The 218,468-nt window shown below is 72.5% G+C and carries 212 protein-coding genes, 2 tRNA genes, 1 pseudogene and 1 riboswitch (2 of these 216 running past the window's edge); of the genes and pseudogenes, 111 read left to right on the forward strand and 104 right to left on the reverse strand.

Annotated features, from left to right (window positions below; genetic code table 11):
• Positions 1–235: the final stretch of a TorF family putative porin gene (locus tag ACFFIC_RS04625; RefSeq protein WP_377048969.1), read on the forward strand. It extends 515 nt beyond the left edge of the window; the window shows 235 of its 750 coding nt (coding positions 516–750); its start codon lies off the left edge, out of view; it ends in the stop codon at positions 233–235.
• A gap of 61 nt (positions 236–296) precedes the next feature.
• Here ACFFIC_RS04625 and ACFFIC_RS04630 read toward each other — a convergent pair whose 3' ends face one another.
• Complete coding sequence (locus tag ACFFIC_RS04630; protein WP_377048970.1) at positions 297–485, reverse strand: DUF2842 domain-containing protein; 189 nt, start codon at positions 483–485, stop codon at positions 297–299.
• A gap of 168 nt (positions 486–653) precedes the next feature.
• Here ACFFIC_RS04630 and ACFFIC_RS04635 point away from each other — a divergent pair, with 168 nt between their 5' ends.
• On the forward strand, positions 654–1,172 hold the full coding sequence (locus tag ACFFIC_RS04635) for an adenine phosphoribosyltransferase (protein ID WP_377049276.1): 519 nt from the start codon (positions 654–656) through the stop codon (positions 1,170–1,172).
• A 47-nt stretch (positions 1,173–1,219) separates the two neighbouring features.
• Positions 1,220–2,209, forward strand: coding sequence for a hypothetical protein (locus tag ACFFIC_RS04640; RefSeq protein ID WP_377048971.1), 990 nt, complete (start codon positions 1,220–1,222; stop codon positions 2,207–2,209).
• Positions 2,210–2,262: 53 nt separating this feature from the next.
• On the opposite strand, the gene ACFFIC_RS04645 is transcribed toward ACFFIC_RS04640, so the two are convergent.
• From ACFFIC_RS04645 to flgE, 7 genes are all read right to left on the reverse strand, one after another.
• Complete coding sequence (locus ACFFIC_RS04645; protein WP_377048972.1) at positions 2,263–3,048, reverse strand: DUF1217 domain-containing protein; 786 nt, start codon at positions 3,046–3,048, stop codon at positions 2,263–2,265.
• A gap of 16 nt (positions 3,049–3,064) precedes the next feature.
• The gene (locus ACFFIC_RS04650) at positions 3,065–3,421 is read right to left on the reverse strand and encodes a flagellar biosynthesis regulator FlaF (RefSeq protein WP_377048973.1); all 357 of its coding nucleotides are present in this window, start codon (positions 3,419–3,421) and stop codon (positions 3,065–3,067) included.
• Positions 3,418–3,855, reverse strand: coding sequence for a flagellar biosynthesis repressor FlbT (locus ACFFIC_RS04655; protein ID WP_377048974.1), 438 nt, complete (start codon positions 3,853–3,855; stop codon positions 3,418–3,420). Before ACFFIC_RS04655 ends, ACFFIC_RS04650 begins: the two co-directional genes overlap by 4 nt.
• Positions 3,856–3,995: 140 nt before the next feature.
• Positions 3,996–4,820 carry a flagellin gene (locus ACFFIC_RS04660; protein WP_377048975.1) on the reverse strand — a complete coding sequence of 275 codons (825 nt, stop codon included), beginning with the start codon at positions 4,818–4,820 and terminating at the stop codon, positions 3,996–3,998.
• A gap of 120 nt (positions 4,821–4,940) precedes the next feature.
• On the reverse strand, positions 4,941–6,017 hold the full coding sequence (locus ACFFIC_RS04665) for a flagellin (protein ID WP_377048976.1): 1,077 nt from the start codon (positions 6,015–6,017) through the stop codon (positions 4,941–4,943).
• The gene (locus ACFFIC_RS04670; RefSeq protein ID WP_377048977.1) at positions 6,017–7,540 is read right to left on the reverse strand and encodes a flagellar hook-associated protein FlgK; all 1,524 of its coding nucleotides are present in this window, start codon (positions 7,538–7,540) and stop codon (positions 6,017–6,019) included. The genes ACFFIC_RS04665 and ACFFIC_RS04670 overlap by 1 nt, the downstream gene beginning before the upstream one ends.
• 91 nt (positions 7,541–7,631) lie before the next feature.
• On the reverse strand, positions 7,632–8,936 hold the full coding sequence (flgE, locus tag ACFFIC_RS04675) for a flagellar hook protein FlgE (protein WP_377048978.1): 1,305 nt from the start codon (positions 8,934–8,936) through the stop codon (positions 7,632–7,634).
• A gap of 261 nt (positions 8,937–9,197) precedes the next feature.
• On the opposite strand from flgE, the gene fliK reads away from it, so the two are divergent.
• The 10 genes from fliK (at position 9,198) to ACFFIC_RS04725 (ending at position 20,286) form a co-directional block, all read left to right on the forward strand.
• Positions 9,198–10,697 carry a flagellar hook-length control protein FliK gene (fliK, locus tag ACFFIC_RS04680; protein WP_377048979.1) on the forward strand — a complete coding sequence of 500 codons (1,500 nt, stop codon included), beginning with the start codon at positions 9,198–9,200 and terminating at the stop codon, positions 10,695–10,697.
• Positions 10,698–10,709: 12 nt separating this feature from the next.
• A complete protein-coding gene (locus tag ACFFIC_RS04685; protein WP_377048980.1) occupies positions 10,710–11,375 on the forward strand; it encodes a flagellar hook assembly protein FlgD in 666 nt (221 codons plus the stop codon).
• 197 nt (positions 11,376–11,572) lie between these two features.
• Positions 11,573–13,228 carry a flagellar basal-body MS-ring/collar protein FliF gene (gene fliF, locus ACFFIC_RS04690; RefSeq protein WP_377048981.1) on the forward strand — a complete coding sequence of 552 codons (1,656 nt, stop codon included), beginning with the start codon at positions 11,573–11,575 and terminating at the stop codon, positions 13,226–13,228.
• Positions 13,229–13,230: 2 nt separating this feature from the next.
• Positions 13,231–14,226 (forward strand): flagellar motor switch protein FliG, encoded by a 996-nt coding sequence (gene fliG, locus ACFFIC_RS04695; protein WP_377048982.1) that lies wholly within the window; start codon positions 13,231–13,233, stop codon positions 14,224–14,226.
• A gap of 13 nt (positions 14,227–14,239) precedes the next feature.
• The gene (locus ACFFIC_RS04700; protein ID WP_377048983.1) at positions 14,240–14,860 is read left to right on the forward strand and encodes a FliH/SctL family protein; all 621 of its coding nucleotides are present in this window, start codon (positions 14,240–14,242) and stop codon (positions 14,858–14,860) included.
• Entirely contained in the window at positions 14,857–15,171 is a 315-nt protein-coding gene (gene fliN / locus ACFFIC_RS04705; RefSeq protein ID WP_377048984.1) for a flagellar motor switch protein FliN, read from the forward strand. Before ACFFIC_RS04700 ends, fliN begins: the two co-directional genes overlap by 4 nt.
• Positions 15,168–16,550: a sigma 54-interacting transcriptional regulator gene (locus ACFFIC_RS04710; RefSeq protein WP_377048985.1), complete on the forward strand. Its 1,383-nt coding sequence runs from the start codon at positions 15,168–15,170 to the stop codon at positions 16,548–16,550. Before fliN ends, ACFFIC_RS04710 begins: the two co-directional genes overlap by 4 nt.
• Positions 16,551–16,559: 9 nt before the next feature.
• Positions 16,560–18,605, forward strand: coding sequence for a flagellar biosynthesis protein FlhA (gene flhA, locus ACFFIC_RS04715; RefSeq protein WP_377048986.1), 2,046 nt, complete (start codon positions 16,560–16,562; stop codon positions 18,603–18,605).
• 41 nt (positions 18,606–18,646) lie between these two features.
• On the forward strand, positions 18,647–19,540 hold the full coding sequence (locus ACFFIC_RS04720) for a flagellar biosynthesis protein FlhF (protein ID WP_377048987.1): 894 nt from the start codon (positions 18,647–18,649) through the stop codon (positions 19,538–19,540).
• Entirely contained in the window at positions 19,537–20,286 is a 750-nt protein-coding gene (locus tag ACFFIC_RS04725) for a nucleotide-binding protein (protein ID WP_377048988.1), read from the forward strand. Before ACFFIC_RS04720 ends, ACFFIC_RS04725 begins: the two co-directional genes overlap by 4 nt.
• A gap of 7 nt (positions 20,287–20,293) precedes the next feature.
• Here the strand turns inward: ACFFIC_RS04725 and ACFFIC_RS04730 are convergent, their stop codons facing one another.
• A complete protein-coding gene (locus ACFFIC_RS04730) occupies positions 20,294–21,511 on the reverse strand; it encodes a methyltransferase (RefSeq protein ID WP_377048989.1) in 1,218 nt (405 codons plus the stop codon).
• A gap of 124 nt (positions 21,512–21,635) precedes the next feature.
• On the opposite strand from ACFFIC_RS04730, the gene ACFFIC_RS04735 reads away from it, so the two are divergent.
• The 6 genes from ACFFIC_RS04735 to ACFFIC_RS04760 are packed head-to-tail and all read left to right on the forward strand — an operon-like array spanning position 21,636 to position 27,229.
• Complete coding sequence (locus ACFFIC_RS04735; RefSeq protein WP_377048990.1) at positions 21,636–22,805, forward strand: ABC transporter substrate-binding protein; 1,170 nt, start codon at positions 21,636–21,638, stop codon at positions 22,803–22,805.
• A 19-nt stretch (positions 22,806–22,824) separates the two neighbouring features.
• On the forward strand, positions 22,825–23,691 hold the full coding sequence (locus ACFFIC_RS04740; RefSeq protein WP_377048991.1) for a branched-chain amino acid ABC transporter permease: 867 nt from the start codon (positions 22,825–22,827) through the stop codon (positions 23,689–23,691).
• Entirely contained in the window at positions 23,691–24,635 is a 945-nt protein-coding gene (locus ACFFIC_RS04745; RefSeq protein WP_377048992.1) for a branched-chain amino acid ABC transporter permease, read from the forward strand. Before ACFFIC_RS04740 ends, ACFFIC_RS04745 begins: the two co-directional genes overlap by 1 nt.
• On the forward strand, positions 24,632–25,396 hold the full coding sequence (locus ACFFIC_RS04750) for an ABC transporter ATP-binding protein (protein WP_377048993.1): 765 nt from the start codon (positions 24,632–24,634) through the stop codon (positions 25,394–25,396). The genes ACFFIC_RS04745 and ACFFIC_RS04750 overlap by 4 nt, the downstream gene beginning before the upstream one ends.
• Positions 25,389–26,099, forward strand: a complete 711-nt coding sequence (locus ACFFIC_RS04755) for an ABC transporter ATP-binding protein (protein ID WP_377048994.1) — start codon at positions 25,389–25,391, stop codon at positions 26,097–26,099. Before ACFFIC_RS04750 ends, ACFFIC_RS04755 begins: the two co-directional genes overlap by 8 nt.
• Before the next feature lie 20 nt (positions 26,100–26,119).
• Positions 26,120–27,229: a 5-methyltetrahydropteroyltriglutamate--homocysteine S-methyltransferase gene (locus tag ACFFIC_RS04760; protein WP_377048995.1), complete on the forward strand. Its 1,110-nt coding sequence runs from the start codon at positions 26,120–26,122 to the stop codon at positions 27,227–27,229.
• A 34-nt stretch (positions 27,230–27,263) separates the two neighbouring features.
• On the opposite strand, the gene obgE is transcribed toward ACFFIC_RS04760, so the two are convergent.
• From obgE to rplU, 3 genes are all read right to left on the reverse strand, one after another.
• Positions 27,264–28,265 (reverse strand): GTPase ObgE, encoded by a 1,002-nt coding sequence (obgE, locus tag ACFFIC_RS04765; protein ID WP_377048996.1) that lies wholly within the window; start codon positions 28,263–28,265, stop codon positions 27,264–27,266.
• A gap of 75 nt (positions 28,266–28,340) precedes the next feature.
• The gene (gene rpmA, locus ACFFIC_RS04770) at positions 28,341–28,616 is read right to left on the reverse strand and encodes a 50S ribosomal protein L27 (protein WP_377048997.1); all 276 of its coding nucleotides are present in this window, start codon (positions 28,614–28,616) and stop codon (positions 28,341–28,343) included.
• A gap of 25 nt (positions 28,617–28,641) precedes the next feature.
• Positions 28,642–28,956, reverse strand: coding sequence for a 50S ribosomal protein L21 (gene rplU / locus ACFFIC_RS04775; RefSeq protein WP_377048998.1), 315 nt, complete (start codon positions 28,954–28,956; stop codon positions 28,642–28,644).
• A 225-nt stretch (positions 28,957–29,181) separates the two neighbouring features.
• Between rplU and ACFFIC_RS04780 the strand changes: the two genes are divergently transcribed.
• Positions 29,182–29,271, forward strand: a tRNA-Ser gene (locus ACFFIC_RS04780).
• 369 nt (positions 29,272–29,640) lie between these two features.
• Here the strand turns inward: ACFFIC_RS04780 and ACFFIC_RS04785 are convergent.
• From ACFFIC_RS04785 to ACFFIC_RS04800, 4 genes are all read right to left on the reverse strand, one after another.
• Complete coding sequence (locus tag ACFFIC_RS04785; protein WP_377048999.1) at positions 29,641–30,990, reverse strand: vanadium-dependent haloperoxidase; 1,350 nt, start codon at positions 30,988–30,990, stop codon at positions 29,641–29,643.
• A 54-nt stretch (positions 30,991–31,044) separates the two neighbouring features.
• Positions 31,045–31,362, reverse strand: coding sequence for a hypothetical protein (locus ACFFIC_RS04790; protein WP_377049000.1), 318 nt, complete (start codon positions 31,360–31,362; stop codon positions 31,045–31,047).
• 569 nt (positions 31,363–31,931) lie between these two features.
• Entirely contained in the window at positions 31,932–32,456 is a 525-nt protein-coding gene (locus ACFFIC_RS04795) for a GlcG/HbpS family heme-binding protein (RefSeq protein WP_377049001.1), read from the reverse strand.
• 67 nt (positions 32,457–32,523) lie between these two features.
• Positions 32,524–33,513, reverse strand: a complete 990-nt coding sequence (locus ACFFIC_RS04800; protein WP_377049002.1) for a tripartite tricarboxylate transporter substrate binding protein — start codon at positions 33,511–33,513, stop codon at positions 32,524–32,526.
• A 362-nt stretch (positions 33,514–33,875) separates the two neighbouring features.
• Here ACFFIC_RS04800 and ACFFIC_RS04805 point away from each other — a divergent pair, with 362 nt between their 5' ends.
• Entirely contained in the window at positions 33,876–34,292 is a 417-nt protein-coding gene (locus ACFFIC_RS04805) for a hypothetical protein (RefSeq protein WP_377049003.1), read from the forward strand.
• 5 nt (positions 34,293–34,297) lie between these two features.
• Entirely contained in the window at positions 34,298–35,479 is a 1,182-nt protein-coding gene (locus ACFFIC_RS04810) for an HWE histidine kinase domain-containing protein (RefSeq protein WP_377049004.1), read from the forward strand.
• 9 nt (positions 35,480–35,488) lie between these two features.
• On the opposite strand, the gene ACFFIC_RS04815 is transcribed toward ACFFIC_RS04810, so the two are convergent.
• The 6 genes from ACFFIC_RS04815 to ACFFIC_RS04840 all read right to left on the reverse strand — a co-directional run bounded on the left by ACFFIC_RS04815 (position 35,489) and on the right by ACFFIC_RS04840 (position 42,916).
• Complete coding sequence (locus tag ACFFIC_RS04815; protein ID WP_377049005.1) at positions 35,489–36,577, reverse strand: NAD(P)/FAD-dependent oxidoreductase; 1,089 nt, start codon at positions 36,575–36,577, stop codon at positions 35,489–35,491.
• A gap of 11 nt (positions 36,578–36,588) precedes the next feature.
• Positions 36,589–37,287, reverse strand: coding sequence for a methyltransferase domain-containing protein (locus tag ACFFIC_RS04820; RefSeq protein WP_377049006.1), 699 nt, complete (start codon positions 37,285–37,287; stop codon positions 36,589–36,591).
• The gene (locus ACFFIC_RS04825) at positions 37,287–38,339 is read right to left on the reverse strand and encodes a type III polyketide synthase (RefSeq protein ID WP_377049007.1); all 1,053 of its coding nucleotides are present in this window, start codon (positions 38,337–38,339) and stop codon (positions 37,287–37,289) included. Before ACFFIC_RS04825 ends, ACFFIC_RS04820 begins: the two co-directional genes overlap by 1 nt.
• Positions 38,340–38,438: 99 nt before the next feature.
• The gene (locus ACFFIC_RS04830; RefSeq protein WP_377049008.1) at positions 38,439–39,956 is read right to left on the reverse strand and encodes a replication initiation protein; all 1,518 of its coding nucleotides are present in this window, start codon (positions 39,954–39,956) and stop codon (positions 38,439–38,441) included.
• 430 nt (positions 39,957–40,386) lie between these two features.
• Positions 40,387–40,752, reverse strand: a complete 366-nt coding sequence (locus ACFFIC_RS04835; RefSeq protein WP_377049009.1) for an HU family DNA-binding protein — start codon at positions 40,750–40,752, stop codon at positions 40,387–40,389.
• A gap of 127 nt (positions 40,753–40,879) precedes the next feature.
• Positions 40,880–42,916, reverse strand: a complete 2,037-nt coding sequence (locus tag ACFFIC_RS04840) for an NAD(+) synthase (protein WP_377049010.1) — start codon at positions 42,914–42,916, stop codon at positions 40,880–40,882.
• Between the two features lie 176 nt (positions 42,917–43,092).
• On the opposite strand from ACFFIC_RS04840, the gene ACFFIC_RS04845 reads away from it, so the two are divergent.
• The 4 genes from ACFFIC_RS04845 to ACFFIC_RS04860 are packed head-to-tail and all read left to right on the forward strand — an operon-like array spanning position 43,093 to position 46,366.
• Positions 43,093–44,631, forward strand: coding sequence for an MDR family MFS transporter (locus tag ACFFIC_RS04845; protein ID WP_377049011.1), 1,539 nt, complete (start codon positions 43,093–43,095; stop codon positions 44,629–44,631).
• 52 nt (positions 44,632–44,683) lie between these two features.
• Positions 44,684–44,854, forward strand: a complete 171-nt coding sequence (locus ACFFIC_RS04850) for a hypothetical protein (RefSeq protein WP_377049012.1) — start codon at positions 44,684–44,686, stop codon at positions 44,852–44,854.
• Between the two features lie 51 nt (positions 44,855–44,905).
• Positions 44,906–46,024, forward strand: a complete 1,119-nt coding sequence (gene proB / locus ACFFIC_RS04855; protein WP_377049013.1) for a glutamate 5-kinase — start codon at positions 44,906–44,908, stop codon at positions 46,022–46,024.
• A 12-nt stretch (positions 46,025–46,036) separates the two neighbouring features.
• On the forward strand, positions 46,037–46,366 hold the full coding sequence (locus tag ACFFIC_RS04860) for a hypothetical protein (protein ID WP_140886615.1): 330 nt from the start codon (positions 46,037–46,039) through the stop codon (positions 46,364–46,366).
• A gap of 7 nt (positions 46,367–46,373) precedes the next feature.
• Here ACFFIC_RS04860 and ACFFIC_RS04865 read toward each other — a convergent pair whose 3' ends face one another.
• The 3 genes from ACFFIC_RS04865 to ACFFIC_RS04875 are packed head-to-tail and all read right to left on the reverse strand — an operon-like array spanning position 46,374 to position 50,526.
• The gene (locus ACFFIC_RS04865; RefSeq protein ID WP_377049014.1) at positions 46,374–47,465 is read right to left on the reverse strand and encodes an ABC transporter ATP-binding protein; all 1,092 of its coding nucleotides are present in this window, start codon (positions 47,463–47,465) and stop codon (positions 46,374–46,376) included.
• Positions 47,462–49,189 (reverse strand): ABC transporter permease, encoded by a 1,728-nt coding sequence (locus ACFFIC_RS04870; protein WP_377049015.1) that lies wholly within the window; start codon positions 49,187–49,189, stop codon positions 47,462–47,464. Before ACFFIC_RS04870 ends, ACFFIC_RS04865 begins: the two co-directional genes overlap by 4 nt.
• Entirely contained in the window at positions 49,186–50,526 is a 1,341-nt protein-coding gene (locus ACFFIC_RS04875; protein ID WP_377049016.1) for an ABC transporter substrate-binding protein, read from the reverse strand. The genes ACFFIC_RS04870 and ACFFIC_RS04875 overlap by 4 nt, the downstream gene beginning before the upstream one ends.
• Positions 50,527–50,674: 148 nt before the next feature.
• Here ACFFIC_RS04875 and ACFFIC_RS04880 point away from each other — a divergent pair, with 148 nt between their 5' ends.
• The 12 genes from ACFFIC_RS04880 (at position 50,675) to ACFFIC_RS04935 (ending at position 63,582) form a co-directional block, all read left to right on the forward strand.
• Positions 50,675–51,961 carry a glutamate-5-semialdehyde dehydrogenase gene (locus ACFFIC_RS04880; protein ID WP_377049017.1) on the forward strand — a complete coding sequence of 429 codons (1,287 nt, stop codon included), beginning with the start codon at positions 50,675–50,677 and terminating at the stop codon, positions 51,959–51,961.
• Between the two features lie 46 nt (positions 51,962–52,007).
• Positions 52,008–52,880: a 2-keto-4-pentenoate hydratase gene (locus tag ACFFIC_RS04885; protein WP_377049018.1), complete on the forward strand. Its 873-nt coding sequence runs from the start codon at positions 52,008–52,010 to the stop codon at positions 52,878–52,880.
• 31 nt (positions 52,881–52,911) lie between these two features.
• Positions 52,912–53,694 (forward strand): nicotinate-nucleotide adenylyltransferase, encoded by a 783-nt coding sequence (locus ACFFIC_RS04890; protein ID WP_377049019.1) that lies wholly within the window; start codon positions 52,912–52,914, stop codon positions 53,692–53,694.
• Between the two features lie 83 nt (positions 53,695–53,777).
• Positions 53,778–55,103 (forward strand): ribosome silencing factor, encoded by a 1,326-nt coding sequence (gene rsfS, locus ACFFIC_RS04895; protein WP_377049020.1) that lies wholly within the window; start codon positions 53,778–53,780, stop codon positions 55,101–55,103.
• Between the two features lie 6 nt (positions 55,104–55,109).
• Positions 55,110–55,577: a 23S rRNA (pseudouridine(1915)-N(3))-methyltransferase RlmH gene (locus tag ACFFIC_RS04900; RefSeq protein WP_377049021.1), complete on the forward strand. Its 468-nt coding sequence runs from the start codon at positions 55,110–55,112 to the stop codon at positions 55,575–55,577.
• A gap of 47 nt (positions 55,578–55,624) precedes the next feature.
• On the forward strand, positions 55,625–56,299 hold the full coding sequence (locus ACFFIC_RS04905) for an NnrU family protein (RefSeq protein ID WP_377049022.1): 675 nt from the start codon (positions 55,625–55,627) through the stop codon (positions 56,297–56,299).
• 86 nt (positions 56,300–56,385) lie between these two features.
• Positions 56,386–57,159 (forward strand): class I SAM-dependent methyltransferase, encoded by a 774-nt coding sequence (locus tag ACFFIC_RS04910; protein WP_377049023.1) that lies wholly within the window; start codon positions 56,386–56,388, stop codon positions 57,157–57,159.
• Between the two features lie 101 nt (positions 57,160–57,260).
• Entirely contained in the window at positions 57,261–58,811 is a 1,551-nt protein-coding gene (gene gpmI / locus ACFFIC_RS04915) for a 2,3-bisphosphoglycerate-independent phosphoglycerate mutase (RefSeq protein ID WP_377049024.1), read from the forward strand.
• Positions 58,808–60,298, forward strand: a complete 1,491-nt coding sequence (locus ACFFIC_RS04920; RefSeq protein WP_377049025.1) for a peptidoglycan DD-metalloendopeptidase family protein — start codon at positions 58,808–58,810, stop codon at positions 60,296–60,298. The genes gpmI and ACFFIC_RS04920 overlap by 4 nt, the downstream gene beginning before the upstream one ends.
• Before the next feature lie 187 nt (positions 60,299–60,485).
• A complete protein-coding gene (locus ACFFIC_RS04925; RefSeq protein ID WP_377049026.1) occupies positions 60,486–61,868 on the forward strand; it encodes a S41 family peptidase in 1,383 nt (460 codons plus the stop codon).
• A 26-nt stretch (positions 61,869–61,894) separates the two neighbouring features.
• Positions 61,895–63,097, forward strand: coding sequence for a divergent polysaccharide deacetylase family protein (locus ACFFIC_RS04930; RefSeq protein ID WP_377049027.1), 1,203 nt, complete (start codon positions 61,895–61,897; stop codon positions 63,095–63,097).
• Entirely contained in the window at positions 63,094–63,582 is a 489-nt protein-coding gene (locus ACFFIC_RS04935) for an RNA pyrophosphohydrolase (RefSeq protein WP_377049028.1), read from the forward strand. Before ACFFIC_RS04930 ends, ACFFIC_RS04935 begins: the two co-directional genes overlap by 4 nt.
• A 38-nt stretch (positions 63,583–63,620) precedes the next feature.
• On the opposite strand, the gene ACFFIC_RS04940 is transcribed toward ACFFIC_RS04935, so the two are convergent.
• Both ACFFIC_RS04940 and ACFFIC_RS04945 read right to left on the reverse strand, forming a co-directional pair.
• Complete coding sequence (locus tag ACFFIC_RS04940) at positions 63,621–64,727, reverse strand: endo-1,4-beta-xylanase (RefSeq protein ID WP_377049029.1); 1,107 nt, start codon at positions 64,725–64,727, stop codon at positions 63,621–63,623.
• 47 nt (positions 64,728–64,774) lie between these two features.
• Complete coding sequence (locus tag ACFFIC_RS04945) at positions 64,775–65,626, reverse strand: ferritin-like domain-containing protein (RefSeq protein WP_377049030.1); 852 nt, start codon at positions 65,624–65,626, stop codon at positions 64,775–64,777.
• 192 nt (positions 65,627–65,818) lie between these two features.
• Between ACFFIC_RS04945 and ACFFIC_RS04950 the strand changes: the two genes are divergently transcribed.
• A complete protein-coding gene (locus tag ACFFIC_RS04950) occupies positions 65,819–66,760 on the forward strand; it encodes an alpha/beta hydrolase (protein ID WP_377049031.1) in 942 nt (313 codons plus the stop codon).
• 37 nt (positions 66,761–66,797) lie between these two features.
• On the opposite strand, the gene atpC is transcribed toward ACFFIC_RS04950, so the two are convergent.
• Genes atpC through ACFFIC_RS04975 form a run of 5 tightly spaced genes read right to left on the reverse strand, consistent with a single transcriptional unit; the run spans position 66,798 to position 71,682 of the window.
• Positions 66,798–67,208, reverse strand: a complete 411-nt coding sequence (gene atpC, locus ACFFIC_RS04955) for an ATP synthase F1 subunit epsilon (protein ID WP_377049032.1) — start codon at positions 67,206–67,208, stop codon at positions 66,798–66,800.
• Positions 67,209–67,213: 5 nt separating this feature from the next.
• Entirely contained in the window at positions 67,214–68,641 is a 1,428-nt protein-coding gene (gene atpD, locus ACFFIC_RS04960) for a F0F1 ATP synthase subunit beta (RefSeq protein ID WP_377049033.1), read from the reverse strand.
• Positions 68,642–68,654: 13 nt separating this feature from the next.
• Positions 68,655–69,539 (reverse strand): F0F1 ATP synthase subunit gamma, encoded by an 885-nt coding sequence (locus ACFFIC_RS04965; RefSeq protein WP_377049034.1) that lies wholly within the window; start codon positions 69,537–69,539, stop codon positions 68,655–68,657.
• Positions 69,540–69,562: 23 nt separating this feature from the next.
• Complete coding sequence (atpA, locus tag ACFFIC_RS04970; protein ID WP_377049035.1) at positions 69,563–71,095, reverse strand: F0F1 ATP synthase subunit alpha; 1,533 nt, start codon at positions 71,093–71,095, stop codon at positions 69,563–69,565.
• 2 nt (positions 71,096–71,097) lie between these two features.
• Positions 71,098–71,682, reverse strand: a complete 585-nt coding sequence (locus ACFFIC_RS04975; protein ID WP_377049036.1) for a F0F1 ATP synthase subunit delta — start codon at positions 71,680–71,682, stop codon at positions 71,098–71,100.
• 321 nt (positions 71,683–72,003) lie between these two features.
• Here ACFFIC_RS04975 and ACFFIC_RS04980 point away from each other — a divergent pair, with 321 nt between their 5' ends.
• Together ACFFIC_RS04980 and ACFFIC_RS04985 are read left to right on the forward strand one after the other, a co-directional pair.
• Positions 72,004–72,246: a hypothetical protein gene (locus tag ACFFIC_RS04980; protein WP_377049037.1), complete on the forward strand. Its 243-nt coding sequence runs from the start codon at positions 72,004–72,006 to the stop codon at positions 72,244–72,246.
• A gap of 4 nt (positions 72,247–72,250) precedes the next feature.
• A complete protein-coding gene (locus ACFFIC_RS04985; protein WP_377049038.1) occupies positions 72,251–72,511 on the forward strand; it encodes a hypothetical protein in 261 nt (86 codons plus the stop codon).
• Between the two features lie 22 nt (positions 72,512–72,533).
• On the opposite strand, the gene ACFFIC_RS04990 is transcribed toward ACFFIC_RS04985, so the two are convergent.
• Positions 72,534–73,055, reverse strand: a complete 522-nt coding sequence (locus ACFFIC_RS04990) for a ComEA family DNA-binding protein (RefSeq protein WP_377049039.1) — start codon at positions 73,053–73,055, stop codon at positions 72,534–72,536.
• 122 nt (positions 73,056–73,177) lie between these two features.
• Positions 73,178–75,505 (reverse strand): primosomal protein N', encoded by a 2,328-nt coding sequence (locus tag ACFFIC_RS04995; protein WP_377049040.1) that lies wholly within the window; start codon positions 75,503–75,505, stop codon positions 73,178–73,180.
• 60 nt (positions 75,506–75,565) lie between these two features.
• Here ACFFIC_RS04995 and fsa point away from each other — a divergent pair, with 60 nt between their 5' ends.
• Complete coding sequence (gene fsa / locus ACFFIC_RS05000) at positions 75,566–76,222, forward strand: fructose-6-phosphate aldolase (protein WP_377049041.1); 657 nt, start codon at positions 75,566–75,568, stop codon at positions 76,220–76,222.
• Positions 76,223–76,237: 15 nt separating this feature from the next.
• On the opposite strand, the gene ACFFIC_RS05005 is transcribed toward fsa, so the two are convergent.
• From ACFFIC_RS05005 to ACFFIC_RS05025, 5 genes are all read right to left on the reverse strand, one after another.
• Complete coding sequence (locus ACFFIC_RS05005) at positions 76,238–76,816, reverse strand: histidine phosphatase family protein (RefSeq protein ID WP_377049042.1); 579 nt, start codon at positions 76,814–76,816, stop codon at positions 76,238–76,240.
• Positions 76,817–76,891: 75 nt separating this feature from the next.
• Positions 76,892–77,563, reverse strand: a complete 672-nt coding sequence (locus tag ACFFIC_RS05010; protein WP_377049043.1) for an orotate phosphoribosyltransferase — start codon at positions 77,561–77,563, stop codon at positions 76,892–76,894.
• Positions 77,560–78,843 (reverse strand): Zn-dependent hydrolase, encoded by a 1,284-nt coding sequence (locus ACFFIC_RS05015; protein WP_377049044.1) that lies wholly within the window; start codon positions 78,841–78,843, stop codon positions 77,560–77,562. The genes ACFFIC_RS05010 and ACFFIC_RS05015 overlap by 4 nt, the downstream gene beginning before the upstream one ends.
• On the reverse strand, positions 78,840–79,787 hold the full coding sequence (locus ACFFIC_RS05020; RefSeq protein ID WP_377049045.1) for a dihydroorotate dehydrogenase: 948 nt from the start codon (positions 79,785–79,787) through the stop codon (positions 78,840–78,842). Before ACFFIC_RS05020 ends, ACFFIC_RS05015 begins: the two co-directional genes overlap by 4 nt.
• Before the next feature lie 11 nt (positions 79,788–79,798).
• Positions 79,799–80,629 carry a dihydroorotate dehydrogenase electron transfer subunit gene (locus ACFFIC_RS05025; protein WP_377049046.1) on the reverse strand — a complete coding sequence of 277 codons (831 nt, stop codon included), beginning with the start codon at positions 80,627–80,629 and terminating at the stop codon, positions 79,799–79,801.
• A 65-nt stretch (positions 80,630–80,694) separates the two neighbouring features.
• Here ACFFIC_RS05025 and ACFFIC_RS05030 point away from each other — a divergent pair, with 65 nt between their 5' ends.
• From ACFFIC_RS05030 to ACFFIC_RS05040, 3 genes are read left to right on the forward strand one after another with little or no spacing between them, the layout of a single operon-like run.
• Entirely contained in the window at positions 80,695–81,639 is a 945-nt protein-coding gene (locus ACFFIC_RS05030) for a LysR family transcriptional regulator (protein ID WP_377049047.1), read from the forward strand.
• Positions 81,640–81,682: 43 nt separating this feature from the next.
• On the forward strand, positions 81,683–82,315 hold the full coding sequence (locus ACFFIC_RS05035; RefSeq protein WP_377049048.1) for a hypothetical protein: 633 nt from the start codon (positions 81,683–81,685) through the stop codon (positions 82,313–82,315).
• On the forward strand, positions 82,312–83,208 hold the full coding sequence (locus ACFFIC_RS05040; protein ID WP_377049049.1) for a tyrosine recombinase XerC: 897 nt from the start codon (positions 82,312–82,314) through the stop codon (positions 83,206–83,208). Before ACFFIC_RS05035 ends, ACFFIC_RS05040 begins: the two co-directional genes overlap by 4 nt.
• 10 nt (positions 83,209–83,218) lie before the next feature.
• Here ACFFIC_RS05040 and ACFFIC_RS05045 read toward each other — a convergent pair whose 3' ends face one another.
• The 10 genes from ACFFIC_RS05045 to ACFFIC_RS05090 all read right to left on the reverse strand — a co-directional run bounded on the left by ACFFIC_RS05045 (position 83,219) and on the right by ACFFIC_RS05090 (position 94,836).
• Entirely contained in the window at positions 83,219–84,559 is a 1,341-nt protein-coding gene (locus tag ACFFIC_RS05045; RefSeq protein WP_377049050.1) for an MATE family efflux transporter, read from the reverse strand.
• Complete coding sequence (locus tag ACFFIC_RS05050) at positions 84,552–85,043, reverse strand: winged helix-turn-helix transcriptional regulator (protein WP_377049051.1); 492 nt, start codon at positions 85,041–85,043, stop codon at positions 84,552–84,554. Before ACFFIC_RS05050 ends, ACFFIC_RS05045 begins: the two co-directional genes overlap by 8 nt.
• 65 nt (positions 85,044–85,108) lie before the next feature.
• Positions 85,109–85,558, reverse strand: coding sequence for a GreA/GreB family elongation factor (locus ACFFIC_RS05055; protein ID WP_377049052.1), 450 nt, complete (start codon positions 85,556–85,558; stop codon positions 85,109–85,111).
• A 5-nt stretch (positions 85,559–85,563) separates the two neighbouring features.
• Positions 85,564–85,866, reverse strand: a complete 303-nt coding sequence (locus ACFFIC_RS05060) for a PGPGW domain-containing protein (protein WP_377049053.1) — start codon at positions 85,864–85,866, stop codon at positions 85,564–85,566.
• Positions 85,867–85,933: 67 nt separating this feature from the next.
• Positions 85,934–87,325: a dihydrolipoyl dehydrogenase gene (gene lpdA / locus ACFFIC_RS05065; RefSeq protein ID WP_377049054.1), complete on the reverse strand. Its 1,392-nt coding sequence runs from the start codon at positions 87,323–87,325 to the stop codon at positions 85,934–85,936.
• Positions 87,326–87,443: 118 nt separating this feature from the next.
• Positions 87,444–88,232, reverse strand: coding sequence for an ABC transporter ATP-binding protein (locus ACFFIC_RS05070; protein WP_377049055.1), 789 nt, complete (start codon positions 88,230–88,232; stop codon positions 87,444–87,446).
• The gene (locus ACFFIC_RS05075; protein WP_377049056.1) at positions 88,229–89,335 is read right to left on the reverse strand and encodes a FecCD family ABC transporter permease; all 1,107 of its coding nucleotides are present in this window, start codon (positions 89,333–89,335) and stop codon (positions 88,229–88,231) included. The genes ACFFIC_RS05070 and ACFFIC_RS05075 overlap by 4 nt, the downstream gene beginning before the upstream one ends.
• A 7-nt stretch (positions 89,336–89,342) precedes the next feature.
• Positions 89,343–90,491 (reverse strand): ABC transporter substrate-binding protein, encoded by a 1,149-nt coding sequence (locus tag ACFFIC_RS05080; protein WP_377049057.1) that lies wholly within the window; start codon positions 90,489–90,491, stop codon positions 89,343–89,345.
• 168 nt (positions 90,492–90,659) lie between these two features.
• The gene (gene odhB / locus ACFFIC_RS05085) at positions 90,660–91,910 is read right to left on the reverse strand and encodes a 2-oxoglutarate dehydrogenase complex dihydrolipoyllysine-residue succinyltransferase (RefSeq protein ID WP_377049058.1); all 1,251 of its coding nucleotides are present in this window, start codon (positions 91,908–91,910) and stop codon (positions 90,660–90,662) included.
• A gap of 25 nt (positions 91,911–91,935) precedes the next feature.
• Positions 91,936–94,836: a 2-oxoglutarate dehydrogenase E1 component gene (locus ACFFIC_RS05090; RefSeq protein ID WP_377049059.1), complete on the reverse strand. Its 2,901-nt coding sequence runs from the start codon at positions 94,834–94,836 to the stop codon at positions 91,936–91,938.
• Positions 94,837–95,432: 596 nt separating this feature from the next.
• On the opposite strand from ACFFIC_RS05090, the gene ACFFIC_RS05095 reads away from it, so the two are divergent.
• From ACFFIC_RS05095 to ACFFIC_RS05115, 5 genes are all read left to right on the forward strand, one after another.
• Positions 95,433–96,077 carry a MarR family winged helix-turn-helix transcriptional regulator gene (locus ACFFIC_RS05095; protein WP_456306924.1) on the forward strand — a complete coding sequence of 215 codons (645 nt, stop codon included), beginning with the start codon at positions 95,433–95,435 and terminating at the stop codon, positions 96,075–96,077.
• Positions 96,074–96,769 carry a response regulator gene (locus ACFFIC_RS05100; RefSeq protein ID WP_377049060.1) on the forward strand — a complete coding sequence of 232 codons (696 nt, stop codon included), beginning with the start codon at positions 96,074–96,076 and terminating at the stop codon, positions 96,767–96,769. Before ACFFIC_RS05095 ends, ACFFIC_RS05100 begins: the two co-directional genes overlap by 4 nt.
• Positions 96,770–96,819: 50 nt before the next feature.
• Positions 96,820–98,331 carry an ATP-binding protein gene (locus ACFFIC_RS05105; protein WP_377049061.1) on the forward strand — a complete coding sequence of 504 codons (1,512 nt, stop codon included), beginning with the start codon at positions 96,820–96,822 and terminating at the stop codon, positions 98,329–98,331.
• A 68-nt stretch (positions 98,332–98,399) separates the two neighbouring features.
• Positions 98,400–99,224 carry a serine O-acetyltransferase gene (gene cysE / locus ACFFIC_RS05110; RefSeq protein WP_456306918.1) on the forward strand — a complete coding sequence of 275 codons (825 nt, stop codon included), beginning with the start codon at positions 98,400–98,402 and terminating at the stop codon, positions 99,222–99,224.
• 80 nt (positions 99,225–99,304) lie between these two features.
• Positions 99,305–99,493, forward strand: a complete 189-nt coding sequence (locus ACFFIC_RS05115) for a hypothetical protein (protein WP_377049062.1) — start codon at positions 99,305–99,307, stop codon at positions 99,491–99,493.
• Between the two features lie 75 nt (positions 99,494–99,568).
• Here ACFFIC_RS05115 and ychF read toward each other — a convergent pair whose 3' ends face one another.
• The 14 genes from ychF to ACFFIC_RS05185 form a co-directional block, all read right to left on the reverse strand.
• Positions 99,569–100,663, reverse strand: a complete 1,095-nt coding sequence (gene ychF, locus ACFFIC_RS05120) for a redox-regulated ATPase YchF (RefSeq protein ID WP_377049063.1) — start codon at positions 100,661–100,663, stop codon at positions 99,569–99,571.
• Positions 100,664–100,745: 82 nt separating this feature from the next.
• Positions 100,746–101,318: an aminoacyl-tRNA hydrolase gene (gene pth, locus ACFFIC_RS05125; RefSeq protein WP_377049064.1), complete on the reverse strand. Its 573-nt coding sequence runs from the start codon at positions 101,316–101,318 to the stop codon at positions 100,746–100,748.
• Between the two features lie 101 nt (positions 101,319–101,419).
• Positions 101,420–102,112 (reverse strand): 50S ribosomal protein L25/general stress protein Ctc, encoded by a 693-nt coding sequence (locus ACFFIC_RS05130; protein ID WP_377049065.1) that lies wholly within the window; start codon positions 102,110–102,112, stop codon positions 101,420–101,422.
• Positions 102,113–102,273: 161 nt separating this feature from the next.
• Entirely contained in the window at positions 102,274–103,359 is a 1,086-nt protein-coding gene (locus ACFFIC_RS05135; RefSeq protein WP_377049066.1) for a branched-chain amino acid aminotransferase, read from the reverse strand.
• A gap of 118 nt (positions 103,360–103,477) precedes the next feature.
• Positions 103,478–104,953 carry a SulP family inorganic anion transporter gene (locus tag ACFFIC_RS05140; RefSeq protein ID WP_377049067.1) on the reverse strand — a complete coding sequence of 492 codons (1,476 nt, stop codon included), beginning with the start codon at positions 104,951–104,953 and terminating at the stop codon, positions 103,478–103,480.
• Positions 104,954–105,195: 242 nt separating this feature from the next.
• On the reverse strand, positions 105,196–106,086 hold the full coding sequence (gene sucD / locus ACFFIC_RS05145; protein ID WP_377049068.1) for a succinate--CoA ligase subunit alpha: 891 nt from the start codon (positions 106,084–106,086) through the stop codon (positions 105,196–105,198).
• Positions 106,087–106,088: 2 nt separating this feature from the next.
• On the reverse strand, positions 106,089–107,282 hold the full coding sequence (gene sucC / locus ACFFIC_RS05150; RefSeq protein WP_377049069.1) for an ADP-forming succinate--CoA ligase subunit beta: 1,194 nt from the start codon (positions 107,280–107,282) through the stop codon (positions 106,089–106,091).
• Positions 107,283–107,339: 57 nt separating this feature from the next.
• Positions 107,340–108,293, reverse strand: coding sequence for a malate dehydrogenase (mdh, locus tag ACFFIC_RS05155; RefSeq protein WP_377049070.1), 954 nt, complete (start codon positions 108,291–108,293; stop codon positions 107,340–107,342).
• Positions 108,294–108,446: 153 nt separating this feature from the next.
• Positions 108,447–109,046 carry a hypothetical protein gene (locus ACFFIC_RS05160; protein WP_377049071.1) on the reverse strand — a complete coding sequence of 200 codons (600 nt, stop codon included), beginning with the start codon at positions 109,044–109,046 and terminating at the stop codon, positions 108,447–108,449.
• Positions 109,047–109,133: 87 nt separating this feature from the next.
• A complete protein-coding gene (gene zapE, locus ACFFIC_RS05165; protein WP_377049072.1) occupies positions 109,134–110,324 on the reverse strand; it encodes a cell division protein ZapE in 1,191 nt (396 codons plus the stop codon).
• A gap of 163 nt (positions 110,325–110,487) precedes the next feature.
• Positions 110,488–111,486 (reverse strand): Bug family tripartite tricarboxylate transporter substrate binding protein, encoded by a 999-nt coding sequence (locus ACFFIC_RS05170; RefSeq protein ID WP_377049073.1) that lies wholly within the window; start codon positions 111,484–111,486, stop codon positions 110,488–110,490.
• Between the two features lie 78 nt (positions 111,487–111,564).
• Entirely contained in the window at positions 111,565–113,400 is a 1,836-nt protein-coding gene (gene thiC / locus ACFFIC_RS05175) for a phosphomethylpyrimidine synthase ThiC (protein WP_377049074.1), read from the reverse strand.
• 91 nt (positions 113,401–113,491) lie between these two features.
• Positions 113,492–113,620: riboswitch (TPP riboswitch) on the reverse strand.
• A gap of 36 nt (positions 113,621–113,656) precedes the next feature.
• Positions 113,657–114,367, reverse strand: a complete 711-nt coding sequence (locus ACFFIC_RS05180) for an SDR family NAD(P)-dependent oxidoreductase (RefSeq protein ID WP_377049075.1) — start codon at positions 114,365–114,367, stop codon at positions 113,657–113,659.
• On the reverse strand, positions 114,364–115,137 hold the full coding sequence (locus ACFFIC_RS05185; protein ID WP_377049076.1) for an SDR family NAD(P)-dependent oxidoreductase: 774 nt from the start codon (positions 115,135–115,137) through the stop codon (positions 114,364–114,366). Before ACFFIC_RS05185 ends, ACFFIC_RS05180 begins: the two co-directional genes overlap by 4 nt.
• A gap of 80 nt (positions 115,138–115,217) precedes the next feature.
• Here ACFFIC_RS05185 and ACFFIC_RS05190 point away from each other — a divergent pair, with 80 nt between their 5' ends.
• From ACFFIC_RS05190 to ACFFIC_RS05230, 9 genes and pseudogenes are all read left to right on the forward strand, one after another.
• A complete protein-coding gene (locus ACFFIC_RS05190; RefSeq protein ID WP_377049077.1) occupies positions 115,218–115,697 on the forward strand; it encodes a nucleoside deaminase in 480 nt (159 codons plus the stop codon).
• A gap of 74 nt (positions 115,698–115,771) precedes the next feature.
• Positions 115,772–116,578 (forward strand): SDR family oxidoreductase, encoded by an 807-nt coding sequence (locus ACFFIC_RS05195; protein WP_377049078.1) that lies wholly within the window; start codon positions 115,772–115,774, stop codon positions 116,576–116,578.
• A complete protein-coding gene (gene folB, locus ACFFIC_RS05200; RefSeq protein WP_377049079.1) occupies positions 116,575–116,970 on the forward strand; it encodes a dihydroneopterin aldolase in 396 nt (131 codons plus the stop codon). Before ACFFIC_RS05195 ends, folB begins: the two co-directional genes overlap by 4 nt.
• A gap of 322 nt (positions 116,971–117,292) precedes the next feature.
• Positions 117,293–119,389: pseudogene (uvrC, locus tag ACFFIC_RS05205) on the forward strand (excinuclease ABC subunit UvrC); the annotation flags it as partial.
• A 228-nt stretch (positions 119,390–119,617) separates the two neighbouring features.
• Entirely contained in the window at positions 119,618–120,241 is a 624-nt protein-coding gene (gene pgsA / locus ACFFIC_RS05210) for a CDP-diacylglycerol--glycerol-3-phosphate 3-phosphatidyltransferase (protein WP_377049080.1), read from the forward strand.
• 123 nt (positions 120,242–120,364) lie between these two features.
• Complete coding sequence (locus ACFFIC_RS05215) at positions 120,365–121,033, forward strand: hypothetical protein (protein ID WP_377049081.1); 669 nt, start codon at positions 120,365–120,367, stop codon at positions 121,031–121,033.
• Positions 121,033–121,284, forward strand: a complete 252-nt coding sequence (moaD, locus tag ACFFIC_RS05220) for a molybdopterin converting factor subunit 1 (protein WP_377049082.1) — start codon at positions 121,033–121,035, stop codon at positions 121,282–121,284. The genes ACFFIC_RS05215 and moaD overlap by 1 nt, the downstream gene beginning before the upstream one ends.
• Positions 121,281–121,763 (forward strand): molybdenum cofactor biosynthesis protein MoaE, encoded by a 483-nt coding sequence (locus ACFFIC_RS05225; RefSeq protein WP_377049083.1) that lies wholly within the window; start codon positions 121,281–121,283, stop codon positions 121,761–121,763. The genes moaD and ACFFIC_RS05225 overlap by 4 nt, the downstream gene beginning before the upstream one ends.
• On the forward strand, positions 121,760–123,208 hold the full coding sequence (locus ACFFIC_RS05230) for a hypothetical protein (RefSeq protein WP_377049084.1): 1,449 nt from the start codon (positions 121,760–121,762) through the stop codon (positions 123,206–123,208). Before ACFFIC_RS05225 ends, ACFFIC_RS05230 begins: the two co-directional genes overlap by 4 nt.
• On the opposite strand, the gene ACFFIC_RS05235 is transcribed toward ACFFIC_RS05230, so the two are convergent.
• The 3 genes from ACFFIC_RS05235 to ACFFIC_RS05245 all read right to left on the reverse strand — a co-directional run bounded on the left by ACFFIC_RS05235 (position 123,132) and on the right by ACFFIC_RS05245 (position 126,917).
• Positions 123,132–123,908 (reverse strand): lytic transglycosylase domain-containing protein, encoded by a 777-nt coding sequence (locus ACFFIC_RS05235; RefSeq protein ID WP_377049085.1) that lies wholly within the window; start codon positions 123,906–123,908, stop codon positions 123,132–123,134. The two genes, ACFFIC_RS05230 and ACFFIC_RS05235, sit on opposite strands and share 77 nt — an antisense overlap.
• Before the next feature lie 11 nt (positions 123,909–123,919).
• Positions 123,920–124,357, reverse strand: coding sequence for a low affinity iron permease family protein (locus tag ACFFIC_RS05240; protein ID WP_377049086.1), 438 nt, complete (start codon positions 124,355–124,357; stop codon positions 123,920–123,922).
• A 145-nt stretch (positions 124,358–124,502) separates the two neighbouring features.
• Entirely contained in the window at positions 124,503–126,917 is a 2,415-nt protein-coding gene (locus ACFFIC_RS05245) for a PAS domain-containing protein (protein WP_377049087.1), read from the reverse strand.
• 225 nt (positions 126,918–127,142) lie between these two features.
• Here ACFFIC_RS05245 and ACFFIC_RS05250 point away from each other — a divergent pair, with 225 nt between their 5' ends.
• A complete protein-coding gene (locus tag ACFFIC_RS05250; RefSeq protein WP_377049088.1) occupies positions 127,143–127,610 on the forward strand; it encodes a hypothetical protein in 468 nt (155 codons plus the stop codon).
• 13 nt (positions 127,611–127,623) lie between these two features.
• Here ACFFIC_RS05250 and ACFFIC_RS05255 read toward each other — a convergent pair whose 3' ends face one another.
• Both ACFFIC_RS05255 and ACFFIC_RS05260 read right to left on the reverse strand, forming a co-directional pair.
• Entirely contained in the window at positions 127,624–128,046 is a 423-nt protein-coding gene (locus ACFFIC_RS05255) for a PaaI family thioesterase (protein WP_377049089.1), read from the reverse strand.
• Positions 128,043–130,124, reverse strand: coding sequence for a 3-hydroxyacyl-CoA dehydrogenase NAD-binding domain-containing protein (locus ACFFIC_RS05260; protein WP_377049090.1), 2,082 nt, complete (start codon positions 130,122–130,124; stop codon positions 128,043–128,045). Before ACFFIC_RS05260 ends, ACFFIC_RS05255 begins: the two co-directional genes overlap by 4 nt.
• 162 nt (positions 130,125–130,286) lie before the next feature.
• Here ACFFIC_RS05260 and ACFFIC_RS05265 point away from each other — a divergent pair, with 162 nt between their 5' ends.
• The 12 genes from ACFFIC_RS05265 (at position 130,287) to ACFFIC_RS05320 (ending at position 139,814) form a co-directional block, all read left to right on the forward strand.
• A complete protein-coding gene (locus ACFFIC_RS05265) occupies positions 130,287–131,459 on the forward strand; it encodes a thiolase domain-containing protein (RefSeq protein WP_377049091.1) in 1,173 nt (390 codons plus the stop codon).
• 2 nt (positions 131,460–131,461) lie between these two features.
• Positions 131,462–131,857, forward strand: a complete 396-nt coding sequence (locus ACFFIC_RS05270; RefSeq protein WP_377049279.1) for a Zn-ribbon domain-containing OB-fold protein — start codon at positions 131,462–131,464, stop codon at positions 131,855–131,857.
• A gap of 158 nt (positions 131,858–132,015) precedes the next feature.
• Positions 132,016–132,789 (forward strand): heme ABC transporter permease, encoded by a 774-nt coding sequence (locus ACFFIC_RS05275; protein WP_377049280.1) that lies wholly within the window; start codon positions 132,016–132,018, stop codon positions 132,787–132,789.
• Positions 132,790–132,799: 10 nt separating this feature from the next.
• Positions 132,800–132,931: a hypothetical protein gene (locus ACFFIC_RS05280; RefSeq protein WP_377049092.1), complete on the forward strand. Its 132-nt coding sequence runs from the start codon at positions 132,800–132,802 to the stop codon at positions 132,929–132,931.
• Positions 132,928–133,476: a cytochrome c maturation protein CcmE gene (ccmE, locus tag ACFFIC_RS05285; RefSeq protein WP_377049093.1), complete on the forward strand. Its 549-nt coding sequence runs from the start codon at positions 132,928–132,930 to the stop codon at positions 133,474–133,476. Before ACFFIC_RS05280 ends, ccmE begins: the two co-directional genes overlap by 4 nt.
• Positions 133,473–135,437 (forward strand): heme lyase CcmF/NrfE family subunit, encoded by a 1,965-nt coding sequence (locus ACFFIC_RS05290; protein ID WP_377049094.1) that lies wholly within the window; start codon positions 133,473–133,475, stop codon positions 135,435–135,437. The genes ccmE and ACFFIC_RS05290 overlap by 4 nt, the downstream gene beginning before the upstream one ends.
• Positions 135,434–136,090, forward strand: coding sequence for a DsbE family thiol:disulfide interchange protein (locus ACFFIC_RS05295; protein ID WP_377049095.1), 657 nt, complete (start codon positions 135,434–135,436; stop codon positions 136,088–136,090). Before ACFFIC_RS05290 ends, ACFFIC_RS05295 begins: the two co-directional genes overlap by 4 nt.
• Positions 136,091–136,107: 17 nt before the next feature.
• Entirely contained in the window at positions 136,108–136,539 is a 432-nt protein-coding gene (locus tag ACFFIC_RS05300) for a cytochrome c-type biogenesis protein (RefSeq protein WP_377049281.1), read from the forward strand.
• The gene (gene ccmI, locus ACFFIC_RS05305; protein WP_377049096.1) at positions 136,536–137,324 is read left to right on the forward strand and encodes a c-type cytochrome biogenesis protein CcmI; all 789 of its coding nucleotides are present in this window, start codon (positions 136,536–136,538) and stop codon (positions 137,322–137,324) included. The genes ACFFIC_RS05300 and ccmI overlap by 4 nt, the downstream gene beginning before the upstream one ends.
• The gene (locus ACFFIC_RS05310; RefSeq protein WP_377049097.1) at positions 137,321–138,748 is read left to right on the forward strand and encodes an FAD-dependent oxidoreductase; all 1,428 of its coding nucleotides are present in this window, start codon (positions 137,321–137,323) and stop codon (positions 138,746–138,748) included. The genes ccmI and ACFFIC_RS05310 overlap by 4 nt, the downstream gene beginning before the upstream one ends.
• On the forward strand, positions 138,745–139,245 hold the full coding sequence (locus ACFFIC_RS05315) for a CMD domain-containing protein (protein ID WP_377049098.1): 501 nt from the start codon (positions 138,745–138,747) through the stop codon (positions 139,243–139,245). Before ACFFIC_RS05310 ends, ACFFIC_RS05315 begins: the two co-directional genes overlap by 4 nt.
• A complete protein-coding gene (locus ACFFIC_RS05320) occupies positions 139,242–139,814 on the forward strand; it encodes a peroxidase-related enzyme (RefSeq protein WP_377049099.1) in 573 nt (190 codons plus the stop codon). Before ACFFIC_RS05315 ends, ACFFIC_RS05320 begins: the two co-directional genes overlap by 4 nt.
• Here ACFFIC_RS05320 and ACFFIC_RS05325 read toward each other — a convergent pair.
• The gene (locus ACFFIC_RS05325; protein WP_377049100.1) at positions 139,811–140,821 is read right to left on the reverse strand and encodes a Bug family tripartite tricarboxylate transporter substrate binding protein; all 1,011 of its coding nucleotides are present in this window, start codon (positions 140,819–140,821) and stop codon (positions 139,811–139,813) included. The genes ACFFIC_RS05320 and ACFFIC_RS05325 overlap by 4 nt on opposite strands.
• Before the next feature lie 132 nt (positions 140,822–140,953).
• Here ACFFIC_RS05325 and ACFFIC_RS05330 point away from each other — a divergent pair, with 132 nt between their 5' ends.
• The gene (locus tag ACFFIC_RS05330) at positions 140,954–142,018 is read left to right on the forward strand and encodes an NAD/NADP octopine/nopaline dehydrogenase family protein (RefSeq protein ID WP_377049101.1); all 1,065 of its coding nucleotides are present in this window, start codon (positions 140,954–140,956) and stop codon (positions 142,016–142,018) included.
• 6 nt (positions 142,019–142,024) lie between these two features.
• On the opposite strand, the gene ACFFIC_RS05335 is transcribed toward ACFFIC_RS05330, so the two are convergent.
• Genes ACFFIC_RS05335 through ACFFIC_RS05360 form a run of 6 tightly spaced genes read right to left on the reverse strand, consistent with a single transcriptional unit; the run spans position 142,025 to position 147,391 of the window.
• Entirely contained in the window at positions 142,025–142,987 is a 963-nt protein-coding gene (locus ACFFIC_RS05335; protein WP_377049102.1) for a Bug family tripartite tricarboxylate transporter substrate binding protein, read from the reverse strand.
• 44 nt (positions 142,988–143,031) lie between these two features.
• Positions 143,032–144,393 (reverse strand): formimidoylglutamate deiminase, encoded by a 1,362-nt coding sequence (locus tag ACFFIC_RS05340; RefSeq protein ID WP_377049103.1) that lies wholly within the window; start codon positions 144,391–144,393, stop codon positions 143,032–143,034.
• Positions 144,390–145,244, reverse strand: a complete 855-nt coding sequence (locus ACFFIC_RS05345) for an amino acid ABC transporter ATP-binding protein (RefSeq protein ID WP_377049104.1) — start codon at positions 145,242–145,244, stop codon at positions 144,390–144,392. Before ACFFIC_RS05345 ends, ACFFIC_RS05340 begins: the two co-directional genes overlap by 4 nt.
• A gap of 10 nt (positions 145,245–145,254) precedes the next feature.
• The gene (locus ACFFIC_RS05350; RefSeq protein ID WP_377049105.1) at positions 145,255–145,911 is read right to left on the reverse strand and encodes an amino acid ABC transporter permease; all 657 of its coding nucleotides are present in this window, start codon (positions 145,909–145,911) and stop codon (positions 145,255–145,257) included.
• Positions 145,908–146,543 carry an amino acid ABC transporter permease gene (locus ACFFIC_RS05355; RefSeq protein WP_377049106.1) on the reverse strand — a complete coding sequence of 212 codons (636 nt, stop codon included), beginning with the start codon at positions 146,541–146,543 and terminating at the stop codon, positions 145,908–145,910. The genes ACFFIC_RS05350 and ACFFIC_RS05355 overlap by 4 nt, the downstream gene beginning before the upstream one ends.
• Before the next feature lie 14 nt (positions 146,544–146,557).
• Positions 146,558–147,391 (reverse strand): transporter substrate-binding domain-containing protein, encoded by an 834-nt coding sequence (locus ACFFIC_RS05360; RefSeq protein WP_377049107.1) that lies wholly within the window; start codon positions 147,389–147,391, stop codon positions 146,558–146,560.
• Positions 147,392–147,553: 162 nt separating this feature from the next.
• Here ACFFIC_RS05360 and ACFFIC_RS05365 point away from each other — a divergent pair, with 162 nt between their 5' ends.
• The 12 genes from ACFFIC_RS05365 to ACFFIC_RS05420 all read left to right on the forward strand — a co-directional run bounded on the left by ACFFIC_RS05365 (position 147,554) and on the right by ACFFIC_RS05420 (position 161,548).
• A complete protein-coding gene (locus tag ACFFIC_RS05365; RefSeq protein ID WP_377049108.1) occupies positions 147,554–148,528 on the forward strand; it encodes an isopenicillin N synthase family dioxygenase in 975 nt (324 codons plus the stop codon).
• 5 nt (positions 148,529–148,533) lie between these two features.
• Positions 148,534–149,292 (forward strand): UTRA domain-containing protein, encoded by a 759-nt coding sequence (locus ACFFIC_RS05370; RefSeq protein ID WP_377049109.1) that lies wholly within the window; start codon positions 148,534–148,536, stop codon positions 149,290–149,292.
• Between the two features lie 8 nt (positions 149,293–149,300).
• On the forward strand, positions 149,301–150,977 hold the full coding sequence (gene hutU / locus ACFFIC_RS05375) for a urocanate hydratase (protein WP_377049110.1): 1,677 nt from the start codon (positions 149,301–149,303) through the stop codon (positions 150,975–150,977).
• The gene (hutH, locus tag ACFFIC_RS05380) at positions 150,932–152,470 is read left to right on the forward strand and encodes a histidine ammonia-lyase (RefSeq protein WP_377049111.1); all 1,539 of its coding nucleotides are present in this window, start codon (positions 150,932–150,934) and stop codon (positions 152,468–152,470) included. Before hutU ends, hutH begins: the two co-directional genes overlap by 46 nt.
• The gene (gene hutI / locus ACFFIC_RS05385; protein ID WP_377049112.1) at positions 152,463–153,659 is read left to right on the forward strand and encodes an imidazolonepropionase; all 1,197 of its coding nucleotides are present in this window, start codon (positions 152,463–152,465) and stop codon (positions 153,657–153,659) included. Before hutH ends, hutI begins: the two co-directional genes overlap by 8 nt.
• 51 nt (positions 153,660–153,710) lie before the next feature.
• Complete coding sequence (locus ACFFIC_RS05390) at positions 153,711–154,607, forward strand: LysR family transcriptional regulator (protein ID WP_377049113.1); 897 nt, start codon at positions 153,711–153,713, stop codon at positions 154,605–154,607.
• A 98-nt stretch (positions 154,608–154,705) separates the two neighbouring features.
• Complete coding sequence (locus ACFFIC_RS05395) at positions 154,706–155,212, forward strand: formate dehydrogenase subunit gamma (protein ID WP_377049114.1); 507 nt, start codon at positions 154,706–154,708, stop codon at positions 155,210–155,212.
• Positions 155,209–156,789 (forward strand): NADH-ubiquinone oxidoreductase-F iron-sulfur binding region domain-containing protein, encoded by a 1,581-nt coding sequence (locus ACFFIC_RS05400; protein WP_456306919.1) that lies wholly within the window; start codon positions 155,209–155,211, stop codon positions 156,787–156,789. Before ACFFIC_RS05395 ends, ACFFIC_RS05400 begins: the two co-directional genes overlap by 4 nt.
• A complete protein-coding gene (fdhF, locus tag ACFFIC_RS05405) occupies positions 156,780–159,626 on the forward strand; it encodes a formate dehydrogenase subunit alpha (protein ID WP_377049115.1) in 2,847 nt (948 codons plus the stop codon). Before ACFFIC_RS05400 ends, fdhF begins: the two co-directional genes overlap by 10 nt.
• On the forward strand, positions 159,607–160,425 hold the full coding sequence (fdhD, locus tag ACFFIC_RS05410; RefSeq protein ID WP_377049116.1) for a formate dehydrogenase accessory sulfurtransferase FdhD: 819 nt from the start codon (positions 159,607–159,609) through the stop codon (positions 160,423–160,425). The genes fdhF and fdhD overlap by 20 nt, the downstream gene beginning before the upstream one ends.
• A gap of 26 nt (positions 160,426–160,451) precedes the next feature.
• Entirely contained in the window at positions 160,452–160,706 is a 255-nt protein-coding gene (locus ACFFIC_RS05415; RefSeq protein WP_377049117.1) for a formate dehydrogenase subunit delta, read from the forward strand.
• A gap of 131 nt (positions 160,707–160,837) precedes the next feature.
• Complete coding sequence (locus ACFFIC_RS05420) at positions 160,838–161,548, forward strand: metal-dependent hydrolase (RefSeq protein WP_377049118.1); 711 nt, start codon at positions 160,838–160,840, stop codon at positions 161,546–161,548.
• A 36-nt stretch (positions 161,549–161,584) separates the two neighbouring features.
• Here ACFFIC_RS05420 and ACFFIC_RS05425 read toward each other — a convergent pair whose 3' ends face one another.
• The 6 genes from ACFFIC_RS05425 to ACFFIC_RS05450 form a co-directional block, all read right to left on the reverse strand.
• A complete protein-coding gene (locus ACFFIC_RS05425; RefSeq protein WP_377049119.1) occupies positions 161,585–162,463 on the reverse strand; it encodes an ABC transporter permease in 879 nt (292 codons plus the stop codon).
• Positions 162,460–163,407 (reverse strand): ABC transporter permease, encoded by a 948-nt coding sequence (locus ACFFIC_RS05430; RefSeq protein ID WP_377049120.1) that lies wholly within the window; start codon positions 163,405–163,407, stop codon positions 162,460–162,462. Before ACFFIC_RS05430 ends, ACFFIC_RS05425 begins: the two co-directional genes overlap by 4 nt.
• Before the next feature lie 3 nt (positions 163,408–163,410).
• Positions 163,411–164,940, reverse strand: coding sequence for an ABC transporter substrate-binding protein (locus tag ACFFIC_RS05435; RefSeq protein ID WP_377049121.1), 1,530 nt, complete (start codon positions 164,938–164,940; stop codon positions 163,411–163,413).
• Positions 164,937–166,004 carry an ABC transporter ATP-binding protein gene (locus ACFFIC_RS05440; RefSeq protein WP_377049122.1) on the reverse strand — a complete coding sequence of 356 codons (1,068 nt, stop codon included), beginning with the start codon at positions 166,002–166,004 and terminating at the stop codon, positions 164,937–164,939. Before ACFFIC_RS05440 ends, ACFFIC_RS05435 begins: the two co-directional genes overlap by 4 nt.
• On the reverse strand, positions 166,001–166,981 hold the full coding sequence (locus tag ACFFIC_RS05445; RefSeq protein ID WP_377049123.1) for an ABC transporter ATP-binding protein: 981 nt from the start codon (positions 166,979–166,981) through the stop codon (positions 166,001–166,003). Before ACFFIC_RS05445 ends, ACFFIC_RS05440 begins: the two co-directional genes overlap by 4 nt.
• Positions 166,982–167,054: 73 nt before the next feature.
• The gene (locus ACFFIC_RS05450) at positions 167,055–167,738 is read right to left on the reverse strand and encodes a GntR family transcriptional regulator (protein ID WP_377049124.1); all 684 of its coding nucleotides are present in this window, start codon (positions 167,736–167,738) and stop codon (positions 167,055–167,057) included.
• Between the two features lie 190 nt (positions 167,739–167,928).
• Here ACFFIC_RS05450 and ACFFIC_RS05455 point away from each other — a divergent pair, with 190 nt between their 5' ends.
• The 3 genes from ACFFIC_RS05455 to ACFFIC_RS05465 are packed head-to-tail and all read left to right on the forward strand — an operon-like array spanning position 167,929 to position 172,035.
• A complete protein-coding gene (locus ACFFIC_RS05455; RefSeq protein WP_377049125.1) occupies positions 167,929–168,954 on the forward strand; it encodes a 4-hydroxyproline epimerase in 1,026 nt (341 codons plus the stop codon).
• 2 nt (positions 168,955–168,956) lie between these two features.
• Positions 168,957–170,210: an NAD(P)/FAD-dependent oxidoreductase gene (locus ACFFIC_RS05460; RefSeq protein ID WP_377049283.1), complete on the forward strand. Its 1,254-nt coding sequence runs from the start codon at positions 168,957–168,959 to the stop codon at positions 170,208–170,210.
• 4 nt (positions 170,211–170,214) lie between these two features.
• A complete protein-coding gene (locus ACFFIC_RS05465) occupies positions 170,215–172,035 on the forward strand; it encodes a gamma-glutamyltransferase family protein (RefSeq protein ID WP_377049126.1) in 1,821 nt (606 codons plus the stop codon).
• Positions 172,036–172,110: 75 nt separating this feature from the next.
• Here the strand turns inward: ACFFIC_RS05465 and ACFFIC_RS05470 are convergent, their stop codons facing one another.
• From ACFFIC_RS05470 to ACFFIC_RS05480, 3 genes are all read right to left on the reverse strand, one after another.
• Positions 172,111–173,136, reverse strand: a complete 1,026-nt coding sequence (locus tag ACFFIC_RS05470; RefSeq protein ID WP_377049127.1) for a glycosyltransferase family 8 protein — start codon at positions 173,134–173,136, stop codon at positions 172,111–172,113.
• An 11-nt stretch (positions 173,137–173,147) separates the two neighbouring features.
• Complete coding sequence (locus tag ACFFIC_RS05475; protein WP_377049128.1) at positions 173,148–174,833, reverse strand: hypothetical protein; 1,686 nt, start codon at positions 174,831–174,833, stop codon at positions 173,148–173,150.
• Between the two features lie 313 nt (positions 174,834–175,146).
• Positions 175,147–175,473: a YnfA family protein gene (locus ACFFIC_RS05480; RefSeq protein WP_377049284.1), complete on the reverse strand. Its 327-nt coding sequence runs from the start codon at positions 175,471–175,473 to the stop codon at positions 175,147–175,149.
• Between the two features lie 46 nt (positions 175,474–175,519).
• Between ACFFIC_RS05480 and ACFFIC_RS05485 the strand changes: the two genes are divergently transcribed.
• From ACFFIC_RS05485 to ACFFIC_RS05495, 3 genes are all read left to right on the forward strand, one after another.
• Complete coding sequence (locus tag ACFFIC_RS05485; RefSeq protein WP_377049129.1) at positions 175,520–176,221, forward strand: ATP12 family chaperone protein; 702 nt, start codon at positions 175,520–175,522, stop codon at positions 176,219–176,221.
• Entirely contained in the window at positions 176,218–176,493 is a 276-nt protein-coding gene (locus ACFFIC_RS05490; protein WP_377049130.1) for an acylphosphatase, read from the forward strand. Before ACFFIC_RS05485 ends, ACFFIC_RS05490 begins: the two co-directional genes overlap by 4 nt.
• Before the next feature lie 69 nt (positions 176,494–176,562).
• Positions 176,563–176,760: a hypothetical protein gene (locus tag ACFFIC_RS05495; RefSeq protein WP_377049131.1), complete on the forward strand. Its 198-nt coding sequence runs from the start codon at positions 176,563–176,565 to the stop codon at positions 176,758–176,760.
• A 4-nt stretch (positions 176,761–176,764) separates the two neighbouring features.
• Here ACFFIC_RS05495 and mtgA read toward each other — a convergent pair whose 3' ends face one another.
• Positions 176,765–177,472, reverse strand: coding sequence for a monofunctional biosynthetic peptidoglycan transglycosylase (mtgA, locus tag ACFFIC_RS05500; protein ID WP_377049132.1), 708 nt, complete (start codon positions 177,470–177,472; stop codon positions 176,765–176,767).
• A 346-nt stretch (positions 177,473–177,818) separates the two neighbouring features.
• Between mtgA and ACFFIC_RS05505 the strand changes: the two genes are divergently transcribed.
• On the forward strand, positions 177,819–179,195 hold the full coding sequence (locus tag ACFFIC_RS05505) for a DEAD/DEAH box helicase (RefSeq protein ID WP_377049133.1): 1,377 nt from the start codon (positions 177,819–177,821) through the stop codon (positions 179,193–179,195).
• Positions 179,196–179,245: 50 nt separating this feature from the next.
• Here the strand turns inward: ACFFIC_RS05505 and ACFFIC_RS05510 are convergent, their stop codons facing one another.
• Both ACFFIC_RS05510 and lipB read right to left on the reverse strand, forming a co-directional pair.
• Positions 179,246–181,030: a cation:proton antiporter domain-containing protein gene (locus ACFFIC_RS05510; RefSeq protein ID WP_377049134.1), complete on the reverse strand. Its 1,785-nt coding sequence runs from the start codon at positions 181,028–181,030 to the stop codon at positions 179,246–179,248.
• Positions 181,031–181,197: 167 nt separating this feature from the next.
• A complete protein-coding gene (lipB, locus tag ACFFIC_RS05515) occupies positions 181,198–181,893 on the reverse strand; it encodes a lipoyl(octanoyl) transferase LipB (RefSeq protein WP_377049135.1) in 696 nt (231 codons plus the stop codon).
• Between the two features lie 23 nt (positions 181,894–181,916).
• Here lipB and ACFFIC_RS05520 point away from each other — a divergent pair.
• A tRNA-Leu gene (locus ACFFIC_RS05520) sits at positions 181,917–182,002 on the forward strand.
• Positions 182,003–182,126: 124 nt separating this feature from the next.
• On the opposite strand, the gene ACFFIC_RS05525 is transcribed toward ACFFIC_RS05520, so the two are convergent.
• Positions 182,127–182,315 (reverse strand): hypothetical protein, encoded by a 189-nt coding sequence (locus ACFFIC_RS05525; RefSeq protein ID WP_377049136.1) that lies wholly within the window; start codon positions 182,313–182,315, stop codon positions 182,127–182,129.
• A gap of 94 nt (positions 182,316–182,409) precedes the next feature.
• On the opposite strand from ACFFIC_RS05525, the gene ACFFIC_RS05530 reads away from it, so the two are divergent.
• Complete coding sequence (locus ACFFIC_RS05530; RefSeq protein WP_377049137.1) at positions 182,410–184,674, forward strand: NADP-dependent malic enzyme; 2,265 nt, start codon at positions 182,410–182,412, stop codon at positions 184,672–184,674.
• Positions 184,675–184,711: 37 nt separating this feature from the next.
• On the opposite strand, the gene ACFFIC_RS05535 is transcribed toward ACFFIC_RS05530, so the two are convergent.
• A complete protein-coding gene (locus tag ACFFIC_RS05535) occupies positions 184,712–186,403 on the reverse strand; it encodes a hypothetical protein (protein ID WP_377049138.1) in 1,692 nt (563 codons plus the stop codon).
• A 106-nt stretch (positions 186,404–186,509) separates the two neighbouring features.
• Here ACFFIC_RS05535 and ACFFIC_RS05540 point away from each other — a divergent pair, with 106 nt between their 5' ends.
• The 7 genes from ACFFIC_RS05540 to ACFFIC_RS05570 all read left to right on the forward strand — a co-directional run bounded on the left by ACFFIC_RS05540 (position 186,510) and on the right by ACFFIC_RS05570 (position 193,238).
• A complete protein-coding gene (locus ACFFIC_RS05540; protein WP_377049139.1) occupies positions 186,510–187,211 on the forward strand; it encodes a vWA domain-containing protein in 702 nt (233 codons plus the stop codon).
• The gene (locus ACFFIC_RS05545) at positions 187,208–187,873 is read left to right on the forward strand and encodes a J domain-containing protein (RefSeq protein ID WP_377049140.1); all 666 of its coding nucleotides are present in this window, start codon (positions 187,208–187,210) and stop codon (positions 187,871–187,873) included. The genes ACFFIC_RS05540 and ACFFIC_RS05545 overlap by 4 nt, the downstream gene beginning before the upstream one ends.
• Before the next feature lie 72 nt (positions 187,874–187,945).
• Positions 187,946–188,818 (forward strand): UTP--glucose-1-phosphate uridylyltransferase GalU, encoded by an 873-nt coding sequence (gene galU, locus ACFFIC_RS05550; protein ID WP_377049141.1) that lies wholly within the window; start codon positions 187,946–187,948, stop codon positions 188,816–188,818.
• A 171-nt stretch (positions 188,819–188,989) separates the two neighbouring features.
• On the forward strand, positions 188,990–190,294 hold the full coding sequence (locus ACFFIC_RS05555) for a UDP-glucose dehydrogenase family protein (RefSeq protein ID WP_377049142.1): 1,305 nt from the start codon (positions 188,990–188,992) through the stop codon (positions 190,292–190,294).
• Between the two features lie 25 nt (positions 190,295–190,319).
• Positions 190,320–191,732, forward strand: a complete 1,413-nt coding sequence (gene pgmG, locus ACFFIC_RS05560; protein WP_377049143.1) for a phosphoglucomutase/phosphomannomutase PgmG — start codon at positions 190,320–190,322, stop codon at positions 191,730–191,732.
• On the forward strand, positions 191,732–192,100 hold the full coding sequence (locus ACFFIC_RS05565; RefSeq protein WP_377049285.1) for a gamma-glutamylcyclotransferase family protein: 369 nt from the start codon (positions 191,732–191,734) through the stop codon (positions 192,098–192,100). The genes pgmG and ACFFIC_RS05565 overlap by 1 nt, the downstream gene beginning before the upstream one ends.
• Before the next feature lie 31 nt (positions 192,101–192,131).
• Positions 192,132–193,238, forward strand: a complete 1,107-nt coding sequence (locus ACFFIC_RS05570) for a DSD1 family PLP-dependent enzyme (RefSeq protein ID WP_377049144.1) — start codon at positions 192,132–192,134, stop codon at positions 193,236–193,238.
• A gap of 43 nt (positions 193,239–193,281) precedes the next feature.
• On the opposite strand, the gene ACFFIC_RS05575 is transcribed toward ACFFIC_RS05570, so the two are convergent.
• On the reverse strand, positions 193,282–194,418 hold the full coding sequence (locus ACFFIC_RS05575; protein ID WP_377049145.1) for a D-alanyl-D-alanine carboxypeptidase family protein: 1,137 nt from the start codon (positions 194,416–194,418) through the stop codon (positions 193,282–193,284).
• Positions 194,419–194,849: 431 nt separating this feature from the next.
• Here ACFFIC_RS05575 and ACFFIC_RS05580 point away from each other — a divergent pair, with 431 nt between their 5' ends.
• The 4 genes from ACFFIC_RS05580 (at position 194,850) to ACFFIC_RS05595 (ending at position 199,470) form a co-directional block, all read left to right on the forward strand.
• Positions 194,850–195,383, forward strand: coding sequence for a phasin family protein (locus ACFFIC_RS05580; RefSeq protein ID WP_377049146.1), 534 nt, complete (start codon positions 194,850–194,852; stop codon positions 195,381–195,383).
• Positions 195,384–195,850: 467 nt separating this feature from the next.
• Positions 195,851–196,285 carry an ATP-dependent Clp protease adapter ClpS gene (clpS, locus tag ACFFIC_RS05585; protein ID WP_377049286.1) on the forward strand — a complete coding sequence of 145 codons (435 nt, stop codon included), beginning with the start codon at positions 195,851–195,853 and terminating at the stop codon, positions 196,283–196,285.
• A 192-nt stretch (positions 196,286–196,477) separates the two neighbouring features.
• Positions 196,478–198,844, forward strand: a complete 2,367-nt coding sequence (gene clpA, locus ACFFIC_RS05590; RefSeq protein WP_377049147.1) for an ATP-dependent Clp protease ATP-binding subunit ClpA — start codon at positions 196,478–196,480, stop codon at positions 198,842–198,844.
• A gap of 347 nt (positions 198,845–199,191) precedes the next feature.
• On the forward strand, positions 199,192–199,470 hold the full coding sequence (locus tag ACFFIC_RS05595; protein ID WP_377049148.1) for a hypothetical protein: 279 nt from the start codon (positions 199,192–199,194) through the stop codon (positions 199,468–199,470).
• Positions 199,471–199,477: 7 nt separating this feature from the next.
• Here the strand turns inward: ACFFIC_RS05595 and ACFFIC_RS05600 are convergent, their stop codons facing one another.
• The 12 genes from ACFFIC_RS05600 to ACFFIC_RS05655 form a co-directional block, all read right to left on the reverse strand.
• A complete protein-coding gene (locus ACFFIC_RS05600) occupies positions 199,478–200,332 on the reverse strand; it encodes an alpha/beta hydrolase (protein WP_377049149.1) in 855 nt (284 codons plus the stop codon).
• Positions 200,333–200,384: 52 nt separating this feature from the next.
• Positions 200,385–201,635, reverse strand: coding sequence for a c-type cytochrome (locus tag ACFFIC_RS05605; protein ID WP_377049150.1), 1,251 nt, complete (start codon positions 201,633–201,635; stop codon positions 200,385–200,387).
• Positions 201,635–203,401: a GMC family oxidoreductase gene (locus tag ACFFIC_RS05610; RefSeq protein ID WP_377049151.1), complete on the reverse strand. Its 1,767-nt coding sequence runs from the start codon at positions 203,399–203,401 to the stop codon at positions 201,635–201,637. Before ACFFIC_RS05610 ends, ACFFIC_RS05605 begins: the two co-directional genes overlap by 1 nt.
• Positions 203,401–204,147: a gluconate 2-dehydrogenase subunit 3 family protein gene (locus tag ACFFIC_RS05615; protein ID WP_377049152.1), complete on the reverse strand. Its 747-nt coding sequence runs from the start codon at positions 204,145–204,147 to the stop codon at positions 203,401–203,403. Before ACFFIC_RS05615 ends, ACFFIC_RS05610 begins: the two co-directional genes overlap by 1 nt.
• 146 nt (positions 204,148–204,293) lie before the next feature.
• Positions 204,294–205,175 (reverse strand): PPK2 family polyphosphate kinase, encoded by an 882-nt coding sequence (locus ACFFIC_RS05620; RefSeq protein ID WP_377049153.1) that lies wholly within the window; start codon positions 205,173–205,175, stop codon positions 204,294–204,296.
• 68 nt (positions 205,176–205,243) lie between these two features.
• The gene (locus ACFFIC_RS05625) at positions 205,244–206,086 is read right to left on the reverse strand and encodes an endonuclease/exonuclease/phosphatase family protein (RefSeq protein WP_377049154.1); all 843 of its coding nucleotides are present in this window, start codon (positions 206,084–206,086) and stop codon (positions 205,244–205,246) included.
• Positions 206,087–206,094: 8 nt separating this feature from the next.
• Positions 206,095–208,095, reverse strand: a complete 2,001-nt coding sequence (locus ACFFIC_RS05630; RefSeq protein ID WP_377049155.1) for a DNA/RNA helicase domain-containing protein — start codon at positions 208,093–208,095, stop codon at positions 206,095–206,097.
• Positions 208,092–208,964 carry a DMT family transporter gene (locus ACFFIC_RS05635; protein ID WP_377049156.1) on the reverse strand — a complete coding sequence of 291 codons (873 nt, stop codon included), beginning with the start codon at positions 208,962–208,964 and terminating at the stop codon, positions 208,092–208,094. Before ACFFIC_RS05635 ends, ACFFIC_RS05630 begins: the two co-directional genes overlap by 4 nt.
• Positions 208,965–208,974: 10 nt before the next feature.
• Complete coding sequence (locus ACFFIC_RS05640) at positions 208,975–210,129, reverse strand: GNAT family N-acetyltransferase (protein ID WP_377049157.1); 1,155 nt, start codon at positions 210,127–210,129, stop codon at positions 208,975–208,977.
• Between the two features lie 42 nt (positions 210,130–210,171).
• Positions 210,172–210,555 carry a nuclear transport factor 2 family protein gene (locus tag ACFFIC_RS05645; RefSeq protein ID WP_377049158.1) on the reverse strand — a complete coding sequence of 128 codons (384 nt, stop codon included), beginning with the start codon at positions 210,553–210,555 and terminating at the stop codon, positions 210,172–210,174.
• Positions 210,552–211,028: a RidA family protein gene (locus ACFFIC_RS05650; protein ID WP_377049159.1), complete on the reverse strand. Its 477-nt coding sequence runs from the start codon at positions 211,026–211,028 to the stop codon at positions 210,552–210,554. Before ACFFIC_RS05650 ends, ACFFIC_RS05645 begins: the two co-directional genes overlap by 4 nt.
• Before the next feature lie 5 nt (positions 211,029–211,033).
• On the reverse strand, positions 211,034–212,554 hold the full coding sequence (locus tag ACFFIC_RS05655) for a TSCPD domain-containing protein (RefSeq protein ID WP_377049160.1): 1,521 nt from the start codon (positions 212,552–212,554) through the stop codon (positions 211,034–211,036).
• Between the two features lie 132 nt (positions 212,555–212,686).
• On the opposite strand from ACFFIC_RS05655, the gene ACFFIC_RS05660 reads away from it, so the two are divergent.
• The 6 genes from ACFFIC_RS05660 to ACFFIC_RS05685 all read left to right on the forward strand — a co-directional run bounded on the left by ACFFIC_RS05660 (position 212,687) and on the right by ACFFIC_RS05685 (position 216,981).
• Positions 212,687–213,091 (forward strand): NADH:ubiquinone oxidoreductase subunit NDUFA12, encoded by a 405-nt coding sequence (locus ACFFIC_RS05660; protein WP_377049161.1) that lies wholly within the window; start codon positions 212,687–212,689, stop codon positions 213,089–213,091.
• Between the two features lie 58 nt (positions 213,092–213,149).
• Positions 213,150–213,740 (forward strand): outer membrane lipid asymmetry maintenance protein MlaD, encoded by a 591-nt coding sequence (gene mlaD, locus ACFFIC_RS05665; RefSeq protein ID WP_377049162.1) that lies wholly within the window; start codon positions 213,150–213,152, stop codon positions 213,738–213,740.
• Between the two features lie 35 nt (positions 213,741–213,775).
• Positions 213,776–213,988, forward strand: coding sequence for a hypothetical protein (locus tag ACFFIC_RS05670; protein WP_377049287.1), 213 nt, complete (start codon positions 213,776–213,778; stop codon positions 213,986–213,988).
• On the forward strand, positions 213,985–214,389 hold the full coding sequence (locus ACFFIC_RS05675) for a DUF2155 domain-containing protein (protein ID WP_377049163.1): 405 nt from the start codon (positions 213,985–213,987) through the stop codon (positions 214,387–214,389). Before ACFFIC_RS05670 ends, ACFFIC_RS05675 begins: the two co-directional genes overlap by 4 nt.
• Before the next feature lie 25 nt (positions 214,390–214,414).
• Positions 214,415–215,188, forward strand: coding sequence for a trehalose-phosphatase (gene otsB, locus ACFFIC_RS05680; protein WP_377049164.1), 774 nt, complete (start codon positions 214,415–214,417; stop codon positions 215,186–215,188).
• Positions 215,189–215,448: 260 nt separating this feature from the next.
• Positions 215,449–216,981, forward strand: coding sequence for an alpha,alpha-trehalose-phosphate synthase (UDP-forming) (locus ACFFIC_RS05685; RefSeq protein ID WP_377049288.1), 1,533 nt, complete (start codon positions 215,449–215,451; stop codon positions 216,979–216,981).
• Here ACFFIC_RS05685 and aat read toward each other — a convergent pair.
• Together aat and accC are read right to left on the reverse strand one after the other, a co-directional pair.
• Complete coding sequence (gene aat / locus ACFFIC_RS05690; RefSeq protein WP_377049165.1) at positions 216,867–217,535, reverse strand: leucyl/phenylalanyl-tRNA--protein transferase; 669 nt, start codon at positions 217,533–217,535, stop codon at positions 216,867–216,869. The genes ACFFIC_RS05685 and aat overlap by 115 nt on opposite strands.
• Before the next feature lie 96 nt (positions 217,536–217,631).
• A protein-coding gene (accC, locus tag ACFFIC_RS05695; RefSeq protein WP_377049166.1) for an acetyl-CoA carboxylase biotin carboxylase subunit crosses the window boundary here: on the reverse strand, positions 217,632–218,468 show its 3' portion. The gene runs 522 nt beyond the window's last position; only the last 837 of its 1,359 coding nucleotides appear in the window; its start codon lies beyond the right edge, outside the window — the gene reads right to left on this strand; its stop codon occupies positions 217,632–217,634.

Consider the following 218,468-nt stretch of genomic DNA (forward strand, 5'->3'; position numbering starts at 1 on the left):
GGCCCTGCCCTTCAACCTGACCCTCGGCGGCCGCCTGGGCTACCAGTGGATCCAGAACAACACGCGCTGGGGCTCGCCCGATTTCGCTAACTGGAACGTGACCGTTTCCACCAAGGTCTATGACTTCGTGCTGACCGCCGGCTACTTCGACACCGACCTGAGCCGCAGCGAGTGCTTCGGCGGGCAGAAGATCTGCGCGGCCCGCGGCATGGTCTATCTCAGCCGCACCTTCTGATGCGGAGCGGTGCCCGGGCCCGGCTCCGCCGTCCGCCGGGCTCCTCCTGGCGGCGCGATGCCTATTTTCGCGCCGCCCAGTACATCAACTGGCTGGCTGGCCAGACCCAGGCAACGCCGGCCACGGCGAAATACAGCACGTGCAGCGACCAGTGATGCGGCAGGACGACGTCCGCGAGGGCCACGGCCGCCGCAACGTAGAGCAGAAAGCCCAGGATTCCGGCGATTACCGCCACGGGGACACGCGACATGGGAGGCTCGTGCCGCATTCCGGGTCCGTAGGCTAGTCACTTCCGGTGGCGCAGACCCGCCTGCCGCGTTTGCCCGCCACCCTGGCCCGGCCTATGAGGCGGGCCCCGAACGGAGCCCGCGCGATGACCGACAGCCCCCATGACGCCCAGTCCGTGCAGGGCGCGGGCATGGACCTGAAGCACCACATCCGCGGCATCCCGGATTTCCCCAAGCCGGGCATCCTTTTCTACGACATCTCCACCCTGCTGCGGCACGGCCCGGCCTGGAAGGAGGCGATGCGCCGCCTGGCCGTCCTAGTGCGCCCGCACCGGCCGACGGTGCTGGCCGGAATCGAGAGCCGCGGCTTCCTGGTGGCGGCCCCCCTGGCGCTGGAGCTGGGCCTCGGCTTCGTGATGCTGCGCAAACGCGGCAAGCTACCCGGCGCCATCATCGGGCTGAACTACGCCCTGGAATACGGCACCGACCGGATCGAGATGCAGGCGGACGCGGTGCGTCCCGGCGACCGCGTGGTGGTGCTGGACGACCTTCTGGCCACCGGCGGCACGCTGGCCGCCTGCATCGCCCTGCTCCGTCAGGCCGGGGCCGAGGTGCCCGGGGCAGCGGCGCTGATCGAGCTGACCTTCCTCAAGGGGCGCGATCGGCTGGGCGGCACAGCCTTCGATTCCCTGATCGCCTATGACGACTGAGCGGGCCGCCACATTCCTGCCCCAAGGCAGCGGCAGCGTCTGAGGCGATGACCGCCTCGCCACCGGGCCCGCACCGCCCCGCCGCCGCCCATCCGGGCCGGCGGCCGCTGGCGCTCGGGATGCTGGGAAGCCTTGGCCTCGCCCTGGCCGGCGCGGCCGCAGCTCAAGGCCTGGAGGGCGCGACCATCCTCGCCCCAGGGCCGGAGGACGGCGGCAGCGCGCGCTGGGCCGCGCGGGCGGGTGCGGCCCTGGCGCGCGGAATCCAGCGGCCGGGGGCCATGCGCCTCAGCCTTCTCGGTGGTCCCGACGGGGTGACGGCGGCAAACCGCTTCGCGACCCTGGACGGTTCCGGCCCGAGCCTCCTCGCATTGCCCGGGCACACCTGCCACGCGCGCCTCGCCGGTGCCACCCGCGCCCGCTTCGAGCCGCGCGCCTGGATGCCCCTGCTGCTTTCCTGGCATGGCGCCGTGCTGGCCGGACGCGGCCCCGTGCCGGGACGCGGCGCCACGCCCCTGCGGGTCGCCATGCCCTCCCCCGATGCGCCGGAGGCGGCGGCGCTCGCGGCGCTGGACCTGCTGGGCGTGGCGGCGCAGGGCGTCATCGGCCAGCCGGAAGCCGCCTTCGCCTCGGGCGAGGCCGACGCCCTGATCGTGCTGGGCCCCGAACCCCTGCTGCGCGCGCAGGCGCTGGGGGCGGCTCCCTGGTACGGCTTTCCCGTTCCCGGGGAGGCGGAACCCGCGGAGGTGCCCTCCTTTCCGGCCACCTCGCCGGGGGCGCAGGCCATGGTGGCGGCCGTGGCGGCGATGCAGGTGCGGGCGGCGCTGGTCACGCCCGTGCTCACGGCCGCGGACAGCGTGGCGGCCTGGCGCCTGGCCGCCACGCGCTGGCAGGACGAGGAACGCGCCCTTCCCACAGAGGGGCTGCCGCTGGTTGGCGCCGCCGCAGCCGCTGCCTTTGCCCTGCTGCTTCCCGGCCCCGATGCGGTGCTGGATTACCGCCACTGGCTGGACCGCCGCCTGGGCTGGCGTCCCGCCTGAGCTTGGGCGGCCAGGGCTCAGCCGGTCAGCCCATCAAGCGGCACCGCCGCCCTTCAGGTGAGGAGCGAGAGCAGCGAGGTGGCGTTGCCGCCGGCTCCGCCGTTGGCCGCCATGATGTAGCGCTCCGCAAGCTTGGTGGCCTGCCTGGGGTCCGTGAGCTTGGAAAGATCGAGCCGGGATGTGACCGCGCGCGCCTGGGTGGTGACCTCCTGGATGGCCAGGGCATCGGGCAGGCCGAGCGCGCCCGTGACCACGCGGCGCAGCACGCTGTTCCCCAGCACCTCGTAGACGCCGAGAGCCTTTCCCGTCGCCATGCGGTTCCGGAAGTAGAGCGCGTCGGAAATGCCGCCCGCTTCGGTGTCCTTGGAAAGGCGCCATTGATAGGCGGTGTAGCTGCTGGCCAGCTTGTTCTGCACCGCCGGGTCGCGCAGCGCGTCCATCCCGCGCGCGGCGAGGTTGAGGGTGGCGGCCGCCGACTTCCACCGCGTATCCGACAGCCTCGAGGCCACCGAGCCCGCGTCCGCGGGATCGGAGGCCAGCGCGCGGGCGGCGAGCCCCGGCATGTCCACCGCATCCGGCAGGCCCAGCGCCGGCAGCAGCACGGTCAGCACCCTCGGGTCGCGCAGCGCGGCCTGCACGTCCTTGGCGCGGGAGACGCCCTCGGTGAAGCGCGCGATGGCGAGCTTCACCGAGGAATCCTTGGCCATCTGGCCGACGCCCTTGGTTTCCGCATCCGCCCTGGAGGCGCGGCGGAGCGCGAGAACCGCGGTGGCACCATCCACCGAGGCGGAGGATGAGGTGCCTGCGCCGAGCAGCGCGAGGGCGATCGAGCCCGACATGCCCCCTCCCCGCTGCTCAGGCCTGCCCGGCCAGCCCGGCCGCGATGTTCTCGTTCACCTCGATCAGGAAGGCGAGGTCGGGCTTCTCCGCTTCCATCTCACGCAGCACGGTCCGGCCGACGGAAACGATGGAGGCGCGGAGCGGCGCCGGAAGCCCGTTGGTGGGGTCCACCAGCACGCCCTCCACCGCCAGCCAGAGCCGGCGGTTGTCGGCCAGGGCACGGATGGCCCGAAGGCCCATCTCCGCCCCCTCCCCCTGCGCGGCGCGAAGCGCGCCGGTCACGCGCCGGAACACGTCCGCCTCCTGCGAACGGACGGGCATGCCCGCGCGCGCGGCACCATACGCGCGCGTGGGGTTCGGACGGGGCATCATGCGGTGATCTCCTCCGGGGCGGGGCGGGAGTTGGGGGGTGGAGCGATGCCGAGCACCGCTTCCTCGTGCCGCATCACGCGGCGGGCCAGCTTAAGGGCGGTGTAGCAATCGTCCTCCTCCGCCGCCGAGAGCGCGCGGTCGAGCATAGCGCCGGCCAGGGCGGAGGTGGTGGCCGCCTGGAACTCCGCGATCAGCGCGCGCGCGGATTCCAGGCCGCGCTCCCGCTCGTCCTCCGTGCCGATATAGGCGGTCTGGAGGGCGAAGTAGATGCGCCGCGCCGGCGTGACCGCGGCCTCGGGCGGGAGGATCTGCTTGCCGAACAGGAAGCGGGCCTTCGCCGTCAGCTCGATGCGCGTGCGGTTGCGGAAGCGGATGGGGGCGCCGTTGACGACCATCAGGTCGCCCTGGCGCAATTCAAGAACCAACGTGGACACGGTCTTCGCGTTCCTTCGTGGCAGGCGGTGGGCGGCATGGGGGGAAGTGCCAGCCACCGCCGCCGGGGGCGTATCGCCGCCCGGCGCGATGGAGGGGAAACGGAGCGTGGCGCCGCGGATCTTTCACGACGCCGCGCCGTTCAGCGGAACAGGCTCAGCAGGCTCTGCGGCGCCTGATTGGCGATGCTGAGCGCCTGGGTGCCGAGCTGCTGCCGGATCTGAAGCGCCTGGAGCTTGGCACTTTCCTTCGCGAGGTCGGCGTCCACCAGGGCACCGACGCCCGTGTCCAGCGCGTCCATCTTCTCCTTGTTGTAGGAAACCTGCGAGTCCAGGTAGTTGCTGTTGCCGCCGAAGGTGTTCAGCGCCGTGTTGATCGCCCCCATCTTCGTGGTGAAGTCGCCGGTGAGGGCGGTGGCCGCCGCCGCCGCATCCGTGGGCACGGTCGCGATGGTCAGGTTCGCGGAGTCCACCGCCGTGAGCGTGTAGGTGGTGCCCTTCTCGTTGCGCACCGTCGCGATGTTGCCGCCGCCCGAGGCGGTGGCGGTGCTGAGAAGCGTGCGCCCGTTGTAGGTGGCGTCCGCAAGGAAGTTGGTGACCTGGTCCTTCAGCGAGTTGTACTGCGCCGTGTACTGCGTGCGCTGGTCGGAGGAGAGGGTTCCGTCGGCGAGCTTCACCAGCACGCCGCGGATGCTGCTCATGGTTTCGGAGACCTTGGTGAGGCCCGCCATCGTGGTGTCGAGCACGCCCTTCACGCCGCCCATCTGCTCGTTGGCGGAGGTCAGGCCGGCGATGTCGGCGCGCACCGACTGCGCGACCGCGAAGGCCGCTCCGTCATCCTTGGCATCCGCCACGCGGTAGCCGGTGGAGATGCGCTTCTGGGTCACCGCCAGGGCATCGTTGGTGCGGTTGAGGGACTGGAGCGCCACCTGGGCGCCCATGTTCGTGTTGACCGAGTTCAGGGCCATGTTATGCCCCTTTCCTATCCGAGGGGGGCCCTTGTCCGGCCTCCTTTCGTTGCGTTCCGCATTTTGCGGTAGGCGGTCATCCTGGCCCCGGCGCGGTTAACGCGCGTTGAATCTCCGGCCTCAGCGCAGGAAATCCACGAGCGACAGGCCCGAAAGCATGGAAAGCGCCTTCCAGGAGGCCTGAAGACGCGTCTGCGTGTCCTGCATCGCCGTCAGTGTCGCCGCCAGGTCCACCTCCTCCACGTCGGAAAGCTGCGATCCGAGCGCGAGGGCGACCTCCGCGTGCCGGGTCCGCGCGGCTTCCAGACGCGCTTCCGAGATGCCGAGCGCACCCGATTCCTCGCCCAGCGCGGTCATCGCGGATTTCAGCCCGGCTTTGACGCTGCCGAGCACCGCGTCGAAGTCGGTGCCGGCGTTGGTCTGCCCGGGGGAAAGGTTGGCCAGCGTCATCAGACCGCGCAGCAGGTCGCGCGACCAGCTTCCGGTCTCGCTGGCCGCAGCGGAGGCCGCCGCGTTGCGGTTGGCGAAGAGGCCCGTGGGCACGATCCGCCCATCCTCGGCCAGGGTGCCCTGGCGCGGCTCGCTCAGCCCGCGGGCGGGGTCGAGCAGGTAGTTCGAGAAGGGCGTGTCGCCCGCCACGTTGCTGCTGGCCGCGAACAGCGTGGCCGAGAGCACGGCCGAGCCGTTCCCCGGCGCGAGCGAGCCCAGGGCGGCGGCGATCCCGGTCGCCATGGGCGTGGTCATGATCCCGTCCGGGTCCGGGATGGGCGGGTTGGCGGCGTCGGCGCCGGAGAAGACGTATTCGCTGCCCTGCCGCGTGTTCAGCAGCGACGCCACTTCCGCGATCGCCTGCCGGGCGTTGCTGGCCAGGGCGCCGATGCGCGAGGTGTCGGCGCGGCTGACCTTGCCCGCTTCTTCCAGAAAGGTTTCGGCGACGGAGGAGAGGCGCTTGAGCGCGTCCTGCGCGACGGCGGTGCGGCCAAGGGCGCGGTCGATGGCCTGGGCGTGCGCCTCTCCGCGCGCGATGCCGCCGCGCAGGCTGATGGCGCGCGCGGCCTGCCCGGCGATGTCGCCGTAGAAGGCGCCGCGCTTGCCGTCCACCGACTGGGCAGAAAGGGTGGTGAGCTGCGACTTCAGCGTGGAGGACTGCGCGACCAGCCGCGCGAGCGTCCCGGACCCGATCCCCGCGATCGCCATCAGCGGACGGCCTGCAGCAAGGTGTCGTACATGGCCTGCACCACCGACACGATGCGGGCATTGGCGGCATAGGCGGTCTGCAGGGTCACCATGGAGGCGAGTTCCTTATCCATGTCCACGCCCGAGCGCGCGGCGAAGCGACTTTCCAGCGCGCCCAGCAGGTCGCTCGCGCTTTTCCCCGCTGCTTCCGCCTCCGCCCGCAGGCCGGTCTGGGAGGCGACGACCTGGCCCGCCTGTTCCGCCAGCGTCAGGCCGGGGCGGAGGCGCGAGGACAGGCTGCCATCAGGCCCGAGGCCGGTGGTGGCGAAGGCCGGCTGGGCGCTGCCCGGCGCGACCTCGCTGCCCAGGCTTTGCCTGAGCACGCGGTCGATCAGCGTGGTGAACTGCGCGGGGCCACCGGCTGGGTTGGGGGCGAAGGCGGTGGCCCCGCCCGCGCCGGCCGCGACCGCGTGGGTGCCGTCCCGCACCAGGGCCGGGTTGGCCGCGACGGCCGCGGAAAGCCGGATGGAGCCGGCGAAGCCGATCCAGGCGCCGCCGGCATAGGGGATGGTGGGGTCGGGCACCGCGCCGGCGCTGTCGGTGAAGAGCCGGAGCCCCTGGGCGTTGAAGCGCGAGGCGAGGTTGGCGGCGGAGACGTCCAGCTCGGCCTGCGCCAGCGGCAGCTCGGCGTCGCGGAGCTTCGCGTAGGCGCCGAGCGTGCCCTCGCCCAGGCGCGCGGTCACGTCCGTGCCGCCCAGCATCACCCCGGGCAGCGTGCCCGAGGGGCCGTGGAAGGATGGCGTGCCGACCGCCGCGGCGGCGATGGAGAAGGGGCCGGTCGCGGCGCGCAGCGGAAGGCCGAGCCCGCCGGAGGAGATCAGCAGCACCCCGCCATCCGGCTGCGCCACCGTGCGCACCTGCATCACGGAGGAAATGGTGGCGATCGCCTGGTCGCGGCGATCCTCCAGCTCGGCCGTGCTCAGGCCCCGGGCGCGGAGCGGGAGGATCTGGTCGGTCAGCGCGGACACCTCGCGCAGCGCGCCGTTCAGCCTGTCCACGTCGGCCGCCATGCCGTCCTGCGCGGACTGCCGGGCGGCGAGGATGGCGCCCGAGACGGCGTTGTAGCGCGCGGACAGGTCCGAGGCGGCATCGGCCGCGCGTGCCTGCAGCAGGCGATCGGCCGGGGCGGCGCGGAGCGCGGTGAAGGCATCGCCCAGCGCCGCCGTGAGATCGCCGATGGAAGCGCCGGCGGCGCCGTGCGCCACCTCCACGCCCTGCAGCAGGGTGGCACGGGCGGCGGCGGCATCGGCTTTCGCGCGGGCTGCGTTGAGCTGGTCCAGCATGGCGGCGTCCACCGCGCGCGTCGCCTCCAGGCTGTGCACGCCCGCCGACACGCCGCCGGAGACGTTGGCCTGCCCCTGGATCTCCTTGCGGGTGTAGCCGGGCGTCGCGGCGTTCGCGACGTTGGAAGCGGCGAGCGCGAGCTGCCGGTTGACGTGCGACAGGCCGCTGCGCGCGATGGACAGGGCGAGGTCGAGGCTCATCGGCTCCTCTCCCGGCGCCCCGCGAGGGCTGCGCCGCGATGGTTGGGCGCTGCCGCCGGGATGGCGCCGCGCCGGGGTTCAGGGAGCGCCCTCAGCGGCGCATGTTCAGCGTGTCCTGCAGCAGCTCGTCGGAAACGGTGACGATCTTGGTGTTCGCGGAATAGGCGCGCTGGGCCAGGATCAGCTTCGAGAATTCCGAGGCGAGATCCACGTTGGAGCTTTCCAGGGAGGAGGTGACGATCTTGCCGCTGCCGTTGGACGAGGCGTCGTTCACCCGCGCCTCGCCGCTGTCGTTGGTGCGCAGGTAGGCCTGGCCGTCCGTCTTCTGCAGCCTGTCGGGATCGGCGAAGGAGACGATGGGCACCCGGCCGATCGTGCGGGACTGCCCGTTGTCGTAGTTCACCGTGAGGTCTCCGCTGTCGGAGAGCGAGACCGTGGAAAAGCTGCCCAGCGGCACGCCGTCCTGGGAGATGTCGCGCAGCGTGTATTCCTGCCCGGAATACTGCGTCAGCCCCGCCGCCTCGCCGTAGTTGCCCAGGTTCAGCTTAACGACCTGGTTGCCCTGGCCGAAGTCGGCGGTGAACGTCACCGAGGCGGGATCACCTTCCACCGCGGCGGTTGAGGTCAGGTTGATGCCGTTGGCGAAGGAGCCGACCGTGCCCGCCGGCGTGGAGGCGCTTGCGGCCGCGCCGAAGTTCACCTCGATGGAGCGCGTGGCGATGGCGGGCGTGGTGGTGTCGTCCGGCACGGTCATGTTCAGCCGCCACCTGTTCACGCCGATGTTGGTCCAGGTCATGTCGGCCGTGTGCAGGCGGCCGAGGCTGTCATAGACCTGGATCTGCGCGGGCACCGGCACGGTGGTGGAATCCGCGGGCAGGTTGGCCGAAAGGTTCACGTTGTTGGTGGGCACCGGGTTGTAGACCGACTGGTCCACCCGAAGCGGGCTGACGCTGGAGCGGTCGGGATTGCCCTGGGAGTCGGTGGTCCACCCCTGCAGGTAATAGCCCTGCCCGTTCACCAGGTAGCCGTTGCGGTCCATGTTGAAGTCGCCGGCGCGGGTGTAGAAGTCGCGCGCGTCGAAGACGGGCTGGCCGTCCTCCGTGCCGCGCGGCAGCGCCACGGCGAACATCCCCTGCCCCGCGATCGCCATGCCCAAAGGGTTGTCCGAGGGCGCGACCGTGCCTTGCACGGTCAGCGTGTAATCCGGCCGGGCGATCACCGATCCCGGCTGGTTCACCTGCTGATTGGACCGCGTGACATAGGAGACGAAGTTGGTGTCGGTTCGCTTGAAGCCGGTGGTCTGGCTGTTGGCGACGTTGTCCGCGACGTTGCCCAGAGCGCGCGACTGGGCGGTCAGGCCGCTGATGGCCGTGTTCATCGAGGCATAGAGCGACATGCGGGCTCCCTGTTCTTTGGGCTGGGTGCTCTGGGCTGGAAGGACCTGGCGGGCGGCAGCCCCAGCCTCCGGATGCGGGGCATGGCGCAACCGTTGTGCCAGCCCCTGGGCGCCCTCCGGCGGCCTGCACTGCCGCCATCCGGCAAAGCCTGCCGCCCGGCGGGTCGGGAACTGCCGCACTGCGCGGCCCTGCGGCTGGCAGGCGGCTTGCGGAAGGTGGCCCGGGCCTTCCCGAGCAGGGCCCGGGAAGCGGAGCCGAGCATGGACGCGCTGGACAGCCTGCCGACAAACGGACCCGCACGCGGCGGGGCAGCGCCCGCTCCGCCGGGGGCCGCCGGGGGCCCGGGTGCCGGCGGCGGGTTCGCGCAAGCCCTCCAGGCATTGATCGGCGAGCCACCGGCCTCGCCCACGGGGCCGCCGGCACTCGCGGCTGCCGTGCAGGCACTGGCCGGGGGAGCCGGGGATCCGGGCCAGGACGCCATCGCCGCCGGCACCGCACAAGCCGCATCCGCCCTGGCGCGGGCCTTGGCCGCTCCCGCGGGCAGCGCGACGGCACCGCCCGCAGCGGTGATCCTGCCGGAGGCGGCCCCGGGAGGCGCCGCATTTGAGGCGGAGGATGCGGCCGGCGCGACGGCAGTGGCGGCAGGCACCGGCGCGCTGGCGCCGCAGGCGACCCCGGTCCCCCTCTCTTCCGCCGACGAGCCCGCCAGCGCCGCACCCGGGGACGGGGAGGAAGCGGCGGAAACGCCGGCTGCCGGCGAATCCCCGGCAGCGCCACCATCCGGCTCCGCTGCCCCGGATCCCGCCCCCGTCCTCCCAGTGGCGGTGCCGATGGCCTCCTGGCAGCCCGCGGCGGGACAGGGCCCGGTGATGCCAGCGGCGCAGGCACCTGCCGGGGAAGCAGCGGCCTCGGCCACTGATGGCCGTGCGGCCCCCGGCGCCCTCCCCCCGCCCTCCAGCGCGGCAGCGGCAGGCAGGGCTGGTCTGCCCGCTCCACCAGCCCAGGCGCCGTCGCCGGCCAGGGGCGGCGCCGGAGCCCTGGTCCAGGAAGCAACCGCCGGCGACGCCCCGGGGGCGAAGGGGCCGGTTTCCCCCGCATGGCCGGAGCCGTCCGGCGTGCCGGCCGAGGCGGGGGATGGCGTGAAAGCGGGCGGGGCCGCCCAGGCCTCCGCCCAGCTCCCGGACGCGGCGGCAGCCCCGGTCCAGCAGGTTCCCGTCCCGCCGCCCTCCGCCTGGCTTCCCCAGGCGCCACCACCGGCGCCGGGTTCCGCCCCCGCCTCGCCGGACCCACCCGCCGCTCCGCGCCTGGCCCCGCGCCCGGCGCCGGCCGACCAGGTGGCCCCCGTCGCCATCGCGCTGTCGCTCGGCGGCGCCGATGGCCGGATCAGCCTGAGCCTCGATCCCGTGGAACTGGGCCGGGTGGAGGTGACGGTGGAGCGCATCGGCGAGGCCGCGCGGGTGCAGGTGGCGGCGGAGCGGCCGGAAACCCTGGCCCTGCTGGCGCGGGAGGGCGCCTCACTGGAACGCGCCCTGGGCGTCGCGGGCGTCGGCGGGGACCAGGGGCGGAGCATCAGCTTCTCCCTTCTCGGGGCCGATGCGGGAAGCGGCGGGGCGGGCCAGGGTGGAACGTCGGATGGCCGCCCGGGCAGCCAGGATGGCGGGCGCCGGAACGGCGGCTGGCGCGCCCCGGGCAGCGGCCGGCCGGATGATCCGCCCACCCAGCGCCGCGCCCTGCTCGGCCTGCTCGACATCGCGATCTAGGAGACGCTCCCCATGGCCATCGCAGCGGCCTCATCGGCCACCGGCACCGCCAGCTCGGCCGCCGCCAGCTCGGGCACGCAGCTGGCGGGCAGCTTCAACAATTTCCTCACCCTGCTGACGACCCAGTTGAAGAACCAGTCACCCACGGACCCGCTGGACACGAACCAGATGACCAACCAGCTCGTGCAGTTCGCCTCGGTCGAGCAGCAGATCGCCATGAACAAGAACCTGGAGCAGATGGTCTCGCTCCAGCAGGCGGCGCAGCTGACGGCGGCGGCGCCGCTGATGGGGCAGCGGGTGGAGGTGGAGGGGGATGCGCTGCCGCTGCAGGGCGGCGCGGCCACGGTGCGCTTGCCTCCGGCCGGCACGGCGCGCACCGCCCGCGTGGCGGTGCTGGACAGCGCCGGGCGCACGCTGCGGGAGGCGCAGGTGTCGCTGGGCCAGGCCGCCCAGGACTGGCGCTGGGATGGCCGCGACTCCAACGGCAGGCAGTTGGCGGACGGGCCCTACAAGGTGGCCGTGACCGGCGCCGATGCATCCGGCGGCGCGGCCAGCGCCGGCTTCACGGTGGTCGGCACCGCCACCGCGGCGGAGCGGGTGAACGGCGTGCTGAAGCTGCGCATGGGGGGCGCCTCCTACACCTTCGACAAGGTGCGTTCCCTGACGGCATCGAACTGAGGCGGGAGGGCGTAACCCCTTCTTAACCGCCACCCGGCAAACCTTGCCGGGCCGGCAGAAGGCCGGATCAAGGGGAACGCTTCATGCGACGCTCTCGGCGAGGCCGCGCGGACGGGGAAAGGGCCGTTGCGGAACCGGCCACCCGCCGCCACGCCCTCTCCCCGCCAAGCTCCGCGACCGGGCCGGGGGCGCGCTGAATGGCGGGCTTCCTGGAACAGCTCCGCGCCCTGGGTCCGGCCCGGCTCGCGGCGATGGGCGGCACGGCCCTGGCGGTGCTCGGGCTGCTCGCCTGGTTCGGCATGCGCGCCGGGCAGCCGGGCATGGCGCTGCTGTATTCCGACCTCGACCCCCGCGATGCCGGCGCCGTGGTCGCGACGCTGGACCGCCAGAAGGTGGCCTATCGCCTGGGCGCGGGCGGCACGAGCATCCTGGTGCCCGAGGAGATGGTGCCCCGCCTGCGCCTTTCCCTCGCGCGCGAGGGGCTGCCGGCCGGCGGCAGCGTGGGCTGGGAGATCTTCGACCGCGGCGAAAGCCTGACCACCACCCCCTTCCAGCAGGACGTGAACCGGCTGCGCGCCATGGAGGGCGAGCTGGCCCGCACGATCCGCGGCCTCTCCGGCGTGCGGGCGGCGCGGGTTCACCTGGTGCTGCCACGGAGGGAGGCCTTCACGCGCCAGCAATCGGAGGCGCAGGCCAGCGTGGTGCTGACCATGCAGGGCGTGCAGCGCCTGGACCGGGACGGGGTGCAGGCGGTGCTGCACCTGGTGGCCACCGCCGTACCCGGCCTGCAGCCGCGCAACGTGTCCATCGTGGACAGCCGTGGCGAGCTTCTGGCCCGCGGCGGCCAGGCACTGACCGGCCCCGCCGCCGCCGCCACGCAGGAGGAGATGCGGCGTGCCGAGGGCATGCGCATCGGCCGCGCGCTGGAGGAGATGCTGGAGCGCAGCCTGGGCGCCGGCCGCGTGCGGGCGGAAGCCACGGTCGACATGGACTTCGACCGCGTCCAGACCACGGAGGAGCGCTTCGACCCCGAGAACCAGGTGCCGCGCTCCGTGCAGAACAGCCAGGAGCAGTCGCGCGGGGCGGAGGGCGGCAACGTGTCCGTCGCAAACCAGCTGCCGGGCGCCGAGGCCGGCGGTGGCAGCGGCGGCTCCTCCGAGAGCAAGTCGGAGGAAACCACGAACTACGAGATCGGCAAGACCGTGCGCAGCACCGTGCGCGAGCATCCGGTGGTGCGCCGCCTGTCCGTGGCCGTGATGGTGGACGGCGTGTGGGAGGGAACGCCCCCTGCCTACCGCGAGCGGAACGCGGAGGAGCTGGCGCGGATCACCGCCCTGGTGCGCAGCGCCGCCGGCTTCGACGAGCGGCGCGGCGACAAGGTGGAGGTGGTTTCCATGCGCTTCGCCACCCCCGAGGGCGGCGACAGCCCCGCCGACCCCGGGGTGCTGGGCCTGGGCATCGGTCCGGCCACCGTGGCACGGCTCGTGGAGTCGGCGCTCTACGCCGTGGTCGCGCTGCTGGCGATCCTGCTGGTGGTTCGCCCCATGTCACGGCGCCTGACGGCGACGCTGGTGCCCCAGCCCGCCCTGGCCGTAGCCGCGCCGGATGGCACCCCGCTCGCCGGGACGGCGCTGCCCGGCGCGGCAGCGGCCCCGGCGCTCGGCGGCCCGGCGGCAGCGGGTGCCCTCGCCGGGCCCGCGGGCGCGACGGAGGACGACGAGATGGTGAGCCTGAACCGCGTGCAAGGCCAGCTCCGCGCCTCCTCCGTCGCGCGCGTCAACGCCCTGATGGAAACCAATCCCGACGAAGGGCTCAGCGTGATCCGAAGCTGGCTGGCTCCCGAGGAAGCTTGAGAATGGCACAAGTGCTCACCGGCCCGCAGAAGGCCGCGGTTCTTCTGCTCACCCTGGCGGAGGAGCATGCGGAGAAGCTCTTCGCCCGCCTGCACGAGGACGAGATCAAGGATGTCTCCGTCGCCATGGCGACGCTGGGCGCTGTGGAGGCCTCGGTGGTGGAGGCCCTTTGCAAGGAGTTCTGCGACGGCCTGGGCGCCACGGGCAAGCTGATCGGCTCCTACGAGACCACCGAGCGCATGCTTCTCAAGACCCTGCCGAAGGACCGGGTCCAGCAGATCATGGAGGAGATCCGCGGGCCGGCCGGGCGCACCATGTGGGACAAGCTTGGCAACGTCTCGGAGGCGGTGCTCGCGAACTACCTCAAGAACGAATACCCGCAGACGGTCGCGGTGGTGCTTTCAAAGGTGAAGCCCGACCACGCGGCGCGCGTGCTGGCGCTGCTGCCCGAGGGCTTCGCCATGGAGGTGGTGATGCGGATGCTGCGCATGGAGACCGTGCAGAAGGAGGCGCTGGAGGGCGTCGAGCGCACGCTGAAGATGGAGTTCATGAGCAACCTGGCCCGTGCCAGCCGCCAGGACAGCCACGAGGTGATGGCCGAGATCTTCAACAACCTTGACCGTGCCGCCGAAGGGCGGATCATGAACGCGCTGGAGGAGCGCAACCGCGAGAGCGCAGAGCGCATCCGGGCGCTGATGTTCACCTTCGACGACCTGGCCCGCCTGGACGGCCCGGGCGTGCAGCTTCTGCTGCGCAGCGTGGAGAAGGAGAAGCTGGCCCTGGCGCTGAAGGGCGCGAGCGAGCCGCTGAAGGACCTGTTCTACCGCAACCTGTCCGAGCGCGCGGCGAAGATGCTGAAGGACGACGTGGCGTCGCTCGGCGCCGTGCGCCTGCGCGACGTGGACGACGCGCAGGCGGCCATGGTCGCCGCCGCCAAGGACCTGGCCGCTTCCGGCCAGATCCAGCTTGAGGACGGGCAGGAGGCGATGATCTCGTGAAGGGCGCACGGCCATGAGCGGGCTCCGCACCCTCTTCCTTCCGAGCTTCGACGCGCCCGTCGTGCCCGCGCCGGAAGCACCCCTGCCGCCCTCGCTGGAGGAACAGCTTGAGGCCGCCCGCCGGGAGGGACACGCCGCCGGCCTGCGGGATGGAGAGGCCCGTGGCCGGGCAGCGGAGCAGGCCGCGCGCGACGCGCTGCGGGACGAGACCATCCGCGTCGCCCTTCTGCAGCTCGAGGACGCGCGCGCCGCGGCGCGGGAAGCGGTGGACGAGGGCGTGGGCGCCCTGGCCGCCACGCTGGCCGCCATGGTGGATGCCGCTCTTCCCGGCGCCGCCGCGCGCGAGGCCGGGGCGCTGCTCGAGCCGCTGGTCAGGGCGCTCGGCCCCCTGGAACAGGCACCCGCCGGCGCAGTGCTGCGCGTGCCCCCCGCCCTTCTGGACCATGCCCGCGCGCGCTTCGCGGGGCTGGGCCTGCCGATCGAGCCCGACGAAGGCCTCCCGGAGGGCGATGCGCGCATCGCCTGGCGCCATGGCGGCATCGACCTCGATCTGTCGCGCCGGCGCGCGGCGATCCGCGAGATCCTGGCAGCGCTGGGCCTCGCCCCCGACGACCCATCAGGAGACGACGCATGAGCAACGACTTCGAGCCCGTCAGCGCCAATGAAACCGGGGAGCCGCGCCTGCCCGGCGCCGTCCAGGGACTGGACGCCGTCTATGACATCCCCGTGCAGGTCAGCGCCGTGCTGGGGCGGGCCACGCTCCAGGTCAGCCAGCTTCTCAAGCTCGGCCGCGGCGCCGTGGTCGAGCTGGACCGCAAGCTGGGCGAGGCGGTGGACATCTACGTCAACAGCCGCCTGGTCGCGCGCGGCGAGGTGGTGATGGTGGAGGATAACCGGCTGGGCGTGACCATGACCGAGATCGTCAAGGCGGACCGCGCGGGATGACCCGCCTTCTCATCATCGGCAGCCTGGAGGCCGAGCTGGGCCAGGCGGCGCGCATCGCGGCCTCGCGGGGCGCGCGGCTGCGCCAGGCGGACGGCGTGACCTCCGGCATCGCCATGGCGCGGGCGGAGGGCTTCGACCTCATCCTCTGCGACGTGATGCACGACGTCGCCTGGATCGTCTCCGCGCTCGCCGCCGAGCGCATCGCCTGCCCGGTGATCGCCTGCGGCCGCAATGCCGATGCGGCCGCCGCCGTGCGCGCCATCCAGGCGGGCGCGAAGGAATTCCTGCCGCTGCCCCCCGACGCCGACCTGATCGCGGCCATGCTGCAGGCCGCCGTGGGAGAGCCCGACGCGCCCGTGCATCGCGACCCCGCCATGGCCGCCGTGCTCAAGCGCGCCGAGGGGGTGGCGCGCGCCGAGGCGAGCGTGCTGATCACCGGGGAAAGCGGCACGGGCAAGGAGGTGCTGGCGCGCTACATCCACGGGCACTCCCGCCGCGCGAACGGCCCCTTCGTGGCGCTGAACTGCGCGGCGCTTCCCGAGGCGCTGCTGGAAAGCGAACTGTTCGGCCACGAGAAGGGCGCCTTCTCGGGCGCCGTCGCGGCGCGGCGCGGCAAGTTCGAGCAGGCCGACGGCGGCACGCTGCTGCTGGACGAGATCGGCGAAATGGACCCGCGGCTGCAGGCCAAGATCCTGCGTGCCCTGCAGGAGCGCGAGATCGACCGGCTGGGCGGCGCGGGCCCGGTGAGGGTGGACGTCCGCATCCTGGCCGCGACCAACCGCGACCTCGCGGCCGAGGTGGCGGCGGGCCGCTTCCGCGAGGACCTGTTCTTTCGCCTGAACGTGGTGGCGCTGCGCGTGCCCGCCCTGCGCGACCGCCCGGAGGACATCCTGCCCATCGCCGAGCACTTCGCCCGCCGCTACGCCGAGGCCAACGGCCTGCCCAACCGGCCCTTCGCCCCCGCCGCCCGCGCCGCGCTGCTGTCCCACCCGTGGTCGGGCAACGTGCGGGAGCTGGAGAACACCGTCCACCGCGCCGTTCTGCTCGCCGAGGGCGACGAGATCGGGGCGGAGGCGGTGGAGCTGCACGTGCCCCTGCCCCGCGCGCCGCAATCCGCGGCCCAGCCCGCCGGGCCGCAGCCCTCCCGCCCGGTGGGCGTCGCGGCCCTGGTCGGGCGGCGCATGGAGGAGGTGGAGCGCGACCTGATCATCGAGACGCTGACGCATTGCCTGGGCAACCGCACGCGGGCGGCGGAGATCCTCGGCATCTCCATCCGCACGCTGCGCAACAAGCTGCACGAGTACCGCGCGGCCGGCGCCCCGGTTCCGGTCGCGCCCGGGCAGATGCCGGTGGCCCCCTTCCCCTATGCGCTGGGCTGAACCATGACCATGCCGGCCTGGCTCCGCACGGCCGGGGGCTCCACCGACGTCGCGCTCGCCCTCGGCGTGGGCATGCTCATCGTGGTGCTGGTGGTGCCGCTGCCGGTGCCGCTGCTCGACATGGGGCTGGCGCTCTCGGTCACGCTCTCGGTGCTGGTGCTGATGACGGCGCTGTTCCTGCGCCGTCCGCTGGACTTCACCTCCTTTCCCACCATCCTGCTGCTGACCACGCTGCTGCGCCTCGCGCTCAACGTCGCCACCACGCGCACCATCCTGACGCACGGGCACGAGGGGCCGTCCGCCGCCGGGCACGTGGTCTCGGCCTTCGGCGGCTTCCTGATGGGGGGCGACGTGCTGGTGGGGCTGATCGTCTTCGCCATCCTGCTGGTGGTGAACTTCATGGTGGTCACCAAGGGCTCCGGCCGCATCGCGGAGGTGGCGGCGCGCTTCAGCCTGGATGCCATGCCCGGCAAGCAGATGGCGATCGACGCCGACCTGTCCTCCGGCCTGATCGACGACAAGGTGGCCCGCCTGCGCCGCGCGGAGCTCGAAGCCGAGAGCGGCTTTTACGGATCCATGGACGGTGCCGCGAAGTTCGTGCGGGGCGATGCCATCGCGGGGCTGATCGTCACCTTCATCAACCTGCTCGGGGGCGTCGCCATCGGTGCGGGCCGGCACGGGCTTCCCTTCCTGGATGCCATCTCCACCTTCGCCTCCCTCACCGTGGGCGACGGGCTGGTTTCGCAGATCCCGGCGCTGCTGACCTCCGTCGCCGCCGGCATCGTGGTGACCAAGGGCAACACCGAGGGCACGGCCGACAAGGCGATGGTGCAGCAGCTCGGCCTGGCCAAGCCGCTCTGGATCGCCTCGGGCGCGGCGGTGATGATGGGCATGCTGCCGGGAATGCCGCTGGTTCCCTTCCTGATGCTGGCGGGCGGCTTCGGCGCCGGCGCCTGGAACCGCAACAAGGCCGACGGCGCCGCCCAGGCCGAGGCCATCGCCCCGCCCGTCGGCGCCCCGGAGCCACCGATCGCGGAAACGCTGCGGATCGACCTTCTGCGGGTCGAACTCGGCTACGGTCTGCTCTCCCTCGCCGCCGGGGAGGGCCCGCGGCTGACCGACCAGATCCGCAACCTCCGCAAGACGGTCGCGCAGGAGATGGGTTTCGTGCTGCCCAGCGTGCGCCTGCAGGACAACCTGCATCTCCGCCCGCACGAGTACGTCGTGCGGGTGAAAGAGATCGAGGCCGGGCGAGGGGAACTCCGCATCCCCATGCAGCTCGCGATCGACCCCTCCGGCAACCGGCCGGACATGCCGGGCGAGCCCTGCGAGGAGCCCACCTTCGGCCTGCCCGCCCTCTGGATCGAGGAGCAGCGCCGCGAGGAGGCCCTGGCCCGTGGCTGCACGGTGGTGGACGGCGCCGGAGTGCTCGCCACCCACCTGACGGAGATCGTGCGCGAGAACATGCCGGAGCTGCTGAGCCACGCCGAGGCGCAGAAGCTGCTGGACGACCTGCCGGCCGAGAACGCCAAGCTGCTGGCCGACCTGATCCCGGCCCAGATCACCACGGGCGGCGTGCAGCGCGTGCTGCAGGCGCTGCTGGCCGAGCGCGTCTCCATACGCGACCTGCCCACCATCCTGGAGGGCATCCAGGAGGCCATGGCGGCCGGCGCGCGCGGCGTGCCCTCCCTGGTCGCCGTGGTGCGGGCGCGGCTCGCGCGGCAGCTCTCGGACGCGGCGCGGGGCCCCGCGGGCTACGTGCCGCTGATCTCGCTCTCGGCCGAATGGGAACAGGCCTTCGCCGAGGCGCTGATCGGGCCCGGGGAGGAACGCCAGCTCGCCATGGCGCCCTCCCGCCTGCACGACTTCATGACCCGCCTGCGCGACGCCTTCGATGCCGCGACGGCACAGGGCGACCAGCCCGTGCTGGTGTGCAGCCCCGGGGTGCGCGCGCATGTGCGCGCCATCGTGGAGCGCTTCCGGCCCTCCACCGCCGTGCTCGCGCAAACCGAGATCCATCCGCGCGCGCGCATCCGCACCGTGGGCGCGGTCTGACCTTCATCATCGCGTAACCAGCAGGGCCCCAGCATCCTCCCATGCAGCTTCGAGTCTTCCGCGCTGCCAGGATGTCCGATGCCATGGCGGAGTGCCGCCTGGCCCTCGGGCCGGACGCGCTGATCCTGTCCACGCGGCGCACGGCGTCGGGCGTGGAGGTAACGGCCGCGCTGGAACCGGCGGAGGAACTGCCTCCCCCGCCTCCGCCCCCACCCGCCGCGCCCGATGCGCTGGGGCGGCACAACATGCCCCCGGCGCTGCGGGCGCGGGTCGGTGCGGGCAGCGCCGCGGCCCTGGCGGCGGCGCTTCGCTTCGCGGCGCTTCCCGAGTCCGTGCCGCGGCCGCTTGCGCTGGTCGGGCCGCCGGGCGCGGGAAAGACGCTGACCTGCGCCAAGCTCGCCACGCGCCTCGTGCTGCGGGGCACCGCCCCGCTGGTGGTGACGGCCGATGCCCGCCGGGCGGGTGCCGCGGAGCAGCTGGCGGCCTTCACCCGCGTGCTGGGGGTGCCGCTGGCGGTGGCCGGCACCGGGTCGCAGCTCGCCCAGGCGCTGGCACGGCGCGGGGCCGCGCAGCCGATGCTGCTGGACACCGCCGGCTGCGATCCCTTCGATCCCGCGCAGGCCGAGCAGCTTCTCGCCCTGCTGCGCGTGACCGAGGCGGTGCCGCTGCTGGTGATGCCTGCGGGGCTGGACCCGGAGGAAGCGGCCGAGACCGCCCGCGCGTTCGCGGCCCTCGGCGCCCGCCACCTGCTGCCAACCCGGCTCGACGGCGCGCGGCGCCTGGGCGGCGTGCTGGCCGCCGCCTTCGCCGGCCCGCTGGCCTTGACGGAAGCCGGCACCGGCCCCGGCGCAGCCGATGGCCTGACCCCCCTCACCCCCGCCTGGCTCTCGGCCCGCCTGTTCGGCGCCGCTCCCCCCTCGCAGGAGGCCGCATGACCCCTTCCCGCCTGATCGGCATCGCTTCCGGCAAAGGGGGCGTGGGCAAGACCGTGCTGGCGATCGGGCTGGCCCAGGCGCTGGCGCGCGCGGGGCGCCGCGTGCTGCTGGCGGATGGCGACCTGGGCCTGGCCAATGTGGACGTGCAGCTCGGCCTTTCCGTGCGGCACGACCTGATGGCCGTGCTGGCCGACCAGGTGCCGCTGCGCGACGCGGTGCTGCACCGCGAGGACGGGTTCGACGTGCTGCCCGGCCGCTCCGGCTCCGGCGGGCTGGCCGCTCTCGATCCCGTCTGGATCGAGCGCTTCCTCGCGGTGCTGCGCGCCGCCCCCTACCACGACGTGGTGCTGGACATCGGCGCGGGGCTCGACCCGGTGCCACGCCGGCTTTCGGCGGGCTGCGACACGCTGCTGGTGGTCGCGACCGACGAGCCGACCAGCCTGACCGACGCCTATGCCGTGCTGAAGCTGCTGGCGCGGGATGCCCCGAGGGCGGATGCGCGGGTGGCGGTCAACCTCGCCGCCGATGCCGCCCAGGGCGCCCGCACCCATGGCGCGCTGGACCGCGCCTGCCGCGGCTTCCTCGGGCGCGGCGTCCCGCTGGCCGGCGTGGTCCGGCGGGATGCCAGGGTGCGCGACGCCATCCGCCACCAGGCGGGGCTGCTGACGCGCCACCCCGGCTGCAACGCCGCACGCGACATCGAAGCGCTGGCGGGCGGCCTCCTGCAGGGGCGCGTCGCCGCCTGATCAGGGTTCAGACCCGGCCCAGCACCAGCAGGGTTCCGGCCACGGGGGCGCCGCGCTCCTCGCGCAGCACAACCTCCTCCCGCGCCAGGGGGCGCAGGCGCGTGGCCTCGGCCAGGGCCAGCACATGGGCGGGGTCGTGGCGGTAGCGCATGCCCTCCCCGAGCACGAAGGGCGCGCCCTCCCCCGTCTCGATGCTGAACGCGGCGTGCCCGCCCGGGCGGAGCGCCGCGGCCATGGCGTTCAGCGCCGGCGCCAGGTCGCCCAGGTAGTTCAGCACGTCCGCCGCCGCCACCAGGTCGTATCCACCCCGATGCGCCGAAAGGAAGGTGACGAGTTCCGCCTCCTCCAGCGCCTCGTAGACGGCGCGCTGCCTGGCGATGTCCAGCATGCGGGGGGAGAGGTCCACGCCCGTCATGCGGCGGGCCCAGGGGCGGATCGCCTGTCCGGACAGGCCGGTGCCGCAGCCGAGGTCGAGCACCTCCAGCCTCCCCTCGGGCGCGAGGACGCCGCGCAGCAGCTCCGCCAGCGCGGTGGGGGTGCGATAGGCCAGGCTGCCCGTCAGCTCCGCCTCGAAACGGGGCGCATAGGTGTCGAACAGCGTGCGCACATAGGATTCCGGCGGCCGCGCCGGAGCCTTGCCCTCGCCGAGGGAGGCCAGCAGGAACCGCGCCTGCGCCCCCACGGCGCCCCCGGCCGAGAGCGCGCGGCGGGCGGCCTCCGCGGCACCGGGCGCACTGGCCTCGCGCAGGCCATGGGCCAGGGCGAGCTGCGCCTCGGGGTCGGCGGGCGCCAGGGCGGCGGCCTCGCGCAGATGGGGCATGGCCTCCCCCACCCGGCCCAGGGCGCAGAGCGCCTGGCCGAGGTTGCGGCGCGACACGGCATCGGCCGGGCGGAGCGCCGCCACGCGGTTGAGCACCTCCACCGCCTGCTCCAGCTGCCCGGCCTCGGCCAGGGTCGCGCCCCGGGCGGCCAGGAAGACCGGGCTGTCCGGCATGGCCGCCACCGCGCGGGAGGACAGCGTCAGCGCCGCCTCCAGGTCGCCGCGCTGGCGGGCGATGATGCCCAGCAGGTTCATGGCGTTGGGCTCGTTGGGGTCGATCTCGAAGGCGCGGCGGTACAGCGCGATGGCGGCCTGGTCGTCCCCGATCGCCTGGCGGGCCGCGCCCTCCCGCACCAGGGCGGCGGCGGCCTGCTGGGGGTCGGGGGGCGTGGTGGTCTGCGACATCGCTTGCTCCGAGAAGGCCAGGGGCGGGGGTGGCGGGGGTTCCATCTAGCGCGAAGGCCCGAGCCGCGCGAGAAAGGGTGCAACGGGCGCGGGAACAGCCGCGCCGCACCCGGGAGAGACGCCGATGACGAAGTTCACCCGCCGCGCCGCCCTTGCCTCGGCCGCCGCCCTGCCGCTGGCGCGCCCCGCGCTGGCCCAGTCGGGCGATCCCATCAAGGTCGGGCTGATCCTGCCCATGACCGGCCCCTTCGCCAGCACCGGCCGCCAGATCGACGCGGCGATCAAGGCCTGGCTGCGTGCCAACCCCAATCCTGTCGCCGGCAAGCGCCTCGAGATCCTGCTGCGCGACGACACCGGCGTCGCCCCCGACGTGACGCGCCGCCTGGCGCAGGAGCTTGTGGTGCGCGAGCGCGTGCGGGCGCTGGCCGGCTTCGGGCTGACGCCGCTCGCGCTTTCCGCCGCGCCCATCGCCACGGAGGCCAAGGTGCCCATGCTGGTGATGGCGGCCGCCACCAGCATCATCCCGCAGCGCTCCCCCTTCATTGTCCGCACCAGCTTCACCCTGCCCCAGGCGGTGCGCCCCATGGCGGACTGGGCGGCGAAGAACGGCATCAGGAGCGTCGTCACCATGGTGACCGACTTCGCGCCGGGCCTCGATTCCGAGAAGGCCTTCAAGGAAACCTTCACGGCCGCCGGCGGCACGGTCACGGGCGAGATCCGCACGCCGCTCCGCAACCCCGACTACGCGCCCTTCCTCCAGCGCGTGCGCGACCTGAAGCCGGACGCGCTGTTCATCTTCGTCCCCTCCGGCGAGGGCTCGGCGCTGATCAAGCAGTTCAGCGAGCGCGGGCTGAAGGAGGCGGGCATCCGCCTGATCGGCACCGGCGACGTGCTGGACGACGACATCCTGAACGACATGGGCGATGCCGTGATCGGTGCCGTCACCTCGCACCATTACTCCACCGCGCATGAGAGCCCCGAGAACACCGCCTTCCGCGAGGCCTTCAGGGCGGTCGCACCGGAGATGCGCCCGAACTTCATGGCGGTCGGCGGCTGGGACGGCATGCAGCTCCTCGCCACCGCCCTGGCCCGCACCAACGGCGACGTGGACGGCACGAAGCTGGTGGAGGCGATGAAGGGCCAGTCCTGGACCTCGCCGCGCGGCCCCGTCTCCATCGATCCGGCGACGCGCGAGATGGTGCAGGACATCTACATCCGCCGCACCGAGCGGCGCGACGGGCAGCTCTGGAACATCGAGTTCGACAAGATCCAGGGCGTGAAGGACGCGGCCTGACGCGCGGCGCGCCCCGGGCATGGCCGCGGCCGTCACCGTCCTGCTGGACGGCATCGCGAGCGGGATGCTGCTCTTCGTTCTCTCGGTCGGGCTTTCCGTCACGCTCGGGCTGATGAACGTGGTGAACCTGGCGCACGGCGCTTTCGGGATGGTCGGCGGCTATGTCTGCGCGGTGCTGCTGAACCGCGCCGGCGTTCCCTTCGTGGTCTGCCTCCTGGCCGCGACCCTGGCCGCGGCGCTGCTGGGCTGGGTGCTGGAGCGGCTGCTCTATGTCCGCCTCTACGGGCGCGACCACCTGGACCAGGTGCTTTTCTCCATCGGGCTGGTCTTCGTGCTGGGCGCCTGCGCGGACTGGCTGATGGGCGCGCGGCAGCAGTTGATCCAGTTGCCGGAATGGCTCTCCGGGCGCGTGGAGATCGCGGGCGTCGGCCTCGGGCGCTACCGCATCTTCCTCATCCTGCTCTGCGGCGCGGTCGCGGCGGGGCTGCATTTCGGGCTCGTGCGCACGCGCTTCGGCGCCAGGCTGCGGGCGGCGGTGGATGACGGCACGGTTGCGCGCGGCATGGGCCTGCCGGTGGGGCGCATCTTCTCCCTCACCTTCGCGCTCGGCTCGGGGCTCGCGGGGCTGGGCGGGGCGCTGGGGGTGGAGGTGCTGGGGCTCGACCCGAACTTTCCGCTGAAATACCTCGTCTACTTCCTCGTCGTCGTCGCGGTCGGCGGCGCGAATTCGGTGGCGGGGCCCTTCGTCGCCGCCATCCTGCTGGGCGTGCTGGACGTGGCCGGGAAGTATTGGGTGCCGCAGGTCGGGGCCTTCGTGATCTACACGGCCATGGTCGCGCTGCTGCTCCTGCGCCCCGACGGGCTGCTGGCCAAGGCCCGTTCCTGATGGGGCGGCTGATGCGGGCGCCGCTGCACGCGCTGCCCTGGCTGGCCGCGGCCGCCGGCTACTTCCTCCTGCCCGAGCAGCTTCCGCTGCTCTCCTCCATCGCCATCGCGGCCCTGTTCACGGTCTCGCTGGACCTGATCGTCGGCTATGCGGGGGTGGTGACGCTCGGTCAGGCCGCCTTCTTCGGGGCGGGGGCCTATACGGCGGGGCTGCTGGCCCAGAACGGCTGGGGGGAGCCGCTGTCCGGCCTTCTGGCGGCGGCGGCCGTGGCGGCGGTGCTCGGGCTGGTCACCGCGCCGCTGGTGCTGCGCTCGGGGGCGCTGGCGGGGCTGATGGTGACGCTCGGCCTCGGGCTGATGCTCTACGAGGCCGCGAACAAGGCGGCCGCCATCACCGGCGGCGCGGACGGCTTGCAGGGGGTGGAGGTCTGGCCGGTGCTCGGCGTCTTCCGCTTCGACCTCTACGGGCAGACGGCCTATCTCTACAGCCTCGCGGTGCTCTTCGTGCTGTTCTGGCTCGCGAAGCTGATCGTGGCCTCGCCCTATGGGCTGTCGCTGCGCGGCATCAACGGCAACCCGCGCCGCGCTCCCGCGCTCGGGGTGCCCGTGAAGGCGCGGCTCACGGCCGCCTACGCCCTGGCCGCGGCCTATGCGGGCGTGGCGGGGGCGCTGCTGGCGCAGACCACCGCCTTCGTCTCGCTCGACGCCCTTTCCTTCCAGCGCTCGGCGGACGGGCTGCTGATGCTGGTGCTGGGGGGGCTGGGCAGCCTCTACGGCGCGCTGATCGGGGCCGCGGCCTTCACCCTCGCGCATCACGCGCTGAGCGAGGCGAGCCCGATCTTCTGGCAGCTCTGGCTGGGCATCGCGCTCATCGCCCTCGCGCTGTTCGGGCGGGGCGGGCTGATGGGGCTGCTGCGCAAGCTCTCGCGGAGTAGGGGCGCGTGAGCGGCGCGGCCCTTGAGACACGCGGGCTGACCCGCCGGTTCGGTGCCTTCACCGCGGTGGACAAGGTCACGCTCACGGTGGCCCAGGGCGCGCGGCACGCGCTGATCGGGCCGAACGGGGCGGGCAAGACAACCTTCGTGAACCTGCTCTCGGGCTCCATTCCCGCCAGCGCTGGCACGGTGGCCCTGCTGGGGGAGGACGTGACGGCGGCCCCGCAGCACGCCCGCGTCCGGCGCGGCCTCGCGCGCACCTTTCAGGTGAACCAGCTTTTCGCCGAGCTTTCCCCGCGCGAGGCGGTGGTGCTGGCCGTGTCCGAGCGCGCGGGCGAGGGCCGCACCTGGTGGCGGCCGGTCGGCGCCCTGCCTGCCCTGCGGCGCGATGCCGACGCGCTGCTCGACCTTGTGCGCTTTCCCGCCGCTGGCCGTGACGGCCGCACGGGATCGCTCGCCTATGGCCGCCAGCGCCTGCTGGAGATCGCCCTCGCGCTCGCCATGAAGCCCCGCGTGCTTCTGCTGGACGAACCCGCCGCCGGGGTGCCGCCCGCCGAGAGCCGCGAGGTGCTGGAGGCCGTCTCCGCCCTGCCGCGCGAGGTCGCGGTGCTGCTGATCGAGCACGACATGGACCTCGTCTTCCGCTTCGCCGAGCGCATCACCGTGCTCGCCCAGGGTGCCGTGCTGGCGGATGGAGAGCCGAACGCCATCGCGCGCGATCCGCGCGTGAAGGAGGCCTATCTCGGCACGATGGAGGTCGGGCATGGCTGAGCCGCTTCTCTCCGTGGAGGGCCTCACCGGTGGCTGGGGCGAGGGCGTGGTGCTGGAGAACCTCTCCCTCTCGCTCGCGGAGGGCGAGGCCATGGCACTGCTCGGCCGCAACGGGGCGGGCAAGACCACGCTGATCTGCGCGCTCATGGGCGTGGCCCGGCGCCGCGCCGGCACGATCCGCCTCGGCGGCGTGGCGCTGGAACGGCTGGCGACGGAGAAGCGCGCCGTGCTGGGCCTCGGCTGGGTGCCGCAGGAGCGCAACATCTTCCGCTCCCTCACGGTGGAGGAGAACCTCACCGCCGTGGCGCGCCCCGGCCGATGGGACCTCCGCGCCGTCTACGGGCTGATGCCGCGGCTGGAGGAGCGGCGGGGCAACCTCGGCAGCGAGCTGTCGGGGGGCGAGCAGCAGATGCTCGCCCTTGGCCGCGCCCTCGTGCTGAACCCGCGCCTGCTGCTGCTGGACGAGCCGCTGGAGGGCCTGGCCCCCGTGATCGTTCAGTCCCTGCTGGCCGCCATCCGCCGCCTCGTGCGGGACGAGGGAATGACGGCCATCATCGTGGAGCAGCACGCGCACCAGATCCTTCCCATCGCCGACCGCGCCGTGATCCTCGATCGCGGGCGGGTGGTGGCGGCGGGAAGCGCGGCGGAGATGCTGGCCGCGCCGGAGATCCTGGACCGGCATCTCGGCCTGAACGCGCATTAGTTGTCACCAAGGAGAACGCCATGACCAACGGCAAGCCCCCCTTCCGCGCCGACCACGTGGGCAGCCTGCTGCGCCCGCCCGTTCTGCGCGAGGCCCGCGCCGCCCGCAGCGCCGGGCAGAAGAGCGACGCCGAGGTGCGCGAGGTCGAGGACCGCTGCATCATCGACGCCATCCGCGAGCAGAAGGCCGTCGGCCTCAAGGCCGTGACGGACGGCGAGTACCGCCGCGCCTTCTGGCACTTCGACTTCCTGGCCAGGCTCGGCGGCGTGGAGATGTACGAGGCCGACCAGGGCATCCAGTTCCAGGGAGGGCAGACCAAGTCCTACGGGCTCAAGGTCACTTCCAAGCTCCGCTACGAGCCGCACCCCTTCGTGGAGGACTTCGCCTTCGTCGCGGCCCACGCGGGCGGCGCCGTGGCGAAGCAGACCATCCCCTCCCCCTCCGTGCTGCATTTCCGCGGCGGGCGGCGGGCGGTGGACCAGACCGTCTATCCCGAGATGGACGCCTTCTTCGCGGATCTGGCGGGCGCCTATAACGGTGCCATGCAGGCCTTCGCCGCCGCCGGCTGCCGCTACCTGCAGCTCGACGAGGTGAACATCGCCTATCTCTGCGACCCCAACCAGGTCGCGATGCTGAAGGCGCGCGGCGACGACACCGACAACCTGCTGAACCGCTACGCCGACATCATCAACGGCACGATCGCGGGCCGGCCGTCGGACATGTTCGTCTCGATGCATCTTTGCCGCGGCAACTTCCAGTCCATGCACATCGCCGCCGGCGGCTACGACCCGGTGGCGGAGGTGCTGTTCAACGGCATCAACGTCGATGCCTACTTCATGGAATACGACGACGAGCGCTCGGGCAGCTTCGCGCCGCTGCGCTTCCTGCCCAAGGGCAAGACGGTGGTGCTGGGGCTGGTCACCAGCAAGCGCGGCGAGCTGGAAACCAAGGACGAGCTGAAGCGCCGGATCGAGGAGGCCGCGAAGCACTGCCCGATCGAGCAGCTCGCGCTTTCGCCGCAATGCGGCTTCGCCTCGACCGAGGAAGGGAACCTGCTGACCGTCGAGCAGCAATGGGCCAAGCTGCGGCTCTGCGTGGATGTCGCCCGCGAGGTCTGGGGCGAGGTCTGATCAAACCGTGGCCGGGGGTTTCCGCCCCCGGCCGCTAAGCTTCCCGGGCGGCCTTGATCGCGTCGGCCAGGGCGCGCAGCGCTTCCGGCACGCCCTCGCCCGTCGCGCCGCTGATCAGCAGCGGCTCCTTGCCGATGGCGCGTGCCAGCGCCTTGATGCGGGACGTCTTCGCCTGCGGCGTCATGGCGTCCATCTTGTTCAGCGCCACGATCTCGGGCTTGTCCACCAGGCCACCGCCATAGCCTTCCAGCTCCGCCCGCACGGTGCGGTAGGTGTCCACCGGGTCGGCCTGGGTGCCGTCGATCAGGTGCAGCAGCACCGCGCAGCGCTCGATATGGCCGAGGAACCGGTCGCCCAGCCCCGCGCCCTCATGCGCGCCCTCGATCAGCCCGGGGATGTCCGCCAGCACGAACTCCTCCGTCGCGTTCAGGCGCACGACACCGAGCTGCGGGTGCAGCGTGGTGAAGGGATAGTCCGCGATCTTCGGGCGCGCGGCCGAACTGGCGGCGAGGAAGGTGGACTTGCCGGCATTGGGCAATCCGACCAGCCCCGCATCGGCGATCAGCTTCAGCCGCAGCCAGACCCAGCGCTCCTCGCCGGGATAGCCGGGGTCGGCGCGGCGGGGCGCGCGGTTGGTGCTGGTCTTGTAGTGGGCGTTGCCGTGACCGCCGTCGCCGCCGCGGCAAAGCACCGCCGTCTGGCCGGGCTCGGTCAGGTCGGCGAGGACGGTTTCCTTGTCCTCGGCCAGGATCACCGTGCCCACGGGCACCTTCAGGATCACGTCGTCCGAGGCCGCGCCGGTGCGGTCCGAGCCCGCGCCGTTGCCGCCCTTGCGGGCCTTGAAATGCTGGGCGTAGCGGTAGTCGATCAGCGTGTTCAGCCCATCGACGGCCTGGGCGAGCACGTTGCCCCCCCGCCCGCCATTGCCGCCGTCCGGGCCACCGAACTCGATGTACTTCTCGCGCCGGAAGGCGATGACGCCGTTCCCGCCGTCACCGGCCTTCAGATAGACCTTGGCCTCGTCGAGGAACTTCATGGGGTGTGGTCAATCCAAAACGAAAACGGGGGCCGCGAGGGGCCCCCGTGATACCCGGCGGTGAGCCCGCGACCTTTACTCGGCCGCGATCGCCGTCACGCGGGGCTCGACGGAAACCGCCACGCGGTCGTCGGCCTTGCGCTCGAACTTCACGGTGCCGTCCACAAGGGCGTGGAGGGAGTGGGTGCGGCCCACGAGCACGTTGCGGCCGGCCATCATCTTCGTGCCGCGCTGGGTCACGATGATGTTGCCGGCACGGACGGCCTGGCCGCCATAAAGCTTCACGCCGAGGCGCTTGCCGGCGGAGTCGCGTCCGTTGCGGGAAGAACCGCCGGCCTTCTTGTGTGCCATGGTCTATACTCCTTGGCTTGTCGGGTTAGGCCGCGATGTCGCCGATGCGCAGAACCGTCAGGTTCTGGCGGTGGCCATTCTTGCGGCGGCTGTTCTGGCGGCGGCGCTTCTTGAAGATGATGATCTTCTCGCCGCGCTTCTGCTCCAGCACCGTGGCGGTCACCGTGGCGCCCGGAACGGTCGGCGCGCCGATGGTCAGGCCGGTCTCGCCGCCCACCGCCAGCACGTCGTGGAAGGTGATGGAGGCGCCGGCCTCGCCCTCGAGCTTCTCGACCGTCAGCACGGCGTTCGGGGTCACGCGGTACTGCTTGCCGCCGGTGCGGATCACTGCGTAGGTCATGGGGATGCGGGTCCGCTCTCGTCTCGGCCGGTTTGGCCCGGGCCGGATGAGCCAGGGCTGGTCGTGCTTGAACCGGCGGGGCCCGCGCCCTGGAAGGGGGGCCTCGCCGGAGAGCGGGGCCTATAGCGGGCGCTGGCCAGGGAAGTCAACCTTGTCTTGCCCGGAATGCCCGCCCGGGCGCGTTGCGCCGCGGCGCGAGGCGGATTATAGGGGCCACCGCGCCCCGGAGAGGTGCCAGAGTGGCCGATTGGGCCGGTCTCGAAAACCGGAGTAGGGGCAACCCTACCGTGGGTTCGAATCCCACCCTCTCCGCCATCGACCTTCCCTCCTTTGATTGAACACGGGGGCACAGCCCGAGCGGCCGTGGCGAACTGCTCCGTTCCGGCCAGGCTTCGCAGCCCGTGCCCAGGTGGCGGCAGCGCCGGGCGTCGAGCGTACAGCGCCGGGCAAGCGGGCGCGCACAGGCCCGGGGGCGTCTTGGTTGGCGCGGTCCGCGATCAGGTTCCAGGCCTCTGGGCGGAGATCGCCATCGACGGGGCACGGCACCCCTCAGGAACCCTCCCACGGGGCTCCGGGAACGCTGCGCCGGCCATGGACCACCCGCGCATGTCATGGGGAAAAGGCCGGCCTCATCGGGCATCCACACTGCCTCAGGGGGCATCGCCGGGACCGGCGCTCCACCGTTCAGCGCAGGGCCGGCACCTGTTGCAGAGCCCGCGCGGCGACGGCACGGCCGATTCGCTGTCCCTCCACCAAGGCGCTGCGGAAGTGCGCCCCAGCCCATATGCGGCTCTCCGAGCATTCCTCGGAGGCCGCCGCCAGACTCGGGAACTCGCGGATCGGCTGCCCCGCGCGGTCCACGGCCTGATAGGCGACCGGACCTTCGCCCAGCAGCCCCGTGAGCACCGCCGCCCCCGTGGCGAAATCGGCGCTGTGGCCCGAAGGATATTCCGGGTGCGGCGGCGTCGGCAGCAGGGTCGTCCAGGAAGGATCCGGGCGAAGGCCGGGGCAGCCCGCGTTGATCACCGTCACCGGCCGCCAGAACAGGTAGTGCAGCTTCTCCGCGAAAAGGAGCACGTCGTTGTCGGCGAAGGCGACGGCCAGAACGGCGTTCATCCGCGCCTCCTCCCACAATCCGCCGGCCGGTGGCTGCGACGCCAGCCGCAGCAGGAGGAACCGATGGAGGTTGCGCTGCAGCGATTGCGGGACCCAGAAGCTGGCGGCCTCGGTCTGGGCCGCGCTGCGCCCCGTCTCTCCAGCGCCGCCCATGCGGCGAACCTCCTCCACCTCAGCCCGGAACCGCGCGGAGGTGATGTCGGGCGGCGGCGGACCGCGAAGGGAGGCGTTGTCTGGAAAGAGCATGGGCTGGTCGACATAGGTGATGCCCAGCAACGGCAGGGGCGGCGTCGGGCGCCACCTGCCCTCCGCGTCGGAGACGGGAAAGGCACGCTTCTCGGGCGAGGGTCCCGCACGGTCCAGCGTGGCGGTGCCGATCGCGCTTCCCAGCGCAACGCCGGCCGACCGCCCGGACGCGGACGGCACGCGGGCCAGCGCCTCCTGCAACAACGCCTCCACTTCCGCACTGCGGGTGGAGGCGATGTGGCGGCGCGCCAGCACGCTGAAGGCCGCCATGGACATGGCCGCCAGCGGCGATGCACCGGCCGCGCGCGGCTCACCCCGGCCGCGCGGCGCCCAGCGGCGGTAGCGTGGCTCGATCGCGTTCAGCGCATCGTGGATCGCGATCGCCACCATCGCGATGGTGTGCGCGCGCGGCCACTGGGTGGTCTGTGGATCGCTCGCCAGCCGGTCGGCGACGACCATCCAGCGAAAAAGAAAGTCGTCCTGCGCGGGCCCGCGCGCCGCCGTGCGCGACATCCCGGGCGCAGCCCGCGGATCCGCCTGGGCCGGAACCGGCTGCGCGAGCGCGGCCGGCGCGAAAGCCGGGAGCAACAGGGCGGGGCGGGCGAGCAGCGACGCGCCCGCCCCGAGGATCGTGCGGCGCGGGGCGGCCGAAACCGGACGGACCGGGGTCAAACGCGACCTCCCGCTATGCCGTCCACCATCATCGCCACCACGCCGCGCGGCACGCTAGCGCGTCCTCTGCATCCGCTCGTCGGTGCTGGTGGGCAGCGCGCCGCCGCGCATCGGCTCGGTGCCGATCTCGGGCGTGCTGTTGCCGCGCGTCACCCGTGCCGTGCCCGAGGGAAGGGGCGCGCCGCGCATCGGCTCGGTGCCGATGGCCGGCGTGCCGCTCGAGGCCCGAACGCGCTCGGGCGCGGGCAGGGCCGCGCCGCGCATCGGCTCGGTGGTCGGCGTGGGCGGGGGCACGGACTGCGCGCAAGCGGAAAGCAGCCCGATGGCCGCCGCCATGACCGACGCGCGCAGCACGGAAGGTGGATTCGTCATGCGGAGTTCATCCCATCTGTCTAACGCCTGCGCCTGTGCAGCCGCCACGCGGCCACCATCGCCCATCCGTGTGGCAAACACTTGAACAAACCTGCTTGATCTGCCGCCATCCGGGTGGACCGGGCGAAGCGCCTCCAGGCCGCGGAACACCGGCTGAGCCTGCTTCGATGCGGCGGCGGCGCGGTGGAACAGCCCGGGCAGCCATCCCCGGATCGAGCCGGAAACCTCCGTGCATCGTCCCGGCGCCGGCGGAATGGCTGGCGACGCGCGTCACCGGCGCCATCCCGCGGGCGCCGCGAATCGGGCGAGCGCCGCCGGGGGCCAGCCTCTCCCGCCTCCCGGCGCCGTCCGCGGGCCTCGATGCTGATGCTGTTCCAGTCCGCGAGAAGCCGAACGCGCCGCGATGGTGCCATCGGGCGGGCCGCCCTGCCTGGCTCTCCCCCGCCGACGGGGCCGGGCCCTGGACCACGGGCCACCGCCCGCAGTGGCTGGACGCGCCGCCGAAGCCGTCGCGGAACGCCTCGTGTCGGATGGGCAAGTCCACGGGCGGGCCGGCATCCGGCCCGGTGCTATAGCTTGCGCTGCCCGAGACCGACCTTGTCGTAGATCGTGTTGATGTGGTCCTTCACCTCCTGCGGGGTGTCGTCGCGCTCGGGCGTGTGGCGCCAGCCGGTTTTCTGGCGCGCATACTGCCCCATCACCTCGTCCTGGTCCGAGGTTCCGCCGCTGATGCCGTAGGCACCGACCATCTCGTTGCCCCGGAACACGGGCGCGGCCCCGCCGGAGATGAAGACCTTGCCCCCCGTGAACACCGCCGCGTTCACGGCAAGCTGCGGGTTGCGCTCGCGCAGCCAGTGCTGCGTCACCAGCCCGTCCTGGAAGCGCGGGCTCATGGAGCGGAAGGCGGCCATGGTGAAGGCCTTGGCGATGGAGGTCTCGGGCGTGATCCAGCCGGCCTCGTCCATCCGCTCCAGCGCGATCAGGTGCCCCTCGGGCCCGACCACCGCGATCGAGACGGGCACGCCCATCTCCTCCGCCTTCTCGGTCACGGCCTGGATGAACAGGCGGCACTCGGCCGCGCGCAGTTTGGTCATGGTGGCGTCCTTGCCGGGGCTTCAGCGGGCCAGGTTACCAGTGAACCCGGATGCCAGTGAGCCGGTGTCAGTTGGCGCGCGCGCCGGAGGCCTCGACCACGCGGGCCCATTTGGCCGTCTCGGCGGCGGTCAGGCGGGCCAGGGCTTCCGGCCCACCCTCCAGAAGGTCGAAGCCCTGCGTCGCGAGGGCGGCGCGCGTGGCGGGCGCGGCCAGCGCGGCGCGCGCCGCATCGGCCAACCGCGCGACAACCGGGGCCGGCGTCGCGGCCGGGGCGTAGAGGCCGAACCACACCGCGCTCTCGAAGCCCGCGAGGCCCGCCTCCTCCATGGTCGGCAGGTCCGGCGCGGCCGCCGTGCGCGCCGCCCCCGTGGAGGCCAGGGCGCGCAGCCGCCCTTCCCGAACATGCGCCAGCACGGTGGAGGCCGGCGAGAACATGACGGAGACCCGCCCCGCCAGCAGGTCCGTCACCGCCTGGGCGCTGCCGGGATAGGGCACATGCGTCATGCGGACCCCCGCCATCATGTTCATCATCTCCCCCGAGAGATGCGGCGCCGTGCCGATCCCGGACGAGCCGAAGAAGAGCCCGCCCGGCTGCTCCCGCGCCAGGGCGACCAGCCCGGCAAGGTCCCGCGCCTCCACCGAAGGGTGCACCACCAGCAGGTTCGGCACCGTGACCAGTGGCGCGACGGGCGCGAGGTCCCGCCCGAAGTCAAAGGAAAGGTCGCGCTGTAGGCTGGCGTTGATGGTGTTGGCGACCGAGCCGAGCAGAATGGTGTGGCCATCCGCCACCGCGCGCGTGACGGCCTCGGCCGCGATGTTGCTGCCCGCTCCGGGGCGGTTTTCCACCACCACCTGCTGTCCGAGCGACGCGCCCATGCCCGGGGCGATCAGGCGCGCCGCCACGTCGGCCGCGCTGCCCGGCGGAAAGCCCAGCACCAGGCGAAGGGGACGGGAGGGAAACTCCCCGCCCGCCGCGGGCTGCGCCCGCACCCGGGGCGCAAGGGCTGACAGGGAGAGGGCGGCCGCGAACCAGGCGCGGCGTCCGAGAGCGCGCATGAACCATTTCCCCCGATTCGCCGCTGCCTTCGTGGCTTGGGCCGAAGTGTGGGCAGCCACGCGGCCCCTCGTCCAGTTCCCTTGTTTCCGCAGGGCCGGTCGCCCCGGCGCGGGGAATGGCCCGGACGTAGTCCGCCCGCCACAAAACCATCCGTTCCCGTGGCCCGCGGCACCGACGGACAGCAGATTTCGGAACCGAACCATGTTATGCTCGCGGAGATGAGGCTCGAGCGGTCCATGCCCAGCACGCTCTTCCACAAACGTCCGGACGGGACGCTCTCCGTGCGGCCGGTCGGGCACGGTTAACGTCCCGCCCGCCGCCCTCCAACACCGCGGCCGAACGCGTGCCCAGGGGACGCAGCATGCTCCAGACCATCGCCGACGCGAGCTATGACATCATCCAGGGATGGGGCGGCTATGCGCCGCACGCCGTGTGCCTGCTGGAGGACCCGGCGATCATCGCGATCACCGTGGTCACCAACCTCGGCGTCGCCGCCGCCTATTTCATGATCCCCTTCGCTCTCTGGCGCTTTCTCCGGCGGTTCGAGACGCTGCCCTTCCGCTCGGTGCTGGTGATGTTCGTGGTGTTCATCCTGGCCTGCGGCACCTCGCACATCACCAAGGTCATGACCCTGTTCCTGGGCGGCTGGACCTACTGGCTGGACGCGGCGGTGTGCTCGCTGACCTTGATCGCGAGCCTCGGCACGGCGATCGGCCTGGTGCGGCACGGGCGCCGCATCGCCTTCCTGACCGGCCGCCTGATCGCGCGCCCCGCCTGACCCTGGTGACCGGCGGGGAGATCCTTTCGGGCTACGCGCCCTGGGCCGCCGCTGTCACGGCCGTGCTCGGGCTGGGCACCTATGCCTGCCTTTCGCTCTGGGACCGGCACGTCCGGCGCGACGAGGCGGAGGCGCTGTGCGTGGTGACGGAAAAGGAGGCCGCCGCCTGCCACGCCGCGCAGGAGGCCGCCCTCAGCGCCAAGCGCCATCGTGCCCTGGCCGAAGCCTCCGCCATCGTGCTCTGGCGGGCCGCGCCCGACGGGGGGTTCCTGGAGCTGGAGGGCTGGACCACGCTGACCGGCCAGTCCCGGGAGTCCTCGCTGGGCTCGGGCTGGCTCGACATGCTCCACCCCGAAGACCGCGAGCGCGTGCGGACGCTCTGGGCGCAATGCCTCGCCGAGTGCCGCACGATGGACATGGAATACCGCCTGCGCACGGCCGGCGGCGACTGGCGCTGGTGCCGGTCCCGCGGCGTGCCGATCGGGGCCGATGCTGGGCCTGGCCCTGATCCCGGCACCGGAGGCGGCCGCGCCGAGGAATGGGTGGGGGTGCTCGAGGACATCGACGACCGCCGCCGCGCCGAGGAACGCCGCCTGCTGGTGGCACGGGAGGTGGACCACCGCGCCAAGAACGTGCTGGCCGTGGTGCAGACCATCGTGCGCATGAGCGGCGCCGACACGGTGAAAGCCTATTCGGCCATCGTCCAGTCCCGGATCGGCGCCCTGGCCCGCGCGCACGACCTGCTCGCCGAGGGCGGCTGGAGCGGCGCCGAGCTGCGCAAGGTCGCCGAATGGGAGCTGCTCGCCTATCGCGGCCTGAACGATGGCGGACCGGTGGCGCTCGACGGCCCGCACCGGCCGATCTCGGCCCTCGCGGTGCAACCGATCGCCATGGTGTTCCACGAGCTGGCGACCAACGCGGCCAAGGGCGGTGCCCTCTCCAGCCCCGGGGGCACCGTCCGCCTCACCTGGTGGGAGGAGGAAGAAACGCTGCGGATGCGCTGGGCGGAGGCGGGCGGGCCACCCGTCTGCGGCCCGCCGAACCGCTCCGGCTTCGGCACCCGCCTGATCGACGCCACCGTGCAAGGCCAGCTCGGCGGCAGGGTGGTGCGCCACTGGGAGCCCGCCGGGCTGGTGGTCGAGCTGTCCGTCCCCCTCGCGCGCATCGTCCCGCCGGCGCCGGACTGATCGCCCGGTTCAGGCGGCGCGGGGTGCCGGCCCGGGCAGGCGCGTGCGCGCGGCCGCCAGACGGGCGACCGCGGGCACGGCCCGTGCGATCCGGGCCAGGGCGCCCGGCGCGGCGCCCATCAATCCGGCGATCAACCCCGCCCAGCGCATCGGGCGGTCCAGTTGCCGTTCCAGCCCCAGATGGAAGGCGCGGGGGTCTTGCCCCGCCAGGATCGCCTCCGCCGCCGCCGCCCCTCCCGCCAGGGCCATGGCTATGCCGTCCCCGGCGAGCGAGGGCACGACCGCGAACTGGTCGCCCACCCGGTAGAGGCCGGGCTCGGCCTCGGCGCCGTCGCGATGGCGGAAACCATAGGGAATGCCGGCCACCGCCAGCGGCCGCCCGGCAAGCGGCCCGGCGCCGCGCAGCAAGGCGGCGGCCAGGGCGGAGCCGGCGGAGACGCGCGCCAGCAGGGCCGCCCCATCGCGCGCCTCCGCGCCCGCCCCTGACAGGCCGGGATGGATCGCGGCGCAAAGATTGGCCCCTCCCCCCGCGCGCGGCTGTAGCCCGGCATAGCCGCCCGCGAAGGGCAACAGGAGCACGGCCGCATCCAGGGGTGCCGACAGGCGCAGCGGAAGCTTCAGCCCGACCGAACCGCGCGGCACCCGGCGGGCATGGCCGCGCAGCTCGTGCTTGCCGGTGGCCAGCACCACGGCCGGGGCCCGGAGCACCGTCCCGTCGGACAGGCGCACCGACCAGCACCCGGCCTCCCGCGCGGCCGCCGCCACCGCCCGGCCGCGCAGCACGGTCGCACCGGCATCGGCGGCGGCAAGGAGCAGCGCCTCGTCCAGCACCGCACGCGGCAGGCTCCAGGCCGGAAAGGGCAGCGCCCAGGCGGCATCGTGGCGGCCCGAGGCGAGCCGGCCCTCGCGGATCGGCACGGCGCCCAGCGCGGGCAGCGGCAGGCCGAGCGAGGCCATGATGCCCGCGGCGTCGGGGCCCAGGAACTCGCCGCACACCTTCTCGCGCGGGGCCGCCTCGCGCTCCACCAGCAGCACCCGCGCGCCGGCGCGGGCCAGGCGGATCGCGGCCACGGCGCCCGCGGGGCCCCCGCCGATCACCACCGCCTCCCTCACGCGGCGCGGCCCGGGCCTGAAACCGTCCAGCGGAAGGGAAAGGCCCAGCGAAGCTCCGCGGCGACGCCGGCACGCCCGATCAGCCCCTCCCAGTCCGCGCGGGAAAAGCCGCGGGCGATGGAGACCGTGCTGTCATGCACCACCATCGGGTCCATCCGCAGCAGCCGCACCCCCGCCCAGACCGTGGCCCAGGGCAGCGGGTGGCGGTGCAGGTCGCTGATGAACCAGCCCAGGCGAGCGCGCGCCTCCATCCAGCGGAGAAAGCGAACGAGGGTGGCGTCGTCCAGGTGGTGCGTGAACAGTGCGCAGATCGCCGCATCGAAGCGCTCGTCGGGCGCGAGGCCGAACAGGTCCGCCGTGATCCAGCGCACGGGCAGGCCCGGATGGCGCGCCCGAGCATGGGCGGCCGCGTGGGGCGAGCGGTCCAGCGCCGCCAGCTCCACCGCGACGCCGCGCCGGGCACCCCAGTCCGCCACGCGCGCAAGCATGTCCCCCCCGCCCGCACCGACATCCAGCACGCTCATCCGCCGCGCACCGCTCTCGCGCGCCAGGGAATCCAGCCAGCGCAAGGTCGGGCGATATGCCAGGCTCATGCGGTTGATGCGCTCGAGGTCGCTCAGCGCGGAGGAGAAGGCGGCGAAGTCCTGCGCCGCGTCGTCCATGATCTCCGGCGCGGAGGAGCGGGCGCGAAGCATCAGACCGTCGCGAAACGCATCGTCTCGGCCGACAGCCCGGGGCCGAAGGCCATGGCGATGCCGCGCCGCCCCGGCTCGCGCTCCTCCAGCATGGCCCGCAGCACGAACATCACGGTGGGAGAGGACATGTTCCCGTGCTCGGCCAGCACCGCGCGCGACTGCGTAAGCGCGCCCTGCGGCGGGTGACAGGCCTCCTCCACCGCGTCCAGCACGGATCGGCCGCCGGGATGGATCGCCCAGAGTTCGTAATCCTCCGCATCCAGCCCGCCGAGCAGGGCGGGCAGGCGCGGCGGCAGCGCGCGGGTCAGGCTCTTCGGCACCTCGCCGGAAAGCACCATGTCGAAGCCGTTGTCGCCGACGCGCCAGGCGATCTGCTCCTCCGCCTCGGGCATCAGCGCGCAGCGGAAGCCGTCCAGCCGCAATCCGCTGGCCTCCGCGCTGACAAGCGCGGCCGAGCATCCGTCACCGAACAGCAGGAAGCAGAGCAGCTGCTCCACCTCCAGCCGCTCCTGCAGGTGCAGGGTGCAGAGTTCCAGGTTCACCACCAGGACGCGCGCGCAGGGATCGGCCCGCACCGCGTCGTGCGCCAGGCGCAGCGCGACCAGCGCGGCCTGGCAGCCCATGAAGCCGACGGTGGTGCGCGCCACCGTTTCCTCGAGGCCGAGATGCGCGCTGATGGCGTGATCAAGGCCCGGCGCCGCGAAGCCGGTGCAGGAGGCGACGATCAGATGCGTGATGCCCTCCGGCGGGCCGAGCGCATCCAGCGCCCGGAAGGCCAGCGCGGGCGCCTCGGCCTCCCACCGCTGCATCCGCGCGCGGGTGGAGGGAAAGCGGCCGGGCTCGTAGAAGCCTTCGGCATCCACCAGCCCCGGCCGGCCGTCGGGCCGCAGCACGCTCCAGCGCCGGACGATGCCGGCACGCTCGGCCATGCGGGCAAACAGGCGCCGCTCCCGCCCCTCCGGGATCAGCCTTTCCGCGAAGGCACGAAAGGTTCCATGAACCTCATGAACAGGGGTCGCGGTGCCGATGCGGTTCAGGAAGACTGGCGTCATTCCTTTCCAGAATCGGCCCGGCCCGCGAATTTGCCAGGGTGGGGCAGCGGATCCGGCGGACACGAGCCCGGCACCGCCGGACCGCGTGGCCGGATCGGCTTAGCGGAAGGTGGGGCCAGGCGCCTTGCGGACGCGGCGGTTGACCTCTTCCGCGGAGGCGATGCCGCCTTCCCAGAAGTCGTCGATCAGGTCGCGGTTCGCCATGACCCAGGCCGAGACGCGGTCGAAATCTCCCTGCCCGAGCCCGCCGCTGACCTGCATGATGATGGGCTCCACCATCAGAATGGTCAGCCGGTCCGTGTCCATCCGCGCGCCGGGGGTGACGCCGACGAGAATGTTCTCGTCACCGTGTCCCCGCCGCAGCCAGACCACCTGGGGCAGCCCGGTGAGATGGGAGCGGAGGCGGATCATGTCGTCCGAAATCTGGTCCGCCGAGCCCTGGTCGGGAAACTCGTCGCGGCGCGGACGGCGCTCCTCACGGAGGCGTTCGTCACGCGGCCGATCGTCGCGCGGCCTTTCCTCGCGTGGCCTCTCCTCTCGCGGCCGGTCGTCGCGTGGCCGGTCGTCGCGTGGCCGGTCGTCGCGTGGCCGGTCGTCGCGTGGCCGGTCGTCGCGTGGCCGGTCGTCGCGTGGCCGGTCCTCTCGCGGCCGGTCGTCGCGCGGGCGCCCCTGCTGCGGCGCCTCGGGCTGCGGCGGCGGGGCGGCCTGGATCGGCACGGATCGGGGAGCCTCCTGCCGCGCGGGCGCGGGCTCGGGCGCCGGAATGGGCGCCGCAGCCGGAGATGGCGCGGGAGCAGGGGGCGGCGCGGGAGCAGGAGCCGGCGCGGGAGCCGGGACCGGCGCCGCCGGACGCGCGTGGCGCACGCTCACGCCTTCGTCGTCCACGGCGAGCTCGATCGTGAGATCGGCCTCGAACACCAGGCGCAGCGCGGATTCGAAGGCGTCGCGGAAGGCGGCGGCATCGGCGCCAGGAGCCCCGAAGCGCCCCATCAACTCCGGCCAGGCGGCACTGACCACCGCATCCGCCCCGCCGCGCGACAGAACCTCGCGCGTCCAGGCATGCGCGTCCATCGCCTCTGCCGAAGCCGAGAGGGCGCGGAGGATCGCGCGATCCAGTGCAACCGCGTTCTCCGAAAGGCTGGCCATGAAGCGCGCGTTCAGCTTCACCGAGGTCGGCCAGGCACCGCCACGCGGCCGCGAGCGGGCGTCGAGCACCGAGAGCTCTGGCCCCTCCTCCACCGCGGCGACGATGCGCGCGGTGAGCATGCGCTCCACCTGCTCTGCAAGCGGCGCCACCGCGCCCTCCCCGAGGCCGAGACGGGCTGCCAGAGCCGCGGCATCCGCGCCCAGCGCGACCGTGGGACTGCCGCTGCGCAGGGCGGAGTCGCAGAGAAAGGCGAGCAGCAGCCGCAAGCCCGGCCCATCGGGCAGGGTGTCCCCGGCATGGGCCGGGGCCATGCGGAGCGCGGCGTCCCGGCCGTCGCGCCGCCAGGCCTCGGTGCCCGGCGAGACGGGAAGGCCGAGGCGGCAGAAGGCCGCGTGCTGCCAGATCACCGTTTCGGGCGCGGACGCGCGATCGGTTTCCGCCGCGACGGGTGGATCGGTACGTGTCGTCATGGGCGGGCGGGATTCAGACTCGAAGTGGAGAAGGATGGCCGCGTCGCAGGCAGCGGATTCATGCAGCCTGCGTTGCGCCAGATAATTGCCGCGTGGCATCGCGGCAAGCCCGTCCGCGCCGAATCGCGGCCGCGGAGGCGTGCCACGCCCATTTCGAGGTCCATACGGAAACGAAAAAAGAAGGCTGGGCCGGAGCAGGGCCGCGCCGGCCGGCTCGCGCCCGGCGCCCTCCTGCCGGAGGGGTCGCGGGCCATGGGCGGGGCGTACGGTGTCCCCTGCCCTGTCAGGCCGCCTGCCGGGCCGGTGACCCGGGAAGGCCGATCAGGCTCCCGCCAAAGAGGAACGGCTTCCAGCGGTCACCCAGGAACGCCGCTCCGGACCGGCCTGGCCGGGCGAAGACTTTGCCGGCCGGCACATTCGCCCGAGGCCGTCAGACCGCCTCCTTCAGCTCCTTGGCCGGGCGGAACGCGATCTTCTTGCTGGCGGCGATCTGGATCTGCTCGCCGGTCGCGGGGTTGCGGCCCGTGCGGGCCGGGCGGGACTTCACCTCGAGGATGCCGAGGCCGCTGATGCGGATCTTGTCGCCGGCCTTCAGGTGCTCGGCGAGCGACTGGACGAAGTCGTTCACCAGCGTTTCCGCCTGCTTCTTCGGCATCTCGTGCGTCTCAGCGAGCCCGGCGGCGAGCTGCTTCAGACTCACCACCGCGGCTGCGGCAGGCTTGGCGGCGCCCGATGCGGGAGCCTTGGCGGCGGGTGCCTTCGCCGCGGTGGTCTTGGGTGCAGCTGCCTTGGCCATAATGAACCGCCTGTCTGTTGCGCTTGGTCCCGGAAGTCACCACGAACACAGCGGCCCAACAAGTGGGATGGCGGGCTTTGCGAAGCCCGGCCCGCCGAAAGCGGCATCTGTGCAACAGTGTGGATCGTCACGCATCCGGGACGTTGCGCCTGAGCTCCGCGAGCCAGGCCGTTGCCGTGCCGTCGGAGGGCGCCCGCCAGTCCCCGCGCGGCGAAAGCGAGCCCCCCGCCGCCACCTTCGGCCCGTTCGGCATGGCCGAGCGCTTGAACTGGCTGAAACCGAAGAACCGGCCGAGAAACACCTCCATCCAGTGCCGGATCTCCGCCAGGTCGAAGGCACGGCGCCGCTCCTCGGGAAAGTGGGGCGGCCAGGACCCGCGCGCCGCGTCGGCCCATGCCCGGTGCGCCAGGAAGGCGATCCTGGAGGGCAGGAAGCCGTGGCGCAGCACGTAGAACAGGGTGAAGTCCTGCAACGCATAAGGGCCGATCTTCGATTCGGTGCTCTGCATCGCGCCGCTCGCGTCGGGCGGAACAAGCTCCGGCGAGATCTCGGTCGAAAGGATGTCTTCCAGCACGGCGGAGGCCTCGGCCTCGAAAAGCCCTTCCTCGGCCACCCAGCGGATCAGGTGCTGGATCAGCGTCTTCGGCACGCCACCATTGACGTTGTAGTGCGACATCTGGTCGCCCACGCCATAGGTGCACCAGCCCAGCGCCAGTTCCGACAGGTCTCCCGTGCCCAGCACGATCCCCCCCTCGTGGTTGGCGGCGCGGAACAGATAGTCGGTGCGCAACCCCGCCTGCACGTTCTCGAAGGTCACGTCGTAGACGGGCTCGCCGCCCGCGAAGCGGTGGCCGAGATCGGCCAGCATCTGCCGCGCGGCCGGGCGGATATCCAGTTCGCGCGCGGTGATGCCCAGCGCCGCCATCAGCCGGTGCGCGCTGCCCTTGGTGCCCTCGCTCGTGCCGAAGCCGGGCATGGTGTAGCCGATGATGTCGGTGCGCGGGCGCCCCATGCGGTCCATCGCGCGGGCCGCCACGATCAGCGCCTGGGTCGAATCGAGCCCGCCCGAGACGCCGATCACGATCTTCGGATTCCCGATGGCGCCGAGCCGCTGCATCAGGCCTGAGACCTGGATGGCATAGGCCTCGTAGCAATCCTGGGACAGGCGCGCGGGATCGGCGGGCACGAAGGGGAAGCGCTCCACCCGCCGCTCGAAGCCGATGTCCTCCCCGGGCGGGCCAAGGCGGAAGAACACGCGGCGGAAGGGCCGGGCGTGCAGGCGCCGGTTGTCGTCGAAGGTGCCCTGGCGCGCGCGCTCCTGGCGCAGCAGGTCGAGATCGGCATCGGCCATCGCGATCTGCTGGCCCGCCGGGAAGCGCTCGCTCTCCACCAGCGTCGCGCCATTCTCGTAGATGGAGACCTGCCCGTCCCAGGCCAGGTCGGTGGTCGATTCGCCCGCCCCCGCCGCGGCATAGACATAGGCCGCGAGGCAGCGCGCCGACTGCGAGGCGCAGAGCAGGCGCCGCGTGTCCGCCTTGCCGATGGTGATGTTGCTGGCCGAAAGGTTGGCCAGCACGGTGGCGCCCGCCAGCGCCCCGTCGCTGCTCGGCGGGCTGGGCACCCAGAGGTCCTCGCAAACCTCCGCGTGGATGGTGAGGCCGCGCAGGTCCTCGGCCTCGAAGAGCAGGTCCGGGCCGAAGGGAGCCTCCAGCGCCCCGATCCGCACCGTGCCGCCCTCCGTCCCGATGCCGGAGGCGAAGTGCCGGTGCTCGTAGAACTCCCGGTAGTTGGGCAGGTGGATCTTCGGCACCACGCCCAGAAGCCGGCCGCGATGGATGGCGAGCGCGCAGTTGAACAGCCGCGGGCCGTGGCGCAGCGGCGCGCCCACCAGCAGAACCGGAAGCAGCGCCGCGGACTCCTCGACCAAGCGCTCTACCGCCGCCTCCACCGCATCCAGCAGCACGTCCTGCAGCAGCAGGTCGTCGATGGAATAGCCGGACAGGCAGAGCTCGGGGAAAACGGCCACCGCGGCGCCGCGGGCGTGGCAGTCGCGGGCCGCGGCGAGCACGGCCTCCAGGTTGGCGCCGGGATCGGCCAGGCTGACCCGGGGAGTGCAGGCCGCCAGCCGGGCGAAGCCATGTCGGTAAAGGGAATGGAAGCTCATCGCGGGGTTGAACGATCCAGAAAGCCGGGCGTTGGCGGGGCAGAAGCATCGCCGCCAGCCGGCGCCGGGCGCAAGCCACGGGCCGGCCGAAGCTGGCGGCGGGCACTTGCCCGCCCAAGTCTCCCCCTTGCCCGCTGCGTTATCGAGGGGTCGCGCCCCGACCGGAACACCGCCGCATGCCAGATTCCCTCGCCCTGACAAGACCGCTGCCCGAAGCCGGGGCACCGCCGGGGGGCCTGCCGCCGCAGCGCCCCGCCTCGCGCCGGGTGGTCATGACGGGCGCGCTGCTCTGCATCCTGCTGGCATCCCTCGACCAGAACATCGTGAACACCGCCCTGCCCCGGATCGTGTCGGACCTCGGGGGCATGGCGCACCTCTCCTGGGTGGTCACCGCGTTCATGCTTTCCTCCACGGTGACCACGCCGCTCTACGGGAAGCTGTCCGACACCTACGGGCGGCGGCGGATGTTCCTGGTGGCCATCGCGCTGTTCCTGGCGGGCTCGCTGCTCTGCGGCACCGCGGGGTCGATGGGGCAGCTCATCCTGTTCCGCGCCCTGCAGGGGCTTGGCGCGGGCGGGCTTATGGTGCTGGCCCAGGCCTCGGTGGGCGACGTCGTCTCGCCTCGGGAAAGGCCGCGCTACCAGGGGCTGTTCACCGGCACCTTCGCCCTGGCCAGCGTGGCGGGGCCGCTGCTCGGGGGCATCATCACCTCCGCCCTTTCCTGGCGCTGGGTGTTCTACGTGAACCTGCCGCTCGGCGCCCTCGCGCTGCTGATGATCGGCTTCGGCCTCCGCACCCCCGCCGCGAAGCGCAGGCGCCCGCTGGACATCGCCGGCAGCGCCCTGATGGCGGCGGGCACGGCGGCGCTGCTGCTTTTCCTGGCCTGGGGCGGCGTGGAGTTTCCCTGGGTTTCCGCCGCCGCGGCCGGCGGCGCGGCCCTGGTGCTCGCCCTCTTCGCCGCCTTCCTGTGGCGGGAAACGCGGGCGGAGGACCCGCTGATCCGCCTCGGCCTGTTCCGCAACCCCGTCTTCGCGCGGGGCGTCTCGGTCGGCGGGATGATGGTGTTCGCCATGATGGGCTCCACCGTCTTCCTGCCGCTCTACTTCCAGCTCGTCCTCGGCATGAGCCCGGCGCGGGCGGGGGCGATGATGCTGCCGCAGGTCATCGGCATGGTGCTCACCTCCGTCTTCGGCGGGCGCGCGGCGGCGAAGCTCGGCAGGAACAAGGGCTTCCTCATGGCGGGCCTCCTGCTGGAGGCGGTGGCGCTGGTGGGGCTGGCGGGGCTCGCCTGGTTCGCGGCGCCGGCCTGGGCCTTCCTGGTCGCCATGGCCGCGCTCGGCCTGGGGATGGGAATGGGCATGCCGAACCTGACCACCGCCATCCAGAACGCGGTGGACTACAAGGAACTCGGCGCGGCCACGGGGGCGATGACCTTCGTGCGCTCCCTCGGCGGGGCTGTTGGGGTGGCCTGTTCCGGCGCCATCCTTTCCGCCCGCCTCGCCGGGCCGGTGGACGTGGAGGGGCTGACCCGAGGCGGGGCCGAGGCCATGGCGGCCCTTTCCCCCGCCCAGCACGCGATGCTGGGGGAGGCCTACCGCACGGCGCTGACCGGCTGCTTCGCCCTCAGCGGCGTGGTGATGACGGCCGCCTTCCTTCTGGTCATCGGCCTGCCCGAGCAGAAGCTGCGCGGCACGGTCGAGGAACAGCCGGGCTGATACGGGCGGCGGCGGCCGGCGTTCCTGCCTTCGAGCAGAAGGAAGATCGGCCGTGAGCGAGAGCGAGAAGTCCGAAACCCTGGAAGAGCGCGTCCGCCGCCTGGAGAGCCAGAAGGTCCACCCCGAGGACGAGCTTCGGAAATCCCCCGCCGAAGCGGAGGAGCGCATGGAAACCGCCGAGGAGCAGGCCGTCCCGCCCACGTCGCCGGCCGGCGGAGGCTGAACGCCCCCGGGCCGTCCTCGCCCGGCCGCCCGGCCCGTGGTAGGGCGCCCCATGCTTCCGCCCGACCTCGCCACCGCCCGCCGCATCGTCGTGAAGATCGGCTCCGCCCTCGTGGTGGACCCGGAAACGGCGGCCCCGCGTGCGGACTGGCTCGCCTCCGTCGCACAGGACGCCGCCCGGCTCCGGGCCGGAGGGGCGGAGGTGGTTCTGGTTTCCTCCGGCGCCGTGGCGCTGGCCCGCCACGCCCTCGGCCTCACCCGCCGCGCCCTGCGGCTGGAGGAGAAGCAGGCCGCCGCCGCCGTGGGCCAGATCCGTCTCGCGGGCGCCTGGGAACATGCCCTGGCCGCGCATGGCATGACGGCCGCCCAGATCCTGCTGACGCTGGAGGACAGCGAGGCGCGCCGCCGCTACCTCAACGCGCGCGAAACGCTGCGCACCCTGCTCGGCCTCGGCTGCGTGCCCGTGATCAACGAGAACGACACGGTGGCGACCGCCGAGATCCGCTTCGGCGACAACGACCGCCTGGCCGCCCGCGTGGCCGAGATGATCGAGGCCGATGCCCTGGTGCTGCTCTCCGACATCGACGGCCTCTACACCGCCGATCCCCGCCGCGACCCCGAGGCGCGCCACCTGCCGCTGGTGGAGCGGGTGACGGAGGAGATCATGGCCATGGGGGGCGAGCCGCCGCCCGGCTATTCCTCCGGCGGCATGCGCACCAAGCTGATCGCGGCACGGATCGCGACGGGGGCGGGCTGCGCCATGGCCATCGCCCTGGGCTCCGCGCCCAACCCCCTTTCCGCCATGCTGGCCGGGGCGCGTGCCACCTGGTTCCTGCCGGCGCCCGAGGGCCGTTCGGCGCGGAAAAGCTGGATCGCGGGCTCGCTGGCCCCGCTCGGCCGGCTGGTGGTGGATGACGGCGCGGCCCGCGCCCTGGCCGATGGCCGCTCCCTCCTTCCCGCCGGCGTGCGGGAGGTGGAGGGCCGCTTCGATCGCGGCGATCCCGTTTCCGTGCGGGACTCCGAAGGGCGCGAGCTGGCGCGCGGCCTTTCCGCCTATGATTCGGAAAGCGCCCGCCGCATCGCCGGCCGCCGCAGCGCGGAGATCGAGGCGATCCTCGGCTGGCGCGGGCGCGACGTGATCGTGCACCGTGACGACATGGTTCTGATCTGAGGAGTGCGCCGAATGGACAAGGACGAGCTGACCGCCTGGGCCCTGAAGAACGGCTGGCAGGTCATGGCGGGCGCCCCCAGCCTGACCAAGCCCTCCAACCCCAAGGAGGCCATCGTGCGAATGGCCTTCAAGGCGACGGTGGTGAACCTTGAGGTGAAGAAGCCGGCCGGGAAGTGGGAGAAGGTCTCGGGTGAGGCCTATGGCAAGATCCAGCCCGACCCGGAAACGGGCGTGCCGCAGGGCCTCGGCTTCGAGAAGATCCCAAGCTTCTCCATGCTGATGCAGGAGAACAGGGACGCGCGGGTCTTCGCCAACATGGGCGGCATGGGGAAGCGGCGCTGAGCGGCACTCAGCCCGCCAGCAGCTTCACCCGCGCGGCGTCCAGCGCCAGCGCCGCGCGGCCGCCCACGGCGAGATGCCCCTCCCCACCGGTGTGCGGGGCGTCCACCAGCACCTCGGCCCCCGCCACCCGCACGCCGTAGCGGATGGAGGCGCCGAGGAACTCCCGGTGCGTCACCTCCCCCTCCAGCAGCCTCCGGCCCGGCGCCCCGGCACCGGCGGGCAGCAGCAGCACGTCCTGCGGGCGGAACATCAGCCGCGCGCCGGGGGGAACATCCAGCCCCGGCGGCAAAGGAATGCGCGTGCCGCCGTCGATCTCGAAGGCGCTGGCCGCGCCGTCGCGCAGCACGCGGCCCGGCATGATGTTGGCCGTGCCGAGGAAGCCCGCCACGAAGAGGTTGGCGGGATGGTCGTAAAGCTCCATCGGCGTGCCGACCTGCTGCACCACGCCCTCGCTCATCACCGCGATCCGGTCGCAGACGGTGTTCGCCTCCTCCTGATCGTGCGTGACGAAGATCGTCGTCAGGCGCAGCCGCTGCTGCATGTCCCGCAACTCGCGCCGCACCTGCACGCGAAGCCGCGCGTCGAGGTTCGACAGCGGCTCGTCCAGCAGCAGCACCTTGGGCCGCACCGCGACCGTGCGGGCCAGCGCCACCCGCTGCTGCTGGCCGCCCGAGAGCTGCGAGGGGCGGCGCTCTCCCATGCCCTCCAGCCCCACCAGCGCCAGCGCCGCGTCCACGCGCCCCGCGATCTCCGCCCGCGCCACGCGCCGCTCCTCCAGCCCGAAGGCGACGTTGCGGCGCACGGTCATGTGCGGCCAGAGCGCGTAGGATTGGAACACCATCCCGACGTCGCGCTTCCAGGGCGGCAGGTGCGAGATGTCGGCGCCGCCCACCAGAACCCGCCCGCGCTGCGCCGCGTTGAACCCCGCGATCAGCCGCAGCAGCGTCGTCTTGCCGCAGCCGGAAGGTCCGAGGAACGCGAAGAACTCGCCCGGCCGGATCTCCAGGTTCACGTCCTTCAGGACGCGCGTCGCGCCATAGGAGAGGTCCACCCCCTCCACCCGGATGCCCGCCGGCTCGCGTGCCAGGATCTCGCTCATGCGCTTTCCTTTCCGCCCCGTCCGGCCACCAGGTGTGAAGCCAGCGTGGACAGCCCGACGATGACCACCGCGATGATCCCGAGCGCGGCCCCCGCCCCGCGCCCGGCGGGCGACTGCATGAAGACATAGAGCCCATAGGCCAGCGGCGCGTCGGCATTGGACTGCACCAGCATCAGCGTCGCCGACAGCTCCACCGCCGCGGTGGCGAAGGAGGTGACGAAGCCGGCCGCGATCCCGCCCGCCATGAGCGGCAGCACGATCCGCCGGACCACCCGCAGCCGGCGCGCGCCGAGGTTCTCGGCCGCCTCCTCCAGGCTGGACGAGATCTGCTGAAGCGCCGCCGTGCAGGCCCGCAGCGCGTAGGGAAGCCGCCGCACGGCCAGCGCCAGCACGATGATCCCCCAGAAGGCCGCGAGCGACGTGTCGTTCGGCAGGGTCACGCCGAAATAGGTGCGCAGATACCCGATCCCCAGCACCAGCCCCGGCACCGCCAGCGCCGACATGGCCACGTAGTCCAGCCAGCGGGTTCCGGCCATGCGCGTCCGCAGCACGAGATAGGCGATGGCGGTACCGAGGATCACGTCGATCAGCCCGGCCAGCCCGGCATAGACCAGCGTGTTGGTGATGTATTGCGAGCTTTCGGCAAAGACCCGGGCGTAATGCGCCAGCGTGTACCCGTCCGGCAGCGGCGCGAAGGACCAGACCGTCGCGACCGAGAGCAGGAACAGCCCGAGGTGGGGCGCCAGCACCAGCGCGAGGATCAGCAGGATCAGCACGTAGGCCGCCACCGCCTGGCCGCGCGGCAGGCGCCGCCGCGCCAGCCCTCCCCCGCCCCGCTGCACCGTCGCGTAGTCGCGCCCGCGCAGGGCCAGCGACGAAACCCAGAGCGACAGCACGGAGAAGAGGATCAGCACGACCGAGATGACGTAGCCGATCGGGTCCTCCAGCCCCACGGAGGTGATCCGCAGATAGGCCTGGGGCGCCAGCATCTCGCGCACGTTCAGCAGCAGCGGCGTGGCGAGGTCGTCGAAGACCTTGATGAAGACGAGGCTGGCGCCGGCGACGTAGCCGGGCATGGCCAGCGGCAGCACGATCCGCCGGAACAGCCGGAACCCGTGGCTGCCGAGGTTCTGCGCCGCCTCCTCCATCGCACGGTCGATGTTGCGCAGACTGGCCGAGAGGTTGAGCAGGATGAAGGGGAAGTAGTGGATGGACTGGACGAAGATCACCCCGTTCAGCCCCTCCATGAAGGGGATGTTGATGTCGAGCCAGTCGCCCAGCAGCAGGTTCACGCTGCCGCTGCGGCCGAACAGAAGCCCCATCGCCACCGCCCCCGCGAAGGGCGGCATGATCAGCGGCAGCACGCCCAGTGTTTGCACCAGCACCGCGCCGCGGAACTCGAAGCGCGTGGTGAAATAGGCGAGCGGCAACGCGATCAGGCTCGCCACCGCCACCGACATCAGCGAGACGTAGAGGGAGTTCCAGAAGCTCCGCATGAACAGGTCGTTGGACAGGAAATCCCCGACATGGGCGAGAGTGAAGCCGCCCGTCGCCCGGTCCTGGAAGGCGACGGTGACCACGGTCAGCACGGGCACCACCAGGAAGGCGAGAAGAAAGATCGCGACCAGCCCGAAGGCCACCGCCTCCCCCGGCCGCGCCGTCCAGCGGCGGGGGCGGGCGGCGGGCGGGGTGGCGGCGGTCGCCTCGGTGGTGGCGAGGCTCACCCGGCCGCCTTCGCGGCGTCGGCGGCCTTGGCGGCGGCGGCGGTGTACTTGTCCCGCGCGAAGCCGGCCCAGCGCTGCTCCAGCTCCGCCTGGCGCGGCCCGGGGCCCCCACGGCCGGAGAAGGAACCGGCCACCGCGTCCGACGCCGCCTCCTCCGCCGTCACGGGCATGGCGGCGATGAGCGCCCGCGCCTCCTCCAGCAGCGCGCGGGCCTGCGGGGTGTCCCGCCGCGCCAGCCGCGTCTCGACGTCCCCGATCGCCTTGGTGGCGCGCTTCAGCCCATCGAGGTTGGTGCCGACGAGCTGATCGTAGAGAGCATCGACGACGGCGTAGCGCTTCTCCGACACGCCCAGGTCGAAGCGGAAGTTCGGCAGGCCGATGGTGCCGTTGAACGGGTTGGGATAGCCCGCCGGCGCCTTTGCATAGACCGCCGGGTTCACCGGCAGCCGCCGGATCGTCGGCTCCAGCAGGATCTCCTGCCCCTGAACCGAGAGCAGGAAGTCGATGAAGGCCTTTGCCCCCGCCAAGTTCGGCGCGTTCTTCACCACGGCGATGTTGGCCGGCACCACCGTGGTGACGGAGGGGTAGGCGAACTTCACCGGGAAGCCCGCGCCCTGGGCGGAGAAGGCGAAGAAGTCGATCACGATGCCGATCCCGACCTGCCCGGAGTTCACCGCGTCCGGCACCCCGAAGGAGCGCTCGGTGATCTGGCGGAGGTTTCCGGAAAAGCCCTTGATCGTCGCCCAGCCCTTCGCCCAGCCCTCCCCCTGCAGGATCGTCTCGACCGTCAGGTGCGTGGTGCCGGAGCGGGACGGCGCGGTGATGATGATGTGATCGTGATAGGCGGGCTTCGCGAGGTCCGCCCATTCCTTCGGCTCGGGCAGGCGGTTCGCGCGCATGTAGCGCTCGTTCCACATGATGCCGTAGCCCGAGGCCGCGAAGCCCGTGACGAAGCCCTCGGGGTCGTTGACGGCATAGGGGCCGATCGTGTCGGGGATGCCCTGGCTCTGTGGCCTGTAGGCCTCCAGCAGGCCGGCCTTCTTCAGCACCTCGAAGGCATCGGGGGCCGAGGCCCAGAACAGGTCCACCGCGTTGTTGCTGCGCGTCTCCTGCACGAAGCGCACGCCGGCCGTGGTGTTGCGGCTCTGCACCTCCAGCGTGGTGCCGGGATGGGCGGCCTCGAAGGCGCGCTTGAAGGGGGCGGTGACGTCGTTGGAGAAGGAGGTGACCACCGTCACCTTGCCGGACGCCCCCTGGGCACGCGCGGCGCCCGCGACGGATGCGGCGGCCATGGCGCCGAGGGCACGGCGGCCCAGCACCGGTTGGGTGAAGCGCATGGTTCCCTCCGTTGCATTCTCTGATGCATTCCGGTTCTGGGTCAGGCCGGCGGCGCTGGCAAGCCTGGGTGCGGACAAGCATGGGCGGCGGGTCTGCCCTGCCGCGCCGCGCTTCCCCCGGCCGCCGCCCGGCGCTACCGATACGCCCATGAACGCGATCACCGATCCCGCGGCCGATTCCGCCGCCATCGCCCGCGCCGCGCTGGAGGAGGCCGCCCGGGCCGCCCGCGCCGCCGCAACCACGCTCGCGCGTGCGCCGCGGCCGGTGAAGGACCTCGCGCTCACCACCGCCGCGGCCGCCTTGCGCGCCCGCGCCGCGGAAATCCTCGCCGCCAACGCCGCCGACCTCGCCGCCGCGCCGGAGCTGAGCGAGGCCTTCCGCGACCGGCTCACCCTCACCCCCGCCCGGGTCGAGGCCATGGCCGTGGGGTTGGAGGAAGTGGCCGCCCTCCCCGACCCCGTCGGCCGCGTGCTGGCCGAATGGACGCGCCCCAACGGCCTCCTTTTCCGCCGTGTCGCACAGCCCATCGGCGTGATCGGCATGATCTACGAGAGCCGCCCGAACGTGGGCGCCGACGCCGCCGCGCTCTGCCTCAAGGCCGGCAGCCCCGTGATCCTGCGCGGCGGGCGCGAAAGCCTGCGCAGCGCCGCCGCCATCCATGCCTGCATCCTCGATGGCCTCCGCGCGGCGGGGCTCCCCGAGGCCTGCGTGGCCACCGCGCCCAACACCGACCGCGCCTTTGTCGCCGCCATGCTGCGGACCTCCGGGCTGATCGACCTCATCATCCCCCGCGGCGGCAAGGGGCTGGTGACGCGCGTGCTGGAGGAAGCGCGCGTGCCCGTGCTCGCCCATGCCGAGGGCCTCTGCCACACCTATGTGCATGAGGCGGCGGACCCCGCCATGGCGCGCAGCGTCCTCGCCAACGCCAAGATGCGCCGCACCGGCGTCTGCGGCTCGACCGAGACGCTGCTGATCGACCGCGTCATCGCCCCCTCCCTGCTGCCGCTTCTGGTGGAGGACCTCCGCGCGCTCGGCTGCGACTTCCGCGCCGATGCCGCGGCCCGTGCCATCCTGCCCGCGCTGCCCCCGGCCTCGGAGGGCGACTTCTCCACGGAATGGCTCGCCGCCATCCTCAACGTCGCGGTGGTGGACGGCGTCGAATCCGCCCTCGACCACATCCGCCGGTACGGCAGCGAGCACACGGAGGCGATCATCACCGGGGATGCCGCCGCGGCCACCGCCTTCCTCGACGGCCTCGGCTCGGCGGTCGGGCTCTGGAACGCCTCCACCCAGTTCTGCGACGGCGGCGAGTTCGGCTTCGGCGCCGAGATCGGCATCGCCACCGGCCGCCTGCACGCCCGCGGCCCCGTCGGGTTGGAGCAGCTCTGCACCTGGCGCTACCATGTGATCGGGACCGGCCAGCTTCGCCCCTGACGGCCCGCCACGGGTTCAATCCGCGGCTTCGGGAAGGAAAAGATCCATGCGCCCCATCGCGCTCCTGGCGGCCACGGCCCTCATGGCCGCCCCGCTTTCCGCCCACGCGGCCTGCCCCGGCGACGCCGACATCGCCCGCGTCGCCGGCGACATCCTCGCCAGCCGCCCGACCCAGGGCTACGGCACCGCGCTGTCGATGGAGGACGCCCTCTGCGCGCGGGAGAAGCTGATCCCGATCCTGGCGCAGCACTACGGCCCGCCCGTGGGGTACAAGGTCGGCCTGACCAACGCCGCCGCGCAGCAGCGCTTCGGCGTGCCCCACCCGGTGCGCGGCACCATCTACCAGGCCACGATCCGCGCCCACGGCACCGCCGCCGCCCCCGCCGAGGTTCCCGCCGCCTTCGGCGCCCTTCCGAACGTGGAGAGCGACCTCCTCGTCCGCGTGCGGGACGAGGGCATCAACGAGGCCGGCACGGACCGCGTCTCGATCCTCCGCCACCTCGACCAGGTGATCCCCTTCATCGAGATGCCGGACCTGGCGCTGGCGCAGGGCCAGTCCACCGGCCCGAACCTCGTCGCGGTCAATGTCGGCGCCCGGCTCGGCGTGCTCGGCGATCCCATCCCGGCGGAGGCCACCGCCGGCTTCGCGGCGCGCCTGGCGGGCATGACGGTGATCCTGGCCACCGACCAGAAGGAACTGTCCCGCGCGCCCGGCACCGCCCTGCTGGGCCACCCGCTCGATGTCATCCCCTGGCTGGTGGAGGACCTGAAGCGCGACGGGCGCCGCCTGCGCGCGGGCGAGATCATCTCGCTCGGCGGCTTCTCCGCCGCCACGCCGACCGAGGCGGGACGCACCTTCACGGTCACCTACCAGGGGCTGGCCGCGCAGCCCGTGACCGTCTCGGTGCGAACGCCCTGATCCTTCCGCGCCCCGCCGGCACGGGCTGACCGTGCCGCCCCCCGTCCTCCCCTTCGGCCGCGACAGGCAGCCGCCGCGCAACCCGCCGCCCTCGCACCGCCGCCCGGGGCGCTGGGGCGACGGGCGGCGCGCGCGGATCGGGCTGCTCGGCGGCTCCTTCAACCCCGCGCATCCCGGCCACCGCCACGTGGCCGACATGGCCCGCCACGTGCTGCGGCTGGACGAGGTCTGGCTGCTGGTTTCCCCCGGGAACCCCCTGAAATCCGGCGACGGCATGGCCCCTTTCGCCGAACGCCTGGATTCCGCCCGCCGCATCGCGGATGGCCGCCACGTCATCGCCGCCGACATCGAGGCGCGGCTGGGCCTGCGCCAGACCGAGCGGACCCTCGCCCGGCTGCGCCAGCTTTTCCCCCGCGCGTGCTTCGTGTGGATCATGGGCGCCGACAACCTGGTGCAGCTTCCGCGCTGGCGTCGCTGGCGCCGGCTGGCAAAGGGCACGCCCATGGCGGTGCTGCCGCGCCCCGGCTACACGCGGCTCGCGCTGCACGGGGCGGCAGCCACCGTGCTGCGCCGCCACCGCAGGGCTTGCGGCGCGGTGCTGTCGGGCGCATCCCCCCACTGCACGAAAGGCGGCAGCAAGGATCATGCGGCCTGGTGCATGGTGCCCGCGCGGGAGCATCCCGCCAGCGCCACCGCCATCCGCGCGATGCGCGCCCGCGCAACCGCGGTCCCGCCCACTCATTCATCCCCTGGCCTCCCTGCGGCGGTCCGGCCCTCGGCACCGCCACGGACGGTACCGGCCAGCCCCGCGTGAACCCATCCGTGCCGAGGGCGCACCACCCCACCCGCGCCTGACGCAACCCGCACCCGAAGCCGAACACAGAGAAGGAGCCCCCCATGGCCCGCACGCCCAAGGCCCCGCCCCGCCCCGCCTCCCGCGGCACCACCCGCAGCGCCGGCACGAGCGGCACCGGAACCCGCTCCGCGGCCCCGCGCGCCACGGGCGCGGGCAAGGCCCCGCCCGCGCGCGGCGCGGCGCCGAAGCCGGCCGCCAAGGCCCCGGCACGCGCGGCCAAGCCCGCGCCCGCGCGCGCGAAGTCCCCGGCACCCAAGGCGCCGGCCTCGCGCGCCAAGGCTCCCGCCGCGGCGACGCGTGCGAAGGCCCCGGCGGCGGCCACCCGCTCCAAGGCCCCGGCACGCGCGGCGGCCCCCTCCCGCGCCAAGGCTCCCGCCGCCGCCGCCCGCCCAAAGGCCGCCGCCGCGCGCCCGAAGGCCACGGCCTCCCGCGCCGCCCCCTCCCGCAGCCCGGCGCGCGAGAAGGCACCGGCCGCGACACGCACCACCAAGGCCGCCCCGGCGCGCGCCGCGGCCAAGCCGGCCGCCACGCGCAAGCCGGCCGCATCGCGCACCCCGGCCGCGACAACCCGAGCCCCGGCCGCAACGACGCGCGTCCCCACCGCCCGCAGCGCCGCGGCGAAGCCGGCGGCCAAGGTTCCCGCCCGCAAGGCTGCGCCGGCCGCGCCCGCCCGCGCAAAGCCCGCGGCGCCCGCGCCACGTGCCGAGAAGCCGGCCCGCGGGCGGGCCGCCACCCCCAACACCACCCCGCCCCGCAGCCCCCGCCGCCCCGCCGCGCCCGATCCCAATGCCGAGCGCATCGCCGAGCTGGAGGCCGATTCCGCCCCCACCCCGCGCAAGCGCGAGGCCGCCGCCGGCCCGAAGAAGCGCGGCCGTGCCGCCGCTCCCCGCCCCACCCCCAGCCCGGACCGGCTGGAGGAGCTGGTGCGCGCCACCGTGGCCAGCCTGGAGGCGGACGGCGCGGAGAACGTGACGGTGCTGGACGTCGCCACCCGTTCCGCCTTCGCGGACCGCATGGTGGTCGCGACCGGCCTGGTGGAGCGCCAGATCGAGGCCATGGCCGGGCATGTGGAGGACAAGCTCGCCGAGCTCGGCATCCGCCGCATCCGCACGGAAGCCTCGCCCGACTGGGTGCTGCTCGATGCCGGCGACCTGATCATCCACCTGTTCAAGCCGGAGGCGCGCGCGAACTACGCCCTGGAGCGCATGTGGGGACCTGACAGCCCGGCCGCGGAGAACACCATGCCCGAGTCCGACGAGAGCACCGGGGATGCGGAGGGCGGGGCGGACGACCCGCTGCCGATCGACGAGGTGCTGGATGGCCCGGCCGGCTCCACCCTCGGCGGCACCGCGGAGGACGAGGACTAACCGCGCATGGCGCCGCCCCTCCTGCTCGCCGTGGGCCGTGCCCGTGGCGGGCCGGAGGCGGCGCTGTTCGAGCACCACAACGCCCGCCTGCGCCCGCCGCTTCTGCTGCGGGAGCTGCCGGAAGCCCGCGGCAGCGCGGCCGAGATGCGCCGCCGCGAAGGCGCCGCGATCCTCGCCGCCCTGCCCGACGGCGCGCTCGCCATCGCCCTCGACCTGGGCGGCGAGATGCCCGACAGCGAGCGCCTGGCGGCGCTGACCGCCCGTTGGGCCGAGGCCGCCCGGCCGCTCGCCTTTGTCATCGGGGGCGCCGAGGGGCTCGACGAATCGGTGCTCGCCCGCGCCGAACACCGCCTTTCCCTGGGCCGGCTCACCTGGCCCCATATGCTGGTGCGGGGGCTGCTGGCAGAGGCGCTGTTCAGGGCGCAATGCATCCGCGCGAATCACCCCTACCACCGCGCCTGGCGGCCAGGCTGAAGGCGGCACGGTTGCGCCGCGCGCCCGGCACGGGGCAGGCTCACGGCATGTTCACCCTGATCCTCGCGGCCTTCCTCTGGGTCGGCCTGCATGTCGGCGTCGCCGGAACCCGGCTGCGCCGGACGCTGGTCGCGCGCCTGGGCGACGGCGGCTTCCGCGGCGCCTTCTCCGTCGCCTCCGCCGTCTCGATCACGCTGCTGGTTCTGGCCTGGCGCAACGCGGAAACCACCCCGCTCTGGGCCGCGCCCCCGGCGCTGGGCTGGTTGCTGGTGGCGGTGATGCTGCTGGCCTTCATCCTGTTCGCGGGCAGCCTGATGACGCGCAACGCCACCTCCGTGGGGCAGAACGCCGCGCTCTCGGCGGAACCGCGCGGCGTGCTGCGGATCACGCGCCACCCCATGCTCTGGGCTTTCGCCCTCTGGGGCGCGGTGCACGTGGTGGGCAATGGCGACAGCGCGGCCCTGGTCTTCTTCGGCGCCTTCCTGCTGACCGCGGCGCTCGGCATGCCCTCGCTCGACGCCAAGGTGGCGGCACGCGACCCCGCGGCCTGGGCGGGCTTCGCCGCGCGCACCTCCGTGCTGCCCTTCGCGGCCGTGGCCATGGGGCGCAACCGCATCGCCTGGCGGGAGATCGCCTGGCCGGCCCTGGTGGGCCTGATCGCCTGGGCCGCCGTGCTGCACGTCCACCCCGCGGTCTTCGGGGTCTCCCCCATTCCCCGCTGAGCCCGGGGTCGCGTGATCGTCACCGCAGGCTTGCGCCTGGGGCCGCGCCTTGCGATGCCTGCGGGCGCGCAACCGGAGGCGCCCGCATGACGCAGACCCAGGGAAGCAGCCCCGCCCGAAGCGCGGCCGGAACCGCCCCGCACCCTGTTCTCGCCCATCGCTACGCGGGGCCGGAGGAGCGGGAGGGCTTCGTGCGGAACCTGTTCGACCAGACCGCCCCGCATTACGACCGCATCGACCGCATCTTCTCCCTCGGCACCGGGCCGGGCTACCGCCGCCGCGCCCTGCGCGAGGCCGGGCTCAGGCCAGGGATGCGCGTGCTGGACGTGGCGGTGGGCACCGGCCTCGTCGCGCGCCAGGCCGTGGCCCTCGCCGGGGACCCCGCCCTCGTCACCGGCCTCGACCCCAGCGAGGGCATGCTGGCCGAGGCGCGGCGCTCCCTGCCGGGCGTGACGCTGATCCAGGGCCGGGCCGAGCGCATCCCGCTGCCCGACAACAGCGTCGATTTCCTGTCCATGGGCTACGCGCTGCGCCACGTCGCCGACCTCGGCGCGGCCTTCGCCGAGTACCGCCGCGTGCTCCGGCCCGGCGGCACCGTGCTGATCCTGGAGATCGGCCGCCCCGAGAGCCGCCTGGCCCGCGCCATCGCCCGCTTCTACATGGGCGCGGCGATTCCCGCCCTGTGCTGGGTCGCGGCGCCCCGCCACCGCTCGGGGGAGCTGATGGCCTACTACTGGGAAACCATCGAGGCCTGCGTGCCGGCGGAAACCATCCTCGCGGCCATGGAGCAGGCGGGCTTCGCCGGTGCGGCCTGCACCACGGAGCTGGAGGTGTTCCGGGCCTACACCGCCCGCGCCTGAGCCGGCGCGGCATCGCGCGCAACGAGCGCCTCGCCCCGGCTGGCCAAGCACCCGGCACCGGGGCTATGGCAAGGCCCGCTCCGCAGCATCAGGTCCGCCCCATGGCTCGTCCCAAGCCCGTCATGCTCGTTATCCTCGATGGTTGGGGCTGGCGGGAAGAAACCGCCGACAACGCCATCGCCCTGGCCAACACGCCGACCTTCGATGCCCTCTGGTCCTCCTGCCCGCGCGCCTTCCTGCGCACCTGCGGCCCGGATGTCGGACTGCCCGTCGGGCAGATGGGCAATTCCGAGGTCGGCCACCTGAACATCGGCGCGGGTCGCATCGTGATGCAGGACCTGCCGCGCATCGGCGCCGCCATCGCCGACGGCACGCTGGCCGGCATGCCCGCCGTGGTCTGGCTGGGCGAGCAGCTTCACGCCACGGGCGGCACGCTGCACCTCTGCGGCCTCGCCTCCCCCGGGGGCGTGCACGCGCACCAGGACCACGCCGTGGCGCTGGCGGAGATCTTCGCGGCCAAGGGCATCCCCGTGGCCGTGCATGCCTGGACCGACGGGCGGGACACCCCGCCCGAGGCGGCCGCCCAGACCCTGCCGGCCTTCGAGGCGGCCCTGCCCCTCGGCGCGATCATCGCCACCGTCACCGGCCGCTACTTCGCCATGGACCGCGACAACCGCTGGGACCGCGTCTCACAGGCCTGGCGCGCCATGGTGCTGGCCGAGGGGGCCTCGGCCGAGAACGCGGCCGATGCCGTGGGCGCCGCCCATGCCGCCGGCAAGACCGACGAGTTCATCCCGGCCACCGTGCTGCACGGCTATGCCGGCATGCAGGACGGCGACGCCGTGCTCTGCTTCAACTTCCGCGCCGACCGCATGCGCGAGATCATGGCGGCGCTGCTGGACCCGGATTTCGCCGGCTTCCCCCGCCCGCGCGACCCCGCCCTCTGCGGCGCGGCGGCCATGACCGAGTATTCCGAGGCGCTGAACCCCTTCCTGGAGACGATCTTCCCGCCGCAATCCATGGAAGGCCTGCTCGGCCCGACCGTCTCCGCCGCCGGCATGACCCAGCTCCGCATGGCCGAGACCGAGAAGTACCCGCACGTCACCTACTTCATGAACGGCGGCGAGGAGCACCCCTTCCCGGAGGAGGAGCGCTACATGGTCCCCTCCCCCAAGGTCGCCACCTACGACCTCCAGCCGGAGATGTCCGAGCCCGAGCTGGCCGAGAAGGCCGAGATGGCCATCCGTTCCGGGCACTACGACATGATCATCCTGAACTTCGCCAACGCGGACATGGTCGGCCACACCGGCAGCCTCCCCGCCGCGATCAAGGCCTGCGAGGCCGCGGATGCCGGCCTCGGCCGCATCGCCCGCGCCATCCACGACATGGGCGGGGCGCTGCTGGTCACGGCCGACCACGGCAACGCGGAGATGATGCGCGATCCCGTCACCGGCGGGCCGCACACGGCGCACACGCTCAACCCCGTGCCCGTCCTGCTGTTCGGCGGCCCGCCGGAGGTCACGGCCCTGCATGATGGCCGCCTCGCCGATCTGGCCCCCACCATGCTGGCCCTGCTGGGCGTGCCGCAGCCGGCGGAGATGACCGGGCGCAACCTGATGGAAGCGCCCGCGGCCGAAGCTGCCCGGAGGTGAGACCGCGCGGGCGCCGCGCCGCGCGCCGGGAAGCAAGGGCCGACCGCCCCGGGCCCGGCGCGCTGCTGCCCGCGCTGGTGCTGCTGCCCGCGCTGGCCCTCGCCCAGCCCGCCCCCCAGCCCGCCGCCCAGCCCGACCGGCAATCCCTGGGCGAGGCCGAGCGGGAGGCGCGCGGCGCGCGGGACGACGCCGCCGGCATCGCCCGCGCCGCCCGCGCGGCCGAGGCCGCCGAGCGCGGCCTGGCCGAGCGCCGCGCGGAGGCCGGCCGCCGCGCCGTGGCCGCCGAGGCCGCGCTGGCCGCCGCCGAGGTGCGGCTGGAGGCTGCCCAGGCCGCCCGCGACGCCGCCGAGGCCGACCTCGCCCGCCGGGCGGAAGCCCTCGCGCCGATGGTGCCCGCCATGCGCCGCCTGGGTCTCTGGCCCGCCGAAACGCTGCTCGTGGTGCCCGCCCCGCCCGAGGAAGCCCTGCGCGGCGCCCTGATCCTGCGCGGCGTCGCCCGCCGCCTCGCGCGCGAGGCAGCGGAGTACCGGGAAGCGCGCGAAGGCGCCGCCCGCGCCACGGCCGCGCTGGAGGAGCAGCGCAGCCGCCTTGTCGCCGCCCGCGTCGTCTCGCGCGAGGCCGCGGAGAGCGTGGAGGCCGCGCTCGGCGAGGCACGCGCCCGCCGCGATGCGGCCCGCGACGCCGAGGCCGCCGCCACCCGCCGTGCCGCCGCGGCCGCCGCCCAGGCGCGCGACCTGCGCGGTGCCCTCGAGCGCCTGGAGCGCGAGGCCCAGGCCCGCGAGGCCCGCGAGCGTGCCGAGGCGGCCGCCCGGGCGCGGGAGGCGGAGGCCCGCGAGCGCGAAGCGGAGGCCCGCAAGCGCGAGGCCGAAGGGCGCGCGCGGGAGGCCGAGGCGCGGGAGGCCGCCCGCCTGGCCCTGGCCCGCAGCGCCGCCCGCGACCAGGCCACCCGCGACCAGCTGGCCCGGGAACAGGCCAGCCGCGAGCAAGCCGCCCGGGATCGTGCCGCCCAGGAAAGGGCCGCCCGCGACGCGCGCGACGCCGAACGGGATGCCGAGCGGGCCCGCGACAGCCTGGAGGCCGCCCGCGAGCGCACCCGCGAGGTGTCCGCCCCGCCCCGTCCCTCGCGCGGCGCCCCGGTGGCCGGGGCCGTCCAGCGCGACTTCGGGGAGGGTGGCGCCACCGGCCAGACCTGGGCCGCCAGCCCCGGCGCGCGGGTGGTCAGCCCCTGCGGCGGGCGCATCGTCTTTTCAGGACCGTTCCGATCCTACGGACGGATGTTGATTGTGGATTGCGGCGGCGGATACCATTTCGTCCTGGCCGGCCTGGACCGTCTGGACGCCGAGCCCGGGCAGCGCGTGCTGCCGGGAGAGGCGGTGGGAACACTTGGTAACGCCGGGGGATCTGGCGGGGGCCGCGCGTCGCTCTACCTTGAGCTTCGGCGCCGCGGCCTGCCGGTGGACCCGGCAAGCTGGACGAGCCGCGGCTGAGAAGGCCAGGATCGAAGAGGCCGCGGCCTTGCTGACCGGCCTTGTTAACCACGGGCCAGAAGGCTCCGGGGCAATATGGAGAGCCGCCACGGCGTGCCGTGGCAGAAGGGGTGCCTGTTCGATGCATAACGCCGCCGGACCATCGGACCAGCCCCCGCAGGCGCAAGCGGCGGGGAAGCGTGGCCGGATGCGCCTCATCGCCCCGGTTGCGGCTGCCTTCACGGCCGGCGTGGTGATCGGCCCCGTGGTCGCCGCCTGGGCCCAGGACGGTTCGCGCGCCGAGACCTACCGGCTGCTGAACCTGTTCGGGGACGTGTTCGAGCGCGTCCGCGCCGAATACGTGGAGCCCGTGAACGACCGCGACGTCATCGAGAACGCGATCAACGGGATGCTCCAGGGGCTCGATCCCCACTCCTCCTACATGAACCTCCGCTCCTTCCGGGACATGCAGGTCCAGACCCGCGGCGAGTTCGGGGGCCTGGGCATCGAGGTCAGCCAGGAAGCCGGCTACGTGAAGGTGATCTCGCCCATCGACGAGACCCCGGCCGCCCGCGCGGGCGTGAAGCCGGGCGACCTGATCACCCACATCAACAGCACCACCACCCAGGGCCTGACCCTGCAGGAGGCGGTGGACCAGATGCGGGGCGAGCGCGGCAGCAGCATCCGCCTGACGATCCGGCGCGAGGGATCGGCGGCGCCGATCGAGCTTTCCCTGACGCGGGACGTGATCCGCCCGCAGGTGGTCCGCGCCCGGCTGGAGGGCAGCGACGTCGCCTATGTGCGCCTGACCTCCTTCAACGAGCAGACCGAGGTCGGCCTGCGCCGCGCGCTCTCCAACCTCCGCACCCAGGCGCGCGACGGGCTGAAGGGCATCGTGCTCGACCTCCGCAACAACCCCGGCGGCCTGCTGGACCAGGCCATCCAGGTGTCCGACGACTTCCTCGACCAGGGCGAGATCGTTTCCACGCGCGCCCGCCGCCCCGAGGACGCGCAGCGCTGGAACGCGCGCACGGGCGACATCGCCCAGGGCCTGCCCATCGTGGTGCTGGTGAACGCCGGCTCCGCCTCGGCCTCCGAGATCGTGGCGGGGGCGCTGCAGGACCACCGGCGCGCCATCGTCATGGGGGTGAAGAGCTTCGGCAAGGGTTCGGTGCAGACCGTGATGCCGCTGCCCGGCAACGGCGCCATCCGCCTGACCACCGCGCGCTACTACACCCCTTCCGGCCGCTCCATCCAGGCGACGGGAATCGAGCCCGACATCGAGGTTCTGGCCCAGCGCGAGGACGCGCAGCAGACCCGCGAGCGGGACCGCGAGGCCGACCTGCGCCGGGCGCTGCGCAACGACAACGGCGGCACGGCCCCGGCCCAGGGCGTCAATGCCCGCCCGCCCGCCCCCCTGCCGCCCCTGGTGCTTCCGGCGGGCGCCGCCGAGCGCGTGCAGCGCCTGCCCGCGGAGGGCGCCGCCGCCTTCGACCCGACCAAGCCGGAAACCGACCACCAGTTGCAGCAGGCGCTGGGGCTGCTGCGGACCATCGCGGCCAACCCACCCCAGCGCCGCGCCAGCCGCTGAGTGATTGAGAGGACGCCAGGCCGCGCATGAGGGCACTGGGCGTCTTCTGGCTGGCGGTGATCGGCGCGCTCATGCTCGGCGCGCTGGCGCTCGACGGGATGGGGCCGCCCGCGGGGGGAATTCCGCCCGGTCTGACCCGGCCCGCCGGCGGGACGCCGGAACCCGCCGCCCCGCCGGTGGCCGCCAACGACAACGCACCGCTTCGCGAGGCGGCGCCGGTGGCCCTGCCGGAGCAGGACCTTTCCCCCGCCGGGGCCGCTCCTGCGGTGGCGGAACCCGAGGAGCCCGCCGCCCCGGCGGCCCAGGCCCTGGCCCCCACCCCTGTCGTGCCACGCTCCACGCTGGCCGCGCTGCCCAGCGCACCGGAGCCCCCGCCGCTGCCCAGCCTCGCCTCGCGCATGGAGGCGGCGCCGGACCGCCCCATCGCACCGCCTGATCCGGCCCTTCAGGAGCCCTCCCGCTACGGCCCCCTGCCCCGGCTTGGCCCGGAGGGCCGCACGGCCATCCGCACCTACGGGCGCCCGTTCGACCGCTCCGACCCACGCCCCCGCGTGGCGCTCGTGGTGGGCAATCTCGGCCTGTCCGCCTCGCTGTCCGAAGAAGCGATCCGCCGCCTGCCGCCCGCCACCGGCCTCGCCTTCTCTCCCTATGCCTCCCGCCCCGACCCGCTGCTGGAGCGCGCACGGCTGCGCGGCATGGAGGTGCTGAGCGCCCTGCCGCTGGAACCCGCCAACTACCCCGCCAACGACCCGGGCGAGCGCGCCCTGCTCACCACCCTCGCCCCCTCCGAGAACGGCGACCGGCTGGCCTGGGTCATGTCCCGCGTCACCGGGCAGGTTGGCGCGATCGGCGCGCTGGGCCCCATGCGGGGGGAGCGCTTCGCGGCGCTGGCGGAATCCATCGGCGGCGTGCAGGACGTGATGCGCGAGCGCGGGCTGCTCTATATCGACCCGCGCCCCGGCTCGCCGCAGCCGGCCCGCGCCTGGGGGCGCAGCGTGGACATCGTGGTGGACGAGCCCGCGACCCGCGGCGAGATCGATCGCCGCCTGGCCGAGTTGGAGCGCCTGGCGCGCGAGAAGGGATCGGCCCTGGGCCTGGCCGCCGACGTTTCCCCCGTGCTGGTGGACCGCGTGGCGGCCTGGGCCGCGGGCCTGGAAGCGCGCGGCCTGGTCATGGCACCCGTCACCGCCCTGATACGCCGCCCCGAGGAAATGCCCCGATCACCATGAGCGACCTGCCCCTGCGCCCCAATGTCGGCGCCTGCCTGTTCAATCGCCAGGGCCTGGTGCTGATCGCCCGCCGCGCCGACCAGCCGGCGGGGGAGGCCACGTCCGGCGCCTGGCAGCTTCCCCAGGGAGGGCTGGACCCTGGCGAGGACCCTGAAGCCGCCGTGCTGCGCGAGCTTTCCGAGGAGATCGGCACCACGAAGGCCCGGGTCATCGGTCGCATGGACGAGTGGCTGGACTACGACCTGCCTGCCCACCTCATCGGCCGGGCGCTGGGCGGCAAGTTCCGCGGGCAGACGCAGATGTGGTTCGCCCTGCGCTTCATGGGCGAGGATTCCGATATCCGCCTGGATGCCGATGCCCACCAGGAGTTCGACGCCTGGCGCTGGGCGCCGCTGACGGAGCTGCCGGCGATCGCCGTGCCCTTCCGCCGCCCGATCTATGAGCGGCTGGCGCAGGACTTCGCGCGATACGCGGTGGCGGGCTAGGGCGAGCCCCGGCCAGGCCCGATGCGGATGAAACCGCGTCAGGCCGCGGCGAAGGCCTGTGCCATCGCCCGCCACATCTCCTTTCGGCTGAACTCCCAGTCCAGCGGCAGGCCCCGGTGCAGCTTGCCGTCCTGCCGGGCCACGCCGGGCTCGCTCACCAGCCAGGAGTAGCGGTCCACCAGCCCCCAGGTCAGGAAGGTGCGAACCCCACCCTCCAGGGCGGCCTCGGTGAAGGCGGCGGCCCGCTCGGCCACCAGCCGGTCGCGGGCGACGTAGTCCTCGGGGATGCCGTTTCCCTCGCGGATGTCCAGCTCCGTCACCAGCACCGCCAGCCCCTCGGCCCGGAGGGCCCGGACGAAATCCCTGAACACCGGTCGGCTGAACGGCCGGACGATCTGAAGATGCGCCTGGATGCCGACCGCATCCAGCGGCACCTTCCGCTGCACCAAGCCGCGAACCAGCACCAGCAGGCGCCGGCGCTTCTCCTCGGCCCAGGGCGTGTCCTCCTCCAGGCCGTAGTCGTTCAGGACCAGCCGCAGCGTCGCGTCCTGCTCGCGCGCCATGCGGAACGCCGTCTCAATGTAGGAGGGGCCGAGGGCACGCAGCAGGGGCGTGTTGCGCAGCTCGCCCTCTGGCTGCGGGGTATCGCTGCCCGGCGGGTCCGCCACCGCTTCGTTCACCACGTCCCAGTCGCGGATGCGCAGGCGCGTGGTGGACAGAACCCGGGCAATATGCGCGGCCATCACGGCCCGTGCGCGCGGCGCGCCCTCGGCCACGGCAGCCACGGCCCATTGTGGAAAGGATTCGTGCCAGACCAGGGCATGGCCGCGGGTCGCGCGGCCCCTCGCCAGTCCCCATTGCACGATGGCGTCCAGCTGGGCGAAGTCGAACTCGCCTTCCCGGGGCTGGAGCGTGGCCCACTTCCCCTCGAACTCCGGCACGAGCAGCCCGGCCTCGCGCTCATAGGCGGCGGCATAGGATGCATCGCTCGCCAGAAGGCCGGCCTGCACGGCCGCGCCGAAGGTCAGCCCCTTCTCGCGTGCGATCTGGTACAGGCCGGGGCCGGCGGCCGCCGCACCGGGCTGAAGCGCCTGCGCGCCGGCGCGGCCCGCCGCGGCGGCGGCCAGGGAGGTGCCCAGGAGCACCCGCCGGCATACCCCCCCTGCCGGGGGAAGGGGGGATGCGGCCATCGTCAGGCCGCGGCCCGGGGCGCGGCGTTCTCGTTCGCCGCCCCGCCTTGCGCATACTTGCTGCGGCGCCATTGCAGCAGCTTCCAGGCTCCCTTGGCCGCGAGATCCGACAGCCGCCCGCGGGGCTCCAGCCCGATCGACTTGAAGATCATGCCCATGCCGCGCTCGATGTGGCGGAACCGGTAGTAGGACATGGCCCGGCCCATGTAGCCGCGCATGCATCGGTCATGGCTGTACGGGGTATCCGCGGTCTCATTGCCGCAATGATAGGCGAAGGCGAGCTCGTCGTCCTCCGATTCCCCGATCCGCCCGGCGGCCACGCGCAGCCGCTGCGGGAAGGACAGCTTCTCCCGCGCCAGATAGCGCTTCATGTGGTCGTAGAAGAGCTTGAAGTGCCGGTACTCGTCGGCCGCGATCAGGCGGCAGACCTGCTTCAGCACCGGCTCCTCCGTGCTCTCGCCCAGCGCGGTGTAGTAGGAGGAGGTGCCCGTCTCCACCATGCAGCGCGCGATCAGCTCGCCCGTGCGGGAACCCCGGATGGAGGCATCGGCCTTCACGTCGATCTTGTAGCCGGCGCGGTAGCGGGCGAAGGCTTCATCGAAGGACCAGCCGGGATCGGCGATCTCGGCCCAGCGGCCCAGCGCGTCGCCGTGCTGCACCTCCTCCACCGCCCAGTTGTCGGCGGCCTGACGGAAGTCGGGATCGCCGGTGAAGACGTTGTTCAGGTAGATCGCGTAATCGACCCCGTTCTTCTCGACCAGGGCAGCCGCCTTCACCAGCGCCAGGATGCCCGCATCGACCTTCGAGGGATCGAAGGCATCCCAGGCGATCTGGTCGAGGGTCCAGTGCTTCATAGGCTTGTACTTCTTGCAAGGGGGCGGGCTCTTGCTGACATTTGCCGGCCCACGGGGGTGGCTTTCAAGCCCTGCGCGCCAGTAATCGGCTTTCCCCTGGTGCCGGCTCCGCCTTGCCGGAGACCTGCGGCATCCATCATGCTCCCCTCGCGAAGTCCCGGGTGCGGGGCCGTGGCAGGAAGGGCGAGGCCGATGTTCCCGGTAAGATGCTGGCCCGGACCACTGTGCGGCCTGCTCCTCGCCCTGCTGAACGCCGCGCCGGCCTCGGCGCAGATCGACCGCCTCCCGGCGGAGGTGGGCGCCCGGATCGCGGCGATGGGACCCAGCTTCGACGGCGCGGTGCTCGCGGCCACCCGCGCCCTTTTCGCCCCCATCCCCCAGGCGGCGACCGACGGGCTTTCCGTCACGCGCGACCAGTCCTACGGGCCGGACGCCCGCCACCTGCTGGACGTCTACGCGCCGCCCGGCTCGGCGCCCCCTCGCCCGGTGCTGGTCTTCGTTCATGGCGGCGGGTTCGTGCGCGGCGAGAGGGAGGCGAACATCCCCGCCTATGCCGCGCGCAACGGCATGGTGGGCGTCGCCGTCACCTACCGCCTGGCACCGCAACACCCCTGGCCAGCCGGCGCCCGGGACGTGGGCGCGGCCATAGCATGGGTGCGCGCCAACGCGGCGCGCTTCGGCGGCGATCCCGGCCGCATCGTGCTGATGGGGCATTCGGCCGGCGCCACCCACGCCGCCTCCTTTGCCTTCGACCCGGCCCTGCACCCGGCGGAGGGTCCAGGCATCGCCGGGCTCATCCTGGGCAGCGGGTTCCTCAAGATGACGGCGGAGGACAAGGGGCCGGGCAACATCGCCTATTTCGGCCCGGACCCCGCGCTGTACGCGGCGCGCTCCCCCATGACGCATATGGGGCGGAGCCGCTTGCCGATGCTGCTGTTCAGCGCCGAATACGACCCGCCCTTCCTGGGCGCCCCGACTGTGGAACTCGCGCTAGGGGCCTGCTGGCGGGACGGAAAATGCCCGCGCATCGTTCAGATGCGCGGGCACAATCATGTCTCGGAAATCTTCGCGGTGGGCACCGCGGACGACGAGCTCGGCCAGGAGATCCTGCGCTTCGCCCGCGAACTCCGCTGAGGCGGAACCGGGAACGGCGGGCGCGTGCCCGGAGGCTTCAGGCCGCCTGCGCGGCGTCCTGCATGGCCCGGGCCGCCATCAGCCGGTCGTTCGCACGATCGCGGATCTCCGGAAGGTCGTTGGCGGCGGCGGCCAGCGCGGCCTCCGCCTCCGTCACGCGCTGCGCGGCAGCGGCGCGGGAAAGCGAGGCAAGCGGGGTCGCCTCGTCCGCCAGAACCGTCACGCGGGCCGGGGTGATCTCGGCGAAGCCGCCCATGATGAACAGGCTTTCCGTCTCGCGCCCACCCTCGGTCACGCGGATGACGCCGCCCCGGAGGGCGACGATCATCGGCGCGTGGCCGGGCAGCACGCCCATCTCGCCCTCATAGGCCGGGATGACCGCCATCTCGACGGGGCGCGAGAGGAGCAGGCGCTCCGGGCTCACCAGCTCGAGGTCGAAGGTGGCCATGAGGGTTACGCCGAGACCTTGAGGGTGTCGGCCTTCTTCACGGCCTCCTCGATGGTGCCGACCATGTAGAAGGCGGCCTCGGGGAGGTGGTCGTAGTCGCCGGCCACGATGCCCGCGAAGGAGCGGATCGTGTCCTCGAGCTTCACGAAGACGCCCGGCGTGCCCGTGAAGACCTCGGCCACGTGGAAGGGCTGGGACAGGAAGCGCTGGATCTTGCGCGCGCGCGCCACGACCAGCTTGTCCTCCTCGGACAGCTCGTCCATGCCCAGGATCGCGATGATGTCCTGCAGCGACTTGTAGGTCTGCAGCACGCGCTGCACCTCGCGGGCGACGCGGTAGTGCTCCTCGCCCACCACGCGCGGGTCGAGCGCGCGGGAGGTGGAGTCCAGCGGGTCCACGGCCGGGAAGATGCCGAGCTCGGCGATGGAGCGGTTGAGCACCGTCGTCGCGTCAAGGTGCGCGAAGGAGGTGGCCGGCGCCGGGTCGGTCAGGTCGTCGGCGGGCACGTAGATCGCCTGCACCGAGGTGATCGAGCCCTTCTTGGTGGAGGTGATGCGCTCCTGCAGGGCGCCCATGTCGGTGGCCAGCGTCGGCTGGTAGCCCACCGCGGAGGGGATGCGGCCGAGCAGGGCCGAAACCTCGGCGCCCGCCTGGGTGAAGCGGAAGATGTTGTCGATAAAGAAGAGCACGTCCTGGCCCTGCTCGTCGCGGAAGTACTCCGCCATCGACAGGCCCGAAAGGGCGACGCGGGCGCGGGCGCCCGGCGGCTCGTTCATCTGGCCGTAGACGAGCGCCACCTTCGAACCGGTGGTGTCGTTCTCGTTCAGCTTGATGACACCGGCGTCGATCATCTCGTGATAAAGGTCGTTGCCCTCGCGCGTGCGCTCGCCGACGCCCGCGAAGACGGACACGCCGCCGTGGCCCTTGGCGATGTTGTTGATCAGCTCCTGGATCGTCACGGTCTTGCCGACGCCGGCGCCGCCGAACAGGCCGATCTTGCCGCCCTTGGAGTAGGGGGCGAGCAGGTCCACCACCTTGATGCCCGTCACCAGGATCTCGGTGCTCGTCGCCTGGTCCTCGAAGAGGGGGGCGGCGCGGTGGATGGTGTATTCCTTCTCGTGGGGCACGGGGCCGCGCTCGTCGATCGGCTCGCCGATGACGTTCACGATGCGGCCGAGGGTGCCCTCGCCCACGGGCACGGAGATGCCCTTGCCCTGGTCCACCACCTCGGAGCCGCGGACGAGGCCGTCCGTGGTGTCCATGGCGATGGCGCGCACCGTGCGCTCGCCGAGGTGCTGCGCGACCTCGAGCACGAGGGTGCGGCCGGAAACATCGACCGTGAGCGCGTTGAGGATCTGCGGCAGCTCGGCGGGGAACTGCACGTCCACCACGGCGCCGAGGATCTGGGTGACCTTGCCGACGTTGTTCTTCATGGCTTGGGTTCCTTCAGACGGCTTCAGCACCGGAGATGATCTCGATCAGCTCCCTGGTGATGTTGGCCTGTCGCGTGCGGTTGTAGTTGAGCGTCAGCCTGTTGATCATGTCGCCGGCGTTGCGGGTGGCGTTGTCCATGGCGGTCATCTGGCTTCCGAAGAAGCCGGCCGCGTTCTCCAGCAGCGCGCGGTAGATCTGGATGGCGAGATTCTTCGGCAGCAGCGCCGCCAGAAGCTCCTCCTCGCCAGGCTCGTATTCGTAGAGCGCCTGCGATTCCCCGGTGGCGCCGGGGTCATTGGCGGGAAGCGGCGCGGGGATCAGGCGCTGCTCGCTCGGCACCTGGGCGATCACGCTCTGGAACCGGTTGTAAATCAGCGTGCAGACGTCGAACTCGCCGGCCTCCAGCATCGCGGTGATGCGGGTGGCGATCTCGTCCGCCTGCTCGAAGCCGAGGCGCTTGACGTTGGCGTAGCTGATCTCGCCCACCACGCGGCTGGCAAGCTCGCGCTTGAGGAAGGTCGCGCCCTTGCGGCCCACCGTCAGCAGCTTGACCGTCTTGCCCTCGGCCTCCAGCGCACGGGCACGGGCACGCGCGAAACGGCCCGCATTCGTGTTGAAGGCACCGGAAAGCCCACGCTCGGCGGTGACGACCACCAGCAGGTGGACCTGGTCGCGCCCGGTGCCGATCAGCATCTTCGGCGCGTCGGGGCTGCCCACCACGGCCGCGCCCAGGGACGCCAGCATGCGCTCCATCCGCTGGGCATAGGGCCGCGCCGCCTCGGCCTGCGCCTGGGCACGGCGCAGCTTGGCGGCGGCGACCATCTTCATCGCCTGCGTGATCTTGCGGGTCGACTTCACGCTGTTGATGCGACCGCGCAGGTCCTTGAGGCTGGCCATGGGAGTGCTCCGCTACTCCCGGGTCAGCCGAAGGACTTGGCGAAGCCGTCGAGGAAGCCCGCCAGCGCCTTGTCGTTGTCGCCGGTGATCTGCCCGCTCGTGCGGATGCCTTCCAGGATTTCCGGCTTGGCCGCCTTCAGCTCGCCGAGCATCCGCTTCTCGAACTCGCCCACCTTGTTCACGGGCACCTTGTCCAGGTAGCCGCGGGTGCCGGCGAAGATCGAAACCACCTGCTCCTCCACCGGCACGGGCGCGTACTGGGGCTGCTTCAGCAGTTCCGTCAGCCGCGCGCCGCGGGCCAGCAGCGCCTGGGTGGAGGCGTCGAGGTCGGAGGCGAACTGGGCGAAGGCCGCCATCTCGCGGTACTGCGCCAGCTCCAGCTTGATCTTGCCCGCCACCTGCTTCATCGCCTTGATCTGGGCGGCGGAGCCGACGCGCGAAACCGAGAGGCCGACGTTCACGGCCGGGCGGATGCCGCGGAAGAACAGCTCGGTCTCAAGGAAGATCTGCCCGTCCGTGATGGAGATCACGTTGGTCGGGATATAGGCGGACACGTCGCCCGCCTGCGTCTCGATCACGGGCAGCGCGGTCAGCGAGCCGAGGCCGGCCTCCTCGCCCATCTTCGCCGCGCGCTCCAGCAGGCGGGAGTGCAGGTAGAACACGTCGCCCGGATAGGCCTCGCGGCCCGGCGGGCGGCGCAGCAGCAGCGACATCTGGCGGTAGGCCACCGCTTGCTTGGACAGGTCGTCGTAGAAGATGACCGCGTGCATGCCGTTGTCGCGGAAGAACTCGCCCATCGTGCAGCCGGTGTAGGGCGCCAGGAACTGCATGGGAGCCGGGTCGGAGGCCGTCGCGGCCACGACGATGGAGTATTCCATCGCGCCGCGCTCCTCGAGGGTGCGCACGAGCTGCGCGACGGTGGAGCGCTTCTGCCCGATCGCGACGTAGATGCAGTAGAGCTTCTTCGCCTCGTCGGCGCCGGCGTTGATCGTCTTCTGGTTGAGGATCGTGTCGATGATGACGGCGGTCTTGCCGGTCTGGCGGTCGCCGATCACCAGCTCGCGCTGGCCGCGGCCGATCGGGATCAGGCTGTCGATCGCCTTGATGCCCGTCTGCATCGGCTCGTGCACGGACTTGCGGGGAATGATCCCCGGCGCCTTCACCTCGACGCGGCTGCGCGTGACATCGACCAGCGGGCCCTTGCCGTCGATCGGGTTGCCCAATCCGTCGACCACGCGGCCGAGCAGGCCGCGGCCCACCGGCACGTCCACGATGGTGCCCGTGCGGGACACGGTGTCACCCTCGCGGATGCGCGTGTCGTCGCCGAAGATCACGACGCCGACATTGTCGGATTCGAGGTTCAGCGCCATGCCGCGGACGCCGGCGGAGGGGAACTCCACCATCTCGCCGGCCATGACGTTCTGCAGGCCGTAGCAACGGGCGATGCCGTCGCCGACCGTCAGCACGGTGCCCACTTCCGCCACGTTGGCGTCGGTGTCGAAGCCAGCGATCTGCTGCTTCAGGATGTCCGAAATCTCTGCGGGACGGATGTCCATGGTCAGGCAGCCCCCTTCATGGCGTAGCTCAGGCGCTGGAGCCTGGACTTGATGGATGTGTCGTAAAGGCGGGACCCGATCTTGACGATCAGGCCGCCCAGGATGGACGGGTCCACTGTCTCGGACAGGCGGACATTCGAGTACCCGGCCTCGGTGAGGCGGGCGGCGATCTGGGTGCGCTGGGTGTTGCTCAGCGGATGGGCGGTGATGACCTCGGCCGCCTGCTGCCCGCGCTGCTCGGCCAGCAGCGTGTCGAAGGCCGAAAGGACCTCCGGCAGGATGGCGAGGCGCCGGTTCGCGATCATCACGCCGACCAAGTTCCGCACGTCCCCCGACACGCGGGCGCGGTCGAGGACGGAGAAGGTGGCGTTGCGCTGGGCGACGGCGTCCAGGCGCGGATCGGCGATAAAGGCGCGGAAGCCGGGATCGTCGCGGGCAAGGGTCGCGAGGTTCTCGACGTCGGTCGCGACGGCGTCCACCGTCTTCTTGTCCTTGGCCAGATCCAGCAGCGCGAGCGCGTAGCGCTGCGCGGCGCCACCGGTCTGCGGCGCTGAGTTCTGGACGTTGGCGGCTGCTTCGGAGGCCACTTGCGATCCCGTTCGAGGGTTGGTGAAGACCCGTCGGCCCGATGCGGTCCCGACTGGGGGAGGCGTCCCGGGCCTGCGCGAAGAACCCGGAGAATCCCCCGGGCATCGGCGGGCGCCCCTTAACACGGTGCAATGCGGGGCGGCAACCGCCCTGCGCCGCATCAGGCCCGACCCGGGGGCGCGGGCTTCACGCGGGAGATGGGTGGGGCGGTTGCCGGATGGAACCCTTGCCCGGCCTCCGCGCTCTATTCCTGACCGGGCACACGGCACTTGGCCGTGCGGTCCCGGCCCACACAAGCACCTCCAGAGGGGGAAAGATCGATGGACAAGGACAAGACCGACCAGAAGCGGGACAGCGAGACCGGCGACTGGGTGTCCGACCTCAAGCCGGGTGCCGGCACCGAGGCCAAGGTCGACAAGGGCGTGGAAGACACCTTCCCGGCCTCCGACCCCGCGCCCAAGACCGGCACCACCGGCTTCATCTCGCCGAGCGGGCACGACACGGGCGCCAAGACCGACCAGGGCAAGGGCGCGCCCGGCACCGCCTCGGGCGGGAAGCCCTGACATCATGGGCGGGCGCGTCGGGCCGGAACGGCCGGAAGAAAAGGCGCTGCGCGACGCCGGGGGCTGGGAAACCGGCCTCCAGCCCGGCACCGGGCGCGGCGCGGAGATGGACGAGGCCCTGAAGAACGGGGACGAGTCCGATCCCGCGCTCCGCTCCGCCGTGCCGGGCTTCGTCGCCCAGCCGGACCCGGTGGAGGAGGCGATCGAGGGTTCCGGCGTGGCGGAAGCGCGGAACGCCGTCGAGGACCTGCCCCGGCAGGGCTGAGGGCGGCGCGCGCGGTCAGCCCCTATTGGAGGGTGACCGCATGGCGGATCCGCTCGAAGACCGCCTGCGGCACCCCGCCCTTGCTGACGAGTTCCTCCGGTCGCGCATAGGGGCGCCCCCGGATAATCGCGTCCGCCCGCGAATCGCCGATCCCCGGCAGGGTGCTGACCATCTCCCGCTTGGTGGCGGCGTTGACGTTGATCTGGGTGGCCGTGACGCGCGCGCGGAAGCCATCGGCCACGGAGATCGGCACGGCGCCCTTCGAGGTCACCTCATCCACCGAGCGGTAGGGGCGATGGGTCACGATGGCCGCCGCCCGCGCCGGACCGATGCCTGGCAGAAGCTGCAATTCCTCGGGTGTCGCCAGATTGAGATCGGTCGCGCTCGCCGCGGGCGCGTGCTGCGCCGGCGTGTGCGGCGCGGCACCCCTCGGCGGTGACGGGGCCGGCCGGGCCGGTGGCGCCTGCGTCGGCGGCTGGGGGGATTGTGCCAGGGCCGGCAGGGCCAGCGCCCCGAGAAGAAGGCCGGCTATCAGGATTCGCATGGAACACCCCTTCGGTCATCGGCTCGGTCGCCGCGCCAGGGCGGCTCCGGACCAAGTTCTCCGAACAAGGCTAGGGTCGCACCGCCCCGCGGCGAAGCGCCTACCTGCCCCGAGGCGATCACTTAAAGGAAGCTGACGGGGTCCACGTCCACCTGCACACGCACGGCGCCCGGCACCTCTACCCTCGACAGCCATTCCCGCAGCAGGGGCTGCACCGCCACGTCCCGCCGCGCCTTCAGCAGCAGGCGCCGCCGGTGCCGGCCGCGCAGCATGGAGAGCGGCGCGGGCGCGGGGCCGAGCACCACCACCCCCTCCCCGCCCGGCGCGGCCAGGCCGAGGTCGCGCGCCACGCGGTCGGCTGCGCGCTCGTCCTCCGAACTCACGATCAGGGCCGCCAGGCGCCCGAAGGGCGGCCAGCCGCCGGGGCGGCGCGCCTCCGCCTCCTCGGCCATGAAGTTCTCGAGGTTGCCGGACACCAGCGCCTGCATGACGGGATGGTCGGGGTTCCAGGATTGCAGCATCACGCGGCCGGGGCTTTCCGCGCGCCCCGCGCGGCCGGACACCTGGTGCAGAAGCTGCACCGTCCGCTCCGCCGCCCGGAGGTCCCCGCCCGCGAGGCCGAGATCGGCATCCACCACCCCCACCAGGGTCAGGTGCGCGAAGTGCCAGCCCTTGGCCACGATCTGCGTGCCGATCAGCAGGTCCACCTCCCGGTCCGAGATCATGCGCGCAGCCTCGGCCGCCGCCGCCGGGCCGGGGATGGTGTCGGAGGCCATGACCAGCCGCCGCGCATCCGGGAACAGCACAGAGGCCTCCTCCTGCACCCGCTCCACCCCGGGGCCGATGGCGGTCAGGCTGCCCTCGGCGCCGCATTCGGGGCAGTGCTGGGGGATGGGCTCGGCGTGGCCGCAGTGGTGGCACTGCAGGCGCCGCTGGGCCCGGTGCTCCACCAGCCAGGCCGTGCAGTTGGGGCAGCGGATGCGGTGCCCGCAGGCGCGGCACAGCGTCATGGGCGCGTAGCCGCGGCGGTTGAGGAACAGCATCGCCTGCTCCCCGCGCGCCAGCGTCTCGGTGATCGCCTCGATCAGCGGCGGGGAGATGAAGCGTCCGCGCTCGGGGGGCACCTTGCGCAGGTCCAGCACCGTCACCTCCGGCAGGCCCGCGCTGCCGTGGCGGCGGGGCAGGTTCTGGGCGGAATAGCGGCCCTGCTCCGCGTTGGTCAGCGTCTCCAGGCTGGGGGTCGCGGAAACCAGCACGCAGGTGGCCTCGGCCATGCGGGCGCGCACCACGGCCATGTCGCGCGCGTGGTAGATCACGCCGTCCTCCTGCTTGAAGGCGGTCTCGTGCTCCTCGTCCACGATGATCAGGCCGAGGTCCGGGAAGGGCAGGAACAGGGCGGAGCGAGCGCCCACCAGCACCGGCGCCTCGCCATCCGCCACCGCCCGCCAGGTGGCGCGGCGCAGGCGTCCCGAAAGCTCGGAGTGCCAGATGGCCGGCGCGCAGCCGAAGCGCTCCTTGAAGCGGTCCAGCCATTGGGAGGACAGCGCGATCTCGGGCAGCAGCACCAGCGCCTGCCGCCCCTGGCGCAGGCATTCGGCCACCGCGTCCAGGTAAACCTCGGTCTTGCCCGAACCCGTCACCCCCGCCAGCAGCGTCACGCCGAAGGCGCGCCGGGCCACGGACTCGCGCAGGCCCGCGGCCGCCTCCTCCTGCTCCTCCAGCAGCGAGGGCCCGGGATGCTCGGGATCGGGGCGCGCGAAGCTGCGCGGGCGGGGCAGCAGGGCGGGCTCGATCAGCCCCTGGTCGGCCATGCCGCGCAGCACGCCCGTGGAAACCTCGGCCTCGTCGGCGATGTCGGCGCCCGCGCGGGGCTCGCCGGGCTCCATCACGTCCAGCACGCGCTTGCGCTGGGGGGTCAGGCGATAGCCGGGCGCCCCGCCCTGGGCCAGTTCCCCGGCGGCGGAAAGCTTCCACCCGGCCTGCTGCCCCGCCGGCTCCAGCGCCGAGGGAACCGACATGGCCATGCGCAGCACGGCCCCCGGCGGCGCGAGGGTATAGGCCGCCACCCATTCCACGAAGCGGCGCAGGCTTTCCTTCATGGGCGGCGCGGGAAGCACGCCCAGGATGTCGCGCAGCCGGTTCTCGGCCAGCCCGGCATCGGGCTCGCCGTCCCAGGCGACGCCCAGCACCTCCCGCCCGCCCAGCGGCACGGCAACGAAGCTGCCCGGCTCCGGCAGGGGGGTGCCGTTGGGCACGCGGTAGTCATAGGCCCCTCCCCCCGGCGTATCGAGCGGAAGGGGCAGCAGCACGCGGATGCGGCGCGAGGGCGGGCCGGCGGGCGGCGCGCGCCGCCTGCCCCTGGCGGTCGCCGGGGGCGCGGAAACGAGGCCGTCCCCGAACAGCCCGCCATCCGCGCTGGCGCCCTTGGCGCTGGACTCCGCCTTTTCCATCGCTATTGATCCGCCGCCCGCGCCATCCGACCCCCGCCCTGAACCTTTGGGACCAGCATCATGAAATTCTTCGTGGACACCGCCGAGGTCTCCGAGATTCGCGCCCTCGCCGAGAGCGGGCTGCTCGACGGCGTCACCACCAACCCCTCCCTGATCGCCAAGTCCGGCCGCCCGATGGCCGAGGTGATCAAGGAGATCTGCGACATCACCCCCGGCCCCGTTTCCGCCGAGGTCACCGCCACCGACTACGATGGCATGATGCGGGAGGGCGAGCACCTCGGGCGCATCGCGTCCAACGTCGTCATCAAGCTGCCGTTGACCGAGGCGGGGCTTCGAGCATGCAAACATATGGTGAACAACGGGGTCATGGTCAACGTAACCCTGTGCTTCTCCGCGGCCCAGGCCATCCTCGCCGCCAAGGCGGGCGCCACCTACGTCTCCCCCTTCGTCGGGCGGCTCGACGACATCGGGCAGGACGGCATGGGGCTGATCGCCGACACCGTGCAGATCTACGGCAACTACCCGGCGCTGCGGACCGAGGTGCTGGTGGCCTCCATCCGCCACCCCATCCACCTGATCCAGGCGGCCAAGCTCGGCGCGCATGTGGCGACCCTGCCGCCCGCCGTGATCAAGACGCTCTACAAGCACCCGCTGACGGACAAGGGCCTCGAGAGCTTCCTGGCGGACTGGACGAAGACGGGGCAGTCGATCCTCTAGGCCGGCCTCGGCGCCTCATTCCTCGATGGGGCGCCACCCGGAAAGAACGCGGCGCGTCGCGGCGTCGAAGGTGAAGACGTTGCCGCCGCCCCCACCGGGCTGGTCCTCGGCCCGGCCGATCGGCACGCCCTTCAAGTGGCACAGCAGCAGCGCGCCGACGCCGCCATGAAAGATTATGGCGACGTCTCCCTGGCCCGGCGCCAAGGCCAGGACGCGCTCCACCGCGGCCACCACCCGGCGCTGGGCATCCACCGCGCGCTCCCACCCGCGGATGCTCCGTTCGGGATGCGCGAAAAAGGCGTCCGCCATCGCCTCGAACTCCGCCCTGGGCAGGTAGCCGGTCGCGGAGCGGTCGTTCTCGCCCAGCGCCTCGACGATCGCGGGAACAAGGCCGAGCCGGTCCGCGAGCATCCGCGCGGCGTCGGTTGCCTTACGCTCCGCGCTGCTGAACACGGCGCGGATGCCGGGCACCCAGGGGCGCTCCAGAGCCAGGGCCATGCGCCGGATGCCCTCGGGCGAGAGCGGCCAGTCCGGAACGGGCACGGCCGGGTCGATCACGACCTCCGGGTGGGTGATGCAGTGGACAACGGCCATGGCACCCCGCTGAAGCCTCGGGCGAAAGCTTCTCACCGGCGGCGGCCGGCGTCACCGCCCTCTCCCGCCGGGACGTCAGAGCGCCGGCTTCAGCATCGTGGCCCGCCCGCCATGGGCCGCGGACCAGCCGATGGGATCGGCCAGGAAGCGCTCCAGGACCGCCCGGTCAGCATCCGGCAGGGCGCAGGCGCCGTCCGCCGCCAGCACGTCCCGCCAACTGGCCAGGGAAACCAGCGTCAGCCCCAGCTTCTCCATCCGCTCCGCGCCGCCCGGAAAGGTGCCGTGGTGGAACAGGCAGAGGGCGTGGGTGACGGTGGCGCCCCCCGAGCGCAGCCCGCGCGTGAAGGCGACCTTGCTGCCGCCATCCGTCATCAGGTCGTCCACCAGCAGCACGCGCATCCCCTCCACCGGCCCGCCCTCCACCTGGGCGTTGCGGCCGATGCCGAGCGGGCGCTTGCGCACGTAGCGCAGCGGCAGGTCCAGCGCCTCGGCCAGCCAGGCGGCCCAGGGAATACCCGCCGTTTCCGCCCCCGCAACGGCCTCCGGCGGCGCGTCCCCGAAGCCGGCGCGGATCGCCTCCGCCGCCAGCGCCGTCGCGGCGCGGCGCAGGCGGGCGTCGCCGATCAGCAGGCGGCAGTCGATATAGGCGGGGCTGGCCCATCCCGCGGCCAGGATGAAGGGCTGACCGTGGCTGACCTGCACCGCCCCCCCTTCCAGCAGCAGGCGCGCCATGGCGGCACCGCTCATGCCGACGCCTCTCGCAGGCTGCGCTCCAGAAGCTCGGCGCCCAGCATGAAGTCGTCCATTTCCATGGCCTCCGCGGGGTTGTGCGAACCGTGCTGGTTGCGGACGAAGATCATGGCGCTCGGGATACCCGCCTGTGCGAAGACCGCGGCGTCGTGGCCGGCGCCGCTCGGGATTGGCTCGTCGGGCAGGCCCATGGCGCGCAGCCCGGCCCGCAGCCGCTCGATCCACCCTTCATCCATCCGCGCCGGCGCGGAGTCCAGCCGGCGGTCCAGGCGGAACTCCACCCCCCGCTCCTCCCCGATGCCCGCGCATTCGGACAGGAACAGGTCGTAGAAGGCCTCCAGCGTCTCGGTGCTCTGGCTCCGCGCCTCCATGGAGAAGCGAAGCCGCCCGGGAATGCGGGCCAGCGCGTGCTCGGCCGGGTCGGTGCCGATGATGCCGGAGGTCACCACCAGGTCCCGTCCCCGCTCCAGCAGGGTTCGCCAGTGGCGGTCCAGGCGCGTGATCAGCTCCGCGGTGGCGAAGACGGCGTCGCGCCGCAGCCAGCGCGGGATGGTGCCGGAATGCCCGGCCTCCCCGACGCACTCGATGGCGCGGTGGCGGATGTTGCCGCGGATGCCCGTGACGATGGCCACCGGGAGGTTGCGCGCGACCAGCACCGGCCCCTGCTCGATATGGATCTCGAGCCAGGCGGCGATCGTGGCCGGGTCCAGCAACCGCTCCCCCCGTGCCACGCGCTCGACCTCCACCCCGGCCTCGCGCATGCAGTCGATCAGGGGACGGCCGCTGTTGACGTGGGGCGTCGCCAGGTCCTCGGCCGAGAGCCGGCCGAACAGCGCGGCCGAGCCCATATAGGCCCGCCCGAACCAGGCGCTCTCCTCCCCGCGCAGGGCATAAAGGGCGATGCCGCGCCGCGGCGCGAAACCCTCCTCCTGGAAGCGGGACAGCGCCATCAGCCCCCCGATCACCCCCGCCGCCCCGTCGAAGTTCCCGCCCTGGGGCACCGAGTCGAGGTGCGAGCCGCAGGCGATCACCGGCAGCGACGGGTCGCTCCCGGCCAGGGTGACGACCAGGTTGGCCCCGGCATCGCGCGCGGTGTGGAGCCCCCGGGCCCGCGCCTCGGCCTCCACCATGTCCAGCGCCAGCGATTCCCCGGCGCCATAGCTTTCCCGCGTGATGCCCACGCCGTCGCCGGTGGCCTCCCGCAGCCGGTCGAACAGGCGCTCGGCCAGGGCGCGGCCCAGGAGCGGGGGCGAGGGGCGGGCCAGGGTGGTGCTCACGGCGCCGGCTCCGCCCACTCGATCTCCGCCTCGTCCGTTTCCTCGCGCCGGATGGCGCCGGTCAGCTCCGCCACGCGCGCGATGCCGCGCCCGGCGCAGAAGCGGGCCAGCCCCTCGATCACCGCCTCCATGGCGCCGGGGTGGAGGAAGGTCGCGGTGCCCACCTGCACGGCCGCGGCCCCCGCGATCATGTACTCCGCCGCGTCCTCCGCCGTGGAGATGCCGCCGCAGCCGATCACGGGAATGCGGACCGCGCGCGCGCACTGATAGACCTGCCGCAGCACGATCGGCTTGATCGCGGGGCCCGACAGCCCGCCCATCACGTTGCCCAGGCGCGGGCGGAAGGTGTTCAGGTCCACGGACATGGCCAGGATGGTGTTGGCCACCACCAGCGCATCCGCCCCCGCCTCTTCCGCCGCCCGCGCCACCTCCGGCACGTCCCCGGTGTTGGGCGTCAGCTTCGCCCAGAGCGGCAGCGCGGTGGCCGCGCGCAGCCGGCGGATCACCGCCTCGGTCGATTCCGCCCGCATGGCGAAGGCGCGCCCGTCCTCCTCGATGTTGGGGCAGGAGATGTTGGCCTCGATGGCGGCGACGCCCGGCACCGAAACCTCCGCCGCCAGCGCCGCGAAGCCCTCGGCCGTCGGCGCGGAGATGCTGACCACCAGCGGCGGCGCGAAGGCGCGCATCGCCGGCAGCGTGTGCTCCAGGAAATAGGGCACGCCCTTGGAGGGGATGCCGATGGCGTTCAGCATCCCGCCCGCCGTTTCCGCCACGCGCGGCAGCGGGTTGCCCGCGCGCAGCTCCCGCGTGATGGTCTTGGTCACCAGCGCGCCGAGGGCGTCGAGGTCGGCGGCCAGCGCCAGCCCCTCTGCGAAGGTGCCCGAGGCCGGCATCACCGGATTGGCGAGGGCGAGCCCGCCGATCCGCACGCTCATGTCGGTCATGCCGCCTCCCTTCATGCCACTGCCTCCAGCATGTCGAAGACCGGGCCATCCCAGCAGACCCGCTTGTGGACGATCTCGCCCCCTTCGTTGAAGTCGCGCACGCAGCAGAAACACATGCCCAGCCCGCAGGCCATCTGCTGCTCGAGCGCCACCTGCCCGGGAATGCCGAACTCCCGCCCCAGCCGCTGCTGGACGCGCAGCAGGCGGGCGGAGCCGCAAGTGAGGAAGGCGTCCGCCACCCCTTCCGCGACGAGCCCCCGCAGGAGGCGCTCCACATGCGCGGGGCCGCTGGTGCCGTCCTGGTCGGTCACGGTGACGACGCGCGCGCCCTCCGCGCGGAACAGGTCCTCGGACACCACGAGCTCCGGCCGCCGCGCGCTGAGAACGGCGGTGACGCCGATGCCCGCCGCCCGCGCCGCCCTGGCGATCGGCGCGAGGGTCGCGAGGCCGGCGCCGCGGCCCACCGCGACCACGTGCCGCCAGGCGGGATGGAGCACGAAACCCTGGCCGAGCGGCCCCATGACATCGATCGCATCGCCCACGGCGAGGGTGGCGAGGCCCCGCGTCCCGGCGCCCGTCACCTTGTAGAGGAACTCCACCGTGCCCGCCGCGGGATCGGCGCCATAAAGGCTCATGGGCCGCCGCAGGAAGGGCGCCTCGCCCGGCGGGGCCGGGCAGAGAAGCTGGAAGAACTGCCCGGGCCGTGCGCCCGCGGCCACGGCGCCCGCGCGCAGCACGAGGTGCCGGTACTCGGCGTTCAGCGGCGCATGCACCAGCACCTCGGCCGGGCGGGCCTCGACGCTCGGCACGAAGGGTGAGGCAGCCGGGCCAGGAAAGGACATGGGCCCATCCAAGACCCGTTGGACCGCTCGCAAAAGAACCGATTTTCGTGCGAGATGATGCCGACATGGCATCGCCCGCCCACCCCCGCCCGCTTCGCGTCCACGCCCCCGGCATCCACTACTTCGACGCGGTGCGCCGCGCCGGTTCCATCCGCGAGGCCGCGCGCCGGCTGAACGTCGCCTCCTCTGCGGTGAACCGGCAGGTGCTGAAGATGGAGGCGGAGCTGGGCACGCGGCTGTTCGACCGCCTGCCCGACGGCCTGCGCCTGACGGCGGCCGGGGAGATCATGGCGCGGCACGTCACCACCGTGCTGCGCGACGCGGAGCGGGCGCGCTCCGAGCTCGATGCCCTGGCGGGGCTCCGCACCGGCCATGTGGACCTGGTCACGCTGGAAGGCCTCTGCCACCGGGTGGTGCCGGAGGCCGCGGCGGCGCTCCAGGCCCGCCAGCCCGGGATAACGGTCGGCACGGGCATCCTGGGCAGCGCCGAGATCCCCAGCGCGATCCTGTCGGGCGACGCGCATCTGGGCCTGGCCTTCGAGGTGCGGCGGCACCCGGCGCTGCGCCAGCTCGCCGCGGCCCGGCTCCCCCTCGGCGCCGTGGTGCCGCCGGGCTCGCCCCTCGCCGGCCGCGAGTCGATCGGCATCGCGGATTGCGCGGGCATGCCGCTGATCCTGCCCCATGCCAACTTCGCCAACCGCGACCAGGTCGAAACCCTGCTGCAGCGCCGGGGCGAGGGGCTGCGCGTGCAGTACGAGGCCGGCTCGGTGGAGCTGATGAAGCGCATGGTGCTGCTGGGCCTGGGCACCGCCTTCATGACGCGGGCGGGGCTGGAGGCGGAGCTGGAGGCCGGTCGCCTGGTGCACGTGCCGCTGCGCCAGGGCCGCGCCGCGGTGGTGAGCGAGCTCGGCCTCTACGCCCATGCCGAGGTGGCGCTGCCCGCCGCGGCCGCGGCCTTCGCGGGGCACTTGGCGGAAACCATCGGCCGGCTGCACGGGCCCGGCGGGTGATTCGCCTCACCGCCGCGGCCCTGGCAAGCTGGGGGTGATGAACATGTCATCCCCGCAGACGGAGGACGGCCGCGAGGCCGAGGCGGCCCGGGTGGCCGCCTATCTCTCCGCCCATCCCGGTTTCCTTTCGGAGCGCCCGGCCCTGTACCGCTCCCTCCATCCCCCGCGCCGGGTGCATGGGGAGAACCTGGCGGACCACATGGCAGCCCTCCTCGCCGCCGCCCGCGCGGAGACCGGGCAGGTGGCCGAGGCCGCCCGCGCCGGGCAGGACCTGACCATCCGCGCGGCCACGGCGGTCGCCGCCCTGATCGGCACGCCGGACGCGCTGGCCGCCGTTTCCGGGGAATGGCCGGCGCTGCTGGGCCTGGAATGCGCGGGGCTGGCGGCGGAAGGCCCGCCCTCCCCCGGCCTGCGCGACATTCCCGCCGGCGCCGTCGCGCGACTGACGGAGGGCCGGGAGGTGCTGCTGCGCGACTCGCCGGCCGAGGCCGCCCTCCTGCACGGGGAGGCCCATCCCCTGATCATCCGCGATGCCCTGGTGCGCCTGCCCGGCCCTTTGCCGCGCATTCTCGTGCTGGGCGCGCGCGAGGCCGGGCGGCTGCCGGCGCGCGGCGCCACCGCCCCGCTGCGGCTGCTGGCCCATGCCCTGTCGCGCGCGCTGGACGGCGCCGCGTGACCACGGGCCTCGCCGCCCGCGCCGACTTCCTGGACTGGCTGGCGCGCGAGCGCCGGTCGAGCCCGGAAACCATCGAGGCCTATGGGCGCGACATCGCGGACCTGCTCGGCTTCCTGTCCGCGCACCAGGGCGGCGAGCCCGATCTTTCGGCGCTGGCCCTGGCCGATCTCCGCTCCTTCCTGGCGCATCGCGCGGCGGCGGGGATCGGGGCCTCATCCCGCGCGCGGCAGCTTTCGGCCATCAAGACCTTCCTGCGCTTCCTGGTGCGCCGCCACGGCCTCGCGCCGCTGCCGCTGGGCGGGCTGAGCGGCCCGCGCCGCAAGCCCCCCGTGCCGCGCGCGCTGACGGAGGAGCAGGCCCGCACCGCCACCACCGACAGCGCCGAGAACAGCCCGGCCATGGCCGCGCGGAACCAGGCGCTCTTCACCCTTCTCTATGGCTGCGGCCTGCGCATCGCGGAGGCATTGGCGCTGAACCTGCGCGACGCCCCCCGCGCCGGAACCGGCCTGCGCGTGCTCGGCAAAGGGGCCAAGGAGCGGATCGTGCCGGTGCTGCCGGCGGTGGAAGCCGCGATGGCCGAATGGCTGCGCCACCGGGGCCCGGCCACGCCCGACGCGCCGCTCTTCACCGGCGCCAAAGGCGGGCGGCTGGACCCCGGCGTCGCCCAACGCGCGCTGCGCGACCTCCGCCGCGCCACGGGCCTGCCGGAGCACACCACGCCCCACGCGCTGCGCCATTCCTTCGCGACCCACCTGCTGGGCGGCGGCGCCGACCTGCGCGCGATCCAGGACCTGCTGGGCCATGCCAGCCTGTCCACCACGCAGCGCTACACGCAGGTGGACCAGGCGGGGCTGCTGGAAACCTGGCGCCGGGCGCATCCCCGGGCCGACTGAGGAGAGGATCTCACCGCCCCGCCCAGACCCCGCGCCGCACCCCCATCGCCGTCACCAGCCCATAGGCGGTGATCCCGAGGGCCACCGCCAGGAACTGCCCGTCCAGCCCCATCCCCAGCACGTCGCCCAGCAGCCAGCCGCCGCCCACCGCCACGCCGATGCGGGATGCCCCGGCCGCCAGCGGCCAGCCCATGCGCCCCGCCCCCTGGGAGGCGAAGTAGAGCGCCATGCCCAGCCCGAAGCCGCCGAAGGCGAAGCCGGTGAAGGAAAGCGCCCGCCGGGCGAGACCGATCACCTCCGGGTCCGCGGTGAAGAAGGAGGCGAAGGCACCCGGCGCGGCGGCCACCGCCAGCCCGATCGCCCCGGTGACGAGGAAGGCCATCAGCCCGCCCGTCCAGGCCAGGCGCAGCGCCTGGTCCCAGCGCCCGGCCCCCACCGCCCGCCCGACCAGCGCCGTCAGCGCCGAGCCCACGCCGAAGGCGATGGGGATCATCAGGAATTCCAACCGGGCCGAGATGCCGTAGCCCGCCACCGCCGCCGGCCCGTGCGGGGCGATCCGCGCGGTGACCAGGATGGTCGTCAGGTTCGCCACCCCCGCCAGCGCGCTCGCCGCCAGCCCGACGGACAGGATGCGCCAGAACATCGCGCCCGAGGGCCGCACCCGCAGCACCGGCCGGAACCCCGCCCGCCCGCGCAGCACCGCCGTGCCCATCACCAGGGTGGAGGCCAGGAACACCGCGCCAAGGGCGGCCCCGATGCCCGGCAGTCCCATGCCCAGCGGCTCCGCCAGCAGCCAGGCGACCGGCGGATAGGCGCCCCAGGTCAGCAGCAGCACCCGCGCCGCCAGCGCGTGCTGCCCACCGCCGCGCAGCACGGAGGCCAGGGTGTTCGCCAGCCAGACCGGCACCGCCCCGAGCCCGAAGAGCCACATGGCATAGGGCGCCGCGGCCTCCGCCGCCGCCGCGCCGCCGATGGCGCCGAGCACGGCCCGGGGATAGAGCGCGAGCAGCAGGGCGAAGGCCCCGCCCGCCAGCACCGCGATCAGCACGGCGTGCAGCACCAGCGCCGAGGCCTCGTCCCGCCGCCCCGCGCCCAGCGCCCGCGCCGTGGCCGAGGACACGCCGCCCCCCATGGCCCCGGCCGACATCTGCTGCATCAGCAGGCTGAAGGGCAGCACCACGGACCACCCCGCCAGCGCCGCCGTGCCCTGCCGGGCCGCCAGCCAGGTTTCGGCGATCTGCGCCACCACCTGAAGGATGGAGCTGAGCGCGGTCGGCGCCGCCAGGGCCAGGATCTGCCGCGCGGTGGAAGGGGCCGGGGGCGCCACGGCAGCGGCCAGGGTATCAGCCACGGGCTGCCTCCAGTTCCGCCAGGGCCAGGCGCCGGCGCATCGCCTCCCCCGCGCCGGGGCCAGGAAGAAGGCGTACGTCCTCCGGGCGCAGCGGTGCGCCGTCCGGGCCACGCGGCGGATCGGCCGTGACCTCCTCGCCAGTCGCGGCATCCACCAGCCGTACGACCGGCCCCTCGGGGGCCATCCACTGGTCGCTCCAGGCCTTGAGCGCCACGAAGGCCGGAAAGAAGTCGCGCCCCTTCCCGGTCAGGCGGTAGGCGTGGCGCGCGCCCTCGGGCACGCGCTCCAGCAGCCCGTGCTCCACCAGCTTGGCCAGCCGCGCGCTGAGGATGTTGGAGGCGATGCCGAGATGACGCTCGAAGTCATCGAAGCGGGTCGTGCCGTAAAAGGCCTCCCGCAGCACCAGGATCGCCCAGCGCTCGCCCAGCACCTCCATGGAGCGGGCGATGGGGCAGCGCATGCGGGAAAAGTCGGTTCTGGGCATGGGCCGCTCCGTCAGCTTGCATCATGCAAGCTGACTGGCTTGCATGATGCAAGCTCATTCGCGCCTCAGCTGCCGTTCTCCACCGCCAGCACCGTGAGCAGGCGCCCGCCCGGCCCCTCGACCTCGTCCCCCGCCTCCGCCCCGTCCAGCGCCTGCGCCAGCGGCGCGCGCCAGCCGATCAGCCCCGCCGTGGGGTCGGCCTCGTCCTCCCCCACGATCCGCAGGCACCGCGCGGCCGGCCCGAGCCCCGCCACGCTCACCCAGGAGCCGAAGCCGACTGCACCGCCCTCCGGCGGCGAGGTGAGCTGCGCGCTCGCCCGGCGCTGCTGCCAATAGTGGAGGTCCCGCTGTTCCATGGGATCGGGCGCGGAAAGGGCGCTCAGCCGCGCGAGCTCGGCTTCGATCCGGGCCAGGCCCTCCGCGGTCACGGGGTTGGGGCCCGGCGGCACCGGGCGCTCGGCCGGGGGTTCGGGGGGCTCGCTTCCGTCGGGCTCGCGGACAAAGGCGCGGCTCACGGCGTTCAGCCCCGGCCGATCGCCCGGCGCAGCCCCGCGCCCCAGCCGGCGAAGCGGGCGGTCATGGAACTTTCCAGGGACTCGATCTTGGACACCGCGCCCGGCCAGCGCTTCTCCACCCAGGCCCAGCGATGCGCCGCCCAGAGGTGCTGGTCGCGCAGCACGAAGACGCCGAGCGCCAGAAACAGGAAGCCCTGAAGGAAGGGCAGCACGCAGCCCAGCACCCCCAGAACAATGAAGAACCACCCGAGCGCCTTGCGCTTCGGCCGGGGGTTCAGCGTCACATAGGGGGCGCGGGCATTGTCCATCGCCCGCCAGATGGTCCGCGCGCCTCCCCGATCAAGCGAGGCGCGCGGTCTCGTCAGACGCGGCGCCTCAAATATGGATGGGGCGGCCATCCACGGCGAGCGCCGCTTCCTTCACGGACTCGCTCAGCGTCGGGTGGGCGTGGCAGATGCGGGCCACGTCCTCGGCGCTGGCGCCGAATTCGATGGCCGTGACCATCTCGGCGATCAGGTGTCCGGCGTCGGGGCCCAGGATATGGGCGCCCAGCACGCGGTCGGTGGTCTTGTCCGCCAGGATCTTCACAAAGCCGTCCGTGTCGCCCATGGCCCGCGCCCGGCCATTGGCGGTGAAGGGGAACTTGCCGGACTTGTAGGCGGTGCCGGCCGCCTTCAGCTCCTCCTCGGTGGCGCCGACCGCGGCCACCTCGGGCCAGGTGTAGACGATGCCGGGGATGGCGCCGTAGTTCACGTGGCCGTGCTGGCCGGCCAGGATCTCGGCCACCGCGACGCCCTCGTCCTCGGCCTTGTGGGCGAGCATGGCGCCCGCGATCACGTCGCCGATGGCATAGATGCCGGGAACGCTGGTGGCGAAACGCGCGTCGGTCTTCACCCGCCCGCGCTCGTCGAGCGCCACGCCGACGGCATCCAGCCCCAGCGCCTCCACATAGGGGCGGCGCCCGATGGCCACCAGCACGGCGTCGGCCTCGATCGTCTGGACCTCGCCGCCCTTGGCGGGCTCCACCGTCAGGGACACGCCCGCCCCTGTCCTGGCCGCGCCCGTCACCTTGTGGCCCAGCTTGAACTTGAAGCCCTGCTTGCCCAGCACCCGCTCGAAGTTCTTCGCGATCTCGTTGTCCATGCCGGGCAGCAGCCGGTCCAGGAACTCGATCACCGTCACCTCGGCGCCCAGGCGCCGCCACACGCTGCCCAGCTCCAGCCCGATCACGCCGCCGCCGATCACCACCAGGTGCTTCGGCACCGCCTCGAACTCCAGCGCGCCGGTGGAGGTGACGACCGTCTTCTCGTCCACTTCCACGCCCTTCAGCGGCACGCTCTCGCTGCCCGTCGCGATGACGATGTTCCTGGTCTCGTAGGTGGTGCCGGCCACCTCCACCTTGCCCGGCGCGGTGATCCGGCCCGCGCCCTTCAGCCAGGTCACCTTGTTCTTGCGGAACAGGAACTCGACGCCCTTCACGTTGGCCGAGACCACCTCGCCCTTGCGCGCCTGCATCCGGGCGAGGTCGAGCTTGATCCCCTCCACGGTGATGCCGTGGTCGGCGAACTTGTGGGCGATCTCCTCGAAGTTCTCGGAGGACTGGAGCAGCGCCTTGGAGGGGATGCAGCCGATGTTGAGACAGGTGCCGCCCAGCGTTTCCCGCTTCTCCACGCAGGCCACCTTCATGCCGAGCTGTGCCGCGCGGATGGCGCAGACATAGCCCCCGGGGCCGGAGCCGATGACGATGAGGTCGAAGGAGTCGGGCATGCGGGCGCGTCCTGCAATGATCTTGCAGGCGCAGGTAGCAGGCCCGGGGCCTCGCTTGAAGGGCGGAGCACCATTCAAGTGGGGGCTTGGCAGGGTTGCCCGCGCCGCGTGGCGCCGTTCAGGCCGCCGTGCCGCCCAGCCGGGCCAGGGGGTAGATGGCCCGGTGCCCGCCCTCCATCGCGAGGATCCGGCAGTCCACCCCATAAACCCGCGCCAGCCGCTCCTCCGTCAGCACCTCGGCCGCCGGGCCGGCGTGAACGGGCGCGCCATCCTCCAGCATCAGCACCGAATCGGCGTAGCGGCTGGCAAGGTTCAGGTCGTGCAGCACCATCACCGTCGCCATGCCCGCCCGGCGCGTATGGGTGCGGACCAGCTCCAGCAGGTGAAGCTGGTTGGCCAGGTCCAGCGCCGAGGTCGGCTCGTCCAGCAGCAGCACCGCCGGGCGGCGCACCAGGGCCAGGGCCAGGGCCACCATCTGCCGCTGCCCGCCCGACATCTCCGCCGGCGTCCGCCGCGCCAGCGGCTGCAGGCCCAGCAGGTCCAGCATCGCCTCGGCCCGGTGCAGGCTCTCCCTTGGCGCCGCCCAGGCGAACTGCCCGCCGTTCTGCGCCAGCAGCAGCAGGTCGAACACCGTGAGCTGCGCCGAGAGCTGGGCCACCCCCTGGGCGACATAGCCGATGCGGCGGCTGCGCTCCGCCGGGCCCAGGGCTGTCAGGTCCTGCCCATCCAGCCGGATGGCGCCCGTGACCGGCAGAAGCCCCGCCACCCCCCGCACCAGGGAGGTCTTGCCGGCGCCGTTGCGCCCGAGCACCGCGAGGCACTCCCCCGCCGCCACCGCGCAGGAAACGCCGCGCACCGCCCGGTGGCGCCCGATGCGGACGCCGAGGTCCTCCAGCGAAAGGCTCAATGCGCCACCCTCCGCCGGCCGTGAAGGATCTGCGCCAGGAACACCGGCAGGCCCAGCAGGGAGGTGACCATCCCCACCGGCAGCACCGCCCCGGGCAGGATCAGCTTGCTGACGAGGGAGGCCAGCGTCAGCACCAGCAGACCGCAGGCGGCGGTGACGATCAGGGAGAAGCGCTGGTCCTCCCCCACCAGCAGCCGCGCCATGTGGGGCGCGACCAGTCCGACGAAGCCCACCACCCCGATCGTGGCCGTGGCGGAGGCCGCGAGCAGGGCGGCCGCCACCAGCATGGAGAAGCGCAGCCGCTCCACCCGGATCCCCAGCACCACCGCGCCATCCCCGAAGCCGCGCAGCGCCGTCAGCGCCCAGGCACGGGACAGCAGCAGCGGCAGAACCAGCGCCAGGATGGCGGCGTTGATCGCCACCTTGGTCCAGGTGGCCTTCAGCAGCGATCCGAGCAGCCAGAAGACCAGGGACTGAAGCTGGTTCACGTCCGCCATGTACTGCGCGACCGCCAGAAGGGCGGAAAAGGCGAAGTGCACGGCGATGCCGAGCAGCGTCACCGTTTCCACCCCCATGCCCGTCCGCCGGGCGAGCAGGGTGACCAGGATCACCGTGGCCAGCGCGAAGAGGAAGGCATTGGCCGAGATGAAGAGCTCCGCCGGCAGCCAGTCCGCCGCCGAGCCCAGGATGGAGGAGCCGAAGACGATCGCCATGGCCGCCCCGAAGCCGGCCGCCGAGGAGATGCCCAGCGTGAAGGGCTCGGCGAGCGGATTGTTGAGCACCGTCTGCATCAGCGTGCCGGCCAGGGCCAGGGCGATGCCCGCCAGCGCGGCGGTGAAGGTGATGGGCATCCGCAGTTCCCAGAGCACCACCCGCACCGTCGGGTCGGCCGTGCCGGGGGAAAGCAGGCCGTCGATGACCTCCCGCAGGGACAGCGTGCCGGAGCCGACCACAAGGTCCGCCAGCAGGGCGGCGGCCCCGGCCAGGAGGAGGGCCGCGAGCAGCACCGCCCGCCAGGTGACGGAGCGGCGGTAGTCGCGGATCGCAACGCCCTCCTCCATCACCGCGGCCGCGGCGGCACCGGCCAGGCGCAGCTGGGGCATCCCAGCCCTACCCGCCCACGCGCGGCGCGGCGGTGGAGACCAGGAAGGGCTGCGCCGGGATACGGGTGAAGCGGGCGAGGATGGTGCGGTAGGTGTCCTCGGGGTCGAGCCCCGCGAACTGCTGGGGGTGGAAGGCCTTCGCCAGTGCCTCCAGCCCCACGATGTTCAGGGTGTGGTTGTAGAAGCCGTGCCAGATGCCGAGGACCCGGCCCTGCCTGGTGGCCTCGAGCTGGGCGAAGCCGGGGCGCGCCTCCAGCCGGGCCATGGAGGTGGCGATCGCCCCCTGGTCGGCGCCGTAGCCGAAGGGAAGCGTCACCGCGCCGCGCCCGCGCCAGTTGGCGCCGGTCATGACGTAGATGTCCGGGCGGCGGGAGATGACCGTCTCCATCGTCACCTCGCCGGAGGCGCCGGGAAGAATGTCCGCGCCGATGTTGTGGCCGCCGGCGGCCTCGACCATCGGGCCCCAGCCGACGCGGCCCTGCGTGAAGCAGCAGGCCTCCGGCCCGGCGAAGCCGGCGCGGGTCTCGATGAAGACCTTCGGGCGGGGGCCGGCGGCGGCGATGCCGGCCTGGAGGCGGGCGGCGCGCTCGCGGGCGAAGCTGGCGAACTCCGCGGCCTCGGCCTCCCGGTCCAGCACCTGGCCGAGCAGCTCGACGGAGCGGACGGCGTTGGGCACGGGGTCGTCGAAGCTGTCCACGAGCAGCAGCGGGATGTTGAGCTGGGCCAGCCGCTGGTCCACCCCGGCTTCCCTCAGGGCCGTGAGGGCGCGGGCCTCGGCCAGCACCATCTGCGGCCGCGCGGTGATCACCTGCTCCGCGTTCACCTGGCCGTTGTCGCCGAAGCCCATGTCGGGAATGGCCGCTGCCTTGGGCCAGGCGCCGCGGAGGATGTTCCAGAACCCCTCGTCGGCGCGGCTGGGAATGTTGTTCCACAGCACCAAGCGGCCGAAGGGATCCTCCCGGTCCAGCATGGCGAGGATGGAGATGTTGCGGCCATCCTGGAGGACGATGCGCTCCGGACGGCGGGGGATGGTGACCTGCCGCCCCGCCAGGTCCGTCACCGTCAGGGGATACTGCGTGGCCTGGGCGGGCGTGGCCAGGGAAAGAAGGGGCAGCAACGCGGCCGCCGCGAGGCGGCGAAGAAGAGGCGGAGTCATCGGGTCATCCTGTGGACCAGGAGGCATTCAGGCCCATTGCGAATGATTTGCAATGTAAAATCTGGTCATGCCAGGGCCATGCTGCGGACATGCAACTCCCGAAGGCCCCTACGCAAAGCGCGCCGGAGGTTTCCCCCCGGCGCGCCCCGTCGTTCAGTCTTGGTGGGATCAGAGCCCGAGCAGCAGCCGCCGCGCGTCCTCCACGCCCTCCTTCACGCGCACGAGGAAGCTCACCGCCTCCTTCCCGTCCACGATCCGGTGGTCGTAGGAGAGCGCCAGGTACATCATCGGGCGCACCTCGATCTTGCCGCCCACCACCATCGCCCGCTCCTTGATCGCGTGCATCCCGAGGATGCCGGACTGGGGCGGGTTGAGGATCGGGGTGGACATCAGGCTGCCGTAGATGCCGCCATTGGTGATGGTGAAGCTGCCGCCCGCCATCTCCTCCAGCTTGAGCTGGCCGTCGCGGACGCGCTTGCCGAAGTCGCCGATCGCCTTCTCGATGCCCGCGAAGGACAGGTCCTGCGCGTTGCGCAGCACCGGCACCACGAGGCCGGAAGGACCGCCGACGGCGATGCCCATGTTGACGAAGTTCTTGTAGACGACCTCGTCCCCGTCGATCTCGGCGTTGACAGCCGGGAACTCCTGGAGCGCGGCCACGCAGGCCTTCACGAAGAAGCTCATGAAGCCGAGCTTCACGCCGTGCTTCTTCTCGAAGGCGTCCTTGTATTCCGTGCGCAGCGCCATCGCGTTGCCCATGTCCACCTCGTTGAAGGTGGTGAGCATGGCGGCGGTGTTCTGCGCCTCCTTCAGGCGGCGGGCGATGGTGATGCGCAGCCGCGTCATCTTCACCCGCTCCTCGCCCTCGCCGGGGGCACGGGCGGCCTTCGGAGCGGGGGCGGCCGCGGCGGGCGCCGGGCGGGACAGGAACTCGAGCACGTCGCCCTTGGCGATGCGGCCGTCCTTGGCGCTGCCCTGGCCGATCTGGTCGGCCGTGACGCCCTTGTCCGCCATCATCTTCGCCGCCGCGGGCAGCGGGGCATGGTCCACGCCGCCGGGGCGCGAAACGGGGCCGGAGACGGCGCGCGGCTCCTCCACCTTCGGCCCGGCCGCGGCGGGGGCCGGCGCGGGTGCGGGTGCAGCCGGCGCGGGGGCCGCGGCCTTGGGCGCGGCGGCGGCACCCGTGCCGGCACCGAGCGTGCCGAGAAGCCCGCCGACCTCCACCTCCGCGCCCTCGTCGGCCGCGATGCTCTCGATGGTGCCGGCGGAGGGGGCATTCACCTCCACCGTCACCTTGTCGGTCTCAAGCTCAACCAGCGGCTCGTCGGCGGCCACCGATTCGCCGGCCTTCTTCAGCCAGCGGGCCACGGTGGCCGTCGTGACGCTTTCGCCCAGGGTGGGCACCAGGATCTCGGTCATCGTCTTTCCTCAGCCAAGGTCCGGCTCAGCTCAACCCGAGCGCCTGGCGAACCAGCGCTTCCTGCTGCTGCGCGTGCACCTTGGCAAGCCCCGTCGCGGGGCTGGCGGCGGTCGCGCGGCCGACAAAGCCGGGCCGGCGGGCCTTTCCGCCCACCTGGGTCAGCACCTCCTCGATCTTGCGATCGACAAAGGTCCACCCGCCCATGTTCTCCGGCTCCTCCTGGCACCAGACCACGTCGGCCTGGGTATAGGGGGCCAGCACCTTGGGCAGGGAGATCCGCGGGAACGGATAAAGCTGCTCCATCCGGATGATGGCCACGTCCTTCACGCCCTTGTCGCGCCGCTCCTGCAGCAGGTCGTAATAGACCTTGCCCGTGCAGATCACGACGCGCCGGACCTTCTCGGGCGCGACCAGCTCGTCGGTCTCGGGGATCACCACCTGGAAGCGGCTGCCCGGCCCGAACTCCGACAGGGCGGAGGTGGCCAGCTTGTGCCGCAGCAGCGACTTGGGCGTCATCAGGATCAGCGGCTTGCGGTAATTCGCCCGGAGCTGGCGGCGCAGCGCGTGGAAGTAGTTCGCGGGCGTCGTGATGTTGGCCACCCGCATGTTCCGCTCAGCGCAAAGCTGCAGGTAGCGCTCCAGGCGGGCGGAGGAGTGCTCCGGTCCCTGCCCCTCGTAGCCGTGCGGCAGCAGCATCACGAGGCCCGACATGCGCAGCCACTTCGTCTCGGCGGAGGCGATGAACTGGTCGATGATCACCTGCGCGCCGTTGGCGAAGTCGCCGAACTGGCCCTCCCACAGCACCAGCGTGTTCGGGTCGGCCAGCGAGTAGCCGTAGTCGAAGCCCAGCACCCCGAACTCCGAAAGAAGGGAGTTGAAGGCCTCCAGGCGCTTCTGCCCCTCGCGGATGTTGTTCAGCGGGACGTATTCGGCCTGGGTCTGCTGGTCGACCAGATAGGCGTGGCGCTGGGAGAAGGTGCCGCGCTGCACGTCCTCGCCGGAGATGCGGACGCGGTGGCCCTCCACCAGCAGGGAGCCGATGGCCAGCGCCTCGCCGGTCGCCCAGTCGATCCCCTCGCCGGTGTCGATCGCCTGCCGCTTGGCCTCCAGCTGGCGGATGATCTTCGGGTTGGCCCCGAAGCCCTCCGGCACGCGGGACAGGGCGGCGCCCACCTCGCGCAGCACGTCGGTCTGCACGGCGGTGTCGGTTTCTTCCTCGGCCTCGTCGTTGCCCGGCGCCTTCAGCCCGGCCCAGTGGCCCTCGAGCCAGTCGGCCTTGTTCGGCTTGAAGGCCTGGCTGGCCTGGAAGGCCTCGTCCATCTTCGCGAAGAAGCTGTCCTGGATCGCCTTGGCCTCGGCCTCCGGCACCGCGCCCTCGGCGGCCAGCCGCTGCGCGTACTTGGTGCGCGTGGTCGGCGTCTCCTTGATGCGGGCGTACATCAGGGGCTGGGTGAAGGCGGGCTCGTCGCTCTCGTTGTGGCCGTGGCGGCGGTAGCAGACGATGTCGAGCACGATGTCGGTCGCGAAGCGCAGGCGGAACTCGGTGGCCAGGCGGGCGCAGAACACCACCGCCTCCGGGTCGTCGCCGTTCACGTGCAGGATCGGCGCCTGGACGGACTTCGCCACATCCGTGCAGTACAGGCCCGAATAGGCGTGGGCGGGCGTGGTGGTGAAGCCGATCTGGTTGTTGGTCACCACGTGGATGGTGCCGCCCACGCGGTAGCCGATGAGCTGGCTCATCGCCATCGTCTCGTAAACCACGCCCTGTCCGGCGAAGGCGGCGTCGCCGTGCAGCAGGATGGCCATGACGCTGCGGCGGCTCTTGGTGTCGCCGGCCATGTCCTGGCGGGCGCGCACCTTGCCGATCACCACCGGGTCCACGGCCTCGAGGTGCGAGGGATTGGGCTGAAGCGAGAGATGGACCTGCCGCCCCCCGATCTCCACGTCCGTGGAGGTGCCCAGGTGGTACTTCACGTCGCCCGAGCCCTGCACGTCCTCGGCATGGCCCGCGCCCTTGAACTCGGCGAAAACCTGGGTGAAGGACTTCTTCACCACGTTCACCAGCGTGGACAGGCGGCCGCGGTGCGCCATGCCGATGGCGATCTCGTTCACGCCGCCCTTGGCGGCCTCGGCGATGATCGACTGCAGCGCCGGGATGGTCGATTCGCCGCCCTCCAGCCCGAAGCGCTTGGTGCCGACGAACTTGCGGGCGCAATAGGCCTCGAAGCCCTCGGCCTCCGTCAGCTCCTGCAGGATGGTGCGCTTGTCGTCCTTGCTGAAGGCGGACGTCCAGGGCGCGCCCTCGATGCGCTGCTGGATGAAGGATTTCTGCTCTGGGTCCTGGATGTGCATGAACTCCACGCCGATCGGGCCGCAATAGCTGGCCTTCACGATCGACAGGATCTCGCGCAGCGTCGCCGTCTCGCGGCCCAGCACCTTGTCGATGAAGATGGGGCGGTCGAGGTCGGCCTCGGTGAAGCCGTAGGTCGCCGGGTCCAGCTCCGGGTGCGGCGTCTTCTTCTGCAGGCCCAGCGGGTCGAGGTCGGCCTCCAGGTGCCCGCGCACGCGGTAGGCGCGGATCAGCATGAGGGCGCGGAGCGAATCCACCACCTGCTGGCGGCTCACCGCCGGGTCGGCCGCCTTGGCGGCCGCGGGCTCGGCGGCCTTGGCCGGGGCGCCCTTGCCCCCCTTGGCCGGCGGCGGCGCCTCGGGCTCGGGCGCGAAGCCGCCGCGCGGGCGGGGCGCCCAGGAGGCGCCGACGGCATCGCCCAGCACCGCGCGGGCATCGTCGTTCAGCGCCGCGAACAGCTCCTGGAAGGACGGGTCCACGCTGTCCGGCGACTGCACCCAGCGGGCATAAAGGTCGGCGAGGAAGGTGGCGTTCGCCCCCGTCATCGCGCTGGCTAGGATGTCCACTCCGGGCATGGTTTTTTCGCTTCTCGCTGGGTCGGGCTGGGCTTACGGGCCGATCGGGGCAGGTCTGTGGCAGGACGCCGGCTCGGGCGCGATGTCTTGGACCTGTTTCCCTTATCGTACCGTTATCCCCCTCAAGTCCCCGATAGATGAGGTCCCGAAGGGTCCGGCGCACCACTTGGCGTCCCGCGCACCGGATGTCACCCGTCTTAGCGTCATGCCAGGGCGGCGCAAGGCGGGTTGATGCCTTTGCGCCACCGAAACGCCCCCCGGGCCGCGCGGCGGCACGCTGCGGCGCGGCCTGCGCGCCTGCTTCCCGGGACCGATGGCCCATGCCGGAAGGAAACGCCGGGCACCCAGCAGGGCCGTTCCATTCGCCCGCGCAACGCGAGGGCCGCGCCGCCCCCCGCCCGCTCGCCCTTCGGCGCGGCCCTGGCATAATGCGCCCCATGGGCCCGGCCATCGCGATCCACCGAGGGGGGCGGGCGCCAGGGGCTTCCCTCTCCGAAAGAACACCATGAGCGCCTCGTTGCATCATGCCGACCGAAGTTCAAACTAGCCGCATGAACACGCCCACCAAGCTGACCCAGCGGGAGAGCAGGGCCGCGATGCCCGAGCGCACGGAGCCCGGCCCACCCGCGTCGCCGCGCGACGCCGCGTCGCCGCGCACGGGCCCCGAACCGCGCGGCGGCTCCGGCGTGGCGGGCCGGAACCTGCTCTTCCTCCGGGAGGAGGAGCTGCGCCTGGCGCAGGACCTTCTCTTCTTCGGCTACCGCGACTTCACGGCCGGGCCCGACGCCATTCTGGCGGAACTCGGCATGGGCCGGGCGCATCACCGGGTGCTGCACTTCCTCGGCCGCCGCCCCGGCCTGACGGTGGGGGAGTTGCTGGGCATCCTCGCCATCACCAAGCAGTCCCTCGCCCGCGTGCTGACGCCGCTGGTGGCGCAGGGCTACGTGGCGCAAAGCACCGGCCGGGCCGACCGGCGCCAGCGCCACCTTTCCCTCACCCCGGCGGGGGAGGCGCTGGAACGCCGCCTGTTCGAGCGCCAGCGGGAAACCGTGACCCGCGCCTACCGTGAGGCGGGGCCCGCGGCCGTGGAAGGCTTCCGCCACGTCATGCGCGGGCTGATGGGCCCGGAGGCGCGGCGCGGGCTGGAGAGGCTGGGCAACCGCGGCCCCGCGGCCTCGGCCATCCCGCCCAACCCCGCGGCCGCGATGCCCGCGGCCGCAACGAAGTCCAAGGCCTCATGAGCAGCGACCCGGCCCATCTCCTCGTCGTTGACGACGACGCCCGCCTCCGCAGCCTTCTCCAGCGATTCCTGGCCGAGCAGGGCTTCCGCGTGACCGCCGCCGCCGATGCCGCCGCCGCCCGGCAGGCCCTGGAAGGCATGGCCTTCGACCTGATGGTGCTGGACGTGATGATGCCCGGCGAGACCGGCCTGAACCTGTCCGAAAGCCTGCGCCGCGCCGGCCAGGACGTGCCCATCCTGATGCTGACCGCGGCCGGCGAGCCCGACGACCGCATCGCCGGCTTCGAGCACGGGGCGGACGACTACCTCGCCAAGCCCTTCGACCCGCGCGAGCTGGCGCTGCGCATCCGCACCATCCTCAAGCGCGCCGCCCCGCCCGCCTCGGCCCCCCTGCCCCCGGTGCATCTCGGCCTGCGCTGGTTCGACCCCGAGCGGGGCGAGCTGCGCGGTCCGGAGGGCGTGACCCGGCTGACGGGCGGGGAAGCGTCCCTCCTCGTCGCCCTGGCCCGGCGCGGCGGCGAGGTCCTGTCGCGCGAGGAGATCGCGGCCGCCATGGGATCGCCCGAGGCGGGCGAGCGGGCCGTGGACGTCACGGTCACCCGTCTCCGCCGCAAGATCGAGCCCGACCCGCGCGAGCCGCGCTTCCTGCACACGGTGCGCCACAAGGGCTATGTGTTGCGCCCCGGCTCCTGAGCCGGAACAGAACGCGCGGCGCCCCGGCGCCGGATCGGGGAGAAGCCGCGATGGCAGCGGATGGCGGCGTGGCGGGCGGCGAGCGCGGGAGCGGCGCGCAGGACGGCGCCGCGAGGCGGGACCGCCCCTGCACGATCGGCCTTCCGCGGATCGGGCGCGGCGACCATGCCCCCGACCTGGCCGTTGCCGGCGAGCCCCAGCCCGCGGCGCCCGCCTGGACCCGCCGGCGGCGCCTGCGCGGCCTGTTCACCTCCCTTCTCCGCCCCTTCGTGCCGCGCGGCCTGCTGGCGCGCGCGCTGCTGATCGTGCTCGTGCCGCTGGTGGTCACCCAGGGGATCGCGCTCCAGCTCTTCTACGGCACCCATCTGGACGTGATCTCGCGCCGGCTGGCGGCGGGCGTGGCGGGCGATGTCGGCATGGTGGTGGAGCTGCTCTCCCGCTATCCCATCACCGACGAACGCGGCTGGATCTTCCGCGAAGCCGCCTGGCGGCTCGACCTGTCCCTGGCCTTCGAGGCGGGGGTGCCGCTCGGCCCGCCCGCCCTGCGCCCGGCCAGCCTGCCGCTGCTTCCGCTGGAGGAGGACCTGGACCACGCGCTGCGCGAGCGCCTGCGGCTGCCCTTCGACACGGACTGGCAGAGCGACCCGCGCAGCGTGATCATCCGCGTCGGCCTGCCGGACGGCGTGCTGCACGTGGAGGCGCCGCGCAAGCGCCTCTTCTCCGGCACGCTCTACCTCTTCGTCATCTGGCTGGTGGGCGCATCCCTGCTGCTCTTCGGCGTGGCCGCGCTGTTCATGAAGAACCAGGTGCGCGCGCTCCGCCGCCTCGCCTCGGCGGCCGAGGACTTCGGCAAGGGGCGGGAAACCGGCCCCATCAAGCCCGAGGGCGCCATCGAGGTGCGCCAGGCCGGCGCCGCCTTCAACGGCATGCGCGCCAACATCCGCCGCTTCGTGACCCAGCGGACGGAGCTGCTGGCCGGCATCAGCCACGACCTCCGCACCCCCCTCACCCGGCTGCGGCTGGGCCTGGCCATGCTGCCCGCCGGCGCCGAGGAGGACGCGGCGGCCATGACGCAGGACGTGGAGGAGATGGAGCGGATGATCGCCTCCTACCTCGCCTTCGCGCGCGGCGAGGTGCTGGAGGCGGCCGAGCCGACGGACCTCGTCGCCCTGGTGCGCGACATGGTGTCCCGCATTCCGGCCGAGGGTTCCGAGGTGGTGGTCCACGAGGTCCCGCCCTCGCTGACCGTGCCGCTCAGGGCCGACGCCCTGCGGCGCTGCCTGGGCAACCTGCTGGACAACGCGCGCCGGCATGCGGGCCTCGTGGCGGTTTCCGTCCATCCCACCCCGGGCTGGGCGGAGGTGATCGTGGACGATGACGGGCCGGGCATTCCCGCCGCGGCGCGGGAGGGGGCCTTCAAGCCCTTTGCCAGCTTCTCCGCGGGCGGCACGGGGCTGGGGCTGGCCATCGCGCGCGACATCGCCCGGGCCCATGGCGGCGAGATCGTGTTGCAGGAAAGCCCGATGGGTGGGCTGCGCGCGGTGGTGCGGCTGCCCATGTAGCCCGTGCCCGTCCCCTGGACGCGGGAGCGGGCAGCCCCCATTGGGGCGGGACGACGAAGGAGCGCGCGATGGACCAGGCCGGGATGGAGATGGGGACCGAGTTCACGGGCCCGCCGCCCACCGCGCCCGCGCTCTGGGCCGCGCTGCGCGAGGAGGCCGCGGCGGCAGCCGCCTCCGAACCGGTGATGCGCGGCCTGCTGGAACTCGCCGTGCTGCGCCACGAGGCCCCCCTGCCCGCCTTCGCCGCGCTGCTCGCGGGCCGGCTGGCCGAACCGCTGATGCCGGTGGAGCGCCTGGACGACCTGGTGCGCGAGGCCGGCACGGGCTTCCTGGCCTTCGCCGTGGCCGACCTTGCCGCCACCCGCCGGCGCGACCCGGCGGCGCGCGGCTGGCTCGCGCCCTTCCTCTACTACAAAGGCTTCCATGCCCTCTCCTGGCACCGGGTGGCGCACCGGCTCTGGGAATCGGGGCGTCGGGACCTGGCGCGCTATCTCCAGAATCGCGCCTCGGTGGTGTTCGGCGTGGACATCCACCCGGCGGTGCCCGTCGGCCACGGGGTGTTCATCGACCATGCCACGGGGGTGGTGATCGGCGAGACCGCGGTGATCGGCAACGATGTCTCGATCCTGCAGGGCGTGACCCTGGGCGGCACCGGCAAGCAGCAGGGCGATCGCCACCCCAAGGTGCGGGACGGGGTGCTGCTGGCGGCCGGCGCCAAGGTGCTGGGAAACATCGTGATCGGCCGCGGGGCCAAGGTGGGCGCGGGCAGCGTGGTGCTGGCCGACGTGCCGCCCTGCGCGACGGTCGCGGGGGTTCCCGCCCGCGTCGTGGGGTGGTGCCGGGACGCCGTCCCGGCCCTGGCGATGGACCAGAGCATACCCACGGGAACTTAGTTCACGTTACCGAGATTTCACATGTCCTTGATCTCCGCCTGGGCCATGCTACTCAGGTCACAAGGGAGAGAGGGGCCACAATGCGTTGGATTCTTGCAGGCTTTTTCGTCGTCGCCTTCGCCAGCCTGGCGAGCACGGGTCATGCCGTGACCCCGGGCGCCGTGACCACCGCGGTCGAGGCCGCCCGTGAGACGGCTTCCGTCACGCAGGATGTCGCCAGCCGCCGTCACCGCCGTCACGTTCGCCACCGCCGCGCGATCTCTCGCTGAGGCGCCACCCCGGATGGGGTGGGCTCCGGTGGGCCCGGCGGGAAACCGCCGGGCCCTTCGTCTTTCGGCTGCTGCTCAGACGTTGAAGCGGAACAGCAGGACGTCGCCGTCCTTCACCACGTATTCCTTCCCTTCCACCCGCATCTTCCCGGCCTCCTTGGCGCCCTGCTCCCCGCCCAGCGCCACGAAGTCGTCAAAGGCGATGGTCTCGCAGGCGATGAAGCCGCGCTCGAAGTCGTTGTGGATCACGGCGGCGGCCTGAGGCGCCTTGGTGCCCTTGGTGATGGTCCAGGCCCGCGATTCCTTGGGCCCCACGGTGAAGTAGGTGATCAGGCCCAGCAGGTCGTAGCCGGCGCGGATGATGCGATCGAGCCCGCTGTCGTGAAGCCCGAGGCTGTCCAGGAATTCCGCCCGGTCGTCCTCGCCCATCTGGCTGATCTCGGCCTCGATGGCGGCGGACACGATCACGGCGCGCGCCCCCTCGGCCTTCGCGCGCGCCTCCACCGCCGCGGAATGGGCGTTGCCGGTGGCGGCCGATCCCTCCTCCACGTTGCAGACATAGAGCACGGGCTTGGTGGTCATGAGCTGGAGCCGCGCGGCCGCCGCTTCCTCGCCCTTCGGCACGGCGGTGCGGGCGGGCTTGCCGTCGGCCAGGGCGGCAACGATCGGCTCGGCCAGCGCCACGAAGGCGGCACTCTCCTTGTCGCCGTTCTTGGCCTTCTTCTGGGCGGCAACCAGGCGCTTCTCCAGGCTGTCCAGATCGGACAGCATCAGCTCCGTCTCGACCGTCTCGGCATCGCGCACCGGGTCCACGCTGCCCTCGACATGCGTGATGTCGCCGTCCTCGAAGCAGCGCAGCACGTGGACGATGGCGTCCACCTCGCGGATGTTGGCCAGGAACTGGTTGCCCAGCCCCTCCCCGCGCGAGGCGCCGCGGACAAGGCCCGCGATGTCCACGAACTCCAGGCTGGTCGGCACCTTCTTGATCGACTTGCCGATCCGCGCCAGCGCGTCCAGCCGCGGGTCGGGCACGCCCACGCGGCCCACATTCGGCTCGATCGTGCAGAAGGGGTAGTTGGCGGCCTGGGCGGCGGCCGTCTGGGTGAGGGCGTTGAAGAGGGTGGACTTGCCCACGTTGGGCAGGCCCACGATGCCGCAATTGAAGCCCATGTTGGCCTGTGTTCCGTGTGCTCGGGGAAAGGTTTGGCGGTGCCTTACGCCGCCGGGGCAGGTCGGCGCTAGCCCTGCCGGGCTATGCCTGGGTCAGCAGCGCGACCTTGGTCATGAACTCCTCCGCCTTCGCCTCCGCCAGCAGGGGCGCGGCATCGGCCACCGCGTCCAGCAGCCGGTCCAGCCACTCGGCATCCACCTTGGCGAAATTGCCGAGAACATGGCCGTGCACCCGGTCCTTGTGCCCGGGATGGCCGATGCCGAGCCGCACCCGCCCGAAATCCGGGCTGCCGAAGGCGCGCTGCATGTCCCGCAGCCCGTTGTGCCCGGCAGCCCCCCCGCCCCGCTTCACCCGGACCTTGCCGGGGGCGAGGTCGAGCTCGTCGTGAAAGGCGGTGACGTCGGGCAGCGGGATCTTGTGGAAGGCGGCGGCGGGCTGCACCGAGTTGCCGCTGTCGTTCATGTAGGTGTGCGGCTTGAGCAGGATGACGCGCTGCCCGCCCACCTGTCCCTCGGACACCTCGCCCTTGAAGCGGCTGCGCCAGGGAGCGAAACGGTGCCGGGTGGCGATGCGCTCCACGGCCATGAAGCCGATGTTGTGCCGCTGGCGGGCGTGCTCGGCCCCCGGATTTCCCAACCCGACCCAGAGCAGCATGGTGCAATTCCCCAAAAGAATGGGGCGCGCCGCTTCCGCGGGCGCGCCCCAGACCACCAGAAAAGAGGAGGCCGGGGGACGTATCCCCCGGTGCCTCGCCCTTACTTCTTCTTCGCGGGCGCCTTGGCGGCCGGGGCGGCCGGCTTGGCCGGAGCCGCACCCTTGCCCTTGCCCTTGCCGGCTTCCGGCGCGGGGGCCGGGGCGGCGATCACCACCTCGGCCTCGGCGACCGTCGGCGGGGCCACGGTCAGCACCACGAAGTCGCGGTCCAGCGTCGGCACGGCGCCCTGCTGGTCCTTCACGGCGGACCAGCGAACGGTGTCGCCGATCTCGGCGGCGGAAATATCCACCTCGAAGCGCTCGGGCACCGCGTCGGGGTCGGCCATCACCTCGAGGTCGCGGCGGACCAGGTTGGCGACGCCGCCGGCCTTGATGCCCGGGGAGACGTCCTCGCCCAGCAGGATCACCGGCACGCGCACGCGGATCTTCTGCCCGGCGGCGAGCCGCTGGAAATCCACGTGGATGGGCTGATCGGACACCGGGTGGAACTGCACGTCGCGCATCAGGCAGCGCTCCGTCGGGCCGCCGGCCACCGCCACCTCGTACAGGTGGGACTGCCAGCCGCCCTTGTGCAGCTCCTTCATGATGTCGCGCGGGTCGAGGGCGAGGAGGGTCGCCTCCTGCTTCGCACCGTAGATCACTGCGGGGACAGAGCCCCCACGCCGGGTCGCACGCGCCGCCCCCTTACCGGCCCGCTCGCGCGACGCGGCCTCGATCCGAATGGTCTGGACCATTGCCACAAATTCCTTCGCACGTTGGGTTTGAACGGTTCGCGCTGCCATCAGGGCGCACGAACGGGCGCCGGCCTCCAGGGGTGCCGACGCGCGGGGGGCTTAGCCGCAGGCACCGAAAGAAGCAAGGCCGGGGAACGGAAATCTGCCGTTCCCCGCCGCGCTCACGCCTCGACGGGAACCTTCACCTCGCTCATCCAGCCATGCGGGTCGGGCGCCCGGCCGTACTGGATGGAGACGATCGCGTCATAGAGCTTCTGCGTCAGCTCGCCCGTCTGGCCGCCGCCGATGCTGATCTTCTCGCCCTTGTAGCCCAGCTCCCCGACCGGGGAGACGACGGCGGCGGTGCCCGTGCCCCACATCTCGCGCAGGGTGCCGTTGCGGCCGGCTTCCATCACCTCGTCGATGGAGATGCGGCGCTCGTTCACCGCCACCCCCCAGTCCCTCAGGAGCTGGAGGATGGAGTTGCGCGTGACCCCGTCCAGGATGGTGCCGGCCAGCGGCGGGGTGATCACCTCGTCGCCGATCCGCATCATGATGTTCATGGTGCCGACCTCGTCGATCCAGCGCCGCTCCACGCCGTCCAGCCAGAGCACCTGGGTGAAGCCCTCGCGCTCCGCCTCCTGCTGGGCGGAAAGGGAGGCGGCGTAGTTGGCGGCGGTCTTGGCCTCGCCCAGCCCGCCCTGCACGGCGCGCACGTGCTTGTCCGTCGCCAGGATCCGGACGGGCTTCACCCCCTCCTTGTAGTAGGAGCCGACGGGCGAGCAAATGACGAAATAGGTGTAGCGGCTGGCGGGATGCACGCCGAGCATCACCTCCGTCGCGATCACGGTCGGGCGGATATAGAGCGAGGTGCCGGGCGCGCGGGGCACCCAGTCGTGGTCGGCCGAGACGATCGCCTCGAAGGAGCGGCGCACCAGCTCCGCGTCCATCTCGGGGATGCAGAGCGCGGCGCATGACTTGTTCAGCCGCTTCGCGTGGCGCTCGGCCCGGAACAGGCGGATCACGCCATCGGCGCCGCGGAAGGCCTTCAGCCCGTCGAACACCGCCTGTCCGTAGTGCAGCACCGAGGTGGCCGGGTCCATCTGCATGGGCGCATAGGGAACCACGCGCGGGTCGTGCCAGCCGCGCCCCTGCTCGTAGTTCATCATGAACATGTGGTCCGTCAGGACCTTGCCGAAGGAAAGCGAGGTGTCATCGGGTCGGGAAAGCGGTGCCCGCGTCCGGGTGAAGCTGATGTCCATGGTCATGGCGCCCACTTCCGCAATATTGTTGCTTGGTGGCCCATGCTAGCGCAACGCGGGCATGGGCGGAAATCGCGGACGCACATTCCACCCATGTGAATCCGTCAGGGTCCATGACCTATGATCAATGGCCGACGGACAGGCTGGCCCCTTCGCGGTGATGGGTGCCGAGCCTCTCCACCATGGTGGCCGAGGCCGCGTTCAGCCCGGCGACCTCCACCTCCACGCCGTGATGGCGGAGCTTCAGCACCACCCGGTCCAACGCGCCGATCGCGGTGATGTCCCAGAAATGCGCGCGGGACAGGTCGATCACGACGCGCTCCACCCCTTCCCGGAAGTCGAAGGCATCGTGGAAGGCGCCGGCGGTGGCGAAGAAGATCTGGCCGGTCACCCCGTAGGTGCGGGTCGCGCCTTCGAGGGAGGAGGTGACGGAAAAGGCGCGCATCACCTTCTGGGCGAAGAACAATCCGCTGAGCACCACGCCGACCAGCACGCCCTGGGCCAGGTTGCCGGTGGCGACCGTCACGGCCACGGTGGCCAGCATCACGAAGCTGGAGCTGCGGGGATTGGTCCGCAGGGCCAGCACCGAGCGCCAGCGGAATGTGCTGACGGAAACGAAGATCATCACCGCGACCAGCGCCGCCATGGGGATCCGCCGCACCCACTCCCCCAGCACGAGGATCAGGAAGAGCAGGAACACCCCAGCCCAGAGGGAGGACAGCCGCCCGCGCCCGCCGGAGGTGACGTTGATGACGGACTGCCCGATCATCGCGCAGCCCGCCATGCCCCCGAACAGGCCCGAAGCGATGTTGGCCAACCCCTGGCCCCGGCATTCCCGGTTCTTGTTGCTCGCCGTGTCCGTCATCTCGTCCACGATGGCCGCCGTCATCATGGATTCCAGCAGTCCGACCATGGCGATGGTCACGGAATAGGGAAGGATGATCCGCAGCGTCTCGAAGGTCAGCGGAACCTGGGGCAGCAGGAAATGGGGCAACTCGGAGGGCAGCTCGCCCATGTTGCCGACGTTCCGCAGGTCCAGCCCCAGCCACACCGCCAGGGCGGTGCCGAGCACGATGGTCACCAGCGGCGCGGGCACGGCCCGGGTCAGGCGCGGCAACAGGTAGATGACCGCGAGCCCCCCCGCGACCATCGCGTAGAACACCGGACCGGCACCGACGAATTCCGGAAGCTGCGCCAGGAAGATCAGGATGGCGAGGGCGTTGACGAAGCCGGTGATCACGGAGCCCGACACGAACCGCATGAGATCCCCGAGCCGGAGATACCCGGCGGCGATCTGCAACACCCCGGTCAGCAGGGTCGCCGCCAGGAGGTAGTCCAGCCCGTGGTCGCGCACGAGGGTCACCATCACCAGCGCGGTGGCACCGGTGGCGGCCGAGATCATGGCCGGCCTCCCGCCCGCGATGGCGGTGACCACCGCGATGCAGAAGGAGGCGTAGAGGCCCACCTTCGGGTCCACCCCGGCGATGATGGAGAAGGCGATGGCCTCCGGGATCAGGGCAAGGGCGACCACGGTTCCGGCCAGCAGGTCGCGCGTGATGTTGGGCGACCACTCGGAGAGGGCGCGTCGGGCAGCGGTCATGGGATACTTCCGGGAGGCACGGCGCCGGGGATCTTGGGCGCGGCGCGATGAAACAGGATCGGCGGTCAGCGGGAAGCCGGGTTCCGCGGCGGGGCCGCGGGGCCTCGGCTCAGGGCGGCGCGTTCCGCAGGGCGATCAGGATCCTGTTCATCCCGGCAAACTGGCAGAAGGGATGCTGCAACGCAACACGCCGCCGGGGAAGCCCCGGCGGCGTGCTGTTCAACCAACCGTGCCGGCCTTGTTCAGGCGCCGATGGCCTTCACCATGGTCGAGCCCAGCGCGGCCGGGCTGTCGGCCACGAAGATGCCCGCCGAGCGCATGGCGTCCATCTTGGCTTCCGCCGTGTCCTTGCCGCCGGAGATGACGGCGCCCGCATGGCCCATGCGGCGGCCCGGGGGGGCCGTGGCGCCCGCGATGAAGCCGACCACGGGCTTGTAGTTCTTGCTGCCCGGCTTGTTCTCGCGCCCCAGGAACTCGGCCGCGATGATCTCGGACTGGCCGCCGATCTCGCCGATCATGACGATCTGCTTGGTCTCGGGATCGGCCAGGAACATCTCCAGCACCTCCTGGAAGTCCGTGCCCTTCACGGGGTCGCCGCCGATGCCGACGCAGGTGGACTGGCCGAGGCCGGCCGCCGTCGTCTGCGCCACCGCCTCATAGGTCAGCGTGCCCGAGCGCGACACGATGCCGACCGAGCCGCGCTTGTGGATGTGGCCGGGCATGATGCCGATCTTGCAGGCTTCCGGCGTGATCACGCCCGGGCAATTCGGCCCGATGAGGCGGGACCTGGAGCCGGAGAGCGCGCGCTTGACCTTGATCATGTCGATCACCGGGATGCCCTCGGTGATGCAGATGATCAGCGGCATCTCCGCCGCGATGGCCTCCAGGATGGAGTCCGCGGCGAAGGGCGGCGGCACGTAGATGACGGAGGCGTCGGCGCCGGTGGCCTCGACGCACTCGGCCACCGTGTCGAAGACCGGCAGGTTGAGGTGCGTCTGCCCGCCCTTGCCCGGCGTCACGCCGCCCACGTAGTTCGTGCCGTAGGCGATGCCCTGCTCGGCGTGGAAGGTGCCCTGGGCTCCCGTGAAGCCCTGGGTCATGACCTTGGTGTGGCGGTCAACGAGAACGGACATGATCAGGCCGCCTTCTTCACGGCGTCCACCACCTTCTGGGCGGCGTCGGCAAGGTTGTCGGCCGGGATGATGGCCAGGCCGCTCTCGGCGAGGATCTTCTTGCCGAGCTCCACGTTGGTGCCCTCGAGGCGGACCACCAGCGGCACCTTCAGCGTCAGCGCCTTGGAGGCCTCGACGATGCCGTTGGCGATCATGTCGCACTTGGCGATGCCGCCGAAGATGTTCACCAGGATCGCCTTGACGTTGACGTCCGAGGTGATGATCCGGAAGGCTTCCGTCACGCGCTCGGCGTTGGCGGTGCCGCCGACGTCGAGGAAGTTCGCGGGCGAGGAGCCGTAGAGCTTGATGATGTCCATCGTGGCCATCGCCAGGCCCGCGCCGTTCACCATGCAGCCGATCTCGCCGTCGAGGGCCACGTAGTTCAGGTCGTTCTTGACCGCGTCCAGCTCCTTCGGGTCCATCTCGCTGTCGTCGCGCAGCGCCTCGATGTCCTTGTGGCGGAACAGGGCGTTGTCGTCGAAGCTCACCTTGGCGTCGAGCGCGACCACGTCGCCCGTGCCGGTGATCACCAGCGGGTTGATCTCGACGATCGCCATGTCGAGGTTCACGAAGGCGTCGTACATGGCGGCCACGAACTTGGTGAACACGCCGACCTGCTTGCCCTCCAGGCCCAGCCCGAAGGCGAGCTTGCGGGCGGCCCAGGGATAAAGGCCCGAGGCCGGATCGACCGCGACCTTGAGGATCTTCTCGGGGTGGTTCTCGGCCACCTCCTCGATCTCCATGCCGCCCTCGGTGGAGGCCATCACGGTGATGCGGCTGGTCTCGCGGTCCACCAGCAGGGAGAGGTACAGCTCGCGCTTGATGTCGCAGCCGGCCTCCACATAGACCTGGTTCACGACCTTGCCCTCGGGCCCGGTCTGCTTGGTGACCAGCGTGTGGCCGATCATGGCCGCCGCCGCCTCGCGCGCACCCTCGGGCTTCACGACGCGCACGCCGCCCTTGCCGTTGGGGTCGTCGGTGAAGCGGCCGGCACCGCGGCCGCCGGCATGGATCTGGCTCTTCACCACCACCACCGGGCCGGGCAGCTTCTTCGCCGCCGCCTCGGCCTCCTCGGGGGTGCGGGCCACAAAGCCGTCGAGCACCGTCACGCCGTAGCGCTTCAGCAGCTCCTTGCCCTGGTATTCATGGATGTTCATGCGGGATCCGCCTTCCTGACACAGAAAGGGCCGGGGCCTGGGCCCCGGCCCGCATTCTCAGACGCCGAGGGCCTTGAAGTCCTCGACCAGCTTCTTCACCGCGTCGCAGGACTTGTCGAAGGCGGCCTTCTCGCTCTCGGTGAACTGCACCTCGACGATCTTCTCCACGCCGCCGGCGCCGATCACCACGGGCACGCCCACGTAGAAGTCGTTCAAACCGTACTCGCCGTTCAGCATCACCGCGCAGGGCAGGACGCGCTTCTTGTCCTTGAGGTAGCTCTCCGCCATCGCGATGGCCGAGGCCGCCGGGGCGTAGAAGGCCGAGCCCTTCTCCAGCAGCTTCACGATCTCGCCGCCGCCGTTCGCCGTGCGGTTCACGATCGCGTCGATCTTCTCCTGCGTGGTCCAGCCCATCTTGATCAGGTCCGGCACGGGGATGCCGGCGACGGTGGAGTAGCGCGTCAGCGGCACCATGGTGTCGCCGTGGCCGCCCAGCACGAAGGCCGTCACGTCCTCAACCGAGACGTTGAACTCCTGCGCCAGGAACAGGCGGAAGCGGGCGCTGTCGAGCACGCCGGCCATGCCGACCACCTTGTGCGCCGGCAGGCCGGACTTCTGCTGGAGCGCCCAGACCATGACGTCGAGCGGGTTGGTGATGCAGATCACGAAGGCGTCCGGGGCGTAGTTCTTGATGCCCTCGGCCACCTGGCCCATCACGCCGGCGTTCTTGGTCAGCAGGTCGTCCCGGCTCATGCCGGGCATGCGCGGGAAGCCGGCGGTGACGATGACCACGTCCGCGCCCGCGATGGCCGAGTAGTCGGACCCGCCGGACATGGCGCTGTCGAAGTCGTCCACGGGGGAGGACTGCATGATGTCCAGCGCCTTGCCGGCAGCCACCCCCCCGAAGACGTCGAAGAGCACGACGTCGCCGAGCTCCTTCAGGCCGATCAGGTGGGCGAGCGTGCCGCCGATGTTGCCGGCGCCGATGAGCGCGATCTTCTTGCGGGCCATGGGGGGTTCCTTCGAGGAGGAGTCTCGCGACTGCGAGAAAGGCGGGCAGGCATTAGACCCGGATGCCCGGAGGGGCAAGGCGGGCCCGCAACGGAAAGGGGCGGGGCGCCCTCCGGCACCCCGCCCCTTCCCCTGATCCGGAGACGGTCCGGATCACATGGGCATGCAGCGGAAGGTGTCGGAATGGCCGCGGGCCAGCACCGCCATGGTGCCGGTGGGGCAATCCATCTGCTCGCCGTCGGCGGCGGGCAGGCCGGCATGCCACACGCCCATGCGGCCGGTGCTGCGGGGCTCGTCGGCGTCCTCGCGGCTCATGGAATAGGCGGCCTTGCCGTACTTGCCAGAGCGCGCGGGCAGGGAAGCGGCGGCGGCGGGGGTGGAGAACAGCCCCACGAAGCGCAGCCCCGGCCGGGCCTGCACCGCGCCCGAGCGCCGGTCGGCGTAGCGCAGCGCCTGCTGGCGGCTGCCCGCCCGCACCGAGAAGACCGGGCGGCCGGTCGCGGCCGAGGCGGCGCGCTGGCGGCCGGGCTGGGCCGCGGCGCGGCCACGCGGGGCGGCCTCGGGGCGGCGCGCGGCGGCAACGGCGGCGCGCGCATTGGCCGGGCGGGCATTGGCGGGGCGCGCGGCGGCGCGGGCCGGCTCGGCGGCGCGGGTGGCCTTGGATCGCGCCTCGCCCTGGCGGGCCGCTTCCGCCGGATGGGCGGCGGCGAGCACGGCAACCGCACCGAGCGCGATGGCAAAGGAACGCAGCATGGTTTTTTCCCCCAAAGAACCGGCCCCGGATCCCCACCCGGCGCCCTGCCCCCTCAGGCACGCGCCGAGCAATTCCCGGGCCAGCCGTTACGTCAGATGCGGCAGGGCCAGGTATTCCTGGCTCTGCATTTCCATGAGGCGGGAGGCGGTGCGCTGGAAGATCGCCGCCCCCTCGCCCTTCTCGTAGAGCTGGTCGGGCACGGCCTCGGCCGAGGCGACCAGCTTGCAGCGGTGCTCGTAAAGCGTGTCGATGAGCGTCACGAAGCGGCGGGCCCGGTCATAGTTCTCCGGCCCCAGCCTTGGCACGCCGTCCAGCACGAGCGTGTGGAAGTGGGTGGCGATCGCCAGGAAGTCCGCGGCGCCGAGATAGGCCCCGCAGAGCGTGTCGAAGTCGGCCCGCGCGACCCCGCGATGGTGCTGCGGGACCTCCACCTTGCGGCCGAGCACGGTGAGCGAGCAGGGCTCGCCATGGGCGACGCCGCTCAACTCGCGGAAGGCCGCGTCGAGGGCGCGCTCGGCGCGGCCGTCCAGAGGGGTGTGCCAGGTCGGCAGGCCCCGGATGCGGTCGCGCCGGTAATCCTGAAGCGCCGAAAGGTGCAGCACCTCCAGCCGCTTCTGGATCATCGCGATGAAGGGCAGAAAGGCGTCGCGCCCCGGCTTGCCCTTGAACAGGTCGGCGGGCGCCGTGTTGGAGGTGGCGACCACCACAACGCCCCGCGCGAACAGCGCCTCGAAGAGCCGCCCCAGCAGCATCGCGTCCACGATGTCGTGGACCTGGAACTCGTCGAAGCAGAGCAGCGCGGCCTCGGCCACGATGCGGTCGGCCAGCGGCGGGATCGGGTCGGCGGCGTCGCCATGGGCCCGGCGCCACTCGTGGATGCGCCGGTGGCTGGTCTGCATGAAGGCGTGGAAGTGCTCGCGCCGCTTGCGCGGCACGTCCGCCGTCTCGAAGAACAGGTCCATCAGCATGGACTTGCCGCGCCCGACCTCGCCGACGAGGTAGAGGCCCAGCGGCGGGCCGCCCGGCTGGTCGTCCACGGGCTTGCGGCGGAAGAAGCGGGCCAGCAGCCCCGGCTCCTCCTTGGCCTCCGGGCGCGGGTCGTAGCCGCGAAGCCGGCGCCAGAGGTCCTGCAAGGTCTCGGCGGCATGCGCCTGGGCGGGGTCCGCGCGCAGGGCTCCCGCCGCCACGCGGGCGCGGTAGAGGGGGAGCGGGCCCTTTGACACATCCGCCGAGACGGCGGGGGCGGCGGGGGCTGGTGCGGTCGTGGTGCCGTCCATCGGCGGCCGGTCTAGCCCGGTCGCGCGCCGCTCGCAACTTCGGGAACCCCCTCATTCCGCCCCGCGCGGCAGGAAATCGACGTGAAAGCGGCGTTTCAGCCGTGCGCGCCAAGCCCCTGCGCGAATTGGAAAAGCGCGGGCGGCGAAGGGAGCCGGCGGTGCGTCAGTCCGCGGTGATGCCCGCGGCCTGGATCACCGGCGCCCAGCGCGCCCGCTCGGTGGCGATGAAGCGTCCGAACGCCTCGCCCGGCATGGGGTAGGGCACCGCTCCCTCCTTGCCGAGGCTGGACACCAGCTCGGGCGAGTCCAGGCTGCCGAGGATGGCCGCCTCCAGCCGCGCCCGGATGGGCTCGGGCGTGCCGTGAGGGACCAGGATCCCGTACCAGGCGGTGGCGCGGTAGCCCGGCAGGGTTTCGGCCACGGTGGGCACGCCGGGCAGCGATTCCACGGGCTTGTCCACGGTCACGGCCAGGGCGCGCAGCACGCCGCCCTGCACCAGCCCGGCCACCGAGGGCAGGGTGCTGATCATGGCCGCCACCACCCCGGCCGCGACATCCGTCAGCCCCGGCGCGGCGCCCCGGAAGGGCACATGGGTGGCCTCCACCCCCGCCTGCTGGAGAAGCAGCGCCATGGCCAGGTGCCCCGCCGCGCCGTTGCCGGGGGAGGCGTAGTTCATCTGCCCCTTTTTCTCCCGCGCCTCCGCGATCAGCTCCGCGAGCGTGGTGGCGCGGGTTCCGGGGCCGGCCACCAGCACCAGCGGGGTTTCCGCCACCATGGCCACGGGATCGAGCGCGGTCTGGGGGTTCACCTTCAGGTTGCGCCCGAACAGGGTGGGGTTCACCGAGATCGGCCCCTGGTTCCCCATCAGCAGCGTGTAGCCGTCGGGGCGCGCCCCCGCGACCAGCTCGGTCGCCAGGTTGCCGCCCGCGCCCGGCCGGTTCTCCACCACCACGGGGAAACGGCCCGCTTCCCCGGGCTGGCCGAGCGCGGCGCTCAGCCGGGTGCCCAGCGCCCGCGCCACCGCATCCGTGCCGCCGCCGGGGGTATAGGGCAGGATCAGGCGCAGCGGCCGGTCGGGCCAGGCCCCCTGCGCCCGCGCCGCGCAGGGCGTGAGCAGCGGGGCGGCCAGGAGGGGCAGCAGCGCGCGGCGATGGATGGGCATGGACCGGCTTCCTGGACGTTTCCTGCGGCCAGAAACGAAGCGGAAGGCGGCGGGCGATGCAACCCGCCGCCGCGCCGCTCAGTCCGCGGCACCCTCCCCCAGGGGCACGTAGAGCGTCCCGCCTTCGCGGAACCTGGCGGCCATGGCCTCCATCCCCTCCTTCTGCGCCTCCGCCCGGATGTCGTGGGAGATGCGCATGGAGCAGAACTTCGGCCCGCACATGGAGCAGAAATGCGCGGTCTTGTGCGCCTCCTTCGGCAGGGTCTCGTCATGGAAGGACCGGGCGGTGTCGGGATCGAGCGAAAGGTTGAACTGGTCCTCCCAGCGGAACTCGAAGCGGGCGCGGGACAGGGCGTCGTCGCGCAGCCGCGCGGCCGGGTGGCCCTTGGCGAGGTCCGCCGCATGGGCCGCGATGCGGTAGGTGATGACGCCGGTCTTCACGTCGTCCCGGTCCGGCAGGCCGAGATGCTCCTTCGGCGTGACGTAGCAGAGCATGGCGCAGCCGAACCAGCCGATCATGGCGGCGCCGATCCCCGAGGTGATGTGGTCGTAGCCCGGCGCGATGTCGGTGGTCAGCGGCCCGAGCGTGTAGAAGGGCGCCTCCCCGCAGGTGGCGAGCTGCTTGTCCATGTTGGCCTTGATCTTGTGCATGGGCACGTGGCCCGGACCCTCGATCATCACCTGGCAGTCCCTGGCCCAGGCCACCTGGGTCAGCTCGCCCAGCGTCTCCAGCTCCGCGAACTGCGCGGCGTCGTTGGCGTCCGCGATGGAGCCGGGGCGCAGGCCGTCGCCGAGGGAGAAGGAGACGTCATAGGCGCGGCAGATGTCGCAGATCTCCTCGAAATGCTCGTAAAGGAAGCTCTCGCGGTGATGGTGCAGACACCACTTCGCCATGATGGAGCCGCCGCGGGAGACGATGCCCGTCACGCGGCTCGCGCTCAGCGGCACATGGGCGAGGCGCACGCCGGCATGGATGGTGAAGTAGTCCACGCCCTGCTCGGCCTGCTCGACGAGCGTGTCGCGAAAAACCTCCCAGGTCAGGTCCTCCGCGATGCCGCCGACCTTCTCCAGCGCCTGATACAGGGGCACCGTGCCGATGGGGATCGGCGCGTTGCGCAGGATCCAGTCGCGGATGTTGTGGATGTTGCGCCCCGTGGAGAGGTCCATGACCGTGTCCGCGCCCCAGCGGATGGCCCAGACCATCTTCTCCACCTCCTCCGCCATGGAGGAGGTGACGGCGGAGTTGCCGATGTTGGCGTTGATCTTCACCAGGAAGTTGCGGCCGATGATCATCGGCTCCAGCTCCGGGTGGTTGATGTTGGCGGGGATGATGGCCCGGCCGCGCGCGACCTCCTCCCGCACGAATTCGGGCGTCACGTGGTCGGGGATGGCCGCGCCGAAATCCTCGCCGTCGCGCGCCATGGCCGCGCGGGCCTGGGCGCGGCCAAGGTTCTCGCGGATGGCGACGTATTCCATCTCCGGCGTGATGATCCCGGCGCGGGCATAGGCGAGCTGCGTCACGGCCTTGCCGTCCTTTGCGCGCAGCGGACGGTGGCGCACCGGGAAGGCGGGGGTGAGGCGGTCGGCGGAGGCGAAGCCGTTGTCCTCGGGCTTCAGGTCGCGCCCGTCATAGGCCTCAACGTCGCCCGTGGCCTCGCACCAGGCGCGGCGGTGGCGGGGCAGGCCGCGCTCGATCGCGATCCCGGCCGCGGGATCGGTATAGGGGCCGGAGGCGTCATAGACCGTGACAGACGGCTCGCCCGCGCTCGGATGGAGCGCGATCTCCCGCATCGGCACGCGAAGCTGCGGGTGCCGGATGCCGGGCCTGAACACCTTGGCGGAAGCGGGCAGCGGCCCGGTGGTGACGCTGGGCACGCCAGCCGCGGCCGGCCGGCTGGTGGTCTCGATGGACATGCGGGCAAGCCCCTCCGGAAAGGATCCAGCGCCGCATGGGGGGATTGGAGGAGGACGGTCACGATGGGCGACAGGACGTCGCCAAGGGGGGCCGCAGGCTTCCGCACCGTCCCTACGCCAGCATGAACTGGATCAGGTTCGACGGGTCACTGCGCTGCCCCCCATACGGGACCGGCCAGCAGTATCTCAGCCCCTTGTCGGGACACCCCTGGTGAGGCGCGCAGCCTCGGCCCGGGGGGTTCGCATTGTCAAGCGATCAAAGACCCGCCCCGCCATCCAGCGCGATCGCCTGCCCCGTGACGTTCCCCGCCGCCGGGGAGAGAAGATAGGCCGCCATCTCCGCCACCTCGGCCGCCGCGGTGATGCGGCGCGTCGGCGTGCCGGCGGCGGCCTCCGCGGCCGTCATGCCCAGCTCTCCCCAGCGCGCGCGCGCCATCTCGGTGTCCACCCAGCCCGGGCAGAGGGCGTTCACCGTGATGCCGCGCGGCGCAAGCCGCAGCGCGAGCGCCTTCATCAGCCCGATCACCCCGTGCTTGGCGGCGGAATAGGCCACCTGGTCCGGCACGGCCCGCAGCCCCAGCACGGAGGCGAGGAACACGATCCGCCCCCGCCTGTCCGGCAGCCCGGGCGCCGCCGCCTCGGCGCAGCGCCAGGCGCCGTCGAGGTTGGAGGCGATGATCCGGCGCCAGTGCTCCTCGTCCGCCGCGGGCGGGTCGCCGCCGGCAACCCCCGCCGCCAGCACCACGGCATCGACCGGCCCGGCCGCCGCGAACAGCGCCCGGACGGAGGCGGGGTCGGTCACGTCGCAGGGGATGTGCCGGATGCCGTCCGCCAGGGGCTCGGCGGCGGGGCGCCGCGCTGCGGCGATCACCGTCCGCCCCCGGGCGGCCAGCAGCCGCGCGCAGGCCAGCCCGATGCCCCGCGTGCCGCCGGTGACGAGAACCGCGCCCATGTTGTCCTCCATCATGCGGCGGTGGTTCCGCCATCCACCGGCATGACGGTGCCGGTGACGAAGCTTGCATGGTCCGAGAGCAGGAAGGCCACCACCGCCGCGATCTCCAGCGGGTCGGCGAAGCGGCGCTGCGGCACGGCCTCGGTATAGGCGGCCTCGCTGGCCGGGGGGCGGGAGGGATCGCGGGCGGCGAGGTCGGCGATCACCGCGCGCAGCATGGCCGTGTCCGTGCTGCCGGGGGCGACAGCGTTGAAGCGCACGCCCTTTCCTTCCTTTGGCGCCGCGAAGTCCAGCGCCGCCGCCCGCGTCATCTGCGCCAGCGCCGCCTTGGAGGCCCCATAGGCCGCCGAGGCCGGCTTGCCGATCAGCGCCTGGTCGGAGGCGATGTTCACCACCGCCCCGCCCTGGCGCAGCAGGTGCGGCAGCGCCGCCTGCATCACCGCGAAGGGCGCCAGCCAGTTGATCCGCATGATCCGCTCGGCCTCGGCCAGCGGGGTGTCGATCAGCGTGCCGATCATCGTGTCGCCGGCATTGTTCACCAGCAGGTCCAGCCCGCCCATGCGCGCCGCCGCGGCCTCCACCGCGGATGCGATGGAGCCGATGTCGCCCAGGTCGTGCTCGGGCCGGTCCAGCCCCTCCACCACGGCGCCCGAGGCCTCCAGCACCGACACGATCGCGCGCCCGATCCCGCCGCGATGGCCGGTGATCAGGGCGCGCTTGCCGGCAAGCCCCGTCTGGGCGATCCCGACTGGACCGGTGGCGTGGGCGTGCGGCGCGTTTTCCATGCGAGTTCCGATGGCACCGCATCCACGGGGCGGCAAGGGTGTTTCCCGCGGGGCGGCACGCCCTGGGGGAGAGGCGCGGCATGGACGACACGGCGGACGAGGGCTTCATGCGCCTGGCCCTGCAGCAGGCCGAGGCCGCCCTCGCCGCCGGGCAGGCCCCGTTCGGCGCGGTGGTCGTGGACGCCGCGGGCGCGGTGATCGGCCTGGGGCACAACCAGGTGCGCGCGGACCGCGATCCCTCCGCCCATGGGGAGGTGGTGGCCATCCGCGATGCCCTGCGGCGCCTGCGGAGCGGCAGGCTGCCCGAGGGCACCACCCTCTACACCAGCTGCGAACCCTGCCTGATGTGCGCGGTGGTGATCGCCCAGCTCGGCATCCCCCGCGTGGTCTATGCCGCGCGGGGCACGGACGTGCCCGGGGCGAAGCGCCTGCTGGACGCCGACCTGTCCCAGGCGGCGCCCTGGGTGAACGCCCGGTCCGGATGGACGCCCATCGCGCTGCGAGGCGACCTGCTGCGCGAGGACGCCCTGCGGAGCATGGCCGCCTTCGACTGGGGCTGATCACCGGTGGCCGATCACCGCAGAAGGCCGGCCCCCTCCCCGCCGCTCGGTTTTGGCGGCATCCTGCCGCCCGCATGTCCATTTCCCCCGATCCAGCTCCCGCAGGCCTGATCCCGCCAGGCATCCCGCGCGCCGCCCTCGTCACCGGCGGGGCGAAGCGCATCGGGCGCGCGATCGCGCTGCGCCTCGCCGGCGCGGGCTTCGACGTCGCGGTCCATCATGGCCACAGCGTCGCGGAGGCGGAGGAGGTGGTGGCCGCCATCCGCGCCATGGGCCGCAAGGCCGTGGCGCTCCGCGCCGACCTGTCACGGGAGGCGCAGGTCGAATCGCTCATCCCCGACGCCACCGCGCGGCTGGGGCCCGTGGGCGTGCTGGTGAACAACGCATCCCGCTTCGACCGGGACGAGTGGGACAGCGCCACGCGGGAAAGCTGGGACGCCCACCTGGAGCCCAATCTGCGCGCGCCCTTCGTGCTGACCCAAGCCATGGCCCTCGCCCTGCCGGAGGAGGCGGAAGGGGCGGTGGTGAACCTGCTGGACCAGCGCGTGCTGTCGCTCACCCCGCATTTCGTCAGCTACACCGTCTCCAAGGCCGCGCTCTGGGCGATGACCCAGTCCATGGCCCTGGCGCTCGCGCCGCGGATCCGGGTCAACGGCATCGGCCCCGGCCCCACCATCGCCAGCAGCCGCCAGACCGCCGAGCAGTTCCGGGCCCAGTGCGAGAGCACGCCGCTGGCCCGCGGATCGAGCCCGGACGAAGTGGCCGGGGCCGTGGTCGCGCTCCTGGCCCTGCCCTCCGTCACCGGACAGATGATCGCGCTCGACGGGGGCCAGCACCTGCAATGGTCCCCCGCCCGGGCCAACGCGGCGCCCGAGGAATGACGGCTTACATTCCTGACGCGGCGCGCGGCCTGCGCCGCGTCTTCGTGCGCGACATGACCGTCCAGGCCCGCCTCGGCGTCTATGCGCGCGAGGAAGCGGCGCCCCAGAGGGTGGTCATCGGCATCGAGCTTCTGGTGCTCGACGACGCCGCGCCGGCCGGGATCGGGCCGGACCGGCTGGACCGCGTGGTGGACTACGCCGCCATCGCGCGCCGCGCCGAAGCGGTCGCGACCGAGGGGCACACCCGCCTGGCCGAAACCCTCGCCGAGCGCATCGCCGTCGCCTGCCTGGACGATGCGCGCGTGGAATCCGTGCGCGTGACGGTGGAGAAGCCGGACATCATTCCCCATGTCGGGGCGGTCGGCGTGAGCGTGGAGCGGCGGCGGGGCTGAGGCTCGCGACCTGCCGGCCCAGCCCTTTGTCAACGCCCTCCCGCTGTTTTGAAATAAATCATCCCCTGGCGTTGCCCGGACGCGGCGTTCGCGCGCCTGCACGGGACAGAGGTCAATGTGAACGAATCATGAAAGCATTCTGCCAAGGAAGATCGTTGGGAATCAGTCACTTATCTAACTGCCTCGTTTTTGGGCAGGTGCGTCGCGAAGCCTTGCAGGCCGGGCCTGGGCGCACTGTCCCCCACGTCTCTCCACAAGCTTATCCACAGCTTCCGGGGACAACCCATATTCGCCCCCGGGAAACCCAACGGAAACAAGCCTGATGGCCTTCTCCAACGAGCAGACCACCCCCCTGGCCCCGCTCGAGGGCCGCGAGGTGATCGAACGGGCGCTCGCCACCCTGCCCTTCTCCCCGGGGGTCTACCGGATGCTCGATGCCAAGGGAGACGCCCTTTACGTCGGCAAGGCGCGCAGCCTGAAGAAGCGCGTCTATGCCTACACGCAGGTCCACAAGCTGCCCGACCGCCTCAAGCGCATGGTGTTCGAGACGCGCCACCTGGAGGTCATCACCACGGCCTCCGAGGCCGAGGCGCTGCTGCTGGAGGCGAACCTCATCAAGCGGCTGCGGCCCCGCTACAACATCGTGCTGCGCGACGATAAGTCCTATCCCTGGCTGGTGATCACGGAAGATCATCCTTATCCGCAGATCACGAAGCACCGCGGCGAGAGGCGCAAGGGCGCCTCCTACTGGGGCCCCTTCGCCAGCGCCTGGGCGGTGAACCAGACCCTCACCGCGCTCCAGCGCGTGTTCCTGCTGCGCTCCTGCCGCGACACGGTGTTCGACAGCCGCTCCCGCCCCTGCCTGCTCCACCAGATCCGCCGCTGCTCAGCCCCCTGCGTCGAGCGCGTCTCCAGGGAGGAGTACGGGGAGCTGGTGCGCGAGGCCGTGCAGTTCCTCTCGGGCGAGACGCCCTCCATCCAGAAGCGCCTCGCGAAGGAGATGGAGGAGGCGGCCGAGCGCCTGGAGTTCGAGCGCGCCGCCGCCATCCGCGACCGCATCCGGGGCCTGACCCACGTGCAGGGCCGCGACCGCATCAACATGGAGGACGTGGGCGACGCCGACGTGGTGGCGCTGCACCAGGCGGCGGGGCAGGCCTGCGTGCAGGTCTTCTTCTTCCGCGGCGGCCGCAACAACGGCAACCGCCCCTTCTTCCTTTCGGGCATCCGGGCCGATGCCGAGCCGGCCGAGGTGATCACCGCCTTCCTCGGCCAGCTCTACGACGACCTGCCACCCCCGCCCCTGGTGCTCGTCTCCCACGACCTGCCGGAGGCGGCCCTGGTCGCCGAGGCCCTGGCGCTGCGCGCCGACCGCAAGGTGGAGGTCCACACGCCCAAGCGCGGCGACAAGCGCGCGGCGGTGGAGCATGCCCAGACCAACGCGCGCGAGGCCCTGGAGCGCAAGCTGGCCGAGGGCGCCGCCCAGGGGGAGCTTCTGGAGGGCGTGGCGAAGGTCTTCGACCTGTCCTCCACGCCGGAGCGGATCGAGATCTACGACAACAGCCACATCCAGGGCACCAATGCCTACGGCGTGATGGTGGTGGCGGGGCCCGCGGGCTTCCTGAAGAATGCCTACCGCAAGTATTCCATCCAGGGGGGCGGCACCCGCGCCGCCCCCCGCGACGGCACCGCCGGGGCGGCGAAGGGCAGGCGCGGCAAGGCGGACGGCACGGACCGCGGCCCGGCCCCCGCCGACGCGGCGGGCGTGGAGCCGCTCGCGCAGGAGGACGTGCGTGCCCTGGCCCATGACGCCGCGGCGCGCGCCGCCCCCCGTGGCGGAGGAGCTGACGCTCCCCGCGGCGGAGGAGCTGACGCTCCCCGCGGGGGGGACGACTTCGCGATGATGCGGGAGGTGTTCGAGCGCCGCTTCGGCCGCGCCCTGAAGGAGGACCCGGAGCGCGAGAGCGGCACCTGGCCGGACCTGGTGCTGATCGACGGTGGCCTCGGCCAGCTCAACGCCGCACGCGACATCCTGACGGAGATGGGCATCCACGACGTGCCGCTCGTGGCCGTCGCCAAGGGCCCGGACCGCGATGCCGGGCGGGAATGGTTCCACCGCACGGGCATGGAGCCCATCCAGCTCCCCCCGCGCGACCCCGTGCTCTACTACCTCCAGCGCCTGCGGGACGAGGCGCACCGCTTCGCCATCACCACCCACCGCGCCGGCCGCTCCAAGTCACTGATCAAGAGCGAGCTGGACGACATCCCCGGCGTCGGCACCGCCATCAAGCGCGCGCTGCTGAACCATTTCGGCTCGGCGCGCGGAGTACGGAACGCGGCGCTGGAGGACCTGCGGAACGGCCCCGGCATCGGCCCGGCGGTCGCCAAGCGCGTTTATGAGCATTTCCACCCCGGCACCACCGGCCCGCTGGAAGCCACCAAGCCGCGCGGAAGGGGAAAGAAGGCCGCCACCCCCGAAGCGCCCGTGACCGTGCTGGCCGAACCGCCCGAGGAAGGCGCCGACCAGCCGGAGGGCGCCCTTCCCCCTCCCCTGGCCGCGGATGCCCGCGGGCACGAGGCCGAGGGATGAGCCGGCCCCGCGTTCCCCGCGGCGCCGTTCTGGGTTAGGGGTCGTCGCAAGGAGTCGCGTATGCCCACCGACCTGCCGAACCTGCTGACGCTCTCGCGCATCGCCGCCATCCCGCTGCTGGTGGGGCTGATGTTCCTGCGCACCCCGCTCGGGGACATCCTGGCCTGCGCCGTCTTCTCGGCGGCCGCGGTCACGGACTATTTCGACGGCAAGATCGCGCGGGAGCGGAACTCGCTCAGCGCCTTCGGCCGCATGCTGGACCCCATCGCGGACAAGCTGCTGGTGGGGGCGGCGCTGATGCTGCTGGCGGGCCTGGGGCGGCTCTCGGCGCTCGGACTGCTGCCGGCCATCGTCATCCTGCTGCGGGAAATCCTGGTTTCCGGCCTGCGGGAATACCTGGCGGGGCTGCGCGTCGGCCTGCCGGTCACGCGGCTGGCGAAGTGGAAGACCGGTTTCCAGATGGGCTCCATCGGCACCATCGTGGCCGGGGACAGCGGCGCCTGGGCCATCGGCCTGGGCTTCCTGCCCGTCTCCTGGCTGGGCGAGGCCGGGCTCTGGGTGGCGGCGGTCCTCACCCTCTGGACGGGATGGGACTACATGACCGCCGGCATGCGCCACGCCGCCGCCGAGGACCTCGCCCGCGGCACCGCGCGCGAGGGCGCGAGCCCTGGCGGCGGCCCGTAGCGGGCGGGCGCGGGAACCCCGGCCTTTCCGCCGGGTAGCAAGGACGGCGCCGGGCGCGCATTCTCTGCCCAGGCGAATCAGATGGCCCGCGGCTGGCGGGCGGATCGGAAGAGGACCTCGACCATGCACCGCCACCGCCGCCTTCCGCTGGTCCTGCTGCCCGGCCTGTTCCTGGCGGGCTGCGCCGGCGACATCGACTTCGCCCCCTTCGGCCGCACCGACCCGATCGGCGCGCCGGACAGCCTGACCGTCCGCCGCGTGATGGGCGCACCCGAGAGCGTGCCGGCCCTGCTGGCCGAGCCCGGCGACGTCTGGCCGGCGCAGGAGGCCCCGCGCGCCACGCTGCAGAACCCCGAGGCCGTGTCCAGCCAGGGCCAGCAGCCCTCCGGCATCCTGGAACGCGCCCGCCAGCGCGGCGCGCCGCCCTCCTCCCCGCCGCTGCGCAGCGAGCAGCCCGGGCCCTACGTGCCGCCGGAAGCCGCGCCCAATCCCCGCGCGCCGCTGCCGGGCACGCGCCGCGGCAGTTCGGCCCAGGCGCTGCCCCCGCTCGATCCCCCGCCCGTGCCGCGTGCCGGCGTGCCCGAGGGCGAGCCCCCCACCCCGCCCGCGCGTCGCCTGGACGGGCGCGTGGTGCCGGTGCCCGGCGGGCCGCCGGCGATCCTCGGCGGCGGCACGGGCGGCATCACCACCTACACCCAACCGGGGGGCGCCAGCGGCACGGCGATCCAGCAGCCCGGCTCCACCACGCTCTTCGGACCGACGGGCGGCGTGCAGGTCGTGCCGACGCCCTGATGAAGATCCTCTACTTCGCCTGGCTCCGGCAAAGGACGGGCACCGGCGAGGAGAACCTTTCCCCGCCGCCGGAGGTGACGGATGTGGGCGGGCTGATGCGCTGGCTGTCCGCCCGCTCGCCCGGCCACGCACAGGCCTTCGCCGATCCCGCGCAGGTGCGCTGCGCCGTGAACCAGGACTTCTGCGGCCCCGACCATCCCGTGTCCTCCGGCGACGAGGTCGCCTTCTTCCCGCCGGTGACGGGCGGATGAGCGAAACGCCGGTGACGGCCGTCCCCACCATCCGCGTGCAGGAGGCGGGCTTCGACCTCGCGGCCGAGACGGCGGCGCTTTCCGCAGGGCGGGCGGACGTGGGCGGCATCGCCAGCTTCATCGGCCTCTGCCGCGCCGATGACGGGCTCCAGGCCCTGGTGCTGGAACACTACCCGGGCATGACCGAGCGCGCGATCGCCGGCATCGCCGCCCAGGCCGCCGCGCGCTGGCCGCTGACGGGCTGCACCGTGATCCACCGCGTGGGCCGCATCCTGCCCGGCGAGGGCATCGTGCTGGTGCTGGCCGCCAGCCGCCACCGCACCGCCGCCCTGGAGGCCTGCGCCTTCCTGATCGACTGGCTGAAAACCGGCGCCCCCTTCTGGAAGCGCGAGGAATTCGCGGGCGGCGCCGAGCGCTGGGTGGCCGCGCGCGGCGAGGACGAGGCGCGCGCCAGGGGCTGGGCCGAACGCCGAGGGTGAGGCCCCTCGCCGCGATCCTGGCCGGCGGGCTGATGCTCGTCTGGCCCGCCTTTCTTTCGGGCTATCCCCTGGTGTTCAGCGACACCAGCGCCTTCGTGCACCAGACGCTCGGCCCGCTGATGATCTGGGACAAGCCCTGGATCTACGGTCCCCTGATCTTCCCCCTGCACTGGCACCGCAGCCTCTGGCCGGTGGTGCTGGCACAGGGGCTCATGTTGTCGCACCTCCTCTGGCTCGCCGCCCGCGCCTTCGGGGGCGGGGCGGGGCCGGGGCGCCACCTGCTGCTCTGCGCCGTCCTTGCCGCGCTGACGGCGGCGCCCTTCTCCGCCGCCCTGGTCATGCCGGACGCACTCACGCCCGCGGTCGTGCTCTGCGCCCTGCTGCTCGGCTTCGGGCGGGCGGCGCTATCGAGGCGGGAGGCCGCCTGGCTGGGGCTGCTGGCGGCGGCCGGCACGGCGGCGCACCTGTCGAACCTGCCCGTGCTGGGGACCCTGGCGGTGGTCTCGGTGCTGGCGGGGTGGCGGGCGGCGGCGCGGGTGGCGCTACCCCTGGCGGCGGCGGTCGCGCTGCTGCTCCTGACCAACTTCGTGGGGCACGGAAGGGCGGCGCTGTCCCCCTACGGCGCCACCTTCCTCCTGGCGCGCATGGTGGCGAACGGCCCGGCCATCCGAACGATCGAGGCCCGCTGTCCCGAGGCGGGCTGGGCGCTCTGCGCCGCGCGGGGCGCCCTCGCGCCCTACGGGCCCGGGGCCTGCGCGGCGCGCCGCTGCTCGCGCGACATGCTGGCGAGCGACATCCTCCTCTGGGACCCCGACAGCCCCATCAACCGCGACGGGGCCGGTGAGCCACGGGAATTCGGCGGCCGCGCCCTGGCAGGCGAGGCCGGGACGATCATCCGCGCGACCCTGGCGCGCGAGCCCTTCGCGGTGGCGCTCGACGCCGCGCGCGACACGCTCGCCCAGCTTTTCTCCAACCGGGTGGGGGACACGCTGGAACGCCGGCACGTCGGCGAGAGCCTGGTCTGGCACCTCGCCGGCTTCGGCCCCGTGGAGGCCGCGCGGCTCCGGGCCGGGGCGCAGTGGCGCGGCGACCTGCCGGGCCTGGTCGCGCCGCTTCTCTGGGTGCAGGGCCCGGTGCTGGCGCTGGGCGCCCTGGGGCTGGCGGTGCTGGGATGGCGCGGGCGGCGGGAGCGGGCCGCCCTGGGCTTCGCGCTGGGGATCGGCGCCGCGGTGCTGGCCAATGCCTTCGCCACGGGGGCGCTGAGCGGCCCGCACGACCGCTACGGGGCACGCCTCGCCTGGGTGCTGGTGGCGGGGGCGGCCGTGCTGTCCTTCCGCCGGCAGCCCGCCGGGGGTGCCGCCGGGGCCGTCACCGCCGCAGGCAGGCCATCCTCGGCCGCGGGTTCCGCGGCGCCGGCACGGGGCGGTTCACCCCACGCCGCATGAAGCGCCGCGCCTCCGCGCCCCCCCCGATCAGCAGCGCGGGCTGCAGGCCGGGGGCGCAGAGCCCGGCAAGCCCGCGCATGGCCGGCAGCGGCACCGCGCCGCCCCCCACCCAGGCCGCCCCCAGCCGCGCCAGGGCGACGCGCCGGTTATAGGCGGCGCCGCGCTCGGGCTCGCCGGAATGGTAGCGGCCGATGGCCTCGCCCCAATCCCCGGCACTGGCGCGCAGCCGGTTCAGGAAGCGGGCGGCGTAGCGGGCGTTGGAGTTCGGGTCGAAGGCGGCGTCGAGGTTCGGAAAGGCGTCGGGGTGGTGCAGAAGGTTCACCTGCATGCAGCCCACGTCGATGGAGCGGATGCCGCGCGCCTGGAGGGCCGCGACGGCGGCCACCGCCGCCGGGCGGCTGGGCGCGCTGCCGCCCTCTCCTTCCGCGTTCCAGCTCCAGGGCCAGGGCTCCGGCCGCCCGGAGGGCGAGGCGCGCCCGGCCTCCACCAGGGCGATGGCGCCCAGCAGGCCCGGCGGGATGCCCGATCCCGGTTCCACCGCCGCGATGGCCCGGCGGCAGGCCGACCAGTCGTCGCTGCCCTGCCCCCGGGCGGGCGGGGCCGCGAAAAGGCACAGGGCCAGCAGGAGGCCGGAAAGGGCCGGGAAGGGTCGGGCGCGGGGCATCCGCCGGAGGTCGCGCCGCACGGCCCGCGCGGTCAAGCCAGGCGGACCTATTCCGTCGCCGCCTCCGCCGCCTGCGCGGCACGGCGATTGGCGCGGCCGCTGGCCTCGTCGGCCGCCTCGGCGGCCATGGCGAGGCGGGCGCGCTGCTCGCAGGTGGCGCGGATCTCGTCCAGCTCCTCCTCCGTCAGGTGCTCGATTCCGATAAAGGCGTTGCCGGCTGCGCTGGTGCGGATCAGCTCGTCCAGCTTGGCCTGGATGGCCGCGCCGTCGCGGTTCTGGGTGTTCTGGATCAGGAAGACCATCAGAAAGGTCACCACGGTGGTGCCGGTGTTGATGATCAGCTGCCAGGTGTCGGAAAAACCGAAGAAGGGCCCCGACACGGCCCAGACGATCACCACCCCCACGCAGACCACGAAGGTGATGGGCCGCCCCGTGGCATGGGCCACCCGGCTGGCGACCGCGTTGAACATCTTGGCGAAATGCATGGCGAGGCGCGATCCGAGCAGAACACGATCCTGGGAACACGGACGTGGCCGCCGCAAGGGGACACAGGAGTACCTTTCCTCGATGTCACGCCGGCGGTTCGCGCGCCGTTCCATGGGCCGGCGCGGGAACGCGCCCGCCCCGGCGTCAGCTCTCCAGGATCGTCTTGATGCGGGTGGCGAGGGCATCCATGGCGAAGGGCTTGGTCAGCACGTGCATGCCGGGCTCCAGGTGCCCGTTGCCGATGGCCGCGTTCTCCGCATAGCCGGTGACGAAAAGCACCGGCAGGTCCGGGCGCAGCGCCCGCGCCGCATCGGCCACCTGACGCCCGTTCATGCCGCCGGGCAGGCCGACATCGGTGATCAGCAGGTCGAGCCTGGCGCCGGAGCGCAGCACCGTCAGGGCGGAGGGTCCGTCCGCGGCCTCCACCGCGGCGTAGCCGAGCTCCTCCAGCACCTCCGTCACCAGCATCCGCACCGTGGGCTCGTCGTCCACCACCAGAACCGTTTCCCCGGCCTCGGCGCGCGGCAGCTCCGGGCGCGGGGCGCGGGCGGCCTCCTCCTCGGCCGCGCCGCGGTGGCGCGGCAGGTAGAGGCGCATGGTGGTCCCCTCCCCCACCTCCGAATAGATGCGCACATGCCCGCCCGACTGGCGCGCGAAGCCGTAGATCATGGACAGGCCGAGCCCCGTGCCCTTGCCGATGGGCTTGGTGGTGAAGAAGGGGTCGAAGGCGCGGGCGATCACCTCGGGCGGCATGCCCGTGCCGGTGTCGGTGACGCAGATCGTGACGTACTGGCCGGGCGTCATGTCGCGCTCGCGCGCGATGCGCTCGTCCACCCAGGAATTGGCGGTCTCGATGGTCAGGCGCCCGCCATCGGGCATGGCGTCGCGCGCGTTGATGCAGAGGTTGAGCAGCGCGTTCTCCAGCTGGTTTGGATCGCACAGCGTGGCCCAGAGGCCGGCGGCGAGCACCGCCTCCACCTCGATCGACGGGCCCATCGTGCGGCGGATCAGGTCCTCCATGTCCTGGATGCGGCGGTTGGCCTGGGTGGGGCGCGGGTCCAGCGTCTGCTGGCGCGAGAAGGCCAGCAGGCGGTGGGTCAGCGCGGCGGCGCGGCTCGCCGCCCCCTCCGCCGCCGTGACGTAGCGCTCCACGTCGGCCAGGCGCCCCTGGGCGACCCGGGTGCGCAGCATCTGCAGGCTTCCGACGATGCCGGTGAGCAGGTTGTTGAAGTCGTGCGCGAGGCCGCCCGTGAGCTGGCCCACCGCTTCCATCTTCTGGCTCTGGCGCAGCGCGTCCTCGGTGCGGCGCAGCGCCGTGGCCTGCTCGCGCTCGGCGGTCACGTCGCGGCCCACCGCGCTGATCACCCCGTCGCCAAGCGCCGCGGACCACTGGATCCAGCGCCAGCTCCCGTCCTTGTGGCGGCAGCGGTCGTCGGCGCGCTGCAGCGGTTCGCCCCGCCCCAGGGCCTCAATCCGCGCCCCGGCGGCGGCATGGTCGTCGGGGTGGATCAGGTCGAAGACCTTCCGGCCCACCAGATCCGCCTCCGTCCAGCCCAGCAGTGCCGTCCAGGCCGGGTTCACGGCCAGGATCACCCCGTCCGGGCGGAGGACGAGCATGATGTCGGCCGAGAGGCGCCAGAAGCGGTTGCGGTCCGCCGTGCGCGCAGCCATTTCCGCCTCGAGCCCCTCGTTCAGGGTGCGCAGCCGGGCCTCCGTGCGCTTGGTGGCGGTGATGTCGTAGATCACGCCGCAGAAGCGCAGCTCCGATGTGTCGGAATCCAGCAGGTACTCGCCGCGCCGGGCGAGCCAGCGGGTTTCGCCGGTGTCGGGGCGGCTGATGCGGAACTCGGCCTCGGCCGTGATGCCGGGCACCGGGCGGCCGCCCTCCTCGATCACGCGCGGGTCCCCCGGATGCACCAGGGCGTTGACCGTTCGCAGGGGCAGGTCGGCGGCCGGCCGCAGGCCGAGAAGCTGGCAGAACTGCTCCGACACCGAGGCGGTGCCATAGCCCGAGACATACTCGAAGGTGCCGACGCCGCCCGCGGTCTGCGCGATCCGCAGGCGCTGCTGCGCCCGCTTCTGCTCGGTGATGTCCACCATGGTGCCGGTGAAGCGGGCCGGCCGGTCGCTTTCGTCGGCGTAGCAGCGGCCGCGGGCATGCACCCAGCGGGTCGCGCCGCCCGGCAGGAGGATGCGGAACTCCTTCGAGAAAAGATCGGCCCCCCGCAGGATGGCGCCGACCGCCAGCCGGATGCGCGGCCGGTCCTCGGGGTGGATGACCGAAAAGAACACGCCGGGAGGCACGCCCCGGGCCGCCTCCTCCGCGCCCAGGCCGTACAGGGCGGCGAAGCGCTCGTCCCCCGTGATGCGGCGCTCCGCCAGGTCCCAGTCCCAGGCCGCCAGCACGCCGGAGGCGGCGAGGGCCTCGCGCAGGCGCCGGTTGGCCTCCAGGTCCGCATCACGCTGGGGATCCGGTGCCGGGGCCGCGGGGCCGTGCGCGCTTTCCCCCGGTAACGGCATCGCGGGCAGGTCGGCGGCACCGGTCACGGGCTGGTTCAAGGGGACCTCGTCTGCGCGGCGCAAGGGCAGGCCGCAGCGGCAGCAATGGCCAGCTTCCGGCCGGCGATCAAGACGCATGTTCCACCCGGCGCGCACGAGTGCCGCGCAGTGGCACCGGAAACCCGGCCGCCCCGCCGGGCGATAGGCCCAGAAGGACCCTTCGGGAATGGCGACCGCCGCGGCGTTCGCCATTCTCGAGCGGCCCGATGCCAGCGGGAGAAGCCCATGCACGCCAAGATCACCATCCACGCCAGCCCCGAGCGGCTCTTCGCCTGGCTGTCGGAGCCGCGGAACGCCCGCTTCTGGTTCGCCCACCTGCGCCACGATGCCGACCAGGTGCCCGATCCCGGCATCAGCGCCGACAGCAAGGCCCGGACCGTGCGCTGGACCTCCGCCCCCGCCGGCGAGATGGCGGTGACCGACCCGGCCACGCGCGATGCCGGCGTGGCCGACCTGTCGCTGACCTTTGCCGAGGGTGGCCATGTGGACGAGCCGCCGGTGGAGGAGGAGAGCCCCAACGACGACGCCACCAACGCCGGCAACGCGCTGCGCAGCATCAAGAGCCATGTGGAGGCCGCCGAGGGCGGCGACCCCGACATGCACACGCCCGGCATCGTCTCGCGCGAGGCATCGGCGGAGGCGGACCGGGAAATCGCCGAGGACCCCGAGCACAGCGGCACGCCGCGCCGCTAGCCCGGGCGGCCGCTCAGCCGGTTCGCGGCCGGGGCGCCAGCACCTTCCAGATGCCGTCGGCGGCCGCAACCGCGCGGTCGCCGACGCTGAGGGTGCCGCGCACGAAGACCACCGACTTCGCGATCCGCAGGATCTCGCCGCGCGCCTCGAGGAACTCCCCGGGATGGGCCGCGGCGAGGAAGTGGGTGTTGAGCTGCATGGTCACGGAAGGCCGCTGCCCCGTCGCGTTCCACACCGTCAGCCCCAGCGTGTTGTCCAGCAGCGTGACGAGCATCCCGCCATGGACGATGCCGTGGCCGTTGGCGTGGCGCTCGTCGGCCAGCACGCCATAGGCCCAGCCATCCCCCTCCGGCCGCGACCACATGGGGCCGGTGAAGCCGGAGAAGCCCATGGGCGGGCGCGTCGACCAGCCTTCCGAGGCGGGGTCGAAGCTCACGCGGCGGCCTTTTCGTCCAGCGCGGCGAAGCTGCCGCCCTCCTCCGCCAGGCGCACCAGAAGGGCGGCGGGGGCCAGGGTGTCGTCGCCGGAGGATCCGGCGAAGTCGCGCAGGCGGGCGACGATCCCCGGCAGGCCCACGCCGTCGGCGTAGAACATCGGGCCGCCCGTGCCGGCGGGCCAGCCGTAGCCGTTCAGCCAGACGGTATCGATGTCCCCGGCGCGCGCGGCGATGCCTTCCTCCAGGATGCGGGCACCCTCGTTGATCATGGGGTAGAGCAGCCGCTCCAGGATCTCCTGCTGGGGAATGGAGCGGCGGGTGACGCCCTGCTCGGCCGAGACGCGCTCGATCAGGGCGCGCACCTCGGGGTCCGGGGTGCCGGTGCGCCCATCGCCGGAATAGTCGTAGTAGCCGCGCTTGGTCTTCTGGCCGAGGCGCCCGGCCTCCACCAGCGCATCCGCCACGGGCGCCTTCTTGCCGGTGGCCTGGCGGATGCGCCAGCCGATGTCGAGGCCGGCGAGGTCGCCCATGGCGAAGGGGCCCATGCGGAAGCCGAAGGCGTTCAGGGCGGCGTCCACCTCCTCCGGCAACGCCCCCTCGATCAGCAGGCGCTCGGCCTGGCTGGTGCGGCGGGCCAGCATGCGGTTGCCGATGAAGCCGTGGCAGACGCCCGACACCACCGGCACCTTGGCCAGCTTGCGGCCGACCTCCACGGCGGTGGCCAGGGCATCGGGGGCGGTCTTCGCGCCCCGCACCACCTCCAGCAGCTTCATGACGTTGGCCGGGGAGAAGAAGTGCATGCCCAGCACGTCGCCCGGGCGGCTGGTGCTCGCCGCGATCTCGTCCACGTCGAGATAGGAAGTGTTGGTGGCGAGAACCGCGCCGGGCTTCGCGATCTCCTGCAGCTTGCCGAAGATCTCCTTCTTCAGCCCCATCTCCTCGAACACGGCCTCCACCACCACGTCCGCCCCGGCGGCGGCCTCCAGGCCCACGCGGCCCTCGATCAGCCCCATGCGCTTGGCGCGCGCCTCCTCCGTCAGGCTGCCGCGCTTGACGGAGGTGGCGTAGTTCCCGGCCACCCGCTCCAGCCCGCGCTGGAGGTTCTCCTCGCTGGTCTCGATCAGCGTCACGGGGATGCCGGCATTGGCGAAGCTCATGGCGATGCCGCCGCCCATGGTGCCGCCGCCGATCACCGCGGCGCGCGCCACGGGCCGGGGCTGCGTGCCCTTGGGCAGGCCGGGGATGCGGGCGGCCGCGCGCTCGGCGAAAAAGGCATGGCGCAGCGCCTTGGAGCGGGGATCGTCGCGCAGGCGAAGGAAATGCGCGCGCTCGATCGCCATGCCCTCCTCGAAGGGCTTGTCGAAGGCGGCGCGGACGGCGTCGATGCAGGCGGCGATGCTCGGGTTCTCGGCGCCCTTCTTGGCCATGGCCGCGGCGGCGGCCTCGAAGGCCTCGCGGTCGCCGGTGTTGGCGGCGGCGCTGGCGGGGGTGGGGCGGGCGCCATCGGCCAGGCGCAGCGCGAGCGCCCTGGCGGCGGCCACCACGTCCTCGGCCACCTCGTCCAGGATGCCCAGCGTTTTCGCCTCGGCGGCGGAGACGGGGTCGCCCGCCGTCATGAGCTTCAGCGCGGGCACGGCGCCGATCAGGCGCGGCAGGCGCTGCGTGCCGCCCGCGCCCGGCAGGATGCCCAGCTTCACCTCGGGCAGGCCGAGCCTGGCGGAAGGCGCCGCGACGCGGGCGTGGCAGCCCAGCGCCACCTCCAGCCCGCCGCCCAGGGCCGCGCCGTTGATGGCGGCGACCACCGGCTTGGACAGGTCCTCCAGCGCCGCGATGGCCTCGGGCAGGGTGGGCGGGACGGGCGGCTTGCCGAATTCGGTGATGTCGGCGCCGGCGATAAAGGTCCGGCCCTCGGCGGTGACCACCACGGCGCGCACCGCGGGGTTCGCGGCGGCGGCGCCGGCCTCGCGCGCCAGCCCGCCGCGCACGGCGGCGCTGAGGGCGTTGACCGGCGGATTGGCGATGCGGATCACCGCGATGCCATCCTCCACGGTGCTGGTCACCGGTTCTTGCTGGGCCATGGACCGGCTCCTTCTCCCTGACAAGTTGTTGTTTTCGGCGTGAAAACACTTCCCTTGCCGGGCGCGAGGAAAGAGCCCGGCGGCGGCCGCGTCAAGCGGCGGGGCTTCCCGGCCGCGCGCGGCGGGCCCAGGCTGCCCGCCGACCGGAGGAAGGATTCGCGGATGAGCCTGCGCGGAAAGGCCTGCATCGTCGGCGCCTATGAGCACCCGTTGCGCAAGGCGCCCGGCCATTCCGTGGCCCGCCTGCACGCGGAGGTCGCGGCCGGCGCCCTGGCCGATGCCGGCCTCACCAAGGACGACGTGGACGGCTATTTCTGCGCGGGCGACGCGCCGGGGCTCGGGCCGATCGACATGGCCGAGTACATGAACCTGACGCGGCTGCGGCACGTCGATGCCACGGACACCGGCGGCTCCTCCTACCTCCTGCACGTGTCCCACGCGGCCCAGGCGATCGCCGCCGGGAAGTGCGACGTGGCGCTGGTCACCCTGGCCGGGCGCCCGCGCTCCTCCGGGACGGCCACGGGAACGCGCCCGCGCTCCTGGGGGCCGGACATCCCCAACGACGCCTACGAGCTTCCCTATGGGCGCACGGTGGCCGCCGCCTATGCGCTCGTGGCCGCGCGGCACATGCACGAGTTCGGCACGACCTCCGAGCAGCTGGCCTGGGTGAAGGTGGCGGCCAGCCACCACGCGCAGCACAACCCGCAGGCCATGCTGCCGCAGGTGGTCACGGTGGAGGACGTGGTCTCCTCCCCCATGGTGTCGGACCCGCTGCACCGGCTGGACTGCTGCGTGATCAGCGACGGAGGGGGCGCGCTGGTGGTGGCCCGGCCGGAGATCGCGCGGCGCCTCAACCGCCCGGTCATCACCCTGCGCGGCGCGGGCGAGGCGGTCAAGCACCAGGAGGCCGGGGGTATCGACCTCACCTATTCCGCCGGCCGCCGGTCCGGCGCGGCGGCCTTCGCCGAGGCCGGGGTGAGCCCGGCCGATATCCGGTACGCCTCCATCTACGACAGCTTCACCATCACGGTGGTGGTGCAGCTCGAGGACCTCGGCTTCTGCGAGAAGGGGCGCGGCGGCGCCTTCGTGGCGGACGGGAACCTGATCTCGGGCGTGGGGCGGCTGCCCTTCAACACGGATGGCGGCGGGCTCTGCAACAACCACCCGGCCAACCGCGGCGGCATGACCAAGGTGATCGAGGCCGTGCGCCAGCTTCGCGGCGAGGCCCACCCGGCCGTGCAGGTGCCCGGCTGCCACCTGGCCCTGGCCCATGGCACCGGCGGGCTGCTCGGCACCCGCCACGGCAGCGCCACCCTGATCCTGGAGCGCGCGTGACCATGCCCACCCCCGCCGAGGACCGCCCCATGATGGCCCCCGCGCCCGACCCGGACAGCGCGCCCTTTCTCCAGGCGGCGCGGGAGGGGCGGCTGCTGATCGGGCGCTGCCTGGACACTGGCCGGGCCTTCTTCTACCCGCGCGCCATCTCGCCCTTCACCCTTTCCTCCAACGTGGCGATGGAGGCGGCCAGCGGGCGGGGCACGATCTACAGCGTGACGGTGATGCGCACCCGCCCCGCCTATGCCGTGGCCTATGTGGAGCTGGAGGAAGGCCCCCGGATCTTCACCAACATCGTGGACTGCGACCTGGACGCGCTGCGGATCGGGCAAGCCGTGCGGGTGCTGTTCCGCCCGGCGGAGGACGGCCAGCCCCTGCCGGTCTTCACCCCGGCCTGACCCGCCCGCCGGGGTCTTGGGGCTTTTGCGGGCCGCCCCCATCTGCGCGTCATGGCTGCCGGGGTTTCCCGGCAATTCCAGCGCGGGCCGCGACGCGCTAAGTTCGTGGGAGCCCAGGCCCAATACCGGGCCTGGTCTGACCGCCGGGATGCCTTCCCCTGACCACCCCCGCGCCGCTCCTGCACCGGTTTGCCAATCCCGGCCGCTTCCTGCGGGCGACGGCGCGGCTCATGCCCTGGCTCTGGGGGGTGTCGCTGGCCGTGCTGCTGCCGGCGGTGGCCTGGGCGCTGCTGCTCTCCCCCGCCGACTGGCAGCAGGGCGAGACGGTGCGGATCATGTACGTCCACGTGCCGATGGCCTGGCTGGCCATGGCCGGCTACTCGGGCCTGGCGCTGTGCTCGGTGCTGGCGCTGGTCTGGAAGCACCCGCTGGCGGACCTCGCGGCGCGGGAGCTTTCTCCGGTGGGCGCCGTCGCCACCGCCCTGTGCCTCGCCACCGGGAGCCTCTGGGGCCGGCCGATGTGGGGGACGTGGTGGGCCTGGGACGCGCGGATGACCTCCGTGCTCGTGCTGTTCTTCCTCTGGGTCGGCCACGCCGCCCTGACCCGCGCCTTCGAGGACGAAGAGCGTGGCGCCCGCGCCGGCGCCATCCTGGCGCTGGTCGGCGTCGTGAACCTGCCGATCGTGAAGTTCTCGGTGGACTGGTGGAACACGCTGCACCAGCCCGCCAGCGTCGCGCGGCTCGCGGCGCCAGGGATGCACGTCTCCATGCTGGCGCCGCTGCTGGCCTGCTCGGTCGGCTTTTCCCTGCTGTTCGGCACGCTGGTGCTGGCCCGTGTCCGCGCCGCCGTGATGGAGCGCCGGGTGGAGGCCCTCGAACTGGCCCGCGCCCGCGAGGCCGACCGCGCGCCGGCCGTGGCGGTGCCCGCATGAGCGCCCGGGCATGAGCCACTGGATCAGCGTCGCCGCCGCCTGGGGGCTGGCCGCGGCGGGCTTCGGGGGGCTGGCGCTGGGCGCCGCCCTCCGCCACCGCGCCGCCGCCCGGCGCTTGGCCGAACTGGAGCGCGCCCGATGAGCGCCACGACCACCAACCCGCCCCGCCGCGGCCTGGGCCTCGCCGCCTCCCGCCGGCGGCGGCGCATCTGGGTGCTGCTGCTCTGCGCCCTCGGCCTGGGCGCCGCCGCCGCGCTGGCGCTGACCGCCTTCCGCGACAACCTCGTCTTCTTCCGCTCCCCCTCCGACATCGTGGCCCTGTCGCCCACCGACGGGCGCGCCTTCCGCCTGGGCGGGCTGGTGGAGGCGGGCAGCGTGGTGCGGGACGGCCCCGAGGCGCGCTTCCGCGTGACGGACGGCGCCCATGCCGTGTCCGTCACCTATCGCGGCGTGCTGCCCGACCTGTTCCGCGAGGGCCAGGGCGTGGTGACGCTGGGCCGGATGCGCCCGGATGGCGGCTTCGTCGCCTCCGAGGTGCTGGCGCGGCACGACGAGACCTACATGCCGCCCGAGGTGATGGACGCCCTCAAGCGCAGCGGCCACTGGAACCCCGAGCAGGGCGCCGCGCCGCCCGCGCGGGAATGGAACACGATGGAGCCCGCCCCGGCCCCCAGGAGCGGCGGATGATCCCGGAACTCGGCCACTTCGCCCTCGCGCTCGCGCTGGCGCTGTCCCTCGCGCAGGCGGTGCTGCCCCTCTGGGGCGCGCAGCGCGGCGAGGCCCGGCTGATGGCGGCCGGGCCCGGGCTGGCGGCGGGCGTGCTGCTGTCGGTCGGCGCCGCCTTCGCGGCCCTGCTCTGGTCCTTCGCCGAGAACGACACGACGGTGTCCAACGTCGTGCAGAACAGCCACTCGGCCAAGCCGATGCTCTACAAGCTGGCGGGCGCCTGGGGGAACCACGAGGGTTCCATGGTGCTCTGGGTGCTGATCCTCGCGCTCTGCGGGGCGGCGGTGGCGGGCTTCGGGCGCGGGCTGCCCGGCGCGCTCCGGGCGCGGGTGCTGGCGGTGCTCGGCATGATCGGCACGGGCTTCCTGGCCTTCATCCTGGCCACCTCCAACCCCTTCACGCGCATATGGCCGCCGGCGGTGGACGGGCAGGGGCTGAACCCTGTGCTGCAGGACCCCGGCCTCGCCTTCCACCCGCCGCTTCTCTACCTCGGCTATGTCGGCACCGCCGTGACCTTCGCCTTCGCCATCGCCGCCCTGATCGAGGGGCGCGTGGACGCCGCCTGGGGGCGCTGGGTGCGGCCCTGGGCGCTGGCCTCCTGGTCGTTCCTCACGCTCGGCATCGCGCTCGGCTCCTGGTGGGCCTATTACGAGCTGGGCTGGGGCGGCTACTGGTTCTGGGACCCCGTGGAGAACGCCTCCCTCCTGCCCTGGCTCGCGGGCTGCGCGCTGCTGCATTCGGCGATCGTGGTGGAGAAGCGCGAGGCGCTGAAGACTTGGTCGGTGCTGCTGGCGATCCTGGCCTTTTCCATGTCGCTGCTGGGCACCTTCCTGGTGCGCTCGGGCGTGCTGAATTCCGTGCACGCCTTCGCCAACGACCCGGAGCGCGGGGTCTTCATCCTGGTGCTGCTGGGCCTGACGGTGGGCGGCGCCCTCACCCTTTTCGCCTGGCGGGCCCCTTCCCTCTCGCCCACCGGCCTTTTCGCGCCCATCTCGCGCGAGGGGGCGCTGGTGCTGAACAACCTGCTGCTCTGCACGATCGCGGCGGTGGTGCTGGCGGGCACGCTCTACCCGATGTTCGCGGACCTGATGCTCAAGGCCAAGATCTCGGTCGGCCCGCCCTTCTACCAGGCGACGGTGTTTCCGCTGGCGCTGCCGCTGATCCTCGCCATGGCCGCCGGGCCGCTGATGGCCTGGAAGCGCGCCCGCCCCTGGCCGGTGCTGCAGCGCCTGTGGTGGGCGGGGCTGATCGCGCTCGGCGCCATCGTCACCGTCTGGCTGATCCGGGGGGAGCCGATCCTGCCCGCGCTCGGCTTCGGCGCGGCGGCCTGGCTGATCTTCGGCGCGCTGACGGACGTGGCCGAGCGCATCGCGCTGTTCTCCCGCCCGCGCGCCGCCTTCGCCCGGGCGCGTGGCCTCTCGCGCGCCGCCTGGGGCGGGGCCGTGGCCCATGCGGGCTTCGGCATCACGCTGCTGGGCATGGCCGGCATGGGGCTGGCGAGCGAGCGGCTGGCGGCGGTGCGGCCGGGGGAAAGCGTGTCCCTCGGCGGCTACGAGTGGAAGCTCGAGGGCGTGCGGGACGTGGTGGGGCCGAACTGGGCCGGGCGGCAGGCCACTGTGGCCGTGACGCGGGGCGGCGCGCCGGTCGCGGTGCTGCTGCCGGAGAAGCGCAACTTCCCGCTTGCCCGCCAGAGCACCACCGAGGCCGCGATCCACACCACGGTCGCCTCCGACCTCTACGCCGTGATGGGCGAGGAGGAGAACGGCACGGCGACGCTGCGCCTGCACTACAACCCGCTGGCCCCCTGGATCTGGCTCGGCGGCGCGATCATGGCGCTGGGCGGCGCGCTCTCACTCTCGGACCGCCGGGCGCGGGTGGGGGCGCCGTCCCGGCGCGCGGCCGCGGGGGCGGCCCAGGCGTGAGCGGGACCGAGGCGAACGGAACTGAGGCGAACGGAACCGGGGCGAACGGAACCGGGGCGAACGGAACCGGCGCGCCAGGGCCGGCGGCGCCCCGCCCGCCCCTGGCGCGGCGCGCGCTGCTTTGGGCGCCGCTGGGGGTCGCCGTGGGCGGCGGCCTGGGCTTCTGGGCCATGCTGCGCGGCATGCAGGACGGCTCCTACGATCCGCGCGGCGTGCCCTCCGCCCTGATCGGCAAGCCCGCGCCGCGGCTCGCGCTGCCGGCGGTCCAGGGCCTCGCCGTGCCGGGCTTCGCACCCGACGCGCTGGCCTCGGGCGGGCCGGTGCTGCTGAACTTCTGGGCCTCCTGGTGCGTGCCCTGCGTGGTGGAGCACCCGCAGCTCATGGCCCTCCAGCGCCGGGGCGTGCGGCTGCTGGGCGTGAACTACAAGGACAAGCCCGCCGATGCCGCGCGCTTCCTGGCGCAGCACGGCAACCCCTTCGGGGCGCTGGTGGCCGACAGCGAGGGGCGGGCGGGAATCGAGTTCGGCCTTTACGGCGTGCCCGAAACCTATCTGCTGGACGGCCGCGGCATCGTGCGCTGGCGCTGGGCCGGCCCCGTCACCCCCGACACGCTGTCGGCCGAGCTGGAGCCGCTGCTGCGGAAATACGCGTGAAATCCTTCGTCTTCGTGATGCTGCTGTTGTGCGCGCCTGCCTGGGCCGTCGGCCGTCCGGCGGAAATGCTGCCCGACCCCGCGCAGGAGGCGCGCGCGCAGGAGATCGGGCGCGAGCTGCGCTGCATGGTCTGCCAGAACCAGTCCATCGAGGACAGCGAGGCCGACCTCGCCCGCGACCTGCGGCGCCTGGTGCGCGAGCAGGTGGCCTCGGGCAAGCCGGACGGGGCGGTGATGGAGTATATCCACGCCCGCTACGGCGATTTCGTCCTGCTCCGGCCGCCCTTCAACTGGGTCACGGCGCCGCTCTGGGCGCTTCCGGCCCTGGTGCTGGCCGGCGCCGCCTTCGCGCTGTTCCTGATGCGCCGCCGCGTGGCGGGCCGCACCGGTCCCGCGCCGCTCTCGGAGGTGGAGCGCGCCCGGCTGGCCGCGCTGGAGAACGAGCCTTGACCTGGCTTCTCGCGGCGGCGCTCGCGCTGGCCGCCCTGCTGCCGCTCGCCTGGACCCTGTGGCGCCCGGCCCCCGTGCAGGACCGGGGCGCCGCCGACCGCGCGCTGTACCGCGCCCAGATCGCCGAGCTTGAGCGCGACCGGTCCATGGGCCGGCTGGACGAGGCCGCCCACGCGGCGGCCCTGCTCGAGGTGCAGCGGCGGATGCTGGCCGTGCCCGAGCCCCGGCCCGCGAGGTCGGGCGGGCGGGCGCCGCTGGTCGCCGGGCTGGTCTTCGTGCCCGCGCTGGCCTTCGGGCTCTATGTGCTGAACGGCGTGCCCGGCATGCCCTCCGCCACCTTTGCCGAGCGCAGCGACGCGGCGGCGCGGGACGAGCGCCTCCTGGCGCAGCTTCGCGCCCGCCTCACGGCGATGCCGCCGGGCAGCCCCGCGGCGCGGCAGGGCTGGCTGCTGATGGCCGATGCCCAGCGCAACCGCGGCAAGCCCGCCGAGGCCGCCGCCGCCTATGTCGAGATCCTGCGCGGCGGCTTCGACCCGGAGATCGCCGCCCAGCTCGCCCAGGTGCTGATCGAATCCCGGCAATTCGACCAGGCCATCGCCTTCCTGGCCGATGCCCTGCCCCTGGCCCCCGGGCATGTCGGGCTGCGTTTCCTGTCCGGCCTGGCGGAGGCGCAGGCCGGGCGGCCGGAGCAGGCGCGGGCGGCCTGGACGGCGCTGCTGGCCTCCGCCCCCGAGGACGCGCCCTGGAAAACCATGGTGCAGCGGCGGATGGAGGCGCTTCCATGAGCGGGACCGGTCTCCCGGCGCTGGAGGCGCGGCTCCGGCAGGACCTGGATTTCCTGGAGCTTCCCGCGAAACCCTGGGTGCCCGAGCGCCGCGCCGATGATGGTGCCGCCGTTTCCGATGTCGCCATCATCGGCGCCGGCATGGCCGGGCTCGCCGCCGCCGCCGCGCTGCGGCTGGATGGGGTGGAGCGCGTGCAGGTGCTGGACCGCGCCGCCCCCGGCCAGGAAGGGCCCTGGGTGACCTATGCGCGGATGGAGACGCTGCGCTCGCCGAAAGGGCTGGCCGGACCGGCGCTGGGCCTGCCCTCCCTCACCTTCCGCGCCTTCTTCGAGGCGCAGCACGGCCGCCCGGCCTGGGACGCCCTGGGCAAGATCCCGCGCGGCCAATGGATGGACTATCTGAACTGGTATCGTCGCGCGATGGCCCTGCCGGTGCGCAACGGGGCGGCGGTGTCGCTGGTCCGCCCGCGCACGGACGGGCTGATCGCGCTGGAGATGGAAGGCGGCCCGGACCTGCTCTGCCGCCGCCTGGTGCTGGCCAGCGGGCGGGACGGGCTGGGCGCGCATTTCGTGCCGGAGATGGCGCAGGGGGTGGACCGCCGCTTCTGGGCCCATTCGCGGGAGGAGATCGACTTCGCCTCGCTTCGCGGCAAGCGCGTGGGCGTGGTGGGCGCCGGGGCTTCCGCGATGGACAACGCCGCCACGGCGCTGGAGGCCGGGGCGCGCTCGCTGGACCTGTTCGTGCGGCGCCCCGCCCTGCCCCGGGTGAACAAGTTCACGGGCATCGGCAGCCAGGGCGTGGTGCACGGCTTCGCCTCGCTGCCGGACGCGTGGAAGTGGCGCTTCCTGCACTATGCCGGCGCCGCGCAGACGCCGCCGCCGCGCGACAGCACCATGCGCGTTTCCCGCCACCCGCATGCCCGCCTGCACCTTGCCTGCCCCGTGGAGGGCCTGCGCGAGGAAGACGGGGGGATCGTGGCGGAAACGCCCCAGGGGCCTTTCGCGCTCGACTTCATCATCTTCGCCACGGGCTTTCGCGTGGCGCTCGAGGAGCGGCCGGAACTGGCGCTGATCGCGCCGCATATCCGCCTCTGGCGCGACCGCTTCCCGCAGCCGCCGGGGCAGGAAAGCGAGGAACTGGCCACCTCGCCCGACCTCGCGCCCGATTTCTCCTTCCAGGAGAAGGTGGCCGGGGAATGCCCGGCGCTCGCCCGCATCCACGCCTTCAACTACCCGGCGACGCTGAGCCACGGAAAACTGACGGGCGACATCCCCGCGATCTCGGCGGGAGCCCAGCGCCTGTCACGCGGCATCTGCGCTTCCCTGTTCGTCGAGGACCGGGAAACCCATTTCAAACGCCTGGTGGCCTATGACACGCCCGAGTTGCTGGGCGACGAATGGCCGGAAAGGGAAGCCGCCGCATGACGCCTGACGATCTCGTGGAGGACCTTCTGGGCATCGCGCCCGGATCGCCGCTCGCGGAACTGCGACGGCGCAGGCCGGAGGCGCGGGCGCACGCGCAGGGCGCCTATCGGGAGCTGCTGATGCCCGAGGACCCCGGCAACGTCTCCCACGCGGAGCGCGCGGCGCTGGCGCTTCGCGTGGCGCTGCGCGAGGACGACCGCGCGCTCGCGGCCCGCTTCCGCGCGCTGCTGGAGGCCGCTGGCGCGGATGAGGCGATCATGCTGGCCGAGGACCTCTCGGACGGCATCATGGAAGGGCGCCTGCCCGCCCTGCTGCGCTATGCCGACATGGTGGCGGCGAAGCCCGCCTCGGTGGGGCAGGACACGATCGATGCGCTGGGCGCCATGGGGCTGACGCCGCGGGACATCGTGGCGGTGACGCAGCTCGTCTCCTTCGTGCCCTACCAGGTCCGGCTGATCGCCGGGCTGCGTGCCATGCAGGGGGAGTCCGCCGCATGAGCCGCTTCACCATGGAGGAGGTGGGCTGGACGCCGCGCATCCCGCCCGTCGAGGCCGGGACCGCCACCCCCGCGCAGCTCGCGGCGCTGGAGGCCTGCCCGCCGGCGCAGCGGCGCTCCACCTATTTCCTCACCCTGGCGCAGGACCCGGCCTCGCTCGGCGAGCGCGGCGCGCTGTTCAACAGCGTGATGTACGCCCCGCGCGGGTTGCCGCGGGCGGACCGGGAGTTCTCCACCGCCGTGGTCTCCATGGCGAATGGCTGCGTCTACTGCACCTCCGTCCACGCGCGGCGCTTCGCGGAGCTGTCCAAGCAGCGCGAGGCCATGCAGCGCGTGCTGGACGAGGGCCACGCGGTGGAAACCGATCCGCGCCGCCGTGCGATCGCGGATTTCAGCGAGAAGCTGACGCTGACGCCGGGTGCCGTAACGGCGGCCGACCTGGCGCCGCTGCGCGCGGTGGGGATGGACGACCTGGAGGTGCTGGACCTCATCCACTCCGTCGCGATGTTCGCCAACGCCAACCGCCTGATGCAGTCGCTCGGCGAGACGGAGAAGCAGGCCGCCTTCTAATCGTTCCGCGCGCCCGAGGCCCGCACCAGCGCCGCGTGGCTCTCGATCTCCGAATGGAGAAAGCTCGCCAGCCGCTCCGGCGGGCCGCCCAGCGTCGCCATGCCCGCCTGCTCGAAGCGCGCCCGCGCCTCGGGGTCGGCCAGCACCTCATTGGACAGGGCGTTGAGCCGCTGCACGAAGGCGGGGTCCGAGCCCCTGGGCAGGAAAAGCCCGAACCAGGTGCCGAAGACCAGGCCGGGCATGCCGAGCTCCGCCGTGGTCGGCACCTCCGGCAGTTGCGGCGCGCGCTCGGGCGAGAGCACGGCGATCGGCGTCACCGCCCCCGCGCGCACCTGGGGCGCCACGCCCGTGATCAGGTTGAACATCGCCTGGATGCGTCCCGAGAGCAGGTCCGTCACCGCCGCCGCCGGCGCGGTGTAGGGCACGTGCGTCATCTGCGCGCCGGTGAGGGATTTATAGAGCTCCCCCGCCAGGTGCATCGAGGAGCCGTTGCCGGTGGAGCCGAAGTTGATGCCGTTGGGGTGGGCGCGGGCATAGGCGCCGAACTCCTCCAGCGTGCGCGGGCCGAGTTCCTTGTTCACCACCAGGACGTTCGGCACGTTGCCGATGAGGACCACGGGCTCGAAGTCGCGCTCGGGGTCGAAGGCCAGGTCCTTGTAGAGGGCGGGGTTGGTGGCCATCGTCCCGGCCCAGGACCAGAGGATGGTGTAGCCGTCGGGGGCCGCCCGGGCCCCGGCGAGCGCGCCGATGTTGCCGTTGGCGCCGCCGCGGTTGTCGATCAGCACGCGCTGGCTGACGCGCTTCTCCATTTCCTGCGCGAAGATGCGGGCCAGCGTGTCCGCCGTGCCGCCGCCGCCGGGCGCGGGAACGATGATGCGGACGGGACGGTTGGGCCAGGGGCCGGCCGGGGCGGGCGCCGGGGCCGGCGCCGGGGTTTGCGCCCCGGCCGCCGCGGAAAGGCCGAGAACGGCGGGGAGGACGAGGGCGCTGCGGCGCGGAAGGGTCATGAGGCGGTGCTCCCGGGGGGCTCTGGTCCAGTCTAGGCAGGAACGGGGCCAGCGCGGAAATCGGGGCGAACGCCCTTGCCGCGCGGAACGGGCTGGCGTTCATCGGCGCCATCAGGCCAGGGGGTTGGGGCGATGCGACTTTGCGTGCTGGGGGCGGGCGCCGTGGGCCCCGCGGCGGCGGCGCTCGCGGCCTCGCGCGGGCACGGGGTGGCGATCTGGTCGCCCTCCGGCCGGGGAACGGCGGGGATCGAGGGCGGGATGGAGTCGGAGGGCGCCGTCACCGGCCGCTTCGCCCTGCGGGTCGCGGCCGGCCTCGAGGAAGCCTTCGCGGGGGCGGATGCCGCGCTGCTGGCCGTGCCCGCCTATGCCTTCCCCGCCTTGCTGCCGCGGATCGCGGAGGCGCTCCCGCCCGTCCTGCCCCTGCTGATCGCGCCCGCCGCCTCCCTCGCGCCCCTGGCGCTGGACGCCCTGATGGCGGCGCGCGGGGCGCCGGCCGGGCGGGCGGCGATCGGGGCCATGGCGACCACGCCCGTCACCGCCCGCCGCCGGGCGCCCGGGCGGGTCTTCGTCGCGACGGTGCGGGCGGCGGTGGACGTGGCGGCGGTGCCGGCGGCCGCCGCGGCGGAGATGGGCGCGCTGGCGACCGCCCTGTTCGGCCATGCGAGCCCGGTGGCGCCCAGCGCGCTCGGCGCCGGCATCGCGAACGCCAACCCGATCATCCACGCGGTGCTGGCACTCACCAACGTCACGCGCATCGAGCGCGCGGAGGAGTGGCCGCAATACGGGCTGATGACCCCCGCCGCCTGCCGGATGATGGAGGCCCTGGCCGCGGAGCGCGCGGCGCTGGCCGCCCGCTTCGGCGTGCCGGTGCTGGGGCTGGAGGAATCGCTCCACCGGGCGAACGGGGTTCCGATGGGGCCGCTGGCGGAGATGGCGGCGCGGATCGCGGAAACGCGCGGCGCGGTGCTGGGACCCGCGGAGATGGAGACGCGCTACGTCACCGAGGATGTTCCCTACGGGCTGGCCTTCTATCTCTGGCTCGCGCGCGGGCAGGGGCTGGCCATGCCGGTCACGGAAGCCGTGGTCACGGCGCTGGAGGCGCTCTGGGGGCGGGATCTCCGGCGCAATCCACTGCTGCACGGGCTCGACCCCGCAGGGGTGGGAGTTGCGCTGGTCTCGGGCTACGGGCGGGGCTGAGCGGCCTCAGTCCAGGCGGATGTCGAGCGGCGCGGCAACGCGGGTCCAGCGTTCCAGGTCGTCCCGCAGCAGGGCGCCGAAGGCCGCGCCGTCCGCGCCGTTGGGGGTCACGCCCAGGACATCCAGGCGGGAGCGGACGAGGTCGGTCGCCATGGCCTCGCGGAAGGCCTCCGCCAGGCGCGCGACAACCGGCGCCGGCGTGCCGGCGGGGGCCGAAAGGCCGGTCCAGATGCTGGCCTCGAAGCCGGGCACGCCGGCCTCGACCAGGGTGGGGATGTCGGGGGTGGCCGGGAATCGCTCCCGCGACGTCACGGCCAGCACCTTGAACTGCCCGCCGCCCGCCGCGAGCACGGAGGGGACGGAAACGAACATGGCCGCGATCCGCCCGGCCGCGAGGTCGTTGAAGGCCCCCGCCGCGCCCCGGTAGGGAACGTGCTCCAGGTTCAGGCGCTCCCGCGCCTTCAGGTCCTCCATGATGAGGTGCGTGTTGGTGCCGATGCCGGTGGAGGCGTAGGGCAGAGGCTGGCCGGCCTCGCGCGCGAGGCGCAGCAGCCCTTGTGCATCGGGCACGCCGAGCTGTGGCGCGGCGAGCAGCGCCACGGGGCTGTCGCTGAGGTGGATGAGGGGCGCGAAGTCCGCGAGGGGATCGTAGGGCAGCCGGCGGCCGATGGCCTTGGCGATGGTGAGCTGCCCGGCGGTCGCGAGCAGCACCGCCTGCCCGTCCGGCGCCGCGCGGGCCACGGCCTCCGCGCCCAGGACGCCGCCCGCGCCGGCGCGGTTCTCGACAACCACCGTCTGCCCCAGGATCGGCCCGGCCGCCTGGGCGAGCAGGCGCCCGAGCACGTCCTGCGACCCGCCGGGGGCGAAGGGCACCACCAGGCGCACCGGGCCGTCCGGCACCCAGCGGGCCTGGGCGCGCGCCGCGAGCGGGGAAAGGGCGGCAAGGGAAAGAAGGGCGCGGCGCTGCATCGGGGGCGGTCCTTGATCTGCGCCTCGGGTCACGCCCGGGCGGCTCAGGCGGCAAGCCGGCGCATGGCGGCGCGGAAGCGGGCGGCGATGGCCTCGTGGCCGTGGTGGCGGCCATCCCGCACCAGCACCTCGCCCGCGACGGCCACCGTGCGGACGGGGCTCGACTGGCCGGAGAAAACCCAGGCGTCCAGCAGGGCGTCGCCCTGGTGGGGCACCAGGGTGGGGTGCGCGCCGTCCAGCTCCACCAGGTCGCAGCGGGTGCCGGGGGCAATGGCGCCGAGCGGGGCGCCCGCGGCCCGGGCGCCGCCGCGCAGCACGGCGTCCAGCAGGGCGCGGCCGGGGTGGGGCGAGGCGCCGTCCGCCGCGATGCTGCGGGACAGGGATCGCAGGCGCTGGGAGAATTCGAGCTGCCGCAGCTCCTCGCGCGGGGCGGTGCCGACATGGGAGTCCGTGCCGATGGCGACGGCGCCCCCTGCCCCGGCGAAGGCCGGCAGGTCGAAGGTTCCGTCGCCGAGGGAGGCCTCGGTGGTCGGGCAAAGGCCGGCCACGGCGCCGCTGCGGGCGAGGCCCCGGCTTTCCTCCCCGGTCAGGTGCGTGCTGTGGATGAGGCACCAGCGCGCATCCACGGCCATGTTGGCCAGCAGCCATTCCACCGGGCGGGCGCCGGTGGCGGCAAGGCATTCCTCGACCTCGCGCAACTGCTCGGCGGCGTGGATGTGGATGGGGCCGGGGTGATCCGCGAAATGCGCGAGCATGGCGGGGGTGACGGCGCGCAGCGAGTGCGGCGCGATGCCGAGGCGGGCGCGCGGCATCTCGCGCACGGCCTCCGCGCAGCGGGCGAGGATCGCCTCGAACCCGTCGATGTCGTTCAGAAAGGGGCGCTGTCCCGGGCTGGGCGTGGCGCCGAAGATGCCGCCGTGGCGGTAGAGGCTGGGCAGCAGCGTGAGCCCGATGCCGGTGGCCCGCGCGGCCGCGAGGTGGCGCAGCGACATCTCCGCCCGGTCGGCATAGGGCGTGCCGTCCGGCTGGTGGTGCAGGTAGTGGAACTCGGCGAGGTGGGTGAAGCCGTGCTCCAGGCACTCGACCTGGAGCTGGGCGGCCACCGCCTCGGCGTCGTCGGGGGTGAGCCGGGCGACGAAGCGGTACATCGTTTCCCGCCAGGTCCAGAAGCTGTCGCGTCCGGCAGGCGAGCGCCGTTCGGCGGCGCCGGCCATGGCGCGCTGGAAGGCGTGGGAGTGGATGTTCGGCACGCCCGGGATCACGTGCCCGGGCAGGCGCTCGGCGCCCTCCGGCGGGGCGGTGTCCGGCAGGGCGGCGATGACCGTGCCGCCGGCATCCGCGCGGATGGTGACGTCGCGCGCCCAGCCGCCGGGCAGCAGGGCCTGGGCCGCGTGAAAGACGGTCATGCGCCGGACTTCGGCACCGCAAGCGGCAGGCCCTCGCCCGGCGGGCTGGCGGCGGCGTCCAGCAGGGAGAACCCGCCGGGCGCGGTGGGGAGCAGTTCGGGCACCGCCGCGGCGGGATTGGGCGCCCAGGCGACGCGCTGGAGGTAGGTGGACAGGAAGCGGCGGAGGCGTGGCTCGGCGGCGTCGCGGAACACGGATCTCGCGGGGCCGTCCACCAGGACCTTGCCGTGGTCCAGGAACACCGCGCGGCTCGCGACGGAGGCGACGAAGCCCATCTCGTGCGAAACGACGAGCATGGTCAGGCCGGTTTCGGCGAGGCCGCGGATCACGTCGAGCACCTCCGTCGTCAGTTCCGGGTCGAGGCTCGCGGTCGGCTCGTCGAACAGGATGAGGCGGGGTTCCACCGCAAGGGTCCGCGCGATGGCCACGCGCTGCTGCTGGCCGCCGGAAAGCTGCGCGGGCCTCCTGTCGGCGAGCTTGAGCAGGCCGACGCGGTCGAGCATGGCGCGGGCGCGCTCCGCCGCCTCCGCGCGCGGCTTCCTCAGCGCCAGCCGCAGGGCAAGCGCCACGTTCTCCTGCGCCGTCAGGTGCGGCCAAAGGTTGAACTGCTGGAACACCATGCCGACCGTGCCGTCGCCCGGCATGGGCACCCGCCCTTCCACCAGAACGCGGCCGCCGGTGAGGGGATCGAGGCCCGCGATGCAGCGGAGCAGCGAGGACTTGCCGGAGCCGCTGGGGCCGATCAGCCCGACCACCTCGCCCTTCTGCACGGACAGGTCGATGCCGCCCAGGATCTGCGTGTCGCCGACGCGGCGCTCCAGCTTCTCGGCGAGCAGAAAGGGTGGGGTCATCGCAGGGTCCTCACGCGGTGCCGAGGGTGGCGCGGGCAATGCCGCGCTCGAGCCGGCGCGCGGCATGGGCGGTGAGCTCCACCAGCAGCCAGTAGCTGAGCGCCAGCGCCGTCATGGTCTGGGCGAAGGCGAAGGTGGCGCTGCCGACGCCGGACACGGTGAAGGTGAGTTCCGGCACGGTGATGATGGAGAGGATGGCGGTTTCCTTGATCAGGATCACCGCGAGGTTGGCCAGGGCGGGCAGAACCGAGAGCGCCATCTCCGGCAAAAGGATCCGGGCGATGATCTGGCGCGTGTCCAGGCCCAGCAGCCGTGCCGCTTCCGTGTGGCCGGCCGGGATGGCGGCGAAGCCGGCGCGGAACACCTCGCTGAAATAGGCGGCCGCATAGACCGAGAGCGCGAGCCAGCCGGCGAGGATGGGCGTCAGGTCCAGCCCGATGAAGGGGCCGCCGTAGTAGAGCAGGAAGGCCTGCACCACGAAGGGCACGCCGCGCACGGTCTCCACCATCGCGAGCAGCAGAGCGTTGACCGGGCGCGGGCCGAAATGGCGGGCGCATGCGACGAGCACGCCGGCCACGAGGCCGGTGGCGACGGAGGCGAGCCAGATGCCCACCGTCAGCGGCAGCCCGCGCGCGACGGCCCAGAGGGTTTCCGCGACGATGCTCACGCGCGCCGCCGGCCGCGGAAGGCCGCCATGATGGTGAAGTTGATGACGAGGTAGATGGCGCCGCAAAGCGCGTAGGATTGCAGCGGCATGAAGGTGCTCGACGCCAGGGCCTGCGAGGTGCGCGTCAGTTCGAGGATTCCGACCAGGGAGATGAGGGAGGAGGCCTTGAGGATCATGATCGCCTCCCCCACCAGTGCCGGGCGCATCGCCTGGGCGGCGATGGGCAGGCGGATGCGGAGAAAGGCCTGGGTGCGGGTGAGGCCCAGCAGGCGGGCGGCCTCCACCGTGCCGGGCGGCACGAGGGCCAGGCCGCCGCGCAGGATCTCGGCGGCATAGGCGGCGCAGCAGAGGGCGAGCGTGCCGACCGCCGCGACGATGGCGGGGATGTCGAGCCCGAGAAAGGGCAGCGCGTAGTAGGCGAGCAGGAGCTGCACCAGCAGCGGCACGCCGCGGAAGAAGCTGATGTAGAGGGCCGCGAAGGCACGGAGGCCGCGCGCGCGGGCGGTGGAGGCGGCCGCGATCGCCGCCCCCACCGCGAAGCCGAGCGCGATGGCGGCGAGCGACACCGCCACCGTGGCCACCGCGCCGCGCATCAGCGCGGGCAGGGCCTCCTGGATGAAGGCCCAGTCCATGTCAGATGTCCATGTCAGACCGTGGGCACGGGCACGGTGTCGGGCGTGTCGAAGGCCTGGCCGAACCACTTGGTCTGCAGGGCGCTCAGGCGGCCGTCGTTGCGCATCTTCACGATGGCGGCGTCCACCGCATCGAGCAGCGGGGCGGAGTCCGCGTCCTTGCGGCCGATGTAGCCGAAGTAGGACTTCGCGCCGAAGGGCGGCTGCACCACCGAGAAGACGTTGGGGCGCTGCTTCGCGACATAGGCGATGTTGGGCAGCGAGTTGGCGACGGCGACGACCCGCCCGGCCGCGAGGTCGGCATAGGCCTCGGAGAAGGACTGGTATTCCCGGATCGGCGGCGTGGTGCCCGGCAGCGTCGCCACGAAGGCCTGGAACTGGGCGAGCTGCGCGGTCGCCGTCGCGCAGCCGAGCTGCTTGCCCGCGATGTCCTGCGGCTTTGTGATGCCGGACTCGCTCGTGCGCTTCAGCAGGGCGACGGTGGCCTCGGCGACGGGCACGGTGAAGCGGTAGCGCTCGGAGCGCGCCCGGGTGATGGTGGCGGGGCCGCCGACCAGGTCGTAGCGGCTGGCCTCCAGGCCCGGCAGCACGGCGGGCCAGGGAAGGTCCTGGAAGGTGATCTTCACGCCCAATTCCTTGCCGACCTCGGCGAAGAGCTCCGCGTTCAGGCCCACTTGCTTGCCCCCCTCGGTGAAGTCGAAGGGGGCGAAGTGCATCTCCGTGGCGATGATCAGCTCGCCGGCGCGCTTGGCCTTATCCAGGTTGTTGGCGGCCGCGCGGCGGATGTTCGCCACGGCCAGGCCGGTGCCGAGGGTGGCGGCGCCGAGGCCGCGGCGGGTGAGGATCATTCGGTTCTCTCCTTGGAAGCAGGGTGGGTCGGTGATGCGATCGTGACGGGGACCAGGCGGGCGCGCCAGCGGCGCCGAACTTGACATGACAGGTTATGAACGTAAGCATCCCCGGGCGGGCTCGGCAAGCATCCTTCCCGGCCTGGCGAGGAGGCGACGCGCATGGTCGGACAGGTCTCTCTTCCCGTGATCGATGTTTCCGGACTGAACGCGGGTTCAGCAAACGCCGTGCCGCAAGTGGCGGCTGCGATCCGGGCGGCCTGCACCGGGCCGGGCTTCTTCTATGTTTCGGGGCACGGCGTGCCGGAGCCGGTGATCGCGGACGTCGTGGCGGCCGCGCGCGACTTCTTCCACCTGCCGGCCGAGACGAAGGCGCGGGTGCGTGCCAACGCCCGGCACCGCGGCTGGCACGCCATGGGCGGCGCGCTGATGGAGGGCGCGAAGCACGCGGACCGGAAGGAGTTCTTCTCGATCGGCCTGGAACTGCCGGAGGACGATCCGGCGGTGCTGGCGGGCGAGCCGCTTCGGGGACCGAACCAGTGGCCGGATTTCGCCCCTGCGCTGCGCCCGGCCATGTCGGCCTATTACGACGCCATGCTGGGGCTCGGCGGGCGGTTGATGCGGGCGGTGGCGGTGAGCCTCGGGCTGGAGGAGGAGTTCTTCGCGCCGCGCTACCGCAAGCCGCTGCAGCGGACGCAGGCCATCTTCTACCCGCCGCAGGAGGTGGGCGCGGAGGAGGAGATCTTCGGCCTGGCGCCGCACACGGATTTCGGCTGCGTGACGCTGCTCTGGCAGGACAGCAACGGCGGGCTGCAGGTGCGGGAGCGGCAGAGCGGCGGGTGGATCGACGCCCCTCCCCTGCCCGGCACGCTGGTGGTGAACGTGGGCGACCTGCTGGGGCGCTGGAGCAACGACCGCTTCGCCTCCACCCCGCACCGGGTGGTGAACCGCAGCGGTCGGGAGCGGATGTCCATCGCGACCTTCCACGATCCGGACTTCGGCGCGGTGATCGACCCGCGGGAACTGGGCACGGCCGAGGGCGAGGCGCGCTACGAGCCGATCACGGCGGGGCAGCATATCCTGAACCGCTTCGACCAGGCCTTCGGCTACCGCAAGACCGTCATGGCCGCGGGCTGAACCCCGTGCCCGACGGCGGCGCGCCCAAGCCCCGCTACGAGGCGGTGAAGGAATTCGTGCTGTCGCGCATCGCCTCCGGCGAATGGGCGGTGCACGCGCGCATCCCCAGCGAGAACGAGCTGGGGCCGATGCTGGGCGTCTCCCGCATCACGGTGAACCGCGCCTTCGCGGAGCTGGCGCGGGACGGGCGGCTGCGGAAGGTGCCGGGGGTCGGCACCTTCGTGGCGCCAAGACTGGATGCCGGAAAGCCGCGCATGGGGCTGACGAGCATCGAGAGCATTGCGGAGGAGATCCGCGGGCGCGGGATGGAATGGTCCTGCGAGGTGCTGGCGCTGGGCGCGGCCACGCTGACCGACGAGGCGGCGGACGCGCTGGGGCTGCCGCGCGGCGGGCGGGTGCCGGCCTCGATGATCCTGCACAAGGGCGACCTGCTGCCGATCCAGCTGGAGGAGCGCTTCATCCAGCCGGGCTACGCGCCCGGCTACGGCGCGCAGGACTTCTCCGCCCGCACCACCTACGACTTCCTGCGCGAGGTCGGCGAGGTGACGGAGATGGAGCAGGCCGTTTCCGCCATCCTGCCGGACGAGAACCTCGCGCGGCTGCTGGAGGTGGGGCCGCGCGACCCCTGCCTGGTGATCCGCCGCCGCACCTTCCGCCGCGGCGAGGCCACGACCTTCTCGCGCCTCACCCAGCCCGCCAGCCGCTTCGAGCTTTCCGGACGCTACCGGATGCAGGACGGGCCGGGCGGGCACTACAGCCTCTGAGGAAACGCATGAGCGACAACGCACGCTTCCGCAACGCGCCGGCCATCCGGGCCGCGCGGGGGAGCCAGCTTTCCGCGCGCCACTGGGTGACGGAGGCGCCGCTGCGGATGCTGATGAACAACCTGGACGACGAGGTGGCGGAGAACCCGGGTGCGCTGGTGGTTTATGGCGGCATCGGGCGCGCGGCGCGGGACTGGCGCAGCTACGAGATGATCTGCGACGTGCTGCGCCGGCTGGACAACACGCAGACGCTGCTGGTGCAGTCCGGCAAGCCCGTCGGCGTGTTCGAGACGCATGCGGACGCGCCGCGGGTGCTGATCGCCAACTCCAACATCGTGCCGGCCTGGGCGACCTGGGAGAAGTTCAACGCGCTCGATCGCGCGGGGCTGATGATGTACGGGCAGATGACCGCGGGGTCCTGGATCTACATCGGATCGCAGGGAATCGTGCAGGGGACCTACGAGACCTTCGCGGAGGCCGGGCGGCAGCATTTCAGGGGCGACCTGTCGGGGCGCTGGATCCTCACGGGGGGGCTCGGCGGCATGGGCGGCGCGCAGCCGCTGGCGGGGGTCTTCGCGGGGGCCTCGGTGCTGGCGGTGGAGTGCCAGCCGAGCCGCATCGAGAAGCGGCTGGAGACGCGCTACCTGGACCACCGGGCGGACGACCTCGACACGGCGCTGGCGATGATCCGGCGCGCCTCCGACGAGAAGCGCGCGATCAGCGTGGGGCTGCTGGGCAACGCGGCGGAGGTGTTCCCGGAGCTGGTGCGGCGCGGCGTGGTGCCGGACATCGTGACGGACCAGACCAGCGCGCATGATCCCTCCAACGGCTACCTGCCGGCGGGGTGGACGCTCGATGAGTGGCACGCGAAGCGGGAGAGCGATCCGCGCGCGGTGGCGGCCGCGGCCAAGCGCAGCATGGTGGCGCATGTCCAGGCCATGCTGGACTTCAAGCGCATGGGCGCGGTGGTCATGGATTACGGCAACAACATCCGGCAGATGGCGCAGGACGAGGGGCTTGCCGACGCCTTCGGCTTTCCCGGCTTCGTGCCGGCCTATATCCGGCCGCTGTTCTGCCGGGGCGTCGGGCCCTTCCGCTGGGCGGCCCTCTCGGGCGATCCCGAGGACATCCGCCGGACGGATGCCAAGGTGCGGGAGGTGTTCCCGGACGATCCGCACCTGCACCGCTGGCTGGACATGGCGCAGGCGCGCATCGCCTTCCAGGGCCTGCCCGCGCGCATCTGCTGGGTGGGGCTGGGGGACAGGCACCGGCTGGGCCTGGCCTTCAACGAGATGGTGGCGCGCGGGGAGCTGTCGGCGCCCGTGGTGATCGGGCGGGACCATCTGGATTCAGGGTCGGTCGCGTCGCCCAACCGGGAGACGGAGGCGATGCTGGACGGGTCGGACGCGGTGTCGGACTGGCCGCTGCTGAACGCGCTTCTGAACACGGCCTCGGGCGCGACCTGGGTTTCGCTGCACCATGGCGGCGGCGTGGGCATGGGCTATTCGCAGCATGCGGGCATGGTGATCGTGGCGGATGGCACGCCGGATGCGGCGCGGCGGCTGAAGCGGGTGCTGTGGAACGACCCGGCAACGGGTGTGATGCGCCACGCCGACGCGGGCTACGACGCGGCCAAGGAATGGGCGCGGGAGAAGGGGCTGGACCTGCCGATGGTGGGGCCGTGATCCCGCCGGGCGAGGCGACGCTCGCCGCGCTGCGGGCGGTGATGGAGGGGGCGCCGCTGGCCTTGGAGGAAGGGTGGCGCGATCAGGTGCGGGCCAGCCATTCGGCGCTGGCCGGGCGGCTGCGCGCGGGCGAGGTGATGTATGGTGTGAACACCGGCTTCGGGAAGCTGGCGGGCACGCGGATCGCGCCGGATGACCTCGTGCGGTTGCAGCTCAACCTGATCCGCTCCCATGCCTCGGGCGTTGGGGAGCCCCTGCCCCGACCCGTGGTGCGGCTGGTGCTGGCGCTGAAGGCGCTGTCGCTGGCACGCGGCGCCTCGGGCGTGCGGGAGGAAACGGTCGAGGCGCTGCTGGCGCTGCTGGAGGCCGATGCGCTGCCGGTGATCCCCGCGCGCGGCTCCGTCGGCGCCTCGGGGGATCTGGCGCCGCTGGCCCACCTGTCCATGGTGCTGATCGGCGAGGGCGAGGCGCATCTGGGCGGGGTGGTGGTGCCGGGAGCGGAGGCGCTGGCGGCGGCCGGGCTGTCGCCGCTGCCGCTGGGGCCGAAGGAGGGGCTGGCGCTGCTGAACGGCACACAGGTTTCCACGGCCATCGCCCTGTCGGCGCTGTTCCTGGCGCGGGACCTGTTCGGCACGGCGCTCGTGTCGGGCGCGATGAGCACGGAGGGGGTGCGGGGCTCCGATACGCCCTTCGATCCGCGCATCCACGCCCTGCGCGGGCAGCCCGGGCAAATCCGGGTGGCGGCCGCCCTGCGCGGCCTGATGGCGGACAGCGCCATCCGCGAGAGCCACCGCCGGGACGATCCGCGCGTGCAGGACCCCTATTCCATCCGCTGCCAGCCGCAGGTGATGGGCGCCTGCCTCGATGCGCTGGACCACGTCGCCCTGGTGCTGGAGCGGGAGGCGAACGCGGTGACGGACAACCCGCTGGTGACGGCGGAGGGTGAGGTGCTGTCGGGCGGCAACTTCCACGCCGAGCCCGTGGCCTTTGCGGCGGACCATCTGGCGCTGGCCTTGGCCGAGATCGGCGCCCTGGCGGAGCGGCGCATCGCGCTGCTGACGGACCCGGCGCTGTCGGGGCTGCCGGCGTTCCTGGTGCGCGACGGCGGGCTGAATTCCGGCTTCATGATCGCGCAGGTGACGGCGGCGGCGTTGGCGAGCGAGCAGAAGTCGCTCGCGCATCCCCGCAGCGTGGACAGCCTGCCGACCTCGGCCAACCAGGAGGACCATGTGAGCATGGCCACCGGAGCGGCGCTGCGGCTGCTGCCGATGGCGCGGAACCTGCGCGACATCCTGGCGATCGAGCTGCTGGCGGCGTCGCAGGCGATGGAGTTCCACCGGCCGCTGCGGTCCTCGCCCCCGCTGGAGGTGGCGCATGGGCTGGTGCGGAGGGTGGCGGGCCCCTGGGAGGCCGACCGCTTCATGGCGCCGGACATCGCGCGCGTCGCGGGGCTGGTGGCGGAAGGGCGCTTCGCGGCGCTGTCCGATGGCTGAGTTCGACCGGGTGTGGGTCGGCGCCCGGCTCTGCACCATGGCGGAGGGGCTGGGCGTGGTGCCCGATGGCGCGGTGGCCGCGAAGGACGGGCGGATCGCCTGGGTGGGACCGCGCGCCGCGCTGCCCGCGCATGGGGCGCCGGAGGTGGATTGCGGCGGCGCCTGGATCCTGCCGGGGCTGGTGGACTGCCACACCCACCTGGTGTTCGGCGGCAACCGCGCGGCCGAGTTCGAGCGGCGGCTGGCCGGCGCCACCTATGAGGAGATCGCGCGCGAGGGCGGCGGCATCCTTTCCACCGTGCGGGCGACGCGCGCGGCGGGGGAGGACGAACTGCTGGCGGCCGCCCTGCCCCGGCTGGACGCGCTGCTGGCCGAGGGCGTGACCACCGTGGAGGTGAAGTCCGGCTACGGGCTGGAGTTCGAGGCGGAGCGGCGGATGCTGCGGGCGGCGCGCGCGCTGGGGGAGGCGCGGGCGGTCTCGGTGTGCACGAGCTTTCTCGGCGCCCACGCGGTGCCGCCGGAATACCGGGGCCGGCAGGGGGATTACGCCGCCGCCGCCGCCGCGATGATCGGTCCACTCGCCGATGAAGGGCTGGTGGATGCCGTGGATGCCTTTTGCGAGCGGATCGCCTTCACATCAGCGGAAACGGCGGCGTTGTTCGAGCGGGCGCGGGCGCGGGGCCTGCCGGTGAAGCTGCACGCGGACCAGTTGAGCGACGGCGGCGGCGCGGCGCTGGCCGCGCGCTTCGGGGCGCTCTCGGCTGATCACCTGGAGCACGCATCGGGCGAGGGGCTGGCGGCCATGGCGGCGGCGGGCACGGTGGCGGTTCTGCTGCCGGGCGCGACCTATTTCATCCGCGAGGAACGGCAGCCCGACATCGCGGCGATGCGCGCGGCGGGGCTGCGGATGGCGGTGGCCACCGACATGAACCCGGGCTCCTCCCCGGCGCGCTCGCTGCTGCTGATGCTGAACATGGCCTGCACGCTGTACCGGCTGACGGTGGAGGAGGCGCTGCTGGGCGTGACGCGCCACGCGGCGGCGGCCCTGGGGATGGCGGACCGCGGCGTGCTGGCGCCGGGGATGCGGGCCGACCTGGCGATGTTCCGCGTGGGGTCGCCCGCGGAGCTTTGCTACTGGATGGGCGGCAATCCCTGCATCGGGCGGGTGGTGGCGGGGCGGGACGCCTAGGCGCGGCTTGCCAGCCCTGGGCCCGCGCCCTTTCCTTGGCGCGGGGGGACCATGATCGACAAGCTCGCATTCCTGGTCGCGGTGGCGCGGGAGCGGAACTTCCGCCGCGCGGCGGAGGCCTGCGGGGTCGCGCAGCCCACGCTTTCCGCGGGGATCAAGCAGCTCGAGGCGGAACTGGGCGCGCTGCTGGTGCACCGTTCCTCCCGCTTCCAGGGGCTGACGGCGGAGGGGGAGAAGGCGGTCGAATGGGGCAAGCGGCTGCTGGCCGACGTGCGCTCCATGCGGCAGGACCTGCAGGCGGCGCAGGGTGGGCTGAGCGGGCACCTGCGGATCGCGGTGATCCCCACCGCGCTGGCCATGGTGCCGGCCCTGACGCTCGCCTGCCGCCGGCGGCATCCGGGCATCCGCTTCACCATTCTCTCGCAGACATCGCTCGGAATCCTCGGGATGCTGGAGAACCTCGAGGCCGATGCGGGCATCACCTATATCGGCAACGAGCCGCTGGGGCGGTTGCGGAGCGTCGCGCTGCAGACGGAGCGCTACCGGCTGGTGGTGCCGGCGGGATCGACCTGGGCGGGGCGCGACGCCGTCGCCTGGGCGGAGCTCGCGGGGCAGCCGCTCTGCCTGCTGACGCCGGACATGCAGAACCGGCGCATCATGGACCGGCTGATGCAGCAGGCGGGGGTGGAGCCCGTGGCCACCGTGGAATCCAACTCCATCGTCACGCTGATCGCCCATGTGCGCAGCGGCGGCTGGATGACGGTGCTGCCGGAAAGCGTGGCCGGCACGCTGGGATCGGCGGCGGGGCTGCACGCCATTCCCCTGGTTTCGCCCGAGGCCGAGTACCGGGTCGGGCTGGTGGTGCCGCCGCACGATCCCGCGCCGCCCCTGACCGAGGCCCTGCTGGCCGCGGCCCGGGAGGTGGCGGCCGGGCGCGGGATGGCTTGATAGGTTTTCGCGATCGCAGCACGGGACCGGCGCCTTGATCCAACGGGGAAGCGATGCGCGAATGAACCGCAAGCAACGAAGAACCGTCCCTCCGAAGCATGACGCCGCCGCCTGCCGCTCCCTCCTCCTCCACCGCGACGCCGCACTGGGACGGCGCGCTCGCCCGCGGCATCATCGCGGAACAGGCCAGCCTGGAGGGGGCGATGCTGCCGATCCTGCATGCCCTGCAGGAGGAGTTCGGCTGCGTGCCGCACGAGGCGGTGCCGCTGGTGGCCGATGCGCTGAACCTGTCCCGTGCCGAGGTGCATGGCGTCGTCAGCTTCTACCACGACTTCCGCGCCCGCCCGCCGGGCCGGCACGTGCTGAAGCTGTGCCGGGCCGAGGCCTGCCAGGCGATGGGGGCGGAGGCGGTCTCGGCCGGGTTGATGCGCCGCCTGGGCGTGGAATGGCACGGCACCACGGCGGATGGCAGCCTGACTCTGGAGCCGGCCTTCTGCCTCGGGCTTTGCGCCTGCGCCCCGGCGGCGCTGCTGGACGGCGAGCCGTTGGCGCGGCTGGACGAGGCGGTGCTCGAGAACGTGGTGGCGGAGGCGCGGCGCGCATGATGCGGGTTTTCCTGCCGCAGGATGCCGCCGCGCTGGCGCTGGGCGCCGAGGCCGTGCTGCGAGCGCTGCGGGCGGAAGCCGCGCGGCGGGGCGTGGCGCTGGAGGTGGTGCGGACGGGGTCGCGCGGCGCCGTCTGGCTGGAGCCGCTGCTGGAGGTGGAGACCGCGGCGGGTCGCATCGGCTACGGGCGGGTGCGCGCGGGGGACGTGGCCGGGCTGTTCGAGGCGGGCTTGCCGGAGGGCGGCGCGCACCCGCTGCGGATCGGGCGTCCGGAGGAGCATCCCTGGTTCGCCGGGCAGACACGGCTGACCTTCGCGCGGTGCGGCGTGGTCGATCCGGCCTCGGCGGAGGACTACGCGGCGCATGGCGGCTTCGCGGGGCTGCGCCGGGCGCTGTCGATGAGCGGCGAGGCGATCGTCGATGCGGTGAAGCTGTCCGGCCTGCGCGGGCGCGGGGGCGCGGGGTTCCCGACGGGGATCAAGTGGAACACCGTGCGGCTGGCGGAGGCGGAGCGGAGATACGTCGTCTGCAACGCGGACGAGGGCGACAGCGGCACCTTCGCCGACCGGATGCTGATGGAGGGCGATCCCTTCTCGCTGATCGAGGGCATGGCGATCGCGGGCGTCGCGGTGGGGGCGGGCAAGGGCTACGTCTACACGCGTTCCGAATACCCGCACGCGGTTCGGGCCATGCGGACTGCGATCGTGGCGGCGCGGCGGGCGGGGTGGCTGGGGGAGAACATCCAGGGCTCGGGCCGTTCCTTCGACATGGAGGTGCGCGTCGGCGCCGGGGCTTACATCTGCGGCGAGGAAACCTCGCTGCTGAACTCGCTGGAGGGCAAGCGCGGCGTGGTGCGCGCCAAGCCGCCGCTGCCGGCGGTGGAGGGGCTGTTCGGCAGGCCGACCGTGGTGAACAACGTGCTGTCGCTCGCCGCCGTGCCATGGATCATGGCGCACGGGGCGGAGGCCTATGCGGCGTTCGGCACGGGGCGGTCGCTGGGCACGCTGGCGGTGCAGATCGCGGGCAACGTGCGCCGTGGCGGGCTGGTGGAACTGCCCTTCGGGCTGCCGCTGCGCGCGGTGATCGAGGAATGGGGCGGCGGCACCGCGACGGGGCAACCGTTCCGCGCGGTGCAGGTGGGCGGGCCGCTGGGAGCGTATTTCCCCGAAAGCCTGCTCGATACGCCAATGGATTACGAGGCCTTCGCGCAGGCGGGCGGGCTGCTCGGGCATGGCGGGGTGACCGTGTTCGACACCGGCGTGAACCTGTCCCGCCAGGCGCGCTTCGCCTTCGAGTTCTGCGCGGCCGAGAGCTGCGGCAAGTGCACGCCGTGCCGCATCGGCGCCGTGCGCGGCGTGGAGGTGATCGACCGCATCGCGGCGGGCGTGGATGTGGCACGCAACTTCGCCGTGCTGGACGACCTGCTGGAGGTGATGACCGATGCTTCGCTCTGCGCGATGGGCGGGCTGACGCCCATTCCCGTCGGCAGCGCGCTCAAGCATTTCCCCCAAGGATTTCGACGCGGCCCGCGGCATGCCGCAGGCGGCGGAATAAGGGAGCGGGACGGATGCCCCTGATCCAGGAAACCGACTACGGCACGCCGATCCGGGTGGCTGACCACACGGTGACGCTGACGATCGACGGGCAGGCGGTGGCGGTGCCCAAGGGCACCTCCGTCATGGCGGCGGCGATGACGCTGGGGACCAAGGTTCCCAGGCTCTGCGCCACTGACAGCCTGGAACCCTTCGGGTCCTGCCGGCTCTGCCTCGTGCAGATCGAGGGGCGGCGGGGCTTCCCGGCCTCCTGCACCACGCCGGCCGAGGCCGGAATGGTCGTGCACACGCAGAACGAGGCCATCGCGAAGCGGCGCCGGGGGGTGATGGAGCTCTACATCTCCGACCACCCGCTGGATTGCCTGACCTGCTCGGCCAATGGCGACTGCGAGCTGCAGGACATGGCGGGCGCGGTGGGGCTGCGGGAGGTGCGCTACGGCCAGGAGGGCGCGAACCACCTCGATGCGCCCAAGGACGAGAGCAACCCGTACTTCACCTTCGAGGCGTCCAAGTGCATCGCCTGCTCGCGCTGCATCCGGGCCTGCGAGGAGGTGCAGGGGACCTTCGCGCTGACCATGGAGGGGCGCGGGTTCGGGTCCAAGGTGTCGCCGGGCGGCACGGACTTCATGAACTCCGAATGCGTGTCCTGCGGCGCCTGCGTGCAGGCCTGCCCGACGGCGACGCTGAACGAGAAGTCGGTGGTGGCGCTGGGCACGCCCGAGCATTCCGTTGTGACGACCTGCGCCTATTGCGGCGTGGGATGCTCCTTCAAGGCGGAGATGAAGGGCGACCGGCTGGTCCGCATGGTGCCCCACAAGGACGGCAAGGCCAACGAGGGGCATTCCTGCGTGAAGGGGCGCTTCGCCTTCGGATATGCCACCCACAGGGACCGCATCACCAGGCCGATGATTCGCGCGCGGATCACCGATCCCTGGCGCGAGGTGAGCTGGGAGCAGGCGGTGAGCCACGCGGCCTCCGAGTTGCGGCGCATCCAGGCCGAGTACGGGCCGGATGCGATCGGGGGGATCACCTCCTCGCGCTGCACGAACGAGGAGACGTTTCTCGTGCAGAAGATGATCCGGGGGGCCTTCGGGAACAACAACGTCGATACCTGCGCGCGGGTGTGCCACTCGCCGACGGGGTATGGGCTGAAGACCACGCTCGGGACCTCGGCGGGGACGCAGGATTTCGCCTCGGTGGCGGATTCGGACGTGATCCTGGTGATCGGGGCCAACCCGACGGACGGGCACCCGGTGTTCGCCTCGCGCATGAAGCGGCGGCTGCGGGAGGGCGCGCGGCTGATCGTGGCCGACCCGCGGCGCATCGACCTGGTGCGGACGCCGCATGTGCAGGCGGACCACCACCTGCAGCTCCTGCCAGGCACCAACGTGGCGCTGGTGAACGCCATGGCGCATGTGGTGGTGACGGAAGGGCTCGTCGCGGAGGATTACGTCCGCGCGCGCTGCGACCTCGCGGAGTTCGAGAGCTGGGCGCGGTTCATCGCACAGGAACGCAATTCGCCGGAAGCCGCGGAGCCGGTCACGGGCGTGCCCGCCCAGGCCGTGCGGGAGGCGGCTCGGCTCTATGCCACGGGGGGCGCGGCGGCCATCTATTACGGGCTGGGCGTGACGGAGCACAGCCAGGGCTCCACCACCGTGATGGCGATGGCGAACCTCGCCATGGCAACGGGCAACATCGGACGGCCCGGCGCGGGCGTGAACCCGCTGCGCGGGCAGAACAACGTGCAGGGTGCCTGCGACATGGGCTCCTTCCCGCACGAATTCTCCGGCTACCGCCACGTGTCGGACGACGCGACGCGGGAGATGTTCGAGGCAATCTGGGGCGTGCCGCTCTCGGCCGAGCCGGGGCTGCGCATTCCCAACATGCTCGACGAAGCCGTGGGCGGGCGCTTCAAGGGGCTGTTCGTGCAGGGGGAGGACATCGCGCAGTCCGACCCCGACACGAAGCACGTGACGGCCGGGCTGGCTGCGATGGAATGCGTCATCGTGCAGGACCTGTTCCTGAACGAGACGGCGAAATACGCGCATGTCTTTCTGCCGGGATCTTCCTTCCTGGAGAAGGACGGGACCTTCACCAATGCGGAGCGCCGCATCAACCGCGTGCGCCGCGTGATGGCGCCGCTGGGCGGGCTGGCGGACTGGGAGGGGGTGATGGCGCTCTCGAACGCGCTGGGCTTCCCCATGGCCTACCGCCATCCCGGCGAGGTCATGGACGAGATCGCGCAGCTGACGCCGACCTTCGCGGGCGTGTCCTACGCCAGGCTGGAGGAGGTCGGCTCCCTCCAGTGGCCCTGCAACGAGGACGCGCCGCTGGGCACGCCGATGATGCACGTGGATCGCTTCGTGCGCGGCAAGGGCCGCTTCATGATCACGGAATTCGTGCCGACGGACGAGCGCACGGGCGTGAACTTCCCGCTGATACTGACCACCGGGCGCATCCTGTCCCAGTACAACGTGGGCGCGCAGACGCGGCGGACGGAGAACAGCCGCTGGCACGCCGAGGACGTGCTGGAGATCCATCCCTTCGACGCCGAGCTGCGCGGTATCCGGGAGGGGGAGCTGGTTTCGCTGGAGAGCCGTTCGGGCGACATCGCCCTGCGGGCACGGATCAGCGAGCGGATGCAGCCCGGGGTGGTCTACACGACCTTCCACCATGCCTCCACGGGGGCGAACGTCATCACGACCGACTACTCGGACTGGGCGACGAACTGCCCGGAATACAAGGTGACGGCGGTGCAGGTGCGGCGCACCAACCGGCCCTCCGCCTGGCAGGAGGATTTCGCCGAGGGCGAGGCGACCATGAAGCGCGTGGCGAGGCTGGATGTCCCTGCCGCCGAGTAGCCGCGCGGCGGAGGCGCTGGTGGTGGGGACGGATGGCAGCATCCGCACGGCGGCGCGCGCCGTTCCGGAGGAGGTGCCGGTCAGCCTGGTTTATTCCACCGTGCCTTTTGCGGTGATGATGCTGACGCCGTCGGACCTCGAGGATTTCGCCTACGGCTTCAGCCTGACCGAGGGGATCGTCGCCGGTGCCGCCGGGATCCGGGAGGTTTCGGTGGAGGCGGAGGAGCGCGGGCTGCGGCTGGCGATCCGGCTGGCGCCCTCGGATCTCACGGCGCATCTGTCGCGGCGGCGCTCCATCGCGGGCCGCACGGGCTGCGGCCTCTGCGGGATCGAGGACCTGGACCAGATGCCGCGGGCCGCGCCGCCCGCGGGCCCCGCGCCCGCCATCGACGTGGCCGCCATCCGCCGCGCGCTTTTGGCGCTGGAGGAGGCGCAGCCCCTGAACGACGAGACGCGCGCCGTGCACGCGGCCGCCTTCGCCACGGGCACGGGCGCGCTGCGGCTGGTGCGCGAGGATGTCGGGCGGCACAACGCACTGGACAAGCTGGCGGGCGCGCTGATGCGCCAGGGCATCGCGGCGGCGGAGGGCTTCGTGATCGTGACCAGCCGCTGCTCCTTCGAGCTGGTGGAGAAGGCGGCGGCGATCGGGGCGCGCACGCTGGTCGCGATCTCCGCGCCCACCGCCCTGGCGCTCGACCGCGCGCGGGCGCTGGACATGAACCTGGTGGCCGTCGCGCGGCGGGACACGGTGGCGGTCTTCCACGGCATGGACCGCGTGGCGGAGGGGTTCCGCGCTTGAGCGGCAACGGGGAACGGCTGGTTCGCATGGCAAACCAGATGGCGGACTTCTTCCGTGCCTATCCGGCCGATGAGGCGCGCGCGGGCATTGCCGACCACATCCAGTCCTTCTGGACGCGTGGGATGCGTGCCGAGCTGCAAGCCCTGGTCCGCGCGGGTGGACAGGGGCTGGATCCGCTGGTGCGCGAGGCCTTCGGCGGCGCGGCCCTGGGGGAGAGCCCGATCCTGAGGGAGACGGGCGGCCCGGAAGAGGTCGGCCCGATGGGAAGCGACGCCGGCTGAGGCGGAGGCGGCAGCGCCGGCGCGCCGGACCGGGGCGCGCCAGGGAGGCCTCTGGCTTTCAGCAGGCCGCCCTCCTGGCCGGTGGCGGGGCGCCGCTCTACATCGGGGGCTCGTCTCGGCAAGGAGCAGCCATGAAGATCACCTGGTTCGGGCATTCGGCCTTCCGCCTCGAATTCGGTTCGGCGGTGGTGCTGATCGATCCCTTCCTCACGGGCAACGCGACCTTCACGGGAACGGTGGAGGAGGCCTCCCGCGGGGCGACGCATGTGGTGCTGACGCATGGGCACGCGGACCATGTGGGCGACACGGTTTCGATCGCGAAGGCGACGGGGGCGAAGCTCGTGACGAATTTCGAGCTGTGCCAGTACCTGGGGCGGCAGGGCGTCGCGGCCACCGACCCCATGAACACGGGCGGCACCACGGACCAGGGCGAGTTCAGCGTTTCCCTGACCATCGCCTTCCATTCCTCGGCGGAGATGGACGCGAACGGGGTGCTGCACCATCTCGGCCTGCCGAACGGGGTGGTGATCACGCCGAAGTCGGGCTCGGAGCCGGTGGTCTACCACATGGGGGACACCGACGTGTTCTCGGACATGGCGATCATCGGGGAGATGTACCGGCCGCGCGTGGCGATGGTGCCGATGGGCGACCGCTTCACCATGGGCGCGCGCGGCGCGGCGCTCGCCATGCGGCGCTTCCTGCCGGAGGTGCCGGTGGTCATCCCCTGCCATTACCGCACCTTCCCGCCGCTCGCGCAGTCGCCCGACGCCTTTCTCAAGGAGATGGGCGACCAGGCCGGGCGCGTGCGGGTGCCCGCGGTGGGGGAAAGCTTCGAGGTCTGACGCGAGGTGGCCGGGGGAGCGCCCTCCCCCGGCCAGTCAGCGGCCGCGGGCGCGCGGGTCCAGCGCGTCCCGCAGTCCGTCGCCGAGCAGGTTGATGGACAGCACCACGAGGAAGATCGCGAGCCCCGGGTAGATCGCCATCCAGGGCGCCTGGGTGAGGAAGCGCTGCGCCGCGTTCAGCATGGAGCCCCAGGACGGGTTGGGCGGCTGCTGGCCGAGGCCGAGGAAGGAGAGCGAGGCCTCGGCGATGATGGCTTCCGCGATGGCGAGGGTTGCCTGCACCAGCAGGGGCGGGACGATGTTGGGCAGGACATGCGCGAGCGCGATGCGCCAGGGCGGGTTGCCCAGCGCGCGGGCGGCCTCCACCCATTCCGTCGATTTCGCTTCCATCGCCATGCCGCGCGCGAGGCGCACGAAGATGGGGCTGGCGGAGATGGCGATGGCCAGCATCGCGTTCTCCAGCGCCGGGCCGAGGAAGGCGGCGAGGGCGATGGCGAGGATCAGGAAGGGCACCGAGAGCATGGCGTCGGTGACGCGGGAGATGATCGTGTCCACCCAGCCGCCCGCGAGGCCCGCCAGCAGGCCGAAGGGCACGCCGAGCAGCAGGGCGGCGGTGACCGAGAGACCGCCGGCCATCAGCGAGGCGCGCGAGCCCCAGAGCACGCGGGAGAGCACGTCGCGGCCGTTCTCGTCGGTGCCGAACCAGTGGAGTTCGGAGGGCGGCTTGCGGATGCGCGACCAGGAGGTGGCCACGGGGTCGTAGGGCGCGATCCAGGGGGCCAGCACCGCCGCCAGGATGAAGGCGAGGACGACCACCAGCCCCGCGACGGCCAGGCGGTGGCGCAGGAAGCGCCGCAGGGCGCGGCGGCCGGGGCTGTCGGCGCGCGGGACGGCACGGGCGGTGGTGGCGCTCATGCCGTGCGCAGCCTCGGGTTGATGGCCATGTAGAGCAGGTCCCCCACCAGGGAGAGGGAGACGAAGATGATGGCGGTGACCACCACCACGCCCTGCACCACCGGGTAGTCGCGGTTGAACACGGCGTCCACGATCAGCTTGCCGAAGCCGGGAATGGAGAAGATCTGCTCCGTCAGCACCGCGCCGGCCAGCAAGCGGCCGAGCTCGATGGTGCCGAGGGTGATCACGGGGATCAGGGCGTTGCGCAGCGCGTGGCGGCCGACCACCACGCGCTCGGGCAGGCCCTTGGCGCGGGCGGTGCGGACGTAGTCCTGGCCGAGCGCGCCGATCATCGCCGCGCGGGTGTGGCGCATGAACACGCCGGCGATGCCGCCGCCCAGCACGAAGGCGGGCATGATGGTGGTGGCGAGCGACTGTTGCCAGTCCTCCGTCAGCGGCACGTAGCCGGAGGGCGGCAGCCAGCCGAGCTGCACGCTGAACAGCAGGATCATCATGATCCCCAGCCAGAAGTTGGGCGTGGAGATGCCGGCCAGCGCGATGCCGTTGGCGGCCCAGTCCGCCGGGCGGTCGCGGTAGGCGGCGGAGATGATGCCGGCGGGGACGCCGATCGCGACCGAGATCACGAAGGCCATGAGGCCGAGTTGCAGGGTGACGGGCAGCTTCTCCAGGATCAGCTGCCCCACGGGCTGGCGGATGCGCCAGGAGAAGCCGAGGTCGCCGTGCAGCAGGCGCCAGAGCCAGGCGCCGTACTGCTCCCAGATCGGGCGGTCGAGCATCAGTTCGGCGCGGATCTCGGCCAGCACCTGCGGGTCGCCCCGCTCCTCCCCGGCCATGATGATGGCGGGGTCGCCGGGCATGAGCTGTTGCAGGGCGAAGATCAGGACCGAGAGGATCAGCAGGGTGGGGATGATCTGCCCCAGCCTGCGCAGCAGCCATCCCCACATGATCTAGCGCAGCCGCATGCCCTGGAGGCGGATCATGCCGTCCCCCAGCAGCGTGACGCCCTGGAGGCGCTGGGTGAAGGCGACGAAGAGCCTGGGGTGCCAGAGGAGGCTGCGCGCGCGGTCCCGTGTGAGCGCGATGTCGAAGGCCTGGGCGTAGAGGGTGGCGCGGCGGGCGGTGTCGCCGTCCGCGCGGGTCCGGTCGAGCAGCGCGTCCACCTCGGGGTTGGCATACTTGCCATCGTTCTGGGCGCCGCGGCTGTGGATGAAGGTCCAGACGTTGCCGTCCGGGTCGGGGCGGCCGGACCAGCCGCTGAGATAGGCCTGGAAGTCGCCGCGCGCGCCGGCCTGGAGGGCGGAGGCGAATTCGGTGGCGGCGATGCGCAGCTCGAAGCCGGCCTCGGCCAGCATGGACTGCATGACCTCCGCCACCTGCCGCATCTCCGGGCTGTTGGCGACCATCAGGTCCACCGGGAATGGGGTGCGGACGCCCGCTTCCCGCAGCAGGGCCTTGGCGCGATCGACGTTGCGGGTGGTGACGCGCAGGTCCTTCACGTGCATCGGCGATGCCGGGGGGATGGGTTGCGAGGCGGGGGTGTGCAGGCCCTCGAAGGCGACCTGGTTCAGCGCGTCGCGGTCGATGGCGAGGTCGAAGGCCCGGCGCACGCGCGCGTCCTGGCCGAGCGGCGTCTGGGCGCGGGGACCGCCGCCGATGTTGAAGATCACGTTCCAGTAGCCCTGGCCCTCGGCGGTCACCATGCTCAGCCGCCGGTCGCGGCGGACGGCGGGAACGTCGGCAAGGCTGGTGACCTCGATCAGGTCCATGGTGCCGGATTGCAGGTTGGCCAGGCGCGCGGTGCTGTCCACGATGGGCTGGAAGGTGACGCGGTTGAAGTGGAAGTTCGCGGCGTTCCAGTACTGGGGGAAGCGCTCCAGCACGATCCGGTCCTGGGCCACGCGCTCGACGAAGCGGAAGGGGCCGGCGCAGACGGGGCGGGCGCCGAAGTCGCGGCCGGCGGCCTCGGCGGCTTTGGGGGAGACCATCATGCCCGCGCGGTCGGCGAGCTGGGACAGGAAGGGGGCGGAGGGCTGCTTCAGCCGCAGCCGGACGTTCATGGGGTCCACCACCTCCACGCTCTCGAGGTCGGTGATCTCGCCGCGGCGGAAGCTGCCCTGCATGGTCAGGTGGCGCATCAGGGAATAGCGGACGGCCTCGGCGTCCAGCTTCTCGCCGTCGTGGAAGGTGACGCCCTCGCGCAGCGTGACCAGAAGGGTCTTGGGGTCCTCCCAACGGTAGCCGGTGGCGAGCTGGGGGACGATCTCCAGCCGCTCGTTGGTGTCGAAAAGCTTGTCGCAGAGGCTGGTGAAGACGATGCGGCCCACGAAGGAGCGGGCCAGCGTCGGGTCCATGATGTCGGGGTCCTCGCGCAGGCCGATGCGGAGGTTGGGCAGGTTCGTCGCCTGATTCTGGGCGTGGGCCGCACCCGTGGCGAGGGTGGCCGCGATGGCGAGGGGCGCGAGGAAGCGGGCGTTCATGCGGCGGTTCCGATGGTGGGGGCGGCGAAGAAGGCTTGCAGGCGGGCAAGGCGCTCGCCACCCGAGGGATGCGTGGCGGCGGGCATGGGGGGCAGCGTGTCCTGGAAGTGGCAGGCGGCGCGGTGGGATGGCGTAGCGGCGGTGGCGCCGGCAACGAGGGGCGGGTCCTGCTCGCGGCAGATGGCTTGCGCGTGCGGGCAGCGCGTGTGGAAGCGGCAGGCGGCGGGGGGCGAGATCGGGCTCGGCAGGTCGCCCTGCAGGGGCGGTCCCTTGGGGCCGCCGCCGGGCACCGAGGCCAGCAGGGCGCGGGAATAGGGATGGCGGGGGTTGCCGAAGACCTCCGCTGCCGGGCCTTCCTCCACGATGCGGCCGAGATACATGACCACCACGCGGTCCGCGACGTGGCGCACCACCGCGAGGTCGTGGCTGATGAGCACGAAGGCGAGGCGGAACTCGCGGATCAGGTCCTGCAGCAGGTTGATCACCTGCGCCTGCACGGAAACGTCGAGCGCGCTGACGGGCTCGTCGCCGACGATCAGGCGGGGGCCGCTGGCGAGCGCGCGGGCGATGGCGATGCGCTGGCGCTGGCCGCCGGAGAACTCGTGCGGCCAGCGGTCCGCGTGCTCCGGCCGCAGCCCGACGCGGGAAAGAAGCTCCTGCACGCGGGCGCGTTCCCCCGCGCGCGGCACGATGCCGTGCAGGCGCAGCGGCTCGGCCACCGCCTGCCCCACGGTCATGCGTGGGTCCAGGCTGGCATAGGGGTCCTGGAAGATCATCTGCATGTGCCGGCGCTGCTTGCGAAGCGCGGCGGGCGCCATGGCACGGAGATCGGTGCCGGCGAAGCGGACGCTGCCGGCATCGGGCTCCTCCAGCCGCAGCGCGAGGCGGCCGAGGGTGGATTTGCCGCAGCCGCTTTCCCCGACAACCGCGAGCACCTCGCCCTCCATCACGGAGAGCGAGACGCCGTCCACCGCGCGGACGGCGCCGCGCCGGCGGCCGAGGGCGTCGCGCACGGGGAAGTGGCGGGTGACGCCTTCGAGCTGAAGCAACGGGGCGTCGCTCACGCGGCCTCCAGGATCTGGTCCAGCGGCGCGCGGTGGCAGGCCGCGCGATGGCCGGGGCCGACATCGACCAGCGGGGGCACCGTGTCGCAGACGGCGATGCGGAAGGGGCAGCGGGTCTTGAAGCGGCAGCCCCCGGGCGGGTCGGCGAGGTCGGGCACGGTGCCCTCCACGGTCGCGAGCCGCGTGCCGCGCGGGCCGTCCAGGCGCGGCGCGGCGCCGAGCAGCCCGACGGTGTAGGGGTGCTGGGGGGTGGAGAGCACGCGGGCCGCGGGGCCGGTCTCGGCCACGCGGCCGGCATACATCACCACCACCTCGTCCGCGTGGTCCGCCACCACGCCGAGGTCGTGGGTGATGAGCAGCACGGCGGCGCCGGTTTCGCCGCGCATGTCGTCGAGCAGCGCGAGGATCTGCGCCTGCACCGTGACGTCCAGCGCGGTGGTGGGCTCGTCGGCGATCAGCACGCGCGGGCGGCAGGCCAGCGCCATGGCGATCATCACGCGCTGGCGCATGCCGCCCGAGAGCTGGTGCGGGTATTGCCGGGCGCGGCGCGCGGCCTCGGGGATGCGCACGGCCTCCAGCATGGCGGTGGCGGCCCGGGCGGCCTGGGCGCGGTCCAGGCCCTGGTGCAGGCGCAGCGCCTCCGCCACCTGGTCGCCGGCGGTGAAGACCGGGTTCAGGCTGGTCATCGGCTCCTGGAAGATCATGGCGAGGTCCGAGCCGCGGAGCTTGCGCCGCTCGTCCGGCGGCAGCTCGGCGATCTCGCGGCCTTCCAGGCGGATGGTGCCCTCCACGGTGGCGCTGGGTGGCAGCAGGCCCATGACGGCCAGCGAGGCCACGGACTTGCCGCAACCGCTCTCGCCCACGAGCGCCACGGTGCGCCCGGGGGGCAGGGAGAAGGAGATGCCGTCCAGCACGCGCAAGGGGCCGCGCTCGGTGGCGAAGGTGACGGCGAGGTCGCGCACTTCCAGCGCCTGCATGTTCATTCCGTGCTGCACTCGTGATCCGCCATGCCGGTGTGGCAGCAATCCCCGTGCCAGGGACGCGGCATCCTCAGTCACCCGCCTCGGCCACGGCGATCATCCGCAGCAGGTCCTGCTTCACCTCCATCACGTGCTGGTGGGTGAAGCGGGCGGCGTCCTCCGCCGCGCCGCGGCGGCAAAGGGCGAGCAGTTCGGCGTGCTCGGCCTTCGCCCGCTCCGTGCCGCCTGCGGCGAGTTGCAGGCGGGTGTAGCGGTCGGTGTTGGCGAGCAGCGCGCGCACCAGGGCAAGTGTCTGCGGGCGCCCGGCGGGGCGGTAGAGGGCGAGGTGGTACTCGGTGTTCAGCTCGCCCCAGGCGTTGAGATCGGCGCGGTCGATGGCGGCGGCGTAGTCCGAGAGGATGCGCGCGGCCTCGGCCAGCGTGTCCTCGCCCATGCGCGGCACGGCGCGGCGGATCAGGTCGGGCTCCAGCATGGCGCGCAGGTCGAACAGCTCCGCGATGTCCTCCGTGGAGAGGGTGCTGACCACGGCGCCGCGATGCGGGTGGATGGTCACCAGCCCTTCGGCCGCGAGTTGGCGGAAGGATTCGCGCAGCGGGATGCGGCTGATGCCGAATTCCTCGGCCAGGGCGTCCTGGCGCAGTGCCTCGCCCGCGCCGAACTCACCGGCCAGGATGCGGCGGCGCAGCTCCTCGGTGGCGGATTCCACGACGGTCTGCCGGCGGAGGCGGCGCGGAGCCTGGCCTGTTCCGGGCATCAGGGCAGCCCACGGCGGCGCCTGGGGAGGATTGCGATGGCCTTGGTCCCCGAGCGTGCTGCGTTGCCCGCCAATCCCTTGTCCTGCCCGCCCCACGATGCAAACCCATGCAAAGGGCAAGGGAGGCAAGCTGTCAATTGGATAAAATGTCCCCTATAGCCGTGGCGCCGCTTGAGGGAGAGCCGCGGGAATGCAGGGGATCGAGACGCCGGTGCCGCCGGGCAACCACACCTTCTCCTGCATCGACGGCCACACCTGCGGAAACCCCGTCCGCCTCGTCACCGGGGGCGCGCCGCATCTGCGCGGCGAGACGATGAGCGAGCGGCGGCAGGACTTCCTCGCCCACCACGACTGGGTGCGCCGCTCCCTGATGTTCGAGCCGCGCGGGCACAGCGTGATGTCCGGCTCCATCCTCTACCCGCCGACGCGCGGGGATTGCGACGTGGCGATCCTGTTCATCGAGGTGTCGGGCTGCCTGCCGATGTGCGGGCACGGCACCATCGGCACCGTGACCATGGCCATCGAGAACGGCCTCGCCCGGCCGGCGAAGGAGGGCGAGCTGCGGCTCGATGCGCCGGCGGGGCGGATCGTCGCCACCTATGAGCGGCGCGGCGAGCACGTGGACAGCGTGCGCATCCGCAACATCGCCTCCTTTCTCGCTCTGCCGGAGGTGGAGGTGGAGATGCCGGGGATGGGGCGCCTCCGGGTGGACATCGCCTATGGCGGCAACTTCTACGCCATCGTGGAGCCGCAGCCCGGTTTCGCGGGGCTGGAGGATCTCTCGGCCGACGACGTGCTGCGGCTGAGCCCGGAGCTGCGGCGGCGGCTGAACGCGGCCGTGGAGGTGGTGCATCCCGACGATCCCACCATCGCCGGCGTCAGCCACGTGATGTGGACGGGCAGGCCGCGCGATCCCCGCGCCCACGCGCGCAACGCGGTGTTCTACGGTGACCGCGCGGTGGATCGCTCCCCCTGCGGCACCGGCACTTCGGCGCGCATGGCGCAGCTCGCGGCGCGCGGGGCGCTCTCGGTGGGGGACGAGTTCATCCATGAGAGCATCATCGGCACGCTGTTCGACGGACGCGTGGAGGACCGCGCGGTGGTGGGCAACCACCCCGCCATCGTGCCGAGCATCGCGGGCTGGGCGCGCACGCATGGCATCAACACCATTTTCGTGAACGAGCGCGATCCGTTGCGCGCGGGCTTTCTCGTGTGAGCATGCCCGTCGCCGTGATCGGCGCGGGCGTGGTGGGAGTGGCCTGCGCGCGGGCGCTGCAGCGCGCCGGGCACGCGGTGATGCTGGTGGACCCCGCGCCGCCCGGCTCGCTCTGCTCCACGGGAAATGCCGGGCACATCGCGATCGAGGCGGTGAGCCCCCTCGCCCGGCCCGGCGTGCTGGCGGGGGTGCCGCGGATGCTGGCCGACCCGCTGGGGCCGCTGACGCTGCGCGCGCGCGGGCTGCCGCGCATGCTGCCCTGGATGCTCCGCTTCGCCGCCGCCGCGCGGCCCGCGCGGGTGCGGGCGGGAACGGCGGCGCTGGCCGGGCTGCTCGGCACCTCGGTCGCAGATTGGCTGGCGGCGCTGGACACCCCCGCCTTGGCCGCCCTGCTGCGGCGGGAGGGGGCGCTGGCGGTGAGCGAGACGCCCGCGGGGCTCGCCGCCGCGCGGGCGGAGGCCGCGATCATGGCCGCGCATGGCGTGCGGCTGGAGGCGCTGGGCCCGGCCGAGGTCGCGGCGCGGCTGCCCGCCCTGGCGGTGCCGGCCACGGGCGGGCAATGGTTCCCCGATGCCATGCACGCGGTGAACCCGCAGCGCCTGGTGCGGGACCTGGCGGCGCGGGTGGTGGCGGATGGCGGGTCGCTGCTGGCGCTCCCCGTCACGGGCTTTCGCGCAGCGGAGGGGCGCGTGGCCGCCATCCGCACGCCGGCGGGGGAGCGGCCGGTCTCGGCCGTGGTGCTGGCGGCCGGGCTGGCCAGCGCGGGGCTGGCGGGACAGCTGGGGCTGCACCTGCCGATCACGGCGGAGCGGGGCTACCACGCCATGCTGCCGGCCGGTGCCGCCGCGATCCCCTGCCCCGTGTCCTTTGCCGAGCGCGGCTTCATCGCGACGCCCATGGAGCACGGGCTGCGCCTGGCCGGCACGGTGGAACTCGGGGCGGCCGGGCGGGCGCCGGACTGGTCGCGCGCCGATGTGCTGGTGCGGCACGCGCATGCGCTGTTCGGCACCGGGGCCGGGGCGGAGTCGCGCTGGCGGGGCGACCGGCCGACCCTGCCGGACTACCTGCCCGCCATCGGCCGCGTGCCGGGGCTTGCGAACGCCGTGGTGGCGGCGGGGCACCAGCACCTCGGGCTGACGCTGGCGGCCTCCACCGCGCGCATCGTCGCGGCCCTGCTGACGGGCGGCGCGCCCGGTGCCGACCTGCGACCCTTCGATCCCGCTCGCTTCACCCGTGCGCGACGCCAAAGGACCTGATTCCATGCCCGGCTTCACCACCCGCCCCGAGCTTCGCGGCACCTTCGGCGCCGTTTCCTCCACGCACTGGCTCGCCTCGGGGGTGGGCATGGGCGTGCTGGAGCGCGGCGGGAACGCCTTCGACGCCGCGGCGGCGGCGGCCTTCGTGCTGCAGGTGGTGGAGCCGCACCTGAACGGGCCGGGCGGCGACGCGCCGATCATCGCCTGCCCCGCCGGGGCTTCGGAGCCGGTGGTGATCTGCGGCCAGGGTCCCTCCCCGGCCGCCGCCACCATGGACCGGCTCGTCGGGATGGGGCTGGATTTGGTGCCGGGCTCGGGGCTGCTGCCGGCCTGCGTGCCCGGGGCCTTCGGCGCCTGGATGACCCTGCTGCGCGACCACGGCACCCTTCCGCTGCGGGAGGTGCTGGCGCCCGCCATCGCCTATGCGCGGGACGGGCACCCGCTGGTGCCCCGCATCCCCGCCGCGATCGCCGCGGTGAAGGAGCTGTTCGAGGCGCATTGGCCCACCTCCGCCGCCATCTGGCTGCCGGGCGGGGCCGTGCCGGAGAGCGGGCGGCTGTTCCGCAACCCCGCTTTGGCCGAAACCTTCGAGCGGCTGCTGACGGATGCCGAGACGGCGGATGGGCGCGAGGCGCAGATCGGGCGCGCGCTGGATTACTGGTACCGCGGCCCGGTGGCCGAGGCGGTGGACCGCTTCTACCGCGAGGCGGAGATCTGGGACGTGTCGGGCCGCCGCAACCGGAGCCTGCTGACCGGGCAGGACATGGCGGACTGGGTGGTGCCGGTGGAGCGGCCCGTTCATGCCGATTACGGGCGCTTCCGCGTGTTCAAGTGCGGTGCCTGGAGCCAGGGGCCCTCCTTCCTCCAGGCACTGGGGATGCTGTCGGGGCTGGGGCTGGACGGGATGGACCCGCTCGGGCCCGATTTCGTCCATGTCACGGCGGAGGCCATCAAGCTGGCCTTCGCGGACCGCGACTGCTGGTACGGCGACAGCGCGCCGGTGCCGCTGGAGGCGCTTCTTTCCCCGGCCTATCTGGCGGCGCGCGGGGCGCTGATCGGGGAGCGGGCTTCCGACGCGTTCCGGCCGGGCAGCCCGGGCGGGCAGGCGCCCGTGCTGCCGCCGCTGCGCCCGGCCGGGACGCTGCGCGAGCCGCGGGTCGGCACGGGGGAGCCGACGGTCGCGAAGGAGGACGCGCGGGGCGAGGCGCCGACCACGGCGGGCGGCACGCACCGGGGCGACACCTGCCACGTGGACGTGGTGGACCGGTGGGGCAACATGGTGGCGGCCACGCCCTCCGGCGGATGGCTGCAATCCAGCCCGGCGGTGCCCGGCCTCGGCTTCGCGCTCACGGTGCGCGGGCAGATGTTCTGGCTGAAGCCGGGGCTCGCTTCCTCCATGGCGCCGCGGGTCCGGCCGCGCACCACGCTGACGCCGAGCTTCGCCTTCCGCGACGGCAAGCCCTACCTCGCCTTCGGCACGCCGGGCGGCGACCAGCAGGAGCAGTGGTCCCTCCTGCTGTTCCTGCACCACGCCCACCACGGCATGAACCTGCAGGAGGCGATCGACGCACCGGCCTTCCACACGGACCACGCCCCTTCCTCCTTCTGGCCGCGCGAGACGGCACACGGCACGCTGACGCTGGAAAGCCGCTTCCCCGAGGCGACGGTGTCGGAGCTTCGCCGCCGCGGGCACCAGGTGACGCTGGGCGACGCATGGTCGGAGGGGCGCCTCTCGGCCTGCGCGAGGGAGGCGGACGGAGAGGCGCACGTGGTCAAGGCCGCGGCCAATCCTCGGGGAATGCAGGGCTACGCGGTGGCGCGCTGAAGGAGGCCGCCGGCGCGACATGCCGCCCGTCTGCCGGTGGCCGGGGACGGACCGGCCAGCGGCCGCGCCTGCCCGTCAGATGATGCGGCGCAGGCGGATGTAATAGGGAAGCAGCCCGGGCGCGTGCCGCTTGAGCGTTTTGCAGACCATGTTGTGCGGGTACTTGTCCGACGGACGGCGGCCCCGCCAGAAGGTCTGCGCGAGGTAGTGCTGGTAGAGGGGCTTGAAGGGGTGCTCGCTCATGTAGTTCCACGGGCGCCCCCAGCCCGTGAAATGGATGATGCGTCCGGCCATGGCCGCGGGCGGGGCCGGCTTGTAGAAGTACAGGTCGCCCTTCACGCCGCAGCCGAAGCTGGGCGTCTGCACGTTCCATTCGTTGCCCAACGGCTTCCAGCTGTCCCGCAGAACCCAGTTGAGGGCGCACTGGTCCCCCCAGGTCAACAGGTCCGGGTGTTCTCTGGCGAAGTCGATGACCTGCTGGCCGACATTCTCCCGGCGCCAGCGGTCCAGGTCGATCAGCATGACGCCGGAGTTGAAGTAGAGCGCGGTCTTGGGAAGATCGAGCACGTGGAGGACGACCCCCGCGTCGCCCCCCGTGTCCGGGCATGCGGCGGCGATGTTGTTTCCGAGGGGGGCGTCCCACATGTCCGCCAGGTCGGACCGCACCAGCAGGTCGCAATCGAGATAAACGATGCGCCGGACGGAGGGGGGGAGGATTTCGCCGACCAGCACCCGGTAATAGGAGCTGGGGGGAAGCGAGACGGAGGTCTTGAGCTGGCGGACGGTGCTGTCCGCAACGCTGATGAACTCCACCCTGGAGGCATCCGCCTTGAGCGCGTCCTCCACATGTCCGCGCATGGTGAAGCCGGGTGGCACGAGGACGTGCACCTGGACCGGCCGTGACCGGCAGCTCGCGAAGAGCGACATGAGCATGACGGTGAGATGCTGGGCATAGTTGTCGTCGGTCGCCGCGACGACGTGGATCGTCCCGGCAGGCACCGCGCTCGGCATCGGCGCGCGGCCGGATGCCAAGCCGCGCGCGCCGTCGCGGCCGGCCTGGACGAGTTCGGGGGGCAGTTGGTCGTCCGTCTGGATGGGCATCGTGCCGGGGCCTATGGCGCTGCGTGCCGCATGGTGGCGGTGGGCGCCACCAGCTGGCGCACGGCATCGCAGCTGGCGGGTGGCTCTCCCCGCGGCTCGTCCCAGGCATAGCCGGTCAGGGACGGTGCCGGGTCCAGGCGCCGGGCATTGGCCGCCAGGAACGTCAGCGTCTCGGGCGGCAGCCATTCGAGGAACGGCTCGTAGGTGAGGATGACGCCGTTGCGGAAGCAGGCCAGGAGCGTGCGCACCGAAGCGTCGTTGCTGATGGTCGGCGTTCCCGTGCGGAAATCGCGCGTGAACTCGTCCGGCGGCGTGTTCTCGAGAAGCCGGGTCTTGCTGAGCACGATGTCGGGCCGCGCAACGTGGTAGTCGGCGAGGAGGTCGTCGTCGACGACGAGAACATCGGCGCGGCGGACCAGCGGCCGCAGCTGGTCCCGGGCCAGCATCCAGCTCTGGTCGCGGCTGTCGCGGACCCGGTCCGCGTTCGGGAGGATCAGGGCGCGGGCGGGCCGTTCGAACACCGGGACCGCCTTGAAGACCAGAAGGGCGGCGAAGCAGCAGATGCCTGCCCGGGCCAGCCGGGCGGCGCGCGGCGCCCGCCGCCTCACCAGCGCGGCGGCCCGGTCGCCGACAAAGGTGAGGAGCGGCCATGCGGCCATGGCCCAGAGGCAGGCGAGCAAGGGGAGCAGGTAGGACATGTACCGGATCAGCTTCATCCCGGCGAAGGAATGGACGATGATCCCGACAAACAGCAGCGTCGCGCAGAAGAGGGCGGGCAAGGGATAGAAAAGAAACGCCACCACGGCGGCGAATGGCAGCAGGTCCATCAGCAGCCCGAAGCTGCGCGTGAGCTCGTGGTAGTAATACTTGTAGTTGTTGCGCTCGGGCTCGGCCCAAAGGACGGCGGCGCGGTAGAGCTCCCACATCCTGCCCAGGATTCCCGTTTCCAGGGCCACGAAGCCGACCAGTGCGGCGGACAGGAGCAGAAGGCCCAGGGCGGCCAACCGGGCGCGCCACGAAAGGCGTTCCCGCAGCCGCCAGCCCGTGACGAGCGCCGCCCAGGTCAGGAGGCCCAGGATGCCGACGGCGCTGACGATCTGCAGTCTCGCGGCTTCGGCCAGCAGGAGGATCGCGAGCAGGGCCGCCGGCAGGCTCCGCCATGATGGCTTCGCTGCGGTCACAACCCCGTAGATGAGGATAGCGCCGCTCAGGAACAGCAGGGATTGCAGGGTGTAGAAGCGGATCAGCACCGAAACGTCGAGGGCCGGTGCCATGATGGCCAGCATCGAGGCGGCGATCAGCGCGGGCCCCCTGCCGACATTGGATCTCAGCCAGGCATAAGCGCAGGCCACGATGCCCGCGCCGCAGACGAGTGCGGGAAGGCGCGCGGCGAGCAGCGTGTCGCCGAAGACCTTGAGGGAGGCGGCGACCAGATAGGTGAAATCGGCGGATCGCAGGTAAACGCCGGAGAAAATCGAAAGCGTGCCGTGGTCCAGATAAGACCGGGCGGCATAGAGATGCAAAAGGTCATCGGGATGGGGCGGCAGGCCGGCCTGGTCGATGATGCGGATCGAAAGCGCCACCGCGAAGACCATGACGGTTTCGAGAATCGCGATGCCTGGCCAGGACGATGCCGCGGCGCGCTGGAAACTGCCGTTCGGAAGGGCGACCGATCCGTAACGCCCATCGCCGTTCACGGCGGATTCAATTCAAAGGATTGGATAGGCGGAAAGGTGTTCACGTAATCCTCTGTTCGGCATTCACCCGGCTTGAAGCGCCGGCACCGGGGCAACGCTGGATTACCAAGCGTTCATCTCGGCTTTTATGTTTGTGGCGCGATGATGGCGGCTCAAACGTTACGGGGCAATCTCCTGACGCGGACAAATACGCGCCCGAGGCGTATCGCTTCTGACCTCTCCGTGAGCGCTCCGGCGAGGGCGCTTTCTTCCCGGCCGGGACGTGGCCTTCGCCGGTGCCGCCACCCGCACGGGAGGAGCCGGACGGGGCGCCTCAGCGCTCCGCGCCGCCCCAGAGGATCACGCCCGTTCCGGCCAGGCACAGAACCGTACCGCCGAGGTCCCACCGGTCGGGAACGCGCCCTTCCACGGCCCAGAGCCAGGCCAGGGAAGCCGCCACATAGACGCCGCCATAGGCCGCATAGGCGCGGCCCGCGGCGGCGGCTTCGGACAGGGTCAGCAGCCAGGCGAAGGCGATGAGCGAGGCGGTGCCGGGCAGCAGCACCCAGCCCGGCCAGCCCAGGCGCCGCCAGCCCCAGAGGGCGAAGCAGCCCCCGATCTCGGCCAGCGCGGCCGCGGCATAAACCATCACGCTTCCCATGCCGCGCAGCTTGCCACGGTGCCCCCCGGCACCCCAATTGCCGCGCATGAAGCGATTCTGGGAACAAGCCGCCGTCCAGCCCGTTGACCAGGGCTGGGGCATCGCCCTCGACGGCCGCCCGCTGCGCCTGCCGGGCGGCACCACGCTGCACCTGCCGAGCCTCCCCCTGGCGGAGGCGGTGGCCGCCGAATGGGACAGCGCCGGCGGCGGCAAGGGCCGGGAAATGAGCATGGAGGAGGTGCCGCTGACGCGCCTCGTCGGCACCGCCGTGGACCGGATCGCGCCCGACCCGGCGCCCAGCGCCGCCGCCATCGCCGAATATGCCGAGAGCGACCTGCTCTGCTACCGCGCCGAGGACCGGCGGCTGGCGGCGATGCAGGCCGAGAGCTGGCAGCCGATCTTGGATTGGGCGGCGTTGCAGCACGACGCGCCGCTGCGCGTCACCACGGGGATCGTCCATGTGGCGCAGCCCCCCGATTCGCTGCACGCGCTGCACGCGGCGGTGGCGGCCCATTCGCCCTTCGGGCTTTCCGCGCTCGGCATCGCCGTGCCGGCCATGGGCAGCGTGGTGCTGGGCCTCGCGCTCTCGGCCGGACGGATCGGCCCGGGGGAGGCGCACCGGCTGGCCATGATCGACGAGACTTACCAGGAGTCCTTCTGGGGCACCGATTCCGAGGCCGAGGCACGGCGCGTGCGGATCGCGGCCGACATCGCTCTCGCCGCCCGCCTGCTGGAGCTGTCCAGGTGACGCCGCGCCTGCTGCGCATCCGGGGCCGCGTGCAGGGCGTGGGCTACCGGGACTGGCTGGTGGAACGGGCGCGGGCGGCCGGGCTCAGCGGCTGGGTGCGCAACCGGGCGGATGGTTCCGTGGAGGCGCTGCTCGACGGGGGCGAGGACGCGATCGGCGCCGTGCTGCTGGCCGCGCGCCGGGGCCCGCCGGCCGCGCGGGTGGACGAGATCGACGAAAGCTTCGGCCCGCGGCCGGAGGAGCCGGGATTCCGCAAGCGCCCGACGCTCTGATCCGGGTGCCGCCGTGGGCATCCCTGCCGCCGCCCGGGCGTTCCCCTGGTTGCAACCCAGGAGGCGATGATGAGCGACAAGCCGGACCCCGCGCCCAAGCCCGCCGAGGGGGATGAGACTCACACCGAGGGCGGGGCGCCCACGGACGCGGCGCATGAGGAGGATGGCGACGGCACCTTGTCGGGCTCCGTGCCGGCCGGGCTGAGTTCGCGCGAGCTGCGGGAACTGGCCGAGAGCGGCAAGACCGACGACGGCGGCACGGGCTGATCGCCTAGCGCAGGCAGTCCAGGAGGGGCCCGAGTTGCCCCACGCGCCGCTCGATCACGGCGGCCCGGCGCAGGACGTGGTCCGAGGGCCGGGCCGCCGACCAGTTCAGGGGGCTCGGCAGCACGGCGGCCAGGCGCGCCGCCTCTCTTGCCGTCAGGGCGGAGGCGGGCTTGTTGAAGTGGGCGCGCGCGGCGGCCTCGGCGCCATAGAGGCCCGGGCCGAACTCCACGATGTTGAGGTAGACCTCCATCACCCGGCGTTTGGGCCAGAGGAGGGCCACCTGCGGGGTCAGCCAGGCCTCGATGGCCTTTCGCAGGGGATCGCGCCCGGGCCAGAGGAGCAGGTTCTTGGCGGTCTGCATGGTGATGGTGCTGGCCCCGCGCGGGCGCTCGCCTTCCCACCAGGCCTCCGCCTCCCCGCGCAGGGCGCCTAGGTCGAAGCCGAAGGGTTCCCGGCAGAACAGGTTGTCCTCCGCCGCGACCACGGACTCGGCCAGAGCCGGGGCAATGGAGGCGAGCGGCACCCAGTCCCGGCGCATTTCGTGGCCCTGCACGGACCGTATCAGCATCAGCGGCGTGACCGGCGGGGGAACGAAGAGGAACAGGGCGATCACCGCCGGCGGCAGCAGCAGGAACGCAAGGGCGATGCGCGCGAGCCGCTTCCGCCATCCTGGCCCGCGCGGCGAGCGGTGAAGGGGTTCCTGCCATCCCATGCTTCCCTGCTGGCCGCAGCGGTTCCGCGGGTCAAGGGCGCCGGCAGCGCTCGGGATCGCCGTGACGGGCTGCCGGGCGAGCCGGGTGAGCGTTCCGCCATCCGCGACCCTTTGTCGCCGGAGGCGGTTCCATCTTGCACCGCAGCACGGAAGGCCTCATATGTTGGCCGTGCCCGGCCTCATGCCGTGGCCACGCCCCGGCCGCGTGAGACGGCCGCCCCGCGCAATGATGCGCGCGGCCCTGACCGGGGCGTCCGATCTTCCGATACCCTTGGATGCGACCGGACACGCGGGGCGCCTCCACCCGCCTCTGGCAGCCCGGGATGGGCCGCCCCGATTGGAATTCATGACACAGTTCAACGAGCTCGGCCTCGCCGCGCCCCTTCTGCGCGCGCTTGAGGAAGAGGGTTACACCACCCCCACCCCGATTCAGTCCCAGGCCATTCCGGCGGCGCTTTCCGGGCGCGACGTGCTGGGCATCGCGCAGACCGGCACGGGCAAGACGGCGGCCTTCTCCCTGCCGATCCTCAACCACATCGCCAACAACCCGCGCCGCATGCCGGCCGGCACCTGCCGCGTGCTGATCCTCTCCCCGACCCGCGAGCTGGCCTCGCAGATCCACGAGAGCGTGCGCGCCTATGGCCGCCACATCCGGCCGCGCACCGCCATCATCTTCGGCGGCGTGCCGGAGAACCCGCAGAAGCGGGCGATGTCCACGGGCGTCGACATCCTGATCGCGACGCCGGGCCGGCTGATGGACCTGATCAACCAGCGCGCCGTGCGGCTCGACGGGATCGAGGTGCTGGTGCTGGACGAGGCCGACCAGATGCTCGACCGCGGCTTCTGGCCGCAGATCCGCAAGCTGGCGGGGATGCTGCCGAAGCAGCGCCACACGATGTTCTTCTCGGCCACCATGCCGGACGACATCGCCAAGCTGGCCAAGGAGCTGATGCCCGACCCCGTGCGCGTGGAGGTGACGCCCGTCGCCACCACGGCGGAGCGCGTCAACCAGCGCGTGATCCACACCCGCGCCGACGGCAAGCGCGCCATCCTGGCCGACCTGCTGCGCGGCGAGAGCGTGGGCCGCGCGCTCGTGTTCTCCCGCACCAAGCACGGCGCGGACCGCATCGTGAAGCAGCTCGAGCAGGACGGGCTGAACGCCGGCGCCATCCACGGCAACAAGAGCCAGGGCCAGCGCGAGCGGGCGCTGGACGCCTTCAAGCGCGGCACCGCGCCGATCCTGGTGGCGACCGACATCGCCGCCCGCGGCATCGACGTGGACGGCGTGACGCACGTCATCCAGTACGACCTGCCGGAGGTTCCCGAAACCTATGTGCACCGCATCGGCCGCACGGCCCGCGCGGGCGCCTCGGGCGAGGCAGTGGCGCTGGTGGCGCCGGACGAGGTCGCCTACCTGCGTGCCGTCGAGAAGCTGACGCGCCAGCAGGTGCCGGCCGAGGGCGACATTCCGACCGGCCCCGTGCCGCGCCCGCCGTCCCGCCAGCAGCAGCGCGGGCCGCGCCGCGATGGCGGCGGCGGCTTTGGCGGTGGTGGCCGGGGGGCGCCGCAGCGCCAGGGCCAGGGCCGTCCCGGTGGTCCGTCCCAGGGGCGTCCGGGTGGGCAGGGCCGCCCCGGTGGCGGGGGCCAGCGCCGGCCGGAAACGGTGGGCGGGGAGCGCAAGGACCGCTCCTGGCGCGAGAGCGACTTCCGCGACGGCCGGTGAACGGCGCTGCGAACGGATGAAGGGCGCCCCTCGGGGCGCCCTTTTTTCGTTCAGGGCAGCCCTTGCAGCTCGGTGCCGGCCGCGTGCTCCAGCATCCGGCGGGCGACCTCGCTCTCGCTGAGGACCACCTTGTCGGCGCCGAGCCTGGCCAGGTGTTCCGCGGCGGCATCGGAATGGGCGCGGGCCGTGATCTCCAGCGTGGGGTTGAGGGCGCGCGCCTGCTCCACGACCTGCCCGGCCTCGAAGGCCTCGGGCACCGTGACGAACAGGCGGCGCGCGCTGGGCAGGGCGGCGGCGGCCAGCACGTCGGGGTTGGCGGCGTTGCCGAGCACGGTGGGCAGGCCGTCGGCGCGGGCGGCGGAGGCGGTGGCTTCGGCATCCTCGAAGACCAGCACGGGGCGCCCGGCCCGGAGCAGGCCGGCGACGACGCGCGACCCGACCCGGCCGTAGCCCACCACCACGTCGTGGTCCTCCATGCCCAGATGGTCCTCCAGGTTGGGGTCGCCTTCGGTTGGCGGCCGGTCTGGCGCGGCTCCGGGCAGCGCGGCGGTGGCGGCAGGCTCGCGCGCGGGAGCGGGCGAAGGCTCCGGCGGCGCGGGGGCAGGCTCGACCACGGGGGCGGCCGGACGGGCGGCGGGCCGTGCCGCGACCGCCGCCCGGCGCTTCTCCACGAGGGCGAAGAGAAAGGGGTTGATCAGGATGGACAGGATGGCGCCCGCCAGCACGAGGTCCCTCCCCTCCGGCGGCAGCAGGCCGAGCGTGCCGCCGAGGCCGGCCAGGATGAAGGAGAACTCGCCGATCTGCGCGAGGCTGGCCGAGATGGTCAGCGCCGTGGAGGAGGGGTGCCCGAAGGCCCGGACGATCACGAAGGCGGCCGCCGACTTGCCGACAACGATGATGCCCAGCACCGCCAGCACCGCCAGCGGGGCCGTGAGGAGGATGGCGGGATTGACCAGCATGCCGACCGAGACGAAGAACAGCACCGCGAAGGCATCGCGGAGCGGCATCGCCTCCTCGGCCGCGCGCTGGGAAAGCGGGCTCTCGCCCATCACCATGCCGGCGAAGAAGGCGCCCAGCGCGAAGGACACCCCGAACAGCTCCGAGGCGAGGAAGGCCACCCCGAGCGCGACGGCATAGACCGCGAGCCGGAACAGCTCGCGCGAGCCGGTATGGGCCGCCAGGTGCATCACCCAGGGGATCACCCGCCGCCCGGCCACCAGCATGATCGCGACAAAGGCCGCGACCTTGCCCAGCGTGACGGCGAGGGTGATCGCGAGGTCGCCGAAGGAAAGGGCGGCCGATCCCTTCAGCACGGGGGCCAGGGCCGGCAGCAGCACGAGGGCGAGGACCATGGCGAGGTCCTCCACGATCAGCCACCCGATCGCGATCCGGCCGCGCTCCGTTTCCGAGATGCGGCGCTCCTGCAGGGCGCGGATCAGAACCACCGTTGAGGCGACCGACAGCGACAGACCGAAGACCAGGCCCCCCCCGATTCCCCAGTTGAACAGCCAGCCCAGCCCCATGCCCAGCAGGGTGGCGACGAGGATCTGCCCGATCGCGCCCGGCACGGCGATGCCGCGCACCGCCATCAGGTCCTTGAGGGAGAAGTGCAGGCCGACGGCGAACATCAGCAGGATCACGCCGATCTCGGCGAGCTGGTTCGCCAGGTCCTGGTCCGCGACGTAGCCGGGCGTGAAGGGCCCGACCACGACGCCGGCCAGGAGATATCCGACCAGCGGCGACACGCGCAGCCGGTTGGCGAGCATGCCGAAGATGAAGGCCAGCAGGAGGCCGACGGCGATGATGGCGATCAGCGGGGTGTGGTGCTCGGGCAATGAACGGTCCTGTTCCGGGATGCGCGGCGGAGGTTACAGGCAAGTCATGCGCGCGGCCACCGACAAGCCCGTGACGTCAGGGTTTTTTCTCGGAGCCACGGGCCGCAGCCTGATTTTATCGCCAAAATCTCGGATCGGTGTCGTGGTTTTTCCAGATTATTCCCGCCTTATCCGAAAACCTCGGGCCATGTGGCGCGAAGGGCGGAATCCACCTCCTCCATGGTCGCGGTGATCCCCAGCGCGTGCAGGCTGGTGACGCCGTGGCCGCTGATGCCGCAGGGGATGATGCCGCCGAAATGCGAAAGGTCCGGCTCCACGTTCAGCGCGATGCCGTGCCAGGACACCCATCGGGACACCCGGACGCCGATGGCGCCGATCTTGGACTCGGTGCCGGCCGTCCGGTCCTCCACCCAGATGCCGACCCGGCCCTCGCGCCGCTCGCCACGGATGTTGAAGCGGTCCAGCGCGCGGATCATCCATTCCTCCAGGCCATGGACATAGGCGCGCACATCCCGCGCGGGGACGCTGCCGTGGGGCCGGGTGAGGTCCAGCATCACGTAGGCGGTGCGCTGGCCCGGGCCATGATAGGTCCACTGGCCGCCGCGCCCGGCCTCGAAGGTGGGGAAGCGGTGGTCGAGCAGCCCCTCGGCGCGGGCGGAGGTGCCTGCGGTGTAGGAGGGCGGGTGCTCCACCAGCCAGACCGCTTCCCCGGCCGTGCCGGCGCGTATCCCGGCCGCGCGCTGCTCCATCGCGGCCAGGGCCTCGGGCACGGAAACGCGGCCGTCGGAGATCAGCCAGGATATCGCCGGATCGGAAATCCTGCGGTCGGAGGGCTCGACCCCCGTTGCTGCCGCCGCGCTCATCGGTTATACGCCGCCGCCTGCCTGCGGTCATGGCGGAATGGTAGACGCGCCAGCTTGAGGTGCTGGTGGGGGAAACCCCGTGGAAGTTCGAATCTTCTTGACCGCACCAGCGCCCTCCTCAAACCACCATGGGGCCAGCGAGGCACCCGCCGGCGCCATGTAGCGCGGCCGGGCCGCCGCTCCCAGGGGCCGGCTGGTCCTCCCTTATCCGGTTCTCAGGCCTTATCCGGTTCTCAGGCGCTTTCGCGGTCTTCCGGCCGCCGGTTCACCATGCCCGTGCCGTTGCAGGCGATGCAGGGCTTGCCGATCAGCTCGCCCGCGCCCTCGCATTCCGGGCACACGACCTCGTCGGTGCCCGGCGTTCCCGCCGGGGCCTCGTCACCGGGGCGCATGATGCGCTTGCCGCCGGATGGTTCCGCCATCGCCGCCTCCATTTCGAATGCCAGGGGCCAACGCCGCGCGGGGGGCACCGGTTCCCGGCTGGCGCCGAGGCGTTCGCGGCGCCATAACCGGGGCATGGACGAGGATTTCCGCAAAGCCGCGCTCGACTATCACCGGCTGCCGAGGCCGGGAAAGCTGAGCATCGAGCCGACCAAGCGCATGGCCACCCAGCGCGACCTGGGCCTGGCCTACTCGCCGGGGGTCGCGGCGGCCTGCATGGAGATCGCGGGCGACCCCTCCAAGGCCTATGACTACACCACCCGCGGCAACATGGTCGCGGTCATCACCAACGGCACGGCGGTGCTGGGGCTCGGCGCCATCGGCGCGCTGGCGTCGAAGCCGGTGATGGAGGGCAAGGCGGTCCTCTTCAAGAAGTTCGCCAACATCGACTCCATCGACATCGAGGTGGACGAGCGCGACCCCGAAAGGTTCGTCGAGGCCGTGGCGGTGCTGGAGCCCTCCTTCGGCGCCATCAACCTCGAGGACATCAAGGCGCCGGAGTGCTTCGAGATCGAGCGCTCGCTCCGCGCGCGGATGAAGATCCCTGTTTTCCACGACGACCAGCACGGCACGGCGATCATCGTGGCGGCGGCGGTGCGCAACGGGCTCGTGCTGCAGGGCAAGGGGCTCTCGGAGGCCAGGATCGTCACCTCCGGCGGCGGAGCGGCGGCGCTGGCCTGCCTGGACCTGCTGGTGGCCATGGGCGCCCGGCGCGACAACATCACGGTCTGCGACATCGAGGGCGTGGTCTACGAGGGCCGCGAGGTCCTGATGGACCCCTACAAGTCGCGCTACGCCCGCGCGACCAATGCCCGGACGCTGGCCGATGCGCTGCCGGACGCGGACGTGTTCCTGGGGCTTTCCGCGCCGCGCGTGCTGAAGGCGGAATGGCTGCCGGGCATGGCGCCGAGCCCGCTGATCCTGGCGCTGGCCAATCCCGAGCCGGAGATCCTGCCCGAGGCGGTGCGCGCGGCCCGGCCGGATGCGATCGTGGCCACGGGACGGTCCGACTACCCGAACCAGGTCAACAACGTCCTCTGCTTCCCCTTCATCTTCCGCGGCGCCCTCGATGCCGGCGCCACCACCATCAACGAGGAGATGAAGGTGGCCGCCGTGGAGGCCATCGCCCGCCTCGCGCGCGCCGAGGCGAGCGAGGTGGTGGTCGCGGCCTATGGCGGGCAGGCGCCGATCTTCGGGGCCGACTACATCATCCCCAAGCCCTTCGACCCCCGCCTGATCCTGGAGATCGCGCCGGCGGTGGCGCGCGCCGCCATGGACACCGGCGTCGCCACCCGGCCCATCGCCGACTTCGCGGCCTACAAGCGGGAGCTGGAGCGCTTCGTGTTCCGCTCGGGCGACCTGATGCGCCCGGTTTTCGCCGCCGCCCGCAATGCCGGCCACCGCATCGCCTATGCCGAGGGCGAGGACGAGCGGACGCTTCGCGCCGTGCAGACCGTGCTGGACGAGGGGATCGCCGAGCCCGTGCTGATCGGCCGGCGCGAGGTGATCACCGAGAAGGTCCGCAGCATGGGGCTGCGCATGGACCTCGAGGACAGCGTGACGGTGATCGACCCAGACGCCGATGCCGAGCTGGCCGAGGCGCTGCTGCCGCTCTACCAGGGCAAGGTCGGCCGGCGCGGCATTCCGCCGGACGCGGCGGCGCGGGCCCTTCGGACCCGCCCGACGGTTGCGGCCACCCTGCTGCTGGAAGCCGGGCGCGTGGACGCGGCCATCGTGGGCGGCACGGGCGAGTGGATGACCCACTGGCACCAGGCCTTCGACATCGTGGGCAAGCGCCCCGACGTGAACAGGGTTTACGCCATGACCGGCGTGATCCTGCCGGCCGGGGCCCTGTTCTTCGTGGACACCCACCTGCTGCTGGAGCCCAATGCCGAGCAGGTGGCGGAAATGACGCTGCTGGCCGCCGAGCAGGTGCGTGCCTTCGGCGCCACCCCGCGCGTGGCGCTGCTGTCGCATTCGTCCTTCGGTGCCTCGGACGCGCCCTCGGCCCGCAAGATGCGGCACGCCCTGCGCCTGATCCAGGAGCGCGACCCGGCGCTGGAGGTGGATGGCGAGATGCACGCCGACGCCGCGCTGGAGCCCGCGATCCGCGACCGCGCGATCAAGGATGGGCGGCTGACCGGCTCGGCCAACCTGCTGGTGTTCCCCAACCTCGATTCCGCCAACATCGCCTACAACCTGCTGAAGGCGGCGGCGGATGGGCTGCAGCTCGGCCCGATGCTGCTGGGCATGAACAAGCCCGTGCACGTGATGGTGCCGACCACCACGGCGCGGGGCATCGTGAACCTCTCGGCCCTGGCCGCGGCCCACCCGGGCTGAGGCCCGCCGGCCCGCAAGGGGCCGGCCGGGCCGGTGTTCAGCGCGCGGGCGGGGTGGCGCGCGCGGTGAGGTTGAGCTCGCGCACGGCCTGCTCGGGCGGCATGCCCGCGAAGCCCACCGCCTCCAGGAAGGCGACGGGCTTGGGCGGGCGGATGGTCAGCTCGATGGTGCCGAGGTCGCGCGCGAAGCTGGCCAGGGCCTCGCGGATGCGGGTGACGCCGGGCGCCTCCTTGCCGCGGCCGGCGCCGGGCAGCGGGGTGCGCATCGCCATCTGGGCGTAGCGGTCGCGAAGCTGGCGCTCCGGCACCCGCTCCTGCGCCGCCTGCCGGGCGATCAGGGCGCGGAGCAGGCCGAGATCGGTGTAGCGCAGCCCCATGCCCGCGACCGACCAGTTGGCCATCAGCGCCATGGGGTCGTCGGCCACGGGCTGGCCGGGCACGGGCACGTCGAAGCCGCGCACGTCCATGGACAGGCCGAATCGGCCCATGCCCGTCGCGTCGATGGCGAAGGGCTCGACGGCCAGCCGCTCGTCCTTGCGGCTCAGGCGCGTGTCGATGCCGATGGCGGCCTGGATCTGCTTGTAGCCCAGCGAGTCCAGCCAGGCGCCTCCGTATTCCGCCGGCAGGTCGATGGTCAGCCCATCCACGCCAAGGTGGCCCAGCTCGGTGCCGGGCACGGCCGTGTCCCAGGTGTTCAGGCCCCGGATGGCGGCGATGCGCAGCACCGGTGTGCCGCCCAGCGCGACGGCGATGCCCTCGATGGCGCCCGTCTGGTCCTGACCGGGGGACGACTGGGGTGGGTTGAGGTCGTTGGCGATGGCATAGGCCGTGTCGCGCCCGGCGACGCCGGAGAGGCCGATCCGCCCGACCTCCGCGGTGAAGGGGCCGCTGCCGGGGGCGGCGCCCTCGACCGCCAGGCCCTCCACCGCCAGGGCGGAGAGGCGCCCCTCGCCCCAGTTGTCGAGCTGCGTGCGCCCGAGGCGGAAGCGGACGTCGTCCTTCTCCACGGACACCTCCAGGCCTTCCAGGAGGGCGCTGTCGGCGGCCAGGGCCCAAGGGTCGAAGGGCTGGCCCAGGCGCGGCACGGCCGCCCCGGCCAGGCGGGCGCGGCCGAGCTGGATGCGGGTCTCGCCATCCCGCCTGTCGGTGAAGCGGAGGCCCTCCAGCACGGCCTCGCGCACGCTGCCCGGGGCGTAGCCGGCGATGCTGAGGCGGCCGAGTTCGGCGCCCGACCTGTCGGCGGCCTCCACCCGCAGGCCCTCGGCCACGGCTTCCTCCACCGCGGCGGCCGACCAGTCCACGCCGGGGCCGCCGGCGAGGGCGGGGAGCAGGAGCGAGGAGGCCACGACCCGGGCGGCAGTGAGGGTGTTGGACCGGGCGGGGTCGTTGTTCGGCGAATCCACCCGCACCGCCGTGAACACGGCGCGGCCGACGCGGTCGGCCCGGAGGTCGTTGAAGGTGGCTTCCTCGGCCGAGATGCGCTCCTTGCCGCGCCGGATGGCCACCCCCTGCAAGCGGGCCTGTCCGGTCACGGGATCGATGCTGCGGCTGCGCCATTCCAGCGCGGAGTCGGGCCCGAGCCCGGCGCGCAGGCGGGCGGCGGCGGCGTCGAACTGGCGCTCCCCTTCCGCCTGGGCGAGGGCACCGATGGCCGCGGGCAGGACAAGGCCACCCAGGTGAAGGCCACCGAGGGAGAGGCAGGTGGCAAGCAGCAGGCTGCGGCGGCGCATGGCGGGTCGGCGGCTCCTTTGATCGCCGGGAGGCTATGCGAAGCGTGGCAGGGGCGCCACTCGTTCCGGTGTTTCGCGGGGCGGGGTCCGGCACCATGTCCATTCCATGGCCAAGCCGCCCGTTCCCGCTCCCAGACCCGACCAGCCCCGCAGCGCGGTGTCCGCATTCCTGCAACGGGCGGCCTCCGTGCCGAGCCTGCGGGCCGCGCCCTCCCCCGCGCGGCTGATCTTCGCGGTGGATGCGACGGCCAGCCGCCAGCCCACCTGGGACCGCGCCTGCCACGTGCAGGCCGAGATGTTCGGGGCAACGGCAGGGCGGCTCACGGTGAGCCTGGCCTATTTCCGGGGGCATGGAGAGTTCGTGGCATCGGCCTTCCTGTCCGACCCCGCCGCGCTGGCGGCGCAGATGACGGGCGTGTCCTGCCGGGGCGGGCACACCCAGATCCTGCGCCTGCTGCGCCATGCCGAGGCGGAGGCGGCCCGGGCGCGGCTGCACGCGCTGGTTTTCGTGGGCGATGCCGTGGAGGAGGAGCCGGACCCGATCTGGCGCGCGGCCGCCCGGCTGGGCGCGCGGGGCGTGCCGGCCTTCGTGTTCCAGGAGGGCGACGACCCCGGCGCGACCCCCGTTCTGCGCGGCATCGCCCGGCATTCGGGCGGCGCCTGGGCGCCCTTCGACCATCGCAGCCCCGGCGCGCTGGCCGCCCTTCTGCGGGGCGCGGCCACCTATGCCACGGGCGGGCGGGAGGCGCTGGCGAAGCTGCCGGGCGCCGGAGGCCTGCTGGCCCAGATCGGGGGGCCCACGCGATGATCTGGCTGGCGGCGGGGGCGATCCTGCTGGCCTTGGCGGCCGGGGGGCTCCGCGCCTTCAGCGCGGCCAGCGTGGGGCAGGTGAAAACCGTGCTGGCGGGCGCGGCGGCGGGGATCGGCATCGTGCTGGTGGCGGCGCTGGTGATCGCCGGGCGGGCGGGTCAGGTCGTTTGGGCGCTGTTCCTGTTCGGGCCGGTGGCCTGGCGCTGGTGGAAGGCGCGACAGCCGCCGGGGGGGCTCGGCGGCGCGGCGCCGGACCTGGTGGAGACCGCCACCCTGTCCATGCGGCTGGACCCGGCCTCCGGCACGCTGTCCGGGCGGGTGCTGCGCGGGCGCTGGGCTGGGCGCGACCTGGCGGACCTGGATCGCGGGGCCCTGCGGGCGCTGCTGGACGAGGTGGGATCGGACGACCCGGAGAGCGTGCCGCTGCTCGAGGCCTGGCTGGACCACGGCCATCCCGGCTGGCGGGACGACGGGGGTGCCCCTTCGCCGGCCACGCCGCGCGCCGAGGCGCTGGCGGTCCTCGGCCTGTCGGAGGGCGCGACGGAGGCCGAGATCCGGGCGGCCCATGCGAGGCTGATGCGGACGGCCCATCCCGACGCGGGCGGGTCGGACTGGCTGGCCGCTCGGCTGAACGCAGCCCGCGACGCCCTGCTGGGCTGAGCGCGAACCATTTCCATTACGTGTGGTCCGTGGCACATCTCAACCCACCATAGCAAAGGGGAATCGCTGGCCGTGCTGAAGCCGCTGAAAAAGGCCGTCCTGCCCGTCGCCGGCCTGGGAACACGCTTCCTGCCCGCCACCAAGGCATTGGCCAAGGAAATGCTGCCGATCGTCGACAAGCCCCTCATCCAGTACGCCGTGGAAGAGGCGCGGGCGGCCGGTATCGAGCAGTTCTGCTTCATCACCGGCCGCGGCAAGACCGCGATCGTCGAGCACTTCGACGTGGCCTATGAGCTGGAGCGGACGCTGGCCGAGCGTGGCAAGGATACCATCCTCGCGGATCTTCGTGACGCCGCGCTGCAGCCTGGTTCCATCACCACCGTGCGCCAGCAGGTGCCGATGGGACTGGGCCACGCCATCTGGTGCGCGCGCAGCTTCATCGGCGACGATCCCTTCGCCATCCTGCTGCCGGACGACCTCATGCAGTGCGAGGTCTCCTGCACCAAGCAGCTCGCGGACGCCTACATGGAGACGGGCGGCAACGTCGTGGCCATCGAGGAAGTTCCGATGGAGCGCGTGAACAAGTACGGCGTGCTCGACGTGGCCGAGGACAAGGGAAAGCTGGTCTCGGTCAAGGGGCTGGTCGAGAAGCCGAAGGTGGAGGATGCGCCGTCGAACCTGACGATCATCGGGCGCTACGTGCTGATGCCTGAGGTCGTGGGCTACCTCTCCGCCATGGAGAAGGGCGCGGGCGGCGAGGTGCAGCTGACGGACGGCATGGCGAAGCTGATCGGGCAGCAGCCCTTCCACGGGCTGCGCTACGAGGGCCGGCGCTTCGACTGCGGCGACAAGGCGGGCTTCCTGGAGGCACAGATCGCCTTCGCGGTGAAGCGCCCCGACCTGGCGGCGGCGGTGCACGCCTTCCTGCCGAAGTACATGGGCTGAACCCGCCCGTTTCCGGAAGCGGCGCCGCGCGGGTCCGCGCGGCGTCGGTTCGGGATCACATCGATGTTGGCGGCGCAATGAGGCGGGTCCGGCATATCGACCCTGCGGCGCGGGGGGGATAAGGAACCGTCCTGCAACGCCCCCTCCCCGGGGGCTGGACTGGGGGTTCTCATGCGCGTCGCGATGATTGGGGCAGGCTATGTCGGGCTTGTCTCAGGGGCCTGCTTCGCCGAATTCGGTGTCGATGTCTGCGTGGTGGACACGGAGGTCTCCAAGGTCGAGGCGCTGCGGGCGGGCCGTATCCCGATCTACGAGCCCGGGCTGGACCGGCTGGTGGAAGAGAACGCGCGCGACGGGCGCCTGAGCTTCACCACCGACCTCGCGGAGGCGATGGAGGGCGCGGACGCCGTGTTCCTCGCGGTGGGCACGCCCTCCCGCCGCGGCGACGGCCATGCGGACCTGTCCTATGTGTTCGCCGCCGCCGAGCAGGTGGCGCGGGCGGCCAAGGGCCCGCTGGTGCTGGTGACCAAGTCCACCGTGCCGGTCGGCACCGGGCGCAAGATCCAGGCGATCCTGAAGAAGACCCGCCCGGACCTCGAGATCGACGTGGCGTCCAACCCCGAGTTCCTGCGCGAGGGCAACGCGATCGGCGACTTCATGCGCCCCGACCGCGTGGTGATCGGCGCCGAGAGCGACCGCGCCTTCCAGGTGCTGCGCCGCCTGTACCGCCCGCTCTACCTCATCGAGACGCCGATCGTGCAGACCGGGCTCGAAACGGCGGAACTGATCAAGTATGCGGCCAACGCGTTCCTGGCGGTGAAGATCACCTTCATCAACCAGATGGCCGATCTGTGCGAGAAGGCCGGGGCTGACGTGCACGACGTGGCGCGCGGCATGGGGCTGGACGGGCGGATCGGGCGCAAGTTCCTCCATGCGGGGCCGGGCTATGGCGGTTCCTGCTTCCCCAAGGACACGCTGGCGCTGGCGCGCACCGCGCAGGAACTGGGCGCGCCCGTGACCATCGTGGAGCAGACCATCGCGGCCAACGACGCGCGCAAGGAGGCCATGGCCGATCGCGTGGTTGCGGCGCTGGGCGGCTCTGCGGCGGGCAAGACCGTCGCGGTGCTGGGCCTGACCTTCAAGCCCGAGACGGACGACATGCGCGACGCGCCGTCCCTGGTGGTGGTGCCGCGGCTGGTGGAGGCGGGTGCAGCGATCCGCACCTACGACCCCCAGCCCGGCCATGCCCGCCAGATGATGCCGGCCGGCATCCATTTTGCGGAAACGGCGCTCGACGCCGTGGAGGGGGCGGATGCCGTGGTGCTGCTGACGGAATGGAACGAGTTCCGCGCGCTTTCGCCGGATCGCCTCAAGGCCGCCATGCGCGGCGACGTGGTGCTGGACCTGCGCAACGCCTGGGATCCAGCCGCCTTCCGCGAGGCCGGGCTCACCTATCAATCCATCGGACGCCAGTGAGCCAGAGCTGAAGGGCCCCCGGACCATGACGAGCTTCAACCACCGCTTCGACCCGACCAGCCTGCGCGAGTACGACATCCGCGGCGTGGTCGGCAAAACCCTCTCGGGCGAGGACGCCTTCGCCATCGGCCGCGTGTTCGGCTCCATCGTCGCGCGCGCGGGTGGGACCAAGGTGGCGGTCGGCTATGACGGCCGCCTGTCCTCCCCGATGCTGGAGGAGCGGCTGGTGGCGGGGCTCATGGCCTCGGGCATGGAGGTGATCCGCATCGGCTGCGGGCCGACGCCGATGCTCTACTTCGCCTCCTACCACTTCAAGACCGACGGCGCCGTGATGGTGACGGGCAGCCACAACCCGCCCGACTACAACGGGTTCAAGTCGATGATCGGCAAGAAGCCGTTCTTTGGGAAGGACATTCAGGAACTGGGCGCCATGGCCGCCGCCGGCGACGTGGTGGAGGAGGCACAGGGGTCGTCCCGCAGCGTGGACATCGCCGAGGACTACGTCGCACGGCTGATGCAGGACTATGACGGCGGCGACCGCGCGCTGAAGGTGGTCTGGGACCCCGGCAACGGCTCCGGCGCCGAGATCACCAAGATGCTGGCGGCGCGGCTGCCCGGCCGGCACACCGTGATCAACGGCGAGATCGACGGCAACTTCCCGGCGCACCACCCGGACCCGACGGTGGCCAAGAACCTCGAGCAGATCATCGCCGAGGTCGCGAAGCAGGGTGCCGACCTCGGGATCGCCTTCGACGGCGATGCCGACCGCATCGGCGTGGTCGACAACGACGGCAACATCCTGTTCGGCGACCAGCTTCTGGTGGTGCTGGCGCGCGACGTGCTGAAGAGCAAGCCGGGCGGCACCATCATCGCCGACGTGAAGGCCAGCCAGGTGCTGTTCGACGAGGTGGCCAAGGCCGGCGGCACGCCGCTGATGTGGAAGACGGGTCACTCGCTGATCAAGTCCAAGATGGCCGAGACGGGCGCGCCGCTGGCCGGCGAGATGTCCGGGCACATCTTCTTCGCGGACAAGTGGTACGGCTTCGACGACGCACCCTATTCGGCGGTGCGGCTGCTCGGCATCGTGGCGCGCATGGGCGAGACGCTGTCCCAGGTGCGGGACGCCATGCCCAAGGTGATCAACACGCCCGAGCTTCGCTTCAACTGCTCCGAGGAGCGCAAGTTCGTGGTGGTGCAGGAGGTCAAGGACCGCCTGGCCGCCGAGGGCGCCAAGGTGCAGGACGTGGACGGTGTGCGCGTGCTGACCCAGGACGGCTGGTGGCTGCTGCGTGCCTCCAACACCCAGGCGGTGCTGGTGGCCCGCGCGGAGGCGAGCAGCGACCAGGGGCTGGAGCGGCTGAAGGCTATGATCGCGAAGCAGCTCGAGGCCAGCGGCCTCGCGGCGCCGGACTTCACCGGGGAGAATGCGGGGCACTGATCCCGCTCTTTCTTTACGGCACCCTGCTGGACCGGCGCGTGCTCGCGCGCCGGTCCGGCGATCCCCGCCTGGCGCTGCGGCTGCGGCCGGCGGCGCTGCACGGCCATGCCCGCGTCGTCTTCCGCGGAACAGCTTATCCCACCCTGGCGCGGCATGCGGGCGGCGTGGTGGAGGGCGCGCTGGTGCGGCCCGGCCCGTCCGCCATGGCCGCTCTGCGGCGCTACGAGGGCGCCTGCTACCGCCTGATACCCCTTCGTGTCCGGAGTGGGCGCGGCCTTCGCTGGGCGCGTGCCTGGATGGTGCCGCGCCGCATGGCCGCGCCGGACGAGTGGCGCCCGGGCCTGACGCACGGTTCCCGCCCGGGCTAGAACCGGTGGGAACGACGGAGCGCCCGACACCATGCTGCAAGCCCCCCCTGCCGAGCCCGGGATGCGCGAGGAGGAGGTCGATACCCCCGCGCTGCTGATCGACCTCGATGCCTTCGAGGCCAACCTCGACGCCATGGCGGCGCGGCTGGCCGGCACCGGCGCGAAGCTCAGGGCCCATGCCAAGACCCACAAGTCCGCGGCCATCGCCCACCAGCAGATGCGGCGCGGCGCGGTCGGGCAGTGCGTGCAGAAGGTGGCGGAGGCCGAGGCCCTGGCCTGGGGCGGGGTGCCGGACATCCTGGTTTCGAATCAGGTGGTGGATGCGCGCAAGCTGCGGCGCTTGGCGGCGCTGTCGGGGATCGCGAAGGTCGCGGTCTGCGCCGACGACGCCGCGGGGATCGACACCATCGCCGCCGTTGCCGAGGCGGCCGGGCGGCGGATGGAGGTGCTGGTGGAGATCGACGTGGGCGCCGGGCGCTGCGGCGTGGACCCCGGGCCCGAGGCGGTCGCGCTGGCCGGGCGGATCGCGGCCTCGCCGCACCTGATCTTCGGGGGCTTGCAGGCCTATCACGGCAGCGCCCAGCACCGGCGCACGGCCGATGAGCGCCGCGCCGCCATCGCGGGGGCGGCCGAGGGCGTGCGGCGCACGGTGGAGCAGCTGCGCCAGCAGGGGCTGGACTGCCCGATCGTGGGCGGCGCCGGCACGGGCACTTACGAGCTGGAGCTCGAGGCGGGGCTCTGGACGGAGATCCAGGCCGGGTCCTACGCCTTCATGGATGCCGACTACGCCGCCAACGGCGCGCCGCCGCCCTTCCGGCAAAGCCTGTTCGTGCTGGCGCAGGTGATGTCCGCGCCGCGGGACGGGGTGGCGGTGCTGGACGCCGGGCACAAGGCCGTCGCGGTGGATTCCGGGCTGCCGCTGGTCTGGCAGCGCCCGGGGATCCGGTATGTCGGCGCCTCGGACGAACACGGGGCGCTGGCGGTGGAGGGCGGCGCGCGCCCGAAGCTGGGGGAGCGGCTGCGGCTGGTGCCCGGGCACTGCGACCCGACGGTGGACCGCTACGACTGGTATGTGGGCGTGCGGGGCGGGCGCGTGGAATGCCTTTGGCCGGTTTCCGCCCGGGGCGGCATGGTCTGAGGAACGGTGGCGGGAGGGGACGCGAGCCCCCTCCCCCCCGGGCTCAGCGCCCCTTGGGCTTCGCTGCGGCGGCGCGGGCGGGCGCCGCGGCAGGGCGGCGTGCCGGGGTGGTGACGCGGACGACCCGGCCACCGTCGCCCTGCTCCATCACCCGGCGGGTGCGCGTGGCGGCAGCGCGGCCGCCGACGCGGACGGTCAGCGGGCGGAGTTCGGCGCGGGCGGCGGCGGCGCTGCGGCCGCGGGGCTCCGGCGCGGCGGGACGCACCACGCGGAGAGAGACCTGGCGGATGGCGGAGCGCGGCGCCTCGATGGTCGCGGCGCGGGCGCGGGCGAAGATCAGGGGCGTGCGGGCGACCGCGATGGCGGCGTCGGGCACCCGGGTGGTGGGCGCGACGCCGAGGCGCGAGAAGCCGTCATCCAGCAGCATCGCGGCGTGGCGGTCGCGCTCCATCCAGGAGGCGCCGCCGAAGACCGAGACAAAGACCCGCTGGCCCTGCCGCTGGGCGGAAATGACGTTGTTGAAGCCGGAGGCGTTGATGTAGCCGGTCTTGACCCCGTCCACGCCCTCGTACTCGCCGAGCATATGGTTGTGGTTGCGGAAGGCGTAGTTGCCGGCGCGGATGTTGGAGTTGCCGAAGTAGTGCCAGCGCTCCGGGAAATCGAGGAAGAGGCGGCGGCCGAGGGTGGCCATGTCGCGGGCCGTGGTGGCCTGGTCCCAGTCCGGCAGGCCGGACGCGTTGCGGAAGGTGGTGTTGGTCATGCCGAGCTGGCGGGCCCGCATGGTCATCATCTGGGCGAAACGCTCCTCGGTCCCGCCCAGGGCCTCGCCCACCGCGACGGCGACGTCGTTGGCGGACTTCATGGTCAGCGCGTAGATCGCGACGTCCACCGGGATGGTCATGCCGGGCGGCACGCCCAGCTTGGAGGGCATGCGGCTGTTGGCCTCCTCGCTGATGTAGATGCGGCTGTCCATGGTGATGCGGCCCTCGCGCATCGCGTCGAACAGCATGTAGAGGGTCATCATCTTGGTCAGCGATGCCGGGTAGCGCGGCGCATCCGGGTTGGCGCCGCCGAGCTGCTGGCCGGTGCGCGCGTCCATCACGAAGGAAGCGTAGCGCTCGCTGCCGATCTGGGCGGCGGCGGGCTGGGCGGCCAGCACGGCGGGGATGAGGGCGGCCATCCATCGGAGGCGGGAGGCGCTTCGCAGGGCCGCGAACCGGGCGGTACAGCGCCGCCAGCCGCTCCGTGCGGCCAGACCATCACCCATGCGTAATCCCCCTTCAAACGGATCCGCCCCCGCGGATCCTGGCAGTCGCCGGGTCGCCCTCGGGCATACCGGCACGCGACCCCCCAGCCGCGCTGTGGCGGACGATAGGAGGGTCCTTCGGGGATTGTCCATCGCAAGATGCGGAAAATTCCTGCATGGGACGGAAATTGCTGCATTTCTGCCCCACTGGCAAAGTTGCAGCACTGGAAGGATAATTTTTATGCTGCATCGCAAAATTTTGTGGACGGCCGTTCGCTGCGCTTGATACAAGCCCCATGTTGCAGCGCAGCAAAGCCATGGCTTCGATCATGGCATGCCTCTTCAGAGCCCCAGGAGAAGTCACCATGGCCAACGAAGCCCCCAAGATCGCCCGGATCGCCACCGAAGCCGTGAGCACGCCGACGATCACCCCGGACGCCGCCAGCACCGCGACCGCCACCAAGATGGCCGATGCCGGCGCTTCCCAGATCCGCAGCGCCATGGAGCGCAGCATGGAGCAGGCCAGCAAGGCCGCCGAGGGCAGCATGAAGGCCGCCCAGGACTTCGCCGAGTTCTCGCGCGGCAATGTCGAGACCCTGACGCAGGTTACCCAGACCTGGATGACCGGCACCCAGGAGATCTCCCGCCAGGCCTTCGCCCTGATGCAGGGCCTCGCCGACCACGCCCTGGAGGGTGCCCGCGCCCTTTCCGGCGTGAAGAGCCTGAAGGAGGCCGCCGAGATCCAGGCGACCTACGCCCGCGGCAGCATGGAGAAGGTGATGTCCGAAACCGCCAAGCTGCAGGAGGCTTCCTTCCGCCTCGTGGAGCAGGTGGCCACGCCCGTGACCCAGCGCGTGTCCCAGGCCGTCGAGCGCGCGACCAAGCCGCTGGCCGCCTGAGCCGAAGCAACAGAAGCCGGCGGGGGAGCCCCCGCCGGCCTCAGACCGCCGGGCCCCGCCCGCCACCCTCTGGGATGGCTGGCGGGGCCTTCGCGTTTGCGCGCCCGACTCCGGCCCCAAGTTCTGGCGCCGAAGCCTGGCGCCGGCCTCTTCCGCCGGGTTCCTCCACCGGTCCGCCGGCCGCGGGCCCTGGCGCGGGCCGGGGTCAGGCCCCATATCCCCGCAGGCGCTGTGAGGCTTCACCTCCTGCGCCGTGATCCGGTATCCTTTCCACAGACAATTCCAGCGCAACGGACGCGGTGGCCCCTTGGCAAGCCCGTGATCCGTGAGACCATGGCGGGGCGATGAGCAAGCAGGACAAGCGCCCGAGCGGTAGAGCGGGATCGATCGAGGCGGGAGCCGTGCCCGTGCAATCCGGCGGTTCGGCCGGACCTCGCCGGACCGGGCTGCCCGCGGCCGGACGCAATCTGGCCGGCCAGCAGTGGGAAGAGCTTGGCCGGGCCGGTCCACGAAAGGGCGGGCCGGACAAGGAAGGGCCCGACAGGGATGGTGGAGGGCCGCAGCCTCCGGCCGCGCCGCCGGGTGGCGGCGCCGGTGGTGGCGAGGGCCCCTCCACCGGCGTGGTGGTCAAGGCGCGTCCCCGGACGCGCAAGCCCACCATGTACAAGGTCCTGATGCTGAACGACGACTACACGCCCATGGAGTTCGTTGTTCACGTCCTGGAACGGTTCTTCCAGAAGAACCGCGAGGAAGCCACGCGCATCATGCTGCACGTCCATCGGCGCGGCGTGGGTGTTTGCGGGGTGTTTACCTATGAAGTGGCAGAAACGAAGGTCACGCAGGTGATGGACCTGGCGCGCCAGAACCAGCATCCTCTCCAGTGCACGATCGAGAAAGAATGAGCTTGGGCTTCCCCGTCGCGAATTCCGACGCTGATACACGGCGTAACCCGCCGGGCCCCTCCGCGTTCGGAGATGGGAACCCAATATTGAACCTATCGACTTCTTGCGTACGGCCGTCTCAAGCTTCGTGCCCAGGTGGGTGCCCTGCCGGGAGATCCCGGCGGCCGTCGAGACAGGGGAGCGTCGAACGACATGCTGTCCCGTAACCTAGAACAGACGCTCCACCGCGCCCTTGGCCTCGCCAGCGAGCGCCGGCACGAGTACGCGACTCTGGAGCATCTGCTCCTCAGCCTCGCGGAAGATACGGATGCGACCACCGTCCTCCGTGCCTGCGGGGTGGACGTGGATAAGCTCAAGCGCGACCTGGCCGAGTTCCTGGACAAGGATCTCGCCGGGCTGGTGACCGACCGCGGGGGCGACCCCAAGCCGACGGCCGGCTTCCAGCGGGTGGTTCAGCGCGCGGCGATCCATGTCCAGTCTTCGGGCCGCGACGAGGTGACCGGCGCCAATGTGCTGGTGGCCTTGTTCAGCGAGCGCGAGAGCCATGCCGTCTATTTCCTGCAGTTGCAGGACATGACGCGGCTGGACGCGGTGAACTTCATCTCCCACGGCATCGCCAAGGCTCCTGGCCGCAGCGCCACCCGCCCCGTGCAGGGTAATGCGGGCAAGGACGGTGACGGCGAGGGCGAGAACCGTGGCGGCGAGGAGCGGCGCGAGGGTGGCGCGAAGCGGGGCGGCGATGCGCTGTCCAACTACTGCGTCAACCTCAACAAGAAGGCCGGTCAGGGCAAGATCGACCCGCTGATCGGGCGCGCCGACGAGATCGAGCGCACGATCCAGATCCTGTGCCGCCGGACCAAGAACAACCCGCTCTACGTGGGCGACCCCGGCGTGGGCAAGACCGCCATCGCCGAGGGCCTGGCCAAGCGGATCATCGAGGAGGACGTGCCGGAGGTCCTGCTCAAGTCCACGATCTACGCGCTGGACATGGGCAGCCTTCTCGCCGGCACGCGCTACCGCGGTGACTTCGAGGAGCGGTTGAAGGCCGTGGTGAACGAGCTGGAACAGCAGCCCGGCGCCATCCTGTTCATCGACGAGATCCACACGGTGATCGGTGCCGGTGCGACCTCGGGCGGTGCGATGGATGCGTCGAACCTGCTGAAGCCCGCGCTCGCCCAGGGCACGCTGCGCTGTATCGGCTCCACCACCTACAAGGAGTACCGGCAGCACTTCGAGAAGGACCGGGCGCTGGTCCGGCGCTTCCAGAAGATCGACGTGAACGAGCCGAACGTCGAGGACGCGGTGAAGATCCTCACCGGGCTGAAGACGAACTACGAGAAGCACCACAAGGTGAAGTACACGCCGGAGGCGATCCGCGGCGCGGTGGAGCTCTCGGTCAAGTACATCCATGACCGCAAGCTGCCGGACAAGGCGATCGACGTGATCGACGAGGTCGGCGCTTCCCGGATGCTGCTGCCCGAGAACAAGCGCCGCAAGACGGTGACGCTGAAGGACGTGGAGGACATCGTCGCGAAGATCGCGCGCATCCCACCCAAGTCCGTCTCGACCGACGACAAGGAGGTGCTCAAGAACCTCGAGCGTGACCTGCGGTCGATGGTCTTCGGGCAGGACAAGGCGATCGAGACGCTCTCGGCCGCCATCAAGCTGTCCCGCGCGGGGCTGCGCGACGCGGAGAAGCCGATCGGCAACTACCTGTTCTCCGGCCCCACGGGCGTCGGCAAGACGGAGGTGGCCAAGCAGCTCTCCAAGACGCTCGGCATCGAGCTGATCCGCTTCGACATGTCCGAGTACATGGAGAGGCACAGCATCAGCCGGCTGATCGGCGCCCCCCCTGGCTATGTGGGCTTCGACCAGGGCGGCCTGCTGACGGACAGCATCGACCAGCACCCGCACGCCGTGCTCCTGCTCGACGAGATCGAGAAGGCGCACCAGGACCTCTACAACATCCTATTGCAGGTGATGGACCACGGGAAGCTGACGGACCACAACGGCAAGACCGTCGACTTCCGCAACGTCATCCTCATCATGACGACCAATGCGGGCGCGGCCGACATGGCGAAGCCGGCTATCGGCTTCGGCAGCAGCGTCCGCGTCGGCGAGGACGAGGAGGCGATCAAGCGGATGTTCACCCCGGAGTTCCGGAACCGCTTGGATGCCGTGGTGCCCTTCGCCGGGTTGACGCAGGAGATCGTCGGCAGCGTGGTGGAGAAGTTCGTGATGCAGCTGGAGGCCCAGCTCGCGGATCGGAACGTGACCATCGAGCTGTCCTCCGCCGCCAAGGAGTGGCTCGCCGAGCGTGGCTACGACCCGCTGTACGGCGCGCGCCCGCTGGCCCGCGTCATTCAGGAATACGTCAAGAAGCCGCTGGCCGAGGAGTTGTTGTTCGGCAAGCTGGTGAAGGGCGGGGCCGTGAAGGTCGGGTTCAAGGATGGGGCGCTGACCTTCGACATCGCCGAGGCGCCACCGGCCGCCCTGCCCAAGCCCGACGAGGGTTCGGGCGACGGCGAGGCGGAGCGGGAGCCGGAGGCAGCGGGCTGAGCCGCAGCCTGGATGAGAAAGGTGGGGATGGCGGGCCGACCGCCATCTCCGCTGCGGAAGGCGTACGGGCCGGCTGCCACGTTTTTCGCCGCGTCCGTGATCGGTGAACCGGCAAAGGACGTTGCTGAGGTCGGATGGGCGGGCGCGTTGACTCCATCCTGAGCCTGGGTGGCTTGGCGATCCTTGCCGTGTTGCTGCTTGGGGCTGTGCTTCGCTTGGCTGTCGGCCGGACGAAGTCGGCCCCTTCTTTATTGGACGGGTTGGAGGCGGAAGCGGAAGGAACGCCCACGGGGCGGTCTGCCCGAAGCGAGATCCTGCCCAGTTTCGAAGCCGTGCTGGACCGTGTTGTGCGGCCACGCCACCTGGCGCATCCCGGTTGGGAACGGCTGGATGGCGCGCAGGGGGTGCCCGGGCGAACCGTTGCCCTCTTCGAGCATCAAGGCAGCGTTTATGCCCTGAACGGGGCGAGCCGGTTCGATGCGCTTCTCGCGGCCGGGAACTGGATCCTGGACCACCCGGACGAGAGCGCGGTGGTGGTCCGCTCCACCGAAGGTGGCGCGGGGCAGCTGATGCTGCGGCCCGAGATCGGGCATCCCGCCAAATCGGTGTTGATGCGCTCGGAGTGACGGCGGCTCAGGCCGGGCCGGGCGAGGTCCGTCCCGGCAACCAGCGCGCGACGTCGTCCAGCACCGGAGCACCCTCCAGGCCGAGGGCCCGCAACGGCGCGGCAAGCGCGGCGATGATGCCCGCGTGGCTCACGCCATCATAAAGCCGCTCCTCCACCGGAACGCCGTGGGACCGGGCCAGCGCCGCGAAGCGGGTGGTCTGTTCGGGGCGCACGGTGGTGTCCGCCTTGCCGTGCAGCAGCAGCAGGGGCGGCGTTCCCCGAAGCGCCGCCTCATCCGGCGGGGCCACGCGGGCGCGGGCGGCGGGCGCGGTGGCGAAGATGCCGGAGGGGTCGTCGGCCGGACCGAAGTCGAAGGGACAGGCGAGGCCGATGCCGCCGGCCAGGCTGTCCCGCCCCGCACCCAGCCAGCGCGGGTCGCAGGCCAGGGCCATGGCGTTGAAGGCTCCGGCCGAATGGCCCGCCAGGATCACCGGGCGATCGCGGCCAGGGCCCGCGCGGATGGCGCGCACGGCGGCGGCGCCGTCCTCCACGAAGGCGGGCCAGCGCACCTCGGGGAAAAGGCGGTAGTCAGGCACGGCCACGAGGGCACCGGTGGAGGCGAGCGCGCGGGCGGCAAAGCCGTAGTCGCCGCGCGCCCCGCTTCGCCAGCCGCCACCGTAGAAGAAGACGATGAGGGGGGCGCGGGGGCTTGCGCCATCGGGGGTGTAGAGGTCGTAGCGCCCGCGCTCCCCCGGCCCGTAGGAGATGTCCGGCTGGCGCGAAATCCCACCCGAAGGGGTGAGCCCGTTGGCGAGGTCGAGCGGGGAACAGCCCGTGGCCGCGAGGGCGAGGGCGCAGAGGACGTCGCGGCGGAGGATCATCCTCTTGCCAACGCGGCGCCCCGCCCGCTCGTTGCGGGCGGGGATCGGAGGCTCAGGGGCGGTCGCGCAGCAGGTCCCGCATCCTGGCGGCATCGGCCGCCGAAACGGCGGGCGCGGCGTTGCCCCAGGCGTTGCGGATATAGGTCGTGACCGCGGCGGTCTCGTCGTCGTTCAGGCGCCAGCCGAAGGCGGGCATGGCCGGCGATGTCGGCGCGTGCGGGCTGTAGGCGGCGCGCACGCCCTGGAGCACGACCCGGAGCAGTGTTTCGTTGCCCTCCTGCTGCACCACCTGGCTGCCGGCCAGGCGCGGGAACATGCGTGCCACCCCCTCCCCGCTCCGCGTGTGGCAGGCGCCGCAGCGATCGACGTAGATGGCCTCGCCCGCGCGCATCTGGGCGTTGTCGGCGGCCAGGGCGGTGCGGGCGGGCGATGCCGGCGCGGCGGCGGGTGGCTCCTTCAGGTAGGTGGCGATGGCCCGCAGGTCGGCCTCGGTCATCACGCTGGTGGAGTATTCCACCACCTCGGCCATCGGGCCCGAGGCGGCGCTGCGGGCGTTGCGGCCCTTTTGCAGGTATTCGACGATTTCGTCGGCGCTCCAGTCGCCGAGGCCGGTGCGCTGGTCGCCGGTCAGGTTGGTGGCAAACCAGCCTTGCAGCGGCCCGCCGGCGAAGCGCTCGCTGCTGCGGTCGGCGCCGGCCAGGTTCTTGGGCGTGTGGCAGGCGCCGCAATGGGCCGGGCCTTCCACGATGTAGGCGCCGCGGTTCCATTCGGCCGAGCGGTTCGGGTCCGGGCGGAACTCGCCCGGCTCGAAGAAGAGCCCGTTCCAGGCGAGCATGGAGGCGCGGATGTTCAGCGGAAAGGGCAGGCTGTTGCGGTCCACCGCGTGGTTCACCGGGTCCAGCGTGTTGAGGTAGGCGAAGATCGCGTCGGTGTCCTCCCGCGGCATGCGGGTGAAGTAGGTGTAGGGAAAGGCGGGGTAGAGGCGGGCACCGTTGGGCCGGATGCCCTCGTGCATCGCGCGGTAGAAGCTGTCGGCAGACCAGGTGCCGATGCCCGTCGCGCGGTCGGGGGTGATGTTGGGCGTGACGATGTTGCCGAAGGGCGTTTCGATCGGGCGACCGCCGACGAAGCCCTGGGAGCCCTGGTGGTCGCCGCTGGTGGACATGTGACAGGCCACGCAGTCGCCGAGGACGACCAGGTAGCGGCCGCGCTCGACCTGGTCGAAGTTGTCGGGCGCGGCGCGGGCGGGCGCCGCCAGGAGGAGGGCTGCCGCGGAGAGGGCGGCGAGGAGACGGGCGCGCATCAGGCCTGCACCAGCGGCTGGCCGGGCCTCTTGAGGTATTCGTTCTTGATGGCGTCCGCCGCGTAGTAGGCCAGGGCACCGACCGTGCCCGTGGGGTTGTAGCCGGCGTTCTGCGGGAAGGCGGAGGCGCCGAGGACGAAGACGTTGGGCACGTCCCATGTCTGCTGGAACTTGTTCACGGCGGATGTGCGGGGGTTGTCGCCCATGATGGCGCCGCCGGTGTTGTGCGTGGTCTGGTAGGGAACGACGCTCCAGGGGCCCTTCTTCGGCGAGGCCACGATCTGCTTCGCGCCCATGGCCCGCATGATCGGCACCATCTTGTCCGTCACGAAGGCCGACATGCGCTCCTCGTTCGGCTTGAAGTCGAAGGTCATGCGCAGCAACGGGCGGCCGAGGCGGTCCTTGTAGGTGGGATCGAGGTCCAGGTAGCAGTCGCGGTAGGACATGACGCTGCCCTGGCTGCCGACGTTGGTGGTCGTGTTGTAGTTGTCGCGGGTCGCCTTCTTCCAGGCGCTGCCCCAGCGCGGCGTGCCCGGCGGGACCGGGCGCGCGGAGATCGGGCGGGCGTGGAAGGTGGTGCCGTTGATGTTGGCGCCGCCGACGAAGTTCAGGCCGGTGTGGTCGAAGACGTCGCCCTGGTAGTCGTCGCAGGTCATGCCCAGCGCACCGGCGCCGGCCCAGCTGTTGAACCGCTTGTCGTCGAAGAAGCCGTTCACCGAGGAATTGGCCTGGTAGGCGTAGTTCTTGCCGACCACGCCCTCGCCCGTGCTGACGTCATAGGGCTTGCCGATGCCGGAATAGAGCATCAGGCGCACGTTCCAGAGCTGGTAGGCTGCGAGGATCACGAGGTCCGCCGGCTGTTCCCATTCCTGGCCCTGCGCGTCGATATAGGTGACGCCGGTGGCGGTCTTGCCGTCGGCGCTCATCAGGACCTTCATCACCTCGCACTCGGTGCGCGCCTCGAAGCCGGGGTGGCGCATGAGCACGGGCAGGATGGTGGTCTGCGGGCTGGACTTGGAATAGTTGGCGCAGCCGAAGCGCTCGCAGAAGCCGCAATAGGTGCAGGGGGCCTGGGTGACGCCGAGGTGGTTGGTGTAGGCCTGCGACATGTTGGCGGCCGGCATCGGGAAGGGATGCATCCCGAGTTCGGTCGTGGCCTTGGTGAAGAGGTCCTGCGTGAGCTGCATCTTGAGCGGGGGCGTGGGATAGCCGCGCTGGCGCCAGCCCTCGAAGGGGTTTCCGCCGGGCTGGATCTCGCCCTTGATGTTGCCCGCCTGGCCGGCGATGCCGCAGAGGTATTCGAACCTGTCATAGTAGGGCTCGAGCTCGTCGTAGCTGATGCCCCAGTCCTGGATCATATGGTTCTCGGGGAAGATCCCCTCGCCGTAGCGCTCCTTGTAGTGGGTGCGGATGTTGAGGTCGCTCGGCAGGAAGCGCCAGGTGTGGCCGTTCCAGTGGACGCCGGAGCCGCCGACGCCGTTGCCGGGCAGGAAGCTTCCCCAGCGGCGCATGGGCAGGGCGGTCTGGTCCGGCGTGTTGCGCGCGGTGACCGTGTCCTGCGCGGTGCGGATGAACAGCTCGTGCCGGATGGCGTAGCGAAGCTCGTCGGGTGCGGTGCCGACGTTGAAGTCGCTCGCCGTGTCGCGCCAGGGGCCGCGCTCCAGCGCCACCACCTGCATGCCGGCCTGGCAGAGCTCATGGCCCATGATGGAACCGGTCCAGCCGAGGCCGACGATCACGACGTCCTTGCGGGGAAGGCGGCGCATCAGCCGCGCCCTCCCGGGCGGCGCCATTCCGATCGTCCGAGCAGGCTGACGGGCGGGATTCCGTAGGGCATGCCGGGCTTGGCGAGCACGTCGCGGTAGTCGTAGCGCGTGCCGGGGAAGCCGATGAGTTTCCAGGCGACCATGTCGCGGTTCCCTCCGTAGATCGGGTCGGCGAAGAACCCTTCCATGGTGTTGTTGAAGATGAGGTCGAAGATCTCGCTGCCGTTGAACTCGGGCGAGTTGGCCTCGCGCTTCTCCAGCGAGGTGAGGAGCCGGTCGAGTTCCTCCGCGGAGAGCTGCGGGATCTTCCGCCCCCCGAAGTTGCGCGCCGCATGGGCGGCCAGGCCGGTGAGCCCCTTGCGGTAGGCCTGGGCGGGGGTGAGCGGCGATTGGAAGCCCTGGGTGGGCAGCGGGTTCGGCGGGAAGGGACCCTGCATGTAGACGCCCTCCGCCCGGCCATAGGGACCGGCGAGCTGGCGGTCGATGAAGACGGCGCAGCCGGCCTCCTTGCCGCCCGGGCCGAGATCGTCCTGCGGGATCAGGCGGTCGACGATGGCCTCGATGGCCGCGCCCTCGTCGGCGGTGAAGAAGAGCCAGGGGCCGGGACGGGCCTCGGCGGGCGGGTAGACCTCGTTGCTGGTCCAGGGAAGGCCTTCGATGGTGCGGGCGCCGGCCGTGCTGGCGAGGCCCATCAGGGCGGTGGTGGCGAACAGGAAGCGGCGTCGGGTGCCGCGCGGGGTGGTCATGCAGTGTTCCTCGGCGCGGGTGTGAGACCGCATGGGGATCTCAAATTCCCTGGCGCCCGAGAGTTGCCGCCTGAACCGCCGCATAAAGATTGAAAATTGCACACATGTTGCGCGCCCGGCGTGCGGGCGCGCCGCCCTGGGGCACCTCAGGTCAGGGCGTCACGGGCGCGGAGCAGGGTGGTGCGGGTGCCGGCGTCGATTGTCGGGAATTGCAGGTCGAGCGCCTCCAGCGCGCTGGCCACGGCTTCCGCGACCAGCAGGCGCGCCAGCCACTTCCGGTCGGCGGGGATGATGAACCAGGGGGCGTGGGGCGCGGCCGTGGCGCGGATCGCGGCCTCGTAGGCGGCCAGGTATTCGGCGCGGCGGGCGCGGACAGCGAGGTCGCCTTCCTCGAACTTCCAGTTCTTGGCGGGCTCGTCGATGCGGGCGAGCAGGCGCTCGCGCTGCTCCTCGGCGCCGACATGGAGGAAGAACTTGAGGATCACCACGCCCTGGCGCGAGAGGTAGCGCTCATGCGCCGCGATGTCCTCCAGCCGCTCGTCCCAGATATGCGGGCCGATCAGCGAGGCGGGAATGGGCGCGGCCTGGAGGATGGAGGGCTGCACGCGGGCAACCAGAACCTCCTCGTACCAGGAGCGGTTGTGGACGCCGATGCGGCCGCGGCGGGGCATGGCGATGGCATGGCGCCACAGGAAGTCGTGCGCGCGCTCGCGCGTGCTGGGGGCGGCGAAGGATTCCACCTGCACCCCCTGGGGATTCACGCCGGAGAAGACGTGCTTGATGGCGCCATCCTTTCCGGCGGCATCCAGCGCCTGGAAGATGCAGAGGACGGACCAGCGGTCGTTGGCGTAGAGGCGCGCCTGCTGGTCCGCGATGCGCTCCACGGCGGCGTCCAGGGCCTTGTTCCCCTCCCCCTTGTCGAGCCCGGTCTCGCCGTCCTCGTCAGTGCGGTGGTCCTCCAGGACGAAGGAGGCGCCGTCGGTGACGCGGCAGGCGGCGAGGAGCTGGCGGAGGGGCTCGGCGGTCACGGGATTCATCCAGGGGCTGTGCTGTTCCAGGGCCCGAACGCGCGGGACGGCCGTTCGGACGAGTCTCTTCAGGGAATGTTCAGCACCACGCTGACGGGGCAGTGGTCGGACAGGCGGGCGCGCCATTCCGGGCCGCGTTCGGCATAGACCATGACGCGGAGGCTGTTTTCCGCCAGCCAATCGCGGGCGGGCCCGCCGAGCAGGATGTGGTCGATGAAGGGGCGGCCGCCCCAGCACGGGTTGGAGCGGCCGGCGGTGGCGCGGGTGAGCGGGGCGGCGCGTTCCAGGGCGGGAAGGATCACGGGGTCGCGGTCGAAGCGCCGGTTGAAGTCCCCGGCGAGGGCGAAGGCCTCGCCGGACGCACGGCGGGCCTCGATCCAGCCGGCGAGGATGGTGGCCTGTTCCGCGATGCTCTCGCAGGCGCGGCCGCGGTCGTCGGGCTCGCGGCAGCCGGCGTTGAGGTGGAGGGAGAGGATGCGCAGGCGGGACGCCCCCTCCCCCACCGTCACGTCCACGCCGCGGCGAAGGGAGAAGCGGGCGCCGGGGTGCAGGTCCAGCGAGGCGAGGTCCGGGTTCTGGGCGGCGGGCAGGCCGCGGCGCACGGCGACGGCGGCGCGCTGCACGTCCTGCTCGGCCGGGAAGAAGAAGCGCCAGCGCGCGGGATCGAGGACCAGGGCGGCGGCCTCGGGGCCGTCCACCTCCTGGAGCGCGATGACGTCCGCGGCCAGGCGGTCGGCATAGGCGCGCAGGCGGTCGAGGTCCTCGCGCGCGCGGCGGGGGACGTCCTGCGGGAGGCCGGGGTCGCCGGGAGGACGGGCGGTGAGCCAGGCGATGTTCCAGGTGGCGAGCTTGAGTTCCGCGGCCGCGGCGGGAGTGGCGAGGAGAAGGAGGGCGAGCAGGGCACGGAGCATGGGCGTTCCTACAGCAGCACGGGTGCGGGGTCTGCCCGGTGCGCGGGGCTGAGCGGCCGGGCGCCACAGGCGAGAAGGTAGCGTTCCACCGCATCCAGCTCGGCCGCGCTGCGGGTGCTGTCGTGCCAGGGATCCTCCTGCGGGCTGCCGGGCGGAACCCAGATCACCGTCTCGTAGCGGGCGCGGGTCAGCAGGACGCGATAGGTGTTGAGCGTGAAAGCGCGGTCGGTTTCGTTGCGGGTGGTGTTCCAGCGGGCGCCGGACAGGCTGCGCATCACCCATTCGCCATGCGGGCGCAGCAGGTCGCCGCCCCAGGCGAGACCGACCTGGTCCAGTTCCAGGCCCTGGCAGTCGTATTCGGTGGCGTAGGTTTCCAGCGCGTCGGAGGCACGGATGTCGGGCCAGCGGTCGAGAAACCAGTGCGGAATGTCGGCGGCCTGCACACCCAGGCCTTCGGCACGGAGGCGACGGGCGCCGGAGGAGGCGACCAGGCCAGGGCGGCGGAGCCCGCGGGAAAAGCCGCGCAGGGCCGCGCGCATGGCATGGAGGTCGCGGGTGACGAAGTAGGGGACGCTTTCCGGCTGCCCGGCGATGCGGGCGGCGGCCTGCACGTCACCGGCGAGGACGGCATCCACCCAGGGGGCACCCTGCGGGTCGCGGACCGAGCGCATCGGGACGGTCAGGTCGAGGTCGGGATCGAGCGCCAGCCAGGGACGCGGTCCATCGGCGAGGCGTTGCGCCGCGAGGGGCGCCGAGAGCGCGCGGGGAGCGGCCACCGCCCGCCAGCCCGGCGATGCCTCGATCACCCTTCCCCACTCGGCGAGGCCGGCCTCGCCCGTGTTGATTTCCTGCCCGTTGCCGATGAGCGCGACGATGACGGACCAGTCGGCGTGGCGTTCCATGATCTCGAGCGTGTGGGCGGGTTCGCTGCTCGTCAGCTTGCTCGCGCCGCGTCGCTGGGATGGCTTGGTGGCCTGGGCGCGGTCCCAGGCGCGCTGCGCCTCGTCGAAGACGATCACGCGGGCTTCCGGGATTTCCGTGGGCTTCTCGACATACTGCTCGAGGAAGCGGTGCACGTTCTGGAGGGCGGTGACGGCATCGCGCCTTGCCTTGGTCCGGCCCTGCCCGCCCTCGGCGGCGCGGCGCGCGAGACTTTCGCGCAGGACCTCGACCAGGGGCGCGTTGCCCGTCAGGAAGGCGGCGCCGTCGTTGCGCAGGCTGCCGAAGACGATGTTCAGCCCGCAAAGGGTCTTTCCTGCGCCCGGGATGCCCGTGACGAAGACGATGACGTGCCGCGAGGCGGTGCGGGCGGCTTCGATGGCGCGCCGCACGGCCTCGGTGGTGCGCGTGAGGTTGGCGGCGTCGGCGCGGGCGGAGACCATCTCCGCGCTGCGATGCCGGTCAAAGAGCATGGTGGCGGCCTCGAGCACGTTCGGCACCGGGCGGTAGGGCGCGGCCAGCCAGGCGGCATGGTCGAGCGGCGCGGCGGGTGGGCCGATGGCGGCCTGGATCGCGCGCAGGGTTCCGGCAAGGCCGGCCGCATTCGCCGGGAACGGGGGCGGCACGCCCTGCCAGATGAGGGGCGGTTCGAACGGAGCGGCTGGGGCAAGGGTGGCGACCAGGATCGGCACGACCGGCCAGTCGCGGCAGCCGGCATGGAAATCCCGCAGGTCGAGGGCGTAGTCCTCGGCCTGCCTGCGGTCCGCGGGGGCATGGCCCGCCGCGCCGTCCTTGATCTCCAGCACCAGCACGGCACGGTCCGTGAGGATGACGCAATCGGCGCGCTTCTCCAGGCGGAGCAGGTCGTATTCGAGCATGACGGTCCAGCCGGCCACCTCCGGGCCCGAAAGTGCCGTGCGCAGGATGCGCGCCGTGGCGATCCAGGCGTCGCGCTGCGCGGGCTCGATCGTGGCATGCCGGTAGGTCTGCGCCAGGGCCAGTTTCGCGGCCACGCCCTCGTCCGGCAGAGCGAGCAGGGCGGGCACGCCCAGGGTCAGCCAGGGCCTCATAGGCGACTCCGCGACGGCCAGGTGGCCAGCAGCATGCTGGCGAGAAGCAGCGCGAAGCCCAGCGCATGGGTGGCGGTTGGTTCCTCGCCCAGGAACAGGATCGCCGCCGCCGCGGCCGTGGCGGGCAGGAAGGCGGTGAAGATGCCGGCGATGCCCGCGGGAGCGCGGCGGAGCCCGCCATACCAGAGCAGGAGCGACAGGACGCTGGCCGTCAAGGCATGGAACATCAGCAGGCCCATCAGCCAGGGATCGGCCAGCTTCGCGGCGGCACCCGCCGCGGGCAGCCAGGCCGGCAGCAGCAGGGCGGCGGAGAAGAACTGCATCCCGAGGCTGGCGGTCAGCAGCGGAAGAGCACCGGAAACGCGCTTGGCCAGGACGACATAGGCCGCTTCCCCACAGACGCCGATGAAGATGAGGCCGTTGCCGATGGCGCTGCCTCCCCCCTCCCCCTCGCGCGCGAGGACGATGGCGGCCATGCCCCCGGCGGCCAGTGCCACCGCCGCCCAGCCGCGCGGCGCGATGCGCTCGCGCAGCCAGAGGGCGCTGCCGAGGGCGACAGCGGCCGGAAGCGTTGCGAGAACGAGCCCGCCTTCCAGTGCCGTGGTCAGCCGGAGGCCGCCGAGAAGCGCGACGTTGTAGAGGATGGTGCCGGCGGCGGCCTGGAGGAAGAGGTTCCACAGCACCCCCCTGCCCGGCCGGCGCAGCCCATCGCGCCAGAGCGCCAGCGGCAGAAGGACGGCGCAGGCGATCAGGCAGCGCAGGCCGAGGATCAGGGGGATCGGCAGCGCGGCGGCGAGCGACTTGGCCACGGCCACGTTCGCCCCGGTCAGCACCATGGAGCCGGCGAGCTGCGCGTAGGCGCTCAGCACGGGCGGCGGGTCACGCCGCCTCGTCGTCCCGGCGATAGGGAGAGAGGGTGTCGAGGGTGGCGATCTCCTCCTCCATCGCCGCGCGCTCCTGCACCAGGGACTCGGCCACGGCGCGGCGCAGGCCGGAATGGGCGATGAGGTGGGCGGAATAGGTGGGCACGGGGCGGTAGCCCCGCTGGATCTTGTGCTCGCCCTGGGCGCCGGCTTCCACGCGCTGCAGGCCGTACGCGATCGCGAAGTCCAGCGCCTGGTAGTAGCAGAGCTCGAAGTGGAGGAAGGGCGCCTCCACTAGGCTGCCCCAGTTGCGGCCATAAAGGGCGTCGCGGCCCATCAGGTTCAGCGCGCCGGCCACGGGCTTGCCGTCGCGCTCGGCCAGCATCAGCACGACCTTGTCGCCCAGGCGCTGCCCCATCAGGGGCCAGAAGCGGGCGGTGAGATAGGCGCTGCCCCATTTCCGGTCGGTGGTGCTGCGGTAGAACTTGTGGAACTGGCGCCAGATCTCGGGGGTGATCTCGGAGCCGCGGAGGGTCCGCATGGTGAGCCCGGCCGACTGCGCGTCACGCCGCTCGCGCCGGATGGACTTGCGCTTGCGGGAGGAAAGGGCGCCGAGGAAGTCGTCGAAGCTGGCGTAGCCCTCGTTGGTCCAGTGGAACTGCACGCCCATGCGCTGCAGCCAGCCGGCCTCGCCGAGGTCGTGCCATTCCTCCTTCGTGCAGAAGGTGACGTGGCAGGAGGACAGGTTGAGCGCTTCCGTCGCCTGGGCCATGGCGCTGGCCAACGCCGCGTGGGGCACGCCGGAACCGGGGCGCATCAACAGGCGCGGACCGGGCACGGGAGAGAAGGGCACGGCCACCTGGAACTTCGGGTAGTAGTCGCCGCCCGCGCTCTCGAAGGCGCGGGCCCAGCCGTGGTCGAAGACGTATTCGCCGTAGGAATGCCCCTTCACATAGGCGGGCGCCACGCCGACCAGCGCGCCCGCGGCATCGCGCAGCGCCAGGTGCTGGGGCAGCCAGCCCGTGCGGGGCCCCGTGCAGCCGGATTCCTCCAGAGACAGGAGGAAGGCGTGCGAGGTGAAGGGATTTTCCGTCTCGTCGCAGGCATCCCATTCGGTGGGCGGGATGTCGGCGATGCTGGAATGGAGGGAAAGGGTCAGCTCAGAGGGCATGGGGGCGCATGTGCGGCGCGCGGGGCCGGGTGCAAGCGGGGATCAGCCTTGCTCCGCACCGGGAAGGGCCGCGAAGGCCCCGAAATCCGCGACCGCCTCCACGCCCGCGATGGCACCGCCGCGCAGCGTCCAGACATGGAGGAAGGGGACTTGCCCGCTGCGGCCGGCGGAGTCGCGGGCGTCGTAGGCGCCGCTTGCCAGGAGGCGGCCATCGGCCAGGGGGGCGAAGGACTCCACCGCGATGCGCCAGTGCGGGAAATGGCGGCGAAGCGTGGGGAAGAATTGCTCCGACACCTCCGCGCGGCCATGCCATTCGGTGCGCGGCACGGGATAGCCCGGCGAAACGCGCCAGGAAACGTCCTCGGCCAACAGGGTGTGGTCGCCGGTGTCCATCCAGTGTCGGACCAGCGACTCGGCGTCCGTCACGCGATCTCGAACACGGCCTCGACCTCAACCGCCGCGTCGCCGGGCAGGGAGGGGACGCCGATGGTGCTGCGGGCGTGGCGCCCGGCCTCGTCGAAGACGGCGACGGCCATGTCGGAGGCGCCGTTCATCACCTGGGCGTGCTGGGTGAATTCCGGCCCGGCCGCGATGAAGCCGCCGAGGCGCACCACGCGGGTGACGCGGTCCAGGCTGCCGAGCGCCGCCAGCGCCTGGGCAAGGACGTTGATGAAGCAGAGCTGGGCGGCCTGCTGCCCGGTCTCGATCGGCACGGCGGCGCCGAGCTTGCCGGTGTAGGCGATCTTGCCGTCGCGCATCGGCACCTGGCCGGAGATGAACAGGAGGTCCCCGGTGATCACGGCGGGGACGTAGTTGGCGATGGGCTTCGCCGCTTCCGGCAGGGCCACGCCCAGTTCCGCGAGGCGGGCGGCGATGCGCCCGGCGTCGGCCTGCGCCATGGTGTTCAGCCCACCAGCCGGAGGGCGCGGCGGCGGGCGGCCGGCGCGGGGGTGGAGGGAAGGTCCGGCAGCAGCGGAAGCTGCTGGGAGGCCGTGCCGAGCTGGTCGGCGCCGCACTCCTCCTCGGTCGGGTCGGGCAGGATGCGGCCGCCGAGATGGTCCAGCGCGAGGCGGCGGAAGGCCCAGTCCAGCACAGAGGAAGCGCGGTGGATGGCCGGGTCGCCCTCAACCATCCCGGCGGGGCCGAAGCGGGTGTAGGCGAAGGCCTGCACGTAGTCGTCCAGCGGCACGCCGGCGCCGAGGCCGACGGTGACGGAGTGGCAGAGTGCGTCCACCACGCCGCGGAAGGCCGCGCCGTCCTTGGCGAGGGTGAGGGAGATTTCCTCGAGTCCCTCCGCACCTTCCATGGTGCGGAGCGTGACGCGATGGCCGCCGATGGAAACCTTCCAGACCGCGCCGCGCCCGTGGGCGGGCTGCGCCGCGCGGGGCTTGGGCGCGGGCCGGGGCGCCTGGGCCGGAGCGGCGGCGGGGGCCGCGGCATGCAGCCATGGCCGCAGCGCGGCCTCCATCGCGGCGCGGGCCCCGGGGCCACGGGGGGCGAGCAGGCGGGCGGCGTCCTCCCCGGCCAGAAGCGCTGCGCGGGTGGGGGACTCGACGAGGTCGCCCAACTCCGTGGCGACAAGGCGCGTGGGCGCCGCTGCCGGGGCGAAGCCGCCGGTTTCGGCGCCGAGCAGGGCCTCCACGGCATCGGGCGGCGAAAGGGCGAAGACGGTGGCGTGGCGGAGGCCGGGAGCACCGGCCGCGGCGTCCAGCGCGGCCTGGGCAGCCTCGGCGAGGCCGGGCACGCGGGTTTCGGCGGGCGGCTCGGGCCAGATCAGGGCGACCGGCAGACGGGCGCCCAGGGACTCGGCCAGGTCGCCCGAGGCGGCCTCGGCCGCGCCGCGGGTGAGGGCGGCGATGCTGGTGGCGACCGCACGGCCCTCGGCGGACTCGTAATCGAGTCGCAGCCCGGCCAGCAGCCCGGCGAGGTCGGCGAAGCCCAGTTGCAGGCGCGTGGCCTTGGCACCGCCGAGGATCTCCAGCGCGGTGACGCCGAGGCGGATGGCGGCGGCGTAGCCGGCCGAGTCGAAGCCCTCGCCCTCAAGAAAGGCCGGGAGGTTGAGCACGAAGCGGGACTCGGCGGCGGAGTCGTTCGCCCAGGTGCCGGCGCCGGGGGCCGCGCGGCGGGCGAGGAGCAGGGCCCGCAGGCCGGCGGCGAAGGCATTCGCGGCATCGGCATCGGCGAGGATGTTCAGCTTGCGGCCGCGGGCGGACAGGCGGCGGATCCAGGCCTCGGCCAGGCGCGGCAGGGCCACGGGGCCCTGGCCCGGCGCGAGCGCGGCCAGGGCTTCCGCGGCGGTGTCGTCCCAGGTGGCGGGAAGAGCCACGGAGCGGGGAGCGGCGTCCGGATCGGCGGCCGCGCGCGTGCGGCGCAGGGCCACGCCTTGCCAAACGGTGTTGCGGGTCGAGCCGTCATCGCGCGTCATGAGTCGAACATAGGCGCGCCCCGCCCGGTGGTGAAGCCGCCATGTCGTGGGTGGGTCCGCCGGGGGACACAAGATCGGGTGTGGAAAAGCCCGGCGGGAGCGTGGCTTTCGCTGGGGGGCATGACGTGCCATATGCAGCGCCTTCCCCCCAATCCCGCCCGCATCGGCAGGAGCCCCTCCATGTCCGCCATGCAGCGCTGGCTCTCCGGCCTCTCCGGCCGCAGAATCGGCACCGACACTTCCGGCAACATCTACTTCGAGAGCCGGCGCGACTTCCTGGATTACGGGCGCAAGCGCCGCTGGGTGGTCTATTCCGGCGTGGCCGAGGCCACGGTGGTTCCGCCCGAATGGCATGCCTGGCTGCACCACACCACGGATGTGCCGCTGGACACCACGCGCCGGCTGCCCTGGATGAAGCCGCATCAGCAGAACATGACGGGCACCCCCCAGGCCTATCGGCCCAGCGGGCATGATTATGCCGGCGGGAAGCGCGCGCCGACGGCGGGAGACTACGAGGCGTGGACCCCCGGTTCCTGATGAGTTGTCCCTTGCAGGCGTTTCTTCCGGCGTTCAGCGGTTCCGCGGGGTGCGGGGCGTGAAGGGGCGCGGCTTCGCGGAGGTCGCGGCCGGTGCGGTGGTGCTGCTCGCGGCCGTGCTTTTCCTCGCCTATGCCGTGACCAATTCCGGGCGCTCCTCCGCCGGAAGCGGGCTGGTGCTGACGGCACGCTTCGACCGGGTGGACGGGCTCGGCGCGGGCGCCGACGTGCGGATCGCAGGGGTGAAGGTGGGCAGCGTCACCGGACAGCGGATCGATCCCGCCACCTTCCTCGCGGTGCTGACGCTGAACGTGGATTCGGGGCTGCGCCTGCCGGATGACAGTTCTGCGGAGATCACCTCCGAGGGGTTGCTGGGCGGCAAGTACGTCGCCCTGGTGCCGGGTGGCAGCGACCGGAACCTGGCGAATGGCGGCGAGGTGAAGATCACCCAGTCCGCCGTGAGCCTGGAGAGCCTGCTGGGTCGTTTCATTTTCTCGGTGACGGAACTTGCGAGCAACCAGGCACAGCGCGCGGGCCCGCCGGCGGCGGGGCAGCCGGCGCAGGCCCCGGCGGCACCGGGACCTGCGCCTGCGGGCGCTCCCGCGCGCGCGGCCCAGGGCCGGAGCGCGCCGGCCGGCGGTGCGCGTTGAGCACGGGGCCCACCCATGACGGCGGGCGCGACCCCATGGCGCCGCCGGAGCGCTGGCCGGGCGCGGATGGCCAGCCGCTGTCCTGCCGGGACAAGCTGAAGGTTTTGGCCGAGAACCATGCCGAGGCCGCCCAGGTGCTGCGCGATGCCTTTGAGGACGCGATCCTGATGGGCGTGGACGAGACCGCCATGCGGCAGGTGCTCACCGACCTGGTGGCCGCGCTGCCGAGCCCGAGGCGCGGGACGTGAGGCGGGCTGCGCTCGCCCTGGCGATGCTGGCGATGGCGGTGCCCGCCCTGGCCCAGGGACCGTCCCAGGGCTTCGACCAGGGGCCGCCCGCCGAGGCCGGATGGGTGCGCAAGCGGACGGCGCAACTGCAGGCGCTGGACAAGGTGACGGCGCGGATCACCTTGCTGGACGCGACGGTGGGGGAAGCGGTGCGGTTCGGCTCGCTCAGCATCACCGTGCGCGCCTGCAGTGCCCGCCCGCCGGACGAGGTGCCGGACGCGGCGGCCTTTATCGAGGTGCGCGACGACCTGCTGGCCGCGACCGCGCCCCTGGCCTTTCGCGGCTGGATGCTGGCCAATGCGCCGGCCGCCCATATGTTGGAGCATCCGGTCTACGATCTGCGGATCCTTGACTGCCGTTAAGATTGAGCGAGGGTTCGAAGGCGCGATGACCGACAGGCCCGACACCGCCTTTCCCTCAGGCGAGGCCGCGACCTCGGGCCCTCCCCTGCTTGGCCCCGATGCGGCCCTTTTCCTTGATCTCGACGGCACGCTGCTGGAGATCGCGGCGCGGCCCGATGCGGTCGTGGTGCCGCAGGATTTGCCGGCGCTGCTGACGCGCCTCCAGGCGGTGCTGGGGGGCGCGGTGGCTGTGGTGACCGGGCGCGGCTTGGCGGTCGCGCGCGGCTATGCGGGCGTGCCGGGCCTGCCGATCGGCGCGGAGCACGGGGCGGTGCTGGACCCGACCCTGCCTGGCGCGGTGCCGCTGCCCGTGCCCCCGCCGGAATGGCGCCGGGCGGCGGACGAGTTCGCGGCATCGCGGCCGGGGACGCTGGCCGAACACAAGACGCACGGGATGGTGCTGCACTTCCGGCAGAGGCCCGAGGCGGGGCCGGAGGCGCTGGCGCTGCTGAGCGGGCTTCTGCGCGAGGATGCGCAGGGCTTCCACATCGTGCCCGCCCATGCGGCGGCGGAGCTGCGGCCGGTGAATGCTGACAAGGGCGGCGCGGTGCGGCGGCTGATGGCGGTGGCGCCGTTCCGTGGGCGCCGGCCGGTCTTTATCGGCGATGACGTGACGGACGAGGATGGCATGGCGGCCTGCGCGGAGTATGGCGGCCACGGCCTGCGCGTGCCAGATGACTTCGCGGGGCGGCCGGCGCTGGTGCGCGCCTGGCTTGGGCGCGTCGCGTCCTCTCTGGAAGGTGACGGGCGCGCGGGCTGAACCGCCCGCCCTTCCCTGCCAAGTTCCTGGCGGCGTATCCGGTCCGTTATCTGGACCGAAACCGGTCCCGGGCTGGGCGGTTTTTGAATTACGGCGGAAATGGGGAGGGGTTGGACGATGATCGCGCGACCTCCCGGCCGCGGCGGGTCATCCGGCCCGTCCTGGCGAACCGGTGTGCCAGGGGCAGGCCAGTGTCTGGCTCCCTTGCCGCGGCATGTCTTGATGCCGCCCACCGGCCGGACCTTGCAGGAGAATGGATGATGGGACGGCTCGTGATCGTCTCGAACCGCGTGGCCGTGCCGCGGCGCGGCGAGGCCGCGGCGGCGGGCGGGCTGGCGGTGGCGCTGAAGGATGCCTTCAGCAACCGGGGCGGCCTTTGGTTCGGATGGAGCGGCACGGTTTCCCCCGAGCCGCCGGACGTGGTGCGCCACGCGCGGCGCGCGAAGGTGGATTACGCGGTGATCGACCTTTCGCAGGCCGCCTATGACGGGTTCTACGCGGGCTATGCCAATTCGGCGCTGTGGCCGATGTTCCACTTCCGCCTAGGGCTGCTGAGCTATGACCGGGACCAGGCGGAGTGCTACCGCGCGGTGAACCGGCGCTACGCCGAGAAGCTGATGGGCATGCTGCGCCCGGACGACACCATCTGGGTGCACGACTACCAGATGATCCCGCTGGGGGCGGAGTTGCGGGCGCTCGGGTCGCGCCACCGCATCGGCTATTTCCACCACATCCCCTTCCCGCCCTGGGCGGTGTTTTCGGCCATGCCGGGGGCGGAGGACCTGATCCGCGACCTGCTGGCCTATGACCTCGTGGGCGTGCAGACGCATCGCGACCTCGCGGGGCTGGTGGACTGCATGGCGCAGGGCACGGGCATGAAGATGCGCGCGGGGGGCGAGGTGCGCTTCCGCGGGCGGCGAATCCGGCTGCGGGCCTTTCCCATCGGCATCGCGACGGACGAGTTCGCCGATGTCGCGGCGCGCAGCGCGGATGCGCCCGAGGCGCAGCGGCTGGTGGCGAGCCTGGCGGGCCGGGCGCTGATCATCGGGGCGGAGCGGCTGGACTACACCAAGGGGCTGCCGGAGCGGCTGAAGGCCTTCGGGGCGCTGCTGAACCGTTTCCCGGAGTACCGGAGCAAGGTGACCTACCTGCAGGTGGCCGCGCGCTCGCGCGAGGATGTGGAAAGCTACAAGGACCTCAAGCGCGAGATCGAGCACCTCGCGGGCTGTATCAACGGCGAGCACGCCGATGCCGACTGGACCCCCGTTCGCTATGTCGGCCGCGCCGTGCCGCGCGACACGCTGGCGGGGTATTACCGCGCGGCGCAGGTCGGGCTGGTCACGCCGCTGCGGGACGGGATGAACCTGGTGGCCAAGGAATACGTGGCCGCGCAGGACACGGAGAATCCGGGCGTGCTGGTGCTGTCGCGCTTTGCCGGCGCTTCGGAGGAGATGCCGGAGGCGCTGACGGTCAATCCGCTGGATGCCGTGGGCATGGCGGAGGCGATGAAGGCGGCGCTCGAGATGCCGCTGGAGGAGCGGCGCGAGCGGCACGGAACCATGCTGCGTCGCCTGCGGGAGAACACGGTGGGCGGTTGGGCCAAGTCCTTCCTGGACGTGCTGGAAGGCCACGACGCGGCCGAGGCGCCGCCTTCCCGCGCGGCGGCCCTGGCGGTGTTTCAGGCGCGGCTGATGTCGCGCAGCATCTCCACTTCCTCGGACAGCGTTTCCGGCGAGATGGTGGGGAGCCAGGTGGCGGATCTGTCCACGGCAAGGGCGAGCCGGGCGCGGTAGTCGGCCTGGGGGATTTCCTCCGCGCCGAAGCGGGCGAGGTGGTCGTTCAGGAACTGCGTGTCGAGCAGGGTGAAGCCGCCCCGCCGCAGCCGCACGACGAGGTGGACCAGCGCCACCTTGGAGGCGTCGTCGGCGCGGGAAAACATGCTTTCGCCGAAGAAGGCCGCGCCCAGGCGGATGCCGTAGAGGCCGCCGACGAGCGCGCCGCCCTGGCGCACCTCGATGGAATGGGCGTTGCCCATGCGGGCCAGGGCGTTGAAGAGATCCTCGATCTCGGGGTTGATCCAGCTGTCCTCGCGGCCTGGGGCGGGCGCTGCGCAGCCGGCGAGGACACCGGGAAAATCGGTGTCGGCGGAAACCTCGAAACGGTCCGACAGCACGGTGCGGCGCAGGCGGCGCGGCAGGTGGAACCGGTCCAGCGGCAGGATGCCGCGCATCTTCGGGTCGAGCCAGTAGAGGCGGCCGGAGCGGCGGCCCTCGGCCATGGGGAAGAGCCCGGCGCGATAGGCGCGCAGCACGAGTTCGGGCGTGACGGGCAGGGCGCGGCGGCTCATCCGGCGAAGCCGGTCGCGAAGCAGGCTTGGTCCGCGCGGTGCCGCATGGCGCGAGAATAGGCGCATCCGGGGCGCGGGGCCAGCGCCCCGCGCCGTTCAGCCGCCGGGGGTGTGGCGCGCGACGAAGCGCTCCAGCCAGTGGATGGTGTAGTCGCCCGACTGGAACTCGGGGTCGTCCATGATGATCTGGTGCAGCGGGATGGTGGTGCGGATGCCGTCCACCACCAGCTCCGTCAGGGCGCGGCGGCAGCGGGCGATGGCTTCGGCGCGAGTCGCGCCGTGCACGATCAGCTTGGCGACCAGGCTGTCGTAGTGCGGCGGCACGGAATAGCCGGCGTAGAGCGCGCTGTCGTTGCGTACGCCCAGGCCGCCCGGCGCGTGATAGGCCGTGACGCGGCCGGGAGAGGGGGCGAAGGTGACGGGGTCCTCCGCGGTGATGCGGCACTCGATGGCGTGGCCGTTGAAGCGCACGTCGCCCTGTTCGTAGCCGAGCGGCTCGCCGGCGGCGACGCGGATCTGCTCGCGCACGAGGTCCACCCCGCAGACCATCTCGGTGACGGGATGCTCGACCTGGAGCCGCGTGTTCATCTCGATGAAGGCGAACTGCTCGTCCTGGTAGAGGAACTCGAGCGTGCCGGCGCCGCGGTAGCCGAGCTGCTTGAGGGCGCTGGTGACCGTCTCGCCCAGGGCCTCCCGCACCGCCGCCGTGATGGCGGGGCTGCCCGCCTCCTCCACCAGCTTCTGGTGGCGGCGCTGGAGGGAGCAGTCGCGCTCGCCGAAATGGACGACGTTGCCGTGGGTGTCGGCCATAATCTGCATCTCGATGTGGCGCGGCCGGTCGAGATACTTTTCCATGTAGACGCTGTCGTCGCCGAAGGCGGCCTTGGCCTCGGTGCGGGCGACGCGCCAGGCTTCCTCCAGCTCGTCCTCGTT

The organism is Muricoccus vinaceus (assembly GCF_042433125.1).
GTDB lineage: Bacteria > Pseudomonadota > Alphaproteobacteria > Acetobacterales > Acetobacteraceae > Roseomonas > Roseomonas vinacea.

What these genes read in the sequence shown, in the direction of transcription:
- ACFFIC_RS04630 (WP_377048970.1), bottom strand. Translation starts at nt 485, where the DNA reads ATGTCGCGTGTCCCCGTGGCGGTAATCGCCGGAATCCTGGGCTTTCTG.
- ACFFIC_RS04635 (WP_377049276.1), top strand. Translation starts at nt 654, where the DNA reads ATGGACCTGAAGCACCACATCCGCGGCATCCCGGATTTCCCCAAGCCG.
- ACFFIC_RS04640 (WP_377048971.1), top strand. Translation starts at nt 1,220, where the DNA reads ATGACCGCCTCGCCACCGGGCCCGCACCGCCCCGCCGCCGCCCATCCG.
- ACFFIC_RS04645 (WP_377048972.1), bottom strand. Translation starts at nt 3,048, where the DNA reads ATGTCGGGCTCGATCGCCCTCGCGCTGCTCGGCGCAGGCACCTCATCC.
- ACFFIC_RS04650 (WP_377048973.1), bottom strand. Translation starts at nt 3,421, where the DNA reads ATGATGCCCCGTCCGAACCCCACGCGCGCGTATGGTGCCGCGCGCGCG.
- ACFFIC_RS04660 (WP_377048975.1), bottom strand. Translation starts at nt 4,820, where the DNA reads ATGGCCCTGAACTCGGTCAACACGAACATGGGCGCCCAGGTGGCGCTC.
- ACFFIC_RS04665 (WP_377048976.1), bottom strand. Translation starts at nt 6,017, where the DNA reads ATGGCGATCGCGGGGATCGGGTCCGGGACGCTCGCGCGGCTGGTCGCG.
- ACFFIC_RS04670 (WP_377048977.1), bottom strand. Translation starts at nt 7,540, where the DNA reads ATGAGCCTCGACCTCGCCCTGTCCATCGCGCGCAGCGGCCTGTCGCAC.
- flgE (WP_377048978.1), bottom strand. Translation starts at nt 8,936, where the DNA reads ATGTCGCTCTATGCCTCGATGAACACGGCCATCAGCGGCCTGACCGCC.
- fliK (WP_377048979.1), top strand. Translation starts at nt 9,198, where the DNA reads ATGGACGCGCTGGACAGCCTGCCGACAAACGGACCCGCACGCGGCGGG.
- ACFFIC_RS04685 (WP_377048980.1), top strand. Translation starts at nt 10,710, where the DNA reads ATGGCCATCGCAGCGGCCTCATCGGCCACCGGCACCGCCAGCTCGGCC.
- fliF (WP_377048981.1), top strand. Translation starts at nt 11,573, where the DNA reads ATGGCGGGCTTCCTGGAACAGCTCCGCGCCCTGGGTCCGGCCCGGCTC.
- fliG (WP_377048982.1), top strand. Translation starts at nt 13,231, where the DNA reads ATGGCACAAGTGCTCACCGGCCCGCAGAAGGCCGCGGTTCTTCTGCTC.
- ACFFIC_RS04700 (WP_377048983.1), top strand. Translation starts at nt 14,240, where the DNA reads ATGAGCGGGCTCCGCACCCTCTTCCTTCCGAGCTTCGACGCGCCCGTC.
- fliN (WP_377048984.1), top strand. Translation starts at nt 14,857, where the DNA reads ATGAGCAACGACTTCGAGCCCGTCAGCGCCAATGAAACCGGGGAGCCG.
- ACFFIC_RS04710 (WP_377048985.1), top strand. Translation starts at nt 15,168, where the DNA reads ATGACCCGCCTTCTCATCATCGGCAGCCTGGAGGCCGAGCTGGGCCAG.
- flhA (WP_377048986.1), top strand. Translation starts at nt 16,560, where the DNA reads ATGCCGGCCTGGCTCCGCACGGCCGGGGGCTCCACCGACGTCGCGCTC.
- ACFFIC_RS04720 (WP_377048987.1), top strand. Translation starts at nt 18,647, where the DNA reads ATGCAGCTTCGAGTCTTCCGCGCTGCCAGGATGTCCGATGCCATGGCG.
- ACFFIC_RS04725 (WP_377048988.1), top strand. Translation starts at nt 19,537, where the DNA reads ATGACCCCTTCCCGCCTGATCGGCATCGCTTCCGGCAAAGGGGGCGTG.
- ACFFIC_RS04730 (WP_377048989.1), bottom strand. Translation starts at nt 21,511, where the DNA reads ATGTCGCAGACCACCACGCCCCCCGACCCCCAGCAGGCCGCCGCCGCC.
- ACFFIC_RS04735 (WP_377048990.1), top strand. Translation starts at nt 21,636, where the DNA reads ATGACGAAGTTCACCCGCCGCGCCGCCCTTGCCTCGGCCGCCGCCCTG.
- ACFFIC_RS04740 (WP_377048991.1), top strand. Translation starts at nt 22,825, where the DNA reads ATGGCCGCGGCCGTCACCGTCCTGCTGGACGGCATCGCGAGCGGGATG.
- ACFFIC_RS04745 (WP_377048992.1), top strand. Translation starts at nt 23,691, where the DNA reads ATGGGGCGGCTGATGCGGGCGCCGCTGCACGCGCTGCCCTGGCTGGCC.
- ACFFIC_RS04755 (WP_377048994.1), top strand. Translation starts at nt 25,389, where the DNA reads ATGGCTGAGCCGCTTCTCTCCGTGGAGGGCCTCACCGGTGGCTGGGGC.
- ACFFIC_RS04760 (WP_377048995.1), top strand. Translation starts at nt 26,120, where the DNA reads ATGACCAACGGCAAGCCCCCCTTCCGCGCCGACCACGTGGGCAGCCTG.
- obgE (WP_377048996.1), bottom strand. Translation starts at nt 28,265, where the DNA reads ATGAAGTTCCTCGACGAGGCCAAGGTCTATCTGAAGGCCGGTGACGGC.
- rpmA (WP_377048997.1), bottom strand. Translation starts at nt 28,616, where the DNA reads ATGGCACACAAGAAGGCCGGCGGTTCTTCCCGCAACGGACGCGACTCC.
- rplU (WP_377048998.1), bottom strand. Translation starts at nt 28,956, where the DNA reads ATGACCTACGCAGTGATCCGCACCGGCGGCAAGCAGTACCGCGTGACC.
- ACFFIC_RS04790 (WP_377049000.1), bottom strand. Translation starts at nt 31,362, where the DNA reads ATGACGAATCCACCTTCCGTGCTGCGCGCGTCGGTCATGGCGGCGGCC.
- ACFFIC_RS04795 (WP_377049001.1), bottom strand. Translation starts at nt 32,456, where the DNA reads ATGACCAAACTGCGCGCGGCCGAGTGCCGCCTGTTCATCCAGGCCGTG.
- ACFFIC_RS04800 (WP_377049002.1), bottom strand. Translation starts at nt 33,513, where the DNA reads ATGCGCGCTCTCGGACGCCGCGCCTGGTTCGCGGCCGCCCTCTCCCTG.
- ACFFIC_RS04805 (WP_377049003.1), top strand. Translation starts at nt 33,876, where the DNA reads ATGCTCCAGACCATCGCCGACGCGAGCTATGACATCATCCAGGGATGG.
- ACFFIC_RS04820 (WP_377049006.1), bottom strand. Translation starts at nt 37,287, where the DNA reads ATGCTTCGCGCCCGCTCCTCCGCGCCGGAGATCATGGACGACGCGGCG.
- ACFFIC_RS04825 (WP_377049007.1), bottom strand. Translation starts at nt 38,339, where the DNA reads ATGACGCCAGTCTTCCTGAACCGCATCGGCACCGCGACCCCTGTTCAT.
- ACFFIC_RS04830 (WP_377049008.1), bottom strand. Translation starts at nt 39,956, where the DNA reads ATGACGACACGTACCGATCCACCCGTCGCGGCGGAAACCGATCGCGCG.
- ACFFIC_RS04835 (WP_377049009.1), bottom strand. Translation starts at nt 40,752, where the DNA reads ATGGCCAAGGCAGCTGCACCCAAGACCACCGCGGCGAAGGCACCCGCC.
- ACFFIC_RS04840 (WP_377049010.1), bottom strand. Translation starts at nt 42,916, where the DNA reads ATGAGCTTCCATTCCCTTTACCGACATGGCTTCGCCCGGCTGGCGGCC.
- ACFFIC_RS04845 (WP_377049011.1), top strand. Translation starts at nt 43,093, where the DNA reads ATGCCAGATTCCCTCGCCCTGACAAGACCGCTGCCCGAAGCCGGGGCA.
- proB (WP_377049013.1), top strand. Translation starts at nt 44,906, where the DNA reads ATGCTTCCGCCCGACCTCGCCACCGCCCGCCGCATCGTCGTGAAGATC.
- ACFFIC_RS04860 (WP_140886615.1), top strand. Translation starts at nt 46,037, where the DNA reads ATGGACAAGGACGAGCTGACCGCCTGGGCCCTGAAGAACGGCTGGCAG.
- ACFFIC_RS04865 (WP_377049014.1), bottom strand. Translation starts at nt 47,465, where the DNA reads ATGAGCGAGATCCTGGCACGCGAGCCGGCGGGCATCCGGGTGGAGGGG.
- ACFFIC_RS04875 (WP_377049016.1), bottom strand. Translation starts at nt 50,526, where the DNA reads ATGCGCTTCACCCAACCGGTGCTGGGCCGCCGTGCCCTCGGCGCCATG.
- ACFFIC_RS04880 (WP_377049017.1), top strand. Translation starts at nt 50,675, where the DNA reads ATGAACGCGATCACCGATCCCGCGGCCGATTCCGCCGCCATCGCCCGC.
- ACFFIC_RS04885 (WP_377049018.1), top strand. Translation starts at nt 52,008, where the DNA reads ATGCGCCCCATCGCGCTCCTGGCGGCCACGGCCCTCATGGCCGCCCCG.
- rsfS (WP_377049020.1), top strand. Translation starts at nt 53,778, where the DNA reads ATGGCCCGCACGCCCAAGGCCCCGCCCCGCCCCGCCTCCCGCGGCACC.
- ACFFIC_RS04900 (WP_377049021.1), top strand. Translation starts at nt 55,110, where the DNA reads ATGGCGCCGCCCCTCCTGCTCGCCGTGGGCCGTGCCCGTGGCGGGCCG.
- ACFFIC_RS04905 (WP_377049022.1), top strand. Translation starts at nt 55,625, where the DNA reads ATGTTCACCCTGATCCTCGCGGCCTTCCTCTGGGTCGGCCTGCATGTC.
- ACFFIC_RS04910 (WP_377049023.1), top strand. Translation starts at nt 56,386, where the DNA reads ATGACGCAGACCCAGGGAAGCAGCCCCGCCCGAAGCGCGGCCGGAACC.
- gpmI (WP_377049024.1), top strand. Translation starts at nt 57,261, where the DNA reads ATGGCTCGTCCCAAGCCCGTCATGCTCGTTATCCTCGATGGTTGGGGC.
- ACFFIC_RS04925 (WP_377049026.1), top strand. Translation starts at nt 60,486, where the DNA reads ATGCGCCTCATCGCCCCGGTTGCGGCTGCCTTCACGGCCGGCGTGGTG.
- ACFFIC_RS04930 (WP_377049027.1), top strand. Translation starts at nt 61,895, where the DNA reads ATGAGGGCACTGGGCGTCTTCTGGCTGGCGGTGATCGGCGCGCTCATG.
- ACFFIC_RS04935 (WP_377049028.1), top strand. Translation starts at nt 63,094, where the DNA reads ATGAGCGACCTGCCCCTGCGCCCCAATGTCGGCGCCTGCCTGTTCAAT.
- ACFFIC_RS04945 (WP_377049030.1), bottom strand. Translation starts at nt 65,626, where the DNA reads ATGAAGCACTGGACCCTCGACCAGATCGCCTGGGATGCCTTCGATCCC.
- ACFFIC_RS04950 (WP_377049031.1), top strand. Translation starts at nt 65,819, where the DNA reads ATGTTCCCGGTAAGATGCTGGCCCGGACCACTGTGCGGCCTGCTCCTC.
- atpC (WP_377049032.1), bottom strand. Translation starts at nt 67,208, where the DNA reads ATGGCCACCTTCGACCTCGAGCTGGTGAGCCCGGAGCGCCTGCTCCTC.
- atpD (WP_377049033.1), bottom strand. Translation starts at nt 68,641, where the DNA reads ATGAAGAACAACGTCGGCAAGGTCACCCAGATCCTCGGCGCCGTGGTG.
- ACFFIC_RS04965 (WP_377049034.1), bottom strand. Translation starts at nt 69,539, where the DNA reads ATGGCCAGCCTCAAGGACCTGCGCGGTCGCATCAACAGCGTGAAGTCG.
- atpA (WP_377049035.1), bottom strand. Translation starts at nt 71,095, where the DNA reads ATGGACATCCGTCCCGCAGAGATTTCGGACATCCTGAAGCAGCAGATC.
- ACFFIC_RS04980 (WP_377049037.1), top strand. Translation starts at nt 72,004, where the DNA reads ATGGACAAGGACAAGACCGACCAGAAGCGGGACAGCGAGACCGGCGAC.
- ACFFIC_RS04985 (WP_377049038.1), top strand. Translation starts at nt 72,251, where the DNA reads ATGGGCGGGCGCGTCGGGCCGGAACGGCCGGAAGAAAAGGCGCTGCGC.
- ACFFIC_RS04990 (WP_377049039.1), bottom strand. Translation starts at nt 73,055, where the DNA reads ATGCGAATCCTGATAGCCGGCCTTCTTCTCGGGGCGCTGGCCCTGCCG.
- ACFFIC_RS04995 (WP_377049040.1), bottom strand. Translation starts at nt 75,505, where the DNA reads ATGGAAAAGGCGGAGTCCAGCGCCAAGGGCGCCAGCGCGGATGGCGGG.
- fsa (WP_377049041.1), top strand. Translation starts at nt 75,566, where the DNA reads ATGAAATTCTTCGTGGACACCGCCGAGGTCTCCGAGATTCGCGCCCTC.
- ACFFIC_RS05005 (WP_377049042.1), bottom strand. Translation starts at nt 76,816, where the DNA reads ATGGCCGTTGTCCACTGCATCACCCACCCGGAGGTCGTGATCGACCCG.
- ACFFIC_RS05010 (WP_377049043.1), bottom strand. Translation starts at nt 77,563, where the DNA reads ATGAGCGGTGCCGCCATGGCGCGCCTGCTGCTGGAAGGGGGGGCGGTG.
- ACFFIC_RS05020 (WP_377049045.1), bottom strand. Translation starts at nt 79,787, where the DNA reads ATGACCGACATGAGCGTGCGGATCGGCGGGCTCGCCCTCGCCAATCCG.
- ACFFIC_RS05025 (WP_377049046.1), bottom strand. Translation starts at nt 80,629, where the DNA reads ATGTCCTTTCCTGGCCCGGCTGCCTCACCCTTCGTGCCGAGCGTCGAG.
- ACFFIC_RS05030 (WP_377049047.1), top strand. Translation starts at nt 80,695, where the DNA reads ATGGCATCGCCCGCCCACCCCCGCCCGCTTCGCGTCCACGCCCCCGGC.
- ACFFIC_RS05035 (WP_377049048.1), top strand. Translation starts at nt 81,683, where the DNA reads ATGTCATCCCCGCAGACGGAGGACGGCCGCGAGGCCGAGGCGGCCCGG.
- ACFFIC_RS05050 (WP_377049051.1), bottom strand. Translation starts at nt 85,043, where the DNA reads ATGCCCAGAACCGACTTTTCCCGCATGCGCTGCCCCATCGCCCGCTCC.
- ACFFIC_RS05060 (WP_377049053.1), bottom strand. Translation starts at nt 85,866, where the DNA reads ATGGACAATGCCCGCGCCCCCTATGTGACGCTGAACCCCCGGCCGAAG.
- lpdA (WP_377049054.1), bottom strand. Translation starts at nt 87,325, where the DNA reads ATGCCCGACTCCTTCGACCTCATCGTCATCGGCTCCGGCCCCGGGGGC.
- ACFFIC_RS05075 (WP_377049056.1), bottom strand. Translation starts at nt 89,335, where the DNA reads ATGCCCCAGCTGCGCCTGGCCGGTGCCGCCGCGGCCGCGGTGATGGAG.
- ACFFIC_RS05080 (WP_377049057.1), bottom strand. Translation starts at nt 90,491, where the DNA reads ATGACTCCGCCTCTTCTTCGCCGCCTCGCGGCGGCCGCGTTGCTGCCC.
- odhB (WP_377049058.1), bottom strand. Translation starts at nt 91,910, where the DNA reads ATGACCGAGATCCTGGTGCCCACCCTGGGCGAAAGCGTCACGACGGCC.
- ACFFIC_RS05090 (WP_377049059.1), bottom strand. Translation starts at nt 94,836, where the DNA reads ATGCCCGGAGTGGACATCCTAGCCAGCGCGATGACGGGGGCGAACGCC.
- ACFFIC_RS05095 (WP_456306924.1), top strand. Translation starts at nt 95,433, where the DNA reads ATGCCCGAGCGCACGGAGCCCGGCCCACCCGCGTCGCCGCGCGACGCC.
- ACFFIC_RS05100 (WP_377049060.1), top strand. Translation starts at nt 96,074, where the DNA reads ATGAGCAGCGACCCGGCCCATCTCCTCGTCGTTGACGACGACGCCCGC.
- ACFFIC_RS05105 (WP_377049061.1), top strand. Translation starts at nt 96,820, where the DNA reads ATGGCAGCGGATGGCGGCGTGGCGGGCGGCGAGCGCGGGAGCGGCGCG.
- cysE (WP_456306918.1), top strand. Translation starts at nt 98,400, where the DNA reads ATGGACCAGGCCGGGATGGAGATGGGGACCGAGTTCACGGGCCCGCCG.
- ACFFIC_RS05115 (WP_377049062.1), top strand. Translation starts at nt 99,305, where the DNA reads ATGCGTTGGATTCTTGCAGGCTTTTTCGTCGTCGCCTTCGCCAGCCTG.
- ychF (WP_377049063.1), bottom strand. Translation starts at nt 100,663, where the DNA reads ATGGGCTTCAATTGCGGCATCGTGGGCCTGCCCAACGTGGGCAAGTCC.
- pth (WP_377049064.1), bottom strand. Translation starts at nt 101,318, where the DNA reads ATGCTGCTCTGGGTCGGGTTGGGAAATCCGGGGGCCGAGCACGCCCGC.
- ACFFIC_RS05130 (WP_377049065.1), bottom strand. Translation starts at nt 102,112, where the DNA reads ATGGTCCAGACCATTCGGATCGAGGCCGCGTCGCGCGAGCGGGCCGGT.
- ACFFIC_RS05135 (WP_377049066.1), bottom strand. Translation starts at nt 103,359, where the DNA reads ATGACCATGGACATCAGCTTCACCCGGACGCGGGCACCGCTTTCCCGA.
- ACFFIC_RS05140 (WP_377049067.1), bottom strand. Translation starts at nt 104,953, where the DNA reads ATGACCGCTGCCCGACGCGCCCTCTCCGAGTGGTCGCCCAACATCACG.
- sucD (WP_377049068.1), bottom strand. Translation starts at nt 106,086, where the DNA reads ATGTCCGTTCTCGTTGACCGCCACACCAAGGTCATGACCCAGGGCTTC.
- sucC (WP_377049069.1), bottom strand. Translation starts at nt 107,282, where the DNA reads ATGAACATCCATGAATACCAGGGCAAGGAGCTGCTGAAGCGCTACGGC.
- mdh (WP_377049070.1), bottom strand. Translation starts at nt 108,293, where the DNA reads ATGGCCCGCAAGAAGATCGCGCTCATCGGCGCCGGCAACATCGGCGGC.
- ACFFIC_RS05160 (WP_377049071.1), bottom strand. Translation starts at nt 109,046, where the DNA reads ATGCTGCGTTCCTTTGCCATCGCGCTCGGTGCGGTTGCCGTGCTCGCC.
- zapE (WP_377049072.1), bottom strand. Translation starts at nt 110,324, where the DNA reads ATGGACGGCACCACGACCGCACCAGCCCCCGCCGCCCCCGCCGTCTCG.
- ACFFIC_RS05170 (WP_377049073.1), bottom strand. Translation starts at nt 111,486, where the DNA reads ATGCCCATCCATCGCCGCGCGCTGCTGCCCCTCCTGGCCGCCCCGCTG.
- thiC (WP_377049074.1), bottom strand. Translation starts at nt 113,400, where the DNA reads ATGTCCATCGAGACCACCAGCCGGCCGGCCGCGGCTGGCGTGCCCAGC.
- ACFFIC_RS05180 (WP_377049075.1), bottom strand. Translation starts at nt 114,367, where the DNA reads ATGATGGAGGACAACATGGGCGCGGTTCTCGTCACCGGCGGCACGCGG.
- ACFFIC_RS05185 (WP_377049076.1), bottom strand. Translation starts at nt 115,137, where the DNA reads ATGGAAAACGCGCCGCACGCCCACGCCACCGGTCCAGTCGGGATCGCC.
- ACFFIC_RS05190 (WP_377049077.1), top strand. Translation starts at nt 115,218, where the DNA reads ATGGACGACACGGCGGACGAGGGCTTCATGCGCCTGGCCCTGCAGCAG.
- ACFFIC_RS05195 (WP_377049078.1), top strand. Translation starts at nt 115,772, where the DNA reads ATGTCCATTTCCCCCGATCCAGCTCCCGCAGGCCTGATCCCGCCAGGC.
- folB (WP_377049079.1), top strand. Translation starts at nt 116,575, where the DNA reads ATGACGGCTTACATTCCTGACGCGGCGCGCGGCCTGCGCCGCGTCTTC.
- pgsA (WP_377049080.1), top strand. Translation starts at nt 119,618, where the DNA reads ATGCCCACCGACCTGCCGAACCTGCTGACGCTCTCGCGCATCGCCGCC.
- ACFFIC_RS05215 (WP_377049081.1), top strand. Translation starts at nt 120,365, where the DNA reads ATGCACCGCCACCGCCGCCTTCCGCTGGTCCTGCTGCCCGGCCTGTTC.
- moaD (WP_377049082.1), top strand. Translation starts at nt 121,033, where the DNA reads ATGAAGATCCTCTACTTCGCCTGGCTCCGGCAAAGGACGGGCACCGGC.
- ACFFIC_RS05225 (WP_377049083.1), top strand. Translation starts at nt 121,281, where the DNA reads ATGAGCGAAACGCCGGTGACGGCCGTCCCCACCATCCGCGTGCAGGAG.
- ACFFIC_RS05240 (WP_377049086.1), bottom strand. Translation starts at nt 124,357, where the DNA reads ATGCATTTCGCCAAGATGTTCAACGCGGTCGCCAGCCGGGTGGCCCAT.
- ACFFIC_RS05250 (WP_377049088.1), top strand. Translation starts at nt 127,143, where the DNA reads ATGCACGCCAAGATCACCATCCACGCCAGCCCCGAGCGGCTCTTCGCC.
- ACFFIC_RS05260 (WP_377049090.1), bottom strand. Translation starts at nt 130,124, where the DNA reads ATGGCCCAGCAAGAACCGGTGACCAGCACCGTGGAGGATGGCATCGCG.
- ACFFIC_RS05265 (WP_377049091.1), top strand. Translation starts at nt 130,287, where the DNA reads ATGAGCCTGCGCGGAAAGGCCTGCATCGTCGGCGCCTATGAGCACCCG.
- ACFFIC_RS05270 (WP_377049279.1), top strand. Translation starts at nt 131,462, where the DNA reads ATGCCCACCCCCGCCGAGGACCGCCCCATGATGGCCCCCGCGCCCGAC.
- ACFFIC_RS05280 (WP_377049092.1), top strand. Translation starts at nt 132,800, where the DNA reads ATGAGCCACTGGATCAGCGTCGCCGCCGCCTGGGGGCTGGCCGCGGCG.
- ccmE (WP_377049093.1), top strand. Translation starts at nt 132,928, where the DNA reads ATGAGCGCCACGACCACCAACCCGCCCCGCCGCGGCCTGGGCCTCGCC.
- ACFFIC_RS05290 (WP_377049094.1), top strand. Translation starts at nt 133,473, where the DNA reads ATGATCCCGGAACTCGGCCACTTCGCCCTCGCGCTCGCGCTGGCGCTG.
- ACFFIC_RS05300 (WP_377049281.1), top strand. Translation starts at nt 136,108, where the DNA reads ATGCTGCTGTTGTGCGCGCCTGCCTGGGCCGTCGGCCGTCCGGCGGAA.
- ACFFIC_RS05310 (WP_377049097.1), top strand. Translation starts at nt 137,321, where the DNA reads ATGAGCGGGACCGGTCTCCCGGCGCTGGAGGCGCGGCTCCGGCAGGAC.
- ACFFIC_RS05315 (WP_377049098.1), top strand. Translation starts at nt 138,745, where the DNA reads ATGACGCCTGACGATCTCGTGGAGGACCTTCTGGGCATCGCGCCCGGA.
- ACFFIC_RS05320 (WP_377049099.1), top strand. Translation starts at nt 139,242, where the DNA reads ATGAGCCGCTTCACCATGGAGGAGGTGGGCTGGACGCCGCGCATCCCG.
- ACFFIC_RS05325 (WP_377049100.1), bottom strand. Translation starts at nt 140,821, where the DNA reads ATGACCCTTCCGCGCCGCAGCGCCCTCGTCCTCCCCGCCGTTCTCGGC.
- ACFFIC_RS05330 (WP_377049101.1), top strand. Translation starts at nt 140,954, where the DNA reads ATGCGACTTTGCGTGCTGGGGGCGGGCGCCGTGGGCCCCGCGGCGGCG.
- ACFFIC_RS05335 (WP_377049102.1), bottom strand. Translation starts at nt 142,987, where the DNA reads ATGCAGCGCCGCGCCCTTCTTTCCCTTGCCGCCCTTTCCCCGCTCGCG.
- ACFFIC_RS05340 (WP_377049103.1), bottom strand. Translation starts at nt 144,393, where the DNA reads ATGACCGTCTTTCACGCGGCCCAGGCCCTGCTGCCCGGCGGCTGGGCG.
- ACFFIC_RS05345 (WP_377049104.1), bottom strand. Translation starts at nt 145,244, where the DNA reads ATGACCCCACCCTTTCTGCTCGCCGAGAAGCTGGAGCGCCGCGTCGGC.
- ACFFIC_RS05355 (WP_377049106.1), bottom strand. Translation starts at nt 146,543, where the DNA reads ATGGACTGGGCCTTCATCCAGGAGGCCCTGCCCGCGCTGATGCGCGGC.
- ACFFIC_RS05360 (WP_377049107.1), bottom strand. Translation starts at nt 147,391, where the DNA reads ATGATCCTCACCCGCCGCGGCCTCGGCGCCGCCACCCTCGGCACCGGC.
- ACFFIC_RS05365 (WP_377049108.1), top strand. Translation starts at nt 147,554, where the DNA reads ATGGTCGGACAGGTCTCTCTTCCCGTGATCGATGTTTCCGGACTGAAC.
- hutU (WP_377049110.1), top strand. Translation starts at nt 149,301, where the DNA reads ATGAGCGACAACGCACGCTTCCGCAACGCGCCGGCCATCCGGGCCGCG.
- hutH (WP_377049111.1), top strand. Translation starts at nt 150,932, where the DNA reads ATGGGCGCGGGAGAAGGGGCTGGACCTGCCGATGGTGGGGCCGTGATC.
- hutI (WP_377049112.1), top strand. Translation starts at nt 152,463, where the DNA reads ATGGCTGAGTTCGACCGGGTGTGGGTCGGCGCCCGGCTCTGCACCATG.
- ACFFIC_RS05390 (WP_377049113.1), top strand. Translation starts at nt 153,711, where the DNA reads ATGATCGACAAGCTCGCATTCCTGGTCGCGGTGGCGCGGGAGCGGAAC.
- ACFFIC_RS05395 (WP_377049114.1), top strand. Translation starts at nt 154,706, where the DNA reads ATGACGCCGCCGCCTGCCGCTCCCTCCTCCTCCACCGCGACGCCGCAC.
- ACFFIC_RS05400 (WP_456306919.1), top strand. Translation starts at nt 155,209, where the DNA reads ATGATGCGGGTTTTCCTGCCGCAGGATGCCGCCGCGCTGGCGCTGGGC.
- fdhF (WP_377049115.1), top strand. Translation starts at nt 156,780, where the DNA reads ATGCCCCTGATCCAGGAAACCGACTACGGCACGCCGATCCGGGTGGCT.
- fdhD (WP_377049116.1), top strand. Translation starts at nt 159,607, where the DNA reads ATGTCCCTGCCGCCGAGTAGCCGCGCGGCGGAGGCGCTGGTGGTGGGG.
- ACFFIC_RS05415 (WP_377049117.1), top strand. Translation starts at nt 160,452, where the DNA reads ATGGCAAACCAGATGGCGGACTTCTTCCGTGCCTATCCGGCCGATGAG.
- ACFFIC_RS05420 (WP_377049118.1), top strand. Translation starts at nt 160,838, where the DNA reads ATGAAGATCACCTGGTTCGGGCATTCGGCCTTCCGCCTCGAATTCGGT.
- ACFFIC_RS05425 (WP_377049119.1), bottom strand. Translation starts at nt 162,463, where the DNA reads ATGAGCGCCACCACCGCCCGTGCCGTCCCGCGCGCCGACAGCCCCGGC.
- ACFFIC_RS05430 (WP_377049120.1), bottom strand. Translation starts at nt 163,407, where the DNA reads ATGTGGGGATGGCTGCTGCGCAGGCTGGGGCAGATCATCCCCACCCTG.
- ACFFIC_RS05435 (WP_377049121.1), bottom strand. Translation starts at nt 164,940, where the DNA reads ATGAACGCCCGCTTCCTCGCGCCCCTCGCCATCGCGGCCACCCTCGCC.
- ACFFIC_RS05445 (WP_377049123.1), bottom strand. Translation starts at nt 166,981, where the DNA reads ATGCAGGCGCTGGAAGTGCGCGACCTCGCCGTCACCTTCGCCACCGAG.
- ACFFIC_RS05450 (WP_377049124.1), bottom strand. Translation starts at nt 167,738, where the DNA reads ATGCCCGGAACAGGCCAGGCTCCGCGCCGCCTCCGCCGGCAGACCGTC.
- ACFFIC_RS05455 (WP_377049125.1), top strand. Translation starts at nt 167,929, where the DNA reads ATGCAGGGGATCGAGACGCCGGTGCCGCCGGGCAACCACACCTTCTCC.
- ACFFIC_RS05460 (WP_377049283.1), top strand. Translation starts at nt 168,957, where the DNA reads ATGCCCGTCGCCGTGATCGGCGCGGGCGTGGTGGGAGTGGCCTGCGCG.
- ACFFIC_RS05465 (WP_377049126.1), top strand. Translation starts at nt 170,215, where the DNA reads ATGCCCGGCTTCACCACCCGCCCCGAGCTTCGCGGCACCTTCGGCGCC.
- ACFFIC_RS05470 (WP_377049127.1), bottom strand. Translation starts at nt 173,136, where the DNA reads ATGCCCATCCAGACGGACGACCAACTGCCCCCCGAACTCGTCCAGGCC.
- ACFFIC_RS05480 (WP_377049284.1), bottom strand. Translation starts at nt 175,473, where the DNA reads ATGGGAAGCGTGATGGTTTATGCCGCGGCCGCGCTGGCCGAGATCGGG.
- ACFFIC_RS05485 (WP_377049129.1), top strand. Translation starts at nt 175,520, where the DNA reads ATGAAGCGATTCTGGGAACAAGCCGCCGTCCAGCCCGTTGACCAGGGC.
- ACFFIC_RS05495 (WP_377049131.1), top strand. Translation starts at nt 176,563, where the DNA reads ATGAGCGACAAGCCGGACCCCGCGCCCAAGCCCGCCGAGGGGGATGAG.
- mtgA (WP_377049132.1), bottom strand. Translation starts at nt 177,472, where the DNA reads ATGGGATGGCAGGAACCCCTTCACCGCTCGCCGCGCGGGCCAGGATGG.
- ACFFIC_RS05505 (WP_377049133.1), top strand. Translation starts at nt 177,819, where the DNA reads ATGACACAGTTCAACGAGCTCGGCCTCGCCGCGCCCCTTCTGCGCGCG.
- lipB (WP_377049135.1), bottom strand. Translation starts at nt 181,893, where the DNA reads ATGAGCGCGGCGGCAGCAACGGGGGTCGAGCCCTCCGACCGCAGGATT.
- ACFFIC_RS05525 (WP_377049136.1), bottom strand. Translation starts at nt 182,315, where the DNA reads ATGGCGGAACCATCCGGCGGCAAGCGCATCATGCGCCCCGGTGACGAG.
- ACFFIC_RS05530 (WP_377049137.1), top strand. Translation starts at nt 182,410, where the DNA reads ATGGACGAGGATTTCCGCAAAGCCGCGCTCGACTATCACCGGCTGCCG.
- ACFFIC_RS05535 (WP_377049138.1), bottom strand. Translation starts at nt 186,403, where the DNA reads ATGCGCCGCCGCAGCCTGCTGCTTGCCACCTGCCTCTCCCTCGGTGGC.
- ACFFIC_RS05540 (WP_377049139.1), top strand. Translation starts at nt 186,510, where the DNA reads ATGGCCAAGCCGCCCGTTCCCGCTCCCAGACCCGACCAGCCCCGCAGC.
- ACFFIC_RS05545 (WP_377049140.1), top strand. Translation starts at nt 187,208, where the DNA reads ATGATCTGGCTGGCGGCGGGGGCGATCCTGCTGGCCTTGGCGGCCGGG.
- ACFFIC_RS05555 (WP_377049142.1), top strand. Translation starts at nt 188,990, where the DNA reads ATGCGCGTCGCGATGATTGGGGCAGGCTATGTCGGGCTTGTCTCAGGG.
- pgmG (WP_377049143.1), top strand. Translation starts at nt 190,320, where the DNA reads ATGACGAGCTTCAACCACCGCTTCGACCCGACCAGCCTGCGCGAGTAC.
- ACFFIC_RS05570 (WP_377049144.1), top strand. Translation starts at nt 192,132, where the DNA reads ATGCTGCAAGCCCCCCCTGCCGAGCCCGGGATGCGCGAGGAGGAGGTC.
- ACFFIC_RS05575 (WP_377049145.1), bottom strand. Translation starts at nt 194,418, where the DNA reads ATGGCCGCCCTCATCCCCGCCGTGCTGGCCGCCCAGCCCGCCGCCGCC.
- ACFFIC_RS05580 (WP_377049146.1), top strand. Translation starts at nt 194,850, where the DNA reads ATGGCCAACGAAGCCCCCAAGATCGCCCGGATCGCCACCGAAGCCGTG.
- clpA (WP_377049147.1), top strand. Translation starts at nt 196,478, where the DNA reads ATGCTGTCCCGTAACCTAGAACAGACGCTCCACCGCGCCCTTGGCCTC.
- ACFFIC_RS05600 (WP_377049149.1), bottom strand. Translation starts at nt 200,332, where the DNA reads ATGATCCTCCGCCGCGACGTCCTCTGCGCCCTCGCCCTCGCGGCCACG.
- ACFFIC_RS05605 (WP_377049150.1), bottom strand. Translation starts at nt 201,635, where the DNA reads ATGCGCGCCCGTCTCCTCGCCGCCCTCTCCGCGGCAGCCCTCCTCCTG.
- ACFFIC_RS05610 (WP_377049151.1), bottom strand. Translation starts at nt 203,401, where the DNA reads ATGCGCCGCCTTCCCCGCAAGGACGTCGTGATCGTCGGCCTCGGCTGG.
- ACFFIC_RS05615 (WP_377049152.1), bottom strand. Translation starts at nt 204,147, where the DNA reads ATGACCACCCCGCGCGGCACCCGACGCCGCTTCCTGTTCGCCACCACC.
- ACFFIC_RS05625 (WP_377049154.1), bottom strand. Translation starts at nt 206,086, where the DNA reads ATGCTCCGTGCCCTGCTCGCCCTCCTTCTCCTCGCCACTCCCGCCGCG.
- ACFFIC_RS05630 (WP_377049155.1), bottom strand. Translation starts at nt 208,095, where the DNA reads ATGAGGCCCTGGCTGACCCTGGGCGTGCCCGCCCTGCTCGCTCTGCCG.
- ACFFIC_RS05640 (WP_377049157.1), bottom strand. Translation starts at nt 210,129, where the DNA reads ATGCCCTCTGAGCTGACCCTTTCCCTCCATTCCAGCATCGCCGACATC.
- ACFFIC_RS05650 (WP_377049159.1), bottom strand. Translation starts at nt 211,028, where the DNA reads ATGGCGCAGGCCGACGCCGGGCGCATCGCCGCCCGCCTCGCGGAACTG.
- ACFFIC_RS05655 (WP_377049160.1), bottom strand. Translation starts at nt 212,554, where the DNA reads ATGACGCGCGATGACGGCTCGACCCGCAACACCGTTTGGCAAGGCGTG.
- ACFFIC_RS05660 (WP_377049161.1), top strand. Translation starts at nt 212,687, where the DNA reads ATGCAGCGCCTTCCCCCCAATCCCGCCCGCATCGGCAGGAGCCCCTCC.
- ACFFIC_RS05670 (WP_377049287.1), top strand. Translation starts at nt 213,776, where the DNA reads ATGGCGCCGCCGGAGCGCTGGCCGGGCGCGGATGGCCAGCCGCTGTCC.
- otsB (WP_377049164.1), top strand. Translation starts at nt 214,415, where the DNA reads ATGACCGACAGGCCCGACACCGCCTTTCCCTCAGGCGAGGCCGCGACC.
- ACFFIC_RS05685 (WP_377049288.1), top strand. Translation starts at nt 215,449, where the DNA reads ATGGGACGGCTCGTGATCGTCTCGAACCGCGTGGCCGTGCCGCGGCGC.
- aat (WP_377049165.1), bottom strand. Translation starts at nt 217,535, where the DNA reads ATGAGCCGCCGCGCCCTGCCCGTCACGCCCGAACTCGTGCTGCGCGCC.